This is a genomic window from Bacillus sp. FSL R5-0585, from assembly GCF_038004545.1.
In the GTDB taxonomy this organism is placed as follows: Bacteria; Bacillota; Bacilli; order Bacillales; family Bacillaceae_G; genus Bacillus_A; species Bacillus_A cereus.
The window spans coordinates 460,578-691,263 of record NZ_JBBORJ010000001.1 but is presented as its reverse complement, the minus strand read 5'-3'; the positions used below and the strand labels follow the sequence as shown (position 1 = coordinate 691,263).

Sequence of the window (230,686 nt, the reverse complement as noted above, 5' to 3'; positions counted from 1 at the left end):
AGTACAACACAATCTCCAGGTTGCATACTCTCAATTTTTTTCATTAACTGTTCGAACTGCTCTTTTGTTACAATAGGACCTTGGCCATTTAATTCTGTTTCTTCTTCCCCTTTTATTTTCACATTAATGCGAGTATCTTCATCTACTTGGACGAAGTTTGTTGTTACACCTTCCGTCTGTAATACCTCTTTAATAAATTGACCAGTAAATCCACCAGTAAATCCAAGTGCTATATTTTTAACACCTAAACGCTGAAGAACACGAGAAACATTAATTCCTTTTCCTCCAGGAAACTTCATATCTTTTTCCGCTCGATTTATTGTTCCTAAATCAAAGGAAGAAACTTGCACTACATAATCAATAGATGGGTTTAAAGTAACTGTATAGATCATTGTTTATCAGCCTCAATTACATTGGTTTGTTGTTTATATTTTTCTAAATCAATTTCTAAATGGTTTGTAATAATATTTGCATCTTCAACATTTGCAATTTTCGCAAACGCAACTTCTGAAAACTTACTTTCATCAATTAAGAAATATCCTTCGTTTGCTAATGTTAATGCCATTTGTTTTAAGAGCGCTTCTTCTGGATCTGGCGTTGTAAAGCCAAGCTGTTCATGTACACCATTTGCACCTAAAAAACATTTATCAAAACGATACTTCTGCATACTTTCCTGTGCCATAGCACCGATTAAAGCTTTCGTCCTACTCTTCATCATTCCGCCTAGTAAATACGCACGAATATTATTTTCAACTAAAGCTTCAATATGCATAAGTCCATTCGTAACGACAGTAACATCTTTATTTATTAAAAATGGAATCATTTCAAATGTTGTACTTCCTGCATCTAAATAAATACAATCACCTTGTTCAATAACGCTAGCCGCATACTTAGCAATTTGTTGTTTTATTTGAATGTTTTTGGATGATTTTTCAACCATCGTTGGTTCTTGCCCTTTTCCTGTTAAAACAGCGGCACCACCATGAACTCTTTTTAATAACCTTTGCTTTTCCAATTGCGCTAAATCACGGCGAATTGTCGATTCAGAGCTTTCTGTTCTTTCAACTAATTGCTGTAATTTTACAACTTTCTGTTCTTTTACAAGTTGCAATATCATTTGATGACGTTCAGGAGTTAACATTTTATTCACCTCTTCTTTGATTACAGTATAATGAAAACGGTCACAAAAATCAACCGTAAACAATCAAAAATAATCAAAAACATCCAAAAACGTTTATAAACAGCAAAAAGAAACCTATTCGATCAAACAATCAAATAGGTTTCTTTTCTAAATTCACTTATAAAGAAGCTTTATATATACTTAAAACATCATCTTTATTTAATTTTTTAAAGTTACCAAATTCACCATACGCCATCGCTTTATCCGCCATTAAATCAATTTCATTTTCTCCAATAGCGTAATCAGATAATGTTACTGGCGCCTCAATTGAAGTCCAAAATTGACGCAGTGCCTCAATTCCTTCTAACGCCACTTCTTTATCTGTTTTACCACCTGTTTCTATATCAAATACACGAATAGCGAACTGTTTAAAACGACTTACATTTTCCTCTACAACATGCTTCATCCAGTTCGGGAATAAAATCGCAAGGCCACCCCCGTGTGGTATATCATGAACAGCAGAAACTGCATGCTCAATATTATGAGTGGCCCAATCTCCTTTTACTCCCATTGCTAAAATGCCGTTTAACGCCATAGTACCACAATATAAAATAGTTTCTCTATGCTCATAATTTTCTAAATCACTTAAAAGCTTAGGAGCTGTCTCAATTACTGTTTTTAAAACAGCTTCACAATAACGATCTTGTAGTTCTGTATTCGTTCCATGATGGAAATATTGTTCTAATACGTGCGACATAATATCTACCATACCGTAAATTGTTTGATCTTTCGGTACAGAAGTAGTATGAACTGGATCTAAAATTGAAAACTGCGGGAAAGTAACCGGGCTACCCCATCCATACTTTTCATTCGTTTCCCAGTTTGTAATTACCGAGCCTGCATTCATTTCAGATCCTGTTGCTGCAAGAGTAAGTACAGTACCAAATGGTAATGCCTCATTAGCAAATGTTTTTTTCGTTACAATATCCCATACATCTCCATCGTACTTACTACCAGCTGCAATTGCCTTCGTACAGTCGATTACACTTCCTCCACCAACTGCTAAAATAAATTCAACACCATTTTCTTTACAAATTTGAATCCCTTTCTTTACAGTTGATACACGTGGATTCGGTTCAACACCTGTTAATTCAAATACTTCTGCATTTATATCCTTTAAAATAGAAATTACATTATCATAAATACCGTTTCTTTTAATGCTGCCTCCCCCGTATACGAGAAGAACTTTTTTACCGAACTGTGGAATTTCAGTTTTTAACTGCTGTAATTGACCTTTACCGAAAATAAGTTTCGTTGGATTACGAAATACAAAATTTTGCATATTCCTTTACCATCCCTTCTATATGAAAAGCAACTATACTTTTGTATACCATATTTTTTTCATTTCACAAAAATATTTGCTTAATAAAAAAATCCCAGCCTACAGGCTGAGATTTTTTATTGGTAATAAGGTGAGATCATTAAGTAAACAATAACACCAGATAAACTTACATATAACCAAATCGGCATCGTCCAACGTACAATTTTACGATGACGTGTTAATTGATTTGTAAAACCAAATACAAGTGCAAACAATGCAAGCGGTACAATAATTGCTGCTAGGATAATATGTGTAATTAAAATGATGAAATACACATATTTAATGAATCCTTCTCCGCCAAAATGTGTTGCTGGCGCTAAGTAATGATAAGATAAATAAGAAACACAAAATAGCAACGTCGTTGTAAATGCTGCCAGGATGAAACCACGGTGCATTTTCACATTCTTCTTAATAATAGAGTATAGAGCTGCTAATAAGAATACGAACGTAAAGCTATTAAAAATTGCATTTAACATTGGTAAAATTGTTACATCAAAATGTAATTCTCCTTCATAGCCAACAGGTCCAAAGAACAAAAATAAAATAATCGCATTTACAATTACAGAAAGCGTTATCACAATAGGAGCATAGCTTTTCTGATTTGTTGATTGATCCACCAAAATGGTCACTCCCTCTTCCTTCAAATATGTATACGTAACCTCACTATTTTAACATACTATTCACAGTGTAAATGTGACAATAGTTTGACACAGCAAGATAAGACAAAGAAAAAATCCTTCTTAATAAAACTTCTTAAGAAGGATTTTATCGCTTTATTATTCAAATAGCAACGCGATTAGTTTTTGTTAAAAAATGTATCGCTATATGCTTGGAAAATTTCAGACACTTGATATCCCATTAAAGAAATTGCTGTTAATGAAAAGAAACCAATCATAAGAAATCGAAACCACATATAAATCTCCTCCTTGTATTTAGCTTAAAAAACGTTAGCTACCTTACAAGTTGCGTGGCACTCTTCATCATCACTTTCCTTCTTCTTTACAATTGCTGTAATAAATCGAATCATAAAGAAAACTACAAAAGGAAATTGTTCGTAATTCACATTGGCATAGTTTAGCAACGGCTCGCGCTGCACATCGAACGGAGATGAGAAGGAATAGAACATACCTTGCTCTTCCATATATACAATTACAATTTTCATGCAAAATACTATTCCTAGAAACGAAACAATATCTTGCCATTCTGTCGTATATAACAGGTTATACAGCTCTAATACGTACTCTTCCATCATCATCCCCCCTTCCTTTTTTACCATTTTGCTCGCCTTCGTATAAAAAGTCAAGAAAAAAGTTTATATCCACTATGACAATAGTAATTACTTGTTTCTATGATTATATATGATTCTTTTATAGCAATGACTGGGTGTAACTCTCTTCGAAAATAAGAAAATTAGAATCGAACAGATTCCTCATTCTTACTTTTAGGATTCAAAACTGTGCTATTTTTATTTCTATTAAAAATAAAATAAGAAAGTATGATAAGAACTGTAACAAACATTGTTAAAAGTGCTTGTGAACGTAAAGTATCAATTGCGAACATCGCAACTAAAACTGCTATAATAGCAGCAATTGTAACATACGTTACATACGGAAAAAGCCACATTTTCACTTTCAAATTTTTTTGTTCTACTTTCCCCATTTTTTTACGCATCTTTAAATGCGAAACTGCAATAACGAGATAAACTAGTAACGCAATCCCGCCAGATGCATTCACTAAAAACAAAAAGACTTTATCTGGAGAAATGTAACTAAACACAACTCCAATATAAGCGAAGAAAGTTCCAAATAAAACCGCTCGAACGGGAACACCACTACTGTTCAATTTTAAAAATGACTTTGGAGCATCTCCTCTTTCTGCCATTGAAAAAAGCATTCTTGAATTTGTATATAAGCCTGAATTTAAGCAAGAAAGTACAGCTGTTAAAACGATAAAATTCATAATTTGTGCTGCCGCTGGTATTCCTATATGTTCAAGTACAGCTACAAATGGACTTTTTAATATGTTTGCTGAATTCCATGGCAGTAGCGTGACAACTACCGCTATAGACCCAATAAAAAATACAAGAATACGCCAAATCACACTGTTTGTTGCTGTTTTTACTGCTTTTACAGGTTCTGCAGATTCACCTGCGGCTACTGCTACAATCTCTGATCCCATAAATGAAAATATAACAACAGTAATTCCAAGCAGGACCGAACTTATACCGTTTGGCATAAATCCACCTTGTCCAATTAAATTCGAAGTGCCGGGTGCTTCTGTTCCTGGAACAAATCCTAAAATAACAGCAAGACCTAGACAAAGGAACAAAACAATACTTATTACTTTAATAAAAGAAAACCAATATTCAAACTCTCCAAATGATTTCACCGAAAAAACGTTCGTCAGCGTTAATAAAATTGTTAATATTAAACTTAATAACCAAAGCGGTATTTGTGGAATCCAATATTGGATAATACCAGCACCTGCTGTGGCTTCTATTGCAATAACAATTACCCAAAAAAACCAGTATAACCAGCCTATTGTATAACCCGCCCAAGGACCAATCGCTTCTCTTGCATACGTTGCAAATGAACCACTTGTCGGATTAACAGCTGCCATTTCTCCTAGCATTCTCATGACGAAAATGACTAGAAGTCCTGCTAATGCATATGAAACGATAGAACCTGGTCCTGCCGAATGTACAACTGCACCACTTCCAACAAACAAACCAGCCCCTATTACACCGCCAATTGAAATCATTGTAATGTGGCGTATTTTGAGGTCTTTCTTTAGATTTTTATCCAAATCTTGTACATCCCCTTCCAAACTAAATTTTAAAATTTATGTAAGAGTACTGTGCGAAAGATTTTGTCCTATACTTTAAAATATATCAAAATATTCTGAATTCAACAATTAAAATTCAACCTCCTTCAAAAATTATTACATTAGGTTTAATACTTTCCCATACACAATTGTTGAGAAAATTATAGTCCCTTTACAAAAGAAAGAATTTTCAGATATTATTAAATAAACAAGATTATACATCTAGACAACTTTTTGTATAGGAGTGTTGATATGTTAAACAAGTTCAAATTTTTTTGTTGTATTTTAGTAATGTTCTTACTTCTACCGTTATCCCCTTTCCAAGCACAAGCAGCAAACAATTTAGGTTCAAAATTACTCGTTGGATACTGGCATAATTTTGATAACGGTACTGGCATTATTAAATTAAAAGACGTTTCACCAAAATGGGATGTAATCAATGTATCTTTTGGTGAAACTGGTGGTGATCGTTCCACTGTTGAATTTTCTCCTGTGTATGGTACAGATGCAGAATTCAAATCAGATATTTCTTATTTAAAAAGTAAAGGAAAGAAAGTAGTTCTTTCAATAGGTGGACAAAATGGGGTCGTTTTACTTCCTGACAATGCCGCTAAGGATCGTTTTATTAATTCCATACAATCTCTGATCGATAAATACGGTTTTGACGGAATAGATATTGACCTGGAATCAGGTATTTACTTAAACGGAAATGACACTAACTTCAAAAACCCAACTACCCCTCAAATCGTAAATCTTATTTCAGCTATTCGAACAATCTCAGATCATTATGGTCCAGATTTTCTATTAAGCATGGCCCCTGAAACAGCTTATGTTCAAGGCGGATATAGCGCATATGGAAGCATATGGGGTGCATATTTACCAATTATTTACGGAGTGAAAGATAAACTAACATACATTCACGTTCAACACTACAACGCTGGTAGCGGGATTGGAATGGACGGTAATAACTACAATCAAGGTACTGCAGACTACGAGGTCGCTATGGCAGATATGCTCTTACATGGTTTTCCTGTAGGTGGTAATGCAAATAACATTTTCCCAGCTCTTCGTTCAGATCAAGTCATGATTGGGCTTCCAGCAGCACCAGCGGCAGCTCCAAGTGGTGGATACATTTCGCCAACTGAAATGAAAAAAGCTTTAAATTATATCATTAAAGGAGTTCCATTCGGAGGAAAGTATAAACTTTCTAACCAGAGTGGCTATCCTGCATTCCGCGGCCTAATGTCTTGGTCTATTAATTGGGATGCAAAAAACAACTTTGAATTCTCTAGTAACTATAGAACATATTTTGATGGTCTTTCCTTGTAAAAATAACAAAGTAAAACTATAATTAGCCCTCATCAATCGGACATTTATGGGTAGTCAATGCAGGATAAAAACAACAATAGGTCCCTTTATAGGTCCTATTGTTGTTTTTTACTTATGAAAATTACTTTGTCACATCTAAAGTTTTAAGAAACTCTTTTCCATCGACCAACATCGCACGTTCCTTGGAATCATATTGTTAAATATTCTAGTTACTATTTTGCTTCAACACAAAAATTGAAAGTTCAGGTACACTACAAAATCTAACAGGCATCCTAGTAGTCCCAATGCCACGATTTACATATAAATATAACGGCTTACTCTTCCCCTCTACTTCATACATACCTTCAACGTAGTGCTCAGCTAGTTTGGTAGTAATTAACGGACCTACAAAAGGAATTTGGACTTGTCCTCCGTGACTATGTCCTGACAGTTGAAGATCAACTGGGTAACGATTTATTTTGGTTACAACATCCGGCTCATGTACTAATAACATGTTGAAATCATTTTGTTTCAAGTTTTTTAAAGTTGAATCTATTTGCGGCTTCCCTAATAGAAAATCATCCAAACCTGATATTATAATATATTTGCCGTTTTCCACTTTAATTTTCTGCACTTCATTTACTAATGCAGAAAAACCAGATTCTTCCATATATTTTCTGTAAAATAAACTACCGCCCCCGCCCCTATCATGATTCCCAAACACAGCATATTTCCCTAAGGGAGCGTAAATTTTCTGCAAAATAACCTTCGCTTCTTCTCTTTCCGCACTATAAGACCCAAATTTATCTATTAAATCTCCGGTAAAAACTACTATATCTGGATGTAATTCATTCATCTTCTCCACTAAATGTTCAAGTTGTTTCAGTGTAAACTCTGGTCCTAAATGTACATCTGAAAACTGCAATATTTTTTTATTATTAAACTCTTTAGGAATTGTAGAAGCTTCTATTTCATTCCACGTAACTGTTACTAGTTTTCGTTCTATTTCTGTCGCATAATAATACAAACTTACTGGTATCATTAATATACTTATAAAACTAATAATAAATATCTTTACGATTGATTTTTTTCGTTCTTTTTTTACATGATTCGTATTCATGTTTTCACCTCTAGAAACACTTTAAATCCTTATTGTTACATTCATGTGACAACATGAACAATGTTATCAATATGTAATTCCCTCTCTATTCACTTTGACAATTTTATACAGAAGTCATAACATATTTTTATAATACATAGATTTTCGAAATTTTTTCTATTCATTCCATCATTTTATTACGGAGGGGTTATTCATGTCTGTATTTACACCAGAAGAAATTACGGAACTTGCTGCGAATTCCGGAAGGAAAAAAGCTCATTTATCATTACTCCCTATGCTAATTCTCGGTTTTTTTGGCGGTGCTTTTATCGCATTAGGGTATTTACTCGATATTCATGTTATTGGGACAATGCCAAAATATTGGGGATCATTTTCTAGTTTTCTAGGCGCTGCTGTATTCCCTGTTGGTCTTATTCTCGTTATTCTTGCAGGCGGTGAACTAGTAACTGGTAACATGATGACAGTTTCTATGGCCTGGCTCCAAAAGAAAATTACTTTATTTTATTTCATACGAAATTTAGTTATTGTTACATTTAGCAATTTCATAGGAGCTGTATTTGTAGCCTATTTTTTCGGTCATATCGTTGGCTTAACTGAAGGAGCTTTTTTAGCGAAAACTATTTCTATCGCTCAAGTGAAACTACAAGATACACCATTGCAAGCATTTATTTCTGCAATCGGATGTAATTGGCTCGTTTGTTTAGCTGTTTGGCTCAGTATGGGAAGTAAAGAATTTATCGGAAAGATTATCGGTATTTGGTTCCCAGTTATGACTTTTGTTGCGATTGGATTTCAACACGTTGTAGCAAATATGTTTGTCATCCCAGCCGCAATTTTTGCCGGTCATTTCACTTGGGCTGAATATTTTCCAAACTTTATTTTTGTTTTCTTTGGAAATTTAGTAGGAGGTATGTTATTTGTAGCACTACCTTACTTCATATCTTATAATAAGAAACTATCTTCTTATCAAGAGAAGACTGAAATGAAGAACAAATCTCTGTCGGCTTAAATAGAATGTCTATAAAGAACCCTAAAAATATTACAAATTTCATTTTTTTTGCGAATATATGTACGTACACTTGTTCTCGAATGTTTTATACGTTATAATAACAACTTAAATAGCATTATTTACATATGAGGTGAAAAACATGAACAAAACAGAATTAATTAAAAACGTAGCACAAAATGCTGAGATTTCTCAAAAAGAAGCTACTGTAGTTGTACAAACTGTAGTAGAATCAATCACTAACACTTTAGCTGCTGGTGAAAAAGTACAACTTATCGGATTCGGTACATTCGAAGTTCGCGAAAGAGCTGCTCGTACAGGCCGTAACCCACAAACTGGTGAAGAAATGCAAATCGCAGCTTCTAAAGTACCTGCTTTCAAAGCTGGTAAAGAACTAAAAGAAGCTGTAAAATAATGAAAAATATCCTTCTCATTTATGAGAAGGATATTTTTTCATAACATAATTAATAAAAATCTGACCATTATGCTGTTTCTTTTGTTCTTTTATGCAAATAAAATCTTTACTTTCAAAAAAAGGTTTTGCGGTAATGCTCGCCTCTGTATATATCTCCCTATGTCCCAAGTTCACTGCTTCTTTTTCTAACTTCTGTAGTATGTATGAAGCGACTCTTTTCCCTTGATAATCTTTATGCGTAAATAAACGATCTACGTAACGATCATCGTTATAATCCCCAAACCCCACAATCATACCTTTATGATCGGCTACATAGCTAATATTCTTTTCTAAAGACTGTAACCAATTTTCTCTATCTAGTCGCTCCGGTGCCCACGCCTGTAGCTGTAACTCATTATAATCTTTTGCATTAACCGTATGAACTGTTTCATAAAACAATTGTAATACTTGATCTAAATCTTTTTTCTGGAATGTTCTAATTATAATATCTTTTAACATATATAAGTCTCCTTACCAAACTACCTCTTAACTTTTCTACTACATACGATTCTATATTTCTGCTTTATTATATCGTTTTAATTTCTATACGAACAAAAAAACAATACTTATTCAAGTATTGTTTTTTAATTCTATTCAATTACTTAATGTAGCTTTTTAAGATTTTAATTTAACTCTTTGTAATCGTAATGCATTTAATACAACGGATACAGAACTAAATGCCATCGCTGCTCCAGCAACCCAAGGGGCTAAGAAACCTAATGCCGCAATTGGAATTCCTAACGCGTTATAAGCTAATGCCCAGAATAAATTTTGTTTAATATTTCTTATCGTCATTTTACTCATAAATATCGCATCAGCAATACTATTTAAGTCACCACGGATTAACGTTATATCCGCTGCTTCCATCGCTACATCCGTTCCCGTTCCAATTGCCATACCAATGTTCGCTGTAGCAAGAGCAGGAGCATCATTTATCCCGTCTCCAACCATCGCTACTTTCTTACCATTTGCTTGCAGTTTTTTCACTTCTTCTGCTTTTCCTTCTGGCAATACTTCTGCAATTACGTGATCAATACCAACTTGCTTTGCAATCGCCTGAGCAGTTTGTGTATTATCTCCTGTAATCATCACAACGTCTAGACCCATTTTTTTCAGTCTTGCGATAGCTGCTTTTGAAGTATCTTTCACAGTATCTGCAACGGCAACTATACCAGCATATTCTTTATCGATTGCAATAAGCATTGCTGTTTTTCCTTCTCGTTCTAGCTCTTCCATTGATTTTGAAACTTCTTCAATATCAATATTGAATTTCTTCATTAATCGACGTGTGCCAATTAATAATTGTTTTCCTTCTACGACTGATTCGATACCAAATCCAGGAATCGCTTCAAACGTTTCTGAACTTGGAATATCAATTTTCTTTTCTCTAATTCCTTCCACAATCGCTTCTGCAAGTGGGTGTTCAGAATTTTTTTCTGCCGCACCTACTAAACGTAGTATTTCTTCTTCATGGAATCCATCTGCTACAATTATATCTGTTAACACAGGCTTTCCGTTTGTCACAGTACCTGTTTTATCTAGAATAACTGTATCTAATCGGTGCGTTGCTTCTAAATGCTCTCCACCTTTAAATAAAATACCATACTCAGCCGATCTTCCTGATCCTGCCATAATAGATGTAGGCGTTGCAAGACCTAATGCACATGGACAAGCGATAACAAGTACTGCTATCATTTTCTCAAGTGCTCCGCCAAAATCACCAGGTGTAACAAATATCATCCATACTGCAAATGTGATAATCGCAATCACAACTACAACCGGTACAAAAATACCTGAAATTTGATCCGCTACCCTTTGAATAGGAGCTTTTGAACCTTGTGCCTCTTCTACTACTTTAATGATTTGAGCTAATGCAGTATCTCTGCCTACTTTAGTTGCTTTCACTTTTAAAAAACCATTTTTATTTATTGTCGAACCTATTACTACATCCCCAATTGACTTATCAACAGGAATACTTTCACCCGTTAACATCGATTCATCAATCGCTGATTTTCCTTCTACAATCTCACCATCTACTGGTATTTTTTCACCAGGCTTTACATAGACGATATCACCAGCTACTACTTCTTCAATCAAAATTTTTATTTCTGTTCCATCTCGCACAACTGTAGCTGTCTTCGCTTGTAAACCCATCAATTTTTTAATTGCTTCTGATGAGCGCCCTTTTGCTTTCGCTTCAAATAATTTACCTAAAATAATTAATGTAATAAGTACCGCACTCGTTTCAAAATATAAATCTGTCATATGTTCCGAAGAACCAATAGATTGAATACTTAAATATACACTATAGAAATACGCGGCCGACGTTCCAAGTGCCACGAGAACATCCATATTAGCACTTTTATTGCGTAACGCTTTATAAGCCCCAACATAAAACTGTCCACCAATGATAAATTGAACAGGAGTTGCAAGTGCTAGTTGCACCCAAGGGTTCATTAACATATCTGGTAAATAAATAAATGACGTAAATGAGAAATGACTAACCATTGCCCATAATAATGGGAAAGATAAAATAAACGAAATAATAAACTTCTTCTTTTGTCTTTCAATTTCTTGTAATCGATGATCAGTTGATGCATCTTGATCATCTGGTTTCACTTCTAATTTATATCCTAGCTTCGTAATCGCGCTCTTCATTTCATTTACATTAACTTCATCAGGGTTAAAGTCTACTGTGGCTGATTCTAAAGCAAAATTTACTGTCGCCTTGTTCACACCATCTAACTTATTTAAACGCTTTTCAACTCTATTTGCACATGCTGCACATGTCATTCCTGAAACAGTAAATTCAGCTTTATCACTTACAATTCCATATCCTAATGATTCAACTTTTTCTTTAAATTGTTGCGGATTTGTTTTAGTTGGATCGTACATTATTTTTGTTTTTTCAAGCGCAAAATTTACATTTGCCTCATGAACACCTTCTACTTTTTTTAGACCTTTTTCAATTCTATTTGCACATGCCGCACATGTCATTCCTGATATTTGAAGATTGGCCTCTTTTTTTTCATTCATGTCTCTCACCTCTATATACCCTTATGAGGTATAATGATTAGCAAAATAAATCGTACTTCATTTAAAGTACGATTTATTTCCATATCTAAAAATAATTATTGAACATCGTATCCTTGATCTTCGATTACAGCAACGATATCTTTTAATGTTACAGCAGACGAGTCGATAGTAACTTCAACAGTTCCTTCTGCTAATTGAACCTTCACTTGTTCAACACCGTTTAGCTCTTTCACACTGCTTTCGATAGCATTTACACAATGTCCACAAGACATACCTTCAACTTGTAATGTTAACTGTTCCATTTAAAATCCTCCTCTTGTTTATTCATTGTTTGTTAATCACAATTACATCTTACCATACCCCCCTAAGGTAATCAATAGTTTTGTATCATGATTTTTCAATTATTTTCTAAAAGTTTATTTTACACACACTTTTTCACATCAATACGCCGAGATCTTATTATGAAGGTAAACAAAAAAACAAGCCAGTGACATACTAGCTTGTTTTTACGCTTTTGAAAAACGTTCAAATACAGTCATTAATTCTTCAATTGCTTCGTCACCATTGCCATCTTTAATAGCACCTGAAACACAATGACTTGTATGGTTTTTTAATACACCCATTCCTACTTTTTTCATCGCTGCATTAATCGCTGAAATTTGCACTAAAATATCCACGCAATAACGATCATTTTCAATCATATTTTGAATACCGCGGACCTGTCCTTCAATTCTCTTTAATCTATTTATAATCTGTTCTTTTTCTTTTTCTGATCTATGTGTTACTACTTCATGCTCTTTATGATCCATATTATCACCTTCTTAAAGTTTCTCTTCATCCAATAAAACAATTGTTTTTTATGAGTATACCAATTATAGCATTAAATATCTACGCATGATACCCCATAAGAGTATATTTACACTTTATGATTATTCTTAACCACTCATTAGCTTCTTAATCTCAATTTTCAGTATACCCTTTCCTTTTTGTCACAAAATCATTATATCTCTCATCAAAATTCAATAAAGTGAAACAAGAATAAGCGGGGATTAACCGCCCCCGCTTATTCTTCGTCTATAATGTTTTAATTTTCAGATATTTAACCCTAGAATTTTTCTTTCCATATATAATTATTGCTGATCACATACTTTTGTATCATTCACTACTGAAGTTCCTTCAACGGTTACCGTATGAAAACAATCATTCACTCGAACTGTCACAACATTATCTTGCCGATCAATGATATGATATTCATTAAAATTTTTATTTAGAGCACTGCGAATTTGTTCTCCTTCATAAATTGGAATGCCATGTGATAGAACCCAAATAAGTCCAGCGATAGCAAGAATAGTTTTCATACGATCTACCTCCTTGGGAATATAGTGAACTTTTCATCCATACTTTTTCAGCTCTACAAATCATGATCGGAATAAACCAAGCCTTTTTGGAAATAAGTTCATTTCGTCTATTTTATGTTTATGCTAATTGTGACCGTTTTGTGACAACTTTTTGTCTCTTTAGACGAAAAGTTGAAACAAAACTTTCGAAAAGGACAATTCTACATATTAAAAAAGGTTATGGAATGTTTCATCCATAACCTTTTTTCCTATACGTAACTAATAAACCTCAATCCTTTACTTAAAGACGTCGGCACAACAGATGCATGATTCTCCCCTTCAGCTTCATAAAACTTAAATTTAAGTTTATCGTGGTTTACTTGGAGAAGCCGCTCTGATAATTCATTTGCACCTACAACCATATGCTCTCGTTCAAGTGATCCAACTGTAAGGAACACTCCTGTTTCAAACTTAGCATTGTTTAATTCAATTATAAGGTTCTCTTCTTTTTCAAGAACGGATTTATTATTCCACCATATAGATGGACTACTAATAAAATAATTTTGAAAAGCATTCAAGTTTGTAAATAGTATATGCAAAGCGAATAGGCCACCTAAAGAATGTCCAAATAAAGTTTGCTTACCTTTATCAATCTCAAAATTCTTTTCAATTTGTGGTTTCAGTTCTTCTTCAATAAAAGTAAAGAAATTATGTGCTCCTCCTGTTTTAGGCCACGGTTTACCGTCTGGTTTTAAAGGGGCATCTTTTGAAATTACGCTAGGCGTAAAATCATAGCACCTTTCTTCCCCTGAAAATGCGCCTTCAATTGGATAACCCACTCCTACTATAATAGCTGGTGAAACACCGGTTTTTTCCGCTCTTACTGATTGTATTTTAACTGCTTCATGAAATGTTTGAAAAAAGGCATTGCCATCTAATACGTAAATGACAGGATATCCTGAATCCGGTGCTGGTTGCCTCGGCTTTGAAATATGAATTTGATATTCCTTACCTTCTAATTTTGAATACATTTTCCACTGCTCTGTATTAGATGTTATAATCTGCTGTTTTTCAACTGTAGTATTCACCCTATCCCCCCCTTTTTAACTTGTTACATATATTTCGATTTTTTCTTCTTGAGATACAACGCTATCATAACCGAAACAAACAGGAGCCCCGTTATACGGATCAATCATGACACGTGCATCAATATGAAATACTTCTTTTAACACTTCATTTGTAATGATTTCTTCTGGGCTACCAGTTGTAACAATTTCTCCTTCCTTCATTGCAATAATTTCATCTGAAAACCTTGCTGCATGGTTAATATCATGTAATACCATAACAACCGTACAATTATGTTCTTTATTTAACTTCTCCACAATTTGTAATACATCTAATTGATGAGACATATCAAGGTATGTAGTTGGCTCATCTAATAGCAACACTTCTGTCTCTTGTGCTAATGCCATCGCTAGCCATACCTTCTGTCTTTGACCACCTGATAAATTTGCAATTTGTCTCGTTCGAAATTCAGAAGTTTTCGTTATATCTAATGCCCAATCAATCATCTCTTTATCTTTTGTCGTTAACTTATTTACGTTATTTCGATGTGGATAGCGTCCATAAGAAATTAATTCTTCCACTTTAAGTTCACCTGGTGCAATTGGAGTTTGCGGGAGTAAAGCTAACTGCTTCGCAATTTCTTTCGTTGGAATTGTATGTAAATCCTGTCCTTGCAAATATACTTTACCGCTTTTTTGTTTTAAAATTCTTCCCATTGTTTTTAACAATGTCGATTTACCGCAACCGTTTGGACCTATAATTGTCGTTACTTTTCCTTCTTGTATTTCCACATTTAAATCGCGAAACACTGTAAGCTTTTCATAACTTGTTTCTAAATTTTTTGCACTTAAAATACTCACTTTTATTCCTCCTCTTACGCTTTCGCCTTATAAAGTAAATATAAGAAATACGGTACACCGACAATAGAAATAACGATTCCAACTGGTAGCTCTACAGGTGTAAAAACTGTTTTCGCAATAAAGTCTGAAGCAATTACAAGAAACATTCCGATTACGCCGCACGTAGGAATTATATACTTATGTTGAATACCGACAAGCCTTTTCGCTATATGCGGTGCCATTAAGCCAATAAAACCGATACTCCCTGAAACAGCAACACATGCGCTCACAAGCCCGATACTACTTAATAGTAAAATCGATTTCTCTCTTTCTACTGAAACACCTAAACTTGTAATACTCGTTTCTTCCAATTGAAATAAATCTAATAAATAAGCTTTCTTTTGTATAAGCGGAATTAAGATAATAAGCCATGGTAACATAGCCACAATATACTTCCAGTTCGCACTATATATGCTTCCAGACACCCACACTGCGGCCATTTCAAAATCAGTTGACTTCATTTTGAGTGATAAGTACATAGAAAAGGCTCCAAATCCTGATCCAATTGCAATCCCTGTTAATAAAAGTCGCTGCGAATCTAATTTACCGTTTTTCCAAGAAAACAGATAAATGATGATAGCTGCACCTAATCCGCCTACTAAACCAAACATTGGCATCATCATAATAGAAACCCAGTCTGTGCTTTTTAATTGCCCTTGAAAGAAAAACATAAAAATGACAATCGCTGTTCCTGCTCCGGCATTTACGCCTAAAATACCTGGGTCCGCCAACCCATTTCTCGTAATCCCTTGAATAACGGCACCCGCAACACCAAGGCCTAATCCTACTAATCCAGCAATTACGATGCGCGGAAGGCGAAACTCAAAAATAACTAAATCATGTTCTGGTACTGGATCAATTCTAAACAGTGTTTTAAATACATCTGTAATCGTAATATCGAACGTACCATTTGTTAAACTAATATAAATAGCACATAGTATTAAAAATATAATAATCCCCATCGTCATTCCGAAACGTTGACTTGAACTTTTAGGCATGTCGCTCTCCTCCTCTAGTACGGATTAAATAAAGGAAGAAAGGAATTCCAATTAAAGAGGTAACGACTCCAATAGGTGTTTCAAATGGATAGTTTACAAATCTACTCAAAACGTCACATAACGCTAAGAAAACGCCACCAATAACACCTGCACATGGCAAAATCCACTTATAATCTACCCCAATTATAAAGCGGGTAATGTGCGGAATAATTAAACCTACAAAACCAACTTTCCCCACTAAAGCAACTGCTGTTCCTGTTAAGAAAATTACCGATAAAATTGCCATCGCTTTAACTAGTTTTGTACGTTGCCCTAAATTAATAGAAACCTCTTCGCCTAATGAAAGAATGGTAATAGATTTTGATATTAACAGTGCTAAAATTATTCCAATTATCCCAAACGGTATCGTGATTTTAATGATATTAGGATCTACTTGATCTAACTTTGCATTAAACCAAAAACTAACATTTTGAGAAATTTGGAAATACGAAGCCATTGCAGCCGATACACTACTTAAAAATGTTCCAATAACTGTTCCTATAATCGCTAACCTAACTGGTGATAAGCCATTTTGAAGGAGCGAACCAAAACCAAACACGATACCGGCTCCTAGTGCAGAACCAATCATTGAACATAAAACCATACCAATTGATGACATTCCCGGAAGAAAAATCATGCTAAGTGTAATAACAAAGGCAGCGCCATCCGTCACACCCATAATAGAAGGGGATGCAAGATAGTTTCTTGTCATCCCCTGCATAAGTGCTCCTGATATGGCTAGAAATGCTCCGACTAAAAGAGCTGCAACTACCCTTGGTAAACGTGAAGTAATAATAATATTATGATTTACATCGCTTGAATCAAAATGAAATAATGCGTTCCACACTGTTTCAGCGTCAATACTTTTTGCCCCATACAAAATCGAAAGTATAACTGTAAATAAGATGAGTATGGGTGCTATACATAATATAGTTACTGGTACTGCATTTGTTTTCTGCATATCATTCAACGCACCTTACTTATTGTATTATTTAGATAAATTTTTCACTGCTTCTTTTAAGAATGCTGTTTTACTCCAAGCTGTACCACCTTGTGCCATTGGGTCTACAACATTTACAAATACTTTCTTTTCTTTCGCAGCGTTCATACTTTGCCAAATTGGATTATTTTCAATATCTTCTAGCACTTTCGGTTTATTATTTTCACTTGCTTCGTATTGCAAGAAGATATAATCAGGATTAACTTCAGCTAATTTTTCTAAAGAAATTTTTTCTTGTGCTTTTACCGTTTTAAGTTGTTCTGGAGCAGTTAGTCCAAGATCTTTATAAATTACAGGGTTAAAGTATACTCCTTCTGGGTATAGGAATAAGTCATTTGCTCTTAGTCTAATGACAAGTACTTTTTTATCTTTTAACTTATCTCCTAGTTTTGCTTTTGCTTTTTCAGCGTCCGAATTGTAGTCTTTAATAATTTTTTCTGCTCTATCTTTTTTACCAGTTAATTCTCCCATTAACTTTAAGTTATCTTCCCAATTTGTTGAAACGTGTGATACCGGGAATGTAGGAGCTACTTTCGTAAACTTTTCAGCTGTTTCTGCTGGGAATTTCGTACTTGATGTAATAACGTCTGGTTTTAATTGAAGTAATGTTTCGAAATTTGGTTCCATTTTCTCACCAACAGATTTCGCACCTTCTAAATCTTTCTCAAGATACTTCGGTAATTTACCACCAACAGTAATGGCACCAACTGGTTTAATTCCAAGTACTGCCGCATCTTCCATTGACTCTAAACTAGCTGTCGCAATTTTATCTACTTTTGCTGGCACTGTATATTCTTTACCTAAATATGTAATTTTTCGTTTTTCATCTTTTTTCGTTTCCGTAGCTTTTGTCTGTTGTTTTTGCTCGCCTGAAGTTTTATCCGCACTATTACATGCCGCTAAACCTACACTTAAAACTGTAACCATCCCTAATGTAAATAACTTTTTATTCATCTTTATATATCTCCTCTCGAATTTTCCAAACTATATTCTCAATAAAATTTAACTATATGAAACTTGTCTTACATATATATTTCATTAGATTAATAATTCTATCCAGAACTCATTCTCGTTCACTTCCCCTAAGCTATAATTCTTTTATACCTCATCCATTGATAATATTTTTCATTGATAATGATTATCGTTACTAAGTATATATTTAATATGCAATTATTTCAAGAAAGATTTGAAAAATTTTAACAAACTGAATTAAAAAAGAAGTATCCGCCTAATGTTAGATGGATACTTCTTTTTTTAGAAATTTATATGTAATTCAACTGGACAATGGTCAGATCCCATTACTTCACTATTAATTTTCGCTTCTGTTATTTGGTCTTTCATTCTTTCCGAAACAACAAAATAATCTAAACGCCATCCGATATTTTTCGCTCTCGCGCCCATACGATACGACCACCACGAGTATGCACCTTCTTGATCAGGATAAAGGTAACGATATGTATCAACAAACCCTTCTTCTAAAATACATGAAAATTTCTCTCGTTCCTCATCAGAGAATCCAGGGTTTTTACGATTACTTTTCGGATTTTTCAAATCGATTTCTTTATGAGCAACATTTAAATCTCCACAAAAAATAACTGGTTTTTTCTCATCTAATCGTTTGATATAGGACCTGAAATCATCTTCCCATTTCATTCTGTAATCTAATCGTTCTAATCCACGTTTTGAATTTGGTGTATATAACGTTATCATGTAAAAATCTTCGAATTCTAAAGTAATAAGTCGTCCTTCTTGATCATGCTCTTCAATGCCTAAACCATATGTAACTGAAAGCGGTTCTTTTTTTGAAAAAATAGCCGTTCCTGAATATCCTTTTTTCACAGCATAATTCCAGTATGTATAATATCCCTCTAGATTTAAATCAATTTGTCCTTCTTGTAATTTAATCTCTTGTAGACAAAATATGTCAGCACTTGATTCCTCAAGATATTCCAAAAATCCACCTTTTGCGATAACAGCTCGCAAACCATTTACATTCCATGAAATTAACTTCATTTATAGTCCTCCTCTTGATGTTTATTTCCAAATTTCATGCTATCACAAAATAGAAAACAATCATATTTTCACCTTTGTAATCTTGCTCTTACATTTATGAATACATACATACGCACTTTATTCAGGTTATACTAATTTCAGAGGTGATGTTCTATGCACAAGGAAGGAGTTACATTAACAAATGAGTATTGGCAAGCAATTATTCATAATGATTCTTCCTATGATAGCAAATTCTTTTATGCTGTGAAATCAACTGGAATCTTTTGCAGACCATCATGCAAATCAAGAATACCGAATAGAAACAATGTACGAATTTTTCATCATGCAGAGCAAGCATTAAGTGAAAACTTTCGCCCGTGCAAACGTTGTAAGCCAAACGGGATCACTTTACCTAATGAAGAGTGGGTAGAACAAATTAAAGACTATATCGAAAAGCATTATGACGAATCCTTAACTCTCGACATGCTTGCGGAAATGTGTCACGGTAGCCCTTTTCATTTACAGCGTACTTTCAAAAGAATAATAGGGCTAACTCCTATAGAATATATACAACAATTCAGGGTTCTTAAAGCAACCGAATACCTTTTACACACAAATCAATCTATTAAAGAAATTAGTACTGCTGTCGGGATAGAAAACCCAGAGTATTTCGCAACTTTATTTAAAAAGAAAACCGGATTTACTCCTACTGAATATCGAAAAAAGAACGAAATGAAAGAGGGATACGATAATGAATTCCTACAAAAATAATTATATATATTGGACGCTACTTACACATAAAAATTGGCGATTTCATATTGCTGCAACTGAAAATGGACTATGTTTCATTGGATCACAAGACGAAAACTTTGAAGAATTAAATATATGGGCTAGAAAAAAACTGCCCCAACATATATTGACCCATAGTCCAGATTACTTGCAAATATATACGAAAGAAGTTATCGAGTATTTAGAAAACAAGCGAGGAACTTTCACATTTCCTATCGATGCTTATGGAACTAATTTTCAATTATCTGTTTGGAATACGGTACGTGAAATTCCTTACGGGAAGACATATTCTTATACAGAAATTGCTGAAAGAATTCAAAAACCTAAAGCTGTGCGCGCCGTTGCTTCTGCTATTGCTGCTAACCCTCTTCTTATTACAATTCCTTGTCATCGCGTTATTGGGAGGAACGGGAAACTAACCGGATTTAGGGGCGGATTAGAAATGAAGAAAAAATTGCTTACATTAGAAAAGTTGCAGGTGGAATTCATATGACAGCAGAATATAATAGCGTATTATCTGTAGCAGTTCCGAAAGAATTTTGTTTTCAAGAAAATTTACGCTATCTATCACGTTCGAACAATGAATGTATGTTCCATATTGAAGATAACAAAATTTATAAAGTTATCCCTGTTCAAGATGTAAATCCTTTAGTTGAAATTAGTGTGAATACAGATGGAAATATTCAAATACGTTGTTTAGAAGAACCATATACATCTGAAAAATCGATACGTGAAGCTGTAGTTAACTATGTAAAAGAATGGTTTGATTTAACTACTGATTTAGCCCCATTTTATACATTAGCTAAACATGATTTACTCCTTCAAGGACCAATTGAACAATATTATGGCCTTCGTACTTTAGGCATTCCAGACTTATTTGAGGCACTTTCCTGGGGAATTATCGGTCAACAAATTAACCTAACATATGCTTATACGCTAAAAAGGAGATTAGTTGAGCAATTTGGAAGTTATGTAGAATGGGACGGTAGAAAACATTGGATATTCCCATCACCTGAAACAATTGCAAATCTACATGTAGAAAATCTTCAACAATTAAAAATGACGACTAGAAAATGTGAATATTTAATCGGTATTGCGAAGCTTATTACAGAGAGAAAATTATCAAAAGAGGATTTACTGCAAACACAAGATGTAAAGGTTGCTGAGAAACAATTAACTGCTATCCATGGTATAGGACCATGGACTGCCAACTATGTTTTAATGCGTTGTTTAAGATTTCCTTCGGCTTTTCCAATTGATGATGTTGGTCTGCATAATGCAATTAAATTTATAACAGGTTCCGAAAATAAACCGACTAAAAATGAAATAAAAGATTTCGCGGCAAACTGGGCTAATTGGGAGTCTTATGCGACTTTTTATTTGTGGCGAGTACTATATTAAAAGAACCAAGTAGCACATTCGTACTACTTGGTTCTTTTTTAAGCTTGCTCCTCAAAACGTCTTGCAATTTCCACAATAACTTGAACAGCTTTTTCCATAGTATCTACCGAAACATACTCAAATTTACCGTGATAGTTTTCACCACCAGTGAAAATATTCGGCGTCGGTAATCCCATATATGATAATTGTGATCCATCTGTGCCTCCGCGAATCGGATGAATATTTGGTTCAATGTCTAAACTTTTCATTGCTTCATATGCAATATCAACAATTTCTCTTACCGGTTCAATTTTTTCAAGCATGTTATAGTATTGATCATTCATTTCTAAAAGGACTGCATCTTCGCCATATTTTTCTTGCATAGTCTTCACAATATTTTTAACGTTATTTTTACGTGCCTCAAAATTTTCACGATCAAAGTCTCGAATAATATAATACGCTTTACTTTGCTCAACATCACCATTTAAAGAAAGTAAATGATAGAATCCTTCATAGCCTTCTGTATATTCTGGCGCCTCTTCTACTGGTAAATACCCATTAAACTCCATAGCAAGTTTAGTAGCATTGCGCATTTTATTTTTCGCTGTTCCAGGATGTGTATTCGTTCCGTTAAACGTTAACTTAGCACCTGCAGCATTAAAACTTTCATACTCTAAACCACCTAATGGACCTCCATCCATCGTATAAGCGAATGATGCACCAAACGCTTCTACATCAAAATGCGCTGGCCCACGACCAATTTCTTCATCCGGTGTAAATGCTACTCTTATTTTCCCGTGCTTAATTTGCGGATTATGTATTAAATGGTTCATTGCAACCATAATTTCTGTAAGACCAGCTTTATCATCTGCTCCTAGAAGTGTTGTACCATCAGTTGTAATAATGGTATGTCCTTTATATGATGGTAATTCCGGGAACTGCTCTGGTGTTAACACAACATTTAGCTCTTCATTTAACGTAATTGCATTACCATCAAAATTTTCATGAATTTGTGGTTTGACGTTTTTCCCTGTAAAGTCTGTTGCCGTATCTAAATGGGCTAAAAATCCGATTACAGGAACATCCTTGTCCGTATTAGCTGGAAGTGTTGCCATTACATAGCCATTATCATCCATCGTTACTTCTGTTAACCCAATCTCTTTTAGCTCTTCCACTAATAACTTACCAAACTCAATTTGTCCTGGTGTTGTTGGTACTGTATGACTTTCTTCATTTGATTGCGTATCAATTTTTACATATCTCGTAAATCTTTCAATAAGTTCTTGTTTCAAGTTCATTCACTCCCTTTTATGTTTCTCCCTCCATTATAATCCTTAAAACGAAATATTTTAACTTTTTTGACTGTGAAGATGTATATTTCATTTACATTGTTAACACTTTTAAACGAATGATAAAAAGACATAATATTTGTACATTAAAACTGTAACAGGTAACATACATAATTATAAAATATGGGAGGTTGTAAAGATGAGGCTAACTCTCTTTCGCTATTTTCTTTTTTTCTTAGGATTAATTTTCTTTGGCCTTGGAAACGCTCTTGCAGTCAAAGTTAAATTTCTCGGCTTGCACCCTTGGGAAGTTTTAAATATGGCTCTCTACCAAAAGTTTGGATGGACCATCGGTACGTGGAGTGTCATATGTGGGTTATGTCTCGTTCTAATATCTTTACTAGTAGATCGAAAATATATAAATGTGGGGACATTTTTGAATGCACTACTTATCGGTCCCATTATGGACTTTTTCTTACAATCAAACATGCTTCCAGACGCTAGTAATTATTTATGGATAAACTTACTCATTTTATTTTCTGGTATTGCCATTACAGGTATCGGGGGAGGTATGTACGTTGCGGCTGGGATTGGCGCTGGACCCCGTGATGGATTCATGCTTACTATTTCAGACAAAACAGGACTTTCTATTAGCCGTGCTAGAATCATAGTAGAATGTATTGTACTAGTTATTGGATTTATGCTAGGGGGTCCTGTTTTCATCGTAACTTTTCTGTACACCTTTATTCAAAGTCCAATCTTTCAGCAATCATTTAAGATGTTTCAAACACTTTTACATACTTTACATGGCAAAAAGAAAATTAGCGAACATATTTAAAGTACAGCTTAATACAAATAAATCCACCCTATTTACGACTCTCATCGCAAATAGGGTGTTTCTGTTTTTATCTCGCAATTTAAGAATATATACTACTCATTTACAATAAAAGTATATACATCATCATAAATACAGCCATTTACTTTAATCACATACTTCCCAGGTTTATTAAAACTAATTGTGTATTTATTTAACTGAATTGCTTCTTTATCTCCAGAAAGAATATCAATGCTTCTGCCACTTAATACATACAATTCATTTAGATTCATCGTTACATCAATTGTATTGAAATTTTCTACTTTCACTTGCTGTGCTTCCGCAACGCTTACACTTGGTTCTAAAAACAGTAGTCCACTTAATCCAATCGTCCCCGCTAAAGCAACTCCCGCAAACTTTTTAATCTGTTTCATTACAATGACCTCCTTATAGATTTTGCGTAAAGGTAATGTCCTCCCTTACACCACAAAGCCTATATGTAATGAAATGAAAAGTAAACGGGGACTGTAAGACAAAATTCTACATCTTTTTCTCCTATTGAATATAAATCCAACGTTTGGAGTTTTGACACATTTAAAATTGTTTTCCTAAACCAATTTCTCCATAATTTATTCAAAGACTGAATAATTACTTATTTATTTAACATTCTAACAATAGTTGATAAAGATGCTTTCTATTCAAAAAAAGACTTTGCTATAAAAGTAACTTTTACAACAAAATCCATGCAACTAATTTTATTCAGCTTTCCATAATCTCTCTACATTCATTAATTGTTCTTCTTTAAATTCCATCTTATATATATCCGGTTTTGACGTATTCATTAAAAATTCAAAACCATATTGTTTATCAAAATAGTTCATCATTAATGTCATGACAAGCCCATGTGTACCAATTACAATTTTGCATCCTCGAAAATCCATTAAGATTTCTTTTAATACTTTCACTACTCTTCTCTGGCAATCTGCATATGACTCTCCTTCCGTTCGTGCGAAGTCCGGATTAGAGAACATCTTCTGTACAAGTGGATACACCTCCTTGTCTGATATAACCTGATCCTCACTTGAAAACATACACTCTTTAAGATTTTCATATACTACTATTTCTTTTTCATGGAAATTAGCTGACTCCTCTATCGTTAACATAGCCCGATTATAAGGACTGGAAATAAAAGTATCAATCCTCTCCGCTTTTAATATGTCAGTTACTCCACGGGCATCCATATGTCCCCTCTCAGTTAACCCGCGCATTCTTTCATTTCCTTCTAGTTTTGGTGATTCACCATGTCTAACCATATAAATATATGTGCTCATAATTTCTCCTTAAAATTTTTTATAAAGTGAAACTTTAATCAGCCCTCACTAATCGGGCTGCCCGGCAAATAGCGAGATAAGTTAATAAATCAAGTTCATTTATCCCATTTCAACACTTAGGGGTAATACTAAAATACTTTATAAACTGTGCTGATTTGTTCGTCTAATCCATTCTCCTACTAAACTCTCAAATAATTCAGGCTGCTCAATTTGCAAATTATGCCCTGCCATATCTAACACTGCTAACGTTGCCCTTGGATATTCTTCAATAATTTCTATAATATTTTGATAACCTACTGATATATCTTGTCTTCCAGTCAGTAAAAGAACGGGATTTTCATATTTTTCATGCTGAAAATCCATAGTAAGAGAGTAATTCTTTTGCAACCTTTCAATAAATTCATAATTAGCAACATCTAACCCAGGCTTAATTTCTTCTTTAAATCGCTTATATGTATATTCATTTGCTATTACAGCTAACTCACAAAATTCCTCTCTTTCTGTGGAAGTGAGCGTATTTAAAAATTCCTCATCTTGTACAATTACCTGTTTATCTGGAAGAATCCTTTTTTCTGGCTCCGCTACAACAACAGGACATACTAATAATAATCCGCTAACTCTCTCAAACATCTTTGTAAGTATACCTTTGGCTAAATAGCCTCCATATGATTCTCCTACCAATAAAAATTTTTCAGTAGAAATGATTTCCTCAATAAATGTGATAAGCACATCTACTATACGATTTGAACTATTTATCCAATTTGGAGCATTCGATTTTCCCATTCCAGGTAAATCAATATATATTCGCTTATAACCTTCATATTTCTGAAATACTGATTCCATACATTTCATCATTAACCTGTGGTCAGGAGCGCAGCCATGTATGATAATGACCGGTTTACCCTCCCCCACAATTTCATAGTATATTTCTGCATCTTTAATTCGATATATCATAAAAAAACCTCCCTATTTAGTGGCAATACTATTCCACTCTGTAAGAATACACGTTCTTATTTTATATCTTTTCCTAACATTTCTACAAATATTAATTTTCAGACTAAAAATAAAAATCCCCATCATTTTATATGCAATTTTGCATCTCCACTTACAAATCACTAAAAAAACTTTACAATTCAAAGGATGACTAAATATACAATTTCTATTTAAAGTCTTGATACAGTCTATACTATCAACCGCAATATTTTTTCAACTTTAAGAATACTTATACTCTTTAACACTTTCCTTATAAACATGATTTTTATAAGGAAATCTGATACAATTCTTAAATAATATTATTATGTATAGATATAACGAACATAGTGCATAATTAAAGAAGGTGATTTCATTGAAATTAAATAAAAATTTACAATTATGTATATTAATCGGAACATTAATATGCTATTCAATCTATTTTATGTTTTTCTATCTGTTCCCTACTCATTTTTCAAATTCAGATGTACGCTTCGCTTCACTTGTCGTTGAAGCCATTACATTTGTATCACTGATTTACTCTATATATTCTAAAAAAGTCAGTTCAAATCCGTTTTGGATATGTATTACAATAGCAATTGGTAGTTTTTTATTAGGGAAAATAGTATATACATATCAAGATAGCTTCTTCGAAATTCCAATAGATCGTTTTACTATTTCTGATGTATTTTACATGTTTTTTCTATTTTTCTGTCTTATCGCTTTCTGCTATAAAATTTTAAAGGAATGCAATAAATGGGAAAAAGCGTTCTTTATTTGTGATATATGTATAGTGCTTACTTCCATATTTACATTAGAATGGTATTTATTTAATCAGCCAAATTTAAATATATTCGCTCTTTCACTAGGGGATGTTTTCCTTTCATTTTTATATCCAATTGCAGATTTATTATTTCTACTACTAGGTGTTAGTCTCTTTTTCCGTCCAACAATTTTTAATTCCAAACGGAAAATTTATATATTTATTTTTGTATTAATAAGTTCTGCAACTTTTAACTATATTTATTTTTACTTAAATAACCACTTATCAACAGAAACAATAACATTATTACGTCTTTTATATAGAATACCTATATTACTTATTGCAATAGCTGGCTCTATTTCAGAAGATCATAATAGCCATAAAAATTATTTCATTGTAAACCCTATAATAGGAAAAAAAGCTTTAGTTGTATTTCCCTATCTTGCTGTTGCAATACTAATCGGGTTTACATTAAAAGAACAAACATCATCTTCAACTCTCATTACAGGGAATTGTATTACTTTTATTTTCGTACTCATTCGTCATTCTATCGTACGTATGCAAAACAATTCCTTAACAAAACGTTTGCAGGCATTTAATGCCCAACTAGAAGAAAAAGTTACTGTACGGACGTCTGATTTAGTTCATAAATCAGAGGCTCTTTCTCAAAAACAACAAAAGTTTAAATCATTATATGAATATCATCCTGACCCTATTTTCACCATTGATTTAAATGGAATATTCTTAAATGTAAATAAGGCTGGGAGTGTACTACTTGGGGCACCAACGGATGAGCTACTAGGTGAAACTTGTTTTTCAATCATTTTAGATGAAGATAAGCATAAGCTAGCATTGGCATTAGAAAAAGTGAAACAACAAGAATCGGCATTCTTACAACTTAGTTCTCAATATAAAGATGGCTTTACTTATTTTTTATACGTTACAATCATTCCTATTATAATAGACGGACAAATTTCAGGAAGCTATATTATGGTGAAAGATATTACTGCACTAAAAAAACAGCAAGAAGAAATAAAATATTTAGCATTCCATGACACTGTAACGAAAATTGGGAACCGTGCCTTTTTCCATAAGAAATTAAAGAGAGTTATAAAAAATGCTAAAATAACAGAAAGCGAGTTTGCATTATTATATTTAGATTTAGATCGCTTTAAAGCAATTAACGATACACTTGGACATTCGTCAGGAGATTACATATTAGAAGAAGTAGCAAAGCGATTCCAATCATGTCTTCCATCACATACTCATCTTTCAAGAATCGGTGGCGATGAATTTACAATCATAATTGAAAACTATACTGACGAAGATTACTTATTCCAATTATGTAACCAATTATTTGAATGCATGAAAAAATCATTTATCATACATGAGCATAAATTAACTTTATCACTGAGTATCGGTATCGCTATTTATCCACATTCCGGAATCGATACCGCTACACTTCTGAAAAACGCTAATGTTGCAATGTATGATGCAAAAGCAAAAGAGCTTAATTCTGTCTCTATTTATGACGATGTAATCGCTAAAAAAATTGAAAGACGATTACGATTAGAAAAAGATTTACCAAACGCACTACAAAATGAAGAATTGTTCCTTTTGTATCAACCTCAAGTTGATAGTGAATCTAATAAAATTATCGGTGCAGAAGCTTTAATTAGGTGGAATCATCCTGAATTAGGTATTATTTCTCCATACGAGTTTATTCCGATTGCAGAAGAAACACTACAAATTATTTCAATAGGAAAATGGACATTAGAGCAGGCTTGTAAGCAAATGAAACGTTGGCACGCACTCGGATATTCACATTTAAAAATAGGTGTAAATTTATCTGCTAAGGAATTTGAACAAGAGGATTTTGTAAAATCTATTTCTTCTACTTTAACAAATACAGGTTTACCAGCAAGCTCTCTTGATCTTGAATTAACAGAGCGAATTGCAATGATGGATGAGCGAGAAACATTGATAAAACTGCGTACACTAAAAAGTTTAGGGATTCACATTTCTATCGACGATTTTGGTACAGGTTATTCTTCGCTAGCCTACTTACCTTTGTATCCAATTGATACGTTAAAAATCCCGAGAGAATTTATTACAATGTCTGAAACATGTGATGATGGAATGGAAATTATTAAAACGATCATCACATTAGCAAATACATTAGGAATGTCTGTCATTGCTGAAGGTGTAGAAACGAAAGAGCACGTAAATTTCCTTCAAAAAAATAAATGTCAGTTTATTCAAGGTTATTATTACAGTAAACCTATTCATATTCATGCATTTACTGAGCTATTAGAAAACGGCATTCACCCATAGTACATAACTAATTAGAACAAATATAGCAAAAAGGAAAGAAGATACCTTCTTTCCTTTTGTTTTTCTATTTACATTTCTATTACTTCACCACTTCATTTATTATATCTATTATTTGATGAATTCCCTCATCATTTGTTTTCTTATATCCATTCATGTTTTGAATATATTTCTCCTTATTTGTATACAACTTATTTACTGCATGTATAAATGTATTCGTACTTACTCTGTCTTGGAGTATAACTTCCGCATATCCTTGCCGTGAAAAATATTCAGCATTTAAAACTTGATCTCCCCTACTGGAACTGTTAGTTAACGGGATAAGCAACATCGGTTTCTTCAAAAATAACAATTCAGAAATAGCAGTAGAACCCGCTCTAGAAACTACAACACTTGCCATATTTAGTATATGCGGCAACTCGTCGCCTATATATTCAAATTGCATATACCCCTCCATGCCAATAGATGGGTCTACCTTCCCTTTACCACATATATGAATAATATTAAAGTTTAATAGTATTGTATCTAAACATTCCCTTACCATATCATTTATCCACTTAGCACCTTGACTCCCACCCATAATTAATAATACTGGTTTATCTTGCTGAAATTCACAATATCTTCTTCCTCGTAATACGTTACCCTTCTCAATTTCTTCCCTTACAATTGGTCCTACATAAACCTTCTTCTCATTCCTTACATTTTCTCCTGTCTGAGGAAATGTTGTGCATAGCTTTGTAGCAAAAGGTAATGCTATTTTATTGGCAAGCCCTAATGTGCTATCTGGTTCACGTATAATTATAGGCACACGATTTAACCATGCTCCTATAGCTACAGGAACTGAAACAAATCCTCCTGCTGAAAAGATAACGTCAGGCTTTGTTTTCTTAATTAAATTATAACTTTGTAAACAACCTCGTATAATTTTAAAAGGATCTTTAAAATTTTCCCAATCCCAATATCTCCTAAGCTTGCCCGTTGAAACACCATTGTATTTAACATTTTGCACTAATGATTTTTCAATTCCATTTTTTGATCCAATATACTCGACTCTCCAGCCTTTCTCTATAAATTTAGGAATTAATACAATATTAATCATAACGTGTCCGGCTGTACCGCCCCCAGTAAAAAGAATCGTTTTGCTCATAACTTATACCCACCTTTATTATTAAAAATCTAGCTATCTCTTTACCTTTTAAATGTAAATAAACTTATTATTTTTTATATAAATTTTTAACTCCACCTCTATATCTTGTAAAAGATCTTTAATGAGTTCATAAAAATCATTTCCATATTCACTACACTCGTATTGAGCAAAGATTTGAATCACATATCTAGTTTCCGTCTCTAATGCTGACTTTATTTGATTAACCCTTTTTTCTTCTACATACGCTTGATATTTATGTATTGCCTCATAAAGACGCAATACATGCGCTTCTTCATCTCTCCAATCCAACGTATCAACAATTGAAAGAAATAGCGTATTTTGATTATCTATTATTTCATAATCATTCATATATTTCTTACACCCTTTTTTGTTTTTCATTGCATGCAGATGTCACTACACTTCGCATACTCAAGTACATCTTTTAATGATTGATGAAATTCAATTTCTGGGATCCAACCTAACCTTTTTATCTCCTCTATTGCTAAACTCTCATTTGAGTCGCTCCCATTTTTCTCTGTTTCCTCTATAAAAAAATTTAGCTGTGTTAATTCTTTATATTGTTCTAGTACACTTAATAAAGATCGTTTTACTCCTGATCCGATATTATATTGTTTTCCATTTATTCCATCTCGTAATAACACATGATACGCTTTAATCGCATCACGTACATCTAGAAAATCTCTACTATCTTTCAAACTGTTTACTTCAATAATGGCTTTACTTCTACCTGATTCTATATCTATCATTTTCTTTGCGAGAATCGAACAAATGCCATTCGATTCCCCTGGACCAATTAAGTTTGAGGGCTTTGCAATGATAATATTTGAATCCATTAATCCTCCCCAAGCCTCTGCAATAATGACTTGCATCGTTTTACTTAAACTATATGGATTTGAAATTTTTATTTCGTTCATACTATCTGCTTGCAAAGCAGATCCTATAACTAATGTTCTACAATGTGAGGCTTCTTGCTTAATTGCTTCTAATAAATATAACGTTCCTATTACATTAATCTCTATATATTCAAGAGCAGCTGTCCAAGATTCTATAACCGAATTCCTTCCTGCTAAATGCAATACGTAGTCTGGCTTTATTTGTTTCATTACCTTCATTACTTCGCTCTTATTAGTTAAATTACAAGTAATACCATTTCTAATTTTTTCTCTATGTGCACGATTTTGAAACATAGGAATTACATGAAAGCCCTGCTCTAAAAAATAGTGGCAAGCATGGCGGCCTGTGAAACCATTTGCACCAGTTATTAAAAGGCTCGCATTTTTTTTCATCGCAAAAACCCTCCTTTTAATAGCATTTGTTTCACCTCATGTTTTGCAAGCAAGTCTTGTTGAGAACTAAAACTCTTCACATCCACTAGCGGATAGCTAGAATAATATTCTTGAAGTCCTTCGATAGGAATCGTCGGTAGTACCACAAAATAATTTTGATCAAAACTTATACTTGTTTTACTCTCTACCTCAGATAGAAGCATTTCACTTAATTTTTCACCCGGTCTTATCCCTACCTCTTTCACCTTAATATTTTCTTTTTTCGAATCTTCAATTAATATTTCTGCTAAATCTGTTATTTTACATGCCGGCATTTTCATAACAAAGATTTCCCCGCCTCTACCTTGATATACGGCTTTAAATAACAATCCAACAGCATCTTCAACTGTTAAGAAAAATCTAGTCATATTCGCATCGGTAATCCCTACTTCTGAAGATCTTTTAATTTGTTGTTTAAAAAGCGGTACTACACTTCCACTCGTTCCTAAAACATTTCCACCACGAACACAAATGAATTTTGTTTTCTTCGTTTGTATATTCGCATGAACCATTAATTTTTCACCAATTGCTTTTGTCATCCCATACGTATTTGATGGATCAGCTGCTTTATCCGTTGAAACATATATAACTTTTTCAACTTGCATCTGTGTAGAGGCTTCAATTACATTTTGCGTACCATGTATGTTAGTTTTTATAGCTTCATAAGGATAATACTCACATACTGGAACGTGTTTTAAAGCTGCAAGATGGAATACATAATGTACACCTTGGCATGCATAGACTAGTTGATCTTTATCACGAATATCTCCAATAATAAATTTTAGCCTATCATCATTTATAAACTGTTGCTGCATTTCAAACTGAACCGTTTCATTTCTTGAAAAAATTCTAATTTCTTTCGGTGATTTTTCTAATAGTTGTTTTATAAGTTCATGCCCCCACGAACCTGTACCACCAGTAATTAAAATTATTTTATTTAACATTCCTTTTCCTCCTACGAAACATCTCAATTTAAATAATATTTATTGAATTATTTTCAATTGATTCAAATCATAATCGTCGTTTGTTACATTTAATTGACAAAATAAAAAAACAGAAACTATTAAACTTAGTTTCTGTTTTTCATTTCACCTCACAACAGTAAGATTTTCCATACTGTTTGCATGATAAATAAATTCCTTGTAAAAAAACACCGCTCATTTATTTCTTATACTCGTAATAAAATAAATAGAATGATTCATAGCCAATAATCATGTTTAAATTTATGAAAAAGGGAGGTAACGGAATGGACCGAAGCAATTCAAATCATACATATAACGGACCTTCCAAAGCACTGCCTCTCTCCCTATTCGACGTAAAAAATGAATTAAAACAAAAAAGCAAGCTTATTCCTTCTGACACCATGTATAAATTAACGAAAGAAGAACAACTCATCATCAACAAAATTAAAATACAAACAGAACAACTAAATAAAAATAATGTTACAAGAACACGCGCATACTACCAATTTTACATTCAATATCCAGAAATACATTGGGCACTGCTTGGGCATATGGTATCACGTAACGGTGGTTGGAATATGACTGATTTAAAGGGCGATTTATATACGAGAATTTTATCAGAGAAAGATCAATTCATATTTTTTTCTTTTTTAGAAAGAGGGAATTGGCTTATTTTCCAAGATGTATACCCTCAATTTTTACTTTACGAACAAAGTGTAAAGAGATCACAAAAGTTATTTCACCTTCTCCCTCACCTAAATGTTTCTACATTTATGGAAACGATGTGGAGCGATTTTTGGAAAACAGGCAACAAAAAAACATTAGCGATTGCAACTATTATTAATGAACAAAACTACTTAGAAAAAAGAGTGATTCAAAATGTACAATTTAAAAAGACTGTACTAAATAGTATTGGATTTAAACTCTTTGATTTCTTTCAGTTTAATCATATCCTTTTCCCATTCTACGAAAATGATAAAAAACAAAAAGTATTACTATTTGGTGATACAATGAAACATTTCACTTCCTTACATGAACGAATATTAATCGGAAAAAGATTGTATTCATTATTATTTCGAGATACACATGTTTTATCTCAAATAATAAGCTGGGCCCAACATCATCCGCATACAGGATCAAGGAAAGATTACTGGCCCCATTTATTTTCAAGTGTAAATGAATCTTTTTCCCGTGAGTTTTATAAGCGCCGAATAAAGAAATGCCAGTTGCGAAGTGGCGCTTATCGTATATACAGTCCTGCACTCATCTATGCATGGCGAGATATGAAGCATGAGGAAGTTGACAGTGAAGATTGGTTTACCGATTGGCAAGTTGTAAATTACTTAGTTGATAAGGAGGAAAATATAAATGGACAAATTACAGAAGACTACTGCAAAACACTTGAAAAAATTGAACTCGCAATTCTCGCAAAGAAAAATGTCCTCCTCCGAGAAGAAGAATGAGTTTCTAGCATTAGTAGTTACAATCTTTCTCTCTTCTATTATTGGAACTTTTTTAGATGCTTTTTTTGTTCATAAACAAATATATTCCTTTCCAGCTAGGCCCTTCTCATCCACATTTTCGATTAATATAGCTTTTACATTATTCGTACTGCCGATTTTAACAGTTATCTTTATACACATTTCAAAAAAATTATCTAAAGTTTCTAGAATTCTATTTATTATTTCAATCGGTATTTGCGCTAGCCTTTTTGAACAGATTGCTGAAAGTTTAGGTTTATTTGTACATAGTGCGAATTGGAACCATACATATTCTTTATTTGGTTATATAATTTTTCATTCTTTTATTTGGAACGTATATAATTGGATAAAAAAATAAAGAGACCATTATAGGTCCCTTCTCAAGCATACTCTTCCGTTATTGCTAATGGTGCCAATGTTTGAAGGCTTTTAGAGCGTAAACGATAGGCAACGACTTTCTTCTTATATTGCTTAATGACATCAACATGTTCCTCATAGCTATATAGAGAGAATCTAATCTCTTTATTCCCTTTCTTCGTATCAATGACTATTGGTGTCCCTTCTCCGTGCGGCGGGAAATAATGTTTATCTAAAAACAAAGCCTCATTAAATTCATGAATAACTTGTAGTTTCATTTCTCCCTCTAAATTTTTTCCATCTATCGATATAGAAGTATTTTCCGCCTCAAGCTTTTGATGCAATTCAAATTTACTAATAATTGATTCTACAACAGAAGTGGGCATGCTAGAAACTAATACTTTAATAGCTCCAAAAACAAATAATGTAACTATAAACCATGTTGTCATTGTTATCATCTCCATTACATTTAAAAAATAAATTTCGTTCCATACGGTATTAGAATACTAATGAGTATTCCAGTTACAATCAAAGCTACTACAGTACTTGCAACTACTAAAAAGAATATAATACTCTCCTTACTGAAAAGAAAAGACCCGTATTCCATGAGCCCTGTTGTCGAAGGGATTAAAAATAACGGTAAAAATACGATTAACTTTTCCGCACCTAACTCAAACCATTTTAACGGTAAAACGCGAGTGGAAAGGAGCAGGAACAGTATTAACCTCCCTATTAAACTTCCTGGCATTGATAGATGGAATACTCCTTGAATCCACGTACCCACTAGGCTAAATACATATAGCACGCCTACTTGAAGTAAAAGCGTCACGTACTTCATTTCTTTCCCTCATTTCACTATCACACATCCATATTATGAAATCTCATTTAGCGTGTCGGCAAACCGTTTAATTCCAAGTTGAATTTGTTCTATATTCGCTCTACCAAACGTAAATCGTATATATTCATTTTTCGAACCTAAAACACTGCCCGGAACAAATGCGACACCATTCCGTATAGATTCACCTAATAAGTGATATTCATCAAACTTTCCTTTCACTTTACACCATACATGTATTCCACCCTCTGGCACGAAACATTCAACTCGGTCTCCCAATGTTCCTTCAAGCTCTGCAATTAATTCATCTCTTCTTTGCTTTAATTGTCCACGAAGTATCGTAATATGTGTATGAAAATCCTTTGATTCTAAAAATTGATTTGCTACCCACTGCGTAAATACACTATGGCCAAAATCAACTTGTTGCTTTGCATCTGCTAAACGCTCAATTACACGTGTAGGACCAATTATCCATCCAATACGTAATCCTGATGCAACAATTTTTGATAATGAACTTACATAAAGAACATTTCCATTTTGGTCCATTGATTTTAATGTCGGGTTCACTTCTCCATTAAAAGAAATTAAACTATACGGATCATCTTCTACAATTGGTATACCGAACTCAGAAGACAGTTCTAAAATTTTTTTACGTCTCGCTAATGAAAGCACAGTACCTGTTGGATTTTGATAATCTGGATTCAAAAATACCATACGAATGCGATGCTTTTTGTGCAAATCGATTAAGTCATCTGGATTCATTCCATGCTCATCAACAGGTAAATGAAATATGTTTAAACCGGCCGATTTAAACATTGGAAGCGAAAAACAATATGAAGGATCTTCAATCGCAATCGCATCACCAGGTTTTAATAAACATTGAACGATAAGATTAAGCGCCTGTTGTGCTCCAGACGTAATAAGAATAGAGCTTGAATCTGCTTCAATTTGTTTATATTGCTGAACATGTGCTGCAATTGTTTTTCTCAACATCTCATTTCCAAGTGGATGGTCATAGCCGAGATTTTCCATAAATGTTTTCTCCGCCAAAATTGTTCGAAATCTATCACTCGGAATTAATTCTGGTGACAGTTCACCACTCGCTAAATTAATTAAATCATCTTTTTGTGTTTCCGTTCGAATTTGTTGAACGAGTGGTACGTTAGGTAAGAACGATCCATCCTCCACGTACCTACCCCAGTTCGGTATTCGTTTATGTGAGACACCCCATATGTCTGTATTAACCCGTGTTCCGCTTCCCTTTTGCCGTTCTACTACTCCAAGTGATTTTAATTCTTCATACGCAGCTACTATTGTACTCCGGTTCACCTGTAATTCCTTTGCCAATATACGCTCAGAAGGTAACTTACTATCAGAAGGAAATTCACCTGAAGAAATGCCTCTTTCAATATAATCAGCAATTTGTTTATATACAGGTGTCTTATCTGCACGATTTGGTTTCCATTCCATCTAGTTCCCTCCTTTCAAAACGAACTATCCTCATTTTTTACTAACAGTATTCACCGTAAAAATAGTATTAATTAGTCACATTTTCTTATCCGTAAATGGATATATCCAAAATGGTTCTCTTTCTGATTACTCGATAGCTTCTGAAATTTCAACTTCATACTCTCATTTCACTTCTTTTACAAACTATTAAATCATTACCGCATACCATGTTACCCCGGCCAGTAGAACAAAAAGAAGAAGAATATAGATTGCAGATAAGTTTTTCACATTTCTTTTTGTAGACTTACCGTAATTCTCCTCCACGTTTCTTGCAACTAGTACAGTCCCAAATAGCGATACAATTACAATAATAACGACTAGTGAAATTGCAAAACTCATTGTCTTTTCACCTCTCTAAGACCCATCTATTTTAATTAAAGAACTTACATAAAAACCTTCCTCTTTAAAACGTTGATAACATACTACCTTTCTTCTCTTATCATAATAGATGTTTGCAAAAAGCGGACCAACCACTTTCGTGTTTTTTTGCTCATCCACTTAAAAAAATAAAAAGCAACTGATCACTTAGGACCAGTTGCTTTTTTCACACGATAATTTTTCATTTAAAATTAATTCGATTTAAAAGTTTCGCCTTTTCATAATGAAACATCGACTGAGATAACTCAAAAATTGTTCCATTTACAAGATACACTGTATTTTCAATAAGAAGCGCCGGATCACCTTCATTTAATTCTAAAAGCTGTGCATTTTCTTTATTTACTTTTTCACAACTAATAACTTTATCAGCAAAACCAATATTTAATCGTAAATCTTCAATGAAATAACTGTATACAGAGCTTAATGCTATTTCTTCGTTCAAATATGGAATAATATCCTTTTTGAAATAACTTACTTCAATAGAGAATGGTTTAGCATCTACAATTCTTAAGCGCTTCAAAAAATACAACCTAGTTCCAGCTTCGCATTGCATCCGCTTTGCTATCTCTTCGTCCGCATCTATTACTTCAAGCTCTAACACTTTCGTTTCAATATTTTGTGAAACAAGATTTTTCGTTAATCCACGTAAACTTCCTAAATTAATGTAATCTGTTACAGAAGTTTCGCGTAAAAACATGCCACTACCTTGCACTTGAAAAATATAACCTCTATTCACAAGCTGACTAATTACTTTACGTATCGTATTACGGCTTACTTCAAATCGATTCATCAACGCTTCTTCTGTAGGTAGTTTTTTCGTTTCATTAAAAAGCCCATCTCGAATGTTTTGCTCTAACACATCTGCAATTTGTTTATACTTTGCACTCATACACTTTCTCCTAAAATACTCTTTTATCTGTTATAACTCTTCCCCTCTCGTTTCGATCACACGTTTATACCAATGAAACGAAAGTTTCTTCTTACGTTTTAAGTTATCATTATGATCGACAAAAATAAAGCCATATTGCTTTTTATATCCATTTAACCAACTTAAAAGATCAATCACTGACCATGCATAATAACCTTTTAAGTTAATTCCCTCTTCAATTGCACGCTTCATTACTTTTAAATGCGCTTCAATAAATTTAATTCTCGGAACATCTACAATTTCTCCGTCAATGATTGGATCTTCATCACCAAGTCCATTTTCCGTTACATACATCTTTATGTCACCGTAACGCGCTTTCAACATATGCAATCCCTCTAAGAAACCTTCGGGAGATATTTCCCATCCCCATTTTGTATATGTTTTATCATCCATTTTAACTGTTCGATAAAAACCATCAAAAGAAGGGTTACCTGGAGCAAGCGTTGAGTTTTCTCGAGAATGTTCCTCACTCTTTATATCCATATCGTATCTTTCTACTCGTATTGGTTGATAATAATTCAAGCCAATAAAATCATTTTCTTCTGCATTTTGTTTAATGATTTCTAATTCTTCAACCGTCCAATTAGGAGTCCACCCTTTTTCCTTTAATTGTTGTACAACATAAGACGGATACTCGCCTTTTAAAATTGGATCATAATACCAATACGTTTCATATTCATTCGCATGATTTGCTGCTTGTATATTTTCTTTTTGATCATCCACACTATAAGCTGGTAAGAAAACATGTGTAATCCCAATCTCACCATATTGTTTCAGCTGCTTGTACACCGCAACTGTTTTCGCGTGTGCATAAAATACATAATGAGTCGCTTGAAAATACTTTGGAACATCATTTTGCATTCCTGGTGGATGTGCACCTTTTAAATAACCTAATCCACAAAACATTACGGTCTCATTAAAAGTAATCCAATGCTTAACTCTGTCACCAAATGCCTTAAAACAAGTTTCTGCATATTTTACGAAAGCCTCTGCTGTTCTTTTATTCGTCCATCCACCATCTTTTTCTAACGGTAATGGTAAATCCCAATGATATAAAGTGACAAACGGCACAATCCCGTATTTTAAACATTCATCAATTAAGTTGTTATAAAATTTAATCCCTTTTTCATTTACCTTTCCATCTCCAGTCGGCAATATTCTCGCCCAAGAAATAGAAAAACGATACGATTCTAATCCCATCTCAGCCATTAAGCGAACATCTTCCTTATATCGATGATAATGATCAACAGCTACATCACCATTTGTTCCATTGTATGTTTTGCCAGGAATTTTTGAAAACTCGTCCCAATTCGTAACACCTTTTCCATCTTCATTCCATGCACCTTCTACTTGATAAGAAGCTGAAGCAGCTCCGAATAAAAAATCATGTGGAAACTTCATAGTATATACCTCCATTTCATTACAACAAATTAAATTCAATGATACATTTATAATTTATTGGTACAAATTTTATATGTATGATTATATCTTATGTTTTTATTTTTTTCTATTATAAAAGTACAATTTCTAATGTTGGTTATTGGAAAATAAAAAGAAGCGATATATTTTATCGCTTCTTACTCTCATCATCTTTATTCTTTTATTAATGACTTATTCGCTCTTATAACTTCTTGATACAATAATGGTGACCACTTTTCATTTATGTAGTCTTGAATTACCCAGCCTACTCTCGCAGGATTCTTTTGTTTTATATGGTTTGCAATTTCAGGATTTATATAAGAGGCATAGTAATATGGACTATTCCATGCTGTACCACCAGAAGACAAGCTTGTAAAATTTATATATAGATGATTTAAATCCTCGCTATTGTTCATCGTTTCATTCATTGTATCTTTAATAGATTTTACTTTCTCATCATAACTCACTTTATATTTATCTTGTACTGTTACATTTACATTTTGATTTACAGTTATGGTAAACGTCTCATTATCTGGCCAATAAAAATTATTATATCCTCCAGATTCATTACTACCACTATATCTTTTTAGTAGTACAATTTTCCCACGAGCATCTCCAAGTTTTATATTTCCTTCTGTTTTTAAAAAGATAGGATCAACAAAATATTTTTTTTCAAACGTGCTACTAAATGAATCTTCTGCCCCTTTCATATCCTCATACTCTTTTTTTAAAGACATAATAATTGTTTCACTCGGGTTATCTTTTAAAAATTGTTTCGCTTCATTTATGAATTCATGCAGTGTTACGTAAAGATATAATGGCCCATGATGAAGAACTATCGTATTATCATCTGTTAAACGTCCTCTTATATCAAAAATGCGAGCTCCATGGTCCATTTGATAGCGAAAATCATATTCTTGCGTCATTCCCCACACTTGCTTAATCGGATTTTGCAACTTGAACGTCCCACTATCGTGTGTTCCTGGAATTGAAATTCGTGCTAACGGGATATTATCAGGTATAGGTTGCATCCACTTTGACCAATTTTCAAGCTCATTAACAGAGCTAGCTGCAACTACTCTCTTATCATGTAAAGCAAATACAAATGTGATAAATATTGTACTACATATGAATAATTTCAAAATTAACTTCTTATTGCTCATTATTATCCCTCTCTTTTTCTGTTTTTACATCAAACTTATTGAATATAATATAAGCTAGTTCATAAAAAATAAATAATATTTCATCAATATGAAATATTGCATAGAAGTAAAGTTAAAAAATCATTCACATATACTAGATTAGAAAAATTTAAAGGAACTTCATCTGAAGTTCCTTTTGCTTATTTTATGTTCAATACATATGAACCATCTTTATTCTCATATTTATAGACGTATAAATAATATTTTCCTGGCTTTGCATTATAAGTTCCTTTAACTACATTTCCTTCATTTTCACCATATGCTACATAGTTATTTAAATCTGATTCATGATGAAGTACCCATGTCATTCCGATATTTTGTTCATTTAGTAGAGAAATATTAATATTTTCCGGCGAGTCAATTTGGAAAGTAAATACATCTACTCTATCACTAGTATGTAGCGTTCCTTTCACCGGTGTATGAAAGTTAACTTTATTTGCCTGTCTAGGCTCATTGTTTGGTTCATTTTCTGTTACTTGTAACTCATTTCCACCGTTTGATTTTCTTTGTTCATAACCTAAGTTTACTAGTATAGACTTCAAATCTGGTAAAACACCAATTTTATCTGCATATGGATCTTTAGATTTTGTTCCTGTGCTCTGGTTGCTTAATATTGCTCTTAGTTCACTTGGTCTATATGGTTGTGCTAAATTTTCTTTAGCAATGCTTTGTACTAAAGTCGCTGCCCCAGCAATAATTGGCGAAGCACTAGATGTTCCGCTAAAGCTTGAAGTATAAAGATTTACAGCACTTCTACTTTGCTCGGCTGTAGTTGTATCTACATTTTCTCCCCATCCGTACACATCAATACGGCTTCCATAATTCGAAAACCACATACGTTCATGAGGGAAAGATGAAGAGCCAGCTCCTACCATAATTGCACCCGAATCTTTAAAATCTTTACTATTACGATTTAAGACTTGCTTACCCTTTCTATCTTTGAACTGATCTAAATCATTCCACCCATTTGCTCCAGCCTCTATAATTACAATTCCCTTATCTGTACCAGCACGAATTGCATCAAAAATATCTGGTTGTACTTCAACAGGTAAATATTTATCACCATATCCATCGAAAGATGCTTGCGCCTCTAATAATAAAACATCCCCAGCTTCTAACTGATTTACAGCGCTTAATATTGCATCAGCCGTATTATACTGTCCGTTATCTCTTATTTGAGAGATAACCTTTGCTTTCGCTTTTGGCGCAATCCCAATATTCCCGACTTCATTGTCCTCAGAGGATACAATTCCTAGTACAGACGTCCCATGACCGACATGCTGATTTATATTTCTTCCAGACATTAATTCAATATTTTGATGTAATAAATCCTCATGATTTAATAGCCATCCGTATTCCATATCAACAAAAGTAATACCATTTCCATTACCGCCTTGAATTCCCCAGGCGAAAGGCGCATTAATACCGTATGGGGCTGCTTCAAGATAACCTTGTTTTTTAAATCTAGGATTGTTATTAGGATTAAGAGCTACACTTGATGATTGCACTTCAGGTGGCATTATTTTCTCTTGTTTCTTCATATACGCATCTTCTATTAAAGAAGATGCCTTTAACTTATCTACTATTTCTTCTTCATACCCACTATTTTGATTTTGAAGAATATAGTAGTTTAATAGACTTGTAGATACATGATTAGGTGCTTTCACTTCAAGGTTTTGTATTTGTTCCGGGCTTACAGATGTGAATAAACGAGTAAATGTTACATCTGGATATTCTGTCAAAAGATCTTTTATTACTTTATCATTCGTTTGAGATTGTATTTGTTTTTCAATACCATCTTCATATGGCAAATCCAAATCCGCTTTAAATTTTACAATGATTTGCTTATCTGTTTCTTGTTCTATCCCTAATTTACTCTGCTGTTCTATAGAATCAGCATATACACTATTGATAGTGCCTCCTGTTCCTAAAAGTGTTGTAATGATTACAGTTGACGCACACATTTTTTGAAATATTTTCATTCCATTAATCCTCCTATTAATAATTAATTATTATATTAATCTATAATGATTTTATTTCTATAACGTATTCCCTTTCTACTAAATAGATTATAGTAATCAGAAATATGAACTTCAATGTATTTTCATATGCAATATTTCATATTCGGACTCTACACTACACGAATATGAAACTTATAGTGATTATTTATTTTATATGTGCTAATATACTTACATTAATATATTACGCATATATACATTTCAAACTACATTACTTAATCGTTTCACCTTAATTTTTTCTTAGGAGGATTTACAATGAAATTACTAAAACTAAAACATATAATCCCTTTATCTGCAGCTGCAATTACATTCGTATGTAGTCAAAGCACAGCTGAAGCTTCTACCATTCATACAGTAAAAAAGAACGATACACTTTGGGGCATTAGTAAACAATACGGAGTTTCAATACAATCCATTAAACAGGCTAATAATAAAGGAAACGATCAAACCTTTATTGGCGAACAGTTACATATTCCAGGGTCCGTGAAATCAAATGAAATCACTGTTCCTCAAAACGCCAAGCCAGCGAACATTTCTGGACAAATTATTTATCAAGTACAACCGGGAGATTCATTAGAAACGATAGCAAGGCGTTACAATGTCACTGTCCAATCTATAAAACAAATGAACAATACAGTCGGAAACAAGCTTTATACAGGACAACATTTAAAAATCAACTCAAGCATTTCACAAAAAGAAAAAGACTTAATGGCACGCTTAGTTACTGCTGAAGCAGGTGGCGAATCGTATAAAGGAAAAGTAGCAGTAGCGAAAGTTATACTAAATCGTGTAAATGCAAAAGGTTTTCCAAATACAATAACAGGCGTTATTTATGAACCTATTAAATACGGATATGCATTTACTCCTGTTACAGATGGAAGAATTAATCAGCCTGCAAGCGCAGAAGCAAAAATGGCTGTAGAAGATGCTATCTCCACAAATGGAGTACATTCTGACTGGCTTTATTTCTACAATCCAAAAACATCAACAGACAAGTGGATTACGACACGTCAAACAGTAGCAGTAATTGGTAACCATGTGTTTGCTAAATAAGATTTAAAATCATTAACAGACCTTTTCACTTAAAAGGTCTGTTTTTTTCTATGTAAGATGTTATTAATCATATGACATAGTTATTTTTCAAACTATTTTTTCTTTCAAATAAAAATTTTTGTATTTACTCCACCACTCGTAGAAATTAATAAAGCATCAAGTTCAAAAACTCCCACTTTATTAATAAAAGCTATTTCTTAACTTCATAAAATTGTTATACACTAGAAAAATAAAAAACAAACTATTCGTTAGCAGGTGGAAGAATATGTATGATGTTACGATTATCGGCGCTGGAGTAAGTAGCATTTTTATGGCTTATTCACTAGCTAAAAGTAACAAAAAAGTTTTAATTCTTGATAAAGGTAAAGCGCTAGAAGATCGCCATTGTCCTTTAGACGAAGGAAAAGTGTGTAATTGTACTACATGTGATAAATATTTCGGGTTTGGTGGTTTAGGCAAATCTGAAGGGAAATTTAATTATACAAACGGATTTGGCGGAGAACTTGAGAAGAAAGTCGGTAAAGAGGGTTTTATACAACTCATGGCTGAAGTAGATGAAATTCTATGTCAGTTTGGTGGAAGTTCGGTTTCAAAATATTCTACTGAAAATTCAAGTCTCACTAAGAGAGCTGAAGCGTGTGGTTTACAAATGCTAACAACAGAAGTAAGACATCTTGGTACTACACTTTCCAGTAACATTTTTCAGCAGCTCTATGAATTTTTACTGACGAAAATAAAGATCCAATTTCATATAGATGTACAACATATTCTGAAACAGGAAGATCATTTTACAATAGAGACAAATCAAGGAACAGTTCAAACTAAGCAACTAGTATTAGCAACTGGGCGCTCTGGAGCCGATTGGTTAAAAGAAATGTGCAGTTCCCTAAATATTTCTCAGGAGCAAACACGTGTAGATTTAGGAATTAGAGTAGAAATGAAAGAACATCAATTACGCTCTATATTAAAAGATACTTTTGAAACAAAACTTTCTTATCAAGGTGAGCATTTCATAGCAACTACTTACTGTATGAATCCAAAAGGACGCATCATTCGAAAGTACGAAGAAGGTTTAGTTATGCCTGACGGTCAAAATTTTCGAGAGCAAGGAACTGGCACTTCTAACTTAAATTTCACTTTATTTATTCCTCGCTATTTTCCAACTCTCAAAGAAGCAAATGTATACGCAAGTTCAATTATTCAAGGCATTAACCAAGGACGAGATCGGATTGTTATACAGCGCTTAGAGGACTTACTAAAGAAACAACCTACGGTGGAAAACAGCATGGAACATAATCGTATACAACCTACACTACAGGGAGATTATGGAGATTTGAATCAAGAAATTCCTCAATTATATATTGAAGGGCTAAAAGAATTTTTATTACGTTTAGAACAATTTATACAAGAGCCTATCGATCAACATACTTTACTATATGGAATTGATGGAAAGTTCTATGCTCCTACGATAAAAATTAATAATCATTTTGAAACTAGTGTACATGGGCTATTTTTAATTGGAGATTGTTCAGGCGTTACGCATTCATTATCTCAAGCAGCTGCAAGTGGTCTGTATGTTGGAAAGTACTTATCTGACATTTAATTTTTATCATTAAGATGTCAATCAAATATTTTCAATTTCAAAACACTTTACTTATATAGTAAAAGTATATTAATAAGTCCCCTACCCTTCACGGCTAATGATTAACAGACAAAAAATCTTGATTTTACAAAATACATATGTAATATAACTGTATATTTAAAACGATTGACATTCAATTCTAATAAATTGAATGTCAACCGTTTTAAAAGTCTCTATCCATTTTCACTTTTATTTGTTCGATATTTTGTAACATCATCATAGTGTTTAATATGGTAGGATGTCTATAAGTCAATTTCACTACAACTATGACTTGTTCTGCCCGTTTCTCAAAAAGAGTTATATTTATGCTACTACGCTTTAAAAAACCCCATTATATATATGAATACTTCAAATTATTCCCTTTAGAAAACAAAGTCTAAATGGTTCATTACACTCTAATAGTTATAAAAACATAATATATAACTTTAGTTAAATAAATTATATAAAGAAGGTGTAAAAATGAAGAACAAAATAAATTTACAAATACAAAATATAAGTTTTGTTATAATAATGGGTTTAGCAGTATGGTTAAAAACATATCTTATTACGCGATTCAGTTTTGATTTAAAAATCGAGTCTTCGACGCAAGAGCTCATTTTGTTTATTAGCCCTCTAGCCGCATCATTAGCATTTGTTGGATTAGCATTATTTGCAACTGGTGAAAAGCGAAATTATATAGCGCTCTGTATTAATTTCTTATTAACAATCGTGCTTGTTGGAAATGTAATGTTCTATGATTTTTATAATGATTTCGTTACATTACCAGTACTTGGACAAACCTCAAACTTTGGCCAATTAGGCGGCAGTATTATAGAAATATTAAACTACAAAATTATACTCGCATTCGTAGACATTGTTTTCTTCTTTATTTTATTAAAAAAGAAATCATTGGTCTTTAAAACAGAACGTGTAACTCATTCTACGCGCTTGTTATACTTTCTTTTAACGATTGGTGTATTCTTTGCGAATCTACATCTTGCAGAAAAAGAGCGCCCTGAATTATTAACAAGATCATTCGACCGAGTCATGCTTGTCAAAAATTTAGGCTTATATACTCACCAAGTATATGACTTAACACTGCAAGTAAAAGCCGGATCACAAAAAGCACTTGCTGATAGTAGTAAATTACAAGAAACTGAAAACTACGTAAAAGCAAATCAAAGCGAGCCAAACCCTAATATGTTTGGTGCAGCGAAAGGAAAAAACGTAATTGTCGTAACTCTTGAATCCTTGCAGACCTTCTTAATAGGCGCATCAGTGAACGGGCAAGAAGTTACACCATTCCTAAATGAATTCATAAATGAAAGTTATTACTTTGATAACTTTTTCCATCAAACTGGTCAAGGGAAAACATCTGATTCTGAATTTCTAATCGATACGTCGTTGTATCCATTAAATCGAGGAGCTGTATTCTTTACACACGGTAACAATGATTATACTGCAACTCCAGAAATTTTACGTCAGCAAGGTTATTTCACTTCTGTATTTCATGCGAATAACGCAACATTTTGGAATCGTAATATTATGTACTCCGCTCTTGGTTATGACCGTTACTATAATGAACTTGATTACAAAATCACGCCAGAAACAAATTTAAATTGGGGATTAAAAGATATCGAATACTTTGATCAATCAGTAGATATATTAAAAACTGTTAATCAGCCATTCTATGCTCGTTTCCTTACTTTAACAAACCATTATCCATTTACGTATGATGAAGATACAAAATTCATTGAACCATACAACTCTGGTAATGGCGTATTTGATCGTTACATCGTAACAGCACGTTACTTAGACGAATCCATTAAAAAATTTATTGAACGTCTAAAGGCCGAGGGGCTTTACGATAATTCTATTATTGTGTTATACGGTGATCATTATGGCATTTCCGAAAAACATAATCGTGCAATGGCACAGTTTTTAGAAAAAGATCAAATAACAGAATTTGATACTTTAAATTTACAACGTACACCTTTATATATTCATATTCCTGGACAAACAGAAGGTCAAACTATTTCAAAGCCTACGGGACAAATCGATATGAAACCTACTATTCTAAATTTATTAGGTGTTGATTCTACGAATGATATTCGTTTTGGCCATGATATGTTTTCAGATGAATATACTGGCTTTGTTGTTTTACGTGATGGTAGCTTCGTTACAGATAAGTATGCATACAAAAACAACACTTTCTACGACCGTATAACAGGTGAAATTGTAGATTTACCAAAAAAAGAAGCTCAAGCCCTCATTAAACGTGCACAAAATGAATTACGAATGTCTGACAAAATTATTGAAGGCGATTTATTACGTTTCTCAGAAAGTAATAAAATTAAAACTGGCGAAGTACAAACTAAAATTAAAGAAACAGAAAAATAATCTATATGAAAAAGGAGCAACTTATTACAGTTGCTCCTTTTTACTTTCTTATAACACATCAGATTTTTTATTCTACGCTTGTTTCTAAAACTACATCCGCAAAAGTATTATCATCACCTATATTTAAAATCACTTCACATTGACGCAATCTCAATTCAAAGAGCATGATAGAATCGTGATAGATTTCAGGATTTGATTTCATCTTATGTAATATCTCTTGTTTTTCTTGTATTTCTAAATGCGTGTTTTCTAAAGCTTGCTTTAAGGAGTTAAATGGATTCCTAAAGAATATATTAATATCTCGCTCTTGTGTGTTTTCAAACAGCTCAAATTGCAAGAAAAATTTCTTCATAATAGAAGCCGTTACTTCAGTATAATCTTCATTTTCTACATACTGTTTGTATTTGTTATATAGCATAGATTTATTTTTAGGAAGAACTCCAAATAATTTACCGGCACTTTTCAGTAAAAATTGTGCTGGCGTAAATCGACGTAAAATATTTACTTCATCCATTTGTATTCTAGTCGTCATCCTGTCAGTATCTCTGCGCCAGTCATCAAGTACTTTAAAGTCACATTCTAACTGTATTCTATTTTCTCCAAATAGTGAATTAAGCCCTTCACTAAGTTCTTCTAAATATGTTTGACTTTGAAGAAGCTCATTATTAGAAGTTGCAATCCAATTTTGCATAGAAAGAGCCAGATTAGGTAACACAGTTTGTTCTAAATATTTATGCACTCTTTCATTCATTGCTTTATTTAGTTCCGTATCCATGTGCCCGAAATCACTTTCTTCACTAATTAAATTAGAACAGCTCTTTAATATCTTCGGAATATTTTCAGTAAGATCATTTGTAATTTCAGTCTTCATTGAACGATATGATTGTGTAATGAAATGAATTTTTTCCCTCTCAAATGTAGTAAGGTTATTAATGCTACCGTTTAGTTTCACTAGCATATCTTCATTCCAATTAATAGCATCCACCAGATTATTTTCTTTCTCAACACGTTTATCCAAAAGATATGTAATTGTTTTTCGAATGAAAAATAATAACTTTTCAGTACGTTCTGTATCGATATTTTTATGATTAAAGTTAAAATGAATAAACTCAGTTAAATCATTTAATTGTTGACTACTTGTATATAACGAGGAATAAGGGAAAATTCTCGCATACGGGAAATATGTGTTTATTCTCGTTGCCGTATCATGTAATACCCTTTTCACTTCTGCTTCACTGTAAATGTTATCGATTTTATTTAATAAGAAATGAATTTGTAAATTTGGCGTATGGTCTTGAATACTTAATAGAATGTCACGTTCTTTATCAGTAAAAGGTGAATCCGCATTCAATACGAACAGTAATTCGTCTACAGAATTTAAATATTCGAATATCTCATCTCTAGTGTCGTTATTCCTATTAAAGCCAGGTGTCACTACAAATGTAAGTTTATTTTCATTTAAAAATCTGCATGGTAATTTAAATTCAACACACGCTCTATCTCTATATGTTTGATGGTGCTGAGACATCATATTATGGTAATCAGAGACATCTTCCGTTGTTGTAATTGCTGAGTCTGTTATAGCGTTTATTTCTATATGAGCATCATTTTTTAAAACTACTACATTTGAAATTGATTTTTCTAATATATTTTCTCCTAATATAGAGTTAATAAATGTAGTTTTTCCGTTCCCTGAAGTTCCCGTTACTAAAATACGATTTGTTCTTAAATCTGCGAGCTCGTCAACTAACCATTTAAATCGGTGACCTATTTCTATATTCTGCTTTTGTGCCCACTGTGTAATAGATTCAAAAAGGTGTAAGCTGTACTCTAAGCCATTTACATGATTAATAGAATGTGACAGTAAGTTTTCCGCATGTTCTATATTTGCTGAATCTATTTTGGAAGGGAAAATCTCATCCCATGCCAATACAGCTGCAGATGGAAATACAGCATAAGATGGATTGACTACCTTTAACCAATTTGCTAACAGATTTGGTATGATATCGTTTAATTGTCTAAGCGTATATTGACCTTGAATTAATGCAAAGTACGTTTCTTCGTAAAGAGCAGAAACTTTGTTCCATATATCGGACGAATGTATTTCAATATGTAAGAAAAATTCATTTATTGTGTTAAGCCACAATAAGTAATTTTTTTCATTTTTATAACTGTTCCAGAGTGATGAAACCATTTGCGTAAATTGTACTTGATCTACATTATTTAATGTAGCTAATGCATCATAAAAATAGTCTGGTGAAATATGTTTAGTAAACCCTTTATCGATATATCCTTTTAACACCTCAAACCAAGGATACGATTCTATGCGAATTAACTCATTCACAGCAAGCTCTACTGCACTATCAAAATCTTGCTGTTCCTCATAAAAGGAACGGGCAATTTTTGTGACATTCGGATAATCAGGATTTAAAGAAACTGCTTCTTTAATAACACCGAAAGCTGAGTCAAAATTATTTTGCTCAATGTAAAGAGAAAGTAATTGTAGTCTAATTTCGGTCATCAATATTTTATTATCAGTAGTAATAGAAGTATAAATATTTTCAGCAAATGATAACTGATTCAGTTCGAAATAAGCATCCGCAATATTTTTTTGTGCCCATGGTGCTAATTCATTACTAACCTTCTCCCATTTAAAAATAGCTGCTTCAAAATCTTGATGACGATAATAAAATTCACCTTGTGCAAAACGAATATAAGACCCATCAGAAATCTCATTTTTTTCTTCGTTTACATAAGCTTGTCCAAGTACGTCAAGAGTTGGTTTTGTTTCATTCTCCATTAGGAATGTTTCATAATACATCTTTTTTATTAATTGTTTTTCTAATCTCATCTTTCCCCCCACTATATCTTGAAAATACATTTTTAAGATATGTCAATACTTTTTGTATGTATGCTTTTTATCTTAACAAAGAATATCTTTTGGAAAATTTCATTTTCCTTTCATTTTTCAAGTTAGATTGAATTTTTATGAGAAAAGTTTCAGTTTTTTTTCAATTCCCTTTCAGTTATGAAACAGCATTAAATGTTCCTAATAACCTAATAACACTATAATATTCCACATTATATTATCAGGAAAACCCCATATAAACCATATTATAAAAACAATCTATATTGAATTTATATACATAATTCACTGTGCTGTCAAACAAAAAAACAACAATAGGAGCCAACAGCTATTCATACCATTTCTTTCTCAAATTGTTTTCCTTTAAAATGTTTCAGTAGTTATGTAATTAAATTCCATTAACCTATATAAATAACTAGTCCAAAAAATATCTATATGCATATCATGTTATAGTAAAGAATTTAGGAGATCCTAAAAGGAGGCATTTTCATGTTTGAAGATAAATCTAAAATAAATTACCCATATGAATTTACTGAAACTACAACAGTTCCTCTAAAGAACCCCATTGATAAAAAATTCAAGAACGGCACAGGTACACATAACTTCCCAATTAAGAAGCACTATAAAGAGCAAGTTCTATACACTGAAAAAATTAATAATAATAAAAATAAGTAATTGTATAGACCTTTATAACAATTAGCCAAATAAGAAGCAACATTCAACCATGCATAGTTATTTAGTTAGTAATGATACAATTCATGCACATTTTAAAAAGTGCTGTATACAGCGCTTTTTTATACATAGATAAATTTAAGCTAACACAACCAAGAAATAAACTGTAAAATTATTCCACCATATTCTCGTTTAACTATTAAATCTACATATGAAAAGGGAGCAACAGTAAATGTTGCTCCCTTTTGAAATATAATTTATTCACTCTACATAACCCTCTTAAACATCTTCTCCAACTCATAAGTAGAATGATGCACAAGAATCGGTCTTCCGTGTGGGCATGTGTATGGGTTTGTTGTTGTACGTAATTCTTCCAGTAAGGCAAATATTTGATCGTTCGTTAAATATTGATTCGCTTTAATGGATGCTTTACAGCTCATCATGATGGCTGCTTCTTCACGTAACTTTTTAATATCCACTTTTTTTAGTTTAACAACTTGCTCCATCATTTCATCGATAATTTCTGTTTCTTGTCCTTTCGGGAACCATGTTGGATGCGAGCGGACGATAAAGGATTGATGGCCGAATTGTTCTAAAAATAGCCCAACTTTTTTTAGTTCTTCTAACTGTTCTTCGACACGTAAAAATTCAGTAAGAGATAGATCAATACGGTACGGTACAAGTAACTCTTGTACTTCTTGCGCTACCCTTCCTACTTTATCACGGAAGTATTCATAATTAATACGTTCCTGCGCGGCATGCTGGTCAATCATATATAAGCCTTTATCATTTTGAGCGAAAATATATGTTCCATGCATTTGTCCAATTGGATAAAGTGGTGGTAAGTCATTCCCGTTCATTTCAATCTCTTTTATTTCCCGAACTTCTTCTTCTAATTCCTCTAGTTCAAAATCCTCTTCATTACTGTCCCACGATTTCTCTTCTTGAATTGGTTCTTCGATTATCGGTTTAGTGGATGGTTGCCAACTTTGTTCTTCTCTTATGAGCGACTGTGGTGGTTGCCATTCTTGTTTCGGCGGTTGCCACAGTTGTGGTGGCTGTTTCACAGCCTGCGGTTCTTCTTGTTTTGCATCCATGCCAGTTGGTAAAACAATGTCCGGCATAGATGGTTCTTTCGGCTTCGCATGCTCAAACTGGAACTGTTCTTGCACACTTTCGTCTTTTTCTTTTTTCTTCGTTGTTACGCCTGCATCTGGAATAAGCTGTATTTTTTTAAATGCAGCTTGCAATGTTTCTTCGATCAGCTTTAGCAATTCTTGTTCTTTACTAAAACGAACCTCTAACTTCGCTGGATGTACGTTAACGTCAACTAGCATTGGATCCATTTCAATCGATAAGAAGCCAATTGGATACCGGCCGACTGGCAGTAATGTATGGTATCCTTGCTGAATTGCTTTCATTAGTACAAAGTTTCGAACGTAACGACCATTTACGATCGTTGACATATAATTACGAGATGCTCTCGTTACTTCTGGTAATGTTACATAGCCTTTAATTGTAAAGTCTAAAGATTCAGCTTCAATTGGAACAAGCTTCTTCGCAACTTGAATACTGTAAATCGATGCAAGTACTTGTCTTACATCACCGTTACCTGATGTATGAAGCAATTTCTTTTCATTATGAAACAGTTTTAACGATACTTCTGGATGTGACATTGCAATACGATACACGATATCTGTAATATTCCCGAGCTCCGTATGAATGGTTTTCATATATTTAAGACGCGCTGGTGTATTAAAGAATAAGTTTTGTACTGTAATATCTGTTCCTTTTCGGCTCGCAGTCTTCTCTTGCTTTATAATCTCTCCACCTTTAATTATGAGGTGTGTACCAGGCGCATCACCTGTGCTAGTAATTAATTCTAATTCACTAACAGAGGCAATACTCGGTAATGCCTCACCGCGGAAACCGAGTGTTCTTATGCGAAACAGATCGTTTTCATCTTTAATTTTACTCGTCGCATGGCGTTCAAAAGCGACGATACAGTCTTCTTCTGCAATACCATCACCGTTATCAATGATACGAATTTTCGATAACCCAGCTTCTTCTAAGTGGATTTCAATAGATGTACTATTCGCATCGATAGAATTTTCCACAAGTTCTTTTACGACTGAAGCAGGGCGCTCTACTACTTCCCCTGCCGCAATTAAGTTAGAGAGTTGGTCATCGAGTTTGCGAATTTTCCCCATCTACTTACTCATCCTTTCTTTAACTTTTTCTGTAAGCGATACAATTCGTTCATCGCTTCTAAAGGTGTCATATCAAGTAAATCAATTTTTTTAATTTGCGCCAATACTGCTGTTTCTTTTTGATCTAGCAGAGGTTTGTCTTGTTTCTTCGAAGACTGTTCTCCTCCAAAGAAAGATAGTTGCGATTCTTCTTCAGTCTCTACTTTCGTTTCCTGTATTTCTGCTATTTCCTCTTTTACAACTACAGGTTCTGGAGCAGCTTCTTGTACTTTCACTTCTACTCGTTTTGGAATAATAATTTCTTCCTGTCCTTCTAGCTGTGCTAACACTTCTTTCGCGCGGGCGATTAAGCTATCTGGAAGCTCTGCAAGTTGCGCAACGTGAATTCCGTAACTTTTATCTGCTGCCCCGTCTTGAATTTTATGAAGGAATACTACTTTTCCATTCTCTTCAATTGCTGAAACGTGTACATTTTTCAGTTGATCTAAACTCTCTTCTAACACCGTTAATTCGTGATAATGCGTAGAGAATAACGTTTTTGCACCAATTTGGTCATGAATATGTTCAATAATTGCTTGTGCAAGTGCCATACCATCATAGGTAGATGTACCGCGTCCAATTTCATCGAATAAAATTAAACTTCTTTCTGATGCGTTTGCAATTGCATTTTTCGCTTCTAACATTTCGACCATAAATGTACTTTGACCTGATATTAAATCATCCGCTGCACCAATTCTCGTAAAGATTTGATCAAATACAGGTAATACTGCTTCTGTTGCTGGTACGAAACAACCGATTTGCGACATAACCGTTACAAGTGCTAATTGTCTCATATACGTACTTTTACCAGACATGTTCGGCCCTGTAATTAAAAAGACATCCATATTCTCTGGCATAATACAATCATTCGGTACATACAATTTCCCGTTCAATACTTTTTCAACGACAGGATGACGACCATCTTTAATAAAGATTTCGCGCTTCGTTGTCAGTACAGGTTTTACAAACTGTTCTTCTTCACTAACTGTCGCAAAACTTTGCAGTACGTCTAATTCACTAATTACTTTCGCTAAATGTTGTAATTTCGGAATAAATACTTTTACTTCTTCACGAAGTGCTGTAAATAAATCGTATTCTAGCTGTACGATTTTTTCTTCAGCTTCCAAAATTAACGTTTCTTTTTCTTTCAGTTCATCTGTAATGAAACGTTCAGCATTAGCAAGCGTTTGTTTTCGTTCGTAGCGGCCTTCTGGAAGTGCTGCAAGATTCGCTTTCGTTACTTCAATATAGTAACCAAAAATACGGTTGTATCCGATTTTTAACGATTTAATTCCAGTAATATCACGTTCTCTTTTTTCAAGCTCAGCAATCCACGTTTTCCCGTTTTTACTCACGTAACGATATTGATCAAGCTTGTCATTATAACCATCTTTAATAATATCTCCATCTTTAATTGAAAGCGGTGGGTTTTCTTGAATACTTCTTCCTAGTAATTCTGTTAAGCTTTCACATGGATCTGCACCTTGAATTAATCTCGATGCATAAGCGTTATCTAACAAACTAATTGCTTCTAAAATAGCTGGCACTTGAAGTAATGAACGTCTTAATTGTAATAAGTCTCTTGCATTTACGTTACCAAATGCAACTTTTCCTGCTAAGCGTTCTAAATCATATACTTCTTTTAACTTTTCTTTTAAATCTTCACGTAAGAAGTAATCATTTACAAACGTTTCAACCATTTCTAAACGCTCTTCAATTCTTTCTTTCTGTATAAGTGGACGTTCCATCCACTGTTTTAACATACGACCACCCATAGCTGTTTTCGTCTTGTCCAATAACCATAATAGTGATCCTGTTTTTTCTTTCGTCCGAAGTGTTTCTGTCAGTTCTAAATTTCGCTTTGAATGTACATCAATTTTCATAAATTGATTCGTATAATAAATTTCTACTGGTTGCAAATGATCTAAAGAACGTTTTTGCGTTCTTATTACATAGTTAAATAAACGTCCAACTGCTTTAATTAATTTTGCTTGTGAAACATTTTTCACAAGATGTTCTAATCCTTCCGGAATTGCCGTTGCATCTTCATACGAAATCGTCATTTTCAATGTTTCAGTTAACTTGTTTAGTTCATCTTTAGAAAATGAAGAATCAACAACAATTTCTTTCGAACCAGTTGCATACACTTCTAATAAAATATCTTCTACTGAACCAGTCAGTAACGTTACTGTATTTTGTCCAGTCGTTAAGTCGTTACAAGCTAATGCATATGATCCATCTTCAAAATGTGTTAATGCGGCTAAGAAGTTGTTTTCTTTCTCATCAATTGTACGCCCTTCCATCATCGTTCCTGGCGTAATTAATTGTACTACTTCACGACGTACTACACCTTTAGCTGTTTTCGGATCTTCTACTTGCTCACAAACAGCTACTTTATATCCTTTTTCAACAAGTTGTTCAATATAGTTTTTAGCCGCATGATATGGTACACCGCACATTGGTATACGTTCACTACTACCGCCATCTCGGCTCGTTAATGTAATTTCAAGTTCATGAGCTGCTTTAACAGCATCCTCAAAGAACATTTCATAAAAATCGCCTAAGCGAAAAAATAAAAAGGCATCTTGATAATCTGCCTTAACCTTTAAATATTGCTGTATCATAGGCGTATATTGAGTCATACTTTTCCTCCATAATTCTTACATGATAATCTATTTTCATATATGTCGCATTTCACGGACACTCTTATCTCCTATTTCAGGAGTCTTTCTTCATTATAACATATTTCATAAAGAATCATGTTCATTCAGCGCCACTTATGTAAAGTAAAAAGCTAGGAAGAACTTCTCCCTAGCTTTCTATTACTCTTCTTCTGCATCAACGATAAAGTTCGGATCTAATTCTTCAAATTCATCATCAGCAATTTGGAAATCATCATCTGATTCTACGCAGCCTTCAGGATTTACACTTACACAAATTTTCGTTTCTCCAACTACTTCTGTTACAAATTCACGTTCTACAGTTACAACAATTTTATTACCATTTGGTGATACAAGTGCTTCTAAACAATTTGGCGGCTGAATAACACGAGCAATAATTTCTAAATCGTCACCAGAAAAGTTTTTATCACGATAACCAATACTTACTTCGTCCGTGTAGTTCACACGTTCTGTTACAACTTCAGTCTTTGTATTTCCATCAAATGAATACCAAGTGTTCACATCATAGAAACCTTCAATTTCCACATGTTTTCCATTCTTTCTTGCTTCGTACGAGTGGTTAATTACCCAGCACCCTAAAATACTTGTTGGCTCATTATTCGATTCACATGTATGCGTTGACTTTGTATACTTACGTCCTTTTCCAACCACTGCTTTTGTAATAATCTCTCTAAATTCGGACATTCGTAACCCTCCTCAATCACTATTCACTTAATCATATGCGTGACAATAGCGGAATGTGTCATTCTTTTTTTGAGAAGACCTTACGTTTAATCCACAAAAAAAGAGATGTCAATATGACATCTCTTTAACAACCACAATTTCCTTTTTTACTTTCTACCGCTGCGCCAGTTTCACCCTTTAGTACATCGCCACCAGTTGAAATTAATATTTCATCTGTTACGTTGTTAGAAATTGTACTAGCAACTAACTGTAATAAGTCATTTACGTATGTTTGTGAAGATTTAAATTGTTGTACGACTGGAATACTGTCTAACTTATCTTGCAATGCATCAATTTCAGCTTCTACCTTTTTTAAAGCTTCCCATTTCCCGTAATGTTGCAAGTTTACTGCTTGTTTTTGCAGTGCTTTAATTTCATCGATTGCGCGCTTTACATTTTCATTTTTATGAATTTGCGCCTCTGCTTTCTTAAAAAAATCAACTTCTTCTGTTTCAGAAATCATTTTTGCTAATTCTTTCGCTTGTTCAACAATGTCATCTTTCGAATATACTTTCATCTATTATTTCACCTCAATCGGCTCTTCAACTAATTCCCCGTTAAGAGACCAAGTTTTTGCTTCCGTTATTTTTACTTTCACAAGCTGACCAATTAAAGATTTTGAAGCGACGAAGTTTACAAGTTTATTCGTACGAGTATAACCTGCAAGTACTTCCGGATTATTTTTACTTTCCCCATCAACTAACACTTCTACAATTTGACCTTTGTAACGACTATTCTTTTCAATTGCCAACGTATTTACTAGTGTATTTAAGCGTTGAAGACGTTCTTTCTTTACTTCCATCGGTACATTATCTTTCATTTTTGCAGCTGGTGTACCTTCGCGAGGAGAATAAATGAATGTAAAGGCAGTATCAAACCCTACTTCACGATATAACGACATCGTTTCTTCAAATTGCTCATCTGTTTCATTTGGAAAACCAACGATAATATCTGTTGTTAATACTACATCTGGAATTGCTTCTTTAATTTTTCTTACAAGTTCTAAATAATGCTCACGCGAATATTTACGCGCCATAATTTTCAACATATCTGTACTTCCAGATTGAACTGGTAAATGGATATGTTCTACTAGGTTGCCACCTTTTCCAAGCACTTCAATTAAGTGATCATCGAAATCACGTGGATGGCTCGTTGTAAAACGAATACGGGCAATATCAACTTTACGAAGTTCGTCCATTAAATCGCCAAGACCGTATTCTATATCTTCAAAGTCTTTACCATATGCATTTACGTTTTGTCCAAGTAAAGTAATTTCTTTATAACCATTTGCAGCTAAATGACGAATCTCTTGGATAATATCTTCTGGACGTCTACTTCGCTCTTTTCCGCGTGTATACGGTACAATACAATACGTACAGAATTTATCACAGCCATACATAATATTTACCCACGCTTTAATATCACCACGACGTACTTTCGGAAGGTTTTCAATTACGTCACCTTCTTTTGACCATACTTCAACTACCGTCTCTTTCGAGAACATCGCATCTTTTAGAATATACGGTAGTCTATGAATATTATGCGTTCCAAATACCATATCTACATGCTGATTTTTTTGCATAATTTTATTTACAACAGATTCCTCTTGAGACATACAACCACATACACCAATTAAAAGGTCTGGATTTCTTCGTTTGAGTGACTTTAAATGACCTAGCTCACCAAACACTTTATTTTCGGCATTTTCACGAATTGCACAAGTATTTAATAAAACTACATCTGCATCCTCAGTTGAAAAAGTTGGTTCATATCCAAGTGCTGTGAAAATACCTGCCATTACTTCCGTATCATGCTCATTCATTTGACAACCATATGTACGAATATAGAACTTTCTTCCTGTACCAAAATTGCGAAACTCTTCAGGTAAGCCAAAATCCCGTTCAATTTTAACTTCTTCTTTCCCACGCTTTTTCGCATCCTTTAAGGAAGGTGGTTGATATACACTTTCAAAGTATTTACTATAATCTTTCTCTTCTTTTTTCGTAGAGGAATTTGCTTGTTGACTTGCTAATCGTTGTTGCTCGTTCATCGGTAAATCTCCTTTCACCCTTAACTATACACACTCTATAGTCCATTTTAATGCGCTTAGACTCACCTCAAAAATGGTTAGATAGCTGGAGAGATAACTTGTCCTTTGAAACTTGAGTAATCAATCTAATCATTCATAAGAATGAAGTCTTCCCCACGCAAATAGACATTCCCTTTTTTATCATTTCTTGTTGTCCTACCCAAAAGCATATTGCTTTATCCCTATAAACATTACCATAGTATGACGTGTTTCGCCAATCTTAACAATACAAAGGCCTTTTATTACCTTACATTTCATAAGCAATGAACTTGCCATTTTCATACAACGATTTATATATTATTTTATCATTCTGAATTTTCTAAGTAAATAAGGCTACCCTATATTTTTGTACATAAAAAAAGGTTACCAAATCGGCAACCTCCTCTTCTTACATTACATAAATTCAGCAACAAGCTCATCAAACATTTTCTGATCCATATTTAAATCAGATTTCACTAAAGGCTCTTCACTATAGCCTTTAACAAGTTCTTGATATGATGGTTGCTTAGTATTTTGATAAATTAACCCTGTTACTAAACCGTTATTTTCCATTAAAGTTTGCATAGCCATCATGCGATTAGATGGATCATATCCCTCTACTGTGCTTAGTTTCGTTAAATTCTCTTTAAACCAATCGTAAGTATTTACTTTATTGTAAGTAACACATGGGCTAAATACGTTAATTAATGAAAATCCTTTATGGTTAATACCAGCTTCAATAATTTGTGTTAATTCTTTTAAATCACTCGAAAAGCTTTGCGCCACAAATGTCGCACCAGCTGTTAAGGCCATTTCCATTACATTTAGTGATGGTTCAATTGAACCTTGTGGTGTGCTTTTCGTTTTAAATCCAGCTTCACTACGTGGTGAAGTTTGCCCTTTTGTTAATCCATAAATTTGGTTATCCATTACGATGTACGTAATGTCGATATTACGACGAATAGAATGGATTGTATGTCCCATACCAATCGCAAATCCATCACCGTCACCACCTGAAGCGATAACTGTTAAATCACGATTTGCCATTTTCACACCTTGTGCAATCGGAAGGGCACGACCATGAATACTATGCACACCATATGAATTAATATAACCTGAAATACGGCCTGAACAGCCGATACCAGAAATAACAGCAAGTTCATCTGGATTTAGGCCAACGTTAGCTGCCGCACGTTGAATTGCAGCTTGCACTGAGAAGTCTCCGCAACCTGGGCACCAGTTTGGCTTTACACTGTTACGAAAGTCCTTAAATGTTGCCATTTAATACAACCCCTTTTTTGCATTCGTTGTAAATCTCTTTCGGCAAGAATGGGTTTCCATCATATTTTAAAAGACTAGAAATTTTCTCACCATTACCAAGATTCATTTTCATAATGTTAGCAAGCTGACCTGTTGCATTGTTTTCTACTACTACAACACGCTTCGCCTTTTTCACAAGTGGATCGATTTCAGCTGTTGGGAACGGGTGAATTAAACGCACATGAGCATGGTTTACTTTCATACCCTCTTGTTCTAAACGCGTCATTGCCTCTTCAATCGCACCACGAGTTGAGTTAAATCCAACAAGCAATACGTCTGCTTCTTCATGCTTAACATTTTTATAAACAGGGGTATTAAACTTCAAGTTCTCCATTTTACGGAAACGTTTGTCCATTTGATCTTTACGGTTTATTGCTGATTCCGACGGTTTTCCAGTTTCATCATGTTCTACACCTGTAACATGGTGAACACCATTTTTCATACCAGGTAAAACACGTGGTGAAACGCCGTCTTCTGTTACTTCATAACGCTTGAAGTATGCTTTATTTTCACGTTCTGGTAATTCTGCTTCTAAATCAAGCTTACCACGACGAATTTCCACTTTATCTAATTTAAGTGGTTCTACTGTTTGTTTTCCTAACGAAAGCTGTAAATCTGTTAAGAAAATAACAGGAACTTGATATTCTTCAGATAAGTTAAATGCTTCTACAATGTCATAGAAAGCTTCTTCAACTGTACTTGGCGCCATTACGATTTTTGGAATTTCACCATGCGTACCGTAAATCATCGCCATTAAGTCAGACTGTTCTTGTTTCGTTGGTAACCCTGTACTTGGGCCGCCACGTTGTGTATCAACAATTACTAATGGGGTTTCTGTAATACCTGCTAAACCGATTGCTTCCATCATTAATGAAAGACCAGGACCAGCAGATGCCGTTAATGTACGAACACCAGCATAGTTTGCACCGATTGCCATTGTACAAGCTGCGATTTCATCCTCAGTTTGGATTACTGTTCCGCCGACTTTCGGTAATTTTTTAATTAAGTATTCCATAATTTCTGATGCAGGTGTGATTGGGTATGCTGACATAAAACGAGCACCACCAGCTACCGCACCAAATGCGATTGCATCGTTTCCAATCATAAACATGCGTTTTTTACCATCAGCTTTTTCAAGCTGCATCATGTTTACTTTCTCACCTAGTAATTCTTTCATATATTGAGAGCCGCGTTTAATTGCGTCCATATTCTTTTGAACGACTTGCTCTCCTTTACGACCAAAGATTTCTTCAACAACATCTAAATAAGCTGTTTCATCTAATCCTAATACTGCACTTGATGCTCCAACAGCAACCATGTTTTTCATTAATGATGTGCCTAATTCTGAAGCAATATCTGTAAACGGTATCACATATAGATTTACATCTGTATTGTCAGGTATTGTTGGATTAAATTTCGCATCCGCAACTACAATTCCACCTGGACGTAGTTCGTGGAAATTAAAATCAATTGTTTCTTGGTCAAAAGCAATTAAAATATCTAAATCATCTGAGATCGCTCGTACTTCTGTTGTACTTACACGAATTTTATTATTTGTATGGCCGCCTTTTATACGTGATGAGAAGTGGCGGTAACCGTATAGGTAATATCCTAATCGGTTTAATGCAATACAGAAGATTTCTCCTGTACTTTCAATTCCTTCACCTTGTTGGCCTCCAACTTTCCATGAAAGTTGACTAATCATCTCCTACACCCCTTTTGGCTGCATTCATTGTAGTGTATTTTTTTACAGTAATAGTTTAGCATTTTTTATGCAAATAAACTACAACGGACGCAAATTATGCCTCTTCTGATTTCCCTGAATCTTTAGTATAAAGCTATTTTGTTTTTCATTCTAGTATTAGGTCTTAAAAAAAGCAATAAAATCAAATGAATTAATTTTAATTTTTCTGAATTTTAAATCAGAATTTAAAAACTTATATGTTCTACAAAATTATCATATAAAAATCGTTCTACAGTAGATGCAGCATAGTGTTTACAAAGCTCATTCATTACATTTTCATAATCTCGATACGCTGATACATTTACAACTGTTTCTAAAATCCCATCAAAATCGGAACCAAATCCTATATTTCGCTCTCCACCTAATGAACAAATATATTCGATATGTCTTACTATATCTGCTACATTCGCTTGTTTTTCATTTGTTAGAAACTGCGGTACAAAAGTGACACCAATCATGCCATTTTTCTTTATAAGAGCTTTAAGTTGTTCATCGTTTAAATTACGTGGGTGCTCGCAAAGTTTCATACAATTTGAGTGGGAAGCAATAGGATTTTTTGCAATCTCTATAACATCCCAAAAACTTCTTTCATTCAAATGAGACACATCAGTCCATACATGTAACGCATTCAGTTCTTGTACAACATGTTTACCAAAAGTCGTTAAACCCGCCCCACGTGTCTCTAGCGCACCATCAGCTAAGAGATTGGCATAATTCCATGTTAGTCCAAAAGAACGTACTCCTAGGCGATACAACAACCGTAATTTCATTGCATCTTTTCCAATTGCTTCGCATCCTTCTATTGTTAATATCGCTCCAATCTCGTCCTGTTTTAATATGTTAATATCATCTTTTGTCTGAATAAACTTCACACCTGGTAGGGATAAAATTTCATTATAAAAAATATCTACCATTTGTAATGCTACTTCAAATCGGTTTTCATATGCCACTGTTTCTGGTACATATATAGCAAAACATTGTATACTTCCTTTTCTTCTCTTTAACTGTTCAAATGTAATATGTAATTGTGAATCCTCTTTAAAATTCCTTTTCCCTTGTGCACTCCATAACTGAAGAAGCACGTCACAATGAGCATCAAAAATTTTCATTTTCATTCCTCCATTATAAAAACAACCTGTTTGCATACTGCAAACAGGTTGTTTAAACTTAACGAGGTTCTACAATTAATTTTATTGCTGTACGCTCTTCGCCATCAATCATAATATCTGTAAACGCTGGGATACAAATCAGGTCCAAACCACTAGGCGCTACAAATCCTCTTGCGATTGCTACTGCCTTTACAGCTTGGTTCAATGCACCTGCACCAATAGCTTGAATTTCTGCTGTTCCGCGTTCGCGAATAACACCTGCAAGTGCACCAGCTACAGAATTAGGGACCGACGTTGCTTTAACTTTTAATATTTCCATTCCGCGTTTCCTCCTCGTTTCTTTAAAAAGTATTAGCAATTATTTCACTTTAACTTATATTCACGAGGAATGGCGCGTATTCCTGCTAAATTTTCGTAATTTTTCTAAAAAATTAAAATATAATAACTTATCTAAAATTTAACAAAAATTTACTCAAAAAATGGTTGATCGTCATTAATTAAAATACGTTCAATTTTCTTTGCTTTTCCTGTATTTGGATCTACATCAATTAACACTGCACTTAATTGCGTTCTACCATTTGTTACTTCAAATCGTACTGGTAAGTTTGTTAAAAACTTCTTCAATACTGCTTCTCTGTCCATACCTAATATTCCGTCATACGGCCCTGTCATCCCAACATCTGTAATGTATGCCGTTCCGCTTGGTAAAATACGGTTATCCGCTGTAGGGACGTGCGTATGCGTACCTACTACTGCTGTAGCACGTCCATCTACATACCAACCTAGCGCTTGTTTTTCACTTGTAGTCTCCGCATGGAAATCAACAAATATAATATTCGTACGCTTTTTCGCAATATTAATTAATTCATCCACTTTACGGAATGGACAATCAATTGGAGGAAGGAAAGTACGTCCTTGTAAATTAATAACTGCAACTTCTGTTCCATTACAGTTCACAAAGATAAGTCCTTTTCCTGGAGTTCCTTCTGGGAAGTTAGCTGGTCTTGCAAGATATTTTGCATCATCGATGAATTCAAATACTTCACGATTATCCCAAGCGTGGTTTCCAAGTGTAACTGCCTGCGCCCCACACTCTAAAAAGTTTCGATATATTTTTTCTGTAATCCCACGGCCACCTGCTGCATTTTCTCCATTAATGATTGTTACTGTAGGTGTATATTTTTTCTTTAATGCCGGTACGTATTGTTGAATCATACCTCTACCAGGAGATCCTACTACATCCCCAACAAATAATATTCTCATATGTCTTACCCTTTCTATGTACTGCATTTTTTATTGCTATAGCATCAAGTAAATTCCTTATAATATCTTTATTATAAGTTTGTTTCACTTTTATGCCATATAACTAACTGTCTTTATTTTATCCAATTCCAACACAAAAAAATAAAGTGGTGTTTCACCACTTTATTTTGCGTATTCCACTGCACGTGTTTCACGAATAACAGTTACTTTAATATGTCCTGGGTAATCCAGTTCATTTTCAATACGTTTTCGGATATCACGAGCTAAACGATGAGCTTCTAAGTCATCGATTGTATCTGGTTTTACCAAAATACGAACTTCACGTCCTGCTTGAATTGCAAATGATTTTTCAACGCCTTCATAAGACTCTGAAATCTCTTCTAACTTTTCAAGACGACGAATATAGTTTTCAAGTGTTTCACTACGAGCTCCCGGTCTTGCAGCTGATAAAGCATCTGCTGCTGCAACTAAAACTGCAATGATAGAAGTTGGTTCTGTATCACCATGGTGAGATGCGATACTGTTTATAACTACAGGATGCTCTTTGTATTTCGTTGCGAGTTCAACACCAATTTCAACGTGGCTACCTTCTACTTCATGGTCAATCGCTTTTCCGATGTCATGTAATAGACCAGCACGTCTTGCTAGTTTTTCATCCTCGCCAAGCTCTGCTGCCATAAGTCCAGTTAAATATGCAACTTCCATAGAGTGTTTTAAGACGTTTTGACCATAACTTGTACGGTATTTTAAGCGACCTAAAATTTTAATTAAATCTGGGTGTAATCCGTGAACACCCACTTCAAACGTTGTTTGCTCTCCAACTTCGCGAATATACTCGTCCACTTCACGTCTTGATTTTTCGACCATCTCTTCAATACGCGCTGGGTGAATACGTCCGTCCTGTACTAGTTTATCAAGAGCGATACGAGCTGTTTCACGACGAATTGGGTCGAATCCAGAAAGGATTACCGCCTCTGGTGTATCATCGATAATTAAGTCAATACCCGTTAACGTTTCTAACGTACGAATATTACGACCTTCACGCCCGATAATACGTCCCTTCATTTCGTCATTTGGAAGATTTACAACCGAAACGGTTGTTTCAGCAACATGATCAGCTGCACATCTTTGCATTGCAAGAGATAAAATCTCTTTTGCTTTCTTATCCGCTTCTTCTTTCGCGCGAACTTCACTTTCTTTTACCATAACAGCGATTTCATGAGAAACTTCATTTTCTACTTTACCAAGAATAATTGCTTTCGCTTGTTCGCGTGTCAGATTGGAAATGCGCTCTAATTCCGTTTGTTGCTTTTGAACTAACTCTCCCACTTTGCTTTCCAACTCTTCAATCTGTTGTTGTCTCGCTACAAGAGAATCCTCTTTCTTCTCTAACTGCTGCTCGCGTTTATCGAGCGTTTCGTCTTTACGATCAAGGTTCTCTTCTTTTTGCATTAAACGATTTTCTTGTTTTTGTAATTCGCTTCTACGGTCACGAATTTCTAATTCAGCTTCTGTACGAAGTGTATGAATTTCATCCTTTGCTTCTAAAAGCGCTTCTTTCTTAAGTGCTTCAGCCTCACGATTCGCTTCGTCTAGAATACGTTTTGCTTCATTAGCCGCACCATTAATCTTCGCTTCAGCAATAGACTTTCGAACAAAAAAGCCAACAACTGCACCGACTGTTGTTGCAAGCAAAATGGAGATGAGTATCCAAACTGTACTACTCATGATTTCACCTCCCCTTGCTATGAATGAAAAAAGACTGTCGGCATGTACATTGAATTACAACATACAGCAAAGACCGTCGTCCCGCTTTTTTTAAGGGACTTTCTTCATTTCACAATTAAAATGTCATATTATTATTTCGGTAAGATTTAAACCTTACTCCGAATATTACTTCTCTTCTTGAGAAGAGTATATCGTATATAAGAAAAAATATACATTCTCATTGTATCTATCGTAATTTTCATTGTCAAGCGTTGTCTACTTTTACTTTCTTTACCTTCAGCCTTGAATGTGACCTAAATTTGAAAAGTAAGGAGCCTATTATACTGGAAAACCTTAGTAATTCCCATTTCTTTACTTAAAATATTTAAATATCCTTCTTTACACAACCCATTTGAAGTCAAAAAATATTTTTATCTATAGTATTATGCTCCTTAATAGTAGATAAAAAAATAAAAGACACGAGACCGTGTCTTTTATTTTTTTAATCAAGAAGAGTTGAATCTTCTGCGCCCTCAGCACCAGAATCTTCACTAATTCCGTGATGCTCACGAATAAAGAAGGCAATTTCTTCTCTTAAATCTGTATTTTCTTTTAAGAACTGCTTCGAATTTTCACGACCTTGTCCTAGACGTTCTTCATTATAAGAATACCAAGCACCGCTCTTTTGAACGATATCAAGCTCAGAAGCCATATCCAAGATTTCACCTTCTCTTGAAATACCTTCTCCGTACATAATATCAACTTCCGCAACACGGAATGGTGGTGCTACTTTATTTTTCACTACTTTTACTTTTGTTTTATTACCAACGATGTCGTTACCTTGCTTTAATTGCTCCGCACGACGCACTTCAAGACGAACAGTTGAATAGAATTTCAACGCACGACCACCTGGAGTTGTTTCTGGCACTATCTATAGATTTTCCATCTCTATAGTCTGGACTATCTCTTCATCTCTTTACAGAGAGCCTTGCACTTCCAGCAGTAGCCTATCATCTGCCGTACCCTACTCAGTTAACTAAAAGTCCTTTTCGGTAGTCTCTACACCTTCCCCATATCACTATGGAGCTTGGCACGGTATTACCCTAAATAATGGTGGGCTTCACCGTTAGCAACTATATGGATAGTTACACCCTTAGGCAATAAGGTTCACAAGGTTTTTTAACATGCTATCACTAGCAAGGGAAACCCATGGTAAACTCCTTAATCTTTACGATTAAGCAACTTGTAGTTGATTTCCGAACATAACCCCAACTTTTTCACGAATTTGGTTAATAAAGATTGCAATTGTTTTTGATTTGTTGATTGCTCCTGAAAGCTTACGAAGTGCTTGTGACATTAAACGTGCTTGTAAACCTACGTGTGAGTCACCCATGTCGCCTTCAATCTCTGCTTTCGGTACAAGAGCTGCTACAGAGTCAATTACGATAATGTCAACCGCACCACTTCGTACAAGTGCTTCCGCGATTTCTAATCCTTGCTCCCCTGTATCAGGCTGTGATAATAGTAATTCATCTATGTTAACGCCTAATTTTTGTGCATATACAGGATCCATTGCGTGCTCCGCATCGATGAATGCTGCTTGTCCACCTTGACGTTGTACTTCTGCAATTGCATGTAATGAAACTGTCGTTTTACCTGAACTTTCAGGTCCGTAAATTTCGATAATACGGCCACGTGGATATCCGCCTACCCCTAATGCCACATCAAGTGCTAAAGAACCACTAGAAACCGTAGAAACTCTACGCTCCGCTTGTTCTCCTAATTTCATAATTGAACCTTTACCGAATTGCTTCTCTATTTGTTTTAACGCCATATCTAACGCTGCTTGACGATCACTCATTCAAAATTCCTCCTTAACTGAATTGCTAATCTTATTATACCTATTTTCAATTCAATTTGCCAACAAAAATCGAACATTTATTCGATTTTTTTATTTTCTATCACACAAATACGGAATTCAACTATAAAAAAAGCTAGAAGAAACTTATATCTCTTCTAGCTTTTTATATAAATGATAAAATCCATATTTTGCTGTTCGTTCTCTAATTTGTTGACGACTTCCGCTTAAATTAAGAGGAAAGACTACAGTTGGTTCATCCTTAATAGAAAGCCCAACAAATACTGTTCCTGGTTCTTTCTGTTCTGAAGCATCTGGCCCTGCTACACCAGTGAAACTAATTCCGATATCCGCTTTTAGTACACCCTTAACATTTTCAGCAAGATAACGAGCACATTCTTTACTAACTGCACCATCAGTATGCAACACTTCTTCAGGCACACGTAAAACATGTTGCTTCACATCATTATGATAACAAATGACACCGCCTTTAAACACAGAAGAAACACCAGCGTTTTCAGTTACTTGATTTCCAAAAAGACCACCTGTTAAACTTTCTGCACACGCTAAAGTTAACCCTTTTCTCTTCAATAACTCGATTGCCTTATAATGCAAAAATTCTTGGTCATATCCGTAGAAAAATTCTCCTACTCTTTCTAAAATCAAATCTTCCACATGTTGAATTAGTTTCTCCGCTTCGCTAACATTTTGATGCTTAGCGGTTAAACGTAATGTCACTTCTCCATCATTTGCTAACGGGGCGATTGTTGGGTTTGTTTGTCCATCAATTAAATCTTGAACTTTCACCTCTAATTGGGACTCCCCAATACCGAAGAAACGAAGCACACGAGAATAAATGTTTTCTCCTGTTGTAAAATTACGTAAAAAAGGCTCTACGTAACTTACATACATTGGTTTCATTTCTTTTGGCGGCCCTGGTAATAAAATATAAACTTTTCCGTTTTTATTTACCCCCATACCCGGCGCCATACCGTGGTCATTTGCAAATACTGTTGCTCCATTTAAAACGAGCGCTTGCTTTTTATTATTCTCCGTAAATTCACGGCCTGTACGCTTAAAGTAATTACTTATTAAGGCTAATGCCTTTTCATCATACACAAGCTCTTCATCTAAACTAGTAGCTATCGTTTCTTTCGTTAAATCATCTTTTGTCGGTCCTAATCCACCTGTGAAAATAAGTATATCAGCACGTTCTTCCGCAGCTTCAATCGCCTTTTGCAATCGCTTATTATTATCACCAACAACAGTATGATAGTACACGTTAATTCCGATTGAAGCTAACTTTTCAGATAAAAACTGGGCATTTGTATTTGCAATTTGTCCAAGTAATAATTCAGTTCCAACCGCAATAATCTCAGCATTCATCCCAATTCCCCCATAAACTTCTATTTTGAGTTTACAAAAGCAGCTCTATTTTTCCAGAAATAATCCCATCCTGAAATAACAGTAAAGATTAATGCAATCCATATGAAGATATCCGCAACTGGAATATGGATTAAATTTAAAGGTACATCGTGTAATAAATATGCTGCAATCGCAATAATTTGTGTCCATGTCTTAATTTTTCCTAGCTGGTTTGCTGCAACTACTTCCCCTGTTCCAGCAAGTACAAGACGTAAACCAGTTACCGCAAACTCACGACTGATAATTACAATAACAATCCAAGCCGGTACATATTGCATCTCTACCAATGTAATAAGTGCTGCCGAAACAAGTAATTTATCAGCTAACGGGTCAAGAAACTTCCCTAAATTCGTTACAAGATTATATTTTCTTGCGTAATGTCCATCAATCCAATCTGTAGCTGAAGCAATGATAAAGATAAGTGCCCCCACTAAATGTTGAATCGGTAAATCAACATCACCAATTTTGTATGAACCCCAATCAAAGGGTGCTAACATAATTACCATAAAAATTGGAATTAAGAAGATTCTAGATATTGTAATTTTATTTGGTAAATTCACAGCTATTCCTCCATCATATCAAAAACATTTGTTCATCGAAAAAAAGTCATCGAAGCGATGACTGTTATTGTGCAGGTTGCTCTATCCCTTGGTTTTTTATCACCAATCTTTGGTGAAGTTCTTTTTCTGGATCCAATGGATAAGCGACCACTTGGCCATTCAGTTTAACTTCAACATTCGTTGCATTTCCAATATTAAGTCGCACTTCTTTTAATGTTGATACATCACGTTTTTCTATTTGGCCCTCTTGTACTGTAGCGTTTAGAATCACATTCCCAGCATCATCTTTAACATCTACATAACTCGCACCTTTACCCGATAATTCCAGTTCTAATGTTTTATTATTATGAATTTCCAAAGTAGATACCTTTCCAGTTGTTCCAACTACTTTCACTTCTTGCTGTCCAGTTGGTTGTGCTGGTTGCTCCTCTTTCTTTGGTTCTTCTTTCTTTAGTTCCTCTTTTTTTGGCTCTTCCGCTTTCACTTCATCTTTCTTCGTATCTAACGGAGAATCTTTCGCTTTTTGAACTTCAATTTTCTCACTTTGAGCGCTCGGAACTTTTTCATCATCTTTTCCAGTTAACGCTTGAAACACAAACCAGATTACCACTCCAACTGCGATTACTAACAGCGCAACTAAGATTTTCGGCATGTGATCTGCAATTGGCCATGATGAAGATTTTTGCATTGTTTCTTGTGTTTTTTGTCCCGTTGATACTTGTGGAACTTCACGCTTTTCAGATTGTGGTATCGTACTCTGATGTTCTACGAGCAGTTCCTCTCCATTTAATCCAACCGCATCTGCGTATTGTTTAATGAATGCACGCGCATAAAAAGCTCCTGGCAATACATCATAATTGCCTTCTTCAATTGCCACTAAATGGCGTTTTTGAATTTTTGTAATCTCATGCAGCTGATCAATAGACAAGCCTTTCGCTTCTCTTGCTTCTTTCAGCTTTTGTCCCAATTCCGTCACTACTAACACCTCAATATTTCTTTAAAAGTCAAACATAGAGAAATTATTTTGCGTACCTTGCTCAATTTCATCTACTAAATTATATTGAATTTCTTCATCATAATCGTTACGCAACTCGATAATATAATCAAAATCATCCAATGTGTATTCTGACTGACTCACAAATACATCAGGATGTTCCACAACTTTCGTTGCAGGCAATCTCATAATTTCACGAACGAGCTGCCAATGTCTTTCGTTAGCACGCTTCGTTGACACAATTCCATCTAGGATGAAAATATTGTCATCGCTATACTCATCTTCAATTAATTGACTACGAACAGTTTGCTTAATAAGAGTAGATGATACAAATAACCACCTTTTATTTGCACAAACACTTGCAGCAACAATGGATTCTGTTTTTCCGACACGAGGCATTCCGCGTATCCCAATTAGTTTATGGCCTTCTTTTTTCATAATTTCTGCCATAAAGTCTACAAGTAAGCCTAATTCATCACGCACAAATCGAAATGTTTTCTTATCATCTGCATCTCGTTGTATGTACCTACCATGCCTAACCGCTAGCTTATCTCTTAGCTTGGGCGGACGATATTTCGTTACCGTTATGTTATCCATCGTATTTAAAATTGATTCAAGTCTAGAGATTTGCTCTTGATTATCACACATAAGAAGTAACCCACGTCGTGCATTATCTACACCATTAATTGTGACAATATTAATGCCGAGCATACCGATTAACGAAGAAACGTCACCAAGCAAGCCAGGTCGGTTTTTATGTATTTCATATTCAAAATACCATTCAATCATCCAAGATCACTCCCCTTGCTTACTTTACACCTACGTACTATATTATATGATTTCACCTTAATAGGGAAGCTAAATGTATAATCTACCCTGTGTAATTATTATACAAAAAAAGTAGAGAGGAGAATCTCCTCTCTACTTTTACTTATGTTGTACGAACTTAACCATTAAATTTGCAATTGTATGTTGCTCCTGTTCATCAGCAACTTTCCAAAGCTCAGCTAATAATTTCTCTTGGTCATTGCGTCCTTCTACTTCATTAGCAAGATAGTCGCCAACACGAAACGCCATATCTGATACCGCACCGCCATCTAAACCTTTGTCTTGCGCTTGCTCTAAACGTTCTCCTAAAAAGCTCTTCCACTGATCAAAATTATCTAATACTGACATAATTAAGCACCTCACTATTGAGTAATAAAATCATCCTTAATTTGTGCAACTATTCATTTTTTATGTAAGAATTTTTTAGCAGTGCCAACCGCCATTCACTCCGATAATTTGTCCAGTTATGTAAGACGCTCCTGGTGATACGAGGAATGAAACTGTTTTCGCTACTTCTTCTGGTAATCCTATTCTACCTAATGGTATATCTTCAGCAATTCCCATTTTATCTTCTTCAGAAAAAACACTTAACATTTCCGTTTCAATTGCTCCTGGTGCTACTGCATTCACACGTAATCCACTTAAAGAAACTTCTTTCGCTAAAGCTTTCACATATGAATTTTGTGCCCCTTTTACCATTGAATAAAGCACTTCACAAGAAGCCCCTATTTGTCCCCATATAGATGAAACAATTACAATATTACCACTTCTTCTCCCGATCATAGGCGGAAGTGCCATAGAAAGTAATTTATATACGTTCTTCACTTGAAGTTCTACCATATAATCCAATTCATCGTTTGTTACATCTGTTACTAGTCCAAAAATACTCTTCCCAGCTGCGTATACAATAACATCAATAGGCTGTTCAATTTGTCCCCACAATTGCTCTGCTCCATCACTAGAAGCTAAATTCGCTTGAACAGGGATAACTTCTCCCCATGCCTTCTGCAATTCCAATACCTTTTCTTCACTGTTATTGTAATGAACATAAACTATATATCCATCTTGAATTAATTGTTTCGAAATAGCAGAGCCAATTCCTCCGCTCCCTCCAGTTACTAACGCATACTTTTTCATAAAGTCCCTCTCTTATCTCTACAAGTTCAATTTTCACATAACTAAATAATACCCTCATCTTACAATTTTTCAATGATAAGATGAGGGTATCTTTTTAATTTTATTTTTTCGGTAACACCTGACAAATACTCATTTTGTCTTCTGATAACAATAATTTCGCTACTTCTTGTAAGTCTTGAACGGTTAGTCCTTCTAATACAGTCAATGCGTCAAATAGGCTAGATTCATTAAACGCGTATCGTGTAAATTGATTTGCAATATATTCTGGTGAATTCAACGAGCGTAAAAAACCACCTATTTTCTTTTTCTTCACTCGTTCTAATGCCGCCGCATCTAATTGATCATAATCTGTTTTTAATAAAATATCTTTTAAACGATTTGCCAATTCATCAGGTTGTTTCGTATCACCGCCAACCATTGCAAAACCGAAGTTATTTTCTTCTGTATAGTCATACGAGAATGACTCATCAATAAGCCCTTCATTATATAAAGTTTCGTAATGAACAGAACTTTTTCCAAATAAATAATCTAAGAGTAACGTAAGCGCAATTTCTTGTTTTAAAAGCGCTTGCCCCTTTTCCTTTAAATTAGTCGCTTTAATACCAACTAAACATTTCGGTGTTTGCACAGGCATTGAAATAATTTTTTTCTTTTCATTTACCTCATTTGGTTCTTTTTCAAATGAACGCACAATTTCTGGCTGGTTTTTATAATCTTTTTTCGCTTGATTTTCACGTACTAAATCCATTGTTTTCTCTGGATCAATTGCACCCACAACAAATAATAACATATTGCTCGGATGATAAAATGTTTCATAACATTCATACAATAAATCTTTCGTAATTTTACTAATAGATTCGATTGTCCCTGCAATATCAATTTTAATTGGGTGTTTTACAAACAAGCTATCAATTAACCCGAAGTACAAACGCCAATCTGGGTTATCTTGATACATTTGAATTTCTTGCCCAATTATCCCCTTCTCTTTTTCAACCGTTTTTTCAGAGAAATAAGGCTCTTGCACGAAGTTTAGCAATGTATTTAAATTTTGTTCTACGTTTGAAGTACATGAAAAAAGGTAAGCTGTTCGTGTAAAGGATGTAAAAGCATTTGCCGATGCTCCTTGTTTACTAAACAATTGGAAAGCATCGTGATCTTCTTTTTCAAATAATTTATGCTCAAGAAAATGTGCAATTCCATCAGGCACACGAATCATTTCTTCTTTCCCTAATGGTACAAATGTATTATCTACAGAACCATATTTCGTCGTAAACGTCGCAAATGTTTTATTAAATCCTTGTTTCGGTAAAACATATACATCTAATCCATTAGGAAGTTTTTCATAATAGAGTGTTTCTTTTAATTGCTCATAAACAATTTTCTCCATTTACTCTCCCTCCGTTCCTTGTAAAAAGTAAATTGTATCTAGTTCAATATTTTTAGCAACTTTTACAATTTCTTCTTTCGTCACACTTTCTATACCTGTAAGCCATTCTTCAACTGGACGTGTACGATCTGAAATAATACCATGATATAGCATTTCTACAAAGCCACGTGGTGTATCAATTGCCTCTAATATTTGATTTTGGATGACACTTTTTGTTTGATGTATTTCTTCTTCAGAAAACTCTCCGTTTTGCATCGCAAGCATTTGTTCTTTAATAATCTCAACTGCTTTTTCATAATTTTTCGCTTCGATTCCTGACATAACAAATAATAAACCTTTATGACTTTCAAAGCGCGATGCTGCATAGTACGCTAAACTATTTTTTTCACGCACATTTACGAATAACTTCGAATGAGAAAAGCCACCAAACAATCCATTGAACAATTGCAATGCAAAATAATCTTCATCTTTATATGTGACAAATGTACGATAACCGATGTGTAATTTACTTTGTTTTAATTCTTGTTTTTCAACAACTTCTTTTTCTTCATTGTTTCGTCTATGAAGGAGTACATTTCTTTCTCTCACTGGACGAGTTGAAATAGAAAAATACTTACTTACAAGATCAACGGCGTTTTCTGAAATATCACCAATAATATATAGATCCATTTCATCTTCCGCTAACACCTTTTGATAATATTGATACAAACTTTCATTTGTAATAGACATAACACTCTCTTTTTTTCCATTTGCACTTAAACGATACGGTTCTACTTTGCACATTTCTTCAATTAAACGCTCGTTTGCATAACGCATTTTATCATCATAAGTAGCTTCAATTCTCTGTAACAGTGCTCTTTTTTCACTTTCTACGATAGAAGATAGGAAACCGTTCCCCTCCGTTGCTGGATGTAACACAATATCTGACAACATAGAAAGCGCTTTTTCAAATAACGGTGGTGCATCATGTAAATAAACTTCATTTGCAATGTCTACATAAATGGAGATAATATGGTCTTCCCCTTTTTTACTTACATCTACCGCTAAAGAAGATCCGTATAATTCTTCTAAATATTGACGAAGACGAATTACAGAAGGTAATTTTTCTGTCGCACTTTGCAATACGTATGGCAATAGGGCACGCTCTGTCACCGTCTCCTCATTTAAAGGCGCTTTAAAACGAAATACAAAGGTATTCGTTTTATATTTATCAGTCGGAATAATATGTACGCGCAAACCACCTAACTCATGTAGTTGTTGTTCCATTAGTTTCATTTATAGCCCTCCTTTACGTATATAGGAATATTCCTCTTCAATATACAGTTTTTAGAAATAAAAAATCAACTTTTCTCCCTTATTATGCTTACATATGATTCTTTCTAAAAACTTTAATATGTAAGGAACATAGTAAAATTCCGTATTAAATATATTCTATGTAAAAAAGCCCACACTAATGTGCGAGCTTTTTTATACTTATAAAATACTTATCGTTTTCCTTTTTCATAAGGAGTTCCTAATGCTTTAGGAGCTTCAGAACGACCTACAAAACCGACAAGCGCTAATATTGTGAATACATATGGTAATATCGTTAATAAAACACTTGGAATTTGGTCTAATACAGGGATTGTTCCGCCCGTTACACTTAAAGATTGCGCAAAACCAAAGAATAGAGCTGCACCTAGTGCGCCTAGTGGATTCCACTTTCCAAAAATCATAGCAGCTAAAGCTAAGAAACCTTGTCCTGTAATAGTTGCCCCTGAGAAGTTATTAGAAATTGACATTGCAAAAATCGCTCCACCAATTCCAGCAAACACTCCCGAAATACAGACTCCAATATAGCGCATTTTATATACGTTAATCCCCATCGTATCCGCTGCCATTGGGTGTTCACCAACAGCACGTAGACGAAGACCGAACGGTGTTTTATAAATAACATACCAAACAACGAATGCTAAAATAATGGCAATATATGACGTTATTGGTACGTTCGAGAAAAATATTTTCCCTAAAACCGGAATATCCGAAAGGCCTGGAATATCAATCTTTTCAATACGATACTGAATAAAGTCAGTCTGCCCTTTATCAAAAATCTTCTTAATTGCAAATACTGTTAAACCAAGAGATAAGAAGTTAATGGCTACACCACTTACAACTTGATCTGCTCGGAATGTAATAGAAGCTACCGCATGAAGTAATGCAAATAATCCACTACCAATTGCCGCAAATAGTAACGCAATCCACGGAGTCATCGTTCCCCAAGTATCACCCATTAATAAGTTTGTAACGACTCCAATAAATGCACCAAATAGCATTAGTCCTTCTAATCCGATATTTACAACACCCGATCGTTCACTAAATACACCACCTAGTGCTGTGAAAATGATAGGTGCCGATGTATATAACGTACCCGTCACAAGAATGGCTAATATATCTAAAAAGCTCATTTATTTCCCCTCCTTGCTCATGCGTGTAAGCGCCCATCTTAACACATAACTACATGCAACAAAGAAGATGATACATGCAATAATTACATTAATAAGCTCTGACGGTACATCTGCCTCAAAGTTCATTTGAGGGGAAGCACTTTTCAAACCACCAAATAATAAAGCTGAAAGGATTATACCAAACGGATTATTCCCTCCAAGTAATGCTACGGCAATCCCATCAAATCCTACTCCTGTAAACGAAGACATCGCTGTCATACTCTGGAATGTCCCTAATCCTTCCATCGCTCCACCAATCCCCGCAAATGCACCAGCAATTGTCATGGAGAATACTACATTACGAGAAACTTTCATACCTGCATATTGAGAAGCATGCTGATTAAATCCTACTGACTTTAATTCGTAACCTAAAGTTGTTCGATCTAATAAGAACCACATTAAAATAGCGATTAAAATTGCTACAATAATTCCCCAGTGTAGACGTGAACCATCAGTAATAGAAGCAAGCCAGTCTGAAGATAGTGACGCACTCTCTTTAATATCATACGTTTTGTCATTACCCGCATGTAAGAAACGCTTAATGATGTCATACGTTACATACAACGCGATATAGTTCATCATAATAGTTACAATAACTTCATTCACTTGAAACTTCCCTTTTAAATATCCCGGAATGAAGCCCCAAATTCCGCCCACCAATGCTGCAAATAAAATAGATAATGGAATATGAAGGAAAGCTGGTAGTGAGACTGCATAACCGAACCAAACCGCTGCAAGCCAACCAACTAACAATTGACCCTCTACCCCGATATTAAATAAACCTGTACGAAATGCAAACGCCACCGATAAGCCAGCAAGAATAAGCGGTATCATTGTACGAAGCGTTTCACCAATCGCACTTGCGCTGCCGAACATTCCTGTCCAAAGTGCACTATAACCAACAATTGGATCATAGCCACTAACTAGCATTACAATCGCTCCTACAAGTAAGCCGAAAATAACGGATAGTACTGGGACTAAAATATTTATCGTTCGTTCTGTTAAAAGTTTTTTAGCCATTTGTACCCACCTGCTCCTTCTTTGTTCCTCCAGCCATTAACAATCCAAGCTGTTGTTCATTCGTTTCTTTCGCATCAACTATTGCTACAATTTCCCCTTCATAAATAACAGCAATTCGATCGCTAACATTTAAGATTTCATCTAACTCTAATGATAAAAGTAATACACCTTTTCCTTTATCTCTTTGCTCTATTAATCTCTTATGAATAAATTCAATTGCTCCTACATCTAAACCACGTGTTGGCTGTGCCGCAATTAATAAATCTGGATTTCGGTCTACTTCACGTGCAATAATTGCTTTTTGTTGATTCCCCCCAGATAGAGCGCGTGCTAACGTTTGCTCACTAGGTGTACGCACATCAAACTGTTCAATAAGAGCCTTTGCTTTTTCTGTAATTTTGCTGAAATTTAAAATCCCTTTCTTTGAAAATGGATTTTTATAATACGTTTGCAGAACTATATTATCTCTAACAGAAAAATCAAGAACGAGTCCGTGTTTATGACGATCTTCTGGAATATGACCAATTCCTTCTTCTGTTATTCTTCTAACAGGCCAATTTGTTATTTCTTTTCCTTTAATTGCAATAGAACCTGACTCAACTTTTCGTAAACCAGTAATTGCTTCTATTAATTCACTTTGTCCGTTTCCATCAATCCCTGCAATCCCAACAATTTCCCCCGCACGAACAGTTAAGTCAAGGCCTTTTACAGCAGGTAGTTGACGTGCATCGTGAACAACAAGGTTTGCAATTGAAAGTACCTCTTCTTTTGGCTTCGCGTCTATTTTTTCTGTTTTAAAATTCACTTGACGTCCGACCATTAATTCTGCAAGTTTATTTTCATCCGTATTTGCAACGTCAACCGTTCCAATTCCTTTTCCTTTACGAATAATCGTACAACGATCGCAAACTTCCATAATTTCTTTCAACTTATGTGTAATAAGAACAATAGATTTTCCTTCTTGTACAAGCTTTTTCATAATTTGAATTAGCTCATGAATTTCTTGTGGTGTTAACACGGCTGTCGGTTCATCAAATATTAAAATTTCTGCACCGCGGTAAAGAGTTTTCAAAATCTCAACACGCTGCTGCATACCAACTGAAATATCCTGTATTTTCGCATATGGATCTACAGATAAACCGTATTGTTCAGACAATTTTTGAATTTCTTTAGCAGCTTCCTCAACAGCAATTTTCCCTTTTTTCTTCGGTTCATTTCCGAGAATAATATTCTCTGTAACTGTAAAATTATGAACAAGCATAAAGTGTTGATGGACCATTCCAATACCAAGGTCATTTGCTATATTCGGATTTGTGATTTTTACAGGTTTACCTTTAATTTTAATTTCGCCCTGCTCTGGTTGGTACAAACCAAATAGTACATTCATCAATGTGGATTTCCCTGCACCATTTTCTCCAAGTAAAGCATGTATCTCACCCTGCTTTACTTGCAGCGTAATATCATCATTCGCTACAATGCCTGGGAATACTTTCGTAATGTTATTCATCTCAATTACGTATTCCATTGTGTTCCTCCTTTTAACAGGGAACATTCCCTATTACACTATTAACTTATTAAGCAATTTGGAAGTTTTATACATACAAAGGTTAGTTCTATGAACTAACCTTTGCTATTTCTCTATTTATTTTTTTAGAGAAGCTTCGTATTCTTTATACTCTTTATCTGTAGCTGGCACTTTAATTTCACCGGCTGTAATTTTCTTTTCAAGCTCTTCTACTTTTGTTAAAATTTCAGGGTTAACTTTTTTCACGTTATCAGTTGTTTTTGAAATACCAATACCGTCATCTTTTAAGCCAAACTCTTCAATTTTCCCACCTTTTAAATTCCCATCTTTTGCTTCTTTAGCTACTTTTTCTACAGCTACATCAACACGTTTAATCATTGAAGTTAATGTTACATTTTCAGGCATACCTTCTTGATGTTGGTCACGGTCAACACCGATTACCCAAACATTTTCACCTTTTTTCTTACGGTTTTTCGCTTCTGTGAACACACCGTTACCTGTACCACCAGCAGCATGATAAATTACGTCTACGCCTTGACCATACATTGCTGAAGCAAGAACTGTACCTTTTTCAGGCTTATCGAATGCTTCTGCATATTCAGATACGATTTCAATGTTTGGATTTACTGCCTTTGCACCAGCTTTAAATCCATTTTCAAATTTACTAATTAAATCACTTTTCATTCCACCAACAAATCCTACTTTATTCGATTTTGTTGACATAGCTGCTACCGCACCTACAAGGAATGATCCTTCATGATCTTTAAACGTAATGCTCGTTACGTTCGGTGCATCTACAACAGTATCTACGATTGCAAATTGTTGTTTTGAAGATTCTTTTGCTACTTCTTTAATTGCACCTTCTAATTTATAACCAATTCCGAATGTTAAATCATATTTATCTTTTGAGAATTTTTTTAAATTCGGAATATAATCAGCTTCTTTTTCAGACTGAAGGTAACGATAATTTGTCTTTTCTTTTAAACCATTATCTTTACCAAACTTTTGTAACCCTTCCCAAGAAGATTGGTTAAATGACTTATCATCAACGCCCCCAACATCCGTTACAAGACCAACCTTGAAATCTTTATTGTCTTTCGTGTCTTTCTTGTCACTGCTCGCCTTATCCGAGTTACCACATGCACCTAAAACTGTACTTGCTGCTAAAGTTAATGATAATAAAAGGCCTGCTTTTTTCTTCATACTAGAAACCCCTCCAAAAATGATATATATTTATTTATTCTTACGCTGCTGTTCCTTACTTCTTGCTGTCACCTCCCTAAAAGGAATTTACCTACATACGCTTTCTTAATACGTGGAAGCTAAATTTATCAGCTCTAAAGTAATTGATAGAATATAAGATTGGCTCATCATTTTGATCATAGTGCATTTGTTTTAATACAAGCAGTGCTGTTTCAGGCTCACATTCTAAAATTGGTGAGATTTTAGGGTGATAGCCAATTGGCTCAATGTGAGCAACCGCATATGTTATGCGCTTATGCGTGTTATTATGTATCACCGTTAATAATGATTCCTCATTGTAACCCGATAAGTCTGGCAATATTTCTTTTGCAAGTTTATCGATACAATACACAACAGGTTCCCCATCTGCTGTACGCACGCGTTCAATCATCACTGCATTAAAACCATCTTCACTATTAAACTTCTCTTTTTCCTCTTCTGTTAAAGTTGTAGTAGATGATGATAAAAAGATTGTTCCTGGTGTTTTCCCCACACTAGAAATCATATCTGTAATACTAGAAAGTTGTTCTATTCCAGAAGAAAATAATGGCTTTGCATTTACAAATGTCCCTACACCATGTCTACGAATGACAACATTTTCTTCTTCTAAAATACGCAACGCTTCCCTTAAAGTCGCTCTACTTACGCCAAGTTCTTTCGCTAAATCAAACTCTGATGGTAACTTTTGTCGTTCTTTATAAGCGCCATCTTTAATTTTTTCTTTGATGTGATCAATCACCCGTAGATATAGGTGACGACTATCAGATTTTACTGACATAAGACTCCCCCGCATTTCAATTATTCGACCTCTGATGTAAGACTTCTTTTCTCTTTTTTCAACTTACAACATAGTACAAATGACTAAACACCAAAATAAGTGTAATTGTCGAATAAATAATAATAATTTTTTAAAATAAAATTTTCACTCTTTATTGCATAAAAAAAACTTTGCACCATAAACATTCCTCATTTCGAGAAAAAGTTCGGCACAAAGATCCTTTACATCCTTTGTTACACACTTTTCCCCTCATAGTCTAGCAATTCATGGTTGCCAGGTAGAAACTTATGGACCTTATCTCCAAGATTATATGAGGCAGTGATTCTTTTCGAAGTAATCTTACCACTTGCTCTCATACGTGTCAACAAAATCTAACATTTTTCTGCATTAAATATCGAACATTTACATAAAACATACTAAAAGTATTCGTATTCTAAAGGGCACCCCTAAATGTAAGCCCTTTCTTTATTGCTGAGTATAGTATATAACAAAAACACTATATAAAAAAGCCTAATTGTAAAAACAATTAGGCTTTTTTAAGAACTTTTTTCTTGTACATCATTAATGAGTACTTCCCTCGGTTTACTCCCTTCATACGGACCTACTACACCATTCATTTCCATTGCATCAATTAGGCGAGCAGCTCGCGTATAACCTACTCTAAACCTACGTTGTAACATAGAAACAGATGCTGTTTGCATTTCCACTACAAGTTGAACCGCTTCATCATATAATTCATCTTCTACTTCCTGCTTCGTATCAGGAACATCTTGCGGAATCATATCTTCTTGATATTGTGCTTTTTGCTGTCCAATAACATATTCTACAACTCTCTCAACTTCATCATCTGATAGAAATGCGCCTTGTACACGTACAGGTTTCGATGCACCAATTGGTATAAACAGCATGTCTCCACGACCTAGTAGCTTCTCTGCACCACCACCGTCAAGAATTGTACGAGAATCTGTTTGAGAAGATACAGCGAATGCAATACGTGATGGAATATTTGCTTTAATAACACCCGTAATAACGTCAACTGACGGACGTTGCGTTGCAATAATTAAATGAATACCAGCAGCACGAGCCATTTGCGCTAGACGCATAATCGCATCCTCTACATCAGACGAAGCAACCATCATTAAATCTGCTAACTCGTCCACAATTACTACAATATACGGTAATTCGGGTTGTTTCGCTTCTGATTGACTATTATGCTCTTTTATATAATCGTTGTATCCTTCAATGTTACGTGTACCACTATGAGCAAACAATTCATAACGACGTTCCATTTCACTCACAACTTTTTTCAATGCTTGCGATGCTTTTTTCGGATCAGTTACAACTGGCGTTAACAAATGAGGCACACCGTTATATACATTTAGCTCTACCATTTTCGGGTCAATCATCATTAATTTTACTTCATGTGGTTTTGCACGCATTAAAATACTAACAATAATACCGTTAATACATACACTTTTCCCGCTACCTGTCGCACCAGCTACGAGTAAATGAGGCATTTTATTTAGACGGGCTAATACAGCTTCACCTGTAATATCTCGGCCAAGACCAATTAACAACTTCTCTTCCGGATGATTATTAGCCTTAGAGTCAAGAACTTCCCTCAGCGTTACCATCGAAACCTCTGAGTTTGGAACTTCGATCCCTACAGCTGATTTCCCGGGAATTGGCGCTTCAATACGAATGTCCTTTGCAGCTAAAGCAAGGGCTAAATCATCACTTAAACTGACAATTTTGCTTACCTTTACCCCCATATCAGGATACACTTCATATTTTGTAACTGCAGGACCTCTATGCACTTTTGTTACTTTCGCTTTCACTCCAAAACTTTGGAATGTACGTTCTAATTTACGAGCATTCTCATAAATTTCCGCATTTTCATTTGTAACTTGCTTATTCTTTGGAAATTTTAATATATCAAGTGAAGGAAGCTTGTAATCTTTATTTTCTACATTTGAAAATTGCATAGGAGGTGCTTGCGCTTCACTCTCTAACGATTCAACAATTTTTTCTCCACGCTTTTTCTTTGGTTCTTCAATTGGCGAAGTCTCTTCAATAAACGGTGAAGTGATCAACTCTTCTTGCTCTACTTCGATTCGTTTATCCTCTTCTTCATTTACAGGATAATTCTCAGTGAAATTCGAAATAATCGGAGGATCAATTGAGATTTCTTCCATCGGCTCAATAATTTCTTCTTGTTCTGCAGCACGTTTGCTTCTTGTGCTTCTTGTTGTTTTTTTCTTTTCTGTTTGTTCAGCCGTTCTTTTGGCTCTCCAATCTTTATAATCCCCTTGCATCACTTGAAACTGACTTCTAAGAATTCTACCAACTGGAGCTAACACTTCTCCAATATGCTTATTTGTTATACAAAGTATACCGAGAATAACTAGAATAATACCAATGATATAAGCTCCTACTTCGTCAAATAAGAAGTAACATGTTGCGAACATAAGCGCACCAAACATACCACCACCTAAATGAACGCTATCTGGCCCCTTTTTCATTTCAAGAAAGAAGTTATCTTTCGTACTCACAATAACAGAAGTATTTTGCACTGCTCCATCTTTTGTAAGAAGGTTAAATAATGTAATATGACTAAACATTAATATCGCCAATACAATTAAATAAAATCCAATTAATCGTTTATTTAAAAGGTTCGGCCATCCGCGTTTTATAACAAAGGAAACCGATAAAGCTATTACACCTAACACACCAATTATGTACCACTCACCAAAGAAGAAGCGAAAAAATAACACAAACGATTTCCCTACAACGCCTAGCTGTAAAATCGTAATGATTGAAAGTGCAAAAAGAGTTAAACCGACGATTTCATAATACAAAGTTGGCTTTATCGTACGTCTTGCCTTTGCCTTCGTCCCTCTTTGCTTTTGTTTTGCCATTTCTTCACCTCGTGTTCTACATATAAGTAAAGCTCCCTTCAAAATGCTCTATTTATATGTCTGTTTTCTCTATTTTTCAGGTCTTTATATCTTCTATTTTTACACTTCTTGTAAAATGCTAAATAAACAGAAGAAAGCAGCCTACTCATGGCTGCTCAACCGTCTTGTTTTTTATATTATACCATAGCTTCTAAACAAAATCCTTCTTTTTGCTAAAAGGTTATTTTCTGACCGGGCTCAAACTCTAAATAGTGAAGTGGGTCCGTACTTAGCACACGTACAATAGAATAACATCCATGTTCCTCTTCAGAAACCATTAATTCCACACCATTTATATTTACAACTTTTTGACTTTCACATTGTGAATAATCGACCGGATACACAAGTTGCTCTGGCATAATTGTATATAAAATCATTGTAGCATTGTCCCTTCTGTACTATCTTCCGCACGAACATCTATTAATTCGTTTAATTTTCGAATCGCATTTCCAATACCGCCGACATCATCTATAAGACCGTACTTTACTGCATCCCCACCAATTACATTCGTCCCAATATCTCGCGTTAAATTTCCTTTCGCAAACATAAGCTCTTTAAAACGATCTTCTGTTACTTTCGAGTGCTTCGTCACAAAACGAATGACTCTTTCTTGCATCTTATCCAAATACTCAAATGTTTGTGGCACACCTATGACAAGACCTGTTAAACGAATTGGATGAATTGTCATCGTCGCAGTTTCCGCAATAAACGAATAGTCAGTAGAAACAGCAATCGGTACACCGATGGAATGTCCCCCACCTAAAACTAGAGATACTGTTGGTTTTGAAAGTGAAGCTACCATTTCAGAAATTGCTAGCCCAGCTTCAACGTCACCTCCAACTGTATTTAATATTAAAAGCAAACCTTCAATTTTCGGATTTTGTTCAATCGCAACAATTTGCGGAATGATATGCTCATATTTTGTTGTTTTATTTTGCGGTGGTAATTGAACATGACCTTCCACTTGTCCGATAATCGTTAAACAATGAATACGTGATTCATTCATCTGTGGTACATTTGTCTGTCCAAGCTGTTGAATTTTTTCAACTATTGAAGCCTCTTTTCCAGCTTCTTTTGGCTCAGCTTCTTTTTCTTCATTTGTATATCGATCACGTTCTGTCATTTCGCATCCCCTTTCACTCGTATATAACTATTATTTCTTAAGTTATAAATTTCATTCGATAGGGTTAAAAAGAAAAAAGATCACCCATAAGGGTGATCTTTTTATACTTCCATAATAATCGGTAAAATCATAGGTTTTCTCTTTGTCTCTTCGTACAAGAACTGTCCTAATAATTCACGAATATTTTGTTTTAACATTGACCATTCAATTGAATATTCTTTAATTGACTGCTCAACAATCATACGTACAATCTCTGTAGATCGTTCAATTAACGCTTCTGATTCACGAACATATACGAAACCACGTGAAATGATTTCTGGGCCAGAGATAATTTTCTTTTCATCTTTACCAAGCGTTACAACAACTACTAGTATTCCATCTTGAGATAACATCTTTCTATCTCGAAGAACGATATTACCAACGTCACCTACACCTAATCCATCAATTAAAACATTACCAGCTTGTACTTTACCGACTAAGTTTGCTTCATCGTCACCAAAAGCAATTACATCGCCTTTTTCTACGATAAAGATATTTTCTCTTATAATACCTACATCTTCAGCTAAATATGCATGTGCTTTTTGCATACGGAACTCACCATGTACGGGTACAAAGTACTTTGGTTTCATTAAATTTAACATTAATTTTAATTCTTCTTGGCTACCGTGACCTGACACGTGAACTTTTCGTTCGCCGTAATAAACAACTTCAGCTCCAGCTCTAAATAACAAATCAATAATTTTTGATACAGATATTTCATTACCCGGAATTGGCGAAGCAGCAATGATAACAGTATCACCTTTACGAATTGAAATTTGTTTATGTGCTTGTTTTGCCATTCTAGATAGAGCAGCCATCGGTTCACCTTGACTACCTGTCGTTAAAATAGCTACCTTTTTCTCTGGGAAGTTGTCTACTTCTTGTAATGAAATAACCATACCTTCTGGAACATTTAAATAACCAAGACGTCTTGCAATGTCTACTACTTTCACCATACTACGTCCTACTACCGCTACTTTTCGCCCTGTTTCAGCAGCTGCATCAAATACTTGTTGAATACGATGTACATTCGATGCAAATGAAGCAACGATAATGCGACCTTCTGCACCGTAGAACACTTTAGAGATTTCTACACCAACTTCTTTTTCTGAACCTGTATAGCCTGGGCGCTCTGCGTTTGTACTATCAGATAATAAGCAAAGTACGCCTTCATTTCCGATTTGCGCCATTTTCCCAAGGTCTGCTCCACTATTTCCAATTGGAGTTTGATCGAATTTAAAGTCTCCCGTATATACGACTGCACCTTTTGATGTATGGAAACAAACGCCAACAGAATCCGGAATACTATGTGTCGTTCCGAAGAATGACACCGTTGTAGTGTTAAATTCTACTGTTGAATTTGAATCGATTGTTTTTAGGTCTACACGGCCTAACATGCCCGCTTCACCAAGTTTTTCTTGTATAAGTCCTACTGTTAATTTCGTTGCATAGACTGGAATAGATAATTTACGAAGTACGTAAACAATACCACCAATATGATCTTCATGACCGTGAGTAATAAATAAACCTTTTACTCGCTCTTGATTTTCCACTAAATATGTAATATCAGGAATAACGATATCAATTCCAAACATTTCATCTCCCGGGAACATTAACCCTGCATCTACGATAAAGATTTCAGAATCAATTTCAACACAGTACATGTTTTTCCCGATTTCACCTACTCCACCAAGAGCAAATACTTTAACAGACTCATTCTCTTTTCTCTTCATGTTGTTGCCTGGTTTAAAAATCTTGCAAACACTGATTTCACTAAAATTGCAGAGACACCAGGGGAAACTCTACAACCACCATATTTTCACCGTCCAAGACGAATGTCCTTACCGTTATGCGATATCATGTCCTTGTTTATTTTTTAAACCAGGTTTCACCTCTCTTTCATTATATAAATCAAATATCTTATTCGATATGATATGAAAATTTAATTAAATTATAATTTTTCCCAATTTTGCTAAGCATACCCGTACTAAGCTACTTAGCCATATTATACCTGATACAAGAAATAGAACACAAGTTAAATCGTGCGAAAGAAAGAGTAAAAGAACGGAATGACAACAAAAGTATCGAACGTATTTCCTTTATATTTACTCCGATTTTATACTCCATATTATTTTTAAGAACTAGCCATACATACGCTAAATTCATTTCATAATAGGAAGTTTCAAGATTTATTTTTCTAGAATCCAACAAAAACACTTACAAAATGGAGTTTTTTTATCAATTACGTCACATTTGAGGGGATTTCTCTAAAAACAGACACCGTAGTTTATTACGTTTATGCCATAATATCTATCATTTTTTGACTCAGTTAAAGGGGTACGATTATTTTCTTATACACATAATGAAGAAGCGATTGATATTCTTATAAGAACACATATAAGTAAGAAAAAGAGGAAAAGATTTGCATATAATAAAAAATGACCTAGTTCTACACTAGGTCATTTTTTATTAACGAGGGATAGATTGCATTACAGATTGTAACGTTACTCTTTCTTCTTCTGTTAATGGAAGAAGTGGTAAACGTACAGAACCTACATCTAATCCAACCATTTGTAACGCTGTTTTTACTGGAGTTGGACTTGGCGCCATAAATAATGAATCAGTTACTCTTACAAGTAATTGATGTAATTTTTGTGCCTTCTTAAATTCTCCTGCTTGAAATGCTGTAATCATTTCTTGCATTTCGTTTCCGATAACATGAGAGGCTACCGAAACGATACCTTTCGCTCCAACTGCCATAGCTGGTAACGTTAAACCGTCATCACCGCTGTATACCGCAAAGTCGTCCGCTGTTTTTTCAATGATTTCTGTCATTGTTAACACATCGCCGCCGGCATCTTTAATAGCAACAATGTTTTCTATTTCTGATAAACGAACAACTGTATCAACGGAGATTTGTACAATAGATCGTCCTGGAACGTTATATAGCATAACCGGAAGCGGCGTGCTTTCAGCAATTGCTTTAAAATGCTGATACATTCCTTCTTGACTCGGTTTGTTATAATACGGTGCTACTAGCATTACTGCATCCACACCAACTTCTGTTGCCTTTTTAGTTAAGTCAATAGAAGCATGCGTATTATTGCTACCTGTTCCAGCGATTACGGGCACTCTTTTATCGACAACAGATACGACATGGCGATATAACGCTACTTTCTCTTCTGAAGTTAATGTAGGAGATTCTCCTGTCGTTCCTCCTACCACGATTGCTGTTGTACCGTTATCAATTAAATAATTTACCAATTTCGTTGTCTTTGCAAAATCGATATTCCCGTTTATATCAAACGGTGTTACCATCGCGGTTGCAATTGTCCCAAAATCTATCATGGTCTCACTCCTTATTGTTCCAGTTGCTTTTCTTTTGAAAGCTCAAACGCACTATGTAATGCATTTACAGCCTCCACTAAATCAGTTTCTTTTACAAGAACCCAAATTGTTGTATGACTATCTGCCGATTGCAGGATTTGAATACCTTTTTCCGCTAAAGCTGTAACGATTTTCGCAGTAACCCCTGGGTATCCTGCCATTCCAGCCCCAACAATAGATACTTTCGCACAATGTTCTGTCACAATTGGCTCATATCCAAGGTTCTGTAATAATTTAACTGCATGACTTGATACATTATCACTCACCGTATATGCTACGCCAGTAGGTGAAATATTAATTAAATCAACACTTATTCCTTCGTTCGCCATCTCTTTAAACACATGTTGTTGCAAATCATATGCCGTTTCTTTTGCAAGCACTTTAATTTGCGTTACGTTTGATACGTGGGCAATGCCTGTAACAGGACGTTCTTCTACATCACGACCTCTTGTAGCACCGTCATATGCTGAAATAAGCGTACCTTCACTATCAGAATACGTAGAACGTACACGAAGTGGCACTTTTGCATGCATCGCAATTTCAACTGCACGTGGATGAACGACTTTCGCACCTTGATAAGCCATGTTACAAATTTCGTTATACGTTACAGTTTGAAGATGACGTGCATCTTTTACAATACGAGGATCCGCAGTCATAACACCTTCTACATCAGTGAATATATCGATGTATTCAGCATGAAGTGCAACACCTAATGCTGAAGCTGAAGTATCACTACCTCCGCGTCCAAGTGTTGTCGTATCACCTTTTTTCGTTTGTCCCTGGAATCCTGTAACGACGATTACATCTACATTTTCTAACTCTTCATGTATACGATCGCAATTCATTTCAATAATCTTTGCATTCGTAAAGTCATCATTCGTTACAAAACCAGCTTGTGCACCATTTAATGCTGCTGCTTTTATACCATTCTCATTCAACATATTAGAGAAAACAATTGCAGAGATTAACTCTCCACACGATAATAATAAATCTTGCTCACGCTTAGAAATAGTAGATTCCTCTTGATTTACAAGACTTAATAACGTATCCGTTGCATATGGTTCACCTTTACGGCCCATAGCAGATACGACAGTAACTACTTTATAACCAGCAGCTAATGATTTTTTTATATGATGAAGCGCATGCTTACGTCCATTGTCATCACGTACTGATGTGCCACCAAATTTTTGAACAATTATTTTCATATTTTGCACCTTCTCTTAGCCGTTTACACTAATTGTAATTTTACTAAGCGCTCTGCAATTTGAACAGAATTCCATGCAGCGCCTTTTAATAAGTTATCAGATACGACCCAAAGATGGAATCCTTTATCGTTATTTAAATCTTTACGGATTCTTCCAACGAATACTTCGTTTTTACCTACTGCAGTAGCTGGCATTGGATATAACTGCTCTTCTGGATTATCTTGTAGAACAATACCTTCCGCATTTGCAAGTAAGCTCTTTAATTCTGCTACTGTTACGCCTTCTTTTTCTACTTCGATGTAAACAGACTCAGAGTGTCCTGATACAACTGGTAAACGTACACATGTTGCCGCTACTTCTAATTCAGGCATATGCATAATTTTTTTCGTTTCGTTAATCATTTTCATTTCTTCAAAAGTAAATCCATTATCTTGGAATTTATCAATCTGTGGAATCGCATTAAAAGCAATTGGGAAATGCTTCTTATCACCTGATACAGGAAGAACATTTGCCTTAACTTCTTCGCCATTTAAGATTGCTTGTGATTGTTCATGCAGTTCTTCAATAGCTGCCGCACCAGCACCTGATACAGCTTGATATGTGGAAACGATTACTCGTTTTAAACCATATTGCTGACGAACTGGCTCAAGAGCTACTACCATTTGAATTGTAGAACAGTTTGGATTTGCAATAATACCATTATGTTCTTTTAAGTCGTTTTCATTTACTTCAGGTACAACAAGTGGCACGTTTTCTGTCATACGGAATGCACTTGTATTATCAACAACAATCGCACCGCGTTTTGCTGCTTCTGGCGCTAATTGTTTCGATACAGATCCACCAGCACTAAATAGTGCAATATCTACTCCTTCAAAGCTTTCAGGAGTTGCCTCTTGAACTGTAAATTCTTCGCCTTTAAATACAAGTTTCTTACCTGCAGATCGTTTAGATGAAAGTAACGTTAATTTCCCGATTGGAAATTCTCGTTTCTCTAAAGTATTTAACATTTGTTCACCAACTGCGCCGGTTGCTCCAACTACAGCGACATGAAAAGTTTTTTGCTTTTCCATCACTATGCCCCTTTCTAGATACCAATCCTTCTATAACTTAGAATCAGAAGGAGTATACAATACCCCTTCTAATCTTAATAACGTTAATTTTATCATATTCTACAGTAAGAATGATGGTTTCATCAAAAATTGTCCGTTTTTTTTCGTTTTTTAATTCATATATCTGAATTTTTCTACGACAACCGGTTGCAATTGCTTCCCTTGCAGCGCTTCTAACACTGTATCTTCAAGCAACTCCATGCGAGCTACCATTGAGTTCGGTTTTTTCTCTGGTGCATCTTGCCCGAATGGGACGAAGTAGATGTTTTTTGTTGCCATTAGGCGCATGAGATTTACCCCATTTAACCCTAAAGCATCATTCGTCGAAACCGCCAATACGACAGGCTTGCCATTTCTTAGCGTCGCTTTTGCTGCCATTAGTACTGGAGAATCTGTCATTGCATTTGCAAATTTACTCATAGAATTTCCTGTTAAAGGAGCGATTACCATGCAGTCTAATGGAATTTTAGGTCCAAGTGGCTCTGCTCCAACAATTGAATTAATTGCTTTAAAACCTGTTATTTCTTCAATCTTCTTAATCCACTCTGCTCCTTCTCCAAATCTAGTATTTGTTGATTGAACAGTGTATGAAACAACAGGACGTACTTCTGCTCCTTCAGCAATTAATTTTTCTAAGTGCGGCATAACTTCCTCATACGTACAATGTGAACCTGTAAATCCGAAACCAATTCGTTTCCCCTTCAAACTCATTTCTTTTCCTCCTCCTTTGCGATTGCATCTGCTGCTAATAATTGAGAAAGAACATTTGCTAAGATTTGCCCAGCCGTTTTTGGGGCAACAATACCTGGTAATCCAGGTGCTAACAATGCTTTGACTCCTCTTTTTTCTGCATATCTAAAGTCGGTACCGCCTGGTTTAGAAGCTAAATCAATCACTAACGTATGAGCTGGCATTTTTGCAATAACATTCGCTGTTACAACGAGGTGCGGAATCGTATTAATTACAATATCGATATTTCCTACTTCTTTCTCTATGTCTTGCATATGAAAAGGAGAAAACATCATTTCTGTAATACGTGCAATATGTTCAGATCGTCTTGCTCCAACTTTGACATGGGCTCCTAATGATTGAAATGCTCTCGCAACACTCATTCCTGTTCTACCAAATCCTAGAACCATTACATTGGACCCATGAATTGTATAGTCGGTATGTTGAATTACCATCATTAATGTACCTTCTACCGTTGGAATAGAATTGTATATTGCTACATCATCACGATCAAATAATTTAACAAGTTTTCGGTTCGTAGTAGATACGAGATTTTCCAAGTAAGGTGTACCAATACCTGAATATATAGTAAAGTGTTCTGGTGTATTTTCAATTTGTTCTTTCGTTATTGAAACTTTTTCATTTGAAAAAATAGTATCTACTTCTCCTTTGGCATTTGTACCGGCAACCGGCAAAATAATTGCGTCTACAGAAGTGAAATCTAAATTTTGTATACTTTCTTTTGCTGCCCCTGTGAAACCATGATCTAACTGATCAAAACCTATCAAAGAAAGTTTCGCATCCAATTCAACTAGCTTACGAATTACTTCTAGCTGCCTTGCATCTCCTCCTATGACAGCAATATGCATCTCAGTCAACATTCCCTAATTCACCTTCTTTTTCTGTCATTTATAAGAAAAGTGCCTACTTTTTCTTTTTCCTCCACATCATATGTAATGTACGAGTTTATGGTGATTGAAAATCCAAATGCACATATGATTTATCAGGTTTCTATGTAGATACAAAAAAAGATGACCAAAATGGCCATCCTTCACTCTGAATTTGAACGATCTATACTATCACAAAGAAGCATATCGTGTCCGACTTTCTTTATTTGACTCCATGCCACCCTTACTTCTTGTGGTTCCTTTTTAAAACCTCCCCACTTCCCTACAGGTATTATAAGTGTTTGTATTTGCCCGTCTTTCTCATTAATCTCTAAATCCATATAACCTAAGACTCCCATTTTTTCCGCTTTTTCTATATCTACAACCTCTTTACCACTTAATTCACTTAATCGCATACACACTCCACTCCCCTAATGAATTTTTCATTTGCATTGTCTATAATTAGTACCTATTCTATATGTATAAAAAAAATAACCTTCTCTCATTTAAAAAGAGAGAAGGTTATTTTTTATACATCGTAAAAATTGATTATAGTTTTATTCCTTTTGGAAGTTTTCCGTCTGGACTAATAAGTGCCGCAGAGAACTCGTCAGTAAACATATTGCGAATTAATCCGTCCACATTTTCTTTTGTTACAGTGTTTACACTTTCAATAATCTCATCAAGTGAACGATGTTTACGAAGAAGCAATTCATTTTTACCGTTACGGCTCATACGGCTATTTGTACTTTCTAAACTTAACATTAAGTTTCCTTTTAATTGCTCTTTACTATTCATAAGCTCTTTTTCTGTAATACCTGTATTTTTCAATGTCTCTAATGTTTCTTGCATTGTTTCATACAATGTATCTAATTGTTGGCTACCTGTTCCACCATACAGTGTTAACATACCTGTATCTTCATAAGAAGAATGGTAAGAAAATACTGAGTAAGCTAACCCACGTTGCTCACGTACTTCTTGGAATAAACGGCTACTCATACTACCGCCTAAAACGTTATTTAATACAATTAAGTTATAAATATCTTCGTGTCCCATTTGTAAGCCTTTATATCCTAAACATAAATGAGCTTGTTCTGTTTCCTTTTTACGTGCTACTTTGTTAAAATGGAAAATTGGACTATGTACTTGTTCACGGTTTGTTGTTCCTTCATAACTACCGAAATATTGCTCTACCGTTTGTAAGAAGGCTTCATCAATATTTCCTGCAACTGAAACAACTACATTTTCAGGTGTATAATGATCCTTAATATATTGGCGTAGCGTATCACCTGTAAACGTATCAAGTGTTTCTTCTGTTCCTAAAATAGGATATCCAAGCGGATGCGTTTCATATGTTGCTTTCGTTAACATATCATGCACAATATCGTCTGGAGCATCTTCGTACATTTTAATTTCTTCACATACGACATTCTTCTCTTTTTTCAATTCTTCTTCATCAAATGTTGAATTAAAGAACATGTCAGCTAATACATCTAAAGCATATTTAGCATGTTCATCTAGCACTTTTGCATAGTAACAAGTGTACTCTTTTGAAGTAAAAGCATTCACTTGCCCACCAATACTATCAAATGATTCTGCAATTTCGCGTGCACTACGTGTTTCTGTCCCTTTAAAGAACATATGCTCTAAAAAGTGAGAAATCCCGTTATTTTTTTCATTTTCATTTCTTGATCCCGCATGGATCCAAATACCAATCGCAACCGATCTTACAGTTGGTATATTCTCCATAACTATTCTTACACCATTTTTACAAGTATATTTTTTAATCAAAAACTTTCCTCCTACTGCCAGTTTCTCTAAATAAGTGCTATTATTTAATGATAACAAGTTTAAGGATGAATGTCATGCAAATGTATTTAATCCACACGTTTTTCATCCAGTAATTCTGTTATATTCCCTACTTTATATCCTTGTTCCTTCAATTTTTTAATCATTGTATCTAATGCTTCTGCCGTTGACGAAGTAGGATGCATTAATACGATAGCACCTGGGTGTATTTTTCTCATTACTCTCTGCAATAGTACATCTGGCTCAGGTCGCTTCCAATCGATTGTATCGACAGTCCACATAATCGTTCCCATTTGGAAATCATCAGCGATTTTCACGACTTCATCCCGAAAACTTCCACTCGGCGGGGCAAACCATCTCACCTTTTGATTCGTAGCAGCTTCAATCATTCGATTTGTTTTTTGTAACTGCTCTCGTATTTCATCAGACGATAGCGTTTTCATATTAGGGTGCGTATAAGAATGATTTCCGACTTCTTGATTTGCATCGACAATCATTTTTGCAAATCGTAAATTTTCTTTCACCCAACGTCCTTCTAAAAAGAAAGTCGCCTTCACATCATGCTTTTTCAATATTTCTAATATATGAGGCAAATACTCGTTTCCCCATGCCACATTTATTGTTAATCCCACCATCTTTTTATTCGGATGCCCCCTATAAATTGGAGCAGGTGATAAATCTTCTAAGTGGACACTCGGTGATACTTCCTTAAATTCAAGGTGTTTTTGATCAAATTCCTTTAGCTTCTTCATATTGTTATAGGATGCTTCCATATCAACTTGTCTTCCATTATATCCTGGTGTTGCTTTCCATATCTTATCAATCATCGCATTTTGAGGTGCAATCTCATATTGTTTTGCATGCTTTTGAATTTCTTCATATAAGTTATCCTGTGCAAAAACAGAATAAGAGCCTAAACTGACATATAAAGAAAATATACATATGTATGCCAATATACGAACTTTCATATAAACCCTCCCAAATTAACTATATAAAAAAACATTTTTCTTCTTATCTTTGTTAATTTGAGCGTTATAATGAAAACTATACCTATACTGACATAAAAATATATATAAATCATATTTTTACATAACAAAAAAAGCCAGTTAAACTGGCTTTCGCTTATTGCTGCTCTTGTTTGTTTTCTTCTTTAGCAGCTTCTTTTTCTTGCTCTTCTTTTAGCAATACTTTTCTAGATAGATTAACACGACCTTGCTTGTCAATCTCGATAACTTTAACCGTAATTACGTCACCGATTTTTACAACGTCTTCTACTTTACCTACACGCTCAAGTGCAAGTTCAGAAATGTGAACTAATCCATCTTTACCGCTGAATAATTCAACGAAAGCACCGAATTTCTCAACACGTTTCACTTTTCCTTCGTAGATTTCACCTACTTGTACTTCGCGAACGATATCTTCGATAATTTTCTTAGCTTTGTCGTTCATTTCTTGGTTTATTGAAGAAATGAATACTGTGCCATCTTGCTCGATGTCAATTTTAACGCCAGTTTCTTCAATAATTTTATTGATTTGTTTACCGCTCGGTCCGATAACGTCACGGATTTTATCTGGATTAATTGTCATTGTAATAATCTTTGGAGCGTACGCTGATAATTCAGTGCGTGGCTCTGGAATAACAGATAACATATGATTTAGAATGTGCACACGACCAACTTTCGCTTGTTGTAATGCCTCTTCTAAAATCTCACGAGATAGACCATCGATTTTAATGTCCATTTGTAGTGCAGTTACACCTTGTGCTGTACCTGCTACTTTAAAGTCCATATCACCTAAATGATCCTCCATACCTTGAATATCAGATAAAATTGTGTAATGCTCACCAGTTTTAACTAGACCCATTGCAATACCTGCAACTGGAGCTTTAAGTGGAACACCAGCATCCATCATTGCTAAAGTACTACCACAAATACTTGCTTGTGAAGTAGAACCATTTGATTCTAAAACTTCAGATACAAGACGTACTGTGTATGGGAAATCTTTTTCAGATGGAATTACAGGCTCAAGTGCGCGTTCTCCTAGTGCACCGTGACCGATTTCACGACGACCTGGTCCACGCATTGGTCTAGTTTCACCAACACTAAATGATGGGAAATTGTAATGGTGCATAAAGCGTTTTGATTCTTCTACACCAAGACCATCTAAAATTTGCACATCGCCTAATGCACCTAATGTACAAATACTTAATGCTTGTGTTTGTCCACGAGTGAACAAACCAGAACCGTGTGTACGAGATAAAATGCCAACCTCTGATGCTAATGGACGGATTTCGTCACCTTTACGGCCATCTGGGCGGATTTTTTCAACTGTAATAAGACGACGTACTTCTTCTTTTACAATTTTATATAAAATCTCATTTACTTGTCCTAATGTATCAGCATCAGCTTCCTGCGCTTCGTAATGCTCAATAACACGCTTTTTCACTTCGTTAATTGCATCTTCACGTGCATGCTTCTCATGTACTTGAATTGCTGAATGCATATCTTCTTCAGCCATTTCACGTACAGCTTGGTTAAGATCAGCGTCAACTTCATAAAGTTTCACTTCTGATTTCTCTTTACCTACAGCTTGTACAATCTCTTCTTGGAATGCAATTAGACGTTTAATTTCGTCATGACCAAACATAATTGCTTCTAACATTGTTTCCTCAGGCACTTGATCTGCTCCTGCTTCAACCATGTTAATTGCATCTTTCGTACCAGCTACAACAAGGTGAATATCACTTTGTTCTTGCTGTTCTACTGTTGGGTTGATAACGAATTCGCCGTTAATACGACCAACTGTTGCACCCGCGATTGGACCTTCAAATGGAATATCTGAAATCGATAACGCTAATGAAGAACCAAGCATAGCTGCCATTTCAGAAGAACAATCTTGATCAACACTCATTACGATGCTGACAACTTGTACTTCGTTACGGAAACCATCTGCGAAAAGTGGACGGATTGGACGGTCGATTAAACGACTTGCCAAAATTGCTTTTTCACTTGGACGACCTTCACGTTTAATGAAACCGCCAGGAATTTTTCCGACTGCATATAAACGCTCTTCATAGTTTACTGTAAGTGGGAAGAAATCTACATTTTTTGCTTCTTTTGATGCAGTTGCTGTAGATAGAACCGCTGTATCGCCATATCTTACTAATACTGCTCCGTTCGCTTGTTTTGCAAGCTGACCAGTTTCAACTGTTAGCTGGCGACCAGCTAAATCTATCGAGAAGACTTGCTTTTCTTGACTCATTTAAGTACCCCTCTCAATTTAAAGTATTCAATTCTTCTATGTAAATGGATAGTATATCACAATATTCTACCTCTAGTATTGCCTAAAATTAAGTAAGCTATAAAGCGTAGAAGATATATTTTTACCTAACAAAAAAGCGGGAATATTCCCGCTTCTTTGACTATCGACGTAAGCCAAGCTTTGTGATTAATTCACGGTAACGTGTGATATCGCTATTACGAAGGTAAGTTAGTAAGTTACGACGTTTACCAACCATCTTTAATAGACCACGACGTGAATGATGATCTTTCTTGTGAGTACGTAAGTGCTCGTTTAGAGTGTTAATTTGCTCCGTTAGGACAGCAATTTGAACCTCTGGAGAACCAGTATCAGTCTCATGAGTTCTAAATTGTGCAATGATTTCATTTTTACGCTCTTGTGTTAAAGCCATCCTATTTCACCTCCTATTAATTAAACCCCCAATTACCTAGCAAGCGTCGGTGAGTCGCAATGCCAAGCAATGGTTGTCATAAAGTACATAACATAGAATACTACTTTTCATTTGAAAAAGCAAGTATATTCTTTTCGCTCATAAAATATTCTTGTGCTGTTTTCTTATCTTTTGCGATTTGTTCAACTAACTCATCAATACCGTTGAATTTCTTTTCTGCTCTTATACGCATATGCCACTCTACTGTAACATTTTGATCGTATATATCTTTGTTAAATTCAAATAAGTGCACTTCAATTGATAATTGACGCTCATCTTCTTTAAAAGTCGGTTTATATCCAATATTACATACACCATCGTACCATTCATCGTGAACTTTTAATCTCACTGCATAAACACCTACAGGTGGCAATAAATACTCATCACTTAAACCTACATTAGCTGTCGGGAAACCAATTTGACGTCCACGTTTGTCGCCGTGTATAACTGTTCCCGCTACAGTATAGGCTCTACCTAAAATAGATGGAATTTGCTCCATTTCGCCATTTCGAATTAACTTTCGTAATGCTGTAGAACTTACTTTCTCTTCTTGAAATTCAACTTTTTCAATCACAGTCTGTGTAAACTCCCCTCTTGCATGAAATGGTAAAGTCTCCATCTTTCCTTTTCCTAAACGTCCATATGAATAATCAAACCCTGCTACTACATGCTTTACATTTAAACCAATAATATAATCATCTACAAATTGTTGCGGTAATAACCCTGCAAATGATTCATCAAATTTAATTACATATAATATATCGATTCCTAAGCTTTCGACTATTTTTTCTTTATCGCGCATCGGTGTAATATACTCCACATGCGCATCCTTTTTTCCTAAAACAACAGATGGATGAGGATGAAATGTCATAACTGCACTTTTATATCCTCGTTCGTCCGCTATTTTTTTCGCAGTTCGAATTACACATTGATGTCCTAAATGAATGCCATCAAAAAATCCTAATGCCATTACAGTAGGTGGTAATTCTAATTTATTTTGTTCATGTGGATGAGTTAAATGAATAAGTTTCACGCTTGAATTCACCTTTTTCTGTAATAATCCTTCCAATAATTCATTATAGCTTTAGTTCTTGATTATTCACAAGTACTTTCATCGGCTTTAACATGCCAGGATGTTTCGGATGATGTTCATAAATTGCTAAGCAACGATCATTTTTATCAAACACTGTAATAAATGGTGCTGTTATTTCTAATTCATTCTTTAAGAACATACCATTCTTTATTTTCTCTGCTTGCTTTTCATCTACAACCATTTTTGGAAACTTACTTAATGCTTCATCAATTGAAATGAAGATAGACTCTACTGTTCCATTTTGCACGTTTTCTTCAATTTCTTCAAATGATATGCAATCTTCTAATAAAAATTCACCAGATGCCGTTCTTACAAGGTGAGACATATGTGATGGGAAACCAAGTTTCTCCCCGATCATTACAGCTAACGTTCTTACATATGTTCCTTTACTACACGTTACACGGAAACGGAATGAAATATTTTCTCCTTCAAAAACTTCACGATCATCAAGTAATACGAATTCATGAATTGTAATTGTACGAACTGGACGTTCCACCTCTTGTCCTGCTCTTGCATATTCATATAATTTTTTCCCGTTTACTTTTACAGCCGAGAACATTGGTGGCATTTGTTCAATCGTGCCTGTTAATTCCGCAAGGACTTTCTCTACTTCCATACGAGTAATAGTACGATCTACATTTTTCGTTTCAACAACCTCACCAGAAGCATCTTCAGTTGTCGTTGAAAACCCTAATGTTACTTCACCTTCATATGTTTTCGTTTCACTTGTTAAAAATTGTGCAATTTTCGTTGCTCTTCCAACGCAAATTGGTAATACTCCTGTTACATCAGGGTCTAATGTTCCCGTATGACCAATTCTCTTTTCTCGCAATATCTTTCTTAATTTAAATACACAATCATGTGATGTCATGCCTTTTGGCTTATGTAATAATACTACACCTTCCATATATGTTCACCTCATCATAATTCTCTCGTAGTAAATATCCAAAACTTATTTTGCATTGAAAAAATGGATAGACAAATGTCTATCCATTATTCTTCACGTTTACCGTCTTTATTAATTTCATGTAAAAGTGTATCAATTCGATGACCATATCCGATAGACTCATCAAACTCAAAGGTAATTTCTGGTGTTTTACGAAGACGAATACGTTGGCCAATTTCTGAACGAATAAAGCCTTTTGCCTTCGCTAAACCTTTTAAAGTATTTTCTTTCTGTTCTTCATCACCTAAAACAGAAATATATACTTTAGCAATTTGTAAATCACCACTCACTTGTACATCAGTTACTGTAACAAATCCAATACGTGGGTCTTTAATTTTACGACTGATAATGTCGCCTAATTCTTTTTTCATTTGCTCGCCCACACGGTTCGCACGTAATTTCATAACTCTTCACCTCATTCAATACCATTCCAAATGTGTTATTGTACGTTCAATTTCAGGAAATGAATCGATGTACTCAAGTACACGATTCATTTCTTTTTCACAGATAACACGATTTGAGGATACGGAAACAATTGCAATTTCTGTACGTTGCCATACATCTTGGTGCCCAACTTCAGAAACAGCTACATTATAGCGCTGTTTCACACGAGTTAACACACGTTGTAAAATTGCACGTTTCTCTTTTAAAGAATGCACATCGTAAATCATACACTCGAATGAGAGTGAAGCGATAATCATCGCTTCACTTCTTCCATAATGTACGCTTCAATGATGTCCCCTTCTTTAAGATCATTATATCTCTCAATTGTAATACCACACTCATAGTTTTGTGCAACTTCTTTTACGTCGTCTTTGAAACGTTTTAACGTATCAAGTTGTCCTTCGAAAATTACTACGCCGTCACGGATAATACGTACGCCACTATCACGCGTAATTTTACCGTCTGTTACGTAACAACCTGCGATTGTTCCAACTTTTGTTACTTTAAACGTTTGACGAACTTCTGCTTGACCGATTACTTTTTCTTCGAATTCTGGATCAAGCATACCTTGCATAGCTGCTTCAATCTCTTCGATTACTTTATAAATAATACGGTGTAAACGAATATCAACGTTCTCTAATTCAGCTGTACGCTTCGCGTTCACATCTGGACGTACGTTAAATCCAATTACAATTGCATTAGATGCAGAAGCTAAAATGATATCAGATTCTGTAATCGCACCTACACCAGTGTGAATGATTTTAACTTTTACGCCTTCAACATCAATTTTACGAAGTGATGCTGCCATCGCTTCAACAGAACCTTGTACGTCTGCTTTTACGATTAAGTTAATTTCTTTTACATCGCCCTCTTGGATTTGTTGGAATAAATCTTCAAGGCTTAATTTAGATTTCTCACCACGTTGTGCAACTAACGCTTCTTGTGCACGTGATTCACCAATTTGACGAGCTTTCTTCTCATCAGCAAATGCCATGAAACGATCTCCAGCCTGTGGTACTTCGTTTAAACCAGTAATTTCAACAGGAGTTGATGGACCAGCAACTTTTACACGACGACCAATATCACTTACCATTGCACGAACACGTCCGAATGAAGTTCCAACAACGATTGGATCTCCAACTCGAAGCGTACCATTTTGAACAAGTAATGTCGCGATAGTTCCTTTACCTTTATCAAGCTGTGCTTCGATTACTGTACCAGTTGCATAGCGGTTTGGATTTGCTTTATATTCTTCTACTTCACTTACAAGAAGGATCATTTCTAGTAAGTTGTCAATGCCTTCGCCTTGAATTGCAGAAATTGGTACGAAAATAGTATCTCCGCCCCAAGCTTCTGGAACTAATTCATATTCAGTTAGTTCTTGCATTACGCGATCAGGGTTTGCAGCTGGTTTATCCATTTTATTCACAGCAACAATAATTGGTACTCCTGCTGCCTTCGCATGGTTAATTGCTTCAACCGTTTGTGGCATAACACCGTCATCCGCTGCAACAACAAGGATTGTAATATCCGTTACTTGTGCCCCACGAGCACGCATCGTTGTAAATGCTGCGTGACCAGGTGTATCTAAGAATGTAATCTTCTTATCGTTTACTTCAACTTGATATGCACCGATATGCTGAGTAATTCCACCCGCTTCGCCTGCAGTTACTTTTGAGTTACGAATAGAATCCAGTAATGTTGTTTTACCATGGTCAACGTGTCCCATGATTGTAACTACAGCTGGACGTTCTTTTAAGTTCTCTTCATCATCTTGCTCATCAATGAATGTTTCAAACTCAGTCTCGCTTACAATTACTTCTTCTTCTACTTCAATACCGTAGTCGTTAGCAATTAACTCAATTGTATCTTTATCCAAGTCTTGGTTAATTGTTGCCATAATTCCAAGCATGAAGAGCTTCTTAATAATTTCAGATGGCTCTTTGCTTAATTTTTTAGCAAGATCTCCTACTGTAAGGCTTCCAGAGAAAGTAATTTTATCTGGTGTTTCTACAATTTGAGTTTGTTGTCTACCAGCAAAGTTCTCTTGACGTTTGTCTTCGTTTCCTTTGCCTTTTTTCTTTTTCTTATTGCTGTTCTTTTTACTGCGAACAACTTTTTCTTCTACTTCAAACTCATCTGCAACAGAAGGTTTTTCAGTTTGATATTCATTATCTAATTTATTTACTACTTCATCGTCTAACATTGTCATATGATTCGAAACCTCGATATTCATTTCTTTTAGTTTTGTCATAAGATCTTTACTTGAGATATTATGTTTTTTTGCATATTCATGCACTCGAATTTTACTCATACCTTCACCCCCGGTAATTTGTATCGAGCATGCTACGCAGCTTTTTCGCAAAGCCTACATCTAACACAGCTACAACGACTCGCTCATCTCTCCCAATCGCATGCCCTAATTGTTGTCGATTTTCGACCTTTCTCATTGGTACGTTGTAGTACGTAGTTTTATCTGTGATGCGTTTTGTAGTATTTATTGACGCATCTTCAGATAGCAATACAAGTTTTGCTTTGCCACTTCGTACTTCTTTTAAAACGAGTTCTTCACCCGAAATAATTTTCCGAGCCCGGTTTGCTAGTCCTAAAAACGATTTCCAATCGGACACTTATTTCGACTCCTTCTCAACAAGCTCAAGAAGCTCTTCATATAAAGAACCGTCGATTTTCGCTTTTAGATGATGTTCCAAAACATTTTTCTTTTGAGCTTGAAGAATGCTCTCCTTGTCCTTCGACAAGTAAGCACCTCGTCCTGATTTTTTCCCAGTTAAATCAATGGACACTTCTCCCTCTTTGGAACGAACAATGCGAACGAGCTCTCGTTTTGATTTCATTTCTTGCGTTGCAACACATTTTCGTAACGGAACTTTTCGATTGCTCATACTCATCACCTCTATTCGATTTCGTCTTCCACTGAATCGAATCCAAATGCGATTACGCTATCTTCTTCTGTTACAATACCAAGTTGTTTCGCATCAGACTCACTCTTAATATCAATTTTCCAGCCTGTTAATTTAGCTGCAAGACGTGCATTTTGTCCACGCTTACCGATAGCTAATGATAACTGGTGGTCTGGAACAACTACTGTTGTCGCTTTTTCTTCTTCATCTACAAGTACTTTAACAACTTGTGATGGGCTTAATGCATTTGCAACATATTCAACTGGATCATTTGACCAGCGGACGATGTCAATTTTTTCACCTTTTAATTCGTCTACAATGCGTTGTACACGTTGCCCTTTTGGTCCTACACAAGAACCAACTGGATCAACATCAGTGTTCTCTGCATATACAGAAATCTTAGAGCGATCGCCAGCTTCACGTGCTACAGAACGAATTTCTACAGTTCCATCATAGATTTCAGGAACTTCCATTTCGAATAAACGTTTTAAAAGACCAGGATGTGTACGTGATACGTAAATTTGTGGTCCTTTTGTCGTTTTTTCTACTTTCGTAATGAATACGCGAATACGATCATGTGGTTTGTATTGCTCATTAGGCATTTGCTCACTTACAGGTAATAAAGCTTCTACTTTTCCTAAGCTTACATAGATGAAACGAGCATCTTGACGTTGTACAATACCTACCATAATATCTTCTTCACGGTCACTAAACTCAGAGTAAATAACACCGCGCTCTGCTTCACGCACTCGTTGTGTGACAACTTGTTTTGCAGTTTGTGCTGCAATACGACCAAAGTCTTTTGGTGTTACTTCAATTTCTAGTACGTCACCATCTTGGTAGTTTGGATTAATTTGTCTTGCTTCCTCTACAGAAATTTCAAGACGTGGATCAAACACATTGTCTACTACGTCTTTACGTGCTAAAACTTGAATTGTTCCCACTTCTGGGTTAAAGCTCACACGAACGTTTTGTGCTTGATTAAAATTGCGCTTATAAGCAGAGATTAAAGCTGCTTCAATCGCATCAATAATAATGTCTTTGCTAATGCCTTTTTCAGATTCTAATACGAGCAAAGCATCTAATAACTCAGTGCTCATGAAGATCCCCCTTCTAACTAAAACGTAACAGCAAGTCGCGCATTTGCGACTTTATCCATCGAAATTTGGATTTCTTTTTTACGTGTTTTAATTGTTAATAATAATGTTATTGTTGTACCATCGTAAGAAAGCAGTTTTCCTTCAAACATCTTTTCACCATCAATCGGCTCATATGTTTTAATTGCCACTTGTTTTCCTACCGCTTGCTGGAAGTCTTTTTCTTTCTTTAATGGGCGTTCCGCTCCAGGAGATGATACATCCAAAAAGTAAAGATGAGGAATTGGATCCTCTTTATCTAAAGCTTCGCTTAAACGTTCACTTACCGCACCGCATTCTTCAATGTCGACTCCCTTTTCAGAATCGATGAATACGCGTAAGAACCAGTCTTGTCCTTCTTTCACATACTCTACATCTACAAGTTCAAGATTTAACTCTTCAACGATTGGCTGCGCAAATGCTTCTACAACTTCTGTGACTTTCTTATCCATAAACAGCCTCCTTCCTGCCGTCATGTACCATTTAAAAGAAGAAGACCCCGCCACTTTAAAAACGGTCTATCTTATTCTTTCTCGTTAGCTAACAAAAGCCCCTGCTGTTCAGCAGGGATTATCTGTCTTAGTATTACCAAATTTAAGAAGTAAAACTTGTAACAAAATATGTATATACGACAGAAATCTTTTACCTATCTACGTAGAGAAAACATAGATAGTAACACGAAAGAGTGGGTTTCCCCACTCTTTTCTTTACACAATATACATGACATGGTTATCTCGGTTAATAGTATATCATAGGAAATGTTGATTTGCAAAGACTTTTCCTACCTACTAGAACAGTGATAACTGGTTTTGATCCGGTAAATCTCCTAAACAACCTTGACTATCTAAATACTCAATAATTGTTTTCGAAACCTTACTACGCTGCTGCAAGTCCTCTTTTGATAAGAAGTCTCCATTTTTACGTGCTTCCACAATACTTAAAGCTGCGTTTGTACCAAGACCAGGTACCGCATTAAATGGAGGAATTAATGTGTCTCCATCAATAATAAATTCTGTTGCATGTGAGCGGTATAAATCCACCTTTTGGAATGAGTATCCACGCTCACACATTTCAAGTGTCATTTCTAGTACTGTTAATAAACTTTTCTCTTTCGGCGCTGCATCCAATCCTTTTTGAGCAATTTCATCAATTCTTGCACGTATAGATGCTGAACCTTTCGCCATTGCCTCTACATCAAAATCATCTGCACGAACTGTAAAATATGCGGCATAGAATAACAGTGCAAAATGTACTTTAAAGTATGCGATACGTACAGCCATAAGTACGTAAGCAGCCGCATGGGCTTTAGGGAACATGTATTTAATCTTCTTACATGAATCAATATACCAACCTGGTACATTATTATTTTTCATGTCTTCTTCCCATTCTTCCGGTACACCTTTACCTTTACGAACCGACTCCATGATTTTGAAGGCTAATGATGGATCTAGACCTTGATAGATTAAATATACCATGATGTCATCACGACAACCGATAACTTCGCTCAGCGTACATGTACCGTTATAAATTAACTCGTTTGCATTACCAAGCCATACGTCAGTACCATGTGATAGTCCAGAAATTTGGACTAACTCTGAGAATGTCGTCGGTTTTGTCTCTTCTAACATCTGTCTTACGAATTTTGTACCAAACTCTGGTATACCAAGTGTACCTGTTTTACAGTTAATTTGCTCTTCCGTTACCCCTAACGATTCTGGACCAGAGAAAATTTTCATTACTTCTGGATCATCCGTTGGGATTGTTTTCGGATCAATACCACTTAAATCTTGTAACATACGAATAACGGTCGGATCATCGTGTCCTAGTATATCAAGTTTTAATAAATTATCATGAATCGAGTGGAAATCAAAATGCGTTGTTCTCCATTCAGCACCAATTGAATCAGCTGGGTACTGTATGGGTGAGAAATCAAAGATATCCATGTAATCTGGCACAACGATAATACCGCCTGGATGCTGTCCTGTTGTACGTTTTACACCGGTACACCCTGCTACTAAGCGATCAATCTCTGCATTTCGAATCGTTAAGTTATGATCATTTGCATAACCTTTTACATATCCGTAAGCAGTTTTTTCCGCAACTGTACCAATCGTTCCTGCACGATATACATAGTCTTCACCGAACAGTACTTTCGTATAGTTATGGGCACGTGGTTGGTATTCCCCGGAGAAGTTCAAATCGATATCGGGCACCTTATCTCCTTTAAATCCAAGGAACGTTTCGAAAGGAATGTCATGTCCATCTTTTACATATGGAATGTTACAAGCAGGACATTCTTTATCTGGTAAGTCAAAACCAGAACCTACAGAACCATCATTAAAGAATTCTGATTGCTTACACTTCGGACATACATAGTGTGGTGGTAATGGGTTTACTTCTGTAATTTCCATCATCGTTGCAACAAATGATGACCCTACCGATCCACGCGAACCTACTAGATATCCGTCTACTAACGATTTTTTCACAAGCTTATGTGAAATTAAATAAATTACGGCGAATCCATGCCCAATAATACTTTTTAATTCTTTTTCTAAACGTGCTTCTACAATTTCCGGTAGCTCTTCACCATAAATGCTACGCGCCATTTTATAACTCATATCACGCGTTTCATCATCAGCACCTTCAATTTTCGGTGTGTATAGATCGTCTTTTACTGGATGCACATCACCAATTAATGACGCAATCTTTTGTGTATTTGTTACAACAACTTCTTTCGCTTTGTCTTCACCTAAGAATGAAAAACATTCTAACATCTCATCAGTTGTACGGAAATGTACTGGCGGTAATGAATGTCGATTTAACGGATTGGCTCCGCCTTGCGAACTGACTAAAATTTTACGATACATCGCATCCTCAGGGTCTAAATAATGCACGTTTCCTGTAGCAACAACTGGTTTATCTAACGTCTCACCTAGTTTTACTAAGTTAGAAATAATTGTTTTTAATTGACCTTCGTCTCGAACAAGCTCACGTTCTACTAAATGACGCAACACCTCTGGAGGCATTACTTCAATGTAATCATAGAACTGGGCAATTTCTTCTACCTCTTCAGGTGCCTTTTGCATCATTGCCTCGAACACTTCACCTTTATCACAAGCCGTTCCTACTAAAATTCCTTCACGATATTTTTTTAATAGTGACCTCGGCACACGTGGTACACGGTAAAAGTAATTAAGGTGAGAATATGAAACAAGTTTATATAAATTTTTCAATCCAACATCCGATGTGGCAAGTAACGTCATATGACTTGGACGGCCACGCTTATACGCATCCCCTTGTCCCATGCTATCATTTAATTGATCGTGATATTCAAATCCCTTTTCAATTACGTCTTTCAACATTTTCACAAGTAAATATCCCGTCGCTTCTGTATCATAAATCGCACGGTGATGTTGTGTTAATTCAATATCAAGTTTTTTACACATCGTATTTAATCGATGATTTTTCATTTCTGGGAATAAGAATCGTGCAAGTTCTAACGTATCAATAACTGGATTATTCGTTTTTTCTAGTCCAGCCTTTTTAAAACCTACGTTAATAAAGCCCATATCAAAGCTCGCGTTATGGGCAACAAGTGTATGGTCGCCCATCCATTCCTCAAACTTTTTAAACACTTCGTCCACTTCAGGTGCATCAGTTAACATATCATCCGTAATACCTGTCAATTCAATAATCGTCGCTGATAATGGTTGATGTGGATTTGCGAAAGATTCAAAGCGATCAATAATTTCGCCACCCTTTACTTTTACGGCAGCCAACTCAATGACTGTATCGTATACAGCTGATAAACCTGTCGTCTCAACGTCGAAAACAACATACGTTTCCTCTGCAAGTAAACGATGCGCTTCGTTATACGCTATCGGTACACCATCATTAACTAGATTTGCTTCTACACCATATATAACTTTAACTCCAGCCTTCTTCCCTGCAGAATACGCCTCTGGGAAAGACTGAGCCACGGCATGATCTGTAACCGCAATAGCCTCATGTCCCCATTTACCAGCTTGAGCAACAAGCTTAGAAACTGGAGTGACAGCGTCCATTTGACTCATTGGAGTATGGAGATGCAGCTCTACTCGTTTTTCGCCTTCTGGTGCTTTATCTTTACGAGATGGTCCTGTTATTTCATTAATATCATTTGCAATCATTACTAAATCTCGAACGAATGTATCGTTTTGAACAGAACCACGCGCTTTCACCCACATTCCTTTTTTCAAGGATTGCAGCATTGGAATATCTTCTTTGTCACGTGAGAACATTTTGATCATAATAGAATCCGTATAATCCGTTATTTTTAAAGTTAATAACGTACGCCCACTACGAAGCTCTTTTGTTTCTACATGGAAGACATATCCTTGAACCGTTTTTCTTCTTTCTTCATCTTGAATTTCTCGCATCGGTGTAATCTCTTCATCTGGCTTAATAAGATACCCGAGTGTAATCGGTCCTTCATACACAACGCTGCTTTCTTCAGCTTGCTTCTTCGCCATTTCTTCCATAGCTTGTATAACACGCTCACGGTCTTCTTGCTGCGTTTGTTCACGAAATTTTTGCATTTCTTCTGTATTTTGCTGTATATGTGTGTCTAACTGAAAACGCGGGAATCCAAAAACTTCGTATTGATCCCCTACTGGTTTCGCAACGTTTTTCTTTAAAGCCGTAGACTCCAGCTCGTTATTTACATTTATTAGCAACTTCACTCCATTCACCTGTGGAAGCTGCTTCTTTAAGTATGCGAACATAGGTGAAAATGTAATTCGTTCCGTACAAAGCGGCCAATACGCCCTCACTTCTTCTTCTGTAAATTGTTTATTCTCTGTTTCTAATGCAAATGTTGTTCTTGCAATATGAGAAAATGATTGCTTAAGCTTTGTTTCTAGCAATTCATATAATTCTGTAGGCAAAATACGTGGCACTTGTAAATCAAAATGCCAACTTTTATTCGCTTTATCAATAACGAGCCTTTCAATACCACCGCCTTGTAAATATTGATTTATAAGGTCGTCTGGTATTTGCAACTGCTGGAGCAAAATTTGAAATCGCTCTTGTTGTTCATTTGTTAAAGACATAAGCACTCTCCTTCCATTTGCTATTATAAATTGAAACGTACCACAAAGAAAGATTTCTCACTTCTTCTTTTACAAAATACGTTTACAAAGAAAGAGAAGGTACCCCATTACGAGGTACCTCTTCTTATTTTAAAATATTTGCAATATATGTTTGAAGTTCTTCTACTTTTACTTCTTCAGACTCACCTGTAGCACGTACTTTCACTTCTACAATACCTTCGTCTGCTTTTTTACCAACTGTAACACGAACTGGAAGACCGAATAAATCTGCATCTGCAAATTTAACACCTGCACGTTCTGCACGATCGTCTAATAACACTTCATAGCCTTGTTCTTGTAATGAGTTGTAGATATTTTCACCCATTTCACGTTGTGCATCAGATTTCATATTTACTGGAATTACATGCACATGGAACGGTGCTACCGCTTTTGGCCAAACTAAGCCGTTCTCATCGTTAAATTGCTCTGCAATTGCTGCTACTGTACGAGATACACCGATACCGTAACACCCCATAATAAGTGGTTGTGTTTTTCCGTTTTCATCTAGGAATGTTGCGTTCATTGCTTCACTATAACGAGTTCCTAATTTGAATACATGACCAACTTCAATTCCGCGTGCGAAAAGAATTGTTCCGTTTCCATCTGGAGATTGGTCTCCTTCTTGAATGAAGCGTAAATCTGTATATTGACTTACTTTAAAGTCACGTTCTGGATTTACATTTACATAATGGAATCCTTCTTCATTCGCTCCTGAACATCCGTTAACAATTGATGCTACAGCGTGATCAGCAATAATTTCGATATCACCTGTTACATTAATCGGTCCTAATGAACCAACTTCACAATTTAATAATGCTTTTACTTCTTCATGAGAAGCAAGCTCAACAACTGAAGCGCCGTATACATTTTTCACTTTCACATCGTTTACTTCGTGATCACCACGAACAAGTACAACTACTAATTTCTCATCTACTTTAAATACCATAGACTTAATGCACTTGTCAGCTGCAATGTTTAAGAATGCAGATACTTCTTCAATTGCTTTTTGGTCTGGTGTTGCTACTTTTTCAAGTGCTTTTTCTGCTTCGTCACTCTTCGTATACGTAGCTACAACAGGAGCCATTTCGATGTTTGCTGCATAATCAGATGTGTCAGAGTATGCAATTGTATCTTCACCAACATCAGATAATACCATAAATTCATGTGTATCTTTTCCGCCCATTGCTCCAGAATCAGCAATAACTGCACGGAAATTCAAGCCACAACGAGCAAAAATGTTAGAGTATGCTTTGTATAATCGATCGTATACTTCATCTAAACTCTCTTGTGTAGCATGGAAAGAGTATGCATCTTTCATTAGAAACTCTCTTCCACGTAATAAGCCGAAACGAGGTCTTTGCTCATCACGGAATTTTGTTTGAATTTGGTATAATGTTAACGGTAATTTTTTATATGATTTCACTTCATCACGCACAAGGTCCGTAATTACTTCCTCATGTGTCGCTCCTAATGCGAATTCACGAGCGTTACGATCTTTCATACGCATTAATTCAGATCCGTAAGAATACCAGCGACCTGATTCTTGCCATAATTCTGCAGCTTGCATAGCTGGCATTAATAATTCTACTGCACCTGCGCGCTCCATTTCTTCTCGAACGATACGTTCTACTTTGTGTAATACTTTTAATCCAAATGGTAGAAAGCTATAAATACCAGAAGCATTTTGACGCATAAAACCTGCACGAAGTAATAGCTGATGACTCTTAATTTCAGCATCAGCTGGAACTTCACGTAATGTAGGACTGAATACCATACTTTGTTTCATTTATTTGCACCTCTTCATTTTACTCTTACACGCAGTAAAACCCCTCACCTCGAGTTAGGTGAGGGATTTTATTCTACGAGCTCTATTTCATTATAAGTTTCACTTTATTTTACAAGAAAAACTTACGAATGTCATTCCAAGTTACAACTAACATAAGTAACATTAATAATGCAAAACCAATAAAGTGAACCATTCCTTCTTTTTGGCGATCAATTGGTTTCCCTCGTAACGCTTCAATTAAGAAGAAGAATAAACGGCCACCATCTAAAGCAGGAACTGGTAATAAATTAAATAAACCAAGATTAATGCTTAGAACTGCAGCTAAACTTAGTACACGCGTAAACCCATAATCTACAACTTGATCTGTTAGATTATAAATTCCTACTGGACCTGACAACTCATTAATAGAAAATTGACCAGTTACTAATTTAACAAGAGATTCAAAAATTAGTTTCGTCCATTGGTACGTTTGTTCAAATCCTGATTTAATAGAACCCATTACTGTTTTCTCTACAGGAGAATAAACACCGATTCTACCAACTTCGTCTTTTCCTTCTTTATCGAGCGTTGGCGTTACTTTCACATTAAACTGTTCATTATCACGCTTTACTTGTAACGTAATTTCTTTATTTGGGTTTTCACGTACAATATTAACAACATCTTTCCATGTACTTGTGTTTTTCCCATCAATAGCTTGAATTGTATCATTCTCTTTCAATCCAGCTTGCTGTGCTGCACTGTTATCCATCACTTTTCCGACCATTGGTTTGTCAATAGGAACCCCTTGTACAAATCCAAGAATCACAAAAATAACAAATGCTAAAATGAAGTTCATTGCAGGACCCGCAAAGATTGTTAAAGCGCGTTGCCCTAGTTTTTTCGAGCCAAATTGTCTATTATACGGAGCAATTTGAATTTCTTCCCCCGCAGTAATAATACGAGCCTTTTCATTCACTCGGAATGTTTGAAGCTCTTCCTCGTACTCTTCATAGCCCGAAATTGTTAAATTATGCTCCAAATCAGCTTGTTCGACTTCAATAACACGAACATTTGGATACTTTTCATATCCATCAAAAACTAATTTCACAACTTCATCTTTTTCATTTAATACAAGGCCAACCTTTTTCCCAGGCTTTAACTCAACTGTGTCCGCATCCTCGCCGGCCATTCTTACATAGCCACCAAGGGGCAGTAATCGAATCGTATACACCGTTTCATTCTTTTCAAATGAGAATATTTTCGGACCAAAACCAATCGCAAACTCGCGGCATAAAATACCTGCTCTTTTTGCGAAATATAGATGCCCTAGCTCATGGAAAAATACGAGTGCACCGAAAATTAATATAAAGGCAATCGCTGTATTCAATTCCATAACCACCTTTGCTAAATTTGTTCCATCACAAACCGTCTTGTGGCCGCATCAATTTCCAAAATTTCCTCTAAGCTCGGTCGTGCAATGACATTGTGATGGTTCATTGCTTTTTCAATGAGGTCTTCCACTGTTAAGAAACCAATTCTCTTTTGTAAAAAGGCTTCAACAGCTACTTCATTCGCTGCGTTCATTACAGCTGGCATACTTCCACCTGCTTTTCCAGCTTCATACGCAAAACGTAAACAACGGAATCGTTCTTGGTCCATTTTCTCAAAATGCAACGTCCCTATTTCCCATAAGTTTAACTGTTTTGTGTCTGAAAGAGGCAATCTATCAGGATATGTAAGTGCGTATTGAATTGGTACTCGCATATCAGGTGAACCAAGCTGCGCCATTACACTACGATCTTCAAATTCAACCATAGAATGGATAATACTTTCTTTATGTAAAACAACATCGATTTGCTCATAAGGGATACCAAAAAGCCAATGTGCTTCAATTACTTCCAGTCCCTTATTCATCATTGTAGCAGAATCAATTGTAATTTTCGAACCCATTGACCAGTTTGGATGTCGAAGCGCATCTTCTACGGTCACATGATGCAATTCATCCCTCGTTTTATCACGGAAACTTCCACCAGAAGCCGTTATAATAAGACGAGAAATTCTTTTTTCATTTTCACCATTCAAGCATTGAAAAATAGCCGAATGTTCACTGTCTACTGGAAGTAACGAAACATTATGTTTTCGTGCTGCTTCCATTACAAGATGTCCTGCAGTTACTAACGTTTCTTTATTTGCAATTCCAATTGTTTTTTTCGCCTCAATTGCACGAAGTGTTGGTAACAACCCTACGCTACCTACAACAGCATTTACTACAATCTCCGCATCTGGATGTAATGCTACTTCTAAAAGTCCTTCACTACCATATACAATTTTTGTATTACCAGAAACAGATTGTAATTTTAAAACATCTTCCTCTCTTTGCACAGAGACGATTTGCGGAGAAAATTCTTGAATTACCTTTACTGCGTAGTCAATATTTTTCCCTACAGAAAAAGCAACGAGACGGAATTGGTCTGGGTGCGAGCGTAATACATCTAAAGTTTGTGTACCAATTGATCCGCTTGCACCTAATAAACTAATGTTTTTCATGACTCCAACCCCTCGTTCATTTATTAATTGTATTGTAATAAGAAGTAGAGAATTGGTAAAACGAATAACCAACTATCTGTTCGGTCTAATATACCACCATGCCCAGGTAAAATTGCACCTGAATCCTTTACGCCATAATGACGTTTAAAAGCAGATTGTACTAAATCACCAATTTGTCCAAAAATAGAAATGATAATTGTCAGCACAATTAAAATTACTACATTCGATTCGACTGGGAAGAACACGTTGTAAACAAGTGCCACAATAACTCCACAAACGATGCCGCCTAATGAACCTTCAATCGTTTTATTTGGACTAATTTCTGGCCACAATTTTCTCTTGCCTAATGCTTTTCCTACGAAATATGCGCCTGAATCAGTAGCCCATATAACAAATAATGCGCAAAATACATATTTAATTCCTAATATTCTCGTTTCATTTAAATATAAGAATCCCATTGCCACATATGTCGTTGCCATCAGTAAAAATGAAGCATTATCAAAAGTAAATGTATTCTTAGAAAGGACTGTATATGATAAAAGTAATAAAACAATCACAAATGTGATTTCCAATTTACCTAATCCAATCCATGTAAACAGTTCTGATGCACTACTTGGAATTAAAAGAATCCACAATAATACTGCAGCTAAAACTGTCGGTACTGAAATAAGCGTAAGCTTATTCATACGAATTAATTCATATAAACCTATAGAAGCAAGTGCATACACTAAAACCGTAAAAGGCACGCCACCGTATATTACGATGGGAATGAATAGCGCGGCAGCAACCACTCCAGTAATAATTCTCTGTTTCACTACCAAACCCTCTCTTTCTACACGCCTCCGAATCTGCGCCCTCTATGTTGAAAGTCAGTAATCGCATTTAGCAAATGTTCTTCTTTGAAGTCTGGCCAATACACGTCTGTAAACCAAAACTCCGAATATGCAATTTGCCATAACATGAAATTACTAATACGTAGCTCTCCGCTTGTTCGGATTAACAACTCTGGATCAGGTAAAGAACTCGTCATTAAGTAGGAGGAAAGCATTTCTTCACTTACCTCTTCAGAACGAATTTTTCCTTCCTCATTATCTTTCATCATATGTTGCACAGCAGAAACGATTTCATCTCGACTTCCATAGTTTAACGCGAAATTAAGAATTAATCCCGTATTCTCTTTCGTATCTTCCATGGCTTTCTCCATCGCTCTGCGTGTATGCGTAGGAAGACGATCTTTTTGCCCTATTACTCGGACTTGTACGTTTTCTTCAATCAATTCTGGTAAAAATGTACCTAGAAATTCTTCTGGAAGCTTCATTAAATAATCAACTTCCTTTTTCGGTCTTTTCCAGTTCTCAGTTGAAAAAGCATAGAGAGTTAACACTTTCACATTAAGTTTACTTGCAAATTTTGTAATTTTCTTTACAACTTGCATACCTTCATGATGTCCCGCAATGCGAGGCATTGCTCTCCTCTTTGCCCATCTTCCATTCCCATCCATAATGATGGCAATATGTTCTGGGATATATCCTTTTTTCACTTCTTCAACGAGATGATCAAACGATGTGTCCTTTTTACCTTTAAAAAAAGGAAAGTTTTTAAACATCATTCATACCCTCCAGCAAGCAGACGTATGCCTAAAAGTGTAAAAAGACCCCCTTAAGAAGAGGGTCATATTTGCGAAGTTATCGCTATTACACTTCCATGATTTCTTTTTCTTTGTTTTTTGCGATTTCGTCAACTTTTGCAATATATTTATCTGTTTCTTTTTGGATATCTTCAGTATATCCTCTTAAATCATCTTCTGTAATCTCGCCAGCTTTTTCAAGCTTCTTAAGATCATCATTTCCGTCACGACGTACGTTACGAACAGCAACTTTTGCTTCTTCAGCATATTTTTTCACAACTTTTACAAGATCACGACGACGCTCTTCTGTTAATGCAGGGAATGCAATACGAATTACAGTTCCATCATTAGAAGGGTTTAAGCCTAAATCTGCTTTTAAAATTGCTTTTTCAATATCACCGATAGAAGTTTTATCATAAGGTTGAATTACTAGTAAACGCGCTTCTGGAACTGTAATGTTCGCTAATTGCACAACTGGTGTTGGTGCACCATAGTAATCAACTTGTACCTTATCTAATACAGACGCGTTTGCACGGCCAGCACGAACTGTTGCTAATTCACGAGAATAAGCAGCAACTGCTTTTTCCATTTTTTCATTTGAAGACTTCAATACTTGTTGTCCCATATTTATTTCCCCCTTACCACTGTTCCGATATTTTCGCCTAAAACGGCACGTTTAATATTACCTTTTTCCATAACTGAGAATACAATTAATGGAATATCATTATCCATACATAGAGAAGAAGCTGTAGAATCCATTACACCTAAACCTTCTTTTAATACGTCTAAGTAAGTAAGCGTTTCGTATTTCGTAGCTGTTGGATCAATAGATGGATCTGCATTATATACACCATCTACATTGTTTTTCGCCATTAAAATTACATCTGCTTCAATTTCTGCCGCACGTAATGCTGCTGTTGTATCTGTAGAGAAGTATGGGTTACCTGTACCTGCTGCAAAGATAACAACACGTTTTTTCTCTAAGTGACGAACTGCTTTACGACGAATGTAAGGTTCTGCAACTTGACGCATCTCAATTGAAGTTTGTACACGAGTTTGAATTCCGATATTCTCCAAGCTATCTTGAAGAGCTAATGAATTCATAACTGTCGCTAACATGCCCATGTAATCTGCCCCTGCACGATCCATGCCCATTTCACTTCCAATTTTCCCACGCCAAATGTTACCGCCACCAACAACAACAGCAACCTCTACATCAAGTTCTGCAATTTCTTTTACTTGTTCCGCAACTGACTTAATAACAGTTGGGTTAATTCCAAATCCTTGCTCTCCAGCTAAAGCTTCTCCACTTAGCTTTAAAACGACACGATTATATTTCGGTTTACTCATAATGAACCTCCAATTGCTTACATCTTTATTTTAAAAAAGGGAACACAATGTGTTCCCTAATCTGTATTAGTTACTACCTTTTACTTGGTTCATTACTTCTTCAGCAAAGTTGTCTTCGCGTTTTTCGATACCTTCACCAACAGCGTAGCGAACGAATCCTTTTAATGTTCCGCCTTTAGACTCAACGAACTGACGAACTTTCATATCAGGGTTTTTAACGAATGCTTGGTCAAGTAAGCAAATCTCTTCGAAGAATTTGCCTAGACGGCCTTCAACCATTTTCGCAACGATTTTCTCAGGCTTGCCTTCGTTTAATGCTTGTTGTGTTAATACTTGACGCTCATGCTCAACTTCTTCAGCTGTTACAGCATCGCGGTCGATGTATTTAGGGTTAACTGCAGCGATGTGCATTGCAACATCTTTAGCAGCAGCTTCATCAGTAGAACCTTCAAGAACTGTTAATACACCAATGCGTCCACCCATGTGTAGGTAAGCGCCGAATGCATCTGCATCAGTTTTTGATACGATTTCGAAACGACGAAGTGTAAGTTTTTCACCAATTTTAGCGATTGCTTCGTTGATGTGCTCTTCAACTTTTTTACCGTTTTCCATTGTTTGAGCCATAGCTTCTTCAACGTTAGCTGGTTTGTTAGTTAATAAGTGAGCAGCTAATTCTTTAATTAGTGTTTGGAAACCTTCGTTTTTCGCAACGAAATCAGTTTCAGAGTTTAATTCTAAGATTAAAGCGTCGTTACCGTTTGTTTCGATGAAAGTTAAACCTTCAGCAGCAATGCGGTCTGCTTTTTTAGCAGCTTTCGCAATACCTTTTTCACGTAAAAAGTCAATTGCCTTCTCCATGTCGCCGTTAGTTTCTGTTAAAGCTTTTTTGCAGTCCATCATACCTGCGCCAGTTTTTTCACGTAATTCTTTTACCATTTGAGCAGTGATTGCCATACTTTTCATCCTCCTAAAATATGTATTTATACCTTTTATAAAGGTGTTTATACCTTAAAAAAGGTGATAAAAGGCCGAACCCCTTATCACCTTTCCAACTTTGTTACGCAGTAACAGTTTCTTCACCTTGTTTTGCTTCAAGGATCGCGTCTGCCATTTTAGATGTAAGAAGTTTTACAGCACGAATTGCATCATCGTTTGCTGGGATAACGTGATCGATTTCGTCTGGATCACAGTTTGTATCAACGATACCGATGATTGGAATGTGTAATTTGCGTGCTTCAGCAACTGCAATACGCTCTTTACGAGGGTCTACTACGAATAATGCACTTGGAAGACCTTTCATATCTTTAATACCGCCTAAGAATTTCTCAAGACGCTCTAACTCTTTTTTAAGTTGAACAACTTCTTTCTTAGGAAGTACTTCGAAAGTACCATCTTCTTGCATTCTTTCGATGTCTTTAAGACGCTTGATACGCTTTTGGATTGTTTGGAAGTTTGTTAAAGTTCCGCCTAACCAACGTTGGTTAACGAAGTACATACCAGCACGAGTTGCTTCTTCTTTAATAGCTTCTTGTGCTTGTTTTTTAGTACCTACGAATAAGATGTCTCCGCCTTCAGCAGCGATGTCGCGCATCGTTCTGTAAGCTTCCTCAACTTTTTTCACAGTTTTTTGTAAGTCGATGATGTAGATACCGTTACGCTCTGTGAAAATGTAACGCTTCATTTTTGGGTTCCAACGACGAGTTTGATGTCCGAAATGAACACCAGCTTCAAGCAATTGCTTCATAGAAATTACTGACATAATATAGTTCCTCCTAAATGGTTTTTGATATCCTCCGTTTACTTCATCTCTAAGCGAAACTACAAACGTAGCACCAACACTTAAATCAGTAAACGTGTGTACTTTGTACTGACACCACTGCTTACTATATCATACTGAAATATTTCAATCAAGTCGAAAATGCGAACAATGTAAAACTTTCTTTGTTCATACTCGAATTCTAGTATTACCAACCTTCATTTCTTTTAAGCAAAAAAGTAAATACAATTAATAGTTTTCCCAGAAAACACACTTATGACACTTTTCACAAGCATCATCTATCCATTGCACAAAAAAACTCTCCTCAATCGAGGAGAGTTCTTTATAAATTAGTTTGTTTTTAATTTAGCAAGTTCCTGTAGAAACTTGTCGTTTAGCACTTTAATGTATGTTCCTTTCATACCTAAAGAACGAGACTCAATAACACCAGCACTTTCTAATTTACGTAGTGCATTTACGATTACAGAACGAGTAATTCCTACGCGATCAGCAATTTTACTTGCAACAAGTAAACCTTCTGTTCCATTTAACTCTTCAAAGATATGCTCAATTGCTTCTAACTCACTATAAGATAATGAGCTGATCGCCATTTGAACAACAGCTTTACTACGTGCTTCCTCTTCGATTTCTTCTGCTTTTTCACGTAAGATTTCCATACCTACAACAGTTGAGCTGTACTCAGCAAGGATTAAATCATCATCTAAGAACTCTTGACCAAGACGAGCTAATACTAATGTACCTAGACGCTCACCGCCACCAACGATTGGTACGATTGTAGTTAAACCTTGACCAAATAATTCTCTGTTTTCTACTGGGAATGCTGTGTAAGCACTGTTCACATCTAAGTTTGAAGATGTTTCTGTAATGTTGAATAAGCTTTGTGTATATTCTTCTGGGAATTGACGTTCTGCAAGCATTTGCTTCATGCGTTCGTTTTCGATTTGTTGGTGAATTGCATAACCTAGTAATTTACCACGACGGCTAACTACGAATACGTTTGCTTCGATTACTTCACACATTGTGTCAGACATTTCTCTAAAGTTTACAGGCTTCCCTGCTGCGCTCTGTAATAACGCATTTAATTTTCTCGTTTTTGCTAATAATTCCATTTCAAAAGTTCCTCCTACATGTTACTCACATATTTTTTCATCACTTGGAAACTAGGGCGAGTCACCTGATGACACTATTACAAAATAAACTGGCTCACATCTTTATTTTTAGCAATTGTTGCTAATTTCTCCTCAACGTATTGAGGTGTTATCGTTATTTTCTCTAACGTAATTTCAGATGCTTCAAACGATAAATCTTCAAGGAGCTTCTCCATAATCGTATGAAGTCTTCTTGCTCCAATATTATCTGTATCCTGATTAACTTGATAAGCAATCTCAGCAATCTTACGAATAGCTTCGTCTGAAAATTCAATTTCTATACCTTCAGTCGCTAATAATGCCATATATTGTTTAATTAACGCATTGTCAGGCTCGATTAATATTTTAACAAAATCGTCTGTCGATAATTTTGTTAATTCTACTCGAATCGGAAATCTCCCTTGCAATTCCGGAATTAAATCCGACGGTTTAGACATATGGAACGCTCCAGCTGCAACGAATAAAATATAATCCGTTTTTACTGATCCGTATTTTGTCGCAACATTCGACCCTTCTACAATTGGCAGAATGTCACGTTGCACACCTTCACGTGATACATCTACGCTATTCGACTGCTTACCAGCAATTTTGTCAATTTCATCGATAAAAATAATCCCGAGCTGTTCAGCACGATAAACAGCCTCTTGTGTAACTTCATCCATATCAATTAAGCGCTGTGCCTCTTCATTTGTCAAGAGTTTTCTTGCTTCTTTTACAGAAAGTTTACGTTTTTTCGTTTTTTTCGGCATAAAACTTCCTAGCGCATCTTGGAAATTCATTCCCATTTGTTCCATGCCAGTTCCTTGTAACATATCAAACATGGAAGACTGTTGTTCAGTCACTTCAATCGATACAATTTCTTCTTCAAGAAGCCCTGCAGCAAGCTTTCTCTCCATATCTTGACGTTTCTTTTCGATTTCAACATCTTCTTGTGTATCAGACGTTTGATTCGAATTTTGAGCGCCTCCAAAAAGCATCTCTAATGGATTTTTGAATCCAGATTGCTTCTCCGGACTCGGTACTAAAATTTCAACAAGACGTTGATTCGCTTGCTCTTCTGCTTTATCTTGAACTTTCACTACCATTTCTTCTTTTACGATACGAACAGACGTTTCTACTAGGTCACGTACCATCGACTCTACATCTCTACCCACATATCCAACTTCTGTGAATTTTGTAGCCTCAACCTTAATAAAAGGTGCTCCAACGAGTTTCGCCATTCGTCGTGCTACCTCTGTTTTCCCAACACCTGTCGGTCCAATCATTAAAATATTTTTAGGTGCAATTTCGTCACGTAAATTTTCAGCTAATTTACTGCGGCGATATCGATTTCTCAACGCTACAGCAACCGCTTTCTTTGCGTCTTTTTGACCGATGATGTATTGATCTAATTTTTCCACAATTTGGCGCGGAGTAAAATGTAAATGCATATAAAATGCCTCCCTTACGATTCTACAATTCTTCAACAATTATGTTGTGATTCGTATAAACACAAATATCGCCAGCAATCTCTAAACTCGCTTTCGCAATTTGCTTCGCTGTTAAGTGTTCACTTGCATATTGCTTTAAAGCACGACCTGCAGAAAGTGCATAATTCCCACCAGATCCAATTGCTAAAATACCATCATCCGGTTCAATCACTTCTCCTGTACCTGAAACAAGGAGCATAGTTGTTTTATCCATGACAATGAGCATCGCTTCTAGCTGACGTAACATTTTATCGCCACGCCATTGTTTTGCCATTTCAACAGCAGCTCGTTGCAAGTTGCCATTATACTCTTCTAATTTCCCTTCAAACATTTCAAAAAGAGTAAATGCGTCAGCAACTGATCCTGCGAAACCAGCTAAAACTTTACCTTGAAAAAGCTTACGAACTTTACGAGCTGTATGTTTCATTACAACAGCATTTCCCATTGTCACTTGGCCATCTCCAGCCATTGCACATTCTCCATTATGATGAACTGCAAATATCGTTGTAGCGTGGAAATTTCCCATAGAAAAAACTCCTTTATTTGTTTTTATAGCTTTTAAAGCAATTTATGCCCGCGGGTGATGCTTCATGTAAACAGAACGCAATCTTTCTTTAGAGACATGCGTATAAATTTGTGTCGTCGACAAATTTTCATGACCTAATAGCTCCTGTACAGTACGTAAATCCGCCCCTTCATCTAGCATATGTGTAGCAAATGTATGCCTTAACATATGGGGACTTATCCGCATTGTCAGCGAAGCCTTTTTAATGAGTTCATTTAAAACATAACGAACTCCACGACTGGTTAGCGGTGTACCTTTCGCATTTAAAAATACCATATGAGAATCTTCGTCAGTCTTATTAACTAACTGTTTTCTCCCATTCTCTATATAAGTAATTAAAGAATCTTGCGCATAGCTTCCGAACGGAATATACCTTTGTTTTTTTCCTTTTCCCATTACTAAAATTGTTCCCACCGCAAAGTCAATATCGGTAAGTTGTAAATTGACACATTCACTCACACGGATCCCAGTCGCATACATCAACTCTAATAAAGCTTGATTCCTTTGACCTAATGGCGTTTCCGTGTCAGAAACTTCAAATAATTCCTCTAACTCTTCAGCATATAAAAACTTTGGGATTGACAATTCTTTTTTGGGGAGTGACGCAAGTGCAAACGGATTATCCTTTCGATAACCTTCACGCATCAAAAAACGATATAAACTTCGTAAGCTTGATACTTTTCTTGCGACAGATTTACGGGCTAACTTTTCATCGTGCAACGTCGTTAAGTACAAACGAACATCCGCGTATGTAACGTCTAAAAAAGAGGATATGCCTTCTCGTTCCATAAATTGCACAAAATGTTCTAAATCATTTTGATAACTTGCAATTGTATATTTTGAATAATTTCTTTCAATTTGTAAATATCCAACGAATAATTGTAACAATTTCTTCACATTCACACAACTCACCTCAATAAAGGCTACTAAATCGTATCACAACTTAGTAGCCTTTGCAAGAAATTTAACTAAATATTTACAAAATTTCGAATCGTTTCTAAAGCGCGTGCTGCGTACGCTTCATTTCGTTCTGCTTTCTTTTTAATCTTCTTCTCTAACGGTGCAAATAGACCGAAGTTCGCATTCATCGGTTGGAAGTTTTTAGCGTTCGTTGCCGTAATGTAATTTGCCATGCTACCCATCGCAGTTACTGGCGGTAATACAACTGGCTCTTCACCTTGCACAAGACGCGCAGCATTAATTCCTGCTAATAATCCTGATGCTGCTGATTCAACATATCCCTCTACTCCAGTCATTTGACCAGCGAAGAATAAATCATCCCGTTGTTTATATTGATATGTTGGACGAAGCAAATTAGGTGAATTAATAAACGTATTACGATGCATTACACCATAACGTACAATCTCTGCATTTTCCAATCCTGGAATTAACTGTAGCACTTCTTTTTGCGGTCCCCACTTTAAATGTGTTTGGAAACCTACGATATTGTATAAAGTTCCCGCTGCATCATCTTGACGTAACTGAACAACAGCATATGGCGTTTTCCCTGTTTTTGGATCTTCCAATCCAACAGGTTTCATAGGTCCAAATACTAACGTCTGTCTTCCTCTACTTGCCATAACCTCTACTGGCATACAACCTTCAAAGAAAATTTCTTTTTCAAACTCTTTTAAAGGCACTGTCTCAGCAGCAATTAGAGCCTCATAAAAACGATCAAACTCTTCTTCTGTCATTGGGCAATTTAAATATGCAGCTTCACCTTTGTCATAACGCGATTTTAAATATACTTTATTCATGTCAATGCTGTCTTTTTCTACGATTGGGGCTGCAGCATCATAGAAGTAGAAATAATCTTCTCCTGTTAATTCTTTCAATTTTGCAGAAAGATCAGGAGATGTTAATGGACCTGTAGCAATAATTGTCGGTCCCTCTGGAATATCTGTAATTTCTTCATTCATTACAGTTACATTTGGATGGTTCTTTACGTATTCTGTTACTTTAGCTGCGAACTCATGACGGTCTACAGCTAAAGCGCCTCCAGCTGGTACAGAGCACTCATCCGCCGCACGAATAATTACAGAATCCATTAAGCGCATTTCCTCTTTAATAACTCCAACTGCATTTGTTAAAGTGTTTGCACGAAGTGAGTTACTACATACTAATTCAGCGAATTTATCTGTATGATGAGCTGGCGTTTGCCTTACCGGTCTCATTTCATATAATCTAACTTGGACACCACGTTTTGCAATTTGGTAAGCTGCTTCACTTCCTGCAAGACCTGCGCCAATGACGTTTACTACTTGTGTTGTCATTTATATCACCTTTCCTTTTCTTCCCGAAAAAAATGTGAGCAGTTACGCTCACATTTGTTGTTCTTCTTCATAATCGCACGAAATACATTGTACTTGCACGCCTTTTTTCAACTTTTTCTCTACAAGCATGCCTTCGCACTTCGGACACTTACGACCAATTGGCTTATCCCAAGATACAAAGTCGCATTCCGGATACGTACCGCACCCATAGAAAAGACGTTTCTTTTTATTACTACGGCGTTCAATAATTTGACCCTTATCACACTTTGGACAAGTAACACCGATTTCTTTCACAATCGGCTTTGTATTACGACAATCTGGGAAATTCGAGCAAGCCATAAATTTCCCGTATTTACCCATTTTAAAGACCATTGGGTGATTACATAATTCACAATCTTCCCCAGCTGGTTCATCTTTAATTTCCACTTCACGCATTTCTTTTTCCGCTTTTTCTAAACGCGGTTCAAAACCTACGTAGAAATCATCAACAATTTTTACCCAATTCGCATTTCCTTCTTCTACTTCATCAAGGCTTTGCTCCATATTGGCAGTAAATTCAATGTTAATAATTTCTGGGAAAAACTCTAAAATAAGTTCAATTACTATTTCACCAAGTTCAGTCGGAACGAAGCGTTTATTATCCAAGCCTACATACCCACGCTTTTGAATCGTTTCAAGTGTAGGTACATATGTCGACGGTCTTCCAATTCCAAGTTCTTCAAGTGTTCTTACTAGGCGAGCCTCTGTATAGCGCGGAGGAGGTTGTGTAAAATGTTGCTTTGGTTCTAAATCCTTTGAAAATACAGTTTCCCCTACTTCTAAAGGCGGCAACATCTTATCCTTTTCTTCAGCACCATCATCTTTTGACTCTACATACACTTTCATAAATCCTGGGAACTTTACAACCGATCCACTTGCACGGAACTGAACATTGTTATTAATGAGTCTCGCTGTCACAGTATCCATTATAGCAGACGCCATTTGACTTGCAACAAATCGCTCCCAAATCAATTTATATAATCGAAGTTGATCACGACCTAAGAAACTTTTTAGTTCCTCTGGCTTTCTCATTACCGAAGTAGGACGAATTGCCTCATGCGCATCTTGTGCATTTGACTTTTTCGTTTCTTTCTTCTTTTCTGTTCCTATGTATTCCGTACCATACGCTTCAGTGATGTAAGTACGAGCCTCTGTTTGAGCTGTTTCTGAGATACGTGTTGAATCAGTTCTCATATACGTAATAAGACCTACAGTTCCTTGTTTTCCAAGATCTATCCCTTCATACAATTGCTGTGCAAGCATCATTGTTTTCTTTGCTCGCATGTTTAACTTACGGGCTGCTTCTTGTTGCAAGGAAGATGTTGTAAACGGTAATGCAGGGTTACGTTTTCGCTCTTTGCGCGTTACATTTTCAACTGAAAACGCATTCTCTTTCATCTGTTCAATTATTTCATTCACTTGCGTTTCATTTGTTAATTGAACTTTTTCACCATCTACACCGTAAAAGCTTGCTTCAAATGTGTCTTTCCCTTTTACAAATTCTGTTTTAATTGTCCAGAATTCTTCAGGTTCAAAGTTTTGAATTTCCCTTTCACGCTCGATGATTAAACGAACTGCTACAGATTGTACACGTCCTGCACTTAATCCTTTTTTTACTTTCTTCCATAATAAAGGACTAATATTGTAACCAACAAGACGATCAAGTATACGTCTTGCTTGTTGTGCATCCACTAAATCCATATTAATTGCACGAGGATGTTTAAATGATTCTTTGATTGCATCTTTCGTAATCTCATTAAACACAACCCGACAATCTGATTCAACGTCCACATTTAACGTATTCGCTAAATGCCAAGCAATCGCTTCCCCTTCACGGTCTGGATCGGCCGCGAGATAGACTTTCTTTGCTTTTTTGGCCGCTGATTTTAAATCTTTTAAGACGGGACCTTTACCACGAATGGTAATATACTTCGGGGTGAAGTTGTTCTTTACTTCTATCCCCATTTGACTTTTTGGCAAATCGCGAACATGTCCCATAGACGCGACAACTTTGTATTTTTTCCCTAAATATTTCTCAATGGTCTTCGCCTTAGAAGGCGACTCCACGATTACGAGGTAATCTGACATGCTAGTGCCTCCTTAAGAGGTGGATTCAAGTCTTCATTAATCTTATTGATTTCTCTTGTTTTTGTCAATCAAGAATGAATATACCATACAGTGCCAATCTACCATTTGTCAATAATTGTTTAATAAAAACATAAAAATATAAGGTTAATTTAAAATCTCTTCCAAGATATCTTCTGCATTTCTTACTAGTTTTGCTCCTTGCTGAATAAGATGATTCGTTCCCGATGCCCCCTCTATAAATATAGGTCCAGGAAGCGCAAATACCTCTCTACTTTGCTCTAACGCAAGGTCCGCAGTAATAAGTGTTCCACTTCTCGATTTCGCTTCTACAACTAAAACACCTTTACTTATACCACTAATAATCCGGTTTCTTTTTGGAAAATACCATTTTTTCGGTGCATAGTGCGGCGGATACTCTGTCAATAACAATATATATTCCTTCCACATTTCATATAAAGGTCTATTTTCTTTCGGATACATAAAAGACAATCCATGCCCTAATATCGCAATAGTCGGGCAATGATGCCTTACTGTAATCTCATGAGACATTGTATCTATCCCTTTTGCAAACCCACTGACAATAAGCCACTCTCTTTCTAATAAAGGGTGTAAAATAAACTTCAAACTCTCATGACCATATAATGATGGTTCTCTCGTTCCAACAACTGCTAATTTATTTACTTTATTCAGGAAATCTTTCTCTCCTTTTCCATATAAAACGAAGGGAGGATCTTGTATTTCACGTAATAATTGCGGATAATTTTCATCCCATATCGTTATATAAAAAATACGATTTTTCTCTAAATAAGATATATATTGCGGAAGATTTGAACTTTGAAGAAATTTTACTAGTTCTGAAGATTTTTTCGAGGATATTCCAGTGTAGTGTTCCATTTGTTTTTCGTTAAAATTATATATGTTCTCTAATTCTGGATCGACATATAGTAGCCTCTTCATCGCTTTCCAATAATCTGCTAGCAAGTAATGAAGATGTAATAATCTCTCTCTTTTCATCTTGATTCTCCTTACCCATAATTTTTATTATGTAAACAGAAAAAGTCTAAAAAGACACCCTCAAGTAAGAAGGTGTCTTTCAACAGATTAATAGTTTTTACAAGTCTCAAATAAACCTTTTTCTTTTAAAACAGAGATTAGCGTTTCTCCCATAACTGCTGGAGTTTCAGCTACTTTAATGCCACAAGCTTCCATTGTTTTAATCTTTTCAGCAGCAGTTCCTTTACCACCAGAAATGATTGCACCAGCATGGCCCATACGTTTGCCAGCAGGCGCTGTTTGACCACCAATGAAGCCTACAACAGGTTTTGTCATATTAGCTTTTACCCATTCAGCTGCCTCTTCTTCTGCTGTACCGCCGATTTCACCAATCATAATTACAGCATGTGTTTCTTCATCTTCATTAAATGCTTTTAAAGCATCAATAAAGTCTGTACCGTTAACAGGGTCTCCGCCGATACCTACAGCAGTAGATTGGCCAATACCTTCTTGTGTTAACTGATGTACAGCTTCATACGTTAATGTACCAGAGCGAGATACGATACCAACATGACCTTTTTTATGAATATATCCTGGCATAATACCAATCTTACATTCATCCGGTGTGATTACACCTGGGCAGTTTGGTCCAAGTAAACGTGTATGTTTACCCGCCATATATCTCTTTACGTTTACCATATCTAATACAGGAATCCCTTCAGTAATACATACTACTAAATCAATTTCTGCATCAACAGCTTCCATAATTGCATCTGCCGCAAAAGCGGGTGGAACGTATACAACTGAAGCGTTTGCGCCTGTTGCTTTCACTGCATCTTCTACTGTATCAAATACTGGTACACCTTCAATATCAGTGCCGCCCTTACCTGGTGTTACACCACCGACAATTTTCGTACCGTATTCAATCATTTGTTTTGTATGGAATAAACCTTGAGAACCTGTAATACCTTGAACAATAACTTTTGTATCTTTATTAACTAATACGCTCATTTTTCTCCCCCGCTTTCTATTAGCCCACTAGTGAAACAATTTTTTGTGCACCGTCTGCCATAGATTCTGCTGCAACAATATTTAAGCCAGACTCATTTAAAATTTTCTTACCTGGTTCTACGTTTGTACCTTCAAGACGTACAACTAAAGGTAACTCAAGACCTACTTGTTTCGTTGCTTCAATAACACCTTCTGCAATAACATCACACTTCATAATGCCACCAAAAATGTTAACAAAGATACCTTTTACATTTTTGTCAGAAAGGATAATTTTGAATGCTTCTGTAACTTTTTCTGCAGTTGCACCGCCACCAACATCTAAGAAGTTAGCTGGGTCACCGTGGTAATGTTTAATGATATCCATTGTAGCCATCGCTAAACCTGCACCATTAACCATACAACCGATATTTCCATCTAAAGGAATGTAGTTTAAGTCGTATTTTGAAGCTTCAATTTCTTTTGAATCCTCTTCATCAAGATCACGAAGTTCTAAAATGTCTTTATGGCGATATAATGCATTAGAATCAAAGTTTAATTTTGCATCTAATGCCATAACTTTACCTTCACCTGTTGTAACAAGTGGGTTAATCTCAGCGATAGAGCAATCTTTTTCGATAAACGCACGGTATAAGCCCATCATAAACTTCACAGCTTGTCCTACAAGCTCTTTTGGAATATTGATGTTAAATGCGATTCGGCGCGCTTGGAAACCTTGTAAGCCTACTGCTGGATCAATATATTCTTTAAAGATTTTTTCAGGTGTTTTTTCTGCTACTTCTTCAATTTCTGTTCCGCCTTCTTCAGACGCCATTAAAACAACTTGAGAAGTTGCACGATCTAAAACTAGACCTACATAATATTCTTTTTTAATATCGCAACCTTCTTCGATAAGTAAGCGTTTTACTTCCTTACCTTCAGGACCTGTTTGATGTGTCACAAGTGTAGTTCCTAAAATGCTTTCTGCATATGTACGAACTTCATCTAAATTTTTTGCAACTTTTACTCCGCCAGCTTTGCCGCGTCCACCAGCGTGAATTTGTGCTTTCACTACACATACATCTGTTCCTAATTCTTTCGCCGCTTCTACAGCTTCTTCTACTGTAAATGCAACCTTCCCGTTCGGAACGCTAACCCCATAGCTTCTAAGGACTGCCTTACCTTGGTACTCATGGATATTCATGGTCCCATCCTCCCCTGTTTTCCTGTTTTACTCGAAAAGTTTTTTAATGTTTAAAAAACATTACATTGCCATTGTATAAGATGATTGGCACGCTGTCTACAATAAAGTGTCAGAAAACTGAAATCGCTTTATTCTTTTTCGGAAATAGTAATGTTTATATGCCAAAATAAAAAAATAAGCTGTATATTTACAGCTTATTTTTGAATCATATCTTTAATTGGCGCGAATGACTTTCGGTGTTCATCTAATACTCCATGCACTTGAATTGCCTCTAAATGTTGCTTTGTGCCATATCCCATATGTTGCTCAAATCCATATTGAGGATACTTCTCTCCCAGTTCTTTCATCATACGATCTCTCGTTACTTTTGCGATAATGGATGCGGCTGAAATCGAAACACTTTTCGCATCACCTTTAATAATTGATGTTTGCGGAATTGGTGTAGGAAGTTTCATCGCATCAATTAATAAATGTTGGGGTGTACAAGATAAATTCGCAACTGCATCTAACATCGCTTGTTTCGTTGCTTGGTAAATATTAATGTCATCAATAACTTGCGGCGATACAATTCCTACTCCAATTGCAATTGCTTGTACTTTTATTTCATCATAAAAACGCTCACGTTTCGCTTCACTCAACTTTTTCGAATCATTTAACCCTGGAATATAAAAATCCTCAGGAAGAACGACAGCTGCCGTCACAACAGGCCCAGCCAATGGCCCGCGCCCTACTTCATCAATACCCGCGATATATGTGACCCCTTTTTCACGCAAAGCATTTTCATACTTGGACATTTCAAAAAACTTCTCTTTTTCTTTCTGTTCTAACTCTTTTTGTTTATACCACTTCAAAACGAGCTTTTGAACACCTTTTCGATCATCTTTCATTAACAGTTGAAAGCGATCATCTTCTTCATTCATAATTTCTTTCAATACATTTTCCGCTTCTTTTATCGTTATAGTTTGCATTTATACAAGCTCCTTTTTAAACATATCCAAAAAGAAAAGACGCACAAACGCACGTCTTATACTTCTTCTATTTTTTCCACATCTTCTACTTGCTCTGCAAACTCTTCCGGTGTTTCAAACGTCATTTTTCCAAGTTTGCCACCACGAAGCTCACGAAGCACAAGCTCAGATGTCTTATCATAATCAATCATTCCGCCGCCCATTAAGCAGCCTCTATTTTTTCCAATTGCATCGAATAATTCCACAATATCTTCTGGAATCTCATTTAAATTATAGCGTTCTTTCAAGCGTTCTGGATAATGTTTCTCCATAAAACGTAATGCGTAAACAGCTACATCTTGTAAATTTAAAATTGAATCTTTAATTGCACCCGTTGTCGCTAAACGAAGACCCACTAATTGATCTTCAAATTTAGGCCACAGAATACCTGGTGTATCTAACAATTCCATTTCCTTCCCAACTTTAATCCATTGTTGAGCTGTTGTCACACCTGGACGATCCCCTGTTTTAGCAATATTTTTCTTTGCCAATTTATTAATCAATGTAGATTTACCAACATTTGGTATACCTACAATTAATGCACGAATCGCTCTCGGTCTAATACCTTTTGCAACCATCTTATCAAATTTTTCTTTAACAAGCACTTTACAAGCTGCTGCAATTTCCTTCATACCTTGTCCAGCTTGCGCGTTAATCGAAATTGCCATATGGCCGTTTTCTTTAAAATATGCGATCCATTGTTTTGTTAAACGATCATCCGCCATATCCGCTTTATTTAAAACAACAAGCCTTGGCTTATGTGTAATGATTTCATCAATCATTGGGTTTCGAGATGATAATGGTAATCGAGCATCTACAAGTTCAATTACAACATCAATTAATTTTAATTTCTCCGTTACTTGGCGTCTAGCCTTCGCCATATGCCCTGGAAACCATTGAATTACCATGTTGCCACCTTCTTTTTCATTTATTTCACAATACGTGCGTCTTCTAACGGCCAATATAACATATTAGCTTTACCAATTACTTGATCCATTGAAATCGTACCGATTGAACGGCTATCTTTACTAAAACGACGATTATCACCTAAAACAAATAATTGATCTTTTGGAACGGTTTTCTTGCCTGTCATTTCTTCAAGATTAAAATCATATGTAAGCGGTCCGTCAGCAATTTGCTTTTTCTGCTTGTCTAAATACGGCTCCTCATAAGCTTTTCCGTTAACATACAGTTTATCATTACGATACTCTATTTCATCGCCTGGCAGGCCTATAATGCGCTTAATGTAATCTTTATCTTCTGTTGCTCGAAATACGATAATATCAAAGCGTTTTGGATCTCCAATGTGATAACCAATTTTATTCACAATCATTCGATCACGATCATGTAAAGTAGGTGCCATCGATACCCCGTCTACGAGAATTGGCGCAAAGAAAAACTGTCTAATAACACCAGCTAATACAACAGCAATCAAAATTGCTTTAATCCATTCCCAAAGTGAACTCTTCTCTTTTTTCATGCATTTCCCCTCCACGGTTATGTAAACTGCTCGTATTATACCAAAATTTCATATAGATTGGAAAAAGGGAGCTTGTGCATTTACAAGCTCCCATACATGTCTTATCGAATTTCTTTAATACGTGCTTTTTTACCGCGAAGGTTACGTAAGTAGTATAACTTAGCACGACGTACTTTACCACGGCGAAGTACTTCGATTTTCGCGATTCTTGGCGTGTGAACTGGGAATGTACGCTCAACACCTACACCGTAAGAAATCTTACGAACTGTGAATGTTTCACTGATTCCGCCACCACGACGTTTAATTACAACACCTTCGAAAAGCTGAATTCTTTCACGAGTTCCCTCAACAACTTTTACGTGTACACGTAAAGTGTCACCAGGACGGAATGAAGGAAGGTCAGTTTTTAATTGGCCTTTTGTAATTTCTGCGATTAATTGTTGCATATTAAATTCTCTCCTTTAAACAGATGCTCTTATAAAGTCTTAATAAATTACAGCGGAACATCGTTAATACGGCTACTGATTTCAGTAGCACAAATGTTATAATAGCATATTACTAGGCCTGTTGCAATAGCAAATATATGAAGTTATTACTGCTCTCGCTTTATTTCCTCAAGCCATTTTTTCTCTTGTTTAGATAACTCTCTCTCATCTAACAAATCAGGTCTACGCGTATACGTTCGACGCAAAGATTCCTTATGTCGCCATTCATCAATGTTTTTATGATTCCCTGACATTAATACATCCGGTACCTTCATACCACGAAAATCAGCCGGACGTGTATAATGAGGATGCTCTAATAAACCTGTACTAAACGAATCCTCTACTTGTGAAGCATGATTTCCTAGCACACCTGGCAAGAGACGTACAACACTATCAGTAATAACCATAGAGGCTAATTCTCCGCCCGTTAATACATAGTCACCAATAGAAATCTCATCCGTTACGAGATGCTCACGAATTCGTTCGTCATACCCTTCATAATGCCCACATACGAAGATCAAATGTTCTTCCCCCGCAAGCTCTTCCGCTTTCTTCTGCGTAAATCTTTCGCCCTGCGGACACATTAAGACAACTCTAGGCTTACGCTCTGTCTCTTTCGTCAAATCTTCTACAGCATCAAAAATAGGCTGAGGTGTAAGCACCATACCAGCTCCTCCGCCGTAAGGATAATCGTCTACGCTATTATGCTTACTTGTTGTATAATCACGAAAGTTAACAACACGAAGGTTTACCGCTTCTTTTTCTTGTGCCTTCTTTAATATAGAAGATCCAAATACACCGGTAAACATGTCTGGGAACAACGTTAAAATATCAATTTTCATTATAGCAGCCCTTCCATTACATGAATGGTTACTAATTTATTTTCAATATTAACTTGAAGTACAACGTCATCGATATAAGGAATTAAGAGATCTTGACCCTTCGGGCGTTTAATTACCCAAACATCATTTGCACCAGGAGATAGAATCTCTTTGATTGTCCCTAGCGCTTCTCCTTCTTCCGTTACAACACTGCAACCAATAATTTCATGATAGTAGTATTCACCTTCAGCAAGTTCACCTAACTGCTCTTCTGGTACTTTTATTAAAGAACCTTTAAACTTCTCTACTTCATCTACATTGTTATATCCTTCAAATGTTAATAAATCGAATGTCTTATGTTGGCGATGAGAAGTTACCTTTACCGGAAGGTAGTCTGTGCCTTTCTCATTCGATATGTATAACGTGTTTCCTACTTTATATCGCTCTTCTGGAAAATCAGTACGAGAAATAACACGGATTTCTCCTCTTACGCCATGAGTATTTACAATTTTCCCTACGTTAAACCATTTTGTCATAAATAGTATGTCACCCCTGGTTTCTATATAAATTAAGCATCTCCATTTCACAGATGGAACATGCACTCTCTATTTAAATGTTAAAAAAGGGAGAGGAATAACTCCTCGCCCTTTTTTACGTTTATTGAATTTCCAGTGTTACTTTTTCATCATTATGATGTCCCACTGAATACAAGAGCATTCGAATCGCTTTCGCAACTCTCCCTTGCTTTCCAATGACTTTTCCAACATCCTCAGGATGTACAGTTAATCGATACTTTATCTCTCCGTTGCAAAGTTCCTGTGTAACTTTTACATCTTCAGGATAATCGACAAGAGGCTTGACAATCGTCTCGACTAACTTCTTCATAGTCATTGCCTCAATTACTTACCTTGTTTAGATAAGTGGAATTTCTCCATGATACCTTGGTTAGAGAATAAGTTACGAACTGTATCAGATGGTTTAGCACCATTTCCTAACCATTTTAATGCTGCTTCTTCGTTGATCTTAACTTCAGCTGGTTGAGCAACTGGATTGTAAGTTCCGATTTCCTCAATGAAACGTCCGTCACGAGGAGAACGAGAATCTGCAACAACTACACGATAGAAAGGAGTTTTTTTAGCTCCCATACGTTTTAAACGAATTTTAACTGCCATTTATAAAGCACCTCCGAATTTATTTCACACAGATAATTATATTAGCAAAAAGACTATTGCTTTGTAAAGTATTTTTTCTTAACAGAGCCATCTTTTTTTCCTTACATGAATGGAAACTTCAATCCACCTAGTCCTTTTTTCTTACCTTTTTGCATTCCCGTCATCGTCTTCATCATTTTTTTCATGTCATCGAATTGTTTAATTAGACGATTGATTTCTTGTACAGTTGTACCGCTACCTTTGGCAATGCGCTTTTTGCGACTAGCATTGATTATTTCCGGTTGTTCTCGTTCTAATTTAGTCATAGAACGAATAATTGCCTCAATATGCCCAATTTGTTTTTCATCAACTTGTGCATTTTTCAGCCCTTTAATTTTATTTGCACCAGGAAGCATTCCTAACAATTCATCAAGCGGCCCAAGTTGACGCACTTGTCCAAGTTGTTCTAGGAAATCGTCAAGCGTAAACGAAAGCGTACGCATTTTTTGCTCAAGTTCTTTCGCTTTCTCTTCATCAACTGTAGCTTGCGCTTTTTCAATCAATGTTAAGACATCGCCCATCCCTAAAATACGGGATGCCATACGCTCTGGATGGAACGCTTCAATTGCATCTAGTTTTTCACCCATACCAGCAAATTTAATCGGCGTGTTTGTTACAGCCTTAATAGATAATGCAGCACCACCGCGCGTATCACCATCTAATTTCGTTAATACAACACCTGTTAAACCTAACTGTTCATGGAAACTTTGCGCAACATTTACCGCGTCTTGTCCCGTCATCGCATCGACAACAAGGAAAATTTCATCCGGTTTCGCAACTTCTTTCACTTTCGCTAATTCATCCATTAGTTCTTCATCAATATGCAGGCGACCCGCTGTATCGATTAAAACATAATCGTGATGATTTTCTTTTGCTTTTGCAATCGCTTGTTTCGCAATTTCAACAGGACTTACTTGATCTCCTAAAGAGAATACAGGCATGTCCAATTGCTTCCCTAATGTTTCAAGCTGTTTAATCGCTGCTGGACGGTAAATATCCGCTGCAACAAGCATCGGTTTACGGTTATGCTTTTTACGAAGCAAATTCGCAAGCTTACCTGTCGTCGTTGTTTTACCCGCACCTTGCAGACCAACCATCATAATAACAGTCGGTGGCTTATTAGCAACAGCAATTTTGCTTTGCTCTCCGCCCATAAGTTCTGTAAGTTCTTCCTGTACAACTTTAATTACTTGTTGTCCAGGTGTCAAACTTTTCATTACATCTTGTCCGACAGCACGTTCAGACACACGCTTCACAAAATCTTTTACTACTTTAAAGTTAACATCTGCTTCTAAAAGAGCTAGACGAACTTCTCTCATCATTTCTTTCACATCGGCTTCAGAAACTTTTCCTTTGCCGCGGATTTTTTGCATTGTCTGTTGAAGTCGGTCGGCTAATCCTTCAAATGCCATATTGCCGCCCTCCTAATCTAATTTTTCGATAGCTTCAACAACTTGTTTCATTTCTTCATTCACATGCTCTTCTTCGCTGATTAGCTGTTTTAGCTTTGCAACAAGTCGCTGTCGCTCTTGAAACTTTTGAAGTAATACTAATTTTTCTTCATATTCTTCAAGCATCGCTTCAGTCCGTTTAATGTTATCATACACGGCTTGGCGACTTACATCAAATTCTTCCGCAATTTCACCAAGAGATAAATCATCTAGATAATAAAGCGACATATAACTTCTTTGTTTTTGCGTTAACAACGATTGATAAAAATCAAATAAATAGTTCATTCTCGTTGTTTTTTCGAGCATGTTGGATCATCCTTTGTTAAGTGATTTCCCTTTACATGAATTAGTTTACATGTAGTCCAAAAGAGTGTCAAGTTTTTTTCTTAACATCATATATTTTTTATAGAAAAAGAAGCGGAAATACCGCTCCTTTCACTTATACTTCTTCTGTTTCTACTAAGTTCGCAAATAAACCATACACATATTGTTCTGGATCAAACTGTTGCAAGTCATCCATTTGCTCTCCTAATCCAACAAACTTCACTGGTACATCCATTTCGTTACGAATCGCTAATACAATACCACCTTTAGCAGTTCCATCTAACTTCGTTAAAACAATACCAGTTACATTCGTTGCTTCACGGAATGTTTTCGCTTGGCTTAAACCGTTTTGTCCTGTTGTTGCATCAATAACAAGTAATACTTCATGAGGAGCACCTGGTACTTCACGCTCAATTACACGCTTCACCTTCTCTAATTCTTTCATTAAATTTACTTTATTTTGCAAGCGTCCTGCTGTGTCACATAGTAATACATCTACCTTACGTGCTTTCGCAGCTTGTACAGCGTCATACATAACCGCCGCTGGATCAGATCCAGATCCTTGTTTAATCACTTCTACACCAACGCGATCGCCCCATACTTCTAATTGTTCAATCGCTCCAGCACGGAATGTGTCTCCTGCCGCTAATAGGACTGACTTACCTTCTGATTTAAACTTATGCGCCAGTTTACCAATTGTCGTCGTTTTTCCTACACCATTAACACCAACAAATAAAACAACCGTTAATTGGTCCTCTTGTATATTAATTTCGTTACTAAAATCGCTGTCGCCTTTGTAAATTCCTACTAGTTTTTCTGAAATAACAGCTTGTACTTCTTTTGGATCTTGAATGTTACGACGTTGTACTTCTTCTTTCAATTGGTCAATTAATTCCATTACCGTCGCAACGCCAACGTCTGCACCGATTAAGATCTCTTCTAACTCTTCGAAAAAATCTTCGTCCACTTTACGGTAACGATACACTAAATCATTCACTTTATCCGCAAATGAATTTCTCGTTTTTTCTAATCCTTGTTTAAATTTCTCTGTAACTGTATCCGTTTGTTTTGAAATTTTTTCTTTTAGTTTTTTAAAAAAACTCATACTTTCCCATCCTTCCTATTCACTTGCAATAAGTTCTTCTCCGGCGTCTAAACGAACCGAAACAAGTTTAGATACCCCTGATTCTTGCATTGTTACACCGTACAACACATCAGACTCTTCCATTGTACCTTTTCTATGTGTAATTACAATAAACTGCGTCTCATTACTGAATTTCTTTAAATACTGTGCAAAACGAGCTACATTCGCCTCATCAAGAGCTGCCTCTACCTCATCTAGTACACAGAATGGTACTGGGCGTACTTTTAAAATACCAAATAAAAGCGCAATTGCTGTTAAAGCACGCTCTCCACCTGAAAGTAAACCTAAGTTCTGCAGTTTCTTCCCTGGCGGTTGTGCTACAATATCAATACCCGTATTTAGTAAATCCTCTGGATTAGTCATTACTAAATCCGCTCTACCGCCTCCAAATAATTCAGAGAATACCGATTGAAACTCCATTCTAATGCCTTCAAACGTAGTAGAAAAGCGTTTTTTCATTTCTTCATCCATTTCGGTAATAAGCTGGTGCAATGTCGCTTTCGCTTCTTCTAGGTCGTCTCTCTGCTCTAGTAAGAATGTATGACGCTCCGCTACACGTTCATATTCATCAATTGCCCCTAGGTTCACTGTACCTAACTCTTCTATAGATAATTTGATTAATTTTACTTTCTTACGCGCATCTTCTGCAGGCATTGTCATTGTATATTTTAGTTTTGCCGCTTCAAATGAAATCGTATATGTTTCACGTAAATGTTGTAATCTATTTTCCAACTCTACATCAAGTCGATTTATTCTCACTTCTTGATCTTTCAACATTTCAAGAATATATTTATGTTTACCTGTCGTTTCTTTCAAATTGCGCTCTAAATGTTCTACCCTCTCTTGCAACGATACACGTTGTTCACGACGAGAGCGAATTAATTCTGAAGTTTGATTACGATCATATGCTTTCTTCTCAATCATATTCGTAATTTGCTCTTCACCACTTGAATTAGATGTCATTTCTTGTTTTAAGAACGCTAAATCCTCTTTCGTTTTTACAAGTGTCGCATCCGTTTCTTCTTTTTCCTTCGTCAATCGTTCAACTTTTTCTTTTTGATTAAATAAGCGTTGTTGCTTTTCAGCTACCAGCACTTTTAACTCCGTCATTTCTTTTTGAACTTTTTCTTTCGAAGAATGTTGCTCACTTTTTTGTTTTGTTAAAGCTACAATTTTACTATCTAACTTAGTGATATCAGCTTGAAGATTCGTTAAAATCCCTTCTAACTCCTCTTTACGCCCTTGCATTTTTACTCGATCTTGTAAAAACCCTTCAATCTCTAAATCATAAATAGACAATCGATCATTAATACGATGTTCTTCTAATTCTAAACGATTAATCTCTTCTCTTAATTTCTGCTCATCTACACGATCTGCTTCTACAGTTTGCCTTAGTTCACGTATTTTCACTTCTTTTTCTTGAATCTCTTGTTTTACTGCTTTAACAAAGTTTTCTAACTTCGTTGTTTTTTCTTCCATATCAGTTAACTTGCGAGTCCACTCTTCCAGTTCACGTTGGCGTCCTAATAAAGAAGATTTCGCTTGCTTTACCGCCCCACCAGTCATAGAACCGCCAGGATTCACTAGGTCACCTTCGATTGTTACAATGCGATAACGGTATTGCAGTTGTTTCGCCAACTCATTTGCTCCACGTAAATCTTTCGCAACAATAACAGTACCTAATAAATTTGAAACTACATTTTCATATTTATTGTTGTACTGCACAAGTTCTGCCGCCACCCCTACAAACGATGGGTGTTGATTTGCAATGCGTAATTGCTCAAATGATAACGATCTGCTTTTAATAACAGCTTGCGGTAAAAACGTTGCACGTCCATGTTTATTTTGCTTTAGAAATGCAATCGCATTACGAGCATGTTCCTCTGTTTGTACAACAATATGCTGCATCGCTGCACCTAGAGCGATTTCCATTGCAACTTCGTATTCTTTCGGTACCGTTAACAGTTCCGCAACAGCACCCTCGATACCTTGCAACCTATTTTCTCTAGCTTTCAATACTTCACGTACACCTTGATAGAATCCAGAATAATCTTCTTGCATCTCTTCAAGCATTTCTTTTCGAGAACGTGCCTGTTGCACAAATTGATATGCTTGATACAGTTTTGTTTCATTTTCACTATACTGCGTCTTACATTTCCCAAGCGCCGCCTCTGTCTTCTGTATATTTGAGAGAATGCCAGCTACTTTTTCTTTCGCTTGTTCGTAACTTTCTACAAGTTTCGTCTTTTTCGCTGTAATTTCCATACGCATTTCTACATATTTCGCATTCTCTTCATCTAGACGCTCGTTTTTAGACGTTTGCTGTTTCGATTGTTCTTCAATCATAGATAATTCATTACGATGACTAGCTTGTTGATTTAAAAGCTCAATATAGTCACCTTTTAAATTCTCAATCTGTTCCTCTAAATTGTCAGCAAAAGTAGCAAGCAGTTGCTCATTATCATGCAATTTTTGCTCCAACTCTTTTACTTCATTCACAAATTGCATTAAAGCTTCTGTACTTGACTCAATCTCACCATCGTAACTTTTAGCTTTCTCTGTTAATTCAACAATTAACTGCTCAAGTTGCGCACAATGCGTCGTAGCATTTTGCTTTCTTTCTTTTAACAACTCACGCTGCCCTTCTAGTTTTTCTAGCTCTTTACTAGAAAGAAGAAGTACTTCTTGCAACGAGTCTACAGACTCGTCTACCGCTTGTAATTGTCCTCGTAATTCCTCAAGCTCTTCTTCACTTTTTTGTAAATTCGTTGACATTTTAGCTTCTTCGTTTTTATTATGCCCAAACTGATTTCGAAGCGCTTCCCATTTCTCGTGCAATTCTTCAATTTCATGGACAATAAGCGCAGCTTCTACTTTCTCTAATTCTTCTTTATTCTCAAGATAATCTTTCGCAATAGAAGCTTGTCTTTCTAAAGGTTCTACTTGACTACTTAATTCATGAATTATATCTTGTACACGATTTAAGTTTTCTTGTGTTTCTGCTAATTTCCCTTCAGCTTTCTTTTTGCGAAGTTTGTATTTTAGTACGCCTGCCGCTTCTTCAAATACACCTCGACGCTCTTCTGACTTACTACTTAAAATCTCTTCCACTTTCCCCTGGCTAATAATTGAAAAAGCTTCTCTTCCCATACCAGAGTCCATAAATAAATCGATAATATCTTTCAATCTACATGATTGTTTATTAATATAAAAATCACTATCACCTGAACGAGATACACGACGTGTTACACACACCTCATTGTATTCAATTGGTAAACGTTGATCTTCATTATTTAAAGTTATTGTTACTTCAGCAACATTAACCGCTCTCCTCGTATCACTGCCTGCAAAAATAATATCCTCCATCTTTGCACCACGTAATGATTTTGCAGATTGTTCACCAAGTACCCAGCGAATTGCATCAGTAATATTACTTTTCCCGCTTCCATTAGGTCCTACTACAGAAGTTACACCTGGGACAAAATCAACAGATACACGCTCAGCAAAAGACTTAAACCCTGCTATTTCTAATCTTTTTAAAAACACGAAAGGCCTTCCTCCTATTCTCCGTCGTTATAAATGTTCTCTATACAAAAACAAGTATTATACGGATTTACCTTCTTTTTCATTATAAACAAAAAGAAAGTTTCATTCTATGCACAAGGAATCCCCCTCATTCAAAGGGGGATTCCTTATAGTTGTTCTTTTAATTTTTTCAATGCTTCTGCAGCAGCTTGTTGCTCTGCTTCTTTTTTCGACTTACCACTACCAAGACCTAAAGCTACGTTATTTAACGTAACACGTGACACAAATTCTCGATTGTGAGCTGGTCCTTTTTCTTGCAAAATTTGATACTCAACATTGCCACTGCCATCACGCTGAATCAATTCTTGCAACTGACTCTTATAATCCATCACATGAGAAAAAGCACCCTCATTAATTTTCGGATATACAATTTCTTTTAAGAATTCCCAAACTGTTTCTAGCCCTTGATCAAGATAAAGGGCACCAATAAACGCTTCAAAGACATCCGCTAATAAAGCTGGTCGTTCACGTCCACCTGTCATTTCTTCACCTTTTCCTAATAAAACAAGGCTACCAAATGACAATTCGTTCGCAAAACGAACAAGAGATGGCTCACATACAATAGCTGCACGTAATTTTGTTAACTCTCCTTCGCTCATTGTCGGATATTTTTGAAACAGATACTGCGATACAGTCAGTTCCAATACTGCATCTCCAAGAAATTCAAGACGCTCATTATCTTCATGCGGTTTTTTTCGATGCTCATTCACATACGATGAATGCGTAAATGCTTGAATCAATAATTTTTCATCTGTAAACGTAATACCTATCTTTTCTTGAAACACTTTAAATGCTTCACGATATTTTGTTTCGTATTTTTTTTCTCTATATTTTCGGTACGGCATAGGTCCCTCCAGATATAAGCCAGAAAGCCCCGCTAAAAAACGGGACTTCACTTAAGCATTATAGATGACTCTCTATGTAAGTCACAGCATCGCCAACAGTAGCAATCTTTTCAGCATCTTCATCAGAAATTTCCATTTCGAATTCATCTTCTAATTGCATTACAAGTTCTACTACATCTAGGGAGTCTGCTCCTAAATCTTCCTTGAAGCTTGCAGCTGGTACTACCTCAGTCTCTTCTACTCCTAAACGATCAACGATGATTTTTGTTACGCGCTCTAAAACATCTGCCATTCCATTCACCTCCCCTCAAATATTATATTAAATATTGACCAAAAAAACTAGGTGAAATCGATTCTTTTATTACATTACCATACCGCCATCAACATTTAACGTTTGACCTGTAACATATTTGCTTTGATCAGAAGCAAAAAACGTTACAGCATTCGCGATATCTTTCGCTTCACCAAATTGAGCAGCTGGAATAACTTTTAACATTTCGGCTTTAATATTCTCATCTAGTACATCCGTCATATCAGTCGCAATAAAGCCCGGCGCAATTGCATTCACTGTAATATTTCGACTTGCTAACTCTTTTGCAGATGTTTTTGTTAATCCAATAACACCTGCTTTAGCAGCAACATAGTTAGCTTGTCCTGGGTTTCCTATAACACCAACAACCGAAGCGATGTTTATAATTCTACCGTGACGTTGACGCATCATATAACGAGATACTGCTTTTGTACATAAGAATACACCTTTTAAGTTTGTATTAATAACTGTATCCCATTCTTCTTCTTTCATACGCATTAATAAATTATCTTTCGTTACACCAGCATTATTTACAAGAATATCAACTTGTCCAAATGTATCTACTGTTTGTTTCACCATATTTGTAACATCATCAGCATTTGCAACATCTGCTCTTACCGCAATTGCATCAGAACCTAATTTTTTAATTTCATCTACTACTTCATTTGCTTTTTGTTCATTACCAGCATAATTTACTACTACATTTGCCCCTTGTTTCGCTAAATCAATCGCAATCGCGCGACCAATTCCACGTGAAGCGCCAGTTACTAATGCTACCTTCCCTTTTAACATCAGTTTTCTCCTCTCAAATTTGAAATGGTATCTTTTAATGTCTCTTCATCGTATATCGCATATGCTTTTACTGATGAATCAATTGACTTCATAAGTCCAGCAAGTACTTTTCCAGGTCCAATTTCAATAAATGTATCTACTCCCTGGTTCACCATATATTCAATAGACGGGTACCATAATACAGGCGAATAAAGCTGTTCGATTAACTTTTCTTGAATGTCTGCACCACGTGTAATAACTTCCGCCGTAACATTTGCAATAACAGGAATATTCGTGTCATGAATTGTAATTTCATTTAAAACACTTTGGAACTTCTCAGCTGCCGGCTTCATAAGTGAAGAATGGAATGGCCCACTTACTTTTAGTGGAATCGCTCTCTTTGCACCATTTTCTTTCGCTCTTTGAGAAGCAACCTCTACGCCTTGCTTCGTTCCAGAAATCACAATTTGCTTCGTACTATTCATATTAGCGATTTGCACTGCATATCCTTCACTTGTTACTTCTTCTGTAACTTGTTTCAGCATATGTGGGTCAGCACCTAATATAGCTGCCATTGCGCCTTCTCCGCCCGGAACAGCTTCTTCCATATATTCGCCACGTTTCCTTACAGCATATACAGCATCTTCAAAAGTTAATGCACCAGCTGCTACAAGAGCACTATATTCACCTAAACTATGACCAGCAACAAAGTCTGGTGTAATATCATACTCTTTCAAAGCTGTCAAAATAGCAAAACTCGTTGTTAATAATGCAGGCTGCGCATTTGTTGTTAATGTAAGCTTTTCCTGCGGTCCTTCAAAAATCACTTCTGAAAGTGAATCTTCCAACACCTCATCTGCTTTTGCAAACACTTTTGCAACCTCTTTATTATTCTCTGCTAATTGTTTACCCATTCCAACTGCCTGTGAACCTTGGCCCGGAAAAAGAAATGCTATTTTTCCCATTTCAAATCCTCCTCTTATTGGAGTGACTCTTTCTCCATTACGCTTGAAATCGTAGGAATTACTTCTTTCGCTACCATTTCTCTCGTTTGACGAATCGCACTAAATACCGACTGGTCATTAGAAGAACCGTGAGCCTTAATGACAGGTGCTTTCAATCCAAATAATGCAGCTCCTCCATACTCCGAATAATCCATTTTATCTTTTAATACCATAAGTTTTGGCTTTAATACCGCCGCTGCTAATTTGCTCGTAAATGAACTCATTAACTGTTCTTTCAACATAGAGAATAGCGCAAGTGCTGTTCCCTCTAATGATTTCAACGCTACATTCCCTGTAAAACCATCACATACAACAACATCTGCTACACCTTGCAATAAATCTCTTGATTCAACGTTCCCAACGAAATTAATTGGCGCATCTTTAAGCATTGCAAATACTTGCTTTGAAAGCTCGTTTCCTTTTCCATCCTCTGTTCCAACGTTTAATAGTCCAACGCGAGGATTTTCAATTCCTCTTACCTTCTCAGCATAAACAGATCCCATTACTGCATATTGATATAAATGAATTGGTTTTGCATCAACATTTGCTCCAACATCTAACATAACAAAACCTTTTCCATCTACAGTCGGCATTGTAGGCGATAAAGCTGGTCGCTCAATTCCTTCCATACGACCGACAACAAATAATCCAGCTGCCATTAAAGCTCCTGTACTACCTGCGGATATACAAGCGTCTGCTTCTCCATCCTTTACTTGTTGTGCCGCAAGCACCATTGAAGCTTGTTTTTTTCGACGAACCGCTCTTACTGGTTCCTCCGTTGATTCTATTTTTTCGTCTGTATGAAGAATAGTAATTCGTTCATCACTCGTTAAGTATTGACGAATTTCCTCTTCTTTCCCTACTAACGTAATATGTAAATCAGAATATTCCTTAATAGCTTTCATTGCCCCTAATACTACAGCCTTTGGAGCGTGATCTCCGCCCATTGCATCTATTGCGATTTTCATAAGTTGTTACCTTCCTCACTATAATTACTAGATCGATACATTTCAAAAGTGCCTGTAAAAACAAGTTCTTCTCCAACGAAGCTACGCACTTTGACAACCGTCCGTCCCTTCTCATTCTCTACATCTTCAACGCGCGCTTTTGCAACAACACGCTCTCCTAATTTTACAGGGCGAATGTATCGAATGGTAGACTTTGCAGTTAAAGCTAATTCTTCATCAATAACCGCAACAGCTAGTGAGTTTGCTTGCGCAAACAGATGATGCCCACGGGCAATTTGATTTCTTTTAAATACATGTTCTACCTTTACTTCAAAGATAGAGATTGCATGTCTATCTAATTCAATATCAATAATTTCTCCAACAACCTCTTCTAACGGTAAAGATTTCACATCTTCTTCATGTTGCTTTGTAGCTACATGTTTAATTCTCTCTCTTAATTCAGGAATAGACAATTCCATACGATCAAGTCGTACTGTTTGTATACTCACTTGAAATTTTTCCGCTAAATCTTCATCCGTAATAAAAGGATTTGATTCGATTGTTTGTTGTAATAACTCTTGTCTTTCTTTTTTACTTCTTCTTTTTTTCATACCGCACCATCCATTTTTATGACTAGGTACTAACAGTAGTATATAATCATTAAAAGTAGAATGCAACAAAAACTTTTGTTGACTCCCTTTAATCGAGCTTCTCTCCTTGGAACACACCTGTCCCATCAAGATACGTACGCAAGGCAGCGTACTGATCATTGTGCCAAAACGCTTCTGAATCTACTAGTATCGCCGCATCTTGCCTTGCTGTTTCTAACGCTCGATAATCATGTACCATGTCAGCAACCTTAAATTCTGGTAAGCCACTTTGCTTACTCCCAAAGAAATCTCCAGGACCTCGTAATTCTAAATCTTTTTCTGACAATACAAATCCATCATTTGTTTCAGTCATTATGCGCATTCTTTCTTTCCCTGTTTCTGATTTAGGATCTGCTATTAATAAACAATATGATTGTTCACTACCACGGCCGACACGCCCTCTAAGCTGATGAAGCTGCGATAAACCGAAACGTTCTGCATCATAAATAACCATTACAGTCGCATTCGGTACGTTCACACCTACTTCAACAACTGTTGTCGATACAAGAATTTGCACTTTATTTTCACTAAACTGTCCCATTATCTCTTCTTTTTCCTGAGACGATAATCTCCCATGCATCAATCCAACTTGGCATTTCCCTTGGTAATGATGCGTCAGCATACTATGTAAGTCGATAGCATTTTGCACATCAAGTTTCTCAGATTCTTCAATTAGAGGACAAATAACGTATGCCTGTCTTCCTTTTTTTATCTCCTTTTCAACAAAACCGAGAACGCGATCTAACATATCATGTTTTGCCCAATATGTTTCAATCACCTTTCTACCTGCTGGCATCTCATCGATTATCGAAACATCCATCTCTCCAAATGCAGTAATTGCAAGCGTACGCGGAATTGGTGTCGCTGTCATAAATAATACATCTGGACTTTCACCTTTCTCCCGTAAAACTCGGCGCTGCGCTACACCAAACCGATGCTGTTCATCTGTAATAACGAGACCCAACCTATGAAATATAACTTCATCTTGAATTAAGGCATGCGTTCCAACAAGAATATCTATTTCTCCTTGTTCTAACTTCGCTAAAATTTCTCGACGTCTCGCACCTTTAACAGAACTTGTTAACAGTTCCACCTTCATACCAAAATGCGAAAACGTTTCAGCAAGCGACTGATAATGTTGCTCAGCTAAAATTTCTGTAGGAACCATTAAAGCACCTTGATAATGAGCTAATTTCGATGCATAAAGGCCAATCGCAGCAACAACTGTTTTCCCAGAACCAACGTCACCTTGCAATAGTCGGTTCATCCGATAAGGAGATGTCATATCTTTCAAAATTTCATCTACAACTCGGCGCTGCGCACCCGTTAATGGAAACGGCAGTGCATCGATAAATTCTTGTAATTCTACTGACGGAATCTCTTTCTTCGTCCCTTTTGAATTTTCCCTCTCCATTTTCCGGAGCGTTTGCATTTTCAGCTGAAATAAGAAAAATTCTTCATATACAAAACGGCGACGCGCTTGCTTCAAATCTTCCTGTCCTACCGGAAAATGCAATGCCCTAAGCGCTTCATATCTTGGTAATAATTTATATCGCCCTAACAAACCATCCGGTAACACTTCGACTATAGAATCTCCATATTCCTTTAACGCTTGAGCAATAAAACGACGCATCTGTTTTACTGTAAGTTTTCCCTTTACTGAATAAACAGGTTCCACTTCTTGTTGACGTACAACCGGCCCAAAATGAAGTTCTGATACAGCAATTGTTTGACGATGTTGATCCCATTTACCAGTAATCGTTACCGTTTCATCTAACTTTAATTTTTGCTTATAGTAAGGCCTATTAAAACATACCGCCGTAATTAAATAACGACCGACGAGAACACGAACTGTTAAACGCGATTTCTTCTTACCATAATATTGCAGCAAAGGAGCACTATGAATCTTCCCTTCAACCGTTACACGTTCATCATGCTTTACTTCAGCAAGATCTTTCATCGCATAATCTTCATAACGGTATGGAAAATGTTCTAACAGATGAGAAACTGTATAAATACCCATCTCATGTAGTAACTCAGATGTTTCTCCTCCGATCCCCTTTACATCCGTAACAGGAACTTGTACAACATCATTCAAGATTCTCACACCCCGTCACATTATTTTCTTTATTGCATTTTATTTGAGTACCAATTAGCATCTGTAATCGCTCTCTTTCACCTTATATATTCTATCATAGGCATTCTAAGAGAAACTACTCAAATCCCTTATATAAAACAAGTAAAAAAGAGCCTCACTATTAGCAGCAAGGCTCTTTTCTCTCTTCCATATGCTAGCCTTTTGAATAAAAACTAGTAATAAACTTCATATTACTACTTCTTATCCATTAGCAAGTAAGTAATCCATTTATTTTCAAAACGAATCTTATCTTATTCTACAGAGAAGATGAAAGAATACACTGGTTGGTTTCCAGCATGCACTTCTACTTCTGCATCTTCAAATTTCTCTTCTACAAATTCAACTAACTCCGCTACTTCTTCGTCAGTTGCATCCTCACCTTGTAGAATCGTTACGATTTCAGAATCTTCATCAATAAGCGCTTCTAGTAATTGCTTCGCAGCTCCTACTTTTTCAGCATTTGTAGATACAATTTTCCCATCTGCAATACACATGAAGTCATCTTTTTGAATTGCTACACCATCAATTTCCGTATCACGTACAGCATACGTAATTTGACCTGTTTTCACATGAGATAAAGCTTCTTGCATGTTTTCTTCATTCTCTTCTAACGTTCCAACTGGGTTAAATGCTAACATTGCTGCCATACCTTGAGGAACTGTTTTCGAACGAACAACAATAACTTCTTGATCTACAACTGATGCCGCTTGTTCTGCTGCCATTACAATATTTCCGTTATTCGGTAAAATAATGATTTTTTCAGCATTTGCTTCTTCAATTGCCTTCACGATATCCTCCGTACTTGGATTCATCGTTTGACCACCTTCGATAACTTTCGTTGCGCCGATGCTCTCAAATAAAGTTTTAATACCAGAACCCATAGCTACAGTTACGATACCATATGGTTGTTTTTCCTTCGATTGAGCTGGTTGCTCAGGAACCATAGTAGGTTCATCTAACAAAGCAGTATGCTGTTCACGCATATTTTCTACTTTAATCTTAATTAAACTACCGTATTTTTGCCCGTAGTTCATAGCGTCTCCAGGATGTTCTGCATGGATATGAACCTTTACAATTTCATCATCAGACACAACTAGTAGAGAATCACCATATACACTAATATCTTCACGGAATTTTTGTTCAGAGAAATTATGCTCTTTCACCTTTTCAGCCTCTAATTTCACCATGAACTCCGTACAATATCCATACTTAATATCTTCTGTACTCAATTGGCTTTGTACACTACGGTGATGTTCTGCGCGTACCATTTCATTCATAGATGGTTGCGTCGGTGCATCAGAAGAAATCGTTTCTCCTTTTAAGTCAGCTAAAAATCCTTCGTATACCACTACAAGACCTTTACCACCGCTATCTACAACGCCAACTTGTTTTAATACAGGTAATAAATCTGGCGTACGATTTAACGATGCGTTTGCTTCTTTCACAACGTCTTCCATAAACAAAACAAAGTCGCGCTGTTTTTTCGCAACTGTTACTGCATATTTACCCGTTTCTCTTGCAACCGTTAAAATCGTTCCTTCAATCGGTTTCATAACCGCTTTATAAGCCGCCTCTACTCCAGCTTCTAGTGCTGCAGCAAAATCAACTGTTGTTAATTCTTCTTTTTGTTCAATGGATTTAGAGAAACCACGGAACAACTGAGATAAAATAACTCCAGAGTTACCACGAGCTCCCATTAATAATCCTTTGGCTAAACTTACGCCGACTTTACCAGCATGCTGTGAAGGATTTGCTTTCACTTCACGCGCACCTGAAGTCATAGATAAGTTCATGTTTGTACCGGTATCGCCATCTGGAACTGGAAATACGTTTAATGCATCAACAAGCTGAACATTATTTGTTAAATTATTCGCTCCTTGCATGATCATTTGTGATAAACGTTTTCCATCAATTTTTTGAATTGACACAGATTTTCCTCCTTAATGCACATTACAAGTTTATTACTTTAACTCCTTGTACGTAGATGTTTACAGAATCTACTGCTAGTCCTACAGTTTGATCTAATGTATATTTCACTTTCGTCTGCACATTATGTGCCACTTCTGAAATTTTCGTACCATAGCTCACAATAATATACATATCAATATGTACTTCATCTTCATCTTTACGAACAATAACACCTCTAGTGAAGTTTTCTTTTCGTAAAATGTCTGTTAATCCATCTTTTAACTGATTTTTTGATGCCATACCTACGATACCGTAGCAATCTACCGCGGCACCTCCAGCAATTGTTGCAATTACATCTGTACTAATATCAATTTGACCGTACTTCGTTTTAATTTCAATTGACATCTCGTTTCCCCCTTCATAAATGGTGAAAGTGAGCTAGACTACTTTAGTTACTATCATATAATCTTTTTAAAGAAAATTCCATCGTTCTTTCTTTTCACTCTCATATTTTATGTTTTAAATTACACTTTTTTATGATGAGCAAAATAGTCCATTGTTATTATACAACATGTACCACTATAATATGTCAAGCAATTTTTATGGATTTCAACTTTTCTTCATTGACATATAGTGTCAAGTAAATTTTCTTGATTTCTTTTTTCTACGGTGTTGCATTCTCTTTTTAGTTGTGTTAAATTATAGTAGTGTTTTTAGCATCGCATAAAAGACTAACATTGAAAAATTACGTATGGTAAGGTATCAAGGGAGGGAAATATAAATGGCTCGTGTTTGTGCTATTACTGGAAGAAAAGCTCGTTCTGGTAACTCTCGTTCTCACGCAATGAACGCTACAAAACGTAAATGGGGCGCTAACCTTCAAAAAGTTCGCGTACGCATCGACGGAAAAGTTCAACGTGTTTACGTTTCTGCTAGAGCATTAAAATCTGGCAAAATCGAACGTGTTTAATAATAAAAAAAAGAGCCGATAGGCTCTTTTTTTACTATAACAATGGAAAAAGCACCGGTGATAGGTGCTTTTTTTAATCTTTTTTGAAGGTATTTAACATTGCACGAACTATTCCACCAAGAAATTTAGGTAACTTAATTGTATAAAATCTCATGGTTTCCCTCCTAATCCCCATTACTCCACTTGGTCACTATATGATGTAAGGAGCAAAATTGTTTCTTCAATCAGTGCTTCTTATCAACATTAATATGCCAGAAGTAAATGAAAAAGTACCTTTTTCCTCAACGAGTTCGTTACTAATACAAAGTGTTGATCCCCACTCTATTGTTTTATTAGTAAGAGGGTACTTAAAACCAAACAATGTAATCCCTTCCACTATTTCAGTAACTGGTACAAAAGATACATAAGGAAAATTTTTATTTTCTTCAATTATATGTGTACCCATTTTTTTAACTGTTATTTCATTTTTATTGTCCACAATACACATTTCTATCTCTACTTCTAACCCTTTTAAAAGCATCTGTATATTTGCCAAACCGTGATCAAGCCTTCCACCAGTAGCACCAAAAATACGAATTAGTGCCGGCTTCTGTTCTAATGCCCAGTTAATTGCAATTTCTAAATCCGTTTGATCTTTTTCCCGCGGAACAATATGTAATTCGTTCGTTTGCTGTCCCATCCATACCAATTCTTCTTCAGTAACTGAATCGTAATCTCCAAACGCAACAGCCGGGGTAATCCCTTTCTTTAATAGACGGTATACTCCCCTATCAACCGCTGCCCACACTACTTCCTCATTCTCGTATCGAGCAAAATCTGCGCAATATTCCGAAGGTCCTCCTGCCAAAATATGAATAATCATTTTTTCTTCTCCTTCCATTGTAAAAAGGCAATCTGCCATTCGGTAGATTGCCTTTTTACATATTTTTATCCTATCCTATAAATACCTTACTAGGATAAAAGTTCATCACTACCCACGAATTACGCGAATTGCTTCACCGCGGTCTTTTTGATTGTATACTGCTGACCCAGCTACAAGTACATTTGCTCCTGCTTCCACACAAAGTCTTGCTGTTTCAGCATTTACACCACCATCAACTTCAATTTCCACTTCTAGATTGCGCTCTTTCACCATGTCTGCAACTTGTTTAATTTTCGGTAATACAGAATGGATAAACTTCTGTCCACCAAATCCAGGATTTACTGTCATAAGTAATACCATATCTATATCTTCTAATACATGCTCAATCACTGAAACTGGCGTATGTGGATTTAATACAACGCCCGCTTTAATACCATGAGATTTAATTAACTGAATTGTACGATGTAGATGTGGACACGCCTCTACGTGAACAGTAATAATATCCGCTCCCGCTTGTGCGAAAGTCGGGATATAGTTATCAGGATTTTCAATCATTAAATGTACATCTAATGGTAATGATGTAATCGGACGGATAGCTTCTACAATTAATGGTCCAATCGTAATATTTGGTACGAAATGTCCATCCATTACGTCAACGTGAATGTAATCCGCTCCGCCCTTTTCTACATCTTTAATCTCTTCCCCTAATTTTGAAAAATCTGCTGATAAAATCGATGGTGCAATTTTAATCATAACTAATACCTCGGCTTTCTCTCTCTAATTTCTTCTACGAATTGTTTATAGTTCTTATAGCGATATTCTGTAATCTTCCCTTCTTCAACCGCAGCTTTCACAGCACATTTCGGTTCAGAAAGATGTGTACACCCTCTAAATTTACAGTATTGGCTCGCTTCTTTCAACTCTGGAAAACAATATGTAAGATCTTCTACTTCTATATCAATGAAATCTAGTGAACTAAAACCCGGTGTATCTGCTACTAGTCCACTCCCAATTGCAATTAATTCTACGTGTCTTGTCGTATGCTTCCCGCGTCCTAAATGGGAGGAAATATCATTTGTTTTCAGCTCTAATTCTGGACGTAGCACATTAAGCATTGAAGATTTCCCAACACCAGATTGACCCGCAACGACAGAAACACAATTTTCTAAGTATGGTTTTAATATATCAATACTTTCTGACGTATTAATAGAAGTAAATAAAACATCATAACCCATCTCACGATAATCATTCGCATATGCTTCAACAGTTGCTTTCATCTTTTCATCTACTAAATCCATCTTACTAATACAAATAATTGGCTTAATGTTATGATATTCAATCAGCACTAAAAATCGATCTAACAGTCCAGGATTAAAATCTGGTTCTACTGCAGAGAACACAAGGATCGCTTGATCGACATTAGCAATAGGAGGTCTAACAAGTTCATTTTTTCGATCAAACACTTCAAGCACATAACCTTCAGTTGGATTATCTGCCTGAAAAACAACTTGGTCTCCTACAAGTGGTGTAATTTTATTTTTTCTAAATACACCTCGCCCACGACATTGCGTAACCCCTTCTTCATGCTGCACGTAATAAAACCCACTTAAAGCTTTTATAATTTTTCCTTCTGGCATAGAATTCTCCTTTTTTGTATAAGGTGATGCTGAATTTAAAAATGAATGGATTTAAATTTTCCAAATAACGATTTCAAAACCTACCATATATACTTTCGCTAATATACATTAAATTTCCCATTAAATGCAAAAAAAATATTTACAGCTGCATCACTTTACTAGCTTTTTGAATCATATATTTTTGCCTGCTATACCGTCCACTTTGTAGACAGCATAACAGGCAATAATAATAAGTAGACTTTCACTATTATTGAGTTGGATATGGTACTTCTTTATCAATAATCGTTACTCCATCTCGTACAATTTTATAGTGTCCCTTTGAACCTTCTTGAATTACAAATTCTAAAGAAATAGTCGCTGATTCAGTAATTGTTCTCGTTTCAACCGGTCTATCCATTTTTTGCTGCATGTCTTCTTTATAAATTTCTATTGTTTGCGGCTTTTTTTCACCTGTTACAGCAGGCTCATATGGGATAGAGATATTGTCCACTTTTACCGTTTTAGTCACTTTAGGCTTTTGACCATCAGAGATAATAATAGTTACTTTATCTCCCTCTTTTAATGGTGTACCTGGTTTTGGAAATTGCGAAATTACAAGTCCTTTTTCGACTGTATCTGAATACTCTCGTTTTATATCTGACGTTAGTTTTCTCTCATTCAAATAACCAGTTACACTATTTTCAGTCCACCCCGAAAAGTCACCTGGTCTAATTTGATAAGGCCCTTTACTTACCCAGATTTTCAGTTCTTGCTCCGCTTCTATAACCATCTGATCAGGCGTCGGAATTTGTTCTACAATTTCACCTTTCGGCTTATCATTTTCAATATAATTTACCGTAACTTGTTTATATTTTTCTTCTAACTCAGCTTTTACACTCTCAAAGTTTTGACCTGTGAAATTTGCCATCTTACTTTTCTTTTTTCCACCTGATTGATAGATAGTAATTTTAGCGTTTTCTTTTACGACTCTTCCTGCTACAGGGTCCGTTTTTATTACATCCCCAACTTCAACATCATCTGTATATACAATATTAGGCTCCGTCACCTCAAAGCCCTTTTCTACTAATGTATTTACAGCTGTCGTGTATTTCATACCAGCCACATCAGGAACTTTCACATCTTTCGGAATAAATAATCCTGGAATAACCGTAAGTGCTAATGTTATTCCTATTGCTAAAAATAAAAATGTTGAAATTAAAACTTTAAGCCACTTGTTACTCCGTTTTTTCTTCTTATCTAACTCAGCTGCTTCTGCTCTTATCGGTTCTTCCATCTTACTCCCTTTTAAAACAATCGTTTCATCACTTACATTTTCAAATAATTGTTCTTGTTGAATAATCGGAATCGCTTTTGTCGCTTCCATATCTTCCGGTATGTAAAATGGTTGCTCATTTATCCTCTCTGGATATAGCGCAGTTTCAATATCTCGCTTCATCGCATTAGCAGATTGATATCGGTGAAACGGATCTTTTGCAGTTGCCTTTAATATAATATTTTCAACACTTTGCGGAATATTTTCATTCCATCTTTTTGGTGATGGGATTTCACTTTGTAAATGTTTTAAAGCTATGGCAACAGCAGATTCGCCAGAAAACGGTTGTCTTCCTGTTAACAATTCAAACATAACTATCCCAAGAGAATAGATATCTGATTGTTTATTTGCTATCCCACCACGTGCCTGTTCTGGTGATAAATAATGGACTGAACCGAGCACTGAATTTGTATGTGTAATTGTTGTTGCACTTGTAGCTGTCGCAATTCCAAAATCTGTTACTTTTATTATTCCATCAGCTCGAATTAAAATATTGTGCGGCTTTATATCACGATGCACAATTTCAAAATGATGGGCATGTGCCATAGCGGATGTTAACTGCTCCATAATATCAAGAGCTTCTCCTATAGGTAACATCCCTCGCTCAATTATGTATTGCTTCAATGTTTGCCCTGGTACATATTCCATGACAAGATAGTATATACCATCTTCTTCTCCGACATCATACATATTCACAATATTTGGATGCGACAACGTTGTAACAGACTGCGCTTCTCGATGGAAACGTTTAATAAACTCTTCGTTATTTGAGTAGTCGAGTCTTAATATTTTTACCGCTACATCTCGGCCAAGTATATCATCATGAGCTAAATATACATTGGCCATTCCGCCACCACCAATCATTTTCAGCAGCTTATAACGGTCATTTAAGCGTTTTCCAATCAGCACGTTGCACTTCACCTACTTTCGTTTGTCGAACCCGCATAATCAATAAGAACAAGTGTGATATTATCTTCTCCACCGCGATCATTTGCCAATTGAATGAGACACTGCCCTTTACCTTCAAGCTGTTCATTTAACTGTAAAATTTGTCGCATATCATCAATAGATACTTTGTTTGATAATCCATCAGAGCAAAGAAGTAATTGATCATCTTCCTCAATCACCAACGTTTTAACATCTAACCCAACTTTTTCTTCTGTTCCTAATGCTCTTAATAACACATTCTTTTTCGGATGATACTCTGCGTCTTCCTTTGAAATTTCACCATGTTTCACAAGCTCATTTACAAGTGAATGATCTTCCGTTACTAGCGTCATTTCTCCTTCTGATACCATATAGCAACGACTATCTCCTATATGCCCTATTGTCACAAAGCTTGGTGTACAAACAGCTATTATAAGCGTTGTTCCCATACCATTACATTCTGCATTTTGCTGAGCATATTCATATATACGCTCATTAATAATCCCAACACTAGTATGTAACCATTGTTCTACTTTTTTCGGCTCATTCATATTATGTGTTTGCTTCCAATAATCATGGAATAATTGAATGGCCATCGAGCTAGCTACATCACCAGCTCGATGACCTCCCATTCCATCTGCTACTACCGCTAATACATTTCCATCTAAATTGTGAAAAACTCCTGCACTATCTTCATTATGTTGACGAACTTTTCCTTTATCCGATAGAAATACGGCTTTCATCTCGTCACCTCGTCTCTTCTTTGCGCTCCTTCGCACGCAACTGACCGCAGGCTGCATCAATATCATGACCTTGTTCACGGCGAATCGTTACATTCACTCCACGATCTTTTAACGTTTTCTCGAACAAGAAAATTTGTTCACGTGGCGTACGTACATAATCACGTTCAGGTACGTAGTTTACCGGAATCAAGTTCACATGACATTTTACACCTTTTAAGAGCGCAGCAAGCTCTTCAGCATGCTCTACTTGGTCATTTTCTCCTCCAAATAATCCATATTCAAAAGTAATACGACGCCCTGTTCTATTTACATAGTATTTAATAGCTTCCATTAAATCTGGTAATTTATAAGCACGGTTAATCGGCATTAATTTTGAACGTAATTCTGAGTTTGGAGCATGCAATGAAATCGCAAAATTAATTTGTAGATCTTCTTCAGCAAACTTATAAATTTTCGGGATAATTCCACTCGTCGAAACAGTCATATGTCTCGCACCAATATGAAGTCCTTTTTCATGGTTAATGATGCGTAAGAATCCCATTAAATTATCATAGTTATCAAATGGCTCTCCAATCCCCATAACAACAAGAGAACTTACACGTTCTTCCGTTTCATCAAGCGCACGCTGAACTTCTACTACTTGCGCTACGATTTCTCCAGCTTCTAGGTTTCGCTTTAATCCACCAAGTGTCGAAGCACAGAACGTACACCCAATACGACAACCCACTTGCGTTGTTACACAAATGGAATTTCCATATTCGTGTCGCATTAATACCGTTTCAATAGAATATCCGTCATATAATTGGAATAAGAATTTAATTGTTCCATCCGAAGACGTTTGTTTTACTAACGTGTTTAAAGTAGTAATATCAAAGGAATTCGACAATTTATCACGCAATCCTTTAGAAAGGTTTGACATATCCTCATAATTTTTTACACGTTTTTTATATAACCAATCAAAAATTTGTCCAGCACGGAACTTCGGTTCTCCTTGTTCCTTTAACCAATCTTGCATTTCATGAAGTTGTAAAGAGTAAATTGATGGTTTCTTCGTTTCTAAATTTTTCTTTTGTTTTCTTACAGTCGTTTCCATGATGCTACACCTTCTTCCTTAAACAAGCAATATAAAAGCCATCCGTCGCAAAATAATGCGGTAAAATTTGTACTTGACCTTCATCAATATACGGAGTTAATTTTTCTGGCATACGCTCTTTAAGCGTAGTATCCCATTCAAATTCAGGATGTTCTTGTAAAAATTTCTCTATTACTTGCTCATTTTCTATTTTCTCAATTGTGCACGTACTATAAACAAGACGACCGCCTTGTTTTAATAATGGTGCTATTTTTTCTAGTATTGCAATTTGAATCGTCGATAATCTTTCACTATCGCCTTTATCTTTTCCTAACTTAATATCAGGTTTACGTCTAATTACACCAAATCCAGAACACGGTGCATCTACCAATATTTTATCAAACGTTTCATTTGCAAAGTGCTCTTGCACTTTTCTAGCATCTAGCGCTTTAGTTTCGACATTTTCTAGACCAAGTCGCTCTGCTTGCTGTTTAATTAAACGTACTTTGTGTGCATGTAAATCAAGGGACATGACCTTACCAGTTCCCTTTAATCGTTCCGCGATATGCGTTGTTTTTCCGCCTGGAGCAGCACAACTATCAAGAACTGCATCTCCCGTATTCGGTTCTAAAGCGCGTGCTACAAGCATAGAACTTTCATCTTGAATAGAAAGAAATCCTTTTTTAAACGCTTCTGTATGCGCTACATTTCCTCTTTCAATCTGAATAGCATCATCTGATAAGTCACCACGTTTTGCTTCTATACCTTCACTTGCTAACAACTCAATCGCTTCTTCTACAGTTACCTTATCAACATTCACACGCGCTGTTGGTACAGGGGGTAACATGTTTACTTCGCACATTTTTTCTGCAGTTTCTAAACCGTATTCTGAAGTCCACTCTTGGACAAGCCAAACTGGATGACTTGTTGTAATTGCAAGACGTTCTACTGGATCCTTGATTTCATCTACAGAAGGTACACCTTCTCTCTGAATCGAACGTAATACACCGTTCACCATACCAGCAATTCCTTTATGCCCGCGACGCTTTGCAATCTCAACCGCTTCATGAATAGCCGCTCTTTCTGGCACTCGGTCTAAATAAATCATTTGATATAAAGATAAGCGAAGCAATACTCTTACCCACGCCTCAACCTTCTTTTTTAAAAAAGGCTGTAAATAATAATCTAATGTGTCACGACGTTGAATCGTTCCATATACAATTTCAGTTAATAAACCAATATCTTTTCTATCAATTGCACTTTTTTCAATTAGATTATTTAAAAGTAAGTTGCTATATGCACCACTTTTTTCCACTTGAATTAAACCATCAAGAGCTAATTCACGAACATTTTGTCTCATGCATTTTCTCCTAACTTCGTTCCAATTTCAGGTTTTGTTCCACGTAAAAATTGTGAACAACTCATACGCTTTTTACCAGAAGGTTGCAATTCAGTAATTTTAACACCTGTTTCATTACTCGTTGCTACAACAAAACCATCTTCTTCGATTGCAACAATCGTACCTGCTTCAGCCGGTTCAGTTATAGGCACTTTTTCCCCCCACCATACTTTAACAACTTGTCCTGCTAAAGTTGTATAAGCAACTGGCCATGGATTCAATCCGCGAATGTGATTGTATACTTCTTCACCTGTTTTTGTCCAATCAATTTTCTCTTGCTCACGTTTTATATTGTACGCAAACGTTACTTCTTCTTCGTTTTGTTTAATCGGTTCTAACTTACCTTGAATTAATAAAGGCACTGTTTTAGATAGAAGGTGTGCTCCTGCTTCACTTAATTTATCAAATAATGAGCCTGTCGTTTCACGCTCTTCAATTTCAACTTCCACTTGCGTTAAGATATCACCAGCATCCAATTTTTCTACCATATACATAATTGTAATACCTGTTTTTTCTTTACCTTCCATAATTGCATAATGAATTGGTGCACCACCACGAAGTTCAGGAAGTAAAGAAGCGTGAACATTAATACACCCATACTTTGGTGCTTCTAAAATTTCATTTGGTACAATCTGCCCAAATGCAGCTGTTACAATTAAATCTGGCTCTAATGCCAATACTTTTTCATATTCATCTTTTTCACGAATTTTTAACGGCTGTAACACAGGGATACCATGTTTTTCCGCTTCAACTTTAACAGGTGTAGGTGTTAATACTTTTTTTCTACCTACTGGACGATCAGGTTGCGTCACAACACCTACTACCTCATAGCCATCTTCAATAAGACGACGAAGCACCGGCACTGAAAAGTCCGGTGTTCCCATAAACACTACTTTTATCATTTAAAAACCGCTCCTTTTAACACCTATTCTAGTTCGTTTTCTTCATAATATCTTGTCACTTTCGATGTAAATAAAACACCGTGTAAATGATCAATTTCATGTTGAATTGCACGCGCTAAAAATCCTTCCGCTTCTAATAAGAATACTTTCCCACGGCGATTTTGCGCTCTTACTTTAATATAATCGGCACGTTCTACTTCACCATAAAGTCCCGGGAAGCTTAAACAGCCTTCGGGACCTACTTGTTCACCACGTTTTTCTAATATTGATGGATTGATTAACTCGATTTTCCCAGTATCATCATCGACATCAACAACCGCTACTTGCAAGCTTACACCTACTTGAGGCGCAGCTAAACCGACTCCGTCCGCAATTAACATTGTTTCATGCATATCTTTCAACAATTTCACTAACTTTTTATCAAAGTTAATTACTCTTTCGCATGGTGTTTCTAACACTTCATTTGGATGCTTTATTATTTCTAAAACTGCCATATTTCCCTCCGCTACATTAACATTGTTGGATTAAAATCAATTGAGATTTGTAGCTCTTTTTGCATTTCTGCTTGATAATGTTCATTTACCATTTTGAGCACGTTCTTTAAGTTTGGTTCCCGTTTGTATTTTATCATGCATTGATAACGATATCTATCTTTTATCCTTGGAATCGCTGAAGCAACTGGTCCTAGCACCATTGTTTGCTGTGAGCAATGCGTTCGTAAATACGAGGAAATTTTTTCCGTCACTTGTACCGCTTTTAATAATTCTGGATGAGATACAGTTACGAGTACAACATAGTAATATGGGGGATATTGTCTTGTTCTTCTCATTTGCATTTCTTGGTCAAAAAACACATCATATTGTTGGTTCTTCGCTAACTCTATACTGTAATGTTCTGGCGTATACGTTTGAATCACAACTTCCCCTGGCAATTCATGTCTACCCGCTCGTCCACTTACTTGCGTCAATAACTGATATGTCTTTTCACTCGCCCGAAAATCAGGTAAGTGAAGCATCGTATCTGCAGTTAAAACCCCAACGAGCGTTACTTTCGGAAAATCTAATCCTTTAGCAATCATTTGTGTTCCAAGTAATATATCTGCTTTTTCTTCCCCAAACGCCTTTAATAATTTTTCATGCATTCCTTTTCGACTTGTCGTATCTACATCCATTCGAATGACTCGCGCCTCTGGAAATAGTTTTGTAATTTCTTCTTCTACCTTTTGTGTACCTGTACCAAAGAAACGAATGTATGTACTTTGACAAGCTGGACACTCAGTTGGCATATTCTCTTCGTAACTACAATAATGACATTTTAAACGATGATTCATTTTATGATATGTCAATGAAATATCACAATGCGGACATTGGACAACATACCCACAATCACGGCACATAACAAATGTAGAATGACCTCTTCTATTTAAAAAGAGTACCATTTGTTCTTTCTTTTCTAATCGATCTGCTATTTTTTCATGCAGCGCCTTAGAAAACATTGATCGATTCCCGTCACGAAGTTCTTCTCGCATGTCAACAATCTCTACCGTTGGTAAAGCTTGTTCATTCATACGTTTTTCCATTGTTAATAGTTCATAAACACCTTTTTTCGCCCTTGCAAACGATTCAAGTGTTGGTGTCGCACTACCAAGAACGATAGGACATTTATGATATTGTCCTCTCCAGACAGCTACATCTCTTGCATGATACCTCGGATTATCTTCTTGTTTGTAACTTGATTCATGCTCTTCATCAATAATAATAATCCCTAAATTCTCAAAAGGCGCAAAAACAGCTGAACGCGCACCAACTACAACTTTCACTTCTTTTCTTAAAATCTTACGCCACTCGTCATACTTTTCTCCAACAGACAACGCACTATGAAGAACTGCAACTTGCGAGCCAAACCTACCTTTAAAACGATCCACCATTTGGGGCGTTAGTGCAATTTCAGGAACAAGAACGATAGCTTCTTTTCCTTTCTTGAGCACTGCTGCTATAGATTGTAAATATACTTCTGTCTTTCCACTTCCCGTAACACCATATAGCAAAAATGGATTATAAGTTTCATTTGTAATTGATGATAAAATCGGTGTAATAACTTGTTTTTGTTCCTCCGTAAGTGGAAATGGTTTCGTTTGTTCAAAATCATCATCGTCATACGGATTTCGGTATACTTCCACATACTTTTCTGAAATGAATCCCTTTTTAACAAGTGCTTTTATTGGAGCATCTGTTATTTGTAACTCTTCTGTAATTACTTTCAACGGTGCACTTTTATAATTTTCCACAAAATAATAAAGTACATCTTGTTGTTTTTTACTTTTCAGTTCAAATGCCGCTAATTCCAATTTATCTTCTGGCAACTCCGGCTGAACCACTCTTTGCTTCTTCTTTTGTACTTTATCTTTCACTTGATAAACGACTTCAACCGTACCATTTTTAATTTCTTGTTGAATAGTTCGGTATAAATGTGGCTGTTGCTCGATTACTTCAAAATCAATTGCTTCTTTATCCTGAAATAAATATAGTATTTCAGGTGCTATTTCTTCCTGTTTACAAAGTTGTAGACGTTTTTTATACGTTGCTTTTATCGCAGTTGGAAGCATCACTTGAAAAGCTGAAATCATGTAGCATAACGTTTCACTTGTAAGCCAATATCCAAGTTTTAATAATTCATCATTTAAAACCGGTGTTACATCTAATATTTCATGGATTGTCTTTAACTTCTTACTTTCTACATCCACCGAATCTTTAATCCCAATAATAAAACCTTGCAATTTTCTTGGGCCAAACGGAACTACTACACGCATTCCTGTCTGTACAATATCTTCCCATTTTTTAGGGATAATGTAATCAAATGGTCGATCCGTCTGACGGGCAGGTACATCAACAATTACACTTGCAAATTTCATAAACGATCATCTTCTAACATCATTTCAATTTGCTTCAATATTTCACGAGCTACCTCTTTTTTCATTAAAAGTGGCAACTCAATAACTTTTCCATCTTTTCTATACATTGTTACAATATTCGTATCCGTGCCAAATCCAGCTCCTTGCGCTTTTACATCATTGGCGACAATCATATCTGCATTTTTCTCACGTAGTTTTTTTGTTGCATATTCCTCTACATTTGTCGTTTCAGCAGCAAAACCGATAAGTAACTGTTTATCCTTTTTCTGACCTAACGTTTTTAAAATATCCACCGTTCTTTCAAGTTCAATGACAGCATCACCATTTTGCTTTTTCATTTTATTCTCATGCACATATTTCGGACGATAATCTGCAACTGCTGCTGTTTTAATGACAACGTCTACGTTTTGATAATGTTGAAGAACTGCTTCTAACATATCTTGTGCAGATTCCACTTGCACTGTCGTTACATGTAACGGTGGATTTAATGCTGTCGGTCCTGAAACGAGTATAACATCAGCGCCTAAATTCGCTGCCACTTCCGCAATCGCATACCCCATTTTCCCAGAAGAAAAATTCGTCATAAAACGAACTGGATCAACCTTTTCACGTGTTGGGCCAGCAGTTATTAATATTCTTTTTCCCTGCAATGGTTTGTGTTCTGAGAAAGCTTCCTCTAACCGTGCAATAATTGCTTCAGGTTCTTCTAGTCGTCCCTTCGCTACATATCCACATGCTAAAAAGCCTTCCCCAGGCTCAATAAATGTATATCCTAGCGTTTTCAATGTCATCATATTTTTTTGAACTATTTTATTTTCATACATATGCACATTCATAGCAGGCGCAATCCATACCGGAGCTGTAGTAGCTAACAAAGTAGTTGTAATCATATCATCTGCAATACCACCAGCTAACTTTCCAATACAATTGGCAGTAGCAGGTGCGACAAGTACAACATCCGCCCAATCTGCTAAATCAATATGAGCAATAACAGCTGAGTCTTTCTCATCGAATGTATCCGTATATACACCATGGCGAGAAAGCGCTTGGAATGTAAGAGGCGTAACAAACTTCATTGCCGACTCACTCATCATTACTTTGACAATCGCGCCAGATTGTGTCAATTTACTCGTTAACGCAGCTGCTTTAAAAACCGCAATGCCTCCTGTTACACATAAAAGTATCTTTTTCCCTTTTAGCATATGACTCGTCCTCTTTCTTTTTCAAACTTATAATACTGAAATAGAATTCTCAGCTCGTCAGTACCGATATTTCATTCCTTTCGTAAAAAAATAACAACCTACTTGTAAATAGGTTGTTACCGTTACATAGAAAATTATAAAGTCTATGTTTTATTTTGTCGAAGGCAAAGGCTTATTCAGCTACTTTATCTTCACTTGGTACGTAGCTTAATGCTTCTGCATCGATTTCTTCTAATGCTTTACCTACACATTTATGAGAAACAGGTTTTTCTACAACACAGTTATTAGCAAGTTGCATTTCACGTGCGCGTTTTGCAGCCACTGTTACTAAAGTGTACTTAGAATCGATTTTTTGTAGTAATGAGTCAATTGATGGATTTAACATAATTATAGACCCTCCGTCATTTCTTTATAATATTTTGCTACCCTTTCGCGGCGGCAATGTTCGCCAACCACAATTGCTTTAATTCTATCACAAGCTAATTCAACTTGATCGTTTTCTACTACATAGTCGTAAGCGTCCATCATCTCGATTTCTTCTTTCGCTACAGTTAAACGATTTTCAATAACATCTTCAGTCTCTGTACCACGTCCGACAATACGGCTCTTTAGTTCAGATAAACTTGGAGGTGCTAAGAAAATAAATACACCTTCTGGGAAAGCTTTCTTAACTTGAATTGCTCCTTGCACTTCAATTTCTAAGAATACATCTTTTCCTTCTTGTAATGTTTTTTCAACATAGTCAATCGGTGTTCCGTAATAATTACCTACGAACTCAGCCCACTCAAGTAATTTTTCATTACGAATCATTTCCTCGAATTCTTCTCTTTCTTTAAAGAAATAATCCACACCATCTACTTCACCTTCACGCGGCTTACGTGTCGTTACTGAAATAGAGTATTGAAAACGTGTATCCTCATGGCTAAACAGCTCTTTACGAACCGTCCCTTTTCCAACCCCAGAAGGCCCTGAAAGAACGATGAGCAATCCTCTTCTACTTCTCATAAATATGTAAAACCTACCCTTCCTCACTTAAATCTTCTTTATTATTCAAACGATGTGCAATCGTCTCTGGTTGAATTGGACTTAATACAACATGCCCATCATCCATAACAATAACCGCCCTTGTTTTTCTCCCATACGTAGCATCAAGCAAAGCATTATGTTCGCGTGCTTCTTGTACTGTTCGTTTAATAGGAGCTGACTCCGGACTTACAATAGCAATAATTCGATGAGCAGATACAATATTTCCGTATCCAATATTTAAAAACCGCATGGCCATAGTTTGCGCCTCCTAGTAAGTCTATCCGATTTCTCCACCACGTATAACTTTATATATTTTTTGAAAGCTACTCAATATTTTGTACTTGTTCACGAATTTTTTCAAGGTTATTTTTCATTTCTACAACATATTTTGAAATTGTTAAGTCATTTGCCTTAGAACCAATCGTATTAATTTCTCTATGCATCTCTTGCACGATGAAATCCATTTTCCTTCCAACAGGCTCTTCAATCTGCAATGTTTCATGAAATTGCTCTAAATGACTTTGCAAACGAACTAACTCTTCATGAATATCACAACGCTCTGCAAAGATTGCGACTTCTGTTAGCAATCTTTGTTCATCTAGATCTTGATTATGTAATTCTTTTAAGCGATTTTCTAATCGTTCACGATATTTTTGTGTAACAATCGGTGCATGTGGAATAATTGCATTTACACAATTGCTAATCTCTTGTAAACGATACGCTATATCTTTATGTAATCGTTCTCCTTCGCCATCTCTCATCGTTTTCAACATATGAGCAGCTTGGCGAACAGCCTCATATAAACTGTTCTCAAAATGGTCATTTACATTTTCTATTTCTTCAATTGCTGTTACTTCTGGCATTGCCATTAATTGCTGAAGTGTAATAGAATCTTGTAATTGAAATTTCCCTTTTATATCTTCCATCATCGATTGGTACTGCTCAAGAAGTGACCAATTCACACTTAATTTTCTTTCAACAAGTCCTTCACCTGCTATACTAATAGACACTTCGATGCGTCCACGTCGAACTTGCTGTGCAATTATTTTACGAATTTTGTCCTCAAATACCATCATTTGCTTAGGAAGTCGAATACTCATCTCTAAAAAACGGTGGTTCACCGATTTCATTTCTACTGTAATTTGAAAAGTATCACTTTCTACTTTCGATCTTCCAAACCCTGTCATACTAGAAATCATTTTTATCACATCCAAGCCATAAAATAACTCAATGAAAAAGGTAATAGAGACAAGGCTCTACTACCTTCTGTAAATTATATCACATTTTCATAACATTGACTATTTCAAGTTTAATCCCTTCTTATATAACATCGGCTTTTTCTTCTTAGCCTTTTTCCCTGTTAATAAAGAACCTACTAGTAAGAAAGTCGGAATTGATGACAAACCTCCAATTAATAACCAATCTCTTGCTTGTATCGGCATTGTGCTAAAGATCGGTTGTAACGGTGGATAATATATAACCACTAGCATAAGTAGTAACGAAATAATAACCGCCCCTACTAAATACACGTTCCCAAATGGATTACGGTGAAAGACAGAATGCTCACTACGACAATCAAATACATGAATAAGCTGTGCAAGTACCAACGTCGCGAACGCTACAGTTTGTGCATATTTCAGTTCATTTGGATGTTGGTTATACGCAATAATAAACGCCACTAACGTCACTGCTCCAATTAAAAACCCTCTACTTATTATTTTCCACGCAAGCCCTCTAGCGAATACCCCTTCTTTCGGGTGACGCGGTGTTCTCTTCATCACATCTCCTTCAGCCTTATCCAAACCTAATGCCATCGCTGGTAAACCATCAGTAACTAAGTTCACCCATAAAATTTGAATAGGAACCATCGGCAGTGGTAATGCAAGTAACATCGCAAATAACATAACTAAAATTTCTCCAACATTTGACGCCAATAAGTAGCGAATGAACTTACGTATGTTCTCGTATATATTCCTTCCTTCTTTAATCGCTGACTTAATTGTAGCAAAATTATCATCTAGTAAAACAAGTGAAGAGGCTTCTTTTGCAACATCTGTCCCTGTAATCCCCATCGCTATCCCAATATCCGCTGTTTTTATAGCTGGAGCATCGTTCACTCCATCACCTGTCATCGCTACTATATGTCCTTGATTTTGCAATGCTTTAACAATTTTCAATTTATGCTCAGGTGATACACGAGCGAATACATACGTATCTTCTACAACATTTTCTAATTCCTCCACATCCATATTCGCGAGTTCTACTCCTTCAACAACGCGTCCATCTGGTGGTAAAACTCCTAATTGTTCAGCAATCGCCATTGCTGTCACTTTATGATCACCTGTAATCATTACTGTTCGAATACCAGCTTCTTTACACTCTTTTACCGCCTGCGCGACTTCTGGCCTTGGCGGGTCAATCATACCTTGTATCCCAACCAACATAAAATCTTTTTCAACGTCTCTTTCATGTTCAATAGAATCCGTGACTTTTAAAGGTTTAAACGCAACTGCAATTGTTCGAAGCGCTTGACTACCTAAGCTATGAATAGCCGCCTGTACTTCTTTTCTATATAGCTCACTTAACGGCTGCTGCTTATCCCCCCATAAGATTGTTTGACTCATTTGCAAAAGAACATCCGGTGCTCCTTTCGTAACAATAAACTTTTTCCCCTCTCGATCTCGTACAATAACACTCATCATTTTTCGAGTTGAATCAAATGGAAATTCACGAATAATTTCAAATTTTCCTTTCAATGCCTCACGTGTTATCCCAGCTTTCATTGCTGCAGCTACAAGCGCTCCCTCTGTTGGATCCCCATCTAATACGTACGCCTTTTTCTTTTGAATAATATTTGCATTGTTACATAGTGAACCAAATGTAAGTAGCTGATAAAGTGATTTTGTCTTAGCTGGATTCACTTCTTTTTCACCTTTCATAAAAGAGCCATTAGGTTCATATCCTTGCCCTGTCACTTTCCACAATTCTCCGCCTGACCACATATGTGTTACCATCATTTTGTTTTGTGTCATTGTTCCCGTTTTATCAGAGCATATAACAGAAGCGCAGCCTAACGTTTCTACGGCCGGTAACTTCCTTACAATTGCTCTCTTTTTTATCATACGCTGTACACCAAGTGATAAAGCTACTGTAACAATTGCTGGCAATCCTTCTGGAATAGCCGCAACAGCTAGCGATACGCCAGCTAAAAACATATGATATACTTCATTCCCTTGATACACACCAGCCAATACAACGAGTGCTGTCAAAATAAGAGCTACAATAATTAATATTTTTCCGAGCTGTTCTAACCTTCTTTGCAGTGGCGTTTCCATTTGCTCTGCATTTTGCAACATATTTGCAATTTGCCCCATCGCTGTATTCATACCAGTTGCTACAACGACTCCTGTACCAGATCCTCGCGTAATCATTGTCCCCATAAAAGCCATATTTTTTTGATCCCCAATTGCAACATCTTGCCCTTGCAGTGCTTCTACCTTCTTTTGTACAGGTACGGACTCCCCTGTCAAAGCAGACTCTTCAATATATAAACTTGATGCCTCAACAAGACGCACATCAGCCCCAATACGATCACCACTGGAAAACTTAATAATATCACCTAAAACAAGTGCTTTAGATGGTGCTTTTACCCACTTTCCATTCCGCATTACAGTAACTTGCGGGGCAGCTAGTTCCTTTAAAGCTTCCAATGATTTTTCAGCTTTTCTTTCTTGAAAAAAGCCGAGAATACCATTGATAATAACAATGGCAACAATAGCAATAGAATCAATGTATTCACCTAAAAACGCAGAAACAATTGTTGCTCCAAACAAAACGAGTACCATGAAATCTTTAAACTGTGCTAAAAATACCATTAGTGCAGAAGGCCTTTTTGCTTCTTCTAATTCATTAGTACCAAATTTCTTTACTCGCCCTTCTGCTTCTTTCTCTGTAAGTCCAACCTTTACATTCGTATTCGTTCTTTCTTCCACTTCATGTGCTCGCATTCCATACCAGTTCATCCTGCTATCGACCTCCTGATTCCAGACATACTCTATTGAAAGCTTATTCAGCCTCGTCCAAAAAAATGCTATAATTAACATTTAGTTAGAAAGGAGTGTTCATTTATGGCATTCGATGGATTATTTACAAGAGCGATTACACATGAAATTGAAAATTCTCTTTACACAGGAAGAATTTCCAAAATATATCAACCTTCAAAATACGAGATTTTATTACATATTCGAGCGAATGGAAAGAACCAAAAACTAATTCTTTCATCTCATCCTACATATGCGCGTATGCACTTAACGAATCAAAACTACGATTCGCCAGCAATACCGCCGATGTTCTGTATGCTTCTTCGCAAACATTTAGAAGGTGGATTTATTGAAAAAATTGAACAAATCGACTTAGAACGCATTATTCAAATTACAGTTCGCAGTCGTAATGAAATCGGAGACGAATCATTAAAAACATTAGTAATTGAAATAATGGGACGACATAGTAACATTATCTTATTAGATACGAAAACAAACGTGATTTTAGATAGCTTAAAACACGTTTCATTAGCCGTAAACCGTCACCGAACTGTATATGCTGGTGCTGAGTACGTCGCGCCACCAGCCCAACATAAAATCAATCCTCTGCAAATTGAAACCGCAGATGATTTTATTAGACCGCTAGACTTTCTATCTGGAAATATGGATAAACAACTCGTTGGTGCTTTCATGGGAATATCCCCATTATTTGCAAAAGAAGTAGTAAAGAAAGCCGGTATGGTAAACGAGAAAGCATTATCAGAAGCATTTTTCTCTATACAAACACCATTACTATCTCATGCATATACACCTACAATGATTACTGCAAATGGAAAAGAATTCTTTTATCTTTTCCCTCTTACACACTTGCAAGGAGAAGAAAAAACATTCTCATCAGTGAGCGAATTGTTAGATCGTTTCTTCTTTGGCAAAGCAGAACGTGATCGTGTAAAACAACAAGCTCATGATTTAGAACGCTTTATGCAAAACGAAAAAAATAAAAACGAGAAAAAACTCATTAAACTCGAAAAAACACTGCAAGATGCTGGAAAAGCAGATAAATATCAACTATTTGGAGAGCTACTTACAGCCAATATGTACGCTTTAAAAAAGGGCGATAAAGATATTGAGGTCGTTAATTATTACGATGGGGATGGTGGAACTGTAAAAATCACATTAGATCCTTTAAAAACACCATCTGAAAATGCACAACGCTATTTCCAAAAGTATCAAAAAGCAAAAAATTCGGTTGCTGTTGTAGAAGAACAAATCGAAAAAACAAATGAAGAAATTCTTTATTTTGATAGCTTACTTCAACAAATGGAAGCTGCTTCTTCAAAAGATATTGAAGAAATTCGTGAGGAATTAGCTGAAGAAGGTTATGTGCGCAATCGCAAAACGAAAAACGCAAAGAAAAAGCCTACTAAACCAGTATTAGATAAATATGTAGCAAGTGATGGCACAGAGATTTTCGTTGGTAAAAACAATAAACAAAATGATTATTTAACAACGAAGTTTGCCCGCCGTGATGAAATTTGGTTACATACGAAAGACATACCTGGCTCTCACGTTGTCATTCGTTCTTTAGAGCCTGCTGAAGAAACTTTACTAGAAGCTGCCAAAATTGCTGCCTATTACAGTAAAGCGAAAGAGTCTAGCTCTGTACCTGTTGATTTCACCAAAATACGCCATGTCAAAAAACCGAGTGGTGCAAAACTTGGTTTTGTTACGTACGACAATCAGCAAACCGTATATGTAACACCAGATGCTGATATTGTAATGAAATTAAAAGCGTAAATACAAAAATGCGTTGCTTATAAGCAACGCATTTTTTATATTCGTTCACACTAGTTCATATACCCATTTACTAATTCATAACATCTTGCTTTTGTCATCTTATATTTCTCTTCTGAAGCTTCTATACGCCTCATCGTTCCGTTATTTGTATCAGTACCAATTGCTTTAACTTTACTTTCTTTTTCTTTAACCCACGCAATTTGTTTCGTTTTTAACGACTGAAACGCATCAGGTGACATCGTACTTTTTAATGTACTGTAAATTTCATTTAGTTTATTATCCCACAGTTCATAATTTCCTTCTATTTCATTTACTATATCATTGGTTGACATAGCATTCGTATGTTTTTCTTGTTTATCTATAGCAGCTAATTCACTTAAAACATTTGCTCTATCTATCTTTGAAGAAGATTCTTTTTGCGATTGTTTCTCTTCTTTTGAGCCTGTATACGCACTCGAATCCTTTCTCTGTACTTGTTCTGTTTCTTGAATATTTCTTTCTTTCGTTACCTTTTCATACCTATTTTTATCTACATTGTATGAAATAAGAGATGTTTTCGCATTTACAGTAATTAATCCGTTACTATCTTTGAATATGTATTTCTTATCGCCACTATTTTCTTCACTTACAAATGACACATTCTTATCGTCTGGCATTTTTAAAATTCTATTTGCTTCTTCTTTTGTAAGTTTTAAATCTTCAGGAAAAACGAATGACCATTTATCCATTAACCATTCCCCTTCTTTATACACCAAATGAAATTCCCATTCTTGGGCCGCATGACCTATTTCATCTTCTAAACTTAATGTATGTACCGTTAAATTTTCTTTATCTTGTGAAGAAGAAAATCTTATTTCAGTTTGAAAATAATTTGGGAATGGTAACATATCAGTCTCTCTCGATCTATTAAAGTTAGCAAGCAATTCAGGAAGCTGATTCTCTACAAACTTTTCTGAAACCAATCCTTTAACTCCTTTTTTAGCTGTCTCTAAATCCCCAGGATTATTTCGGCTCCATCCATTTTCTTTTTCCATCTCACTAAACGCATTTGCTATTCCATCTACACTCTTTCTTACAATCTTTTTCGCTTCTTTTTCTGTCACTTCTGGCGCTTCATCAAGCTGTTCAATCGTTTCATTTACTTGAACTTTGTGTTCACTTGTTTCACACCCCGTTATAACAAGCATACTAGCGGCCAAACAAAATGACATTACTTTACTTAATTTCTTCATACACTCACATTCCTTAACCCAGTTTTTTTCGTTACATCTCTTTACCTATAAAAAACGTAACAATCCCTTATTATACCAATTAAATTAATCCATTTATACAAAAAATATAATATTTAAATTAAAAAGATTTTCGTTTGCGAGTTTATATTATTGTTCAGTCACATAAAAACTTACTGTAAAAATTTTATATATATTTATTTTACATTCGTCTAGTTTTTTTGACACACAGCTACCCTCTTCTCTTTTATTCTAAATAAATATACTGGCACAATTCTTGCTTTATTAATGTAAAAAGGAGGAATTAAAATGAATGTAAGAATAACTAACATCCAAAAACAACTACATAATTACGGAATCGACGGGTTACTTATTACAAAAAAAGAAAACCGTCAATACGCAACAAACTTTACAGGTAGCGCAGGCGTTGTCTTAATCGCTGCGCATAAAGCTATTTTCATTACTGATTTCCGTTACGTAGATCAAGCAAAAACGGAAATAAAAGCAGCAGAAATTATTATGCATAAAGGAAATTTAGAAGAAGAAGTTGCAAATCAAGTATCAAAATTAAAAATTCAAAAACTTGGTATAGAAGACAATAATATGACTTTGCAACAATTTAAGAAACTACAAAAATATATACATATAGAAATGGTTCCAGTGTGTGAGATTATTGAAGATATTCGACTTATTAAAGACACATCTGAAATAGAAACAATGAAAATCGCAGCTACGATCGCTGACGAAGCATTTCACCATATTGTTACATTTCTAAAGCCTGGAATAAGCGAGACTGACGTTCGAGATGAGTTAGAATTTTTCATGCGAAAAAAAGGGGCCACATCTTCTTCATTCCAAATCATTGTAGCCTCAGGCGTTCGTTCTTCACTTCCCCATGGAGTTGCATCAAATAAAATAATCGAACGAGGCGATATCGTTACATTAGACTTCGGTGCACTTTACGACGGATATTGTTCCGATATAACACGTACCGTAGCAATCGGGGAACCATCGGAAGAATTCCAAAAAATATACAATGTTGTACGAGAAGCGTTAAAGCGTGGGACTGAAGCAATTAAGCCTGGAGAAACTGCGAAAAGTATCGATGATATAACGAGGAATTACATTACAGAACATGGATACGGTCAATACTTTGGCCACTCTACCGGGCACGGTCTTGGGTTAGAAATACATGAACCACTTCGCTTATCCCAAGAAAGCAAGGCAACTTTACAAGAAGGTATGGTTGTTACAGTTGAGCCGGGCATTTACATACCGAACTGGGGCGGTTGTAGAATCGAAGATGATATTGTCATCACCAAAGATGGTTATGACGTTATTACAAAATCAAATAGAGAACTAATTATAATCCCTTGTTAATATTATGAAGGTTTAAACAAAACTTTTTTTGCACATAGAATTCCTTCTCTGGAGTATTCATTTAAAGAGGGGGAATTTTAATTGAATTTTGTAATTGATAAATTGGAGGGTTTACATGTAGAATTTTCAAAGCTTGTTTCCATGATGAATTACGCTCGCTATACAACAATGCAAGCAGTGGAAAGTTTAACAATTGAAGAACTTGATTATTTATATGATAAGGAAGCAAATTCAATTGGCATGTTATTGTATCATATGGCTGCTATTGAATTTTACTACCAGATTCATACTTTTGAAGACCGTGAACCAACGGAGGCTGAATTAGAACGCTGGTTACCTGGCATTGAATTAGGCGATCTTGGGCGTGAGAAAATAAAAGGAAACGCTATAGAATTTTACATAAATACATTACAAGAAGTACGTTCCAAAACAATCGAGACTTTTCAATCGTTACCTGATGAATGGTTATTTAAAACGACAGACTTTTGGTATGACAAACCAGCAAATAACTATTTTAAGTGGTTTCACGTTTTTGAAGATGAAATCAATCATCGTGGACAAATTCGTTTACTTAAAAAGATGCAAAAAGCTCATGCAGTAAAATGAGAAAATGCCACCGAATAAGGTGGCATTTTCTTTTATTCATTAACGAATAGCTTTTCGTTTACTATTTTAGTGACTACCACTACCAACATTAATATGCATATTAAATATAGCATTTTCGCAATAAACAACCACCCTTGAAACATTACAATTCCATCTATTATCTCATTTCCTTTCCATAACAAAAACGGAATTGTACTGATTATAATGACAAATTCGATGCTGAAAACCATTTTCTTTTTTCGACTATATGCTTTCCATTCATTCCAGCGATACATAGGAGCAAAAATCAATACTCCTATACATAATATAACTGGTACCCATTCACTGTTAAGAAATTGTCCTGAAATAATTGATAATAGTAAACAAACTAGCACACCATAATATCCTATTTTTTCTCTCATTCGTACTCCCCCATTCTACTTCTCCTTTAATATGTAACTTGCTATACTTATAACAATTCTTAGAAAAATAACAACTATAATTACAAGATAAAGAACGTTTGCAGAAGACATCCATTCTTGAAAAATAGACATTTTCTCCATTTGTTTCTGACCCTCTATTAAAATAACCCCTGCGAACAATGAGCAAACAACGATGATACCTATCATAATTCCGATACTTTTTACTGTATTGTTTCATACCATCCCAGTTATATAAAAGTATAAATACAAACCCGAAAACAGGTATAATACTTATCCATTCATTGTTTGTAAATAGCTTTAAAATGATTAATAGACTACAAGATATGATAAATCCCAAAAATCCAATTTTTTTGTGCATAAGCCCTCCTCAAATTCCATTTTTAGGATTAATTGTATTGTAACATCCATTTTTTATCCTTACCATTGCAGTACATGAAATTTTACCTTTTTTTCTGTTTCTTATACTCACATACTTTCCCTACTTTCATACAATAAACTACACGATTGCCTAAGGATGTGAATGTTATGGGAGTTGAATTAACGCTATTACACGCTCTCTATGTTATTTGTTTACTCACTATTATTACCTTTTTTATTCTCCGGAAAGATACTACAATTATTTGTATCGTTTTTATCTTTTTATTAGCATTAACTGCTACAAGTTCTATCCCTCTTGCCGTTAGCGGCATTTTTCAAAGTTTTATTTACGCCATTACTGAGCTATTACCAACTATATTAATCATTTCTATTATTGTATCCATGAGCAATTTACTCGTTCATACCGGTATAAATGATACAATGATTTCACCATTTACAAAGATGATTCGTACCCCTACCCTCGCCTACTGGATTATTGGCCTTTTAATGATGACAATTTCTTTCTTCTTTTGGCCTTCTCCCGCTGTCGCATTAATGGGAGCTATTTTATTACCGGTTGCTGTACGCGTAGGTCTCCCCCCAATTGGAGTAGCAATTGCTATGAACTTATTCGGTCATGGGATTGCTTTATCCGGCGACTTCGTTATACAAGGCGCACCAAAATTAACCGCAGACGCTGCTGGTCTCCCTGTTTCCAGCGTCGTATCTGCAAGTGTTCCACTCGTTATCGTTATGGGCGTTGTGACAACTTCCGTCGCTTTTTTCTTCTTACGAAAAGAGTTTCATACAGGCTTAGCTATACAAGAATCTATTCTATCAACTGAGTCTTCTAAAACGCTCACTTCATTATCTCCTCGCACAAAGAAATGGCTCGCTATTTGTATCCCTATCGTATATATCATTGATATCCTTTGCATGATTCAATTTCAACTACAAGGAAGCGACGCAACTGCACTTATCGGCGGAACAACTGTTATTATGATTATCATCATTTCTCTCATCGCCTACAAAGGTAATGGACTGAATAAAACGACCGATTATTTCATAGAAGGGCTCCAATTTGGCTTTAAAATTTTCGGACCAGTTATTCCTATCGCTGCACTCTTTTATTTAGGAGATAGTGGCTTTGTGAAAATTATCGGGGACTATTTACCGAAAGGTTCACATGGAATCATTAACGACTTAGGCATCGCTTTATCTCAAACTGTTCCTTTAAATCAATATGTATCGGCAGGGACATTAACCATCGTTGGTGTCATTACCGGCTTAGATGGATCAGGTTTTTCAGGTATATCACTTGCTGGTTCCATTGCCAATCTTTTTGGAACAGCACTTGGCCATGGAACAGCTACATTAACAGCACTCGGGCAAATTGCAGCTATATGGACCGGGGGCGGGACGTTAATTCCTTGGGCACTTATTCCTGCTGCTGCAATTTGCAAGGTAGATCCATTTGAACTGGCACGCCGAAACTTTTTACCGGTTGTTATCGGTTTAATTGTCACCACTATCTTTGCGATGTTTATTTTATAACGTAAGCAAGTGTTCTCTTGCTTACGTTTTTTCTTGTAAAATTCATCATGAATTACTGGTTTTCAACAGGGATTCGTTATCCCTTAGCGAAATTATATTAGGAGAGTAATTTTTTCAAAACGTTTACGAGAAACAGATTACTGCAATTAGAAAAGGGGACATAACTATGAATGAATTGATTTTCGTCTTATTAATTTGTCCATTATTTATCTTTATCGTATCTGTTATTGGAACACGCAAAACGAAAACGTATTACGTAATGCCGATTGTAACGTTTGCTAGTTTTTTAATAATAGGTGTTATCGCCTTTACTCCAAAATTTTTCTTTTGGGTTGGCATGTACAGCATCTTCTCGTTTATCGTTTCTTATATGACGCTATTGTTTGTGAAAGGATATGAGGTTGCTGAAAACGCTAAATAGTTGTTAGCAAGGAGACAGCAATATGATTTTCTTTGATATTGATGGAACTTTACTTGATTATGAGGCTGCTGAAAGAAATGGTATTATAGATTTTTTTCAAATATATATTTACTTCTAGTGAACTTGGTATATCGAAACCAGATCCTGAAATTTTTCACAGAACCGTATTACAATCGAACCTTGAAATGAAAGATTGCTATTATATTGGCGATCGATTAGAGACTGATGCGATTAGTAGTACAGCAGCTGGGATGCAAGGGATATGGTTGAATCGGGATAACTCACAACTCAAGTACGATATTCCTACTATCTGTTCGTTACATGAAATTATAACAATGATATAAAAAAACGACCGCGTTCCCCCGCGGTCGTCTTTTTTCGTGTTACGCTGTGATCCAAGCTTCGTTAGCTGGATTTTTACGCCACTCTTGTAATTTTTTCGTTTCAGCTTGTCCAATCATACCTTTTTCTGCTGCAACTTCAGTTAATGCACTGTAATCACTTAAAGAATATGATGCTACGTTAGCTGCTTCTAGTTTTTCTTTTCCTGCTTCTAACTCATATGTGAAGATTGATACGATTCCTAATACTTCACATCCAGCTTCGCGAAGTGCTTCTACACATGTAATTGCACTACCGCCAGTTGAAATTAAGTCTTCTACTACTACGACTTTTTGACCTTTTTCAGCTTTTCCTTCGATTTGGTTCCCTTTACCGTGACCTTTTGCTTTACTACGTACGTAGCACATTGGTAAATCCATACGATCGCTTACCCATGCAGCGTGCGCAATACCAGCAGTTGCTGTTCCTGCAATAATTTCTACAGTTGGGAAGTGCTCTTTAATTAACTCTTCTAATCCAGCTGCAATCGCTTGACGTACTTTTGGATAAGATAAAGTTAAACGGTTATCACAATAAATTGGTGATTTCATACCTGAAGACCAAGTGAATGGATCATTCGGTTGTAAAAATACTGCTCCAATTTCTAATAAATGCGATGCGATTTCTTTTTTCATACTGTTACACCTTCCCACTGTTGTTTTACTGTTTTATACGCTTCAAGCGGATTTTCTGTTTTTGTAATACTACGTCCAACTACGATGTAGCTTGAGCCAAGTTCCCTCGCACGTTTCGGTGTTGCTACGCGCACTTGGTCATTTACATCATCGCTTGCAAGACGAATCCCCGGTGTTACTGTTACAAATTCATTTCCGCATACTTCACGTAATTTTGGAACTTCAAGTGTTGAACAAACAACGCCATCAAGTCCACTTTCTTTCGTTAATTTTGCATAATGAGCAACCGCTTCTTCTAACGTTTTCTCAATGCCGATCTCTTTTTTCATCATAGCTTCCGAAGTGCTTGTTAGTTGTGTAACTGCAATACAAATCGGTCTCTCTTTTCCTTCTTGCTTACCTTCCTCTAATCCCTCAATCGCAGCTTTCATCATGCTGCTTCCCCCAGCAGCATGAACATTTACCATATCAACATCTAGACTAGCTAGGCTACGCATAGCGCTTTTTACTGTATTCGGAATATCATGAAGTTTTAAATCTAAGAAGATCTTATGTCCCTTTTCTTTTAAGTACGTAATAATCGCAGGGCCTTCTTTGTAAAATAACTCCATACCTACTTTGACAAATAACTCTTCCCCTTCAAAGTGGTGTAAGAATTGTTCTACTTCTTGTTTCCCTGGAAAATCTAGTGCAACGATTAACGACTGTGACATGTTTGCTTCCAGCTCCTTCCTTGACATTCCGAAATGTGATCAAATCCTAATTCATCTAATAATGCTGGTAACTCTTCAATAATTGTCGGACATACGAACGGATCGATAAAGTTCGCTGTACCTACTGCAACTGCGCTTGCGCCAGCATAGAAGAATTCAATTACATCTTCAGCTGTTTCAATACCACCCATTCCGATAATTGGAATGTTAACCGCTTGGCTTACTTCATGTACCATGCGAATTGCTACTGGCTTAATCGCAGGACCTGATAATCCGCCTGTACGGTTTGCTAAAATTGGTTTAGCTGTTTTTAAATCTAGACGCATACCAAGCAATGTATTAATCATCGTTAAACCATCTGCACCTGCATTTTCAATCGCTTTTGCAATTTCTACTATGTTTGCCACGTTCGGTGACAATTTCACGTATACAGGTACTTCAGAAACCTCTTTTACTCGCTTCGTTAAATCAGCAGCAATTTCAGGATTTGTACCAAAGGCGATACCACCTGTTTTTACGTTCGGACAAGAAATGTTTAATTCTAGTGCATGGACATTAGGCGCTTTAGAAATTTCCTTCGCAACCGCTACGTAATCCTCAGCTTGTGAGCCTGCAACGTTTGCAATAATTGGAAGGTCAAATTGTTCTAACCATGGTAATTCCGAATTCATTACTTTGTCTAATCCCGGGTTTTGAAGTCCGATTGCATTTAGCATGCCCCCTGGTGTTTCAGCAACACGAGGCGTTGGATTTCCATAACGTGGTTGTTCTGTCGTCGCTTTAATCATGATTGATCCTAGTACACTTAAATCGTAAAACTGTGCATATTCACGACCAAACCCAAAGCATCCAGATGCCGGTATAATTGGATTTTTTAATGATAATCCTGGTAATTCAACTTGCAATCTGTTCATAGTACAACCTCCCCGATTGGAAATACTGGTCCGTCGCTACACACCTTCTTGTAAGAATGTCCACTTGGATCTTCTTGTAAGTGGCATACACATGCGAAACAAGCTCCAATACCACAGCCCATACGTTCTTCTAATGAAATATAGGCTTTTTTCTCTTTGTAACGTCCTTCTAATGCACGAAGCATCGCTAGCGGACCACATGAATAAAGAATATCAAAGTCAATTCCGTAATTATCAATTACATCTGTGACAAATCCTTTTGTACCGTGTGTACCGTCTACTGTCGCAACGTACGTATCACCAAGTTCTGCAAATTTTTCTTCATAGAAAACTACATCTTTCGTTTGAAAGCCTAAGATGTGAATAACACGTACACCTTTTGCAACGAGGCGCTGTGATAATTCATAAAGTGGTGGTACACCAATTCCCCCACCTACTAGTAAAGCTGTTTGACCAGCTTCTGCTTCTTCTACAGGAAAACCGTGTCCTAATGGTCCTAGTACATCTACCATTTCACCTTGTTTTCTAGTTGCTAATGTTTTTGTCCCTTGTCCTTCGGCACGATATAGCATTGTAAATTCGTTCTTCTCTTGATCTACATTACAAATACTAATTGGGCGGCGCAGAAGGGGCGCAATGCCCTCTGCTACCTTAATGTGTACAAACTGCCCTGGTTCGTTCATTTGCTGTACTAACGTTCCTTGAAGCACTAATTCGTAAATATTTTTTGCGATTTCTTTTTGGTTAACGACGATCATATTTTGCTTTTGCATCATGCATGTACCACCTCGTGACGCTTTGTTTGCGTAATTTCTTTCATTGAATGAGCTGAGAATGTCATAGATTCTAATACTCGTAAGATTGCTCTTGTTGTATCAAGTGATGTTAAGCAAGCCACACCATTTTCTACTGATTCACGGCGAATGCGGAAACCATCACGCGCTGGTTGTTTACCTTTTGTTAATGTGTTAATTACAAACTGTGCTTTTCCTTGACGGATAATATCTAGTAAGTTGTAGTCTTCAGAATCAATTTTGTTTACAACTTGTACTGGGATATTTTGCTCTTCTAATGATTGTGCTGTTCCAGCTGTTGCTAATAAGTTATAGCCGATTTCGTGGAAACGTTTTGCAATTTCCATCGCCTCTTCTTTATCTTTATCCGCTACAGTAATGATTACTGAGCCGTGCGTTGGGATGTTAATTCCAGAAGCAACTAATCCTTTATATAATGCTTTTTCAAGCGTTAAGTCTTTACCCATTACTTCCCCTGTTGATTTCATTTCAGGTCCTAATGTTGTATCAACTGAGCGTAGTTTCGCGAATGAGAATACCGGAGCTTTTACATATACTTCTTTCTCTTCTGGGTGATAGCCAGTTCCGTATCCTTGCTCTACTAGGTCTTGCCCTAAAATAACTTTCGTTGCAACATTCGCCATCGGTACGCCTGTAATTTTACTTAAGAACGGTACTGTACGGCTTGCACGTGGATTTACTTCAATTACGTACACTTGATCTTTGAATACTACAAACTGGATATTTAGTAATCCAACAATGTTTAATCCTTTTCCAAGTGCAATTGTATGTTCAATGATTTGTTCTTTTAGTTTTTCAGATAAACTTTGTGGTGGATATACTCCAATTGAGTCACCAGAGTGAACTCCAGCGCGTTCAATATGTTCCATAATACCTGGAATGAATACATTCTCACCATCGGAAATTGCATCTACTTCAATTTCTTTACCAACCATGTAACGGTCGATTAATACTGGGTGATCTGCATGAACCTTAACTGCATTTTTCATGTAGTGCAGTAGTTCTTCTTGACGATATACGATTTCCATCGCACGTCCACCTAGTACGTAAGATGGTCTTACTAATACTGGGTAACCAATTTCTTCTGCGATTGCTACCGCTTGTTCTACAGTCGTTGCTGTTTTACCAACTGGTTGCGGGATGCCAAGTTTTGTTAAAGCAGCTTCGAATTTATCACGATCTTCTGCACGGTCTAAGTCTTCAAGTGATGTTCCTAAAATTTTCACACCGTGTTCTTCTAGTTTCGCTGCTAAGTTAATTGCCGTTTGTCCGCCGAACTGAACGATAACACCTTCTGGTTTTTCTAAATCGATAATATGCATTACATCTTCAATCGTTAATGGTTCAAAGTATAATTTGTCAGAAATACTGAAGTCTGTTGAAACTGTTTCTGGGTTGTTGTTAATGATAATTGCTTCATATCCAGCTTCTTTAATTGCCCATACTGAGTGAACTGTTGCGTAATCAAACTCAACACCTTGACCAATACGGATCGGACCAGATCCTAGAACTACTACACTCTTACGATCTGTTACAATCGATTCATTTTCGTCCGCATATGTGCTGTAGTAATATGGCGTTGCAGATTCAAACTCTGCCGCACAAGTATCTACCATTTTGAATACTGGCATCATATTATTTTCTTTACGCATATCGTAAATTTCGCGCTCCGTTTTGTTCCAAGCTGCTGCAATGTAGTGATCGCTGAAGCCCATTTCTTTTGCAGTTTGTAGTACTTCCATATTTCCTACATTCGCTTTTACTTCACGTTCCATATTTACGATGTTTTCAACTTTTTGTAAGAAGAAGAAGTCCATTTCACACCATTCATTGATTTCTTCTTTCGTTACACCTTGACGAATTGCTTCTGCTACAATAAACAGTCGTTCATCATCCGCTTTAATGATACGTTTTTTCATCGTTTCTTTATCAAGTTCTTTTAAGTGGTCTAATTCTAAGTGATAAATGCCAAGCTCTAAAGAACGAACTGCTTTTAGTAATGATTCTTCTAAGTTACGTCCGATTGACATAACTTCACCAGTTGCTTTCATTTGTGTTCCAAGCGTTCTGTTCGCTGATTCAAACTTATCAAACGGCCAACGTGGAATTTTTGAAACAACATAGTCTAACGCTGGCTCGAAGCAAGCGTAAGTTTTTTGTGTTACTGGGTTTACGATTTCATCTAACGTTAAGCCGACTGCAATTTTTGCTGCTAATTTCGCAATTGGATATCCAGTTGCTTTAGATGCTAGTGCAGATGAACGACTTACACGTGGATTTACTTCGATTACATAGTATTGGAAGCTATATGGATCTAGTGCAAGCTGAACGTTACATCCACCTTCAATTCCTAGTGCACGAATAATTCGTAATGACGTGTTACGTAACATTTGGTATTCACGGTCGCTTAGCGTTTGGCTCGGTGCTACAACGATTGAATCACCTGTATGAACACCGACTGGATCGATATTTTCCATGTTACACACTACAATCGCGTTATCATTTGAATCACGCATTACTTCGTATTCAATTTCTTTACAGCCAGCAATACTTTTCTCTAATAAACATTGTGTTACTGGGCTATGTTTTAAACCACTTGTTACGATTTCAATTAGCTCTTCTTCGTTATGACAAATTCCACCGCCCGTTCCTCCTAATGTGAACGCTGGTCGAACGATTACTGGGTAACCAATTTCGTTTACAAATCCATATGCTTCATCAAGGTTATGAATAATTTCACTTGGTGGTGTTGGTTCATTTAAATCTTGCATTAATGTACGGAATAAATCACGATCTTCCGCTTGCTCGATTGCTGATAATTTTGTTCCTAAAATTTCAACTCCGCACTCGTCAAGTACGCCTGATTTTGCAAGTTCAACAGCCATGTTTAAACCTGTTTGACCACCTAATGTTGGTAGGATTGCATCAGGACGTTCTTTACGAATAATACGGCTTACGAATTCTAATGTTAATGGCTCGATGTATACTTTATCTGCTGTTGCAGTATCCGTCATAATTGTTGCTGGGTTAGAGTTAACAAGGATTACTTTGTAACCTTCCTCTTTAAGAGATTGACAAGCTTGTGTACCAGAGTAGTCAAACTCCGCTGCTTGCCCAATTACAATTGGTCCTGATCCGATTACTAAAATTGTGTTAATGTCTAGGCGTTTTGGCATAACTCTTCCCCTTCTTTCTTGAAGTTTTCAATCATTGTTAAGAAATCTTCGAATAAATCATTTGCATCTTCTGGTCCGGCTGAAGCTTCTGGATGGTATTGTACTGTAAATGCCGGGAACTTCTTATGACGAAGACCTTCTACCGTTCCATCGTTTAAAGCAACATGTGTAATTTCAAGATCTGTATTTTCAACTGATTCTTCTTCTACTGCGTATCCGTGGTTTTGAGATGTAATTGCTACTTTTCCAGTTGCAAGATTTTTTACTGGATGGTTTAAACCACGGTGACCAAATTTCAACTTACTTGTATTTGCACCTGATGCTAGAGCGAACAATTGATGTCCTAGGCAAATTCCGAATAAAGGAACTTTACCGATAATGTCTTTTAACATTTCAATTGCTTCTGGTACATCTTTCGGATCTCCAGGTCCATTACTTAACATAATTCCATCTGGACTAAGGCGTAAAATTTCTTCCGCTGTTGTGTTGTAAGGAACTACAATTACATCACAGTCACGCTTATTTAATTCTCGTAAAATACCATGTTTCATACCGAAGTCTACTAGTACAACTCGGTGACCACGACCTGGGCTTGGGTATGGATCTTTCGTTGATACGCGTTTTACATGATCTGTAAATACTGTCGCTTTTAATTGGCTTACAATGTACTCTATATCTGCATCCATGTTACAAAGGCGTCCACGTAATGTACCGTATTGACGAATTTTTCTCGTTAATTTTCTCGTATCAATCCCTGCTAATCCTGGGATATTTCTTTCTTTCAAATAATCATTTAACGAAATTTCATTACGGAAGTTTGATGGGTGATCACAAATTTCGTTTACGATTAAACCATTTACAGATGGGTGAATGGATTCAAAATCGTCACGGTTAATGCCGTAGTTTCCGATTAATGGGTACGTGAATGTTACGATTTGACCGCAATATGATGGATCAGATAATGTTTCTTGATATCCAGTCATTCCTGTTGTAAATACAACCTCACCTGACTTTTCGATTTCGCCTCCGAAACCTGTTCCAATTAATACTGTTCCATCTTCTAAGATAAGTTGTCTTTTCATACTAATGCACTCTCCTTTTGCCATGCGATCTTACCACCAACGATTGTCATTACCGGCCATCCTTGGCATTTCCAACCTGCGAATGGTGTATTTTTTCCTTTTGATAAGAATGTTGTTGGGTCAATCTCTTCTTCTTGTTCTAAATCAATGATTGTAATATCAGCTGCTCTACCTTCTTTTAGGCGACCTGCTTCTAAGCCGAATGTATCAGCTGGCTTTTCTGTTAAGAATTGAATTAACTGTTCTAGCGTAATAACTCCCTTTTTCACAAGGTTTGTGTATAGAAGCGGGAATGCTGTTTCAAAACCAGTAATTCCAAACGGTGCTCTTTCAATTCCTTGTGCTTTCTCTTCCGCTGTATGCGGTGCATGGTCAGTTGCGATCATATCGATCGTTCCATCTAATAAACCTTCAATTAATGCTGCATGGTCTTCTTTTCCACGAAGCGGTGGGTTCATTTTAAAGTTAGGATCAGCTGATGGGATATCATCTTCACATAACACTAGGTGATGCGGTGTTACTTCTGCTGTTACTTTAATTCCAGCGCGTTTCGCATCACGGATTACACGTACAGAACCTTTCGTACTTACATGACATACGTGATAGTGGCAATCTGCTGCTTCAGCAAGCAGTATATCCCTTGCAATATGTACAGATTCACATACTGATGGGATACCGTTTAATCCGTGTTTCTCAGAAAACTTCCCTTCATGTACACAACCTTTATTAATAAGCGTATTCTCTTCACAGTGCGCAACTACTGCCATATCTAATTTTGCTGCACGTTTCATAGCCGCTAACATCATACTCGCATCTTGTACGCCTACACCGTCATCTGTGAAAGCAAATGCTCCAAGTTCTTTTAATGTTTCGAAATCTGTCATTTCAGAACCAGCTTGACGTACTGTAATTGCTCCGTATGGTAGTACGTTAACATGAGCTTTTTCTTCAATACGTTTTTGCAAGTCTTCCATATGTTCTCTGCAATCTGGTACCGGGCGTGTATTTGGCATTGCGCAAATTGTAGTGAATCCACCTTTTGCCGCTGCTAGTGTACCTGTTTCAATTGTTTCTTTATGTTCACCACCTGGTTCACGAAGATGTACGTGTACATCTACTAATCCAGGTGCGATTAACTTTCCGTTCACATCGATTACTTCAGCATTATCTGCCGTAATATTTTCTGCTACCTTAGCGATTTTACCGTCTTGTACGAGAAGATCCGTTGCTACGATTTTTCCTTCTTCATTCATATAACGACCATTTTTAAACAAATAATTCATGTTTCATTCCTCCTAATACATTTGGTAAGGCGCGTTTTAGTACAGCCATTCTTACGTAAACTCCATTTTCCATTTGTTTAAATATGCGTGAACGCTCACATTCAACAAGTTCACTTGCAATTTCAACATCACGGTTTACAGGAGCTGGATGCATAATAATGCTTCCTTCTTTCATACGCTTTTCTCTTTCTACTGTTAATCCGTGTTTCTCATGATATTCTTTCATAATGTCTGTTTCATAATGATCATGACGCTCATGTTGTACACGGAGTAACATCATTACATCAACTTCTGGAACAAGTTCATCTAATGGTTTGTATGTTCCAAATGTGTTGTCTTCATCTTTCCACTCTTCTGGACTTGCAAAGTAAATCGTTGCACCAAGCTTTGTTAATGCTTCTGCATTAGAACGTGCTACTCGGCTATGACGAACATCTCCTACTATTGCAATCTTCAAACCTTCAAATCTTCCAAACTCTTGTTTAATTGTAAGAAGGTCCAGTAGGCACTGCGTTGGGTGGTTTCCGCATCCATCTCCAGCGTTTAAGATTGGAATATTCACCTGATCTTTTAGTTCATCGAAGTAGCGATCTTGCTCGTGGCGGATGACCACTGCTTTTGTTCCGATTGATTCTAGTGTTCTTATCGTATCGTATAGAGTTTCTCCTTTTTGTACGCTAGATGCATCAGCTGAAAAGTTTAAAACATCAAGTCCTAATCTCTTCTCAGCAACTTCAAAGCTAAATCTCGTTCTCGTACTATTCTCAAAGAACAAGTTCGCAACAAAAGTTTGCTCTGTCGTTTTGCTCCCTTTTCCATTCGCAAAATCTTCTGCATCTTTTAGGATTTCTGAAATTTCTACTTCCGATAATTCACTCATCGTTAACAAATGGCTCATCGTCATCCCTCATCTTTCTGATTTTTATGTTACCACTTTTGAATTTTTATAACAACCTTTGCATAAAAATACCCTAGTCATGTGAGACTAGGGTGCAAGAAAGAAGCCACCCTTTCCGGTCTCACAGGACTGAATTAAAAGGTTATTATTATGAAGCAATCTGCTTAGATTGTTTTATTTGTTTCGTTTCCGGTAGTAGTAGATTTAACAGTACACCTACAATTGCTGCTAATGCCATTCCTTCTACTTGGAATGATTCTCCTACATGAAGTACCGCTCCACCAATACCGATTACTAATATTACTGATGCAATCATTAAGTTTCGTTTGTCACTTAAATCTGTTTTATCATCTACCATCATGCGTAATCCGCTTGATGCGATTACACCGAATAGTAAGATTGATACACCACCCATAACTGGTGTTGGGATCGAATGAATCAGTGCAGAAATCTTACCGATAAATCCGAACATGATTGCAAATACTGCTGAACCGATGAATAAGTATACACTGTATGCTCTCGTAATTGCTAGCACACCGATGTTTTCACCATACGTTGTATTCGGTGGCCCACCGATTAGTGACGCGATTAATGTTGCTACTCCGTCACCGAAGATTGAACGGTGTAAACCTGGTTTTTCAATTAAATCTCTTTTAATAACATTTCCAAGAACAATTTGATGTCCGATATGTTCTGATATTGTTACTAGTGCAACTGGTACCATCAAGAGTACAATCTTCCATGAAAACTCTGGTGTGTATGTTACAAATGGTACTGTGAAATCTGGTACAACAAACCATTTTGCCTCAGCTACCGGCTTTAAGTCTACTAGCCCTTGGAAGTAAGCGAAGATATATCCGCCGATAATACCAAGTAACACTGGTATGATACTGAAAAATCCTCTTCCAAATATCGAGCATATAATTGTAATTGCTAATGTTACTAACGCTACTGAAAAGTGTGTAAAGCTATATTTGCCATCCGCACCGTTCATCGCCATGTTAACTGCTGTATGTGCTAAAGCTAGACCGATTACCATTACTACTGGACCAACTACGATTGGTGGTAGTAATTTCATAATCCACTCTGATCCTGATTTCTTAATTCCGAGTGAGATTAAGATGTACACAAGTCCTGCTAGCAAACCACCAAGCATTGCCGCTCCCGGTCCACCTGCCGTTTTCGCTGTTATAATCGGTGCGATAAAGGCGAATGATGATCCTAGATAAGCAGGTACTTGACCTTTCGTTATAAGAAGAAACGCTAACGTTCCTAATCCACTTGATATTAATGCTACTGATGGATTCAATCCTGTTAAAAACGGAACAAGCACTGTTGATCCAAACATCGCGAACAAATGTTGTATACTTAAAAATAACCATTTTCCCGGTTTCGGTACTTCATTAACGTCTAACACTGGCTTTTGTTCCATTGTTACATCCTCCTTCAGTTTAAATCTTTGCAATAAAAAAACTCTTTGTGCCTGTGCACAAAGAGTCCTACACTTTCGTATGCCAAATTTGACATATGAAAGCCAAGACCCTTTGGCAGCCTCACAGGACTACATTTAAAAGGGCTTTACTTATCGTATATGCTTACTCGATCTTGTTGATCTGTCTCTTGCAAATCAACTTCGATACGCTCTTCACTTGATGTTGGAATATTCTTCCCTACATAATCAGCGCGAATTGGTAATTCGCGATGACCTCTATCAACAAGAACCGCCAATTGGATTTGAGATGGTCTACCTAAATCCATAAGAGCATCCATTGCTGCTCGAACTGTTCTTCCTGTATATAATACGTCATCCACAAGGATAACTTTTTTCTTCGTAATATCTACAGGGATATCAGAACCTTTTACAAGTGGTTCTTTATTTTTCGATTGTAGTGTTAAATCATCACGATATAACGTAATGTCTAACTCTCCAACTTCCATTTCTTTTCCTTCAATTTGACCAATTCGTTCTGCCAAACGTTGTGCAATAAAAATTCCACGAGTTTTAATTCCGACAAGAACACAATTATCGACACCTTTATTTCGTTCCACGATTTCATGACTAATTCGTGTTAAAGCGCGGCGAATCATTTGGTCATCTAAAACGACAGCTTTCTCTTGCATGCTCTACACCTCCAAGCTTTTTTCTTGCGTGAGAGTAATGGTATAAAAAAAGTCCTCTCAGCGTGTGCGAGAGGACTTTTGAAAAAAGGGTACAACATACCCTAAGTATTTCAAACCGTTACCTTCTCAACCTCACGGGGCTGTGTTAAAGGATCATTATTTAACTGTTGTCAGTATCTCAGTTTTCTTATGATTTGTCAATACTATTTTCGTAAAATATTTAATGCGTCTTCAAACACTTCTGGAATCGGTGCCTCAAACTGAATATATTCACCAGTACGAGGATGATCAAAGCCTAAAATACCCGCATGAAGTGCTTGTCCATTCATATCTAACGTTTTCTTCGGACCATACTTCGGATCTCCTGCAAGTGGATAGCCAATATATTTCATATGAACACGAATTTGGTGCGTACGTCCCGTTTCTAAGCGACATTCTACAAGTGTAAAGTCTTTAAAGCGTTCTAACACTTGGAAATGCGTAACAGCGTTCTTACCATTTTCATCAACTGTCATACTTTGACGCTCTTTCTTATCACGAGCAATCGGAGCATCAATCGTTCCCTTATCATGCGGAATCACACCGTGTACAATCGCTTTGTAACGTCTCGTTACTGTTTTTGCTACAAGCTGATTTACAAGCGATTCATGTGCCATATCATTTTTAGCAACCATTAATAGTCCAGATGTATCTTTATCGATACGATGCACGATACCTGGACGCATTACACCGTTAATGCCTGATAAGTCTGTACAATGGTGCATAAGGCCATTTACAAGTGTACCACTTGTATGCCCTGGTGCTGGATGTACAACCATACCACGTGGCTTATTTACAACAAGCACATCTGCATCTTCATAATAAATTTCTAAATTTAAATCCTCTGGTTGAATATCTAACTCTTCTGGTTCAGGAATTGTTACTGTAATTTCATCTTCTTCTTTTACTTTATAATTCCCTTTTACCGCTTTCCCGTTTACTGTCACAACTTCATCTTTAATCCATTGCTGCACTTGCGTACGTGACCATTCGTTATTTATCCCTGTAACAAATTTATCAATTCGCTCGTTTTTTTGCTCTGCTGCAACTGTTACTTGTACTACTTCACTCATTCAATTACTCCTTCGCTTTCTTGCCTTCTAATAATGTTTGAATAATAATTAATACAACACCAATACATAATGCTGAATCAGCTATATTGAATACTGGATAGTTGTACGAGAAAATATACACGTGAATGAAATCCACTACTTCTTGTCTAAATACACGATCAATAAAGTTACCAATTGCCCCGCCCAAAATTAGGCCTAACGAAATACCTAGAAGCTTGTCTGTTTTCGCATACTTTTTCATATAAAATACAATAAACACTACAAAAACAACTGTAATAATGTAGAAGAACCACATTTTATTTTCTAAAATACCCCAAGCAGCGCCTCTATTTCGATGTGATGTTATGTATAATACATTGTCGATAATCGGAATACTCGTACCCAATTCCATGTTCTTTACAATTAACCACTTCGATATTTGATCGATAGCAATGACGAATAACGCTATTACATAATATATCATTTTCATTTCCCCCACAAAGACAGTGTACCTCAAAATTTTAGCATAGCTGCTACCTTTTCACAATGAACCTTTATAGAAGAATAAAATAAATTAAAAAAAGGTAATATAATATCGTTGTGCGTATTCATACATTTACCTTTTCATAAAAGAATTCATGAATCGTACGGGCAGTCGGCATTGTCTTCATTTGCTTTGTCGAAATTAATCTCCCCGTATCTTCACAAATACCATACATGTCTATTTCCATTTTAAATAATGCGCGTTCTACATCCTTTAAATCCTCTTTTATATCATGTAATAGCAATTTTTTCTTTATCTCTTCCTTAATTTCATATCCAAGCTCTTGGCTGAACTCGACATCATATTTGTGCATTACTTCTTTAGCTAGTCTCTCTTGCAACTCTTTTCTCATCAATTGCAATTCTTCTTTTATTTCCATGTAAATTTCATTCACGTGTACATTCCTCCTAGCTGTAATGTACAGTTAGTGTGTCCGAAATTTATTTGCTTACCTCACACACATTTTTCCTTCACAGGAAAGAGTCTGAAAGTGATTTTGATATGCCATCAACAAAAAAACTGACTGCATCAATAGCAGTCAGCTTTTTTTATTATTTTACATAGTTTTCTTTAACAACTGTTGCACAACGCTCACATAATGTTTCATGTTCAGCATCTTTACCAATTGTTTCTGAAACTACCCAACAACGTTCACATGTTTCACCAGTTGCTTGAGCAACAACAACCGCTGTATGTTCATACTTCGGTGCATCTGCTGGCGCTTCATCCATCATACCACCAAGTTTATACTCAGAAACGATGAATAATTGCTTTAAGTCTTCGCTAATAGACTCTAACATAGCTTTCATTTCTGCAGTTGGATATAGCGTAATGCTTGCATTTAATGACTTACCGATTACTTTTTCATTACGTGCTACTTCTAGTGCTTTTAACACGTCATCACGTAATGTCATAAATGCATCCCATTTTGTTTTTAACGCTTCCGCGTCATCTAATTGTACAGCTTCTGGCATATCAGTTAATTGTACACTTTCTTCTGTTACGCCTGGAATGTATGGCCATACTTCATCAGCTGTATGCGGTAAGATTGGTGTTACAAGTTTCGTTAACGCAACAAGAACATCATATAATACAGTTTGAATCGCACGACGATCTTCGTGGTTTGCACCTTCAATATATAAAATGTCTTTTGCAAAGTCTAAATAGAATGAACTTAAATCAATTGTACAGAAGTTATGAATTGCATGATACACAGCAGCGAAGTCGTATGTCTCATATGCTTCTTTAACTTTTGTAATTAAGTCATTTAATTTCACTAACATGTAACGATCTACTTCACGAAGTTCAGCTACAGCTACTGCATTTTCACTTGGCTTAAAGTCGTCTAAGTTTCCTAATAAGAAACGGAATGTGTTACGGATTTTACGATACACTTCTGCTACTTGTTTTAAAATATCATCTGAAATACGTACGTCAGATTGATAGTCAACAGAAGATACCCATAAGCGTAAAATGTCTCCGCCTAATTGATCCATAATTTTCTTCGGTACGACGATGTTTCCAATCGACTTACTCATCTTACGTCCTTCACCATCTAGTACGAAACCGTGACTTAGTACGCCTTTATATGGAGCTTTACCTGTTACAGCAACTGCTGTTGATAATGAAGAGTTAAACCAACCACGATACTGGTCAGATCCTTCTAAATATAAATCAGCTGGACGCTGTAAATCTTCGCGCTCTTCTAATACCGCTTGGTGAGAAGAACCTGAATCGAACCATACATCCATGATGTCTGTTTCTTTACGGAATTCGCCATTTGGGCTACCTGGATGTGTAAATCCTTCTGGTAATAGATCTTTCGCTTCACGCTCGAACCATACGTTAGAACCGTGTTCACGGAATAAATCTGCTACATGGTTAATTGTTTCATCCGTAATAATTGGATCACCATTCTCAGCATAGAATACCGGAATTGGCACACCCCATGCACGCTGACGAGAAATACACCAGTCACCACGGTCACGAACCATATTATGAAGACGAGTTTCTCCCCATGCTGGTACCCATTTTGTTTCTGCTACAGCTTCTATTAATTCTTTACGGAATGCTTCAATAGATGCAAACCACTGTGCTGTCGCACGGAAAATAATTGGTTTTTTCGTTCTCCAATCATGTGGGTATGAATGTGTAATGAATGTTAGTTTCAGTAACGCGCCTACTTCTTCTAATTTTTCTGTAATTGGTTTGTTAGCTTTATCATAGAATAAGCCTTCAAATCCAGGTGCCTCATTTGTTAATACACCTTTATCATCGACTGGGCAAAGTACTTCTAATCCATACTTTTTACCAACAACGAAGTCATCTTCCCCGTGTCCTGGTGCTGTATGAACACAACCTGTACCTGCATCTGTTGTTACGTGGTCTCCTAGCATAACTAATGAATCACGATCGTAGAATGGATGTTTTGCAACTGTGTACTCAAGTTCGCTACCTTTTACTGTTTTCACAACTTCAGCATTTTCCCACTCTAACGTTTTTGCAACTGTCTCAAACAGCTCAGAAGCAATGATATATTTCTCATCGTTTACTTTTACAATGCTATATTCAAGCTCTGGGTGAACAGAAATACCTAAGTTTGCAGGTAATGTCCAAGGTGTCGTTGTCCAAATGATGTACTTTTCATCACCTTCTAATACGTTCTTTCCATCTTTTACAGGGAATGCTACGTAAATAGATGCTGATTTTTTATCTTGATATTCAATTTCAGCTTCCGCTAAAGCAGATTCACTCGTTGGAGACCAGTAAACTGGTTTTTGACCTTTATAGATATAACCTTTTTTCGCCATGTCACCAAACACTTTAATTTGTTGTGCTTCATAAGCTGGCTCTAAAGTAATATATGGATTATCCCAATCTGCACGTACACCTAGACGCTTAAATTGTTCACGTTGACGTTCTACTTGTTCATATGCATACTCTGCACATAACTTACGGAACTCAGCAACTGTCATTTCTTTACGTTTTACACCTTTATTTGTTAAAGCTTGTTCAATTGGTAAACCGTGCGTATCCCATCCTGGAACATATGGCGCACTAAAACCAGTCATTGATTTATAACGAACAATAAAGTCTTTTAATACTTTATTTAATGCATGTCCCATATGAATGTCACCATTCGCATATGGAGGTCCATCATGCAATACAAATAAAGGACGTCCTTTTGTATGTTCTTGTACTTTTTCGTAAATATTCATTTCAGCCCATTTTTCTTGCATTGCAGGCTCACGTTTTGGTAAATTCCCACGCATTGGGAACTCTGTTTTTGGCATCAGTAATGTATTTTTGTACTCCATGCTCAATTCCTCCTTACATGTATAAAAGAAACACTTAAAAAACGGAATAAAAAAGAGACCTTCTCATCCCAAAAAGGGACGAGAAAGTCTCCCGCGGTACCACCCTAGTAGATCATATACATATGTATAGAATCCTCTTTATATTCTTAACGCGAATACACGCCTACGCTTACTCTATTTGTTCAGCGCGGAACTCCAGGGTGATATTCCCACTATCTCCTTATCCTGAGCTTACACCATCCTCAGTTCGCTATATAAGGTTTGAAAAGGTACTTATCCCTATCTTCGTTTTTCTTAATAAATATGTTGTTTAAAATTATATGTAATAATGAGAAAAACGTCAAGCTTACACTGTTTCTTCTTTTTTCAACAGTTCATCTACTTCGTCTTCTAATTCAATTAGTTTATCCCAATCATCGTTGTTTAACATCTCAAGCTGTGTTTCTAATAACATACGGAAACGAGTTCGGAATACTTTCGCTTGTTTCTTTAGCTCTTCAATATCAAAAGCAACTTTTCTTGATTTTACTAATGCTTCGTTAATAATACGATCAGCATTCTTTTCAGCTTCACGCACAATTAATTTCGCTTCTTTTTGCGCATTACGTTTTACTTCTTCCGCTGCTTCTTGTGCAACGACGATAGATTTGTTTAACGTATCTTCAATATTAGAGAAATGATCTAACTTCCCTTCTAACTGCGCAACTTTTTCTTCTAAAGCTTTTTTCTCACGAATGACCAATTCATAATCTTTGATAATTTGATCAAGAAACTCATTTACTTGATCTTCATCATAGCCACGGAATCCGCGACCAAATTCTTTGTTATGAATATCTAATGGTGTTAACGGCACAACGCCACCTCCAAGTAGTTATCTAAATTTCCTCTTTCAATTATATCTTTTCTTCGACAAAATAGGAGGATTTCCTTCTAAAAAACCAATCATTTTAGTATACCATACAAAATTCTCCATTTGTCGCGTTTTGTTCTACCTTCTACAGAAAATAATTTACTTCGGCCATATCCTCTAACGGAAAAAACATCTCCTGGATAGCATTCATAAGAAGTTTGCTCCACTGTTTTCCAATTGACTTTTACTAAACCATTTTTTATGAAAGGTTGTACTTTCTGTCTAGATAAATGTAACATTTCAGCTAACATAACATCTAAACGAAGTGAAGAAACCGTTCCAGATTTCTCTCCCCACGTTTCATCTATCTGTAGAATTTGTTCTCCTTGCACTGACGCTAAAGAGACTTTTACTTTCCCTATTGATTGTAAGTTCATCTCAATATACGATACAATTTCTTTCGCAACTACAATTTGGGCACGATTTTCTTGCAGCAAAATATCACCACATTTTTCTCTTGTTAAACCAAGAGACATAAATGTACCTAATATTTGCCTATGTTCTAGCGTATAAAACTTGGAAGGATAGTCAATTTCTAATACTTCTACTTGAAATTCTTCTTCATTTAATTCTAGATAGTCTGGATAAATAAGTGCTCTTTTACGCTCTGCATTAGGCGTTGCACCACCAAATTGCACAGCAACATCACCTTGTCCTATTACCATAGAAACAATTTGTTGTTGCCTAGGATCAAGAAAATCCGTTAACTTCACTTGATGGTACTCCGCCGCTCGCTTCCACTCTAGCACTTTATCCACAAAGACCTCCTCATCAGGCCTAAAATGTTCGTAGATGCTCATGTATTTACCTTCTTACTATAAGAAATAGCTTAATAAACTGAACAAACCAGTTTTAGCAAGTTTCAACGCAAAGATCGCAACGATTGGAGAAATATCAATCATTCCAAGCGGCGGAATAAAGCGGCGGAATGGTTCTAAATACGGTTCACAAATACGTGCCAGGAACTCTCCAAAAGATGATTCCTTTGCACCAGGAAACCATGATAGGAGAATGTAAATAATAAGTGCCCACGAGTAAATCTCGATAGCATAACTTAACACTATAAAAACTGTTGTCATGGCGTATTACCACCTCTTTATATTTGTTTCTTCTTCTTCACCGAATAACTCTGAAATCGCACCAACAATATCTACATTTTCAGGTGTACACATAAATGTTTTCGGCCCTATTTTTTGAATGTCCCCGCCTATAGCGTATACAGTACCACTTAAAAAGTCAACGATACGTACCGCTTGATCAGTAGACATTCTCTGCAAATTAATTACAACAGCTCGTCTACCTTTTAAGTGGTCCGCAATCCCTTGTGCTTCCGAATATGTGCGTGGTTCTAATAAAACAACTTTTGAAGATTGTTTTGCTGTTTCAATACTCACAACATTTTGCTTCGGTTGCGCTTTCGGAAACGTAACGTCTTGTTGTTCTGGTGGATCTTGCTGCTTTTTCATGTCTGTTTGCTCCTTTTCATAACCATATTGAGCTGCTTCTTTTTCTTCCGGTGTATCAAAAAAGAAGTATTTTACTTTTGACCAACTCATAATAAGATTCTCCTTCCTTTTACGCTTTTCCTACTAAAATCGTTCCCAAACGAATATATGTAGCCCCTTCTTCAATTGCAATTGTGTAATCGTTGGACATTCCCATTGATAATTCTTTACATGGTGCATGTAATAACTCTAGCTCCTGCACCTCTGTTTGCAGCATACGCAATTCCTTAAAACAGCGTCTGATTTCTTCCTCTTCTTCTGTAAATGGAGCCATCGTCATTAGTCCAACCACTTCAATTTTATCGAATTCTTGCAAACTTTGAATAAAAGAAACAACCTCTTCTATTGCCAATCCTTGCTTCGATTCTTCAGATGAGGTTTTCACTTGAATAAAGCATTTCACTTTCTTATCAGCACGTTTCTGAATTTCTTTCGCCAGCGAAAGACGATCTAACGAATGTAAATAATCAATTTCATTAATGATTTCTTTTACTTTTCTCGTTTGTAATGAGCCAATAAAGTGCCAATTAACTTTTGAACCGAAATGCTCGTATTTCTGTAAGAAACCTTCATTTCTATTTTCACCTAAATCGATAATTCCAGCTTCAATTACTTCGTTTGTTTTTTCAATCCCTACAGTTTTTGTAACTGCAACAAGTTTAATATCTTGCAACGAACGTCCAGCTCGAGCGCAAGATTCTTTAATAGCTTCATTTACAATTACTAAATTTTCTTGTACTGTCACTTGCTTCCTTCCTCCTTAAAACCTATGAAACTCAACATTCTTCCTGTCTTACCTTGATCACGACGATGAGAGAAAAATAGTTGCTCTTCACAGCTTGTACAAAGAGATGACATTACAATATGCTCTTCTTTTATGCCTGCTTGTACACATAATATACGATTAATTTCTTTTAAATTAATTGCGTACTGCCCGTCAGAAATTTTTTGATGAGGAACAGCACCGCTAACTACTTCCTGTGCTGCTGTTAATACACGATCATCCACAACATAACAACAAGATCCGATCGACGGCCCAATTGCAACATGAATTTCATCACTTGAAATACCTTCTGCATTCCACTTTTGAATCATTTCCTTTGCAATCTCTTGTACAGTGCCTTTCCATCCAGCATGCGCAAGTCCTATCATACCATGTGATGGTGCATAAAAATAGAGCGGAACACAATCCGCGTAACAAGACGTTAACAGAACATCTTCGTTACTCGTATAAATGCCATCTGTTTTTGAAATGCCGTCCTCATATGAATAGACACCACTTCCCTTTTCCTGTTGCCCTACTTTTTCAACATGATGAGCATGAACTTGTTCAGAGCAAATCCAGTTTTCTAATGGTTTTTGTAACTTATTTGCTAAAATGCGTCTGTTTTCATGAACGTTCTCCACGATATCATTCACATGTAATCCTAAATTCATCGCATGAAAGGAGCCCGTACTTATCCCACCATCTTTTGTCGTAAATCCAGCAGTAATGTTTCCAAGTTCTTTCCACGCTTGTAAATACAGTATACCGTCCACATATTTAAATGGTTCTCTCATAATAAAGCGGCTCCTTTTAATTAAAATAACAGAAAAAAGCATGGTACTTCCTGTCTATTTTACCATACTTTTATTTTTTCATAATCCTAACAGAAAAAAAAGAGGAATTTGTAATATTCTTTATGAAATTGTCGGTGTTTGTATTGATTCTGTTACAGAATTAACAGGATTTACTCTTACAAGTATGACATCTTCCCCAATTCTCACAATTTCCTTCCAAGGAATTACAATCTCAACATCTTTTCCAAAAATACCTAGCATACGTGTCTGTTTGGAAATAATAACAGAACAAATTTTCCCTGTGTTCATATCAAATTCAATATCTCCAATATTCCCAATCCTTTTTCCATCTGAAATATTTATAACATCCTTCATCTGTAACTCTGAAATTCGTATCACCATTTTTATCCTCTCCCTTATATGACAAATTGGAAACTGTTTCTCATATTTACAGGAAGCCACCTATACGAAACACCATGCTAGTTTCATTATATGAACACTAATCCCCTACTATGAGCACAAACCATATTACATATAAAAAGGTCTCACCATAATTGGTGAGACCTTATCCTTGAATCGTTTTATTCATTTGTTTAATGGCTGACTTCTCTAAACGTGATACTTGCGCTTGGGAAATCCCAATTTCTTCTGCAACTTCCATCTGTGTCTTTCCTTGGAAGAAACGTTTTCTAATAATCATTTTCTCTCTATCATTTAAACGCTTCATTCCTTCTTTCAATGCTAATTCTTCAACCCACTGCTCGTCCTTTTGTTTTTCATCACTTAACTGATCCATAACAAAGATAGGATCTCCCCCATCATTATAAATCGGTTCAAATAATGAAACTGGATCTTGAATCGCATCTAAAGCAAATACTATCTCTTCATGAGTTACTTCTAGCACTTTTGCAATATCCATTGCTGTTGGTTCTTTTGAATTTTCTGCAATCAATTTTTCTCTTACTTGCAAAGCTTTATACGCAATATCTCGCAATGAGCGCGATACGCGAATCGGATTATTATCACGCAAATATCTGCGTATTTCCCCAATAATCATCGGCACAGCATACGTTGAAAATTTTACATTTTGGCCTAAATCAAAATTATCAATTGATTTCATAAGTCCGATGCAACCAACTTGAAATAAATCGTCAACATATTCTCCTCTGTTATTAAATCTTTGGATGACGCTCAGTACAAGACGTAAGTTTCCATTCACTAATTTTTCTCTTGCGCTTATCTCTCCACTTTGCATTTCACGAAATAATTTACGCATCTCTTCATTTTTTAATACTGGAAGTTTAGCTGTATCAACACCGCAAATTTCTACTTTGTTTCTCGTCAAAGTGTTCCCTCCTATCGGGAGTTGCTGTACAGTGTAAAGTATTTCCTTTGAAGGGGATTTTATGCATGTGGTTTTTTCACGATTTATTATTTAAATTATCTTTCCTAATACAACTAAATAGAATAAGACCAGCCTACATAACGGCTGGTCTTATTCTTTACACCATTTTATTAAATTCTTTTCTTAATCTTTTTATAATTCTTTTTTCTAAACGCGAAATGTATGACTGTGAAATCCCAAGCATATCAGCCACATCTTTTTGCGTCTTTTCCTCTCCTCCAGCAAGCCCAAACCGAAGTTCCATAATTTGTTTTTCACGATCATTTAATTGGTGTAATGCTTTCATTAAAAGGTGACGATCTACAGTAGCTTCTAAATCTTTTGTAATAATATCATCATCTGTACCTAACACGTCAGACAATAACAGTTCATTCCCATCCCAATCAATGTTTAGTGGTTCATCAAAAGAAACTTCCGAACGATTTTTGTTATTTCGACGTAAATGCATTAAAATTTCATTTTCTATACAACGCGATGCATATGTTGCTAATTTTATTTTCTTTTCTGGATTAAATGTATTTACCGCTTTAATAAGGCCGATTGTTCCTATACTAATCAAATCTTCAATATTTATCCCTGTATTTTCAAACTTTCTTGCTATATATACAACGAGCCTTAAGTTACGTTCAATAAGTAATGACCTTGCTGCCTGATCTCCTTTTGGCAATTTATTCAAAAGAACTTCCTCTTCTTCTTTTGTTAACGGTGGTGGCAACGCTTCACTTCCACCAATATAATAAATTTCATCGGTCTTAATTCCTAATTTCAGCAATACTTTATACCAAAGGTATACTAAATAAAATTTTAATTTCATCATATTATCCCGCCTCTCATTTATTAAGCGATCACCATTTTTTGCGAAATCAACATTTTTGGATGCACAATACATTGATACTCCCCATTAGTAGACAGCTGTTGTGTATTTAATCCAATTAATACTTTGTTTACAACAATAGAACTACCTTCATGGTCAACTTGCACACTGTCAGGCTTAATTGCCCACAAAAATTGACTCTCTACTCCTACTGCACGGAAAGGAATTAAGCGTAATTTGGTCGCCCAACCAGAATCATTTTCTGGTATTTGAGGAATTTCTGTTTTGGAATAAATTTGTTCTGTTAACCAAGATGGTAAGCAATGTTCTAATGATGAAACATGCATAATCATAACAGGTGTTTTTGTTAATGGATCATAAAGTTGGTTCCCACTGTCAATAAGACCTGCGAGTTCTAGTTCTTCTTCGGCTAATTGAATTTTTACTTTCACAATTTGATCATAGTGTATTTTCGTGACCTCTACGCTTTCAATACGCTTTTTAGAAAAATAATAAATTACTGGAAAACCAAAAATAACAAATAACCAACTAATTGGATCACCGTAAGAAATTGACTGAGATTGAACCAATCCATTTACCATTTCATTCGTTTGCAAAAAGAAATGAGTTCCAATTAATCCTCCGCCAACCATAAAGGTTACAAAGTAAAAAGTAAAAACAGTTTGTGCATAATTTCTAAATGTCGTAAACCCAAATGCTGTATACACAATAAGTAACGAGTACAGTAGTTTCATAATTGGATGTGTCATCATAGAAGCAAAAGGAGTAAAGGCAAAAATAACAATAGTTGAACCTATAAATGCCCCTAACACAAGCCTCCATCTTTTGATTTTCTTTTTTAACACGGTAGCTGTTAATAAAAGCAAAAGAAAATCAATGCAGGCGTTTAACAACCAAACAACGTCGGCGTAAACAACCAAACAATTCACCTCTTTTTTCAAGTTGAGACTAGTATAATGCATATCCAATAGGAAAGTGTGTCAATTTGCGGAGGTGTTTTTTTGTTATTTTGTGATTTCTAGACATAATCTGTCGGTAAAAAATAAAAGTACAAATTCATAGAATGATATACTCTTATTTTCACAAACAAAATATATTGAAATATACGAAATAAAAAAAGACCTGCTTAGCAGGTCTTTTCCATAAAAAACAAAAAGGAGCATGAAAGCTCCTTTTTTTATCGTCTACGACGGTTACGTAAAAATGCTGGAATATCGATATCATCTGAATCTGAATGACGCTCATGTACAACTGGCTCTTCACGCTTCATTTCACGTTTTACTTCACGCTGTTTTGAAGGTTGAGCTACTGGTTGTTGCTGTTGTTGCGTGTGGTTCGCATTCGGACGAATAATTGGTTTTGGTGGTTGAGTTGCAATGCTATCATCAAAACCAGTTGCAATTACAGTTACAACGATATCATCTTTTAATCCTTCGTTAATAACAGAACCGAAGATCATATTTACTTCTGGATCTGAAGCTGAAGCTACGATGTCTGCCGCTTCTTGTACTTCATATAAGCTTAAGTTAGCTCCACCCGTAATGTTCATGATAACACCTTGAGCTCCATCAATAGATGTTTCTAGTAATGGGCTAGAAATCGCTTTTTTCGCAGCTTCTGCAGCACGATTTTCCCCATTACCAGAACCAATACCCATTAAAGCAGAACCTCTATTAGACATAATTGTCTTTACGTCTGCAAAGTCTAAGTTAATTAAACCTGGCGTTGCAATTAAATCCGAAATACCTTGAACACCTTGACGTAATACATTATCAGCTTCACGGAATGCTTCTAACATTGGCGTATTTTTATCAACAATCTCTAATAAGCGATCGTTTGGAATTACAATAAGAGTATCTACATTTTCTTTAAATGCTGCAATACCAGATGCTGCTTGCGTCGCACGCTTACGTCCTTCAAAAGTAAATGGACGTGTTACAACACCTACTGTTAAAGCACCTAATTCTTTTGCAACTTGAGCAACAACTGGAGCTGCACCAGTTCCAGTTCCACCGCCCATACCGGCAGTTACGAAGACCATATCCGCACCACGAAGTGCTTCTTGGATCTGTTCTTTACTTTCTTCTGCAGCTTTTTTCCCTACTTCAGGGTTTGCGCCTGCACCAAGTCCACGCGTTAATTTTCCACCAATTTGCATTTTTGTTTCAGCTTTTGATAGATTTAATGCTTGTGCATCAGTGTTCACAGCGATAAAGTCTACACCTTGTACACCGTGTTCAATCATACGGTTTACAGCATTGTTTCCGCCACCGCCGACACCGATAACTTTTATATTCGCTAATTGATCTTGAGTAGTATCAAACTCTAACATGTCGAAATCCCCCTAGAACCTCATTTTTCGTGTCCAATTTTAATCCCATAAATAACGGAATACACGTTTTACTTTTGACATCATGCGGTCATCATTTTGATTATTATTGTTTTGATTACGAGTTTTTTGTTTCGTGGGTTGCTGTTGTACCGGCGTTGGTGCTGGTGCTGGTACTGGTTCAAAATGCTCTTGCTTTTCCTGCACATTTTTCCCACGTAATTTAGCTTTTTGATAAGAATGTTTAATTAATCCAACTCCACTTGTATATTGGGGCTCACGCACACCAATATAATCAGGAGTTGCTACACGAACATTTTCATGTAAAATATCATATGCAAGATCAAGAACACCTGGCATAGAAGCAATTCCGCCAGTTAGTACATAACCAGAAGCCACTTGCTTTACTCCTAACTTACGCACTTCATCTTGAACAAACATTAAAATTTCCTCTACACGAGCCTCTATTATATCCGATAATTCCAACTGAGAATATTGTTCTGTTTGATCACTTCCCATAATAGGAACCGTAAACATCTCTTCTTCAGATGCTGTATCATAAAAAGCATGTCCATATTTCAACTTAATTTGATCTGCATTTTCTGTTGAAGTTTTCAACCCAATCGCAATATCTTTCGTTATATGGTCTCCACCTAATGGTAATACGCTTGTCGCTTGTAACTCTCCATCTTTAAAAATAGATAAAGTTGTAGATCCTCCCCCCATATCAACAAGGGCTACTCCTCTATTTTTTTCATCTGAAGATATTGCAACTGTTGCAGCCGCTAAAGGTTGAAGACAAATATCAACAATTTCAAGACCTGCTTTTTCTACACAACGAAGTAGGTTATGTAGTAAAGTTCTCGAGCCTGTAATAAGTGTACCTTCCATTTCTAATCTTACACCGATCATCCCGCGTGGATCGTTAATCTCGTCAAGACCGTCTACGATGAACTGTCGAGGTACCACATCAATAAACTCACGTTCTGGAGCAATTGACACAACTTGTGCTGCATCTAGAACGCGTAAGACATCTTCATTCCCGATTTCACGATCTTCATTTGAAACAGCAACTACTCCGTGACAAGGAAGTAGCTGTACCTGGTTTGCATTGACACCTACTACAACTTGCTCAATGTGGATTCCCACCATGCGCTCAGCTTGTTCAATTGCTTTTTTAATTGATCGAACAGTCTCGTCTATATCAACTATCGATCCCTTCTTTAAACCATTTGATTTTACATTTCCAACACCAATAATGTTTAAGCTGTCATTAACCATTTCACCAATGATGACTTTAACATTGGATGTACCGATGTCAAGACTAACATATATTTCATTGCTGTTCATTCTTTGGCACCTCCTTCTTTATTTATACCATACAACTCAATATATGGAACAACAATCGCAACTTTACTATTTATAAGAAAAATATTCAACGTCTTTATACGTTTCCCTTTTTTAACCCTATATTTTTCTTATTTTTATTTAGCATTCAATTAAGAATATCGCAGTAAACTATGAATAACTGCTTATCTTGAAATAATTCTATTTCGAGTGTAAAGTTTACCGCCAAGTATAAGTCTACACTAAGATGTACTCATAGAAAAGTGAAACTTGTACCAATACTAGTATGAATCTAAGAATTTTTACATATTTTTCATCAAATGAACCATTCTTCTAAATTCGTATACACATAATAGAACATTCGTTTCGTTTTTTCTGCTATAAGTAACGAAAACTACCATTCTATTCTTTTTTTTCTTCCGCACCTAATTCTTTCGTATATGCACCTACTTCTAAGTCAATTAATACCTTCTTACCTGGCTCAATTGTTTTTAAAATAAGCGGATAGGCTTCCATACGTTTTGCGAAATTTTGAATTGTAGTGCTCACTTCATAACCTTCATTCATATATAAAGTAAGATGATCTTCATTCGCATTCGTTGGTGAATAGCGAATCTCCGAAATAGATTTTAAAATAGCTGGTGTTAATTTTTCTAGTTCAGCGATTAACTCCTTCATTTTCTCTTCTTTAAAAGGTTCGAAAATCGGTGCTGCAACAGGAAGTTTTCCATTAGGTAGTACATCAAGCGTTTTTCCATTCTCTAATAACGGTTGTAATTTTCCCTCTTTATTTATATAACCAATCGTTAAATATTCTTCGATATGAATATCAATATTGTTTGGAAAACGTTTTTTTACATTTACTGCTTTAATTTCTTTTCGCTTCGTTAAGTTTTCTTCAGCTTTATGTGCTGTCACTCGGAAATAACTTGTATCATATGTCACGCCTGAATCCTTCATTACTTGTTCATCCGTCATATAGTGATTTCCAAACACACTAATCTTTTTTATATTACTAAGCGGAGACCGAAAATAAATTAAAAAGAGCACTAATAAAAATAAAATTGATATGTATAAAATCAATCGATGATTAACATTTTTTTTGTTTTTTTTCTTTTGATTTTTCAATTTTGGTACACGATCTTGTAGTTTAATCACTTTACTATTATTCATGTACGATCCCCCTATGTAACATAAAGAACGGCATGTTCCTCATGCCGTTCTTATCTTCTTATTATAACATAAATGATAATGAGCGGAACGAATAACCGTTATCTTCCAATGATTTCTACTTCTGTGTGCATATCTACATCAAATTTATCCTTAATTGTATGTTTTATTAATTCAATTAAAGACAATACATCTTGCGCTGAAGCTCCCCCGGTATTAACAATAAAATTGCCATGCATTTCAGAGATTTGAGCTCCACCAATCCTATAACCACGAAGCCCTGCTTTTTCTACTAAATCTCCTGCAAAATGTGGGATTGGATTCCGAAATACACTTCCTGCACACGGGTGATTCCATGGTTGCGTTTCACGGCGGTAATCTTTATTATTTTGCATGCTACGTACAATTTCTTCACGTTTTCCCGCCTGTAATTGAAACACCGCCTCTAAAACAATACCAGGACGTTTCGTTTGCAATACAGATGCCCGATAAGAAAACTCCAGTTCTTTATTCGTTAACCAGTCAATTGTACCGTCTTCAAACAGAATGAGAGCCTTCGATAATACACTCGATATATCCGATTTATGTGCACCTGCATTCATATATACTGCACCACCGACACTTCCTGGAATACCGCTTGCAAACTCCAATCCAGCTAACCCTTGACGACTAAGTAAAGTTGACAATTTAATAAGAGGATATCCACTACCAACTCTTACCTTATGTTTTTCGACCTCTAAGTGATCTAATCCTTCTCCTAAACGAATAACAACACCTTCTATGCCTTGATCAGATACAAGAAGGTTTGAACCGCGACCAATTACAGTCCACTTCGTTTTGTATTGTTTTACTAACTGTAATGTTTTTTCAATACCGGCTACATGCTTTGGCACAATTAAAATATCCGCTGGTCCACCTATTTTCATAGTTGTATAACGTGCTAACGGCTCGTTAACTAAAACACGACCAACGTCTGCTTCTATAAGCTCATTTACTAATTGTTCCATAGACAATCTCCCCCATATTAAGTCTCCTTATGACAATAATATGCAGGGCGTTCACCTAACGTTATCCCTCTATTTACGGGCAGTACAGCTCCTAAATCAAAATTAGGCGATAATAAAGAAATTAGGCGGAATGAGGATACCAGTAAACATCCGATTAGTGAAAGGTAATAATCAACGAGAGAGAATCACTCCCCGCTGATTAAAGCCTCACTTTATTTTTTTACAAGCTTATTCATTACTTCATACAGCTTATTTGCTGAATCTGGAATACCTAGTTGCTTAGCAGCTAGCTTCATATTTTGTAATGTTTGTGCATCTAATAAAATCTCATCAATATCACGAATAAGCGTTTCAGCTGTTAAATCTTTTTCTAGTAACATTTTTGCCGCTCCTTTATCAACAACTGAACGTGCATTCTTTTCCTGATGATTATTTGTTACATACGGACTCGGTATTAACACACTTGGTTTTCCTAACGCTGTTAATTCTGCAAGTGTTGTTGCCCCAGCCCTTGAAACAACAAGGTCTACACCAGTTAGTACCTCTGGCATATTATGAATGAACGGCTTAATAATAACATTGCTTGGGTTCCCTTTTTGCTTCACGGCTTCCATCACTTTGTCATAATGTACTTCACCTGTTACATATAGTATTTCGTAGCTTTTGTTCCCAAACTGTTCAATTGCTTCAACGAAGGCATCGTTAATCGGTCTAGCCCCACGACTTCCACCAAATATAAGTACAGACTTTTTAGGAAGAGAAAGCCCAACTGAACGTTTCCCCTTCATTCCATTTTGATCCATTACCTCTGATGCTCGTGGATTACCTGTCATTACCACTTTTGACTCTGGAAAATGCTCTATAGCTGCTTCAAAACAAACAGCAACTTTATCAACATAACGGCTTAAAAACTTGTTCGTTACACCTGGTACACTATTTTGTTCATGTACAATAGTTGGAATACCTAATTTGGCTGCAGCGTATACAACTGGTCCACATACATATCCACCCGTTCCAATTACGATATCCGGATTAAAACGACGAATATATCGTTTACTATCCTGTACACCTTTTAGAAAACGCATTACTGTTTTCACATTATCTAATGATATTTTTCGTTTAAATCCACTTATAACAATAGATTGAAATGGTATACCTGCTTTTGGAACGATTGTACTCTCTAGTCCATTTTCCGTACCAATATATAAAAATCTTGCTTCTGGATTTAACTTTTTTATTTCTCTAATTAAAGCAAGAGCTGGATAAATATGACCACCAGTACCCCCACCACTCACTAATACACGCACTACTAACTCCTCCGCTTCTCTTTTCTTATTTCCATTATATTTATTTCTATATACATATTGCATTTTTACACACATACGAAAAACCCTGTCTTATAAACAGGGTTTAGTAGCGAGAATGGCGACTTATATTTAATAATACACCTACTGCCATTAACATTAATGTCAAACTTGATCCACCATAACTTAAAAACGGCAAGGTAATACCCGTAACAGGCATCAGTCCTGTTACAACACCAACATTAATCATTACTTGAATCGCAATCATCGCCACAATACCTACTGCTAAAAACGTACCATATAAATCTGGCGCTCCTAATGCGATACGAATCCCGCGCCATAATAATAGACTAAATAATAATAACACAAATGAACCACCAATAAAACCTAATTCCTCGGATAAGATCGCAAATATAAAGTCAGTTTGTGGTTCAGGTAAATAAAGAAATTTTTGTCTACTTTGTCCAAGTCCAAGCCCAAATAATCCACCAGGTCCAATTGCAAGTAATGATTGGATAATTTGAAATCCACTCCCGAGCGGATCTGACCACGGATCTAAATATGATGTAATGCGTTTCATTCGATACGGTGCTGATGCAATTAACCCTACAAATCCTGCTACACCAATCAAACCAAACATTGCAAAGTGAAAGACCCTCGCTCCCGAAATGAATATCATAATGATACATGTCCCAACCATTACCGTTCCTGTCCCAAGGTCTGGCTGTAACATAATCATCCCAAAAGCAAGAAACACAAAACTAAGAGCCGGTAATAAACCACGTTTAAAAGATGTAATCAATTTTTGCCGTTCTGCTAAAAACTTTGCCAAGAAAATAATCATCGCAAACTTCATAAATTCTGACGGTTGAATCGAAAATGCTCCGATTCCAATCCAACTTCGTGCTCCTCCTCGAACAAGACCTACTCCAGGAATAAGAACGAGAATAAGAAGAATGAAGCAAACTAGCAAAATCACTTTTGAATACGTACGCCACACCCAATAATCAATTTTCATAATAAAAAACATAGCTACTACACCAAGACCCGCAAACAGTAATTGTCTTTTTGCAAAAAAGAATGAGTCCCCCATTTTATAAGAGGCCCAAACTGCACTCGCACTATAAACCATAATCATTCCGATTGTCAACAATGAAAGTGTTACGATGATGAGCATAAAATCAGGCGTTTTCTTCATTACCCACAAACACCACCTCTTTAGGCAGAACCTTTTGCCCTATGTAACAAAACATCAGTAGGTGTTAGCCTACTGATGTTTTGATTTACTTTATATAAGTTTATGCACAGCTTGTATAAAAATGTCTCCTCTTTCTTCAAATGTTTTAAATTGATCCCAGCTTGCACACGCTGGAGAAAGAAGAACGACATCACCATCTTTAGAATGAGCATAAGCTTTCACCACTGCTTCATCTAAAGTATCGACACTTTCAATTATATCTAATCCCGCTTTTTCTGCCGCTCTTACTAGTTTAGGAGCTGTTTGTCCAAATGTTACAATCGCTTTTACATTTTTGAAATACGGAATTAAATCATCGAATTCATTTCCGCGATCAAGCCCACCTGCTAGTAACACAATCGGTTGTGTAAACGCAGATAGTGCTTTCTCAGTCGCTAACATATTCGTTGCTTTTGAATCATTATAAAACTTACGGTTGTTAATCGTTGTTACATATTCTAAACGATGTTTTACACCCGTAAAACGTTTTAACACGACCGTAATTGCTTCATTAGAAGTACCTAATAATTTCGCAATACTCATCGCAGCTAAAATATTTTCTAGATTATGTTGACCAGGTAAAACGATATCGCTTACTTCAACAACTTTTTCACCTTTGAAATAAAGAGCGTTATCTTTTATACACGCACCATCTTCAATTTCTTTCGTTGTCGAAAACAGGATTTTTTGACCTTTAGAATACGCAGACAAAGCCATCACATCTGCATCATCCGCATTTATTACACTATAATCATTTTCTGTTTGGTTTTTAAAAATATTTGCTTTTGCTAAACCATATTCTTTCTTCGTCCCATGATAATCTAAGTGGGCCTCAAATAAATTTAAAAACGCAGCAATTTTAGGTTGGAACAATTCTACTCCCATCAATTGAAACGATGAAAGTTCTGTAACTACAACTTCATTTTCTTTTGCATCCTGTGCTACTTCACACGCTACAGTTCCAATGTTCCCTGCAATTACAGGATGCTTTTGTCCTTCTTTTAGCATTTCAAATGTCAGCATTGTCGTCGTCGTTTTACCGTTAGACCCCGTAATCCCAACAAATGGTGCTTCTGAAATACGATATGCTAATTCAACTTCCGTAACAATCGGAATTTGTTTTTCTTTCGCAGCAACTAATATTGGATTAGAATACGGGATTCCTGGATTTTTTACTACAAGAGAAATATTTCTCTCTAATAATTCTAAAGGATGACCACCGCATACAACGTCCATTCCTTTTGCTTGTAATTCTGCAGCAAGTACATTCTCTGCTAAAGGCTTTCCGTCATTTACAATAACATTTGCCCCTAGCTTTTGTAACAATGTAGCTGCTGCATAACCACTTTTTGCAATACCCAATACAAGAATATTCTTATTTTGAAATTCAGTTACAGTTTTCAATTACATCCACACCCCGATATAAATTCCTAACACAGCTAATAAAAATCCTGCAGACCAAAACGTCACAACAACACGCCACTCTGACCAACCGCATAATTCATAATGATGGTGTAATGGACTCATTTTAAAGACACGTTTTCCTGTTGTTTTAAATGAAATGACCTGAATGATAACCGATAAAGTTTCCATTACGAATACTCCGCCAATAATTACAAGTAGCAATTCTTGTTTTAATAAAATCGCTACAGCTGCAATGGCTCCACCTAAAGCTAATGAACCTGTATCTCCCATAAACACTTTTGCTGGATTCGCATTGAATACTAAAAATCCAAGTACAGCTCCTACAACTGCCATACAGAATATCGCTACTCCAAATTGCTCTTGTGCCACAGCAATAATACTAAATGCTCCAAATGCAATAGCAGCTGTTCCTGATAATAAACCATCTAAACCGTCAGTTAAGTTAACTGCATTTGATCCACCAATAAGCATAAATAGTACAAGTACGAAATACGCCCAACCTAATTCAAACTTAACATCCGTTCCCGGAATCATGATGTATGTGTGGAACGCTTGCCCTTTTCCAATTAAAAAGAATGCAATAGCAATAACAAGCTGACCTACTAATTTTTGCTTTGATGTTAAACCAAGATTTCTCTTCTTAACTACCTTTATGTAGTCATCTAAAAATCCAATCAATCCGTAACCAAACGTCACTAATAGTAATAACGAAACCTCTGCACCTAAATAATTAAACTTAATCGCCATAATAAGTGAAGTTACCATCATAGATACGTATATGACGATACCACCCATTGTCGGTGTCCCTGATTTTTTTTGATGTGACTTCGGTCCCTCATCACGAATACTCTGTCCAAACTTTAATTTTCTTAAAAATGGAATAAACAATGGCGAAAGGGCAACAGAAATTAAGAATGCTACCCCAGCCGTTACTAATAAACCTTGCTCAAGCACATGTAGTCCTCCTCTCACGTTGTTACTCTTCGTTGTTTAAACGCCCTGTAATTGCTTCTTTAGCAACTTCACGATCATCGAAATGATGAACTTCTTTACCAATAATTTGATACGTTTCATGCCCCTTACCAGCAATAATAATGATATCATCTGCTTTCGCTTTAGCGATTGCATGGTGTATCGCTTCTTTTCTATCAATGATCATTTCATAATTTTTCCCGCTTGCACCATGTACCATATCATCTAAAATAGCCGCTGGATCTTCACTTCTTGGATTATCTGATGTGTAAATTGCATGAGTTGCATATTTTGTTGCAACACTTGCCATTATCGGTCTCTTCGTTCGGTCCCTATCGCCGCCACAGCCAACGATACAATACACATCACCTTTTGCAAATTGTTTTGCAGTTTTTAATACATTTTCTAAACTATCCGGCGTATGTGCGTAATCAACAATAACTGTATAATTTTGTCCTCCATCAACAACTTCAAAACGCCCTGGAACCCCAGCTAGTTCCTTTATAACAGCAATGATTGTTTCTAATTTCACACCCGAAACAAGTCCTGCTGCTGTTGCTGCAAGTACGTTATATACATTAAATTTACCTATTAATTTCATCGTAACATTTACACTTTCATATGGTGTGACAAGCGTAAATGTAGTCCCACCACTCGTCATAACGATATTTTTTGCCATAATGTCACTTGTTGTATCAATACCATATGTTACAACTGTTGCTGCAGTACTTCTCATATACTCTTCTGTTACATTATCATCGCTATTCAGCACAGCGTACTTTTCACGATTATGATTATAACTATTGCCAAGCTGTGCAAATAGTAACCCTTTTGCATGTTTATATTCTTCCATCGTTTTATGATAGTCTAAATGATCTTGTGTTAAATTCGTAAACACCGCTACATCGTAATCACATCCGTGTACACGACCAAGATCTAACGCATGTGACGAAACTTCCATTACCGTGCTGTCCACACCTTGTTCAACCATTTTTGAAAACGTCTGTTGAAGTGTTAGTGCATCTGGTGTTGTATTTTTCACCTCAAATGTTTCATCACCGATTTTCATATTAATCGTTCCAATTAGCCCTGTTTTATGACCATGTGCTCGCATAATCTCATCCATAATATGCGATGTTGTTGTCTTTCCATTTGTACCTGTAATTCCGATTAAATGTAACTTGTGTGTCGGTTGACCATAAAAATAATCAGCTAAAACCGCTAACGAACGAAAAGTATTTTTCACAAGTACAACTGGAACGTCAACATCAATTGGTCTTTCCGCAACAATAGCAGCCGCTCCTTGTGCCGCTGCTTGCTTAGCAAAATCATGGCTATCAACCGTATATCCTTTCATACATACAAATAAGCTTCCCTCTTTCACTTTACGTGAATCAGCTTCTATAGATGTGATTTCTGGATTTTCTTTTGGAACAACTGGAAAATCATGCAAACATGATACAAGTGTATGCAACTTCATTTCACTAAACCCTCTCTACATTGTTTATTTATCTTTTTTTCAGTAAGCAACACATTACCTCCTATATAAGGAGGTAAGTGCTACTGACCTATTTATGAATGAGACACTTACTGTCTCAAATTAAGTAACTGTTCTATAAAGAACTCACTTCCACCAATTGTACCATAAAACGTACTATGTTACCTTTAATTCCCGAAGTAAATTCTAATTTTTGAGCCTTCTTTTACTTTAGCTCCCGCTTCTGGTGATTGTTTAATTACTTTCTCTCCATCTCCACTTATATCAAGCTTCAAATCGACGAGTTGTGTTTGTAAGTCTTTCTTTTTCATTCCAATTAAATTCGGAACTTCCACAGTTGGTGTATCGCCCCATTTATATTCTTTCTCAACTTGTTCTTTTCTCGGTTTCACTCCCATAACAGGAAGCGCATCTCGAAGGATATTCCCGACAATTGGAGCTGCTACCACTCCACCAAACTGTGTAACCCCTTTTGGATTATCAACAGCAACATACACAACAATCTCTGGATCATCCGCTGGAGCAAATCCGATAAAAGATACTATATAATTATTCTCTAAATATTTACCATCTTTCACCTTTTGAGCAGTACCCGTTTTTCCACCTACACGATATCCATCAATATAAGCACCTTTACCAGAACCTTTCGCTACAACATTCTCTAATGCATAACGAACTTTTTCTGAAGTTTCCTTGGAAATAACTTTTCTTTTCTCAACAGGTGTCTTTTTACTAACAACTTGATTATTTTTCGGATCAATAAACTCCTTAGCTATATATGGCTGATACAATGTTCCACCATTTACAGCCGCCGCTACAGCTGCTACTTGTTGAATCGGTGTAACAGAAACCCCTTGGCCGAATGAAGTTGTTGCTTGCTCTACTGGACCAACTTTATCTAAATTAAATAAAATCCCACTACCTTCACCTTGCAAGTCAATTCCAGTCTTCTGCCCAAAACCAAAATTACGAATGTATTTAAATAATCGGTCTTTACCAAGGCGATCACCAAGTTCAATAAATCCCGGGTTACATGAGTTTTGAACGACTTCTAAAAACGTTTGACTGCCATGACCTCCTGCTTTCCAGCATTTCAATCTAGCTCCACCTACTTCAGCTGCTCCATCATCATAAAACGTATCCTTCTCTAAGTCTACTAAATTTTCATTCAATGCTGCAGCTAATGTAATGATCTTAAATGTTGAACCAGGCTCATACGTACTCCATACAGGTAGATTTCTATTATACACTTCTGGAGAGACACTTTGAAAATCCGCTGGGTCAAAACTCGGTCGACTAGACATACCTAAAATTTCACCATTTTTAGGATTCATTGCAATCGCAATCATACCGTCAGGATTATAAGTTGACTCCGCAATATTCATTTCTCTTTCCATAATCCTTGTAATACGCGCATCGATTGTTAATCCTAAATTTAAACCAGCTTCTGGTTTTTTGAAATCATCACCAACATTAGGCATCCTTTGTCCTTTCGCATCTGCAAAAAAACGCACATGACCTTTGTCCCCATTTAGCTCTTTATCATAATATTTTTCTAGTCCCATAAGACCTTGGTTATCGCTACCTGCAAAACCTAATACATGTGATAAAAAGTTTCCAAATGGATAGTACCGGATAGAATCCTCTGCAATATACACGCCCTTCAGACTTAATCCTCGTACTTCTTTCGCTTTGTCATGTGATATTTTCCTTCCGCCTTTATCTAACCTTACAATCGATTCTTTTTTTGTAATCCTTTTATAAATCTCATCTTTTTCCACACCTAATACTGCAGCTAACTTCTCTGCAGTCTCTGCTGGTTTTTCAATTTGCCTCGGTACAACAAAGACAGTTGGAGCACTTTTATTCGTGGCAAGTTCCACACCATTTCGGTCTAAAATTTTCCCACGTTCGGGTTCAAAAGTAATATTACGACTCCATGAATCTTTCGCACGATCCGTTAACATATTCCCAAGAAAAAATTGCACATATCCAAGACGAATATCGATAATCGTGAAAATAAGTATACCTGATATAAGTATAAAAATAAGTCGTTTTCTAACTGTTACATTTGATACACGCATATCGGAACAAGCCTCCCTTACGCCTAGCTTGTTCCAATATATGCTTGTACTTATTTAATTAGAACTTATTCTCTTTTACCATTACGGCTTTTCTGCTTCTTGCTGTGGTTCGAGTGGCGGTACGAGTGTGACACCTAATTCTGTACCAGGTTGTAATAATGTTCCTTCCGCCACACTTTGTTCTGTTACGTATCCTGTACCAGAAGGTTTCAAGTTAAGCTGTAATGTCTTCGCTAAATTCATAACATCACGCAGTGCCCATCCTTGTATATTTGGCATTGTAGGCTTATCTCCTACCAAGAAGACTCGGTCGCCTTTTAATGTTTGTTCAGTCGCTTTTGGTACTTGTTGCTGTACTTTCCCTTCACCTAGTACGATTGGACGAAGTTTTGCTTTATCAATCGCTTTCCCCGCTTCAGCCATCGTTTTACCAGTTACATCTGGAACAGTAGTTTGTTGTTCTTTCAGATGTTTTTTCGGATCTTTCACTTCATTTGGCTTAATCTTTAAATACTCTAAACTATTTTTTGTTACATATTTAAAAATATCAGCTAAAGGTTGTGCGCCGTTCTCATCATCTTTTAATTTCGGCTGTTTAACAGCTACATACACGACAAGTTGTGGATCGTCCATTGGTGCCATACCTAAGAATGAGAATATATAATTCTGCCTTCCTGTCATATAGCCGCCTTTTCCATCCGGAATTTGCGCTGTACCTGTTTTACCACCAACTGAATATCCATCAATTTTATAAGCTGTCCCTGTACCTTTCGGAGATGTAACAACACGTTCTAATAACTGTCTTACTTGCGCTGCTGTTTCCTTTGTAACAGGTTTTCCTACTTCTTCTGGCTTATGTTCTAATTTTACTTTGTCTGTTATCGGATCTACAATTTTATCAATTGCATAAGGTTTCATCATTTTCCCATCATTTGCAATGGCCGTTGCAGCTTGTACAAGCTGAATTGGTGTTACAGTGGAACCTTGTCCAAAAGCTGTTGTCACTTGTTGTATTTGCTGATCAAATAAAATTGTATTCGATCCTTCACCTGATAAATCAATGTTCGTTTTTTCATCTAATCCAAAACTATGAATATATTTTCGGAAACGTTCTGGACCAAGTTTTTGATCTCCTAAAATTGCAAACGCTACGTTCGAAGAACGCTCTACCCCTTCATCAAACGTGATAGAGCCCCAACCAGCACCGCCATTATGATCTTTTATTTTCCTATTTCCGACTTGATATGTCCCGGATTGATAATAATCTTGTCCTTTGTACACACCTTCATTAATAGCTGCCGCTAACGTAAAAATTTTCATTGTTGATCCAGGTTCAAATGCATTGGCAATCGCGTCATTGAAGAAATATTTAATTTGGCGATCATTAGGGTCATAACTAGGTTTAGTAGACATCGCTAATATTTTCCCAGTTTTCGGATCTGCAACAATCCCTATTAAACTTTCTGGCTCATATTGCTTACTTGCTGCTTTCATCGCGTCTTCTAAATAACTTTGGACACGTTGATCAATTGTTAAATAAGCGTTATCTCCATTTTTAGGTGCCTTTACATTAACTTTTCCCCCATCAAGGGACACACCTTTACGATCACCTGTATATGCTACTTCTCCGTTCGAAGCACTTAAGTATTTATCCAAGCTTTTCTCTATGCCAAATTGACCTACCGAGGTTCCATTCTCATTTGGTTTTGCATGACCTATAACGTAAGATGCAAAATCACCGTTTGGATACACCCTTGCATTTTCTGTAATAAAAGATATTCCCGGCAACTTCAACGCTTCTATTTGTTCCTTCTTTTCTTTCGTCAAATCCTTGCCTAACGTTCCAAATTCAACTTGACTTCTACCTTCCTTGTTTAAAGAAGCTAAAATATCCTCTTCGCCTTTTCCAAGTACTCCTGCAATTTTCTTTGCAGTATCTTCTTTATTCTCAACTGAGTTAGCACCTTTTAGTGCAGCTACCATTTTGTAAGAGTTTGCGTCTTGCGCTAACACATGACCGTTTTGATCATAAATGGTTCCTCGGTTCGCTTCAAGAACTCCTTTTTTACTATGCTTTTGTTTAGCAAGTGCATCTAAATCCTGATTATGAACTGTTCCTGTTGATTGTATGTAAAAAAATCGGGCTAATAACAGCAAAAAGAGCAGGAGGAAAAATATCATAAAATAACCTGCTCCCTTATTGGTATGAAATTTAGTCATATTCTTCTTCATCGTTCCTTCACACCTATTGCCTTATTTGAGGCCTTTCACATTATTCGCATTAATTTCTAGCCCATGTTTTTTTGCAACTTCAGCGATTCGTTCATAGCGACTTAACTTCTCTACTTCAGCTTGTAATTCTTGATTTTCTTTTTGCTGCTGTACAATTTTTTCTTCTATCGTCGCTGCTTCTACATTAACTTGATAAAGGCCTGCTTTATTTCCAATAAACGCGACACAGGCATACAATAAAAAGCCAATAAACGCTACATACAACAGTTTTTCGATTCTTGTAATTTTCGCTTTAACCTTCGGCTTAGCCATCTGCTGTGGGGGCGTTTGAATTTGCACCTCTTCTTGCGCTTGTTGTTTGTACTTTACAGCTAAATTAGTCATACCTCTCTCTCCCTTTTATCGTTTTTCAGCGATTCTCAACTTCGCAGAACGCGCACGATTATTTTCTTCTAGCTCTATATCAGAAGGTAAAATCGGTTTTCTTGTAATAAGCTTTAATTTCGGCTTAAATTCATCAGGAATAATCGGTAATCCTGGCGGCAATTGTGGCGTTGTACTATTTCGCTTAAACGTTGTTTTACAAATACGATCTTCTAATGAATGGAATGTTATAACACTAACCCTTCCACCTGGCTTAACCATCTCAATAGCAGATTCCAATGCTTCTTCAAATACTTTTAATTCATCATTTACAGCTATACGAATTGCCTGAAACACTCGCTTAGCAGGATGCCCACCCGTTCTACGAGCAGGAGCCGGAATACCTTCTTTAATTAGCTCTACTAATTCTCCTGTCGTTTCAATAGCTTTATTCTCACGATAAGCTTCAATTTTTCTTGCAATTTGTTTTGAAAATTTCTCTTCACCGTATTGGAAGAAAATCCTTACAAGTTGTTCATATGACCAGCTATTTACAACATCGTACGCTGTTAATGGGGCATCTTGATCCATCCGCATATCTAGCGGTGCATCATGATGATAACTAAAGCCTCGTTCTGGTGTATCTAATTGTGGGGATGAAACACCTAAATCAAATAAAATACCGTCTACTTCTGTTATACCTATTTCCTGCAGTTTTTCAGCTAAATAACGGAAGTTACTCTTTACTGTTATAAACTGTTCACCGTATGAAGAGAACTTTTCTTTCGCGTTTTGAATCGCTATCTCATCTTGATCAAACGCTATTAATTTTCCACCTTCAGTTAATTGGGATAATAAATAAGAACTATGTCCTCCTCCCCCCAGTGTACAATCTACATATGTACCATCTGGCTTTATATTTAAGCCGTCTACTGTTTCCTTTAAAAGCACTGTTACGTGTTTAAACATTGTTGCACCTACTCTTTTTCCAATTAATTATGTTGAATGTATCCCTTCCTCTAAACACATATTTCACGCTTAGAGAATGAAATAATACGAAAGAACGACTCATTTAACTTACCAACAAAGGCAACATACTATACAAATCGCTATTTTCTTTTATTATATACTAAATTTTATCATCTTTTGCGGGAATTTAAATAAAAAACTGTCGAAAAAGCGAATAATACGTTTACATTTTGTGCTATTTTGTCATATATTTAAGTATCCAACACAATTGCCATATTTAACACTTTTTGATTGATAATTCAGAAAAAATCACTTCACAGTAAATTCAACGGAATAAAAATAAAATCCTGCTCCAAAGAGCAAGATTTTATAGTTTTATAACATGATGTTTTCCGTCCCAAGAAAAAGAGTTTTCAATTACACGATCAACGAAATCCAAACCAAACTGATTTAAATAATAACATACATTCCACACACGTTCTTGCGGTGCACCTAATGGACGAAGTGCGAATTGTATACGGCGGAATTTATTTAGCTGAACCTCATACTTTTTCTCAACATTTCTTTTCAACATTCTTTCCAGCAGTTCAATTTGTTCATTAATTTTCAATTCGTTTTTCCCTGCAAACGCACCTAACCCTGGCTCTATTTTCTTTACAAATTGCTGTAAAGATGTATGAATATCAGCAATTTCTTTTTTCGCCTTTTCAAAATGATCATCAATCGGTTCCTCTATTTGATTAGACAACCAGTTTTTACGCAGTTTATCGACATCATTTAAAAACGGATCAATTTCTCTCAATTGCAGATCAAATAAATCTGTCGCTATATCTCTCTCCACATAAGTAATTGTAAGACGAGGAACGACAGGTGGCATTTGAAAACCGACAGTATGGAATACTTGTTGTAATTCACTCCAATAAGCTAATTCCCCTGGACCTCCAATAAATGCAAGCGTAGGAAATACATACTCTTGCATAAGAGGACGTGTTACAACATTATTACTAAAACGTGCCGGATTTCTCTCCATCTCTTCAATCAACTCTTCGTATGAAAAGGAATGCGCCCCATCCTTTCCAACAAACTTACCTTGATGCTCTTCAAGCAATACTCGTTCATTATCTATTTCCATGAATATATGCACTGCATGAGACTTCGTTTCAATAATCGGTTTGTATCCTAGTTCTTTAATTACTTCCTGCTGATTACGAAGGCCCTCTTGTACCTCTTTATACTTACTTATAATTCGCTTGAAAAATGGAATTTCTAACTTTCTTAATTCAGGATGATGTGAATCAACAAGGATTAAACCAGAATTAGCAAAGATTTTCGTAATAAGATGAGCAAAGAAATCTACATACGTATTCGATTTTTTCAAAGCATCATCAACAAATTTTAATACATCTTTTGTAAAATTTGTTTCTGGGTATGTTTTAAAAATCTCTTCAATCCAATTTCTACAATCTTCAACAGAAAGTTCAGACTCAGAAGCACTTGCCTTTTTCGGATTACGGTCATAAAAAATAGTTTTTTTCATCTTTTTATTTTTCGCTACAAAAGTATGATTAATCTCATCCATATCATGGTCTTCACCCGCAATCCAGAAGACAGGGACAACTTTAACTCCTAAACTTTCTTCCTTTTCCTTTGCAAGCTGTAAAATTGAAATAACTTTATGAATTGTATAAAGCGGTCCAGTTAATAACCCCGCTTGTTGTCCAGCTATAACAACATATGTATTTTCATCTCCAAGCGCTTTTACATTTTGAAGTGTAGATTCTCCCGCTTGTAATTTTGTATTATATTCTAATAAATGCGCTACTAAATCTTGGCGGAAAAACTCCCTTTCACGCAAATCATGTAAACGTTGTTTAAAAGCATCTTCTGTTAACATATAATCAAAACATGACTGTATCTCTTTTTTACCGTTCATATAGTCCGCTACAATACCTCGTTGCGGAACAGAGATTTCTTTTATCTCCATATAATTCTTCCTTTCGTATCCAGTTCTCTCACCAATCCACATTGTAGTCAATGTTTCACGTAAAAGCAAAGAATAACACTTATACTCTTGTTTCTAAACCTTTTATTGCATCGAACAAAAATTGAAGTGTCGGAACTGGTCGTTGCTGTTTCTTAGCTTCTTCTAATACATATCCAACAATCGCATTAATTTCCGTCTGTCTACTCGCTCTTACATCCGCTAGCATAGAAGATGTATTACGAGACGTTCCTTCACACACATTTCGTACCATTTGCCATACCATTTCTTTTTCTCCTCTAATAAGAAATGCTGCCTCCTGAAACACTTGCTCCATCATTTGATAAAAAAAACGATTCGTGATTAATTCACCATTCTTAACTCCCAATAGTGCTGTCAACGGATTGATACATACATTTACTACTAATTTTTTATGCATAATCTCTTCCCAATCTGTTTCTATTTGAACTGGAAAATAAGCAACAGGAAAATAATTGAATATTTTTTTAAAATGTATAGATTGACCACAAACCACTCCAAATTTTGTTATCCCTATCCCAGTATGATGAACGATATGCCCTCCCTCTTTTTTCGCACCATGTTCTACAATACCAACAGCTATATTTTTACTCCCTATGTTCAGCATCTTTTGAAGATGCGACATTCCGTTTTGCAAAAAGATTAATGATGATGCCCCTTCCACAAACGGTAGTACGTCATCTATATGATATTGCTTCACAGCAATAAATATATAATCTAAATTTTGCGCTACCATACTTTCTATCGGTAAAACAGATGGATATACTGTTTCACATCTTCCATCTCTAATACAAGTTACACCTGTTTCATTTAATTCTTCAGCTTGCTTAGCTGTTCTTGTAAACAACGTAACATCTTGGTTATTTTTTTGTAAATAAAATGTATACAATAGACCAATAGCACCCGGTCCGACAATTCCAATTTTCATTTTCACACAAGGAATTCACACTAAGTGCCCTTGCCTTCCCCCCTTTATATCTTTTTAAAGCACCTGAGCACGCCCTATAATTCCGCTGTCCTCTGCCCAACAAATATAATCTCATTTTTCACTATGTATGTACCACCTATTAATACGCTTCTACTCTTAGTTTAGCAAATCCTCAAAAAAATAAAAAAAGAAATATACTATCTTCTTCATAAAAATAAAAAAATGAGTTATACTATTATTATAAATATTTTTACTTTTCTGCATTCAACGAGACAAGAAAAGGATGTGATGTAATGGGATTCCCAAAAGTTGAGCGCTTGCTCATCAATTATAAAACGTTAGATGAATTCAAGAAATTTAAAGGGTGCGGAGCCCAGGAACTATCTATGCTGGAAGAATTACAAGCAAACATTATTGAAAACGACAGTGAATCTCCATTTTACGGTATTTATTATGGCGGATCACTAATCGCACGTATGAGTCTATATATGAAAAGAAACGGCGGAGAACCATTCGAAATTACAGGTCCCTACCTAGAACTTTATAAACTTGAAGTATTACCAACTTTTCAAAAACAAGGATTCGGGCAAATGCTTGTAAATCATGCGAAACAAATGCAATTTCCTATTAAAACGATAGCACGTATTCATTCAGCTGGTTTTTGGGATAAATTAAATTTCAACCCCGTATCAGTAACTGATGGAGATTTTTATATTTGGCATCCAGAAGCAAATTTGAATGCGGTTACAAACGAAGAATCCGCTTAAGAAATAAAAAAACAGCTGTATAACAGCTGTTTTTTATTTCTTAAGCTTCTCTAACTTCTCATTCGAGCGAGCATTGTTTCTTTCCGCTACCATTACACTTCTTTTTTGATCGATATAATCAAGTAATGTTCTATACTCTTCTTCGTATACTGATAATCGCTCCAGAAGACGCTCTCTTTCTGTTTGTAATGATTCAACTTGTTGTTGCAACACCGTTAAAGAGTTTTCATCTTTATAATTTTGCAAGAAATCAATAACATCATTCAACGTAATTGACGTAGGTTCTAACACCTTTGTCTCTTTCACTTCATAATGTTCTACTTTACGAAGTTGCTTTGCTTCCTCAATACGTTCTTTATATTGCTTTCTTACGTAAGAATTCCATCTAAACCCACATGCTGCTGGTGTACGAGATAAATTTTTTCCCACTTCCTTAAAGGCAGAAAGTTGTGTTCCACCTTCTCGAATATGCCGGAGTACTACTTCTGCCAGAAGCAAATCTTCATCATCAGTCCAAGCATCTTGTCTTGTTGTCGCCATCTCTCTAGTCCTCCCTATGCATTTTTTATTAAGCATATGCAGTTACTAGAAAAGATAGAATACAACAACTAAAGATTAAGACAAAAAAAAATAAACGCAGAAGATATCTTCTGCGTTTATTTTCCCGCAATTACTTGCTGATTACTTCTTTACCTTTGTAAGTACCGCATGCTTTACATACACGGTGAGCTAATTTCGCTTCACCACAGCTTGGGCACTCTACCATACCAGGTACTGATAATTTGAAATGCGTACGACGCTTTCTTTTTACTGTTTTAGAAGTTCTTCTAAAAGGTACAGCCATTCTTCCCACCTCCTTAAAAGAAATAGTTATTTTCATATGAAGGCCTGAACCAGTCTTCCGATTATTTGTCAAAAAACTTTGCAAGTCCTGCCAATCTTGGATCAACAGTCTTTTCTTTGTCTTCTTCCGAAATCACTTGCCAGTCTTGACCTTGCGTCGGTGCTCCACCAGAAACATCATCACTGAAAATTTGCATTGGAATCTCCAAAAGTATATTTTCCTTGATTACGGGCAGTAAGTCAAGTACTTCTCCTTCTAAAGAATGAATTTCAGCTTCAGTTTCAAATTCTTCTTGTGAAGTTTGGAACACCTCAGTTGTTTTAATGTCAAATGGTAATGTCACATCTACTAAAGAGCGAGAACATGGTAAAACCATGCTTCCAGTTATATGTAGATGAAACGTAAACTTACCGGAGCCAAAATCAACTCTTCCCGTTACATGAACAGGATTAATTTCACGAATATCTTTCTCGACCTCTTTTAGCTCACTTACATCTACCATCTCATCCAATGTCAATCCTTTATTTCTCAATTTATTCAATTGATGGATGGACCATTTCATATCATATCACCTCAAGGCAACAAACAAAATTATAGCTAGCCATTTTATATTTGTCAATGTTTTTTCTTTACACCTCTAAAGATGCATTGTGTCCATTATGTGATAAAACGTGTGTTTTTGTCCAGCTATATTTTCTATTTTAGACAAAATGGACATAAAGTAAATAATAAATGTGGTACAAGTTGTGGTCAATGTGGTTTATGTGGTCAAAAGAGAGTGAGCATTTTTTTATGCCACTCTCTTCTTATATATATGTTCACTAATTTTTTCGGTCTGCTTTTTGACCACATCCACTCATCTTTAATATCCACGCTTTTTCTCTCTTTTATTTATTACCGACAAAATATGACACATATAACATATGCACATCTGTTATTCTTGATTTAACAATTATAAATTTTTACAGGAGGAAAATTATGCTTAAAAAAATATCGTTAGCTATCTTTGCTATTTTATTCACATTTACTTTATCATCTTGTTCTTCTAATAGCCCTACTGTATCAAAACACGCAAATAAGACTGAAGATGAAAATGTTCCAACGGAAGTTACGAGATTTGTTACTAATTTCAATAATATTTTAGATAAAAACGGTAGTTCTACGAACACAGCGAAACTTACTAAAAATTTAAAGATTGAAAAAGAGCAAGGATATCAAGATAAAACTTTATATGTCATTTCATTAATTGATCATCAAAATGTAAAAGGTGAAAACGTTGAATTAGGTAATATAAATAATTTCCGAGTTATTTTAGATGATAAACAAAAGGAAATAAAAAGAATTACTTATTTAGGTGATGACCCGAATGCATTCTTACTCTCACTTGAGTCGTTAAAAATCGATACCACTCAAGAGGTGAAAAACATGTTAGAAGATATCCGTATTAAAGTTGATCGCAAGGACCAAAAAGTAGAATCTGGAGCGATTACAAAAAAATATCAAGTTTCTTTTACTTACGACCCCAATAGTCCAACAGCATTGTTGAATTTCAGGTTCGAGAAAAATAATTAACTAAAAAAAGAGCTGAATTCACATTCTGCTCTTTTTTATTGGAACTCTGGTACAACATAGACTTTTATAAATACATCATGTTTCATTGCGAATTTTTCTAGTGTATTCTGCCTGTGTTCTGTCACTGTAAAAAAATGAATGATAGGTACTTTCCCATTGTATTTATTTTTATAATACGTTGTAAATTCACCGTATCTATTTATTTTCTCACTGTTAATATTCATCATTTGAGTCCGATCTATTTCAACAGCATTTAAAATTCCTTCTTCATCTCGGAATTTCACATCTGGAATAATTGTCTTCTTATTATCATTTACTTTATAACGTATAGGTGTTTCTATCTGCCAGTCATCTGGACAAAATAGATAGAGCCACGCTTCATTTCTCATAAGGCTGTGTGCTAATCGAATTGTTGGTACTATTTTTTCTGTATCATCGAATAGTGCACGCCCCTTTTTATTTAAGTAATATACATATTCTTTTTTATACACTGTGCTGTTAACAAACGAGCTTAAATCCTTTAATATCCGGTTTGCATTTCTTATGCCCCCTAAATCATGTATAGCCATTAAATGTCTACGTGTAGCAAATTTCAACTTTCTAATCGAGGTCAGAATCATCATCTGACGATTCAATTTGATGTGTGTTTGTATGTTCATGTTTCTCCACCTCATATTGTTTTAGTACATTCCACATCGTTTCATTAGAAATATAAGGCACTTGAATTTCTGTTAACCTATCCGTTTTAAACAAAGCGCGTCCAGGTATACTTTTAATCGATTCCAATCCACATTCATCTATAACCACTTGAGAAGCTGTCTGTGTTGGCAATCTAAACCCTAACTTCGCATCTGAATTTTGCTTAACTTGTCGCGGTAATGTGTCTCCAGTTGGATATTGTGTACAAAAAATCAATCTGAAGCCAAGCGCCCCGCCAATCCTTGCTATATAAGAAAGCATTCTCTGACAAGCAATTAACAACTTTTGCTGCTCTTTACTCATACTCTTATCTGGACAAAGCTCAGCACCTTCATCAACTATGATAAAATGTCGTTCTTTTATATTTGTTTCTACAACGTTTGTATAGTGCCATTCCTTCATATAGCACATTTTTTCTTCCATTTTTTCAAGAATTGTATTTAAAACTTGAAACGCTTGAATCGGCTTTTCTGCTATAGATTCAACTTGCTTTAAATTTTGATATGGCCCGAATTCTAATCCACCTTTTAAATCAACAATGTATAAATGAGTATGGTCTGATTGTGCTGTAATAAGAGATGTCATTACATTCTTTAGAAAAACGGTTTTCCCCATACGTGTCAAACCACCTAAAGTCATGTGTGGTGTTTTATCAAAATCATGATAAATTAATTCTTCTAAGCTTTGCCCTATAGGTACAAGCCATTTCCCTTGTTCAATTAATGTTTCGGACCATCTCCACTTATTAGGTATGTCTTTATGAAATACTCGAATGCTTAATTTATAATTATCGTAATGGATCCGAACAGGTTTGTTTAATCCCTCGCTTACAACGTCCTCAACCTTTTGAATAATTTTGCTTGGCATACCTACAGGTAAAGTGTAAATATAGGTTGTGCTGCGATCATCATCAATTTGTTTCTGAAACTTAGGATAATGCAACTTATCGTCCCTTTTAATAGCAATCCCACTCACCTCGAAAAAGACTTGAATCTTCTTTTTATCATCATCTTTTCGTTTAAACTTATCACTTACTAATGCATAAGTTAGTGCTGCCGTGGGAACCAGTAATAACTCCAACATAAACATTTCCCCCTTAAATATCCTATAAGGATATCATTGCACTATTTTGGAATATGACGGGACAACTCTTTCTTTATACCTTCTCTGTTGTCCCACCCTTCCATATTGTATTCCTTCATAGAAACATAACTAGAACATAACGTAGAAGGTATAAGAACGAGCCTGTGAGCGTTGTGTACAAAGTAATACGTGGAAGCCAATGAGGAACACTCTTCCCCATTTTTTCTGCTACCTTCATTGTAACTACTGACAAACCTGTTGCCGTCCAAATAACTACCGCTTCTCCTGCGAGTGTCATCCCTATTCCTCCTCTTCTTTTTCACGAAATATAATACCTTTTCTCGCAAGGACTACATCATAACAGTCCATTAGGATTTCCCAATTTAAAATGTCTTCTTCCTCACCGTATAGATCCTCTTCAATAACCTGGGATAAACTGAAATACCTTTTATATTCCTTGTTATTAAACACTTCATGATTTTTCATGTGATTCATAATTGATTCCGTTTCTGATCTTGATTTGGATTCGTTATACATTTGACGTAATTCTTTTGAAGGATGTAGATATGGAGTTGTATTCAAGTGGTTATACTGCCAACGCATGTAATCCTCTCCCCTCTTGATGTCCTTAGTTCCACTTGGTATTCCTCGTGGTCTTGATATAGGTATATGAACTAGAATGAAGGAATTTGCCTGTCCTACGAGAAAAAAATACAAAAGACAAACATAAAAGAGGTGGTAACATGAAAAGCCGTTTAAAAGAAATTTTAGATAACAGAGGAATAAAATATAGTTTTGTAGCAAAAAAAGCAAACATCGCAAGCTCGACGATGTCAGCTTTAGTTAAAGGTGGATTACCTACCTTACCTGTTGCATATCGAATAGCTAGAGTGTTGGATATGCGTTTAGAAGATATTTGGATTGAAGATGATTATGAGGACAAATAAAAAAGAGCCGCTCAACAACGGCTCTTTCTTTATAAAACTATTCTTTTATCATATTCAATTTATACTTGATAAACTTCGCAATACCATCCTTTATAATCTCTAAAATACCATGTGATAGCACCTAATTTATTACGGTCGTCAACAGGTTCACATTGCAGATAGAAAATACCATCTGCTTCATAAACTAAGTTGCCCTTCACTTTAAATTCAGCGAGTTTATCCATAATTTCTTGAGCTAAATTAACTCCTAATCCGCCTGATTTCATTGTCCATTTCATATTATTACCTCCACCTTTATATGCATTTTGTACCCTTTCAATGAAGCTATTCCATCGTCCTTCATCAAGCATACGATGAGGACAATACTTTCCACTCCATGATTGGTGTGTGCGAACTTTACTAATTGGAATATTGTACTGTTTCATTAGTTGAGCTACAACGATAGCTGCATTATCTTCTGCTTTGTAATATCGATCTCCACCACTTAGAGAGTAACAGATTTCAACTCCAATAGATTTACGATTTCCGTTACCGCCACCATCACCGCAATGCCAAGCGTTACGCTCTAAAGGAATTCCTTGTACAGCTTCTTTATCATCTACGGCAATATGAAACGATACTTGGTTATCATTGCGAATCATATAAGATACTTCATTTTCTGCTGTAGCATCGTTGTACGTATTGTGGACTGTAATGAATTCTGGATTCATTGTATACGGACACTTTGTACCATATTTACTTGGGTCAACTAATTTTTTTCTGATTTCCATTATTGAACATCTCCCTTTTTCTCTTCTTGTTTTTGTTTTCCACCTAAAATTTCAACTGCATTTGTTAATGCTGAAGGTAAGGGGATTCCCATACGACCAGCGTTTTCTAAAAGTGAAAGTAACTCATTGCCCATGAAGAAGAAAATAGTCGCTTCACGAATTGCGCTGTTACTTCCCAGTGCTGAATCTAGTTGAGCGGCCGCTCCAACCAAAAGAAAAAGCACCACCTTTTTGGCGATGCCTTTGAAACCAACTTTACTTTTTAATTCTCCGTTATATCCTGCTGCAATCATGCCAGTTAAATAATCAATAACTGCCATCGTCACTAAGATTTTCAATGTTGCATCCCATCCTCCCAAGAAATACCCACAGAAGCCACCAAACGTAGCTATAAATGCTTTCAGTAATACATCAATGCGATCCATCTTTTCCTCTCCTTTTTAAGCTGCAAAATAACTTGGGTCCATTCCAAATATTTCTGCAATATCTTCCTCACTTCTATCTTTCAAATAAGATTCAGTTGTGGAAATATCAGAATGATTAGCGAGTGATTTTAATTTTTCAAGCGGTACTCCTTGAACTTTTAAATTATCTAATCTGCTATGGCGGAAACAGTGAGGATTAATTTTATATTCCTTCCCTTCCTTTTCGTTCAGCATCTTAGCAAATATGTCGCACCAATAATTAAATACACTCTTGTTCAATCTTTTTCTCTCACCATTCTTATAAACACGCACAAACAAATCTGGAATTGTATCCTTACCTCGCTGATTTATATATAAACGAATGCATTTCTGCACCCGGTGATTGTAATATAATCTAAATTTCTTACCACGTTTTCCTCGTACCACATTTGTATAATAGTGTTCTGTTAACCCTTCTTTCTGAACCTGGTAAACCTCATTCTTTCTAGCTGCGCTGTAATAAGAAAGGGCCAAATACATTGCTAACATGTATTTTTCTTGCTCAAGTAATTCATCGATTAACCAATTAATCTGCTCCTCAGTTATAAAAGTGATATCTCGAATTGGATTCTTAGGTAAACCACGTACCCTTGAACCCACATTAAATTCATAATCATAGTCGTCATCATCCGCACAAAATTCTAATGCGGATCTTAACGCACTCATTAATCCATTTACACGAGCATTAGACATTTCCATCTCTTGAAAAATAATAGATAAATTCCGAATGTCTTTACGTGTTAGGTCAATAAGGTTTTTATTTTCGAAGTGTTGATGTATTAGAAACAAAATAATTCTCAAATCCCAACCATATTGTTTTAAAGTGCTTGCCGCTTTTCCTTGTGCTTTCTTTTCAATAAGAAAATCTTTGACTAGGTTTTTGTTTTCTTGGCTAACATACTTTTCATAAATTGCTTGGTCTACTATTCGTTTCACACTGATCATCTCCTCAAAATAAAAAGAGAAGCAAAATCGCTCCTCTTGATCTATGAATTGAATTTACTCAAAGCCGTATTTTGTGCAAAATAAAAAACAGCTTATGGCTGCTCCTACTCTGTTTGTATGTTATTTTCATTAGTTGGTGTTGGCGGTTCTTGAGATGGATAATTCCCTGTAAGCGATGTATAACACTCTAAACAAATATTCTTTTTCGCAAACCCCATATCCAGTGCGTACAGACGAGCTCCACGTTTACATATTTCGCATCTTGTTGCAATACGGAAATATATCGTTCCATCCGTTTCCCCCCACACCTCTACTTTATTAGCGCCATATAAACCGGCATTGTTTAGCATATCAAAAGGAATTCGCACAAATACTCCGTTTTCGTTTCTTTCTGAATCTACTAACCTCCCAGCAAATGGAGCGCCTTGCCCTGCTTGTAAGGGATAACCTTGTAAATCTTTGTAATCATTCATATATTTTCCTCCTAAACGTTAGGTAGCTTGTACCATTGTCCTCCCATTCCCATAAAATAAAACCCATAGCCTTGACCGCCATCAAAGAAACGAATGGAACCAGCTTGGCCCATTTTATTACGCCCTAAATTTATTCCCTGCGTTAGAATAGGTTGATTTACGAATACATCCTTTTCTGTAATTATATCAAAGGTCTGCCCATGAGCAGCTGGACCTATGTTGTTATTTACGCTGCCTATAGCAATTCTATTAAACGGTTGAAGACCGTCTGCCCTTTCAGAACCTGCACGATCCCAGTGATATACACAAGCGTAGTTACCACTCACCAATGATATCCCACTCACGCAAACAGCTCTACCAGCAGAAACCTGCGCATTTGCAGCTGTAACTTTAACTACAATCATATGTTCTTGTGGATTGTAATTGTTAGGAACGGTAAATGTGAAATTATACTTTCTAATTTCACCATAAAATGTAGATGGCTCTGGAAAATCTTTATATATTTCATGCCAAATTTTATAGGTTACATCATCGAGTGGTGTAACAAAACATACCTGCAATCGTGGTTTGGCAGTTGTACGCACACCATTGATCTGTGCGGTTCTATAATGTGCTGACAATGTATAAGAGTTTCCTGGATGAATCCCGTTTTGAACTTTTGTTTCTGGGTAATTATACGTGTCAACACGTACTGCATTTACCATTTGTTCATAGTTAAATATAAAAGTGTTATTTTCTATCACTACACCGTTTCCTTGTACTTTCCAAGGTAGACCATATCCAGTACCAAACCCCTGATAATTGGGGATACCTATGTTCAATTTTGGAACACTAGAAAAATCATGATCGGCTATTAAATTTCGTTTTGGTATAACGGTTGTTTTCGTTCCCCATTCATCTTCAAAAAGGAAGTCTAACATTTTAACAGTAACGCCGTTTTTATCAATGGTAATCTTATCACCATTAACGTTTATAACATTCGTATCAATACCTTTTGCCGTTAACCATTTCACCATTGTATCTGCATTAATAGCAAGCTTTGAAACATCAATTGTTATTTGCTCTGCTGTTTGATTGATAGATGAAATAATATCGCCTTTTTTGACTGTAGAATTAATTTGATTAGACATTAATGTAATAGAGCTTTCGTGCTTTTCCACCATTGCCTTACTTCCAAATTGACCATTT

Annotated in this window: 215 protein-coding genes, 4 pseudogenes, 1 riboswitch and 1 other annotated feature (2 of these 221 only partly in view); of the genes and pseudogenes, 24 read left to right on the top strand and 195 right to left on the bottom strand. The window is 36.0% G+C overall.

Going from position 1 to position 230,686, the window contains the following annotated elements; translation table 11 throughout:
* From pfkB to gabP, 6 genes are all read right to left on the bottom strand, one after another.
* On the bottom strand, nucleotides 1-392 hold the start of the coding sequence (gene pfkB, locus MKY38_RS03720; RefSeq protein WP_000640859.1) for a 1-phosphofructokinase. 520 nt of this gene lie to the left of the window's left edge; only the first 392 of its 912 coding nucleotides appear in the window; its start codon is at nucleotides 390-392; its stop codon lies off the left edge, out of view.
* Nucleotides 389-1,141, bottom strand: coding sequence for a DeoR/GlpR family DNA-binding transcription regulator (locus MKY38_RS03715; protein ID WP_000957279.1), 753 nt, complete (start codon nucleotides 1,139-1,141; stop codon nucleotides 389-391). Before MKY38_RS03715 ends, pfkB begins: the two co-directional genes overlap by 4 nt.
* A 157-nt stretch (nucleotides 1,142-1,298) precedes the next feature.
* Nucleotides 1,299-2,462 carry an iron-containing alcohol dehydrogenase gene (locus tag MKY38_RS03710; protein ID WP_242320895.1) on the bottom strand — a complete coding sequence of 388 codons (1,164 nt, stop codon included), beginning with the start codon at nucleotides 2,460-2,462 and terminating at the stop codon, nucleotides 1,299-1,301.
* 116 nt (nucleotides 2,463-2,578) lie between these two features.
* Entirely contained in the window at nucleotides 2,579-3,121 is a 543-nt protein-coding gene (locus tag MKY38_RS03705) for a DUF420 domain-containing protein (protein ID WP_000228314.1), read from the bottom strand.
* A gap of 317 nt (nucleotides 3,122-3,438) precedes the next feature.
* Nucleotides 3,439-3,777, bottom strand: a complete 339-nt coding sequence (locus MKY38_RS03700) for a hypothetical protein (RefSeq protein ID WP_003271231.1) — start codon at nucleotides 3,775-3,777, stop codon at nucleotides 3,439-3,441.
* Nucleotides 3,778-3,911: 134 nt separating this feature from the next.
* Nucleotides 3,912-5,306: a GABA permease gene (gene gabP / locus MKY38_RS03695; RefSeq protein WP_044307334.1), complete on the bottom strand. Its 1,395-nt coding sequence runs from the start codon at nucleotides 5,304-5,306 to the stop codon at nucleotides 3,912-3,914.
* A 270-nt stretch (nucleotides 5,307-5,576) separates the two neighbouring features.
* Here gabP and MKY38_RS03690 point away from each other — a divergent pair, with 270 nt between their 5' ends.
* Nucleotides 5,577-6,653 carry a chitinase gene (locus MKY38_RS03690; protein ID WP_048535086.1) on the top strand — a complete coding sequence of 359 codons (1,077 nt, stop codon included), beginning with the start codon at nucleotides 5,577-5,579 and terminating at the stop codon, nucleotides 6,651-6,653.
* Nucleotides 6,654-6,858: 205 nt separating this feature from the next.
* On the opposite strand, the gene MKY38_RS03685 is transcribed toward MKY38_RS03690, so the two are convergent.
* Complete coding sequence (locus tag MKY38_RS03685; protein ID WP_341048094.1) at nucleotides 6,859-7,752, bottom strand: metallophosphoesterase; 894 nt, start codon at nucleotides 7,750-7,752, stop codon at nucleotides 6,859-6,861.
* A gap of 193 nt (nucleotides 7,753-7,945) precedes the next feature.
* On the opposite strand from MKY38_RS03685, the gene MKY38_RS03680 reads away from it, so the two are divergent.
* Nucleotides 7,946-8,761 carry a formate/nitrite transporter family protein gene (locus tag MKY38_RS03680; RefSeq protein ID WP_016123260.1) on the top strand — a complete coding sequence of 272 codons (816 nt, stop codon included), beginning with the start codon at nucleotides 7,946-7,948 and terminating at the stop codon, nucleotides 8,759-8,761.
* Between the two features lie 139 nt (nucleotides 8,762-8,900).
* Nucleotides 8,901-9,173 carry an HU family DNA-binding protein gene (locus tag MKY38_RS03675; RefSeq protein WP_001043904.1) on the top strand — a complete coding sequence of 91 codons (273 nt, stop codon included), beginning with the start codon at nucleotides 8,901-8,903 and terminating at the stop codon, nucleotides 9,171-9,173.
* A gap of 15 nt (nucleotides 9,174-9,188) precedes the next feature.
* On the opposite strand, the gene MKY38_RS03670 is transcribed toward MKY38_RS03675, so the two are convergent.
* From MKY38_RS03670 to MKY38_RS03620, 11 genes are all read right to left on the bottom strand, one after another.
* Entirely contained in the window at nucleotides 9,189-9,671 is a 483-nt protein-coding gene (locus MKY38_RS03670; protein WP_000910167.1) for a GNAT family N-acetyltransferase, read from the bottom strand.
* Between the two features lie 156 nt (nucleotides 9,672-9,827).
* Nucleotides 9,828-12,248, bottom strand: a complete 2,421-nt coding sequence (locus tag MKY38_RS03665) for a heavy metal translocating P-type ATPase (protein ID WP_065222999.1) — start codon at nucleotides 12,246-12,248, stop codon at nucleotides 9,828-9,830.
* Between the two features lie 95 nt (nucleotides 12,249-12,343).
* Nucleotides 12,344-12,550 (bottom strand): copper chaperone CopZ, encoded by a 207-nt coding sequence (gene copZ, locus MKY38_RS03660; protein WP_000436973.1) that lies wholly within the window; start codon nucleotides 12,548-12,550, stop codon nucleotides 12,344-12,346.
* A 204-nt stretch (nucleotides 12,551-12,754) separates the two neighbouring features.
* Nucleotides 12,755-13,057 carry a metal-sensing transcriptional repressor gene (locus MKY38_RS03655; RefSeq protein ID WP_065222998.1) on the bottom strand — a complete coding sequence of 101 codons (303 nt, stop codon included), beginning with the start codon at nucleotides 13,055-13,057 and terminating at the stop codon, nucleotides 12,755-12,757.
* A 321-nt stretch (nucleotides 13,058-13,378) separates the two neighbouring features.
* The gene (locus MKY38_RS03650) at nucleotides 13,379-13,606 is read right to left on the bottom strand and encodes a hypothetical protein (RefSeq protein ID WP_000849103.1); all 228 of its coding nucleotides are present in this window, start codon (nucleotides 13,604-13,606) and stop codon (nucleotides 13,379-13,381) included.
* Between the two features lie 248 nt (nucleotides 13,607-13,854).
* Nucleotides 13,855-14,673: an alpha/beta hydrolase gene (locus tag MKY38_RS03645; protein WP_001098701.1), complete on the bottom strand. Its 819-nt coding sequence runs from the start codon at nucleotides 14,671-14,673 to the stop codon at nucleotides 13,855-13,857.
* A gap of 15 nt (nucleotides 14,674-14,688) precedes the next feature.
* Nucleotides 14,689-15,510: an ABC transporter ATP-binding protein gene (locus MKY38_RS03640; protein ID WP_000025764.1), complete on the bottom strand. Its 822-nt coding sequence runs from the start codon at nucleotides 15,508-15,510 to the stop codon at nucleotides 14,689-14,691.
* Nucleotides 15,511-15,524: 14 nt separating this feature from the next.
* Complete coding sequence (locus MKY38_RS03635; protein WP_023522806.1) at nucleotides 15,525-16,547, bottom strand: FecCD family ABC transporter permease; 1,023 nt, start codon at nucleotides 16,545-16,547, stop codon at nucleotides 15,525-15,527.
* Nucleotides 16,540-17,547 (bottom strand): FecCD family ABC transporter permease, encoded by a 1,008-nt coding sequence (locus MKY38_RS03630; RefSeq protein WP_001173064.1) that lies wholly within the window; start codon nucleotides 17,545-17,547, stop codon nucleotides 16,540-16,542. The genes MKY38_RS03635 and MKY38_RS03630 overlap by 8 nt, the downstream gene beginning before the upstream one ends.
* A 27-nt stretch (nucleotides 17,548-17,574) precedes the next feature.
* Nucleotides 17,575-18,540, bottom strand: coding sequence for an iron-hydroxamate ABC transporter substrate-binding protein (locus MKY38_RS03625; protein WP_341048088.1), 966 nt, complete (start codon nucleotides 18,538-18,540; stop codon nucleotides 17,575-17,577).
* 300 nt (nucleotides 18,541-18,840) lie between these two features.
* Nucleotides 18,841-19,599 (bottom strand): exodeoxyribonuclease III, encoded by a 759-nt coding sequence (locus MKY38_RS03620; protein ID WP_016512427.1) that lies wholly within the window; start codon nucleotides 19,597-19,599, stop codon nucleotides 18,841-18,843.
* 153 nt (nucleotides 19,600-19,752) lie between these two features.
* On the opposite strand from MKY38_RS03620, the gene MKY38_RS03615 reads away from it, so the two are divergent.
* From MKY38_RS03615 to MKY38_RS03605, 3 genes are read left to right on the top strand one after another with little or no spacing between them, the layout of a single operon-like run.
* Nucleotides 19,753-20,349: a bifunctional transcriptional activator/DNA repair enzyme AdaA gene (locus MKY38_RS03615; protein WP_065222997.1), complete on the top strand. Its 597-nt coding sequence runs from the start codon at nucleotides 19,753-19,755 to the stop codon at nucleotides 20,347-20,349.
* Complete coding sequence (locus tag MKY38_RS03610; RefSeq protein ID WP_065222996.1) at nucleotides 20,330-20,860, top strand: methylated-DNA--[protein]-cysteine S-methyltransferase; 531 nt, start codon at nucleotides 20,330-20,332, stop codon at nucleotides 20,858-20,860. Before MKY38_RS03615 ends, MKY38_RS03610 begins: the two co-directional genes overlap by 20 nt.
* Nucleotides 20,857-21,768: a DNA-3-methyladenine glycosylase 2 gene (locus MKY38_RS03605; RefSeq protein WP_065222995.1), complete on the top strand. Its 912-nt coding sequence runs from the start codon at nucleotides 20,857-20,859 to the stop codon at nucleotides 21,766-21,768. Before MKY38_RS03610 ends, MKY38_RS03605 begins: the two co-directional genes overlap by 4 nt.
* A 38-nt stretch (nucleotides 21,769-21,806) precedes the next feature.
* Here MKY38_RS03605 and pepT read toward each other — a convergent pair whose 3' ends face one another.
* A complete protein-coding gene (gene pepT, locus MKY38_RS03600) occupies nucleotides 21,807-23,039 on the bottom strand; it encodes a peptidase T (RefSeq protein ID WP_341048086.1) in 1,233 nt (410 codons plus the stop codon).
* A gap of 196 nt (nucleotides 23,040-23,235) precedes the next feature.
* Here pepT and MKY38_RS03595 point away from each other — a divergent pair, with 196 nt between their 5' ends.
* Nucleotides 23,236-23,874, top strand: coding sequence for a YczE/YyaS/YitT family protein (locus MKY38_RS03595; protein ID WP_001241256.1), 639 nt, complete (start codon nucleotides 23,236-23,238; stop codon nucleotides 23,872-23,874).
* A gap of 92 nt (nucleotides 23,875-23,966) precedes the next feature.
* Here MKY38_RS03595 and MKY38_RS03590 read toward each other — a convergent pair whose 3' ends face one another.
* The 3 genes from MKY38_RS03590 to MKY38_RS03580 form a co-directional block, all read right to left on the bottom strand.
* Nucleotides 23,967-24,284 carry a hypothetical protein gene (locus tag MKY38_RS03590; protein ID WP_000809495.1) on the bottom strand — a complete coding sequence of 106 codons (318 nt, stop codon included), beginning with the start codon at nucleotides 24,282-24,284 and terminating at the stop codon, nucleotides 23,967-23,969.
* Nucleotides 24,285-24,605: 321 nt separating this feature from the next.
* Nucleotides 24,606-25,181, bottom strand: coding sequence for a histidine phosphatase family protein (locus MKY38_RS03585; protein WP_046392964.1), 576 nt, complete (start codon nucleotides 25,179-25,181; stop codon nucleotides 24,606-24,608).
* A gap of 138 nt (nucleotides 25,182-25,319) precedes the next feature.
* Nucleotides 25,320-26,135, bottom strand: coding sequence for an alpha/beta fold hydrolase (locus MKY38_RS03580; protein WP_046392965.1), 816 nt, complete (start codon nucleotides 26,133-26,135; stop codon nucleotides 25,320-25,322).
* Nucleotides 26,136-26,526: 391 nt separating this feature from the next.
* Here MKY38_RS03580 and MKY38_RS03575 point away from each other — a divergent pair, with 391 nt between their 5' ends.
* Nucleotides 26,527-29,247 carry a putative bifunctional diguanylate cyclase/phosphodiesterase gene (locus MKY38_RS03575; protein ID WP_065222993.1) on the top strand — a complete coding sequence of 907 codons (2,721 nt, stop codon included), beginning with the start codon at nucleotides 26,527-26,529 and terminating at the stop codon, nucleotides 29,245-29,247.
* 79 nt (nucleotides 29,248-29,326) lie between these two features.
* Here the strand turns inward: MKY38_RS03575 and MKY38_RS03570 are convergent, their stop codons facing one another.
* The 4 genes from MKY38_RS03570 to MKY38_RS03555 are packed head-to-tail and all read right to left on the bottom strand — an operon-like array spanning nucleotide 29,327 to nucleotide 32,681.
* Complete coding sequence (locus MKY38_RS03570; protein ID WP_341048081.1) at nucleotides 29,327-30,391, bottom strand: undecaprenyldiphospho-muramoylpentapeptide beta-N-acetylglucosaminyltransferase; 1,065 nt, start codon at nucleotides 30,389-30,391, stop codon at nucleotides 29,327-29,329.
* A 48-nt stretch (nucleotides 30,392-30,439) separates the two neighbouring features.
* On the bottom strand, nucleotides 30,440-30,790 hold the full coding sequence (locus MKY38_RS03565) for a DUF6572 domain-containing protein (RefSeq protein WP_002094117.1): 351 nt from the start codon (nucleotides 30,788-30,790) through the stop codon (nucleotides 30,440-30,442).
* Nucleotides 30,787-31,698: an NAD-dependent epimerase/dehydratase family protein gene (locus tag MKY38_RS03560; RefSeq protein ID WP_341048078.1), complete on the bottom strand. Its 912-nt coding sequence runs from the start codon at nucleotides 31,696-31,698 to the stop codon at nucleotides 30,787-30,789. The genes MKY38_RS03565 and MKY38_RS03560 overlap by 4 nt, the downstream gene beginning before the upstream one ends.
* On the bottom strand, nucleotides 31,695-32,681 hold the full coding sequence (locus tag MKY38_RS03555; RefSeq protein WP_063537109.1) for a UDP-N-acetylglucosamine 4,6-dehydratase family protein: 987 nt from the start codon (nucleotides 32,679-32,681) through the stop codon (nucleotides 31,695-31,697). Before MKY38_RS03555 ends, MKY38_RS03560 begins: the two co-directional genes overlap by 4 nt.
* Before the next feature lie 302 nt (nucleotides 32,682-32,983).
* Between MKY38_RS03555 and MKY38_RS03550 the strand changes: the two genes are divergently transcribed.
* Together MKY38_RS03550 and MKY38_RS03545 are read left to right on the top strand one after the other, a co-directional pair.
* A complete protein-coding gene (locus MKY38_RS03550) occupies nucleotides 32,984-34,162 on the top strand; it encodes a DUF2515 domain-containing protein (RefSeq protein WP_341048076.1) in 1,179 nt (392 codons plus the stop codon).
* Nucleotides 34,137-34,538, top strand: a complete 402-nt coding sequence (locus MKY38_RS03545; protein WP_341048074.1) for a CBO0543 family protein — start codon at nucleotides 34,137-34,139, stop codon at nucleotides 34,536-34,538. The genes MKY38_RS03550 and MKY38_RS03545 overlap by 26 nt, the downstream gene beginning before the upstream one ends.
* A gap of 22 nt (nucleotides 34,539-34,560) precedes the next feature.
* On the opposite strand, the gene MKY38_RS03540 is transcribed toward MKY38_RS03545, so the two are convergent.
* The 8 genes from MKY38_RS03540 to MKY38_RS03505 form a co-directional block, all read right to left on the bottom strand.
* A complete protein-coding gene (locus MKY38_RS03540; protein ID WP_000214635.1) occupies nucleotides 34,561-34,986 on the bottom strand; it encodes a YfmQ family protein in 426 nt (141 codons plus the stop codon).
* A gap of 20 nt (nucleotides 34,987-35,006) precedes the next feature.
* A complete protein-coding gene (locus MKY38_RS03535; protein ID WP_341048073.1) occupies nucleotides 35,007-35,375 on the bottom strand; it encodes a CidA/LrgA family holin-like protein in 369 nt (122 codons plus the stop codon).
* 33 nt (nucleotides 35,376-35,408) lie between these two features.
* Entirely contained in the window at nucleotides 35,409-36,842 is a 1,434-nt protein-coding gene (gene pdxR, locus MKY38_RS03530) for a MocR-like pyridoxine biosynthesis transcription factor PdxR (RefSeq protein WP_065222987.1), read from the bottom strand.
* 186 nt (nucleotides 36,843-37,028) lie between these two features.
* Nucleotides 37,029-37,220 (bottom strand): hypothetical protein, encoded by a 192-nt coding sequence (locus tag MKY38_RS03525; RefSeq protein ID WP_000006458.1) that lies wholly within the window; start codon nucleotides 37,218-37,220, stop codon nucleotides 37,029-37,031.
* Nucleotides 37,221-37,440: 220 nt separating this feature from the next.
* A complete protein-coding gene (locus tag MKY38_RS03520) occupies nucleotides 37,441-38,148 on the bottom strand; it encodes a GntR family transcriptional regulator (RefSeq protein ID WP_001274912.1) in 708 nt (235 codons plus the stop codon).
* A gap of 30 nt (nucleotides 38,149-38,178) precedes the next feature.
* Entirely contained in the window at nucleotides 38,179-39,588 is a 1,410-nt protein-coding gene (locus MKY38_RS03515; protein ID WP_114555485.1) for a glycoside hydrolase family 1 protein, read from the bottom strand.
* Nucleotides 39,589-39,779: 191 nt separating this feature from the next.
* The gene (gene plcA / locus MKY38_RS03510) at nucleotides 39,780-40,769 is read right to left on the bottom strand and encodes a phosphatidylinositol diacylglycerol-lyase (RefSeq protein WP_065222985.1); all 990 of its coding nucleotides are present in this window, start codon (nucleotides 40,767-40,769) and stop codon (nucleotides 39,780-39,782) included.
* A gap of 179 nt (nucleotides 40,770-40,948) precedes the next feature.
* The gene (locus tag MKY38_RS03505) at nucleotides 40,949-42,790 is read right to left on the bottom strand and encodes a S8 family peptidase (protein WP_341048069.1); all 1,842 of its coding nucleotides are present in this window, start codon (nucleotides 42,788-42,790) and stop codon (nucleotides 40,949-40,951) included.
* A 291-nt stretch (nucleotides 42,791-43,081) separates the two neighbouring features.
* Here MKY38_RS03505 and MKY38_RS03500 point away from each other — a divergent pair, with 291 nt between their 5' ends.
* From MKY38_RS03500 to MKY38_RS03490, 3 genes are all read left to right on the top strand, one after another.
* Nucleotides 43,082-43,879 (top strand): cell wall hydrolase, encoded by a 798-nt coding sequence (locus tag MKY38_RS03500; protein WP_114555484.1) that lies wholly within the window; start codon nucleotides 43,082-43,084, stop codon nucleotides 43,877-43,879.
* 265 nt (nucleotides 43,880-44,144) lie between these two features.
* Nucleotides 44,145-45,482 (top strand): NAD(P)/FAD-dependent oxidoreductase, encoded by a 1,338-nt coding sequence (locus MKY38_RS03495; RefSeq protein ID WP_000272403.1) that lies wholly within the window; start codon nucleotides 44,145-44,147, stop codon nucleotides 45,480-45,482.
* A gap of 498 nt (nucleotides 45,483-45,980) precedes the next feature.
* Nucleotides 45,981-47,900 (top strand): LTA synthase family protein, encoded by a 1,920-nt coding sequence (locus MKY38_RS03490; protein ID WP_000791014.1) that lies wholly within the window; start codon nucleotides 45,981-45,983, stop codon nucleotides 47,898-47,900.
* Nucleotides 47,901-47,967: 67 nt separating this feature from the next.
* Here MKY38_RS03490 and MKY38_RS03485 read toward each other — a convergent pair whose 3' ends face one another.
* On the bottom strand, nucleotides 47,968-50,751 hold the full coding sequence (locus MKY38_RS03485) for a dynamin family protein (RefSeq protein ID WP_078384493.1): 2,784 nt from the start codon (nucleotides 50,749-50,751) through the stop codon (nucleotides 47,968-47,970).
* A gap of 504 nt (nucleotides 50,752-51,255) precedes the next feature.
* Between MKY38_RS03485 and MKY38_RS03480 the strand changes: the two genes are divergently transcribed.
* A complete protein-coding gene (locus tag MKY38_RS03480; RefSeq protein ID WP_000461138.1) occupies nucleotides 51,256-51,441 on the top strand; it encodes a hypothetical protein in 186 nt (61 codons plus the stop codon).
* Between the two features lie 263 nt (nucleotides 51,442-51,704).
* On the opposite strand, the gene mutL is transcribed toward MKY38_RS03480, so the two are convergent.
* From mutL to MKY38_RS03035, 89 genes and pseudogenes are all read right to left on the bottom strand, one after another.
* Nucleotides 51,705-53,648, bottom strand: coding sequence for a DNA mismatch repair endonuclease MutL (gene mutL / locus MKY38_RS03475; RefSeq protein ID WP_065222982.1), 1,944 nt, complete (start codon nucleotides 53,646-53,648; stop codon nucleotides 51,705-51,707).
* 8 nt (nucleotides 53,649-53,656) lie between these two features.
* Nucleotides 53,657-56,329, bottom strand: coding sequence for a DNA mismatch repair protein MutS (mutS, locus tag MKY38_RS03470; RefSeq protein ID WP_000196026.1), 2,673 nt, complete (start codon nucleotides 56,327-56,329; stop codon nucleotides 53,657-53,659).
* 180 nt (nucleotides 56,330-56,509) lie between these two features.
* On the bottom strand, nucleotides 56,510-57,052 hold the full coding sequence (gene cotE, locus MKY38_RS03465; protein ID WP_001288799.1) for an outer spore coat protein CotE: 543 nt from the start codon (nucleotides 57,050-57,052) through the stop codon (nucleotides 56,510-56,512).
* A gap of 124 nt (nucleotides 57,053-57,176) precedes the next feature.
* Entirely contained in the window at nucleotides 57,177-57,608 is a 432-nt protein-coding gene (locus tag MKY38_RS03460; protein ID WP_000870461.1) for a RicAFT regulatory complex protein RicA family protein, read from the bottom strand.
* A 3-nt stretch (nucleotides 57,609-57,611) separates the two neighbouring features.
* Nucleotides 57,612-59,141 carry a tRNA (N6-isopentenyl adenosine(37)-C2)-methylthiotransferase MiaB gene (gene miaB, locus MKY38_RS03455; RefSeq protein WP_001005388.1) on the bottom strand — a complete coding sequence of 510 codons (1,530 nt, stop codon included), beginning with the start codon at nucleotides 59,139-59,141 and terminating at the stop codon, nucleotides 57,612-57,614.
* A 432-nt stretch (nucleotides 59,142-59,573) separates the two neighbouring features.
* Nucleotides 59,574-60,440, bottom strand: coding sequence for a 2-oxoacid:ferredoxin oxidoreductase subunit beta (locus MKY38_RS03450; RefSeq protein ID WP_000190155.1), 867 nt, complete (start codon nucleotides 60,438-60,440; stop codon nucleotides 59,574-59,576).
* The gene (locus MKY38_RS03445) at nucleotides 60,427-62,184 is read right to left on the bottom strand and encodes a 2-oxoacid:acceptor oxidoreductase subunit alpha (protein WP_000625417.1); all 1,758 of its coding nucleotides are present in this window, start codon (nucleotides 62,182-62,184) and stop codon (nucleotides 60,427-60,429) included. Before MKY38_RS03445 ends, MKY38_RS03450 begins: the two co-directional genes overlap by 14 nt.
* Nucleotides 62,185-62,408: 224 nt before the next feature.
* Nucleotides 62,409-63,332 carry a dipeptidase gene (locus MKY38_RS03440; RefSeq protein WP_065222981.1) on the bottom strand — a complete coding sequence of 308 codons (924 nt, stop codon included), beginning with the start codon at nucleotides 63,330-63,332 and terminating at the stop codon, nucleotides 62,409-62,411.
* A gap of 58 nt (nucleotides 63,333-63,390) precedes the next feature.
* Nucleotides 63,391-63,651, bottom strand: coding sequence for a stage V sporulation protein SpoVS (spoVS, locus tag MKY38_RS03435; RefSeq protein WP_000404341.1), 261 nt, complete (start codon nucleotides 63,649-63,651; stop codon nucleotides 63,391-63,393).
* Between the two features lie 149 nt (nucleotides 63,652-63,800).
* A complete protein-coding gene (locus MKY38_RS03430; RefSeq protein WP_001221095.1) occupies nucleotides 63,801-64,595 on the bottom strand; it encodes a TIGR00282 family metallophosphoesterase in 795 nt (264 codons plus the stop codon).
* Nucleotides 64,596-64,757: 162 nt separating this feature from the next.
* Nucleotides 64,758-66,323 carry a ribonuclease Y gene (gene rny, locus MKY38_RS03425; RefSeq protein WP_000099769.1) on the bottom strand — a complete coding sequence of 522 codons (1,566 nt, stop codon included), beginning with the start codon at nucleotides 66,321-66,323 and terminating at the stop codon, nucleotides 64,758-64,760.
* A gap of 481 nt (nucleotides 66,324-66,804) precedes the next feature.
* Nucleotides 66,805-67,227, bottom strand: a pseudogene (locus tag MKY38_RS03420) (recombinase RecA); the annotation flags it as partial.
* A 327-nt stretch (nucleotides 67,228-67,554) separates the two neighbouring features.
* Nucleotides 67,555-68,163 (bottom strand): annotated as a pseudogene (gene recA / locus MKY38_RS03415) (recombinase RecA); the annotation flags it as partial.
* A gap of 144 nt (nucleotides 68,164-68,307) precedes the next feature.
* The gene (gene cinA, locus MKY38_RS03410) at nucleotides 68,308-69,546 is read right to left on the bottom strand and encodes a competence/damage-inducible protein CinA (protein WP_114555483.1); all 1,239 of its coding nucleotides are present in this window, start codon (nucleotides 69,544-69,546) and stop codon (nucleotides 68,308-68,310) included.
* 20 nt (nucleotides 69,547-69,566) lie between these two features.
* Entirely contained in the window at nucleotides 69,567-70,145 is a 579-nt protein-coding gene (gene pgsA / locus MKY38_RS03405) for a CDP-diacylglycerol--glycerol-3-phosphate 3-phosphatidyltransferase (protein WP_001052967.1), read from the bottom strand.
* Between the two features lie 64 nt (nucleotides 70,146-70,209).
* Nucleotides 70,210-71,121 carry a helix-turn-helix domain-containing protein gene (locus tag MKY38_RS03400; protein ID WP_341050240.1) on the bottom strand — a complete coding sequence of 304 codons (912 nt, stop codon included), beginning with the start codon at nucleotides 71,119-71,121 and terminating at the stop codon, nucleotides 70,210-70,212.
* A gap of 21 nt (nucleotides 71,122-71,142) precedes the next feature.
* Nucleotides 71,143-71,928 carry a DUF3388 domain-containing protein gene (locus tag MKY38_RS03395; protein WP_000574107.1) on the bottom strand — a complete coding sequence of 262 codons (786 nt, stop codon included), beginning with the start codon at nucleotides 71,926-71,928 and terminating at the stop codon, nucleotides 71,143-71,145.
* A 138-nt stretch (nucleotides 71,929-72,066) separates the two neighbouring features.
* Complete coding sequence (locus MKY38_RS03390; RefSeq protein ID WP_000114450.1) at nucleotides 72,067-72,315, bottom strand: DUF3243 domain-containing protein; 249 nt, start codon at nucleotides 72,313-72,315, stop codon at nucleotides 72,067-72,069.
* 75 nt (nucleotides 72,316-72,390) lie between these two features.
* Nucleotides 72,391-73,104, bottom strand: coding sequence for an elongation factor P 5-aminopentanone reductase (gene ymfI, locus MKY38_RS03385; RefSeq protein ID WP_065222979.1), 714 nt, complete (start codon nucleotides 73,102-73,104; stop codon nucleotides 72,391-72,393).
* A 100-nt stretch (nucleotides 73,105-73,204) separates the two neighbouring features.
* Nucleotides 73,205-74,491 carry an EF-P 5-aminopentanol modification-associated protein YfmH gene (yfmH, locus tag MKY38_RS03380; RefSeq protein WP_065222978.1) on the bottom strand — a complete coding sequence of 429 codons (1,287 nt, stop codon included), beginning with the start codon at nucleotides 74,489-74,491 and terminating at the stop codon, nucleotides 73,205-73,207.
* Nucleotides 74,492-75,766, bottom strand: a complete 1,275-nt coding sequence (yfmF, locus tag MKY38_RS03375) for an EF-P 5-aminopentanol modification-associated protein YfmF (RefSeq protein ID WP_000772418.1) — start codon at nucleotides 75,764-75,766, stop codon at nucleotides 74,492-74,494. It lies immediately after the preceding gene.
* Between the two features lie 209 nt (nucleotides 75,767-75,975).
* Nucleotides 75,976-76,935 carry an ABC transporter permease gene (locus tag MKY38_RS03370; RefSeq protein WP_000008857.1) on the bottom strand — a complete coding sequence of 320 codons (960 nt, stop codon included), beginning with the start codon at nucleotides 76,933-76,935 and terminating at the stop codon, nucleotides 75,976-75,978.
* On the bottom strand, nucleotides 76,936-77,994 hold the full coding sequence (locus MKY38_RS03365) for an ABC transporter permease (RefSeq protein ID WP_001085254.1): 1,059 nt from the start codon (nucleotides 77,992-77,994) through the stop codon (nucleotides 76,936-76,938).
* Nucleotides 77,987-79,519, bottom strand: coding sequence for an ABC transporter ATP-binding protein (locus MKY38_RS03360; RefSeq protein ID WP_000456914.1), 1,533 nt, complete (start codon nucleotides 79,517-79,519; stop codon nucleotides 77,987-77,989). The genes MKY38_RS03365 and MKY38_RS03360 overlap by 8 nt, the downstream gene beginning before the upstream one ends.
* A 117-nt stretch (nucleotides 79,520-79,636) precedes the next feature.
* Nucleotides 79,637-80,722, bottom strand: a complete 1,086-nt coding sequence (locus MKY38_RS03355; RefSeq protein ID WP_000725771.1) for a BMP family lipoprotein — start codon at nucleotides 80,720-80,722, stop codon at nucleotides 79,637-79,639.
* Between the two features lie 91 nt (nucleotides 80,723-80,813).
* Nucleotides 80,814-81,539 carry a GntR family transcriptional regulator gene (locus tag MKY38_RS03350; RefSeq protein ID WP_000114182.1) on the bottom strand — a complete coding sequence of 242 codons (726 nt, stop codon included), beginning with the start codon at nucleotides 81,537-81,539 and terminating at the stop codon, nucleotides 80,814-80,816.
* 232 nt (nucleotides 81,540-81,771) lie between these two features.
* Nucleotides 81,772-81,873, bottom strand: a riboswitch (purine riboswitch).
* Nucleotides 81,874-82,075: 202 nt separating this feature from the next.
* Nucleotides 82,076-84,457 carry a DNA translocase FtsK gene (locus MKY38_RS03345; protein ID WP_065222977.1) on the bottom strand — a complete coding sequence of 794 codons (2,382 nt, stop codon included), beginning with the start codon at nucleotides 84,455-84,457 and terminating at the stop codon, nucleotides 82,076-82,078.
* Nucleotides 84,458-84,669: 212 nt separating this feature from the next.
* A complete protein-coding gene (locus tag MKY38_RS03340) occupies nucleotides 84,670-84,873 on the bottom strand; it encodes a YlzJ-like family protein (protein ID WP_000605036.1) in 204 nt (67 codons plus the stop codon).
* The gene (gene tepA / locus MKY38_RS03335) at nucleotides 84,870-85,619 is read right to left on the bottom strand and encodes a translocation-enhancing protein TepA (RefSeq protein ID WP_000139806.1); all 750 of its coding nucleotides are present in this window, start codon (nucleotides 85,617-85,619) and stop codon (nucleotides 84,870-84,872) included. The genes MKY38_RS03340 and tepA overlap by 4 nt, the downstream gene beginning before the upstream one ends.
* Before the next feature lie 101 nt (nucleotides 85,620-85,720).
* A complete protein-coding gene (locus MKY38_RS03330) occupies nucleotides 85,721-87,391 on the bottom strand; it encodes a ribonuclease J (RefSeq protein ID WP_065222976.1) in 1,671 nt (556 codons plus the stop codon).
* 736 nt (nucleotides 87,392-88,127) lie between these two features.
* Nucleotides 88,128-89,006, bottom strand: coding sequence for a 4-hydroxy-tetrahydrodipicolinate synthase (gene dapA, locus MKY38_RS03325; RefSeq protein ID WP_000564763.1), 879 nt, complete (start codon nucleotides 89,004-89,006; stop codon nucleotides 88,128-88,130).
* An 11-nt stretch (nucleotides 89,007-89,017) separates the two neighbouring features.
* Nucleotides 89,018-90,250 carry an aspartate kinase gene (gene dapG / locus MKY38_RS03320; protein ID WP_000692451.1) on the bottom strand — a complete coding sequence of 411 codons (1,233 nt, stop codon included), beginning with the start codon at nucleotides 90,248-90,250 and terminating at the stop codon, nucleotides 89,018-89,020.
* A 23-nt stretch (nucleotides 90,251-90,273) separates the two neighbouring features.
* Nucleotides 90,274-91,320 (bottom strand): aspartate-semialdehyde dehydrogenase, encoded by a 1,047-nt coding sequence (asd, locus tag MKY38_RS03315; RefSeq protein WP_000414846.1) that lies wholly within the window; start codon nucleotides 91,318-91,320, stop codon nucleotides 90,274-90,276.
* A 150-nt stretch (nucleotides 91,321-91,470) separates the two neighbouring features.
* On the bottom strand, nucleotides 91,471-92,070 hold the full coding sequence (gene dpaB, locus MKY38_RS03310; RefSeq protein ID WP_000053596.1) for a dipicolinate synthase subunit B: 600 nt from the start codon (nucleotides 92,068-92,070) through the stop codon (nucleotides 91,471-91,473).
* The gene (dpaA, locus tag MKY38_RS03305; protein WP_000954735.1) at nucleotides 92,067-92,969 is read right to left on the bottom strand and encodes a dipicolinic acid synthetase subunit A; all 903 of its coding nucleotides are present in this window, start codon (nucleotides 92,967-92,969) and stop codon (nucleotides 92,067-92,069) included. Before dpaA ends, dpaB begins: the two co-directional genes overlap by 4 nt.
* A 170-nt stretch (nucleotides 92,970-93,139) precedes the next feature.
* Entirely contained in the window at nucleotides 93,140-93,391 is a 252-nt protein-coding gene (locus MKY38_RS03300; protein ID WP_001239759.1) for a YlmC/YmxH family sporulation protein, read from the bottom strand.
* A gap of 133 nt (nucleotides 93,392-93,524) precedes the next feature.
* Complete coding sequence (locus MKY38_RS03295; protein WP_065222975.1) at nucleotides 93,525-94,766, bottom strand: M16 family metallopeptidase; 1,242 nt, start codon at nucleotides 94,764-94,766, stop codon at nucleotides 93,525-93,527.
* An 86-nt stretch (nucleotides 94,767-94,852) separates the two neighbouring features.
* Complete coding sequence (locus MKY38_RS03290) at nucleotides 94,853-95,752, bottom strand: polysaccharide deacetylase family protein (RefSeq protein WP_114555482.1); 900 nt, start codon at nucleotides 95,750-95,752, stop codon at nucleotides 94,853-94,855.
* Nucleotides 95,753-95,906: 154 nt separating this feature from the next.
* Nucleotides 95,907-98,045, bottom strand: a complete 2,139-nt coding sequence (gene pnp / locus MKY38_RS03285) for a polyribonucleotide nucleotidyltransferase (RefSeq protein WP_000076737.1) — start codon at nucleotides 98,043-98,045, stop codon at nucleotides 95,907-95,909.
* 160 nt (nucleotides 98,046-98,205) lie between these two features.
* Nucleotides 98,206-98,475, bottom strand: a complete 270-nt coding sequence (gene rpsO / locus MKY38_RS03280) for a 30S ribosomal protein S15 (RefSeq protein ID WP_001229392.1) — start codon at nucleotides 98,473-98,475, stop codon at nucleotides 98,206-98,208.
* A 100-nt stretch (nucleotides 98,476-98,575) separates the two neighbouring features.
* Entirely contained in the window at nucleotides 98,576-99,547 is a 972-nt protein-coding gene (ribF, locus tag MKY38_RS03275) for a bifunctional riboflavin kinase/FAD synthetase (protein ID WP_000766706.1), read from the bottom strand.
* Between the two features lie 43 nt (nucleotides 99,548-99,590).
* Entirely contained in the window at nucleotides 99,591-100,514 is a 924-nt protein-coding gene (gene truB, locus MKY38_RS03270) for a tRNA pseudouridine(55) synthase TruB (protein WP_000399352.1), read from the bottom strand.
* Nucleotides 100,515-100,600: 86 nt separating this feature from the next.
* Nucleotides 100,601-100,957: a 30S ribosome-binding factor RbfA gene (gene rbfA / locus MKY38_RS03265; protein WP_000776437.1), complete on the bottom strand. Its 357-nt coding sequence runs from the start codon at nucleotides 100,955-100,957 to the stop codon at nucleotides 100,601-100,603.
* Nucleotides 100,958-100,972: 15 nt separating this feature from the next.
* Entirely contained in the window at nucleotides 100,973-101,254 is a 282-nt protein-coding gene (locus MKY38_RS03260) for a DUF503 domain-containing protein (protein ID WP_000582363.1), read from the bottom strand.
* The gene (infB, locus tag MKY38_RS03255) at nucleotides 101,251-103,311 is read right to left on the bottom strand and encodes a translation initiation factor IF-2 (protein WP_000036343.1); all 2,061 of its coding nucleotides are present in this window, start codon (nucleotides 103,309-103,311) and stop codon (nucleotides 101,251-101,253) included. Before infB ends, MKY38_RS03260 begins: the two co-directional genes overlap by 4 nt.
* A gap of 4 nt (nucleotides 103,312-103,315) precedes the next feature.
* Entirely contained in the window at nucleotides 103,316-103,627 is a 312-nt protein-coding gene (locus MKY38_RS03250) for a YlxQ family RNA-binding protein (RefSeq protein WP_065222973.1), read from the bottom strand.
* Nucleotides 103,628-103,900 (bottom strand): RNase P modulator RnpM, encoded by a 273-nt coding sequence (gene rnpM / locus MKY38_RS03245; RefSeq protein WP_000071127.1) that lies wholly within the window; start codon nucleotides 103,898-103,900, stop codon nucleotides 103,628-103,630.
* Between the two features lie 11 nt (nucleotides 103,901-103,911).
* The gene (nusA, locus tag MKY38_RS03240) at nucleotides 103,912-105,018 is read right to left on the bottom strand and encodes a transcription termination factor NusA (RefSeq protein WP_000102604.1); all 1,107 of its coding nucleotides are present in this window, start codon (nucleotides 105,016-105,018) and stop codon (nucleotides 103,912-103,914) included.
* Nucleotides 105,019-105,035: 17 nt separating this feature from the next.
* The gene (gene rimP / locus MKY38_RS03235; RefSeq protein ID WP_000359096.1) at nucleotides 105,036-105,506 is read right to left on the bottom strand and encodes a ribosome maturation factor RimP; all 471 of its coding nucleotides are present in this window, start codon (nucleotides 105,504-105,506) and stop codon (nucleotides 105,036-105,038) included.
* 336 nt (nucleotides 105,507-105,842) lie between these two features.
* The gene (locus MKY38_RS03230) at nucleotides 105,843-110,144 is read right to left on the bottom strand and encodes a PolC-type DNA polymerase III (RefSeq protein WP_000060005.1); all 4,302 of its coding nucleotides are present in this window, start codon (nucleotides 110,142-110,144) and stop codon (nucleotides 105,843-105,845) included.
* Between the two features lie 124 nt (nucleotides 110,145-110,268).
* A complete protein-coding gene (locus MKY38_RS03225; protein WP_000814299.1) occupies nucleotides 110,269-111,969 on the bottom strand; it encodes a proline--tRNA ligase in 1,701 nt (566 codons plus the stop codon).
* Between the two features lie 109 nt (nucleotides 111,970-112,078).
* Complete coding sequence (rseP, locus tag MKY38_RS03220) at nucleotides 112,079-113,335, bottom strand: RIP metalloprotease RseP (protein WP_065222972.1); 1,257 nt, start codon at nucleotides 113,333-113,335, stop codon at nucleotides 112,079-112,081.
* A 17-nt stretch (nucleotides 113,336-113,352) separates the two neighbouring features.
* Nucleotides 113,353-114,495 carry a 1-deoxy-D-xylulose-5-phosphate reductoisomerase gene (gene dxr / locus MKY38_RS03215; protein ID WP_000790373.1) on the bottom strand — a complete coding sequence of 381 codons (1,143 nt, stop codon included), beginning with the start codon at nucleotides 114,493-114,495 and terminating at the stop codon, nucleotides 113,353-113,355.
* A gap of 23 nt (nucleotides 114,496-114,518) precedes the next feature.
* Nucleotides 114,519-115,310 carry a phosphatidate cytidylyltransferase gene (gene cdsA / locus MKY38_RS03210; protein WP_065222971.1) on the bottom strand — a complete coding sequence of 264 codons (792 nt, stop codon included), beginning with the start codon at nucleotides 115,308-115,310 and terminating at the stop codon, nucleotides 114,519-114,521.
* Nucleotides 115,311-115,327: 17 nt separating this feature from the next.
* Nucleotides 115,328-116,104: an isoprenyl transferase gene (gene uppS, locus MKY38_RS03205; protein ID WP_000971296.1), complete on the bottom strand. Its 777-nt coding sequence runs from the start codon at nucleotides 116,102-116,104 to the stop codon at nucleotides 115,328-115,330.
* A gap of 85 nt (nucleotides 116,105-116,189) precedes the next feature.
* Nucleotides 116,190-116,747: a ribosome recycling factor gene (gene frr, locus MKY38_RS03200; protein ID WP_000531501.1), complete on the bottom strand. Its 558-nt coding sequence runs from the start codon at nucleotides 116,745-116,747 to the stop codon at nucleotides 116,190-116,192.
* A 2-nt stretch (nucleotides 116,748-116,749) separates the two neighbouring features.
* Nucleotides 116,750-117,472: a UMP kinase gene (gene pyrH / locus MKY38_RS03195; RefSeq protein WP_000042668.1), complete on the bottom strand. Its 723-nt coding sequence runs from the start codon at nucleotides 117,470-117,472 to the stop codon at nucleotides 116,750-116,752.
* Between the two features lie 66 nt (nucleotides 117,473-117,538).
* Nucleotides 117,539-118,426: a translation elongation factor Ts gene (gene tsf / locus MKY38_RS03190; protein ID WP_001018578.1), complete on the bottom strand. Its 888-nt coding sequence runs from the start codon at nucleotides 118,424-118,426 to the stop codon at nucleotides 117,539-117,541.
* A gap of 103 nt (nucleotides 118,427-118,529) precedes the next feature.
* Nucleotides 118,530-119,231 (bottom strand): 30S ribosomal protein S2, encoded by a 702-nt coding sequence (gene rpsB / locus MKY38_RS03185; RefSeq protein ID WP_000111485.1) that lies wholly within the window; start codon nucleotides 119,229-119,231, stop codon nucleotides 118,530-118,532.
* A gap of 347 nt (nucleotides 119,232-119,578) precedes the next feature.
* Nucleotides 119,579-120,358 (bottom strand): GTP-sensing pleiotropic transcriptional regulator CodY, encoded by a 780-nt coding sequence (gene codY / locus MKY38_RS03180; protein ID WP_000421290.1) that lies wholly within the window; start codon nucleotides 120,356-120,358, stop codon nucleotides 119,579-119,581.
* Between the two features lie 77 nt (nucleotides 120,359-120,435).
* Complete coding sequence (gene hslU / locus MKY38_RS03175; RefSeq protein ID WP_065222970.1) at nucleotides 120,436-121,827, bottom strand: ATP-dependent protease ATPase subunit HslU; 1,392 nt, start codon at nucleotides 121,825-121,827, stop codon at nucleotides 120,436-120,438.
* Between the two features lie 22 nt (nucleotides 121,828-121,849).
* Nucleotides 121,850-122,392: an ATP-dependent protease proteolytic subunit HslV gene (gene hslV, locus MKY38_RS03170; RefSeq protein ID WP_000526272.1), complete on the bottom strand. Its 543-nt coding sequence runs from the start codon at nucleotides 122,390-122,392 to the stop codon at nucleotides 121,850-121,852.
* 42 nt (nucleotides 122,393-122,434) lie between these two features.
* A complete protein-coding gene (xerC, locus tag MKY38_RS03165; protein WP_001101243.1) occupies nucleotides 122,435-123,334 on the bottom strand; it encodes a tyrosine recombinase XerC in 900 nt (299 codons plus the stop codon).
* Between the two features lie 65 nt (nucleotides 123,335-123,399).
* The gene (trmFO, locus tag MKY38_RS03160) at nucleotides 123,400-124,704 is read right to left on the bottom strand and encodes an FADH(2)-oxidizing methylenetetrahydrofolate--tRNA-(uracil(54)-C(5))-methyltransferase TrmFO (RefSeq protein ID WP_000213002.1); all 1,305 of its coding nucleotides are present in this window, start codon (nucleotides 124,702-124,704) and stop codon (nucleotides 123,400-123,402) included.
* A gap of 48 nt (nucleotides 124,705-124,752) precedes the next feature.
* Entirely contained in the window at nucleotides 124,753-126,831 is a 2,079-nt protein-coding gene (gene topA / locus MKY38_RS03155) for a type I DNA topoisomerase (protein WP_001286964.1), read from the bottom strand.
* 144 nt (nucleotides 126,832-126,975) lie between these two features.
* The gene (dprA, locus tag MKY38_RS03150; protein ID WP_065222968.1) at nucleotides 126,976-127,845 is read right to left on the bottom strand and encodes a DNA-processing protein DprA; all 870 of its coding nucleotides are present in this window, start codon (nucleotides 127,843-127,845) and stop codon (nucleotides 126,976-126,978) included.
* Between the two features lie 87 nt (nucleotides 127,846-127,932).
* Entirely contained in the window at nucleotides 127,933-128,835 is a 903-nt protein-coding gene (sucD, locus tag MKY38_RS03145) for a succinate--CoA ligase subunit alpha (protein ID WP_000115178.1), read from the bottom strand.
* A 19-nt stretch (nucleotides 128,836-128,854) separates the two neighbouring features.
* A complete protein-coding gene (gene sucC, locus MKY38_RS03140) occupies nucleotides 128,855-130,015 on the bottom strand; it encodes an ADP-forming succinate--CoA ligase subunit beta (RefSeq protein ID WP_341048053.1) in 1,161 nt (386 codons plus the stop codon).
* Between the two features lie 194 nt (nucleotides 130,016-130,209).
* Nucleotides 130,210-130,983, bottom strand: a complete 774-nt coding sequence (locus MKY38_RS03135) for a ribonuclease HII (protein ID WP_001193513.1) — start codon at nucleotides 130,981-130,983, stop codon at nucleotides 130,210-130,212.
* Between the two features lie 56 nt (nucleotides 130,984-131,039).
* On the bottom strand, nucleotides 131,040-131,930 hold the full coding sequence (ylqF, locus tag MKY38_RS03130) for a ribosome biogenesis GTPase YlqF (RefSeq protein WP_065222967.1): 891 nt from the start codon (nucleotides 131,928-131,930) through the stop codon (nucleotides 131,040-131,042).
* Nucleotides 131,931-131,950: 20 nt separating this feature from the next.
* Entirely contained in the window at nucleotides 131,951-132,502 is a 552-nt protein-coding gene (gene lepB / locus MKY38_RS03125) for a signal peptidase I (RefSeq protein ID WP_000711853.1), read from the bottom strand.
* A gap of 101 nt (nucleotides 132,503-132,603) precedes the next feature.
* Complete coding sequence (gene rplS / locus MKY38_RS03120) at nucleotides 132,604-132,948, bottom strand: 50S ribosomal protein L19 (protein ID WP_001186516.1); 345 nt, start codon at nucleotides 132,946-132,948, stop codon at nucleotides 132,604-132,606.
* 146 nt (nucleotides 132,949-133,094) lie between these two features.
* Nucleotides 133,095-133,829, bottom strand: coding sequence for a tRNA (guanosine(37)-N1)-methyltransferase TrmD (gene trmD / locus MKY38_RS03115; protein WP_000686903.1), 735 nt, complete (start codon nucleotides 133,827-133,829; stop codon nucleotides 133,095-133,097).
* On the bottom strand, nucleotides 133,829-134,344 hold the full coding sequence (gene rimM / locus MKY38_RS03110) for a ribosome maturation factor RimM (RefSeq protein WP_000170278.1): 516 nt from the start codon (nucleotides 134,342-134,344) through the stop codon (nucleotides 133,829-133,831). The genes trmD and rimM overlap by 1 nt, the downstream gene beginning before the upstream one ends.
* A gap of 121 nt (nucleotides 134,345-134,465) precedes the next feature.
* Nucleotides 134,466-134,693, bottom strand: a complete 228-nt coding sequence (locus tag MKY38_RS03105) for a KH domain-containing protein (protein ID WP_000737401.1) — start codon at nucleotides 134,691-134,693, stop codon at nucleotides 134,466-134,468.
* 14 nt (nucleotides 134,694-134,707) lie between these two features.
* Nucleotides 134,708-134,980: a 30S ribosomal protein S16 gene (gene rpsP, locus MKY38_RS03100; RefSeq protein WP_000268750.1), complete on the bottom strand. Its 273-nt coding sequence runs from the start codon at nucleotides 134,978-134,980 to the stop codon at nucleotides 134,708-134,710.
* A gap of 101 nt (nucleotides 134,981-135,081) precedes the next feature.
* Nucleotides 135,082-136,431: a signal recognition particle protein gene (ffh, locus tag MKY38_RS03095; RefSeq protein ID WP_341048051.1), complete on the bottom strand. Its 1,350-nt coding sequence runs from the start codon at nucleotides 136,429-136,431 to the stop codon at nucleotides 135,082-135,084.
* Between the two features lie 12 nt (nucleotides 136,432-136,443).
* Nucleotides 136,444-136,776 (bottom strand): putative DNA-binding protein, encoded by a 333-nt coding sequence (locus tag MKY38_RS03090; RefSeq protein ID WP_000891062.1) that lies wholly within the window; start codon nucleotides 136,774-136,776, stop codon nucleotides 136,444-136,446.
* Between the two features lie 133 nt (nucleotides 136,777-136,909).
* Nucleotides 136,910-137,899: a signal recognition particle-docking protein FtsY gene (ftsY, locus tag MKY38_RS03085; RefSeq protein WP_000007654.1), complete on the bottom strand. Its 990-nt coding sequence runs from the start codon at nucleotides 137,897-137,899 to the stop codon at nucleotides 136,910-136,912.
* A 15-nt stretch (nucleotides 137,900-137,914) separates the two neighbouring features.
* Nucleotides 137,915-141,484, bottom strand: a complete 3,570-nt coding sequence (smc, locus tag MKY38_RS03080) for a chromosome segregation protein SMC (protein WP_341048047.1) — start codon at nucleotides 141,482-141,484, stop codon at nucleotides 137,915-137,917.
* Between the two features lie 146 nt (nucleotides 141,485-141,630).
* Nucleotides 141,631-142,368, bottom strand: a complete 738-nt coding sequence (rncS, locus tag MKY38_RS03075; RefSeq protein ID WP_001146875.1) for a ribonuclease III — start codon at nucleotides 142,366-142,368, stop codon at nucleotides 141,631-141,633.
* Between the two features lie 58 nt (nucleotides 142,369-142,426).
* A complete protein-coding gene (acpP, locus tag MKY38_RS03070) occupies nucleotides 142,427-142,660 on the bottom strand; it encodes an acyl carrier protein (protein ID WP_000786062.1) in 234 nt (77 codons plus the stop codon).
* 69 nt (nucleotides 142,661-142,729) lie between these two features.
* Complete coding sequence (fabG, locus tag MKY38_RS03065) at nucleotides 142,730-143,470, bottom strand: 3-oxoacyl-[acyl-carrier-protein] reductase (RefSeq protein WP_000911773.1); 741 nt, start codon at nucleotides 143,468-143,470, stop codon at nucleotides 142,730-142,732.
* Nucleotides 143,470-144,414 carry an ACP S-malonyltransferase gene (fabD, locus tag MKY38_RS03060; protein WP_000515899.1) on the bottom strand — a complete coding sequence of 315 codons (945 nt, stop codon included), beginning with the start codon at nucleotides 144,412-144,414 and terminating at the stop codon, nucleotides 143,470-143,472. The genes fabG and fabD overlap by 1 nt, the downstream gene beginning before the upstream one ends.
* A gap of 14 nt (nucleotides 144,415-144,428) precedes the next feature.
* Nucleotides 144,429-145,421: a phosphate acyltransferase PlsX gene (gene plsX / locus MKY38_RS03055; RefSeq protein ID WP_000684101.1), complete on the bottom strand. Its 993-nt coding sequence runs from the start codon at nucleotides 145,419-145,421 to the stop codon at nucleotides 144,429-144,431.
* Nucleotides 145,418-146,011 (bottom strand): transcription factor FapR, encoded by a 594-nt coding sequence (gene fapR, locus MKY38_RS03050; RefSeq protein WP_065222965.1) that lies wholly within the window; start codon nucleotides 146,009-146,011, stop codon nucleotides 145,418-145,420. The genes plsX and fapR overlap by 4 nt, the downstream gene beginning before the upstream one ends.
* A gap of 88 nt (nucleotides 146,012-146,099) precedes the next feature.
* A complete protein-coding gene (gene recG, locus MKY38_RS03045; protein ID WP_001000813.1) occupies nucleotides 146,100-148,148 on the bottom strand; it encodes an ATP-dependent DNA helicase RecG in 2,049 nt (682 codons plus the stop codon).
* A gap of 290 nt (nucleotides 148,149-148,438) precedes the next feature.
* A complete protein-coding gene (locus tag MKY38_RS03040) occupies nucleotides 148,439-150,115 on the bottom strand; it encodes a DAK2 domain-containing protein (RefSeq protein ID WP_000027129.1) in 1,677 nt (558 codons plus the stop codon).
* 22 nt (nucleotides 150,116-150,137) lie between these two features.
* On the bottom strand, nucleotides 150,138-150,500 hold the full coding sequence (locus MKY38_RS03035; protein ID WP_000021109.1) for an Asp23/Gls24 family envelope stress response protein: 363 nt from the start codon (nucleotides 150,498-150,500) through the stop codon (nucleotides 150,138-150,140).
* Nucleotides 150,501-150,876: 376 nt separating this feature from the next.
* Between MKY38_RS03035 and rpmB the strand changes: the two genes are divergently transcribed.
* On the top strand, nucleotides 150,877-151,065 hold the full coding sequence (rpmB, locus tag MKY38_RS03030) for a 50S ribosomal protein L28 (protein WP_000124776.1): 189 nt from the start codon (nucleotides 150,877-150,879) through the stop codon (nucleotides 151,063-151,065).
* A gap of 73 nt (nucleotides 151,066-151,138) precedes the next feature.
* Here rpmB and spoVM read toward each other — a convergent pair whose 3' ends face one another.
* The 17 genes from spoVM to MKY38_RS02945 all read right to left on the bottom strand — a co-directional run bounded on the left by spoVM (nucleotide 151,139) and on the right by MKY38_RS02945 (nucleotide 169,080).
* Entirely contained in the window at nucleotides 151,139-151,219 is an 81-nt protein-coding gene (spoVM, locus tag MKY38_RS03025) for a stage V sporulation protein SpoVM (protein ID WP_001213599.1), read from the bottom strand.
* A gap of 66 nt (nucleotides 151,220-151,285) precedes the next feature.
* Nucleotides 151,286-151,966 (bottom strand): thiamine diphosphokinase, encoded by a 681-nt coding sequence (locus MKY38_RS03020; RefSeq protein WP_000752663.1) that lies wholly within the window; start codon nucleotides 151,964-151,966, stop codon nucleotides 151,286-151,288.
* Nucleotides 151,967-152,035: 69 nt separating this feature from the next.
* A complete protein-coding gene (gene rpe / locus MKY38_RS03015; RefSeq protein ID WP_000589974.1) occupies nucleotides 152,036-152,680 on the bottom strand; it encodes a ribulose-phosphate 3-epimerase in 645 nt (214 codons plus the stop codon).
* A gap of 2 nt (nucleotides 152,681-152,682) precedes the next feature.
* Nucleotides 152,683-153,564: a ribosome small subunit-dependent GTPase A gene (gene rsgA / locus MKY38_RS03010; protein WP_001113932.1), complete on the bottom strand. Its 882-nt coding sequence runs from the start codon at nucleotides 153,562-153,564 to the stop codon at nucleotides 152,683-152,685.
* Between the two features lie 247 nt (nucleotides 153,565-153,811).
* Nucleotides 153,812-155,785, bottom strand: coding sequence for a Stk1 family PASTA domain-containing Ser/Thr kinase (pknB, locus tag MKY38_RS03005; RefSeq protein ID WP_065222964.1), 1,974 nt, complete (start codon nucleotides 155,783-155,785; stop codon nucleotides 153,812-153,814).
* A gap of 8 nt (nucleotides 155,786-155,793) precedes the next feature.
* Nucleotides 155,794-156,546 carry a Stp1/IreP family PP2C-type Ser/Thr phosphatase gene (locus MKY38_RS03000; protein ID WP_000648703.1) on the bottom strand — a complete coding sequence of 251 codons (753 nt, stop codon included), beginning with the start codon at nucleotides 156,544-156,546 and terminating at the stop codon, nucleotides 155,794-155,796.
* Nucleotides 156,547-156,550: 4 nt separating this feature from the next.
* Nucleotides 156,551-157,639 (bottom strand): 23S rRNA (adenine(2503)-C(2))-methyltransferase RlmN, encoded by a 1,089-nt coding sequence (rlmN, locus tag MKY38_RS02995; RefSeq protein WP_000450541.1) that lies wholly within the window; start codon nucleotides 157,637-157,639, stop codon nucleotides 156,551-156,553.
* A 4-nt stretch (nucleotides 157,640-157,643) separates the two neighbouring features.
* Complete coding sequence (gene rsmB, locus MKY38_RS02990; protein ID WP_001249666.1) at nucleotides 157,644-158,978, bottom strand: 16S rRNA (cytosine(967)-C(5))-methyltransferase RsmB; 1,335 nt, start codon at nucleotides 158,976-158,978, stop codon at nucleotides 157,644-157,646.
* Nucleotides 158,975-159,919, bottom strand: a complete 945-nt coding sequence (gene fmt, locus MKY38_RS02985) for a methionyl-tRNA formyltransferase (protein ID WP_000598804.1) — start codon at nucleotides 159,917-159,919, stop codon at nucleotides 158,975-158,977. Before fmt ends, rsmB begins: the two co-directional genes overlap by 4 nt.
* Before the next feature lie 23 nt (nucleotides 159,920-159,942).
* The gene (gene def / locus MKY38_RS02980; RefSeq protein ID WP_000279455.1) at nucleotides 159,943-160,413 is read right to left on the bottom strand and encodes a peptide deformylase; all 471 of its coding nucleotides are present in this window, start codon (nucleotides 160,411-160,413) and stop codon (nucleotides 159,943-159,945) included.
* An 11-nt stretch (nucleotides 160,414-160,424) separates the two neighbouring features.
* Entirely contained in the window at nucleotides 160,425-162,830 is a 2,406-nt protein-coding gene (gene priA / locus MKY38_RS02975) for a primosomal protein N' (protein ID WP_078439057.1), read from the bottom strand.
* Nucleotides 162,827-164,032: a bifunctional phosphopantothenoylcysteine decarboxylase/phosphopantothenate--cysteine ligase CoaBC gene (gene coaBC / locus MKY38_RS02970; RefSeq protein ID WP_341048039.1), complete on the bottom strand. Its 1,206-nt coding sequence runs from the start codon at nucleotides 164,030-164,032 to the stop codon at nucleotides 162,827-162,829. The genes priA and coaBC overlap by 4 nt, the downstream gene beginning before the upstream one ends.
* Before the next feature lie 172 nt (nucleotides 164,033-164,204).
* The gene (gene rpoZ, locus MKY38_RS02965; RefSeq protein WP_000933960.1) at nucleotides 164,205-164,417 is read right to left on the bottom strand and encodes a DNA-directed RNA polymerase subunit omega; all 213 of its coding nucleotides are present in this window, start codon (nucleotides 164,415-164,417) and stop codon (nucleotides 164,205-164,207) included.
* 2 nt (nucleotides 164,418-164,419) lie between these two features.
* On the bottom strand, nucleotides 164,420-165,037 hold the full coding sequence (gene gmk / locus MKY38_RS02960) for a guanylate kinase (RefSeq protein WP_001257741.1): 618 nt from the start codon (nucleotides 165,035-165,037) through the stop codon (nucleotides 164,420-164,422).
* A 13-nt stretch (nucleotides 165,038-165,050) separates the two neighbouring features.
* The gene (gene remA, locus MKY38_RS02955; RefSeq protein ID WP_001251456.1) at nucleotides 165,051-165,314 is read right to left on the bottom strand and encodes an extracellular matrix/biofilm regulator RemA; all 264 of its coding nucleotides are present in this window, start codon (nucleotides 165,312-165,314) and stop codon (nucleotides 165,051-165,053) included.
* Nucleotides 165,315-165,381: 67 nt separating this feature from the next.
* Complete coding sequence (locus MKY38_RS02950) at nucleotides 165,382-166,257, bottom strand: YicC/YloC family endoribonuclease (RefSeq protein ID WP_065222961.1); 876 nt, start codon at nucleotides 166,255-166,257, stop codon at nucleotides 165,382-165,384.
* 99 nt (nucleotides 166,258-166,356) lie between these two features.
* Complete coding sequence (locus tag MKY38_RS02945) at nucleotides 166,357-169,080, bottom strand: calcium-translocating P-type ATPase, SERCA-type (RefSeq protein ID WP_001104778.1); 2,724 nt, start codon at nucleotides 169,078-169,080, stop codon at nucleotides 166,357-166,359.
* A gap of 105 nt (nucleotides 169,081-169,185) precedes the next feature.
* Between MKY38_RS02945 and MKY38_RS02940 the strand changes: the two genes are divergently transcribed.
* Complete coding sequence (locus MKY38_RS02940) at nucleotides 169,186-170,895, top strand: Rqc2 family fibronectin-binding protein (protein ID WP_341048036.1); 1,710 nt, start codon at nucleotides 169,186-169,188, stop codon at nucleotides 170,893-170,895.
* A gap of 50 nt (nucleotides 170,896-170,945) precedes the next feature.
* Here the strand turns inward: MKY38_RS02940 and MKY38_RS02935 are convergent, their stop codons facing one another.
* Nucleotides 170,946-172,127 (bottom strand): lysozyme inhibitor LprI family protein, encoded by a 1,182-nt coding sequence (locus MKY38_RS02935; RefSeq protein ID WP_065222960.1) that lies wholly within the window; start codon nucleotides 172,125-172,127, stop codon nucleotides 170,946-170,948.
* Between the two features lie 306 nt (nucleotides 172,128-172,433).
* Here MKY38_RS02935 and MKY38_RS02930 point away from each other — a divergent pair, with 306 nt between their 5' ends.
* Both MKY38_RS02930 and MKY38_RS02925 read left to right on the top strand, forming a co-directional pair.
* Complete coding sequence (locus MKY38_RS02930; protein WP_065222959.1) at nucleotides 172,434-173,504, top strand: M24 family metallopeptidase; 1,071 nt, start codon at nucleotides 172,434-172,436, stop codon at nucleotides 173,502-173,504.
* 81 nt (nucleotides 173,505-173,585) lie between these two features.
* Entirely contained in the window at nucleotides 173,586-174,110 is a 525-nt protein-coding gene (locus MKY38_RS02925; RefSeq protein WP_341048031.1) for a DinB family protein, read from the top strand.
* A 32-nt stretch (nucleotides 174,111-174,142) separates the two neighbouring features.
* On the opposite strand, the gene MKY38_RS02920 is transcribed toward MKY38_RS02925, so the two are convergent.
* Both MKY38_RS02920 and MKY38_RS02915 read right to left on the bottom strand, forming a co-directional pair.
* A complete protein-coding gene (locus tag MKY38_RS02920) occupies nucleotides 174,143-174,511 on the bottom strand; it encodes a YoqO family protein (RefSeq protein WP_001208250.1) in 369 nt (122 codons plus the stop codon).
* A 15-nt stretch (nucleotides 174,512-174,526) separates the two neighbouring features.
* Nucleotides 174,527-174,890 (bottom strand): annotated as a pseudogene (locus MKY38_RS02915) (YoqO family protein).
* A gap of 167 nt (nucleotides 174,891-175,057) precedes the next feature.
* On the opposite strand from MKY38_RS02915, the gene MKY38_RS02910 reads away from it, so the two are divergent.
* From MKY38_RS02910 to MKY38_RS02900, 3 genes and pseudogenes are all read left to right on the top strand, one after another.
* Nucleotides 175,058-176,443, top strand: coding sequence for a hypothetical protein (locus tag MKY38_RS02910; protein WP_017672855.1), 1,386 nt, complete (start codon nucleotides 175,058-175,060; stop codon nucleotides 176,441-176,443).
* 166 nt (nucleotides 176,444-176,609) lie between these two features.
* Nucleotides 176,610-176,864, top strand: coding sequence for a YbeF family protein (locus MKY38_RS02905; RefSeq protein WP_001003915.1), 255 nt, complete (start codon nucleotides 176,610-176,612; stop codon nucleotides 176,862-176,864).
* A gap of 92 nt (nucleotides 176,865-176,956) precedes the next feature.
* Nucleotides 176,957-177,208, top strand: a pseudogene (locus MKY38_RS02900) (HAD family hydrolase); the annotation flags it as partial.
* A gap of 39 nt (nucleotides 177,209-177,247) precedes the next feature.
* On the opposite strand, the gene pyrE reads toward MKY38_RS02900, so the two are convergent.
* The 39 genes from pyrE to panE form a co-directional block, all read right to left on the bottom strand.
* The gene (gene pyrE, locus MKY38_RS02895; protein ID WP_000711440.1) at nucleotides 177,248-177,880 is read right to left on the bottom strand and encodes an orotate phosphoribosyltransferase; all 633 of its coding nucleotides are present in this window, start codon (nucleotides 177,878-177,880) and stop codon (nucleotides 177,248-177,250) included.
* Complete coding sequence (gene pyrF / locus MKY38_RS02890; RefSeq protein ID WP_070180470.1) at nucleotides 177,877-178,593, bottom strand: orotidine-5'-phosphate decarboxylase; 717 nt, start codon at nucleotides 178,591-178,593, stop codon at nucleotides 177,877-177,879. Before pyrF ends, pyrE begins: the two co-directional genes overlap by 4 nt.
* Nucleotides 178,578-179,507 carry a dihydroorotate oxidase B catalytic subunit gene (gene pyrD / locus MKY38_RS02885; protein WP_001081049.1) on the bottom strand — a complete coding sequence of 310 codons (930 nt, stop codon included), beginning with the start codon at nucleotides 179,505-179,507 and terminating at the stop codon, nucleotides 178,578-178,580. Before pyrD ends, pyrF begins: the two co-directional genes overlap by 16 nt.
* A complete protein-coding gene (pyrK, locus tag MKY38_RS02880; protein ID WP_000983359.1) occupies nucleotides 179,504-180,283 on the bottom strand; it encodes a dihydroorotate oxidase B electron transfer subunit in 780 nt (259 codons plus the stop codon). The genes pyrD and pyrK overlap by 4 nt, the downstream gene beginning before the upstream one ends.
* Nucleotides 180,280-183,498, bottom strand: a complete 3,219-nt coding sequence (gene carB, locus MKY38_RS02875) for a carbamoyl-phosphate synthase large subunit (RefSeq protein ID WP_001126101.1) — start codon at nucleotides 183,496-183,498, stop codon at nucleotides 180,280-180,282. The genes pyrK and carB overlap by 4 nt, the downstream gene beginning before the upstream one ends.
* Nucleotides 183,483-184,580, bottom strand: coding sequence for a carbamoyl phosphate synthase small subunit (locus tag MKY38_RS02870; RefSeq protein WP_065222957.1), 1,098 nt, complete (start codon nucleotides 184,578-184,580; stop codon nucleotides 183,483-183,485). The genes carB and MKY38_RS02870 overlap by 16 nt, the downstream gene beginning before the upstream one ends.
* A complete protein-coding gene (pyrC, locus tag MKY38_RS02865; RefSeq protein WP_001108367.1) occupies nucleotides 184,577-185,863 on the bottom strand; it encodes a dihydroorotase in 1,287 nt (428 codons plus the stop codon). Before pyrC ends, MKY38_RS02870 begins: the two co-directional genes overlap by 4 nt.
* Nucleotides 185,847-186,761, bottom strand: coding sequence for an aspartate carbamoyltransferase (gene pyrB / locus MKY38_RS02860; protein ID WP_065222955.1), 915 nt, complete (start codon nucleotides 186,759-186,761; stop codon nucleotides 185,847-185,849). Before pyrB ends, pyrC begins: the two co-directional genes overlap by 17 nt.
* A 148-nt stretch (nucleotides 186,762-186,909) precedes the next feature.
* The gene (gene uraA, locus MKY38_RS02855; RefSeq protein ID WP_000435928.1) at nucleotides 186,910-188,193 is read right to left on the bottom strand and encodes a uracil permease; all 1,284 of its coding nucleotides are present in this window, start codon (nucleotides 188,191-188,193) and stop codon (nucleotides 186,910-186,912) included.
* Between the two features lie 146 nt (nucleotides 188,194-188,339).
* Entirely contained in the window at nucleotides 188,340-188,882 is a 543-nt protein-coding gene (gene pyrR, locus MKY38_RS02850) for a bifunctional pyrimidine operon transcriptional regulator/uracil phosphoribosyltransferase (protein WP_001156491.1), read from the bottom strand.
* Between the two features lie 203 nt (nucleotides 188,883-189,085).
* Nucleotides 189,086-189,994 (bottom strand): RluA family pseudouridine synthase, encoded by a 909-nt coding sequence (locus tag MKY38_RS02845; RefSeq protein WP_000005833.1) that lies wholly within the window; start codon nucleotides 189,992-189,994, stop codon nucleotides 189,086-189,088.
* Between the two features lie 4 nt (nucleotides 189,995-189,998).
* Nucleotides 189,999-190,457, bottom strand: a complete 459-nt coding sequence (gene lspA / locus MKY38_RS02840) for a lipoprotein signal peptidase LspA (RefSeq protein ID WP_000642180.1) — start codon at nucleotides 190,455-190,457, stop codon at nucleotides 189,999-190,001.
* Between the two features lie 124 nt (nucleotides 190,458-190,581).
* Entirely contained in the window at nucleotides 190,582-190,911 is a 330-nt protein-coding gene (locus MKY38_RS02835; RefSeq protein WP_001002955.1) for a molecular chaperone DnaK, read from the bottom strand.
* A 157-nt stretch (nucleotides 190,912-191,068) separates the two neighbouring features.
* Complete coding sequence (gene ileS2, locus MKY38_RS02830; RefSeq protein ID WP_000455951.1) at nucleotides 191,069-193,834, bottom strand: isoleucine--tRNA ligase; 2,766 nt, start codon at nucleotides 193,832-193,834, stop codon at nucleotides 191,069-191,071.
* 71 nt (nucleotides 193,835-193,905) lie between these two features.
* Nucleotides 193,906-194,129, bottom strand: a binding site (T-box leader).
* 51 nt (nucleotides 194,130-194,180) lie between these two features.
* The gene (divIVA, locus tag MKY38_RS02825; protein ID WP_001131611.1) at nucleotides 194,181-194,687 is read right to left on the bottom strand and encodes a septum site-determining protein DivIVA; all 507 of its coding nucleotides are present in this window, start codon (nucleotides 194,685-194,687) and stop codon (nucleotides 194,181-194,183) included.
* An 89-nt stretch (nucleotides 194,688-194,776) separates the two neighbouring features.
* Complete coding sequence (locus MKY38_RS02820; RefSeq protein ID WP_002164454.1) at nucleotides 194,777-195,544, bottom strand: YlmH family RNA-binding protein; 768 nt, start codon at nucleotides 195,542-195,544, stop codon at nucleotides 194,777-194,779.
* A gap of 15 nt (nucleotides 195,545-195,559) precedes the next feature.
* Nucleotides 195,560-195,823, bottom strand: a complete 264-nt coding sequence (locus MKY38_RS02815; protein ID WP_000214233.1) for a YggT family protein — start codon at nucleotides 195,821-195,823, stop codon at nucleotides 195,560-195,562.
* 6 nt (nucleotides 195,824-195,829) lie between these two features.
* Complete coding sequence (locus tag MKY38_RS02810) at nucleotides 195,830-196,300, bottom strand: cell division protein SepF (protein WP_000119129.1); 471 nt, start codon at nucleotides 196,298-196,300, stop codon at nucleotides 195,830-195,832.
* 19 nt (nucleotides 196,301-196,319) lie between these two features.
* Complete coding sequence (locus MKY38_RS02805; protein WP_000218005.1) at nucleotides 196,320-196,994, bottom strand: YggS family pyridoxal phosphate-dependent enzyme; 675 nt, start codon at nucleotides 196,992-196,994, stop codon at nucleotides 196,320-196,322.
* Entirely contained in the window at nucleotides 196,991-197,809 is an 819-nt protein-coding gene (gene pgeF, locus MKY38_RS02800; protein ID WP_001209008.1) for a peptidoglycan editing factor PgeF, read from the bottom strand. The genes MKY38_RS02805 and pgeF overlap by 4 nt, the downstream gene beginning before the upstream one ends.
* A gap of 120 nt (nucleotides 197,810-197,929) precedes the next feature.
* Nucleotides 197,930-198,211, bottom strand: coding sequence for a YlmC/YmxH family sporulation protein (locus MKY38_RS02795; RefSeq protein ID WP_341048016.1), 282 nt, complete (start codon nucleotides 198,209-198,211; stop codon nucleotides 197,930-197,932).
* Between the two features lie 163 nt (nucleotides 198,212-198,374).
* Nucleotides 198,375-199,154 carry an RNA polymerase sporulation sigma factor SigG gene (gene sigG / locus MKY38_RS02790; protein ID WP_000197755.1) on the bottom strand — a complete coding sequence of 260 codons (780 nt, stop codon included), beginning with the start codon at nucleotides 199,152-199,154 and terminating at the stop codon, nucleotides 198,375-198,377.
* A gap of 157 nt (nucleotides 199,155-199,311) precedes the next feature.
* Nucleotides 199,312-200,031: an RNA polymerase sporulation sigma factor SigE gene (sigE, locus tag MKY38_RS02785; RefSeq protein ID WP_000976948.1), complete on the bottom strand. Its 720-nt coding sequence runs from the start codon at nucleotides 200,029-200,031 to the stop codon at nucleotides 199,312-199,314.
* Between the two features lie 20 nt (nucleotides 200,032-200,051).
* Nucleotides 200,052-200,969 carry a sigma-E processing peptidase SpoIIGA gene (gene spoIIGA, locus MKY38_RS02780; RefSeq protein ID WP_000261975.1) on the bottom strand — a complete coding sequence of 306 codons (918 nt, stop codon included), beginning with the start codon at nucleotides 200,967-200,969 and terminating at the stop codon, nucleotides 200,052-200,054.
* 257 nt (nucleotides 200,970-201,226) lie between these two features.
* On the bottom strand, nucleotides 201,227-202,381 hold the full coding sequence (gene ftsZ / locus MKY38_RS02775; protein WP_000888984.1) for a cell division protein FtsZ: 1,155 nt from the start codon (nucleotides 202,379-202,381) through the stop codon (nucleotides 201,227-201,229).
* Nucleotides 202,382-202,420: 39 nt separating this feature from the next.
* Complete coding sequence (ftsA, locus tag MKY38_RS02770; RefSeq protein WP_001087558.1) at nucleotides 202,421-203,728, bottom strand: cell division protein FtsA; 1,308 nt, start codon at nucleotides 203,726-203,728, stop codon at nucleotides 202,421-202,423.
* Between the two features lie 399 nt (nucleotides 203,729-204,127).
* On the bottom strand, nucleotides 204,128-204,898 hold the full coding sequence (gene divIB, locus MKY38_RS02765; RefSeq protein ID WP_001065793.1) for a cell division protein DivIB: 771 nt from the start codon (nucleotides 204,896-204,898) through the stop codon (nucleotides 204,128-204,130).
* Nucleotides 204,899-204,996: 98 nt separating this feature from the next.
* Nucleotides 204,997-205,902 carry a UDP-N-acetylmuramate dehydrogenase gene (murB, locus tag MKY38_RS02760; protein ID WP_000437024.1) on the bottom strand — a complete coding sequence of 302 codons (906 nt, stop codon included), beginning with the start codon at nucleotides 205,900-205,902 and terminating at the stop codon, nucleotides 204,997-204,999.
* A 212-nt stretch (nucleotides 205,903-206,114) separates the two neighbouring features.
* Nucleotides 206,115-207,209, bottom strand: a complete 1,095-nt coding sequence (gene murG, locus MKY38_RS02755; RefSeq protein WP_341050237.1) for an undecaprenyldiphospho-muramoylpentapeptide beta-N-acetylglucosaminyltransferase — start codon at nucleotides 207,207-207,209, stop codon at nucleotides 206,115-206,117.
* Nucleotides 207,210-207,312: 103 nt separating this feature from the next.
* The gene (gene spoVE / locus MKY38_RS02750) at nucleotides 207,313-208,404 is read right to left on the bottom strand and encodes a stage V sporulation protein E (protein WP_000753524.1); all 1,092 of its coding nucleotides are present in this window, start codon (nucleotides 208,402-208,404) and stop codon (nucleotides 207,313-207,315) included.
* Between the two features lie 90 nt (nucleotides 208,405-208,494).
* Nucleotides 208,495-209,847, bottom strand: a complete 1,353-nt coding sequence (gene murD, locus MKY38_RS02745) for a UDP-N-acetylmuramoyl-L-alanine--D-glutamate ligase (RefSeq protein WP_000860116.1) — start codon at nucleotides 209,845-209,847, stop codon at nucleotides 208,495-208,497.
* The gene (mraY, locus tag MKY38_RS02740) at nucleotides 209,848-210,822 is read right to left on the bottom strand and encodes a phospho-N-acetylmuramoyl-pentapeptide-transferase (RefSeq protein ID WP_000893060.1); all 975 of its coding nucleotides are present in this window, start codon (nucleotides 210,820-210,822) and stop codon (nucleotides 209,848-209,850) included.
* 22 nt (nucleotides 210,823-210,844) lie between these two features.
* On the bottom strand, nucleotides 210,845-212,320 hold the full coding sequence (gene murE, locus MKY38_RS02735; RefSeq protein WP_000766315.1) for a UDP-N-acetylmuramoyl-L-alanyl-D-glutamate--2,6-diaminopimelate ligase: 1,476 nt from the start codon (nucleotides 212,318-212,320) through the stop codon (nucleotides 210,845-210,847).
* A 185-nt stretch (nucleotides 212,321-212,505) separates the two neighbouring features.
* Nucleotides 212,506-214,422 (bottom strand): stage V sporulation protein D, encoded by a 1,917-nt coding sequence (locus MKY38_RS02730; RefSeq protein WP_001266234.1) that lies wholly within the window; start codon nucleotides 214,420-214,422, stop codon nucleotides 212,506-212,508.
* Between the two features lie 81 nt (nucleotides 214,423-214,503).
* Nucleotides 214,504-216,654 carry a penicillin-binding protein gene (locus MKY38_RS02725; RefSeq protein WP_000739960.1) on the bottom strand — a complete coding sequence of 717 codons (2,151 nt, stop codon included), beginning with the start codon at nucleotides 216,652-216,654 and terminating at the stop codon, nucleotides 214,504-214,506.
* Between the two features lie 21 nt (nucleotides 216,655-216,675).
* A complete protein-coding gene (ftsL, locus tag MKY38_RS02720) occupies nucleotides 216,676-217,038 on the bottom strand; it encodes a cell division protein FtsL (protein WP_000182804.1) in 363 nt (120 codons plus the stop codon).
* Nucleotides 217,039-217,053: 15 nt separating this feature from the next.
* A complete protein-coding gene (gene rsmH / locus MKY38_RS02715) occupies nucleotides 217,054-217,986 on the bottom strand; it encodes a 16S rRNA (cytosine(1402)-N(4))-methyltransferase RsmH (RefSeq protein WP_000472514.1) in 933 nt (310 codons plus the stop codon).
* 367 nt (nucleotides 217,987-218,353) lie between these two features.
* The gene (bshC, locus tag MKY38_RS02710) at nucleotides 218,354-219,970 is read right to left on the bottom strand and encodes a bacillithiol biosynthesis cysteine-adding enzyme BshC (RefSeq protein WP_341048010.1); all 1,617 of its coding nucleotides are present in this window, start codon (nucleotides 219,968-219,970) and stop codon (nucleotides 218,354-218,356) included.
* A gap of 79 nt (nucleotides 219,971-220,049) precedes the next feature.
* Nucleotides 220,050-220,934, bottom strand: coding sequence for a 2-dehydropantoate 2-reductase (gene panE / locus MKY38_RS02705; RefSeq protein ID WP_065223017.1), 885 nt, complete (start codon nucleotides 220,932-220,934; stop codon nucleotides 220,050-220,052).
* 293 nt (nucleotides 220,935-221,227) lie between these two features.
* On the opposite strand from panE, the gene MKY38_RS02700 reads away from it, so the two are divergent.
* Nucleotides 221,228-221,701 carry an N-acetyltransferase gene (locus MKY38_RS02700; RefSeq protein ID WP_000506692.1) on the top strand — a complete coding sequence of 158 codons (474 nt, stop codon included), beginning with the start codon at nucleotides 221,228-221,230 and terminating at the stop codon, nucleotides 221,699-221,701.
* Between the two features lie 33 nt (nucleotides 221,702-221,734).
* On the opposite strand, the gene MKY38_RS02695 is transcribed toward MKY38_RS02700, so the two are convergent.
* The 3 genes from MKY38_RS02695 to MKY38_RS02685 all read right to left on the bottom strand — a co-directional run bounded on the left by MKY38_RS02695 (nucleotide 221,735) and on the right by MKY38_RS02685 (nucleotide 223,107).
* Nucleotides 221,735-222,241 carry an RsfA family transcriptional regulator gene (locus MKY38_RS02695; RefSeq protein WP_000246467.1) on the bottom strand — a complete coding sequence of 169 codons (507 nt, stop codon included), beginning with the start codon at nucleotides 222,239-222,241 and terminating at the stop codon, nucleotides 221,735-221,737.
* A gap of 130 nt (nucleotides 222,242-222,371) precedes the next feature.
* On the bottom strand, nucleotides 222,372-222,545 hold the full coding sequence (rpmF, locus tag MKY38_RS02690; protein ID WP_001984764.1) for a 50S ribosomal protein L32: 174 nt from the start codon (nucleotides 222,543-222,545) through the stop codon (nucleotides 222,372-222,374).
* A 61-nt stretch (nucleotides 222,546-222,606) separates the two neighbouring features.
* On the bottom strand, nucleotides 222,607-223,107 hold the full coding sequence (locus MKY38_RS02685) for a YceD family protein (protein WP_000872149.1): 501 nt from the start codon (nucleotides 223,105-223,107) through the stop codon (nucleotides 222,607-222,609).
* Between the two features lie 416 nt (nucleotides 223,108-223,523).
* Between MKY38_RS02685 and MKY38_RS02680 the strand changes: the two genes are divergently transcribed.
* Complete coding sequence (locus MKY38_RS02680) at nucleotides 223,524-224,117, top strand: hypothetical protein (RefSeq protein WP_231009419.1); 594 nt, start codon at nucleotides 223,524-223,526, stop codon at nucleotides 224,115-224,117.
* A gap of 35 nt (nucleotides 224,118-224,152) precedes the next feature.
* Here the strand turns inward: MKY38_RS02680 and MKY38_RS02675 are convergent, their stop codons facing one another.
* The 4 genes from MKY38_RS02675 to MKY38_RS02660 all read right to left on the bottom strand — a co-directional run bounded on the left by MKY38_RS02675 (nucleotide 224,153) and on the right by MKY38_RS02660 (nucleotide 226,502).
* A complete protein-coding gene (locus MKY38_RS02675; RefSeq protein ID WP_231009418.1) occupies nucleotides 224,153-224,776 on the bottom strand; it encodes a replication-relaxation family protein in 624 nt (207 codons plus the stop codon).
* The gene (locus MKY38_RS02670) at nucleotides 224,718-225,899 is read right to left on the bottom strand and encodes an FtsK/SpoIIIE domain-containing protein (RefSeq protein WP_086403007.1); all 1,182 of its coding nucleotides are present in this window, start codon (nucleotides 225,897-225,899) and stop codon (nucleotides 224,718-224,720) included. The genes MKY38_RS02675 and MKY38_RS02670 overlap by 59 nt, the downstream gene beginning before the upstream one ends.
* A gap of 115 nt (nucleotides 225,900-226,014) precedes the next feature.
* The gene (locus tag MKY38_RS02665; RefSeq protein WP_030022556.1) at nucleotides 226,015-226,197 is read right to left on the bottom strand and encodes a hypothetical protein; all 183 of its coding nucleotides are present in this window, start codon (nucleotides 226,195-226,197) and stop codon (nucleotides 226,015-226,017) included.
* Between the two features lie 2 nt (nucleotides 226,198-226,199).
* Nucleotides 226,200-226,502: a hypothetical protein gene (locus MKY38_RS02660; RefSeq protein WP_086403008.1), complete on the bottom strand. Its 303-nt coding sequence runs from the start codon at nucleotides 226,500-226,502 to the stop codon at nucleotides 226,200-226,202.
* A gap of 140 nt (nucleotides 226,503-226,642) precedes the next feature.
* On the opposite strand from MKY38_RS02660, the gene MKY38_RS02655 reads away from it, so the two are divergent.
* Entirely contained in the window at nucleotides 226,643-226,846 is a 204-nt protein-coding gene (locus MKY38_RS02655; RefSeq protein WP_231009417.1) for a helix-turn-helix transcriptional regulator, read from the top strand.
* Nucleotides 226,847-226,905: 59 nt separating this feature from the next.
* Here the strand turns inward: MKY38_RS02655 and MKY38_RS02650 are convergent, their stop codons facing one another.
* The 5 genes from MKY38_RS02650 to MKY38_RS02630 form a co-directional block, all read right to left on the bottom strand.
* Nucleotides 226,906-227,616 (bottom strand): peptidoglycan recognition protein family protein, encoded by a 711-nt coding sequence (locus tag MKY38_RS02650; RefSeq protein WP_231009416.1) that lies wholly within the window; start codon nucleotides 227,614-227,616, stop codon nucleotides 226,906-226,908.
* Nucleotides 227,616-228,041 (bottom strand): phage holin family protein, encoded by a 426-nt coding sequence (locus MKY38_RS02645; RefSeq protein ID WP_000373869.1) that lies wholly within the window; start codon nucleotides 228,039-228,041, stop codon nucleotides 227,616-227,618. Before MKY38_RS02645 ends, MKY38_RS02650 begins: the two co-directional genes overlap by 1 nt.
* A 15-nt stretch (nucleotides 228,042-228,056) precedes the next feature.
* The gene (locus MKY38_RS02640) at nucleotides 228,057-229,016 is read right to left on the bottom strand and encodes a tyrosine-type recombinase/integrase (RefSeq protein ID WP_231009415.1); all 960 of its coding nucleotides are present in this window, start codon (nucleotides 229,014-229,016) and stop codon (nucleotides 228,057-228,059) included.
* Between the two features lie 113 nt (nucleotides 229,017-229,129).
* Complete coding sequence (locus MKY38_RS02635; protein ID WP_341048000.1) at nucleotides 229,130-229,498, bottom strand: hypothetical protein; 369 nt, start codon at nucleotides 229,496-229,498, stop codon at nucleotides 229,130-229,132.
* Nucleotides 229,499-229,509: 11 nt separating this feature from the next.
* On the bottom strand, nucleotides 229,510-230,686 hold the 3' portion of the coding sequence (locus tag MKY38_RS02630; protein ID WP_341047997.1) for a phage tail spike protein. 3,353 nt of this gene lie beyond the right edge of the window; 1,177 of the gene's 4,530 nt are visible here — the last part of the coding sequence; the start codon falls outside the window, past its right edge; it ends in the stop codon at nucleotides 229,510-229,512.

What these genes read in the sequence shown, in the direction of transcription:
- pyrD (WP_001081049.1), bottom strand. Translation starts at nt 179,507, where the DNA reads ATGAACAGATTGCAAGTTGAATTACCAGGATTATCATTAAAAAATCCA.
- rnpM (WP_000071127.1), bottom strand. Translation starts at nt 103,900, where the DNA reads ATGAGCAATCGAAAAGTTCCGTTACGAAAATGTGTTGCAACGCAAGAA.
- MKY38_RS02810 (WP_000119129.1), bottom strand. Translation starts at nt 196,300, where the DNA reads ATGAGTTGGTCAAAAGTAAAATACTTCTTTTTTGATACACCGGAAGAA.
- MKY38_RS02905 (WP_001003915.1), top strand. Translation starts at nt 176,610, where the DNA reads ATGAATGAATTGATTTTCGTCTTATTAATTTGTCCATTATTTATCTTT.
- rncS (WP_001146875.1), bottom strand. Translation starts at nt 142,368, where the DNA reads ATGCCGTACCGAAAATATAGAGAAAAAAAATACGAAACAAAATATCGT.
- infB (WP_000036343.1), bottom strand. Translation starts at nt 103,311, where the DNA reads ATGAGTAAAATTCGAGTGCATGAATATGCAAAAAAACATAATATCTCA.
- MKY38_RS03105 (WP_000737401.1), bottom strand. Translation starts at nt 134,693, where the DNA reads ATGAAGAAGTTAGTCGAGACGATTGTCAAGCCTCTTGTCGATTATCCT.
- rbfA (WP_000776437.1), bottom strand. Translation starts at nt 100,957, where the DNA reads ATGAAATTACGTGCGAACCGTGTGGGCGAGCAAATGAAAAAAGAATTA.
- MKY38_RS03545 (WP_341048074.1), top strand. Translation starts at nt 34,137, where the DNA reads ATGTCCTCCTCCGAGAAGAAGAATGAGTTTCTAGCATTAGTAGTTACA.
- yfmF (WP_000772418.1), bottom strand. Translation starts at nt 75,766, where the DNA reads ATGAAACTAATGGAACAACAACTACATGAGTTAGGTGGTTTGCGCGTA.
- MKY38_RS03345 (WP_065222977.1), bottom strand. Translation starts at nt 84,457, where the DNA reads ATGGCAAAACAAAAGCAAAGAGGGACGAAGGCAAAGGCAAGACGTACG.
- rlmN (WP_000450541.1), bottom strand. Translation starts at nt 157,639, where the DNA reads ATGGAAACGACTGTAAGAAAACAAAAGAAAAATTTAGAAACGAAGAAA.
- MKY38_RS03670 (WP_000910167.1), bottom strand. Translation starts at nt 9,671, where the DNA reads ATGTTAAAAGATATTATAATTAGAACATTCCAGAAAAAAGATTTAGAT.
- pgeF (WP_001209008.1), bottom strand. Translation starts at nt 197,809, where the DNA reads ATGAGAGAACCATTTAAATATGTGGACGGTATACTGTATTTACAAGCG.
- ftsY (WP_000007654.1), bottom strand. Translation starts at nt 137,899, where the DNA reads ATGAGTTTTTTTAAAAAACTAAAAGAAAAAATTTCAAAACAAACGGAT.
- MKY38_RS02665 (WP_030022556.1), bottom strand. Translation starts at nt 226,197, where the DNA reads ATGACACTCGCAGGAGAAGCGGTAGTTATTTGGACGGCAACAGGTTTG.
- pyrR (WP_001156491.1), bottom strand. Translation starts at nt 188,882, where the DNA reads ATGCAAGAGAAAGCTGTCGTTTTAGATGACCAAATGATTCGCCGCGCT.
- fabG (WP_000911773.1), bottom strand. Translation starts at nt 143,470, where the DNA reads ATGTTAAAAGGGAAGGTAGCATTAGTAACTGGCGCTTCACGTGGAATT.
- MKY38_RS03605 (WP_065222995.1), top strand. Translation starts at nt 20,857, where the DNA reads ATGACAGCAGAATATAATAGCGTATTATCTGTAGCAGTTCCGAAAGAA.
- MKY38_RS03225 (WP_000814299.1), bottom strand. Translation starts at nt 111,969, where the DNA reads ATGAAACAAAGTATGGTATTCAGTCCTACATTACGTGAAGTTCCAGCT.
- miaB (WP_001005388.1), bottom strand. Translation starts at nt 59,141, where the DNA reads ATGAACGAGCAACAACGATTAGCAAGTCAACAAGCAAATTCCTCTACG.
- remA (WP_001251456.1), bottom strand. Translation starts at nt 165,314, where the DNA reads ATGGCCATGCGGTTTTTAAATATTGGATACGGAAATATTGTATCTGCT.
- gmk (WP_001257741.1), bottom strand. Translation starts at nt 165,037, where the DNA reads ATGAGAAGTAGAAGAGGATTGCTCATCGTTCTTTCAGGGCCTTCTGGG.
- hslU (WP_065222970.1), bottom strand. Translation starts at nt 121,827, where the DNA reads ATGCATTTACATTTTACTCCGCGCCAAATTGTGGAAAAATTAGATCAA.
- coaBC (WP_341048039.1), bottom strand. Translation starts at nt 164,032, where the DNA reads ATGCTAAAAGGGAAAAAGATACTTTTATGTGTAACAGGAGGCATTGCG.
- pyrC (WP_001108367.1), bottom strand. Translation starts at nt 185,863, where the DNA reads ATGAATTATTTGTTTAAAAATGGTCGTTATATGAATGAAGAAGGAAAA.
- MKY38_RS03090 (WP_000891062.1), bottom strand. Translation starts at nt 136,776, where the DNA reads ATGCTCGAAAAAACAACGAGAATGAACTATTTATTTGATTTTTATCAA.
- ileS2 (WP_000455951.1), bottom strand. Translation starts at nt 193,834, where the DNA reads ATGGAGTACAAAAATACATTACTGATGCCAAAAACAGAGTTCCCAATG.
- MKY38_RS02935 (WP_065222960.1), bottom strand. Translation starts at nt 172,127, where the DNA reads ATGAAGAAATTAAGTAAAGTAATGTCATTTTGTTTGGCCGCTAGTATG.
- MKY38_RS03675 (WP_001043904.1), top strand. Translation starts at nt 8,901, where the DNA reads ATGAACAAAACAGAATTAATTAAAAACGTAGCACAAAATGCTGAGATT.
- spoVM (WP_001213599.1), bottom strand. Translation starts at nt 151,219, where the DNA reads ATGAGATTTTATACAATTAAGTTACCTAAATTTCTTGGTGGAATAGTT.
- MKY38_RS03430 (WP_001221095.1), bottom strand. Translation starts at nt 64,595, where the DNA reads ATGAGAATATTATTTGTTGGGGATGTAGTAGGATCTCCTGGTAGAGGT.
- lspA (WP_000642180.1), bottom strand. Translation starts at nt 190,457, where the DNA reads ATGATATATTATGTAATAGCGTTATTCGTCATTGCTATCGATCAAATA.
- uraA (WP_000435928.1), bottom strand. Translation starts at nt 188,193, where the DNA reads ATGGAACAAAAGCCAGTGTTAGACGTTAATGAAGTACCGAAACCGGGA.
- MKY38_RS02940 (WP_341048036.1), top strand. Translation starts at nt 169,186, where the DNA reads ATGGCATTCGATGGATTATTTACAAGAGCGATTACACATGAAATTGAA.
- dpaA (WP_000954735.1), bottom strand. Translation starts at nt 92,969, where the DNA reads ATGTTGACTGAGATGCATATTGCTGTCATAGGAGGAGATGCAAGGCAG.
- MKY38_RS03340 (WP_000605036.1), bottom strand. Translation starts at nt 84,873, where the DNA reads ATGATTTTATATACAATTATGCCAGAGCAACTTGTGTATCCGGTCGAT.
- spoVS (WP_000404341.1), bottom strand. Translation starts at nt 63,651, where the DNA reads ATGGAAATATTAAAAGTTAAAGCAACGTCGGTCCCTAATTCTGTAGCT.
- MKY38_RS03440 (WP_065222981.1), bottom strand. Translation starts at nt 63,332, where the DNA reads ATGAAAATTTTTGATGCTCATTGTGACGTGCTTCTTCAGTTATGGAGT.
- rimM (WP_000170278.1), bottom strand. Translation starts at nt 134,344, where the DNA reads ATGACAAAATGGTTTAACGTAGGGAAAATTGTAAATACTCATGGCGTA.
- MKY38_RS02950 (WP_065222961.1), bottom strand. Translation starts at nt 166,257, where the DNA reads ATGATTTCTAGTATGACAGGGTTTGGAAGATCGAAAGTAGAAAGTGAT.
- MKY38_RS03550 (WP_341048076.1), top strand. Translation starts at nt 32,984, where the DNA reads ATGGACCGAAGCAATTCAAATCATACATATAACGGACCTTCCAAAGCA.
- rsmH (WP_000472514.1), bottom strand. Translation starts at nt 217,986, where the DNA reads ATGTTTAAACACGTAACAGTGCTTTTAAAGGAAACAGTAGACGGCTTA.
- MKY38_RS03370 (WP_000008857.1), bottom strand. Translation starts at nt 76,935, where the DNA reads ATGAGCTTTTTAGATATATTAGCCATTCTTGTGACGGGTACGTTATAT.
- MKY38_RS02680 (WP_231009419.1), top strand. Translation starts at nt 223,524, where the DNA reads ATGCTTAAAAAAATATCGTTAGCTATCTTTGCTATTTTATTCACATTT.
- MKY38_RS03655 (WP_065222998.1), bottom strand. Translation starts at nt 13,057, where the DNA reads ATGGATCATAAAGAGCATGAAGTAGTAACACATAGATCAGAAAAAGAA.
- plcA (WP_065222985.1), bottom strand. Translation starts at nt 40,769, where the DNA reads ATGAGCAATAAGAAGTTAATTTTGAAATTATTCATATGTAGTACAATA.
- sigE (WP_000976948.1), bottom strand. Translation starts at nt 200,031, where the DNA reads ATGATGAAATTAAAATTTTATTTAGTATACCTTTGGTATAAAGTATTG.
- cinA (WP_114555483.1), bottom strand. Translation starts at nt 69,546, where the DNA reads ATGAATGCTGAGATTATTGCGGTTGGAACTGAATTATTACTTGGACAA.
- MKY38_RS02660 (WP_086403008.1), bottom strand. Translation starts at nt 226,502, where the DNA reads ATGCGTTGGCAGTATAACCACTTGAATACAACTCCATATCTACATCCT.
- MKY38_RS03135 (WP_001193513.1), bottom strand. Translation starts at nt 130,983, where the DNA reads ATGCAAACTATAACGATAAAAGAAGCGGAAAATGTATTGAAAGAAATT.
- dapA (WP_000564763.1), bottom strand. Translation starts at nt 89,006, where the DNA reads ATGATAGATTTTGGGACAATTGCAACCGCGATGGTAACACCGTTTGAT.
- MKY38_RS03625 (WP_341048088.1), bottom strand. Translation starts at nt 18,540, where the DNA reads ATGAATAAAAAGTTATTTACATTAGGGATGGTTACAGTTTTAAGTGTA.
- MKY38_RS02685 (WP_000872149.1), bottom strand. Translation starts at nt 223,107, where the DNA reads ATGAAATGGTCCATCCATCAATTGAATAAATTGAGAAATAAAGGATTG.
- MKY38_RS02670 (WP_086403007.1), bottom strand. Translation starts at nt 225,899, where the DNA reads ATGTTGGAGTTATTACTGGTTCCCACGGCAGCACTAACTTATGCATTA.
- MKY38_RS03650 (WP_000849103.1), bottom strand. Translation starts at nt 13,606, where the DNA reads ATGAAAACTATTCTTGCTATCGCTGGACTTATTTGGGTTCTATCACAT.
- MKY38_RS03330 (WP_065222976.1), bottom strand. Translation starts at nt 87,391, where the DNA reads ATGAAGAGAAAAGAGAATGAGTCTGTTAAAGTATTTGCTCTTGGTGGA.
- MKY38_RS03565 (WP_002094117.1), bottom strand. Translation starts at nt 30,790, where the DNA reads ATGAAAAACAAAAAAGGGTGTAAGAAATATATGAATGATTATGAAATA.
- MKY38_RS03540 (WP_000214635.1), bottom strand. Translation starts at nt 34,986, where the DNA reads ATGACAACATGGTTTATAGTTACATTATTTGTTTTTGGAGCTATTAAA.
- rpmF (WP_001984764.1), bottom strand. Translation starts at nt 222,545, where the DNA reads ATGGCTGTACCTTTTAGAAGAACTTCTAAAACAGTAAAAAGAAAGCGT.
- MKY38_RS03495 (WP_000272403.1), top strand. Translation starts at nt 44,145, where the DNA reads ATGTATGATGTTACGATTATCGGCGCTGGAGTAAGTAGCATTTTTATG.
- MKY38_RS03525 (WP_000006458.1), bottom strand. Translation starts at nt 37,220, where the DNA reads ATGAGTTTTGCAATTTCACTAGTCGTTATTATTGTAATTGTATCGCTA.
- MKY38_RS03230 (WP_000060005.1), bottom strand. Translation starts at nt 110,144, where the DNA reads ATGTCTTTAACAAATGAACAACAAGAGCGATTTCAAATTTTGCTCCAG.
- ffh (WP_341048051.1), bottom strand. Translation starts at nt 136,431, where the DNA reads ATGGCATTTGAAGGATTAGCCGACCGACTTCAACAGACAATGCAAAAA.
- MKY38_RS03480 (WP_000461138.1), top strand. Translation starts at nt 51,256, where the DNA reads ATGTTTGAAGATAAATCTAAAATAAATTACCCATATGAATTTACTGAA.
- MKY38_RS03505 (WP_341048069.1), bottom strand. Translation starts at nt 42,790, where the DNA reads ATGAAAATATTTCAAAAAATGTGTGCGTCAACTGTAATCATTACAACA.
- MKY38_RS03715 (WP_000957279.1), bottom strand. Translation starts at nt 1,141, where the DNA reads ATGTTAACTCCTGAACGTCATCAAATGATATTGCAACTTGTAAAAGAA.
- MKY38_RS03680 (WP_016123260.1), top strand. Translation starts at nt 7,946, where the DNA reads ATGTCTGTATTTACACCAGAAGAAATTACGGAACTTGCTGCGAATTCC.
- ftsL (WP_000182804.1), bottom strand. Translation starts at nt 217,038, where the DNA reads ATGACTAATTTAGCTGTAAAGTACAAACAACAAGCGCAAGAAGAGGTG.
- MKY38_RS03580 (WP_046392965.1), bottom strand. Translation starts at nt 26,135, where the DNA reads ATGATATATCGAATTAAAGATGCAGAAATATACTATGAAATTGTGGGG.
- MKY38_RS02730 (WP_001266234.1), bottom strand. Translation starts at nt 214,422, where the DNA reads ATGCGTGTATCAAATGTAACAGTTAGAAAACGACTTATTTTTATACTT.
- plsX (WP_000684101.1), bottom strand. Translation starts at nt 145,421, where the DNA reads ATGAAAATCGCAATAGATGCAATGGGCGGAGATCACGCTCCAAAGGCT.
- ftsA (WP_001087558.1), bottom strand. Translation starts at nt 203,728, where the DNA reads ATGAACAGCAATGAAATATATGTTAGTCTTGACATCGGTACATCCAAT.
- pyrH (WP_000042668.1), bottom strand. Translation starts at nt 117,472, where the DNA reads ATGAGTAAACCGAAATATAATCGTGTCGTTTTAAAGCTAAGTGGAGAA.
- MKY38_RS03500 (WP_114555484.1), top strand. Translation starts at nt 43,082, where the DNA reads ATGAAATTACTAAAACTAAAACATATAATCCCTTTATCTGCAGCTGCA.
- hslV (WP_000526272.1), bottom strand. Translation starts at nt 122,392, where the DNA reads ATGGGAAATTTCCACGCTACAACGATATTTGCAGTTCATCATAATGGA.
- spoVE (WP_000753524.1), bottom strand. Translation starts at nt 208,404, where the DNA reads ATGAAGAAAACGCCTGATTTTATGCTCATCATCGTAACACTTTCATTG.
- mutL (WP_065222982.1), bottom strand. Translation starts at nt 53,648, where the DNA reads ATGGGGAAAATTCGCAAACTCGATGACCAACTCTCTAACTTAATTGCG.
- rpmB (WP_000124776.1), top strand. Translation starts at nt 150,877, where the DNA reads ATGGCTCGTGTTTGTGCTATTACTGGAAGAAAAGCTCGTTCTGGTAAC.
- nusA (WP_000102604.1), bottom strand. Translation starts at nt 105,018, where the DNA reads ATGAGCACTGAGTTATTAGATGCTTTGCTCGTATTAGAATCTGAAAAA.
- MKY38_RS03520 (WP_001274912.1), bottom strand. Translation starts at nt 38,148, where the DNA reads ATGAGTGCAAAGTATAAACAAATTGCAGATGTGTTAGAGCAAAACATT.
- MKY38_RS03365 (WP_001085254.1), bottom strand. Translation starts at nt 77,994, where the DNA reads ATGGCTAAAAAACTTTTAACAGAACGAACGATAAATATTTTAGTCCCA.
- trmD (WP_000686903.1), bottom strand. Translation starts at nt 133,829, where the DNA reads ATGAAAATTGATATTTTAACGTTGTTCCCAGACATGTTTACCGGTGTA.
- rpsO (WP_001229392.1), bottom strand. Translation starts at nt 98,475, where the DNA reads ATGGCTTTAACACAAGAGCGTAAAAATGAAATCATTGCACAATTTAGA.
- sucC (WP_341048053.1), bottom strand. Translation starts at nt 130,015, where the DNA reads ATGAATATCCATGAGTACCAAGGTAAGGCAGTCCTTAGAAGCTATGGG.
- MKY38_RS03020 (WP_000752663.1), bottom strand. Translation starts at nt 151,966, where the DNA reads ATGGCAGATTGCCTTTTTACAATGGAAGGAGAAGAAAAAATGATTATT.
- MKY38_RS03570 (WP_341048081.1), bottom strand. Translation starts at nt 30,391, where the DNA reads ATGAGCAAAACGATTCTTTTTACTGGGGGCGGTACAGCCGGACACGTT.
- dprA (WP_065222968.1), bottom strand. Translation starts at nt 127,845, where the DNA reads ATGAAAAGAGAGAGATTATTACATCTTCATTACTTGCTAGCAGATTAT.
- frr (WP_000531501.1), bottom strand. Translation starts at nt 116,747, where the DNA reads ATGGGACAACAAGTATTGAAGTCTTCAAATGAAAAAATGGAAAAAGCA.
- MKY38_RS03260 (WP_000582363.1), bottom strand. Translation starts at nt 101,254, where the DNA reads ATGATTATCGCTTCACTCTCATTCGAGTGTATGATTTACGATGTGCAT.
- rpsB (WP_000111485.1), bottom strand. Translation starts at nt 119,231, where the DNA reads ATGTCAGTAATTTCTATGAAGCAATTGCTTGAAGCTGGTGTTCATTTC.
- pyrK (WP_000983359.1), bottom strand. Translation starts at nt 180,283, where the DNA reads ATGATGCAAAAGCAAAATATGATCGTCGTTAACCAAAAAGAAATCGCA.
- MKY38_RS03615 (WP_065222997.1), top strand. Translation starts at nt 19,753, where the DNA reads ATGCACAAGGAAGGAGTTACATTAACAAATGAGTATTGGCAAGCAATT.
- MKY38_RS03300 (WP_001239759.1), bottom strand. Translation starts at nt 93,391, where the DNA reads ATGCGATTAAGTGAATTAAGTGGTAAAGAGGTTGTAGATATAGAAAAA.
- MKY38_RS03610 (WP_065222996.1), top strand. Translation starts at nt 20,330, where the DNA reads ATGAATTCCTACAAAAATAATTATATATATTGGACGCTACTTACACAT.
- dxr (WP_000790373.1), bottom strand. Translation starts at nt 114,495, where the DNA reads ATGAAAAACATTAGTTTATTAGGTGCAAGCGGATCAATTGGTACACAA.
- MKY38_RS03710 (WP_242320895.1), bottom strand. Translation starts at nt 2,462, where the DNA reads ATGCAAAATTTTGTATTTCGTAATCCAACGAAACTTATTTTCGGTAAA.
- ymfI (WP_065222979.1), bottom strand. Translation starts at nt 73,104, where the DNA reads ATGAAAAAGTATGCGTTAGTAACTGGAGGGAGCGGAGGAATTGGCTCT.
- MKY38_RS03350 (WP_000114182.1), bottom strand. Translation starts at nt 81,539, where the DNA reads ATGTCAGTAAAATCTGATAGTCGTCACCTATATCTACGGGTGATTGAT.
- MKY38_RS02725 (WP_000739960.1), bottom strand. Translation starts at nt 216,654, where the DNA reads ATGAAGAAGAATATGACTAAATTTCATACCAATAAGGGAGCAGGTTAT.
- MKY38_RS03535 (WP_341048073.1), bottom strand. Translation starts at nt 35,375, where the DNA reads ATGAAGTACGTGACGCTTTTACTTCAAGTAGGCGTGCTATATGTATTT.
- MKY38_RS02930 (WP_065222959.1), top strand. Translation starts at nt 172,434, where the DNA reads ATGAATGTAAGAATAACTAACATCCAAAAACAACTACATAATTACGGA.
- MKY38_RS03355 (WP_000725771.1), bottom strand. Translation starts at nt 80,722, where the DNA reads ATGAAGAAAAAAGCAGGCCTTTTATTATCATTAACTTTAGCAGCAAGT.
- uppS (WP_000971296.1), bottom strand. Translation starts at nt 116,104, where the DNA reads ATGATGTTTAAAAACTTTCCTTTTTTTAAAGGTAAAAAGGACACATCG.
- tepA (WP_000139806.1), bottom strand. Translation starts at nt 85,619, where the DNA reads ATGACAGAACGTGATCGATATACAAATGAAGAAAAAGAAGCTGAGCCA.
- MKY38_RS03515 (WP_114555485.1), bottom strand. Translation starts at nt 39,588, where the DNA reads ATGAAGTTTCCACATGATTTTTTATTCGGAGCTGCTTCAGCTTCTTAT.
- rplS (WP_001186516.1), bottom strand. Translation starts at nt 132,948, where the DNA reads ATGCAACAATTAATCGCAGAAATTACAAAAGGCCAATTAAAAACTGAC.
- ylqF (WP_065222967.1), bottom strand. Translation starts at nt 131,930, where the DNA reads ATGGTAATTCAATGGTTTCCAGGGCATATGGCGAAGGCTAGACGCCAA.
- fmt (WP_000598804.1), bottom strand. Translation starts at nt 159,919, where the DNA reads ATGATAAAAGTAGTGTTTATGGGAACACCGGACTTTTCAGTGCCGGTG.
- priA (WP_078439057.1), bottom strand. Translation starts at nt 162,830, where the DNA reads ATGAAATTTGCAAGTGTAATTGTTGATGTACCTGCCCGTCAGACGGAT.
- MKY38_RS02675 (WP_231009418.1), bottom strand. Translation starts at nt 224,776, where the DNA reads ATGAACATACAAACACACATCAAATTGAATCGTCAGATGATGATTCTG.
- MKY38_RS03035 (WP_000021109.1), bottom strand. Translation starts at nt 150,500, where the DNA reads ATGTCAATTGAAATTAAAACGAAGTACGGTCAAATTGATATTAGTACA.
- MKY38_RS02795 (WP_341048016.1), bottom strand. Translation starts at nt 198,211, where the DNA reads ATGGTGATACGAATTTCAGAGTTACAGATGAAGGATGTTATAAATATT.
- MKY38_RS02655 (WP_231009417.1), top strand. Translation starts at nt 226,643, where the DNA reads ATGAAAAGCCGTTTAAAAGAAATTTTAGATAACAGAGGAATAAAATAT.
- fapR (WP_065222965.1), bottom strand. Translation starts at nt 146,011, where the DNA reads ATGAAAAAAAGAAGAAGTAAAAAAGAAAGACAAGAGTTATTACAACAA.
- MKY38_RS02820 (WP_002164454.1), bottom strand. Translation starts at nt 195,544, where the DNA reads ATGAGCATCTACGAACATTTTAGGCCTGATGAGGAGGTCTTTGTGGAT.
- MKY38_RS03690 (WP_048535086.1), top strand. Translation starts at nt 5,577, where the DNA reads ATGTTAAACAAGTTCAAATTTTTTTGTTGTATTTTAGTAATGTTCTTA.
- MKY38_RS03685 (WP_341048094.1), bottom strand. Translation starts at nt 7,752, where the DNA reads ATGAATACGAATCATGTAAAAAAAGAACGAAAAAAATCAATCGTAAAG.
- pyrB (WP_065222955.1), bottom strand. Translation starts at nt 186,761, where the DNA reads ATGAGCCATTTGTTAACGATGAGTGAATTATCGGAAGTAGAAATTTCA.
- MKY38_RS03360 (WP_000456914.1), bottom strand. Translation starts at nt 79,519, where the DNA reads ATGGAATACGTAATTGAGATGAATAACATTACGAAAGTATTCCCAGGC.
- murB (WP_000437024.1), bottom strand. Translation starts at nt 205,902, where the DNA reads ATGGAACAATTAGTAAATGAGCTTATAGAAGCAGACGTTGGTCGTGTT.
- rpe (WP_000589974.1), bottom strand. Translation starts at nt 152,680, where the DNA reads ATGATTAAAATTGCACCATCGATTTTATCAGCAGATTTTTCAAAATTA.
- MKY38_RS02870 (WP_065222957.1), bottom strand. Translation starts at nt 184,580, where the DNA reads ATGAAAAGACAACTTATCTTAGAAGATGGAACAGTATTAATTGGAACA.
- codY (WP_000421290.1), bottom strand. Translation starts at nt 120,358, where the DNA reads ATGGAATTATTAGCAAAAACGAGAAAATTAAATGCGTTATTACAGAGC.
- trmFO (WP_000213002.1), bottom strand. Translation starts at nt 124,704, where the DNA reads ATGACAACACAAGTAGTAAACGTCATTGGCGCAGGTCTTGCAGGAAGT.
- copZ (WP_000436973.1), bottom strand. Translation starts at nt 12,550, where the DNA reads ATGGAACAGTTAACATTACAAGTTGAAGGTATGTCTTGTGGACATTGT.
- asd (WP_000414846.1), bottom strand. Translation starts at nt 91,320, where the DNA reads ATGGAAAAGCAAAAAACTTTTCATGTCGCTGTAGTTGGAGCAACCGGC.
- truB (WP_000399352.1), bottom strand. Translation starts at nt 100,514, where the DNA reads ATGGAAGGTGTAGTATTATTACATAAGCCAAAAGGCATGACATCACAT.
- bshC (WP_341048010.1), bottom strand. Translation starts at nt 219,970, where the DNA reads ATGGAGATAAAAGAAATCTCTGTTCCGCAACGAGGTATTGTAGCGGAC.
- MKY38_RS03560 (WP_341048078.1), bottom strand. Translation starts at nt 31,698, where the DNA reads ATGAAAAAAAATGCGAGCCTTTTAATAACTGGTGCAAATGGTTTCACA.
- tsf (WP_001018578.1), bottom strand. Translation starts at nt 118,426, where the DNA reads ATGGCAATCACTGCTCAAATGGTAAAAGAATTACGTGAAAAAACTGGC.
- MKY38_RS03485 (WP_078384493.1), bottom strand. Translation starts at nt 50,751, where the DNA reads ATGAGATTAGAAAAACAATTAATAAAAAAGATGTATTATGAAACATTC.
- yfmH (WP_065222978.1), bottom strand. Translation starts at nt 74,491, where the DNA reads ATGGAGAAAATTGTTTATGAGCAATTAAAAGAAACACTCTATTATGAA.
- acpP (WP_000786062.1), bottom strand. Translation starts at nt 142,660, where the DNA reads ATGGCAGATGTTTTAGAGCGCGTAACAAAAATCATCGTTGATCGTTTA.
- topA (WP_001286964.1), bottom strand. Translation starts at nt 126,831, where the DNA reads ATGTCAGATTACCTCGTAATCGTGGAGTCGCCTTCTAAGGCGAAGACC.
- def (WP_000279455.1), bottom strand. Translation starts at nt 160,413, where the DNA reads ATGGCAGTTTTAGAAATAATAAAGCATCCAAATGAAGTGTTAGAAACA.
- rimP (WP_000359096.1), bottom strand. Translation starts at nt 105,506, where the DNA reads ATGGATAAGAAAGTCACAGAAGTTGTAGAAGCATTTGCGCAGCCAATC.
- pnp (WP_000076737.1), bottom strand. Translation starts at nt 98,045, where the DNA reads ATGAGTCAAGAAAAGCAAGTCTTCTCGATAGATTTAGCTGGTCGCCAG.
- MKY38_RS03590 (WP_000809495.1), bottom strand. Translation starts at nt 24,284, where the DNA reads ATGAAACAGATTAAAAAGTTTGCGGGAGTTGCTTTAGCGGGGACGATT.
- sucD (WP_000115178.1), bottom strand. Translation starts at nt 128,835, where the DNA reads ATGAGCGTATTAGTTAATAAAGATACAAAAGTTATTGTTCAAGGTATT.
- MKY38_RS02945 (WP_001104778.1), bottom strand. Translation starts at nt 169,080, where the DNA reads ATGAACTGGTATGGAATGCGAGCACATGAAGTGGAAGAAAGAACGAAT.
- MKY38_RS03555 (WP_063537109.1), bottom strand. Translation starts at nt 32,681, where the DNA reads ATGTTAAATAAAATAATTTTAATTACTGGTGGTACAGGTTCGTGGGGG.
- rsmB (WP_001249666.1), bottom strand. Translation starts at nt 158,978, where the DNA reads ATGAGACAAAATGTTCGTGAATTAGCTCTTGATGGTTTAATTCAAGTG.
- MKY38_RS03460 (WP_000870461.1), bottom strand. Translation starts at nt 57,608, where the DNA reads ATGAAAGTATATTCGAAAGATGACATTGTTGAACAAGCGAAAGAATTA.
- rpsP (WP_000268750.1), bottom strand. Translation starts at nt 134,980, where the DNA reads ATGGCAGTTAAAATTCGTTTAAAACGTATGGGAGCTAAAAAAACTCCT.
- MKY38_RS02920 (WP_001208250.1), bottom strand. Translation starts at nt 174,511, where the DNA reads ATGAGAGAAAAAATAGGATATTATGGTGTGCTAGTTTGTTTACTATTA.
- ftsZ (WP_000888984.1), bottom strand. Translation starts at nt 202,381, where the DNA reads ATGTTAGAGTTTGATACTACTCAAGATCAATTAGCGAATATAAAAGTT.
- MKY38_RS02845 (WP_000005833.1), bottom strand. Translation starts at nt 189,994, where the DNA reads ATGAGTGAAGTAGTACAAGTAACAGTTGCAGCAGAGCAAAAAAACGAG.
- MKY38_RS03630 (WP_001173064.1), bottom strand. Translation starts at nt 17,547, where the DNA reads ATGCAGAAAACAAATGCAGTACCAGTAACTATATTATGTATAGCACCC.
- MKY38_RS03390 (WP_000114450.1), bottom strand. Translation starts at nt 72,315, where the DNA reads ATGTCAGTATTAGATAATTTTGATCAGTGGAAGAGCTTTTTAGGAGAA.
- cotE (WP_001288799.1), bottom strand. Translation starts at nt 57,052, where the DNA reads ATGTCCGAATTTAGAGAGATTATTACAAAAGCAGTGGTTGGAAAAGGA.
- MKY38_RS03490 (WP_000791014.1), top strand. Translation starts at nt 45,981, where the DNA reads ATGAAGAACAAAATAAATTTACAAATACAAAATATAAGTTTTGTTATA.
- MKY38_RS02635 (WP_341048000.1), bottom strand. Translation starts at nt 229,498, where the DNA reads ATGAATGATTACAAAGATTTACAAGGTTATCCCTTACAAGCAGGGCAA.
- MKY38_RS03620 (WP_016512427.1), bottom strand. Translation starts at nt 19,599, where the DNA reads ATGAAGTTAATTTCATGGAATGTAAATGGTTTGCGAGCTGTTATCGCA.
- MKY38_RS03445 (WP_000625417.1), bottom strand. Translation starts at nt 62,184, where the DNA reads ATGATTAGTCAACTTTCATGGAAAGTTGGAGGCCAACAAGGTGAAGGA.
- pdxR (WP_065222987.1), bottom strand. Translation starts at nt 36,842, where the DNA reads ATGGAATGGAAACCAAATCGTGCAGATAAGACACCTGTATATAAACAA.
- MKY38_RS02650 (WP_231009416.1), bottom strand. Translation starts at nt 227,616, where the DNA reads ATGGAAATCAGAAAAAAATTAGTTGACCCAAGTAAATATGGTACAAAG.
- divIB (WP_001065793.1), bottom strand. Translation starts at nt 204,898, where the DNA reads ATGAATAATAGTAAAGTGATTAAACTACAAGATCGTGTACCAAAATTG.
- mutS (WP_000196026.1), bottom strand. Translation starts at nt 56,329, where the DNA reads ATGACTCAATATACGCCTATGATACAGCAATATTTAAAGGTTAAGGCA.
- pyrE (WP_000711440.1), bottom strand. Translation starts at nt 177,880, where the DNA reads ATGAAAAAAGAAATCGCATCGCATTTATTAGAAATTGGAGCAGTATTT.
- MKY38_RS02700 (WP_000506692.1), top strand. Translation starts at nt 221,228, where the DNA reads ATGGGATTCCCAAAAGTTGAGCGCTTGCTCATCAATTATAAAACGTTA.
- MKY38_RS02910 (WP_017672855.1), top strand. Translation starts at nt 175,058, where the DNA reads ATGGGAGTTGAATTAACGCTATTACACGCTCTCTATGTTATTTGTTTA.
- MKY38_RS02645 (WP_000373869.1), bottom strand. Translation starts at nt 228,041, where the DNA reads ATGGATCGCATTGATGTATTACTGAAAGCATTTATAGCTACGTTTGGT.
- carB (WP_001126101.1), bottom strand. Translation starts at nt 183,498, where the DNA reads ATGCCAAAACGCCTAGACATTAACACAATTTTAGTAATCGGATCAGGA.
- MKY38_RS03700 (WP_003271231.1), bottom strand. Translation starts at nt 3,777, where the DNA reads ATGGTAAAAAAGGAAGGGGGGATGATGATGGAAGAGTACGTATTAGAG.
- MKY38_RS03450 (WP_000190155.1), bottom strand. Translation starts at nt 60,440, where the DNA reads ATGGCAACATTTAAGGACTTTCGTAACAGTGTAAAGCCAAACTGGTGC.
- rny (WP_000099769.1), bottom strand. Translation starts at nt 66,323, where the DNA reads ATGAGTAGTACAGTTTGGATACTCATCTCCATTTTGCTTGCAACAACA.
- murE (WP_000766315.1), bottom strand. Translation starts at nt 212,320, where the DNA reads ATGAAGTTGCATACACTTGTATCATGTTTGCATGATTTTCCAGTTGTT.
- rsgA (WP_001113932.1), bottom strand. Translation starts at nt 153,564, where the DNA reads ATGCCAGAAGGAAAAATTATAAAAGCTTTAAGTGGGTTTTATTACGTG.
- fabD (WP_000515899.1), bottom strand. Translation starts at nt 144,414, where the DNA reads ATGGGAAAAATAGCATTTCTTTTTCCGGGCCAAGGTTCACAGGCAGTT.
- MKY38_RS02815 (WP_000214233.1), bottom strand. Translation starts at nt 195,823, where the DNA reads ATGACAACAGTTTTTATAGTGTTAAGTTATGCTATCGAGATTTACTCG.
- pyrF (WP_070180470.1), bottom strand. Translation starts at nt 178,593, where the DNA reads ATGTCACAGTCGTTAATCGTTGCACTAGATTTTCCAGGGAAACAAGAA.
- MKY38_RS03595 (WP_001241256.1), top strand. Translation starts at nt 23,236, where the DNA reads ATGAGGCTAACTCTCTTTCGCTATTTTCTTTTTTTCTTAGGATTAATT.
- MKY38_RS03290 (WP_114555482.1), bottom strand. Translation starts at nt 95,752, where the DNA reads ATGAAAGTTCGTATATTGGCATACATATGTATATTTTCTTTATATGTC.
- MKY38_RS02695 (WP_000246467.1), bottom strand. Translation starts at nt 222,241, where the DNA reads ATGGCGACAACAAGACAAGATGCTTGGACTGATGATGAAGATTTGCTT.
- MKY38_RS03000 (WP_000648703.1), bottom strand. Translation starts at nt 156,546, where the DNA reads ATGAAAGCCGTATTTCTATCGGATAAAGGAAAAGTTCGTCAACATAAT.
- dpaB (WP_000053596.1), bottom strand. Translation starts at nt 92,070, where the DNA reads ATGAGTTTGAAGGGGAAACGAATTGGTTTCGGATTTACAGGTTCACAT.
- MKY38_RS03395 (WP_000574107.1), bottom strand. Translation starts at nt 71,928, where the DNA reads ATGATTGAATGGTATTTTGAATATGAAATACATAAAAACCGACCTGGC.
- panE (WP_065223017.1), bottom strand. Translation starts at nt 220,934, where the DNA reads ATGAAAATTGGAATTGTCGGACCGGGTGCTATTGGTCTATTGTATACA.
- MKY38_RS03665 (WP_065222999.1), bottom strand. Translation starts at nt 12,248, where the DNA reads ATGAATGAAAAAAAAGAGGCCAATCTTCAAATATCAGGAATGACATGT.
- rpoZ (WP_000933960.1), bottom strand. Translation starts at nt 164,417, where the DNA reads ATGTTAAATCCATCAATTGACTCATTACTACAAAAAATCGATTCTAAG.
- MKY38_RS03585 (WP_046392964.1), bottom strand. Translation starts at nt 25,181, where the DNA reads ATGAGCACATATATTTATATGGTTAGACATGGTGAATCACCAAAACTA.
- dapG (WP_000692451.1), bottom strand. Translation starts at nt 90,250, where the DNA reads ATGAAAATAATTGTTCAAAAATTTGGTGGCACATCAGTACGTGATGAC.
- MKY38_RS03635 (WP_023522806.1), bottom strand. Translation starts at nt 16,547, where the DNA reads ATGCCTAAAAGTTCAAGTCAACGTTTCGGAATGACGATGGGGATTATT.
- lepB (WP_000711853.1), bottom strand. Translation starts at nt 132,502, where the DNA reads ATGAAAAAAGAGAAGAGTTCACTTTGGGAATGGATTAAAGCAATTTTG.